This is a genomic window from Streptomyces sp. JN8 (genome assembly GCF_055808075.1).
Genome location: NZ_CM147852.1, coordinates 1,598,481 through 1,826,120, shown reverse-complemented (window position 1 = coordinate 1,826,120; position 227,640 = coordinate 1,598,481). Strand labels below are relative to the sequence as shown.

At 73.9% G+C, this 227,640-nt stretch carries 207 protein-coding genes, 1 tRNA gene and 1 riboswitch (2 of these 209 running past the window's edge); of the genes, 139 read left to right on the top strand and 69 right to left on the bottom strand.

Annotated elements, in window-relative coordinates; genetic code table 11:
- Both ACY0MR_RS07975 and ACY0MR_RS07970 read left to right on the top strand, forming a co-directional pair.
- On the top strand, positions 1-466 hold the final stretch of the coding sequence (locus ACY0MR_RS07975; RefSeq protein ID WP_473559968.1) for a flotillin family protein. Its footprint begins 1,595 nt before the window's first position; 466 of the gene's 2,061 nt are visible here — the last part of the coding sequence; its start codon lies beyond the left edge, outside the window; the stop codon is at positions 464-466.
- A 97-nt stretch (positions 467-563) separates the two neighbouring features.
- On the top strand, positions 564-5,420 hold the full coding sequence (locus ACY0MR_RS07970) for a DNA repair ATPase (RefSeq protein ID WP_473559966.1): 4,857 nt from the start codon (positions 564-566) through the stop codon (positions 5,418-5,420).
- 60 nt (positions 5,421-5,480) lie between these two features.
- Here the strand turns inward: ACY0MR_RS07970 and ACY0MR_RS07965 are convergent, their stop codons facing one another.
- Positions 5,481-6,434, bottom strand: a complete 954-nt coding sequence (locus ACY0MR_RS07965; RefSeq protein WP_404079035.1) for a sensor histidine kinase — start codon at positions 6,432-6,434, stop codon at positions 5,481-5,483.
- A gap of 264 nt (positions 6,435-6,698) precedes the next feature.
- On the opposite strand from ACY0MR_RS07965, the gene ACY0MR_RS07960 reads away from it, so the two are divergent.
- Entirely contained in the window at positions 6,699-7,184 is a 486-nt protein-coding gene (locus ACY0MR_RS07960; protein ID WP_361857178.1) for a cation:proton antiporter regulatory subunit, read from the top strand.
- 5 nt (positions 7,185-7,189) lie between these two features.
- The gene (locus tag ACY0MR_RS07955) at positions 7,190-8,473 is read left to right on the top strand and encodes a cation:proton antiporter (protein WP_404079037.1); all 1,284 of its coding nucleotides are present in this window, start codon (positions 7,190-7,192) and stop codon (positions 8,471-8,473) included.
- A 30-nt stretch (positions 8,474-8,503) separates the two neighbouring features.
- Here the strand turns inward: ACY0MR_RS07955 and ACY0MR_RS07950 are convergent, their stop codons facing one another.
- Positions 8,504-8,764, bottom strand: coding sequence for a hypothetical protein (locus ACY0MR_RS07950; protein WP_388796125.1), 261 nt, complete (start codon positions 8,762-8,764; stop codon positions 8,504-8,506).
- Positions 8,765-9,186: 422 nt separating this feature from the next.
- On the opposite strand from ACY0MR_RS07950, the gene pcaDC reads away from it, so the two are divergent.
- The 8 genes from pcaDC to ACY0MR_RS07910 all read left to right on the top strand — a co-directional run bounded on the left by pcaDC (position 9,187) and on the right by ACY0MR_RS07910 (position 15,955).
- Entirely contained in the window at positions 9,187-10,446 is a 1,260-nt protein-coding gene (pcaDC, locus tag ACY0MR_RS07945; RefSeq protein ID WP_473559963.1) for a bifunctional 3-oxoadipate enol-lactonase/4-carboxymuconolactone decarboxylase PcaDC, read from the top strand.
- A 10-nt stretch (positions 10,447-10,456) separates the two neighbouring features.
- The gene (locus ACY0MR_RS07940; protein ID WP_473559961.1) at positions 10,457-11,092 is read left to right on the top strand and encodes an MBL fold metallo-hydrolase; all 636 of its coding nucleotides are present in this window, start codon (positions 10,457-10,459) and stop codon (positions 11,090-11,092) included.
- Between the two features lie 204 nt (positions 11,093-11,296).
- The gene (locus ACY0MR_RS07935; RefSeq protein WP_388796118.1) at positions 11,297-12,076 is read left to right on the top strand and encodes an exodeoxyribonuclease III; all 780 of its coding nucleotides are present in this window, start codon (positions 11,297-11,299) and stop codon (positions 12,074-12,076) included.
- A gap of 82 nt (positions 12,077-12,158) precedes the next feature.
- Positions 12,159-12,602 (top strand): DUF6278 family protein, encoded by a 444-nt coding sequence (locus ACY0MR_RS07930; protein ID WP_385868589.1) that lies wholly within the window; start codon positions 12,159-12,161, stop codon positions 12,600-12,602.
- A gap of 159 nt (positions 12,603-12,761) precedes the next feature.
- Complete coding sequence (locus tag ACY0MR_RS07925; RefSeq protein WP_361856154.1) at positions 12,762-13,508, top strand: amino acid ABC transporter ATP-binding protein; 747 nt, start codon at positions 12,762-12,764, stop codon at positions 13,506-13,508.
- 12 nt (positions 13,509-13,520) lie between these two features.
- Positions 13,521-14,438, top strand: a complete 918-nt coding sequence (locus ACY0MR_RS07920) for a glutamate ABC transporter substrate-binding protein (RefSeq protein WP_473559959.1) — start codon at positions 13,521-13,523, stop codon at positions 14,436-14,438.
- Between the two features lie 18 nt (positions 14,439-14,456).
- Positions 14,457-15,101, top strand: coding sequence for an amino acid ABC transporter permease (locus ACY0MR_RS07915; protein ID WP_361856160.1), 645 nt, complete (start codon positions 14,457-14,459; stop codon positions 15,099-15,101).
- Positions 15,098-15,955, top strand: a complete 858-nt coding sequence (locus tag ACY0MR_RS07910; RefSeq protein WP_361856163.1) for an amino acid ABC transporter permease — start codon at positions 15,098-15,100, stop codon at positions 15,953-15,955. Before ACY0MR_RS07915 ends, ACY0MR_RS07910 begins: the two co-directional genes overlap by 4 nt.
- 37 nt (positions 15,956-15,992) lie before the next feature.
- Here ACY0MR_RS07910 and ACY0MR_RS07905 read toward each other — a convergent pair whose 3' ends face one another.
- Positions 15,993-17,549, bottom strand: coding sequence for an alpha/beta fold hydrolase (locus ACY0MR_RS07905; RefSeq protein WP_404077816.1), 1,557 nt, complete (start codon positions 17,547-17,549; stop codon positions 15,993-15,995).
- 245 nt (positions 17,550-17,794) lie between these two features.
- Here ACY0MR_RS07905 and ACY0MR_RS07900 point away from each other — a divergent pair, with 245 nt between their 5' ends.
- Complete coding sequence (locus ACY0MR_RS07900; RefSeq protein ID WP_473561734.1) at positions 17,795-19,123, top strand: cytochrome P450; 1,329 nt, start codon at positions 17,795-17,797, stop codon at positions 19,121-19,123.
- Here ACY0MR_RS07900 and ACY0MR_RS07895 read toward each other — a convergent pair.
- Positions 19,074-19,805 carry a hypothetical protein gene (locus tag ACY0MR_RS07895; protein WP_404077822.1) on the bottom strand — a complete coding sequence of 244 codons (732 nt, stop codon included), beginning with the start codon at positions 19,803-19,805 and terminating at the stop codon, positions 19,074-19,076. The genes ACY0MR_RS07900 and ACY0MR_RS07895 overlap by 50 nt on opposite strands.
- A 105-nt stretch (positions 19,806-19,910) precedes the next feature.
- Here ACY0MR_RS07895 and ggt point away from each other — a divergent pair, with 105 nt between their 5' ends.
- On the top strand, positions 19,911-21,722 hold the full coding sequence (gene ggt, locus ACY0MR_RS07890; RefSeq protein WP_388796101.1) for a gamma-glutamyltransferase: 1,812 nt from the start codon (positions 19,911-19,913) through the stop codon (positions 21,720-21,722).
- 129 nt (positions 21,723-21,851) lie between these two features.
- Here the strand turns inward: ggt and map are convergent, their stop codons facing one another.
- Positions 21,852-22,619 carry a type I methionyl aminopeptidase gene (map, locus tag ACY0MR_RS07885; RefSeq protein WP_473559955.1) on the bottom strand — a complete coding sequence of 256 codons (768 nt, stop codon included), beginning with the start codon at positions 22,617-22,619 and terminating at the stop codon, positions 21,852-21,854.
- A 32-nt stretch (positions 22,620-22,651) separates the two neighbouring features.
- Between map and ACY0MR_RS07880 the strand changes: the two genes are divergently transcribed.
- The 10 genes from ACY0MR_RS07880 to ACY0MR_RS07835 all read left to right on the top strand — a co-directional run bounded on the left by ACY0MR_RS07880 (position 22,652) and on the right by ACY0MR_RS07835 (position 33,035).
- Complete coding sequence (locus ACY0MR_RS07880; RefSeq protein WP_361856176.1) at positions 22,652-22,903, top strand: helix-turn-helix domain-containing protein; 252 nt, start codon at positions 22,652-22,654, stop codon at positions 22,901-22,903.
- A gap of 84 nt (positions 22,904-22,987) precedes the next feature.
- Complete coding sequence (locus tag ACY0MR_RS07875) at positions 22,988-23,551, top strand: DinB family protein (RefSeq protein WP_388796094.1); 564 nt, start codon at positions 22,988-22,990, stop codon at positions 23,549-23,551.
- A 74-nt stretch (positions 23,552-23,625) separates the two neighbouring features.
- Positions 23,626-24,009 (top strand): PPOX class F420-dependent oxidoreductase, encoded by a 384-nt coding sequence (locus ACY0MR_RS07870; RefSeq protein ID WP_388796091.1) that lies wholly within the window; start codon positions 23,626-23,628, stop codon positions 24,007-24,009.
- Between the two features lie 115 nt (positions 24,010-24,124).
- Entirely contained in the window at positions 24,125-25,726 is a 1,602-nt protein-coding gene (locus tag ACY0MR_RS07865; protein ID WP_473559953.1) for a UL36 very large tegument protein, read from the top strand.
- Positions 25,727-25,959: 233 nt separating this feature from the next.
- Positions 25,960-26,802 carry a nitrilase-related carbon-nitrogen hydrolase gene (locus ACY0MR_RS07860; protein WP_388796085.1) on the top strand — a complete coding sequence of 281 codons (843 nt, stop codon included), beginning with the start codon at positions 25,960-25,962 and terminating at the stop codon, positions 26,800-26,802.
- Positions 26,799-28,079 carry an aspartate aminotransferase family protein gene (locus ACY0MR_RS07855; protein ID WP_388796082.1) on the top strand — a complete coding sequence of 427 codons (1,281 nt, stop codon included), beginning with the start codon at positions 26,799-26,801 and terminating at the stop codon, positions 28,077-28,079. Before ACY0MR_RS07860 ends, ACY0MR_RS07855 begins: the two co-directional genes overlap by 4 nt.
- A 55-nt stretch (positions 28,080-28,134) precedes the next feature.
- Positions 28,135-29,538 carry a dihydropyrimidinase gene (gene hydA / locus ACY0MR_RS07850; protein ID WP_361857774.1) on the top strand — a complete coding sequence of 468 codons (1,404 nt, stop codon included), beginning with the start codon at positions 28,135-28,137 and terminating at the stop codon, positions 29,536-29,538.
- 10 nt (positions 29,539-29,548) lie between these two features.
- On the top strand, positions 29,549-30,562 hold the full coding sequence (locus tag ACY0MR_RS07845; protein ID WP_388796076.1) for a TIGR03842 family LLM class F420-dependent oxidoreductase: 1,014 nt from the start codon (positions 29,549-29,551) through the stop codon (positions 30,560-30,562).
- 118 nt (positions 30,563-30,680) lie between these two features.
- Positions 30,681-31,244: a GNAT family N-acetyltransferase gene (locus tag ACY0MR_RS07840; RefSeq protein ID WP_473559950.1), complete on the top strand. Its 564-nt coding sequence runs from the start codon at positions 30,681-30,683 to the stop codon at positions 31,242-31,244.
- A gap of 234 nt (positions 31,245-31,478) precedes the next feature.
- Positions 31,479-33,035 (top strand): NCS1 family nucleobase:cation symporter-1, encoded by a 1,557-nt coding sequence (locus ACY0MR_RS07835; protein ID WP_473559948.1) that lies wholly within the window; start codon positions 31,479-31,481, stop codon positions 33,033-33,035.
- Here ACY0MR_RS07835 and ACY0MR_RS07830 read toward each other — a convergent pair.
- Positions 32,989-33,801: a serine protease gene (locus ACY0MR_RS07830; RefSeq protein ID WP_404077838.1), complete on the bottom strand. Its 813-nt coding sequence runs from the start codon at positions 33,799-33,801 to the stop codon at positions 32,989-32,991. The genes ACY0MR_RS07835 and ACY0MR_RS07830 overlap by 47 nt on opposite strands.
- Before the next feature lie 220 nt (positions 33,802-34,021).
- The gene (locus ACY0MR_RS07825; RefSeq protein WP_473559945.1) at positions 34,022-35,098 is read right to left on the bottom strand and encodes a lipoate--protein ligase family protein; all 1,077 of its coding nucleotides are present in this window, start codon (positions 35,096-35,098) and stop codon (positions 34,022-34,024) included.
- A 112-nt stretch (positions 35,099-35,210) separates the two neighbouring features.
- Between ACY0MR_RS07825 and ACY0MR_RS07820 the strand changes: the two genes are divergently transcribed.
- The 5 genes from ACY0MR_RS07820 to ACY0MR_RS07800 all read left to right on the top strand — a co-directional run bounded on the left by ACY0MR_RS07820 (position 35,211) and on the right by ACY0MR_RS07800 (position 40,392).
- Positions 35,211-36,047 carry an inositol monophosphatase family protein gene (locus ACY0MR_RS07820; RefSeq protein ID WP_404077844.1) on the top strand — a complete coding sequence of 279 codons (837 nt, stop codon included), beginning with the start codon at positions 35,211-35,213 and terminating at the stop codon, positions 36,045-36,047.
- A gap of 72 nt (positions 36,048-36,119) precedes the next feature.
- A complete protein-coding gene (locus tag ACY0MR_RS07815; protein ID WP_404079039.1) occupies positions 36,120-37,547 on the top strand; it encodes a phytoene desaturase family protein in 1,428 nt (475 codons plus the stop codon).
- Between the two features lie 9 nt (positions 37,548-37,556).
- Entirely contained in the window at positions 37,557-38,177 is a 621-nt protein-coding gene (locus tag ACY0MR_RS07810) for an L-threonylcarbamoyladenylate synthase (protein WP_361857791.1), read from the top strand.
- Positions 38,178-38,398: 221 nt separating this feature from the next.
- Entirely contained in the window at positions 38,399-39,883 is a 1,485-nt protein-coding gene (locus ACY0MR_RS07805; protein ID WP_392864091.1) for an AlkA N-terminal domain-containing protein, read from the top strand.
- Between the two features lie 5 nt (positions 39,884-39,888).
- Positions 39,889-40,392, top strand: coding sequence for a methylated-DNA--[protein]-cysteine S-methyltransferase (locus ACY0MR_RS07800; protein ID WP_388796054.1), 504 nt, complete (start codon positions 39,889-39,891; stop codon positions 40,390-40,392).
- A gap of 27 nt (positions 40,393-40,419) precedes the next feature.
- Here the strand turns inward: ACY0MR_RS07800 and ACY0MR_RS07795 are convergent, their stop codons facing one another.
- Complete coding sequence (locus tag ACY0MR_RS07795; protein ID WP_473559942.1) at positions 40,420-41,139, bottom strand: SIR2 family NAD-dependent protein deacylase; 720 nt, start codon at positions 41,137-41,139, stop codon at positions 40,420-40,422.
- Positions 41,140-41,202: 63 nt separating this feature from the next.
- Between ACY0MR_RS07795 and ACY0MR_RS07790 the strand changes: the two genes are divergently transcribed.
- Positions 41,203-41,406 carry a type II toxin-antitoxin system VapB family antitoxin gene (locus ACY0MR_RS07790; protein ID WP_361863429.1) on the top strand — a complete coding sequence of 68 codons (204 nt, stop codon included), beginning with the start codon at positions 41,203-41,205 and terminating at the stop codon, positions 41,404-41,406.
- A 132-nt stretch (positions 41,407-41,538) separates the two neighbouring features.
- On the opposite strand, the gene ACY0MR_RS07785 is transcribed toward ACY0MR_RS07790, so the two are convergent.
- Positions 41,539-43,212: a BCCT family transporter gene (locus ACY0MR_RS07785; protein ID WP_404077858.1), complete on the bottom strand. Its 1,674-nt coding sequence runs from the start codon at positions 43,210-43,212 to the stop codon at positions 41,539-41,541.
- 111 nt (positions 43,213-43,323) lie between these two features.
- On the opposite strand from ACY0MR_RS07785, the gene ACY0MR_RS07780 reads away from it, so the two are divergent.
- Positions 43,324-44,475, top strand: coding sequence for a glycerate kinase (locus tag ACY0MR_RS07780; protein WP_404077861.1), 1,152 nt, complete (start codon positions 43,324-43,326; stop codon positions 44,473-44,475).
- A 421-nt stretch (positions 44,476-44,896) separates the two neighbouring features.
- On the opposite strand, the gene ACY0MR_RS07775 is transcribed toward ACY0MR_RS07780, so the two are convergent.
- Complete coding sequence (locus ACY0MR_RS07775) at positions 44,897-46,096, bottom strand: PucR family transcriptional regulator (RefSeq protein ID WP_361849664.1); 1,200 nt, start codon at positions 46,094-46,096, stop codon at positions 44,897-44,899.
- Between the two features lie 204 nt (positions 46,097-46,300).
- On the opposite strand from ACY0MR_RS07775, the gene ACY0MR_RS07770 reads away from it, so the two are divergent.
- The 5 genes from ACY0MR_RS07770 to ACY0MR_RS07750 are packed head-to-tail and all read left to right on the top strand — an operon-like array spanning position 46,301 to position 51,215.
- Positions 46,301-47,119, top strand: a complete 819-nt coding sequence (locus ACY0MR_RS07770; RefSeq protein WP_388796042.1) for an ABC transporter ATP-binding protein — start codon at positions 46,301-46,303, stop codon at positions 47,117-47,119.
- A complete protein-coding gene (locus ACY0MR_RS07765) occupies positions 47,116-47,937 on the top strand; it encodes an ABC transporter ATP-binding protein (protein ID WP_473559939.1) in 822 nt (273 codons plus the stop codon). Before ACY0MR_RS07770 ends, ACY0MR_RS07765 begins: the two co-directional genes overlap by 4 nt.
- Positions 47,934-48,824, top strand: a complete 891-nt coding sequence (locus tag ACY0MR_RS07760) for a branched-chain amino acid ABC transporter permease (RefSeq protein ID WP_473559937.1) — start codon at positions 47,934-47,936, stop codon at positions 48,822-48,824. Before ACY0MR_RS07765 ends, ACY0MR_RS07760 begins: the two co-directional genes overlap by 4 nt.
- Positions 48,817-49,953: a branched-chain amino acid ABC transporter permease gene (locus ACY0MR_RS07755; protein WP_473559935.1), complete on the top strand. Its 1,137-nt coding sequence runs from the start codon at positions 48,817-48,819 to the stop codon at positions 49,951-49,953. The genes ACY0MR_RS07760 and ACY0MR_RS07755 overlap by 8 nt, the downstream gene beginning before the upstream one ends.
- A complete protein-coding gene (locus tag ACY0MR_RS07750) occupies positions 49,950-51,215 on the top strand; it encodes an ABC transporter substrate-binding protein (protein WP_392864088.1) in 1,266 nt (421 codons plus the stop codon). Before ACY0MR_RS07755 ends, ACY0MR_RS07750 begins: the two co-directional genes overlap by 4 nt.
- On the opposite strand, the gene ACY0MR_RS07745 is transcribed toward ACY0MR_RS07750, so the two are convergent.
- Positions 51,203-52,060, bottom strand: coding sequence for an NAD-dependent epimerase/dehydratase family protein (locus ACY0MR_RS07745; RefSeq protein ID WP_473559933.1), 858 nt, complete (start codon positions 52,058-52,060; stop codon positions 51,203-51,205). The two genes, ACY0MR_RS07750 and ACY0MR_RS07745, sit on opposite strands and share 13 nt — an antisense overlap.
- Before the next feature lie 69 nt (positions 52,061-52,129).
- Between ACY0MR_RS07745 and ACY0MR_RS07740 the strand changes: the two genes are divergently transcribed.
- On the top strand, positions 52,130-53,170 hold the full coding sequence (locus ACY0MR_RS07740; protein ID WP_403313868.1) for a GNAT family N-acetyltransferase: 1,041 nt from the start codon (positions 52,130-52,132) through the stop codon (positions 53,168-53,170).
- A gap of 67 nt (positions 53,171-53,237) precedes the next feature.
- On the opposite strand, the gene pssA is transcribed toward ACY0MR_RS07740, so the two are convergent.
- The 9 genes from pssA to ACY0MR_RS07695 all read right to left on the bottom strand — a co-directional run bounded on the left by pssA (position 53,238) and on the right by ACY0MR_RS07695 (position 64,213).
- Positions 53,238-54,104: a CDP-diacylglycerol--serine O-phosphatidyltransferase gene (gene pssA, locus ACY0MR_RS07735; RefSeq protein ID WP_388796267.1), complete on the bottom strand. Its 867-nt coding sequence runs from the start codon at positions 54,102-54,104 to the stop codon at positions 53,238-53,240.
- Positions 54,097-54,753: a phosphatidylserine decarboxylase gene (locus tag ACY0MR_RS07730; RefSeq protein WP_361849650.1), complete on the bottom strand. Its 657-nt coding sequence runs from the start codon at positions 54,751-54,753 to the stop codon at positions 54,097-54,099. Before ACY0MR_RS07730 ends, pssA begins: the two co-directional genes overlap by 8 nt.
- Positions 54,754-54,922: 169 nt before the next feature.
- Positions 54,923-56,128, bottom strand: a complete 1,206-nt coding sequence (locus tag ACY0MR_RS07725) for an acyl-CoA dehydrogenase family protein (protein ID WP_361849648.1) — start codon at positions 56,126-56,128, stop codon at positions 54,923-54,925.
- Positions 56,129-56,130: 2 nt separating this feature from the next.
- Complete coding sequence (locus ACY0MR_RS07720) at positions 56,131-56,655, bottom strand: MaoC family dehydratase (protein ID WP_388796023.1); 525 nt, start codon at positions 56,653-56,655, stop codon at positions 56,131-56,133.
- Between the two features lie 4 nt (positions 56,656-56,659).
- Positions 56,660-57,634 carry an HpcH/HpaI aldolase/citrate lyase family protein gene (locus ACY0MR_RS07715; protein ID WP_030218356.1) on the bottom strand — a complete coding sequence of 325 codons (975 nt, stop codon included), beginning with the start codon at positions 57,632-57,634 and terminating at the stop codon, positions 56,660-56,662.
- The gene (locus tag ACY0MR_RS07710) at positions 57,631-59,643 is read right to left on the bottom strand and encodes a protein meaA (RefSeq protein ID WP_361849642.1); all 2,013 of its coding nucleotides are present in this window, start codon (positions 59,641-59,643) and stop codon (positions 57,631-57,633) included. Before ACY0MR_RS07710 ends, ACY0MR_RS07715 begins: the two co-directional genes overlap by 4 nt.
- A gap of 14 nt (positions 59,644-59,657) precedes the next feature.
- On the bottom strand, positions 59,658-60,995 hold the full coding sequence (gene ccrA / locus ACY0MR_RS07705) for a crotonyl-CoA carboxylase/reductase (protein WP_231070963.1): 1,338 nt from the start codon (positions 60,993-60,995) through the stop codon (positions 59,658-59,660).
- Positions 60,996-61,479: 484 nt separating this feature from the next.
- Positions 61,480-62,316, bottom strand: coding sequence for a TetR family transcriptional regulator (locus ACY0MR_RS07700; RefSeq protein ID WP_473559928.1), 837 nt, complete (start codon positions 62,314-62,316; stop codon positions 61,480-61,482).
- Between the two features lie 115 nt (positions 62,317-62,431).
- A complete protein-coding gene (locus tag ACY0MR_RS07695) occupies positions 62,432-64,213 on the bottom strand; it encodes a 3-hydroxyacyl-CoA dehydrogenase family protein (RefSeq protein WP_473559926.1) in 1,782 nt (593 codons plus the stop codon).
- Between the two features lie 303 nt (positions 64,214-64,516).
- Between ACY0MR_RS07695 and ACY0MR_RS07690 the strand changes: the two genes are divergently transcribed.
- Positions 64,517-65,119 carry a HEAT repeat domain-containing protein gene (locus ACY0MR_RS07690; RefSeq protein WP_361849634.1) on the top strand — a complete coding sequence of 201 codons (603 nt, stop codon included), beginning with the start codon at positions 64,517-64,519 and terminating at the stop codon, positions 65,117-65,119.
- On the opposite strand, the gene ACY0MR_RS07685 is transcribed toward ACY0MR_RS07690, so the two are convergent.
- The 3 genes from ACY0MR_RS07685 to ACY0MR_RS07675 all read right to left on the bottom strand — a co-directional run bounded on the left by ACY0MR_RS07685 (position 65,090) and on the right by ACY0MR_RS07675 (position 68,388).
- Positions 65,090-65,569: a RidA family protein gene (locus ACY0MR_RS07685; RefSeq protein WP_392037732.1), complete on the bottom strand. Its 480-nt coding sequence runs from the start codon at positions 65,567-65,569 to the stop codon at positions 65,090-65,092. The genes ACY0MR_RS07690 and ACY0MR_RS07685 overlap by 30 nt on opposite strands.
- A gap of 80 nt (positions 65,570-65,649) precedes the next feature.
- On the bottom strand, positions 65,650-67,242 hold the full coding sequence (locus ACY0MR_RS07680) for an alpha/beta hydrolase (RefSeq protein WP_361849630.1): 1,593 nt from the start codon (positions 67,240-67,242) through the stop codon (positions 65,650-65,652).
- A gap of 114 nt (positions 67,243-67,356) precedes the next feature.
- A complete protein-coding gene (locus tag ACY0MR_RS07675) occupies positions 67,357-68,388 on the bottom strand; it encodes an Rv2578c family radical SAM protein (protein WP_473559923.1) in 1,032 nt (343 codons plus the stop codon).
- Positions 68,389-68,535: 147 nt separating this feature from the next.
- Between ACY0MR_RS07675 and ACY0MR_RS07670 the strand changes: the two genes are divergently transcribed.
- Positions 68,536-68,979: an SRPBCC family protein gene (locus ACY0MR_RS07670; RefSeq protein WP_361849626.1), complete on the top strand. Its 444-nt coding sequence runs from the start codon at positions 68,536-68,538 to the stop codon at positions 68,977-68,979.
- Positions 68,980-69,217: 238 nt separating this feature from the next.
- The gene (locus tag ACY0MR_RS07665) at positions 69,218-71,704 is read left to right on the top strand and encodes an MFS transporter (protein ID WP_473559921.1); all 2,487 of its coding nucleotides are present in this window, start codon (positions 69,218-69,220) and stop codon (positions 71,702-71,704) included.
- A gap of 130 nt (positions 71,705-71,834) precedes the next feature.
- On the opposite strand, the gene ACY0MR_RS07660 is transcribed toward ACY0MR_RS07665, so the two are convergent.
- Entirely contained in the window at positions 71,835-73,121 is a 1,287-nt protein-coding gene (locus ACY0MR_RS07660) for a hypothetical protein (RefSeq protein ID WP_388796006.1), read from the bottom strand.
- Between the two features lie 194 nt (positions 73,122-73,315).
- On the opposite strand from ACY0MR_RS07660, the gene ACY0MR_RS07655 reads away from it, so the two are divergent.
- From ACY0MR_RS07655 to ACY0MR_RS07640, 4 genes are all read left to right on the top strand, one after another.
- Complete coding sequence (locus ACY0MR_RS07655) at positions 73,316-74,149, top strand: M55 family metallopeptidase (RefSeq protein ID WP_388796003.1); 834 nt, start codon at positions 73,316-73,318, stop codon at positions 74,147-74,149.
- Positions 74,142-75,476 carry a M20/M25/M40 family metallo-hydrolase gene (locus ACY0MR_RS07650; RefSeq protein ID WP_473559919.1) on the top strand — a complete coding sequence of 445 codons (1,335 nt, stop codon included), beginning with the start codon at positions 74,142-74,144 and terminating at the stop codon, positions 75,474-75,476. The genes ACY0MR_RS07655 and ACY0MR_RS07650 overlap by 8 nt, the downstream gene beginning before the upstream one ends.
- 46 nt (positions 75,477-75,522) lie before the next feature.
- A complete protein-coding gene (locus ACY0MR_RS07645) occupies positions 75,523-77,523 on the top strand; it encodes a S9 family peptidase (RefSeq protein WP_473559917.1) in 2,001 nt (666 codons plus the stop codon).
- Between the two features lie 77 nt (positions 77,524-77,600).
- Positions 77,601-78,500 carry a S66 peptidase family protein gene (locus ACY0MR_RS07640; RefSeq protein ID WP_473561732.1) on the top strand — a complete coding sequence of 300 codons (900 nt, stop codon included), beginning with the start codon at positions 77,601-77,603 and terminating at the stop codon, positions 78,498-78,500.
- 319 nt (positions 78,501-78,819) lie between these two features.
- Here the strand turns inward: ACY0MR_RS07640 and ACY0MR_RS07635 are convergent, their stop codons facing one another.
- Positions 78,820-79,923: an adenosine deaminase gene (locus ACY0MR_RS07635; protein WP_388795995.1), complete on the bottom strand. Its 1,104-nt coding sequence runs from the start codon at positions 79,921-79,923 to the stop codon at positions 78,820-78,822.
- 215 nt (positions 79,924-80,138) lie between these two features.
- Positions 80,139-80,900, bottom strand: coding sequence for a GntR family transcriptional regulator (locus ACY0MR_RS07630; protein ID WP_388795991.1), 762 nt, complete (start codon positions 80,898-80,900; stop codon positions 80,139-80,141).
- A gap of 268 nt (positions 80,901-81,168) precedes the next feature.
- On the opposite strand from ACY0MR_RS07630, the gene ACY0MR_RS07625 reads away from it, so the two are divergent.
- On the top strand, positions 81,169-81,420 hold the full coding sequence (locus tag ACY0MR_RS07625; protein ID WP_388795987.1) for a LapA family protein: 252 nt from the start codon (positions 81,169-81,171) through the stop codon (positions 81,418-81,420).
- Positions 81,417-81,767, top strand: coding sequence for a hypothetical protein (locus ACY0MR_RS07620; protein WP_361863094.1), 351 nt, complete (start codon positions 81,417-81,419; stop codon positions 81,765-81,767). Before ACY0MR_RS07625 ends, ACY0MR_RS07620 begins: the two co-directional genes overlap by 4 nt.
- 165 nt (positions 81,768-81,932) lie before the next feature.
- On the opposite strand, the gene ACY0MR_RS07615 is transcribed toward ACY0MR_RS07620, so the two are convergent.
- A complete protein-coding gene (locus tag ACY0MR_RS07615; RefSeq protein WP_392204847.1) occupies positions 81,933-82,265 on the bottom strand; it encodes a DUF6204 family protein in 333 nt (110 codons plus the stop codon).
- Positions 82,266-82,455: 190 nt separating this feature from the next.
- On the opposite strand from ACY0MR_RS07615, the gene ACY0MR_RS07610 reads away from it, so the two are divergent.
- Positions 82,456-84,522 (top strand): DUF5107 domain-containing protein, encoded by a 2,067-nt coding sequence (locus tag ACY0MR_RS07610; protein WP_473559914.1) that lies wholly within the window; start codon positions 82,456-82,458, stop codon positions 84,520-84,522.
- A 468-nt stretch (positions 84,523-84,990) separates the two neighbouring features.
- On the top strand, positions 84,991-86,286 hold the full coding sequence (locus ACY0MR_RS07605; protein WP_473559912.1) for a hypothetical protein: 1,296 nt from the start codon (positions 84,991-84,993) through the stop codon (positions 86,284-86,286).
- 91 nt (positions 86,287-86,377) lie between these two features.
- On the opposite strand, the gene ACY0MR_RS07600 is transcribed toward ACY0MR_RS07605, so the two are convergent.
- Positions 86,378-87,235 carry a methyltransferase domain-containing protein gene (locus ACY0MR_RS07600; protein ID WP_388795972.1) on the bottom strand — a complete coding sequence of 286 codons (858 nt, stop codon included), beginning with the start codon at positions 87,233-87,235 and terminating at the stop codon, positions 86,378-86,380.
- Between the two features lie 91 nt (positions 87,236-87,326).
- Positions 87,327-87,845 (bottom strand): GNAT family N-acetyltransferase, encoded by a 519-nt coding sequence (locus ACY0MR_RS07595; RefSeq protein ID WP_473559909.1) that lies wholly within the window; start codon positions 87,843-87,845, stop codon positions 87,327-87,329.
- 527 nt (positions 87,846-88,372) lie between these two features.
- Here ACY0MR_RS07595 and ACY0MR_RS07590 point away from each other — a divergent pair.
- The 3 genes from ACY0MR_RS07590 to ACY0MR_RS07580 all read left to right on the top strand — a co-directional run bounded on the left by ACY0MR_RS07590 (position 88,373) and on the right by ACY0MR_RS07580 (position 92,214).
- Positions 88,373-89,599, top strand: coding sequence for a sulfite oxidase (locus ACY0MR_RS07590; protein WP_392864081.1), 1,227 nt, complete (start codon positions 88,373-88,375; stop codon positions 89,597-89,599).
- A 94-nt stretch (positions 89,600-89,693) separates the two neighbouring features.
- Positions 89,694-90,926 (top strand): aminotransferase class I/II-fold pyridoxal phosphate-dependent enzyme, encoded by a 1,233-nt coding sequence (locus ACY0MR_RS07585; RefSeq protein WP_473559907.1) that lies wholly within the window; start codon positions 89,694-89,696, stop codon positions 90,924-90,926.
- A 238-nt stretch (positions 90,927-91,164) separates the two neighbouring features.
- On the top strand, positions 91,165-92,214 hold the full coding sequence (locus ACY0MR_RS07580; protein WP_388795960.1) for an MBL fold metallo-hydrolase: 1,050 nt from the start codon (positions 91,165-91,167) through the stop codon (positions 92,212-92,214).
- A 67-nt stretch (positions 92,215-92,281) separates the two neighbouring features.
- Here ACY0MR_RS07580 and ACY0MR_RS07575 read toward each other — a convergent pair whose 3' ends face one another.
- On the bottom strand, positions 92,282-92,941 hold the full coding sequence (locus ACY0MR_RS07575) for a DedA family protein (RefSeq protein WP_388795957.1): 660 nt from the start codon (positions 92,939-92,941) through the stop codon (positions 92,282-92,284).
- 106 nt (positions 92,942-93,047) lie between these two features.
- Complete coding sequence (locus ACY0MR_RS07570; protein WP_388795954.1) at positions 93,048-93,827, bottom strand: MBL fold metallo-hydrolase; 780 nt, start codon at positions 93,825-93,827, stop codon at positions 93,048-93,050.
- 147 nt (positions 93,828-93,974) lie between these two features.
- On the opposite strand from ACY0MR_RS07570, the gene ACY0MR_RS07565 reads away from it, so the two are divergent.
- The 6 genes from ACY0MR_RS07565 (at position 93,975) to ACY0MR_RS07540 (ending at position 100,343) form a co-directional block, all read left to right on the top strand.
- Complete coding sequence (locus ACY0MR_RS07565) at positions 93,975-94,391, top strand: recombinase family protein (RefSeq protein ID WP_361862730.1); 417 nt, start codon at positions 93,975-93,977, stop codon at positions 94,389-94,391.
- 271 nt (positions 94,392-94,662) lie between these two features.
- Entirely contained in the window at positions 94,663-96,825 is a 2,163-nt protein-coding gene (locus tag ACY0MR_RS07560) for a phage holin family protein (protein ID WP_404077928.1), read from the top strand.
- A 468-nt stretch (positions 96,826-97,293) separates the two neighbouring features.
- Positions 97,294-97,596 (top strand): hypothetical protein, encoded by a 303-nt coding sequence (locus tag ACY0MR_RS07555; RefSeq protein ID WP_473559904.1) that lies wholly within the window; start codon positions 97,294-97,296, stop codon positions 97,594-97,596.
- A gap of 61 nt (positions 97,597-97,657) precedes the next feature.
- Positions 97,658-97,822 (top strand): hypothetical protein, encoded by a 165-nt coding sequence (locus ACY0MR_RS07550; protein WP_473559902.1) that lies wholly within the window; start codon positions 97,658-97,660, stop codon positions 97,820-97,822.
- Positions 97,823-97,897: 75 nt separating this feature from the next.
- Positions 97,898-99,742: an alpha/beta hydrolase gene (locus ACY0MR_RS07545; RefSeq protein WP_473559900.1), complete on the top strand. Its 1,845-nt coding sequence runs from the start codon at positions 97,898-97,900 to the stop codon at positions 99,740-99,742.
- A 178-nt stretch (positions 99,743-99,920) separates the two neighbouring features.
- Entirely contained in the window at positions 99,921-100,343 is a 423-nt protein-coding gene (locus ACY0MR_RS07540; protein ID WP_473559899.1) for a hypothetical protein, read from the top strand.
- Here the strand turns inward: ACY0MR_RS07540 and ACY0MR_RS07535 are convergent.
- Positions 100,340-101,167 (bottom strand): helix-turn-helix domain-containing protein, encoded by an 828-nt coding sequence (locus ACY0MR_RS07535; RefSeq protein ID WP_404077935.1) that lies wholly within the window; start codon positions 101,165-101,167, stop codon positions 100,340-100,342. The genes ACY0MR_RS07540 and ACY0MR_RS07535 overlap by 4 nt on opposite strands.
- A gap of 91 nt (positions 101,168-101,258) precedes the next feature.
- On the opposite strand from ACY0MR_RS07535, the gene ACY0MR_RS07530 reads away from it, so the two are divergent.
- Positions 101,259-101,564, top strand: a complete 306-nt coding sequence (locus ACY0MR_RS07530; RefSeq protein ID WP_361858157.1) for a 4a-hydroxytetrahydrobiopterin dehydratase — start codon at positions 101,259-101,261, stop codon at positions 101,562-101,564.
- Positions 101,565-101,641: 77 nt separating this feature from the next.
- Entirely contained in the window at positions 101,642-102,388 is a 747-nt protein-coding gene (locus ACY0MR_RS07525; protein ID WP_473559897.1) for a class I SAM-dependent methyltransferase, read from the top strand.
- 368 nt (positions 102,389-102,756) lie between these two features.
- Here the strand turns inward: ACY0MR_RS07525 and ACY0MR_RS07520 are convergent, their stop codons facing one another.
- Positions 102,757-103,626: a Rossmann-fold NAD(P)-binding domain-containing protein gene (locus tag ACY0MR_RS07520; RefSeq protein WP_473559895.1), complete on the bottom strand. Its 870-nt coding sequence runs from the start codon at positions 103,624-103,626 to the stop codon at positions 102,757-102,759.
- 117 nt (positions 103,627-103,743) lie between these two features.
- On the opposite strand from ACY0MR_RS07520, the gene ACY0MR_RS07515 reads away from it, so the two are divergent.
- Together ACY0MR_RS07515 and ACY0MR_RS07510 are read left to right on the top strand one after the other, a co-directional pair.
- Positions 103,744-104,676 carry an AraC family transcriptional regulator gene (locus ACY0MR_RS07515; protein ID WP_361858165.1) on the top strand — a complete coding sequence of 311 codons (933 nt, stop codon included), beginning with the start codon at positions 103,744-103,746 and terminating at the stop codon, positions 104,674-104,676.
- 179 nt (positions 104,677-104,855) lie between these two features.
- Positions 104,856-105,821 carry a methyltransferase gene (locus tag ACY0MR_RS07510; protein ID WP_473559892.1) on the top strand — a complete coding sequence of 322 codons (966 nt, stop codon included), beginning with the start codon at positions 104,856-104,858 and terminating at the stop codon, positions 105,819-105,821.
- Positions 105,822-105,858: 37 nt separating this feature from the next.
- Here the strand turns inward: ACY0MR_RS07510 and ACY0MR_RS07505 are convergent, their stop codons facing one another.
- From ACY0MR_RS07505 to ACY0MR_RS07490, 4 genes are all read right to left on the bottom strand, one after another.
- A complete protein-coding gene (locus ACY0MR_RS07505; protein ID WP_404077944.1) occupies positions 105,859-106,326 on the bottom strand; it encodes an RICIN domain-containing protein in 468 nt (155 codons plus the stop codon).
- 138 nt (positions 106,327-106,464) lie between these two features.
- A complete protein-coding gene (locus ACY0MR_RS07500) occupies positions 106,465-107,253 on the bottom strand; it encodes an aldo/keto reductase (protein ID WP_404079041.1) in 789 nt (262 codons plus the stop codon).
- A 250-nt stretch (positions 107,254-107,503) separates the two neighbouring features.
- Complete coding sequence (locus tag ACY0MR_RS07495) at positions 107,504-109,327, bottom strand: AMP-dependent synthetase/ligase (RefSeq protein WP_361858174.1); 1,824 nt, start codon at positions 109,325-109,327, stop codon at positions 107,504-107,506.
- 459 nt (positions 109,328-109,786) lie between these two features.
- A complete protein-coding gene (locus ACY0MR_RS07490) occupies positions 109,787-110,653 on the bottom strand; it encodes a LysR substrate-binding domain-containing protein (RefSeq protein WP_473559890.1) in 867 nt (288 codons plus the stop codon).
- A 135-nt stretch (positions 110,654-110,788) separates the two neighbouring features.
- On the opposite strand from ACY0MR_RS07490, the gene ACY0MR_RS07485 reads away from it, so the two are divergent.
- The 22 genes from ACY0MR_RS07485 to ACY0MR_RS07380 all read left to right on the top strand — a co-directional run bounded on the left by ACY0MR_RS07485 (position 110,789) and on the right by ACY0MR_RS07380 (position 136,276).
- A complete protein-coding gene (locus tag ACY0MR_RS07485; RefSeq protein ID WP_388795918.1) occupies positions 110,789-111,886 on the top strand; it encodes a bile acid:sodium symporter family protein in 1,098 nt (365 codons plus the stop codon).
- A gap of 25 nt (positions 111,887-111,911) precedes the next feature.
- Positions 111,912-112,433: an isochorismatase family protein gene (locus ACY0MR_RS07480; RefSeq protein ID WP_361862425.1), complete on the top strand. Its 522-nt coding sequence runs from the start codon at positions 111,912-111,914 to the stop codon at positions 112,431-112,433.
- Positions 112,430-112,813, top strand: a complete 384-nt coding sequence (locus ACY0MR_RS07475; protein WP_030320224.1) for a hypothetical protein — start codon at positions 112,430-112,432, stop codon at positions 112,811-112,813. The genes ACY0MR_RS07480 and ACY0MR_RS07475 overlap by 4 nt, the downstream gene beginning before the upstream one ends.
- Positions 112,814-112,986: 173 nt before the next feature.
- Complete coding sequence (locus ACY0MR_RS07470) at positions 112,987-113,943, top strand: beta-ketoacyl-ACP synthase III (RefSeq protein ID WP_361862421.1); 957 nt, start codon at positions 112,987-112,989, stop codon at positions 113,941-113,943.
- A 178-nt stretch (positions 113,944-114,121) separates the two neighbouring features.
- On the top strand, positions 114,122-114,682 hold the full coding sequence (locus tag ACY0MR_RS07465; protein WP_388795910.1) for a cupredoxin domain-containing protein: 561 nt from the start codon (positions 114,122-114,124) through the stop codon (positions 114,680-114,682).
- A gap of 331 nt (positions 114,683-115,013) precedes the next feature.
- Positions 115,014-115,700 (top strand): class F sortase, encoded by a 687-nt coding sequence (locus tag ACY0MR_RS07460; protein ID WP_473559886.1) that lies wholly within the window; start codon positions 115,014-115,016, stop codon positions 115,698-115,700.
- 224 nt (positions 115,701-115,924) lie between these two features.
- Positions 115,925-117,106 (top strand): ROK family transcriptional regulator, encoded by a 1,182-nt coding sequence (locus ACY0MR_RS07455; RefSeq protein WP_388795904.1) that lies wholly within the window; start codon positions 115,925-115,927, stop codon positions 117,104-117,106.
- 310 nt (positions 117,107-117,416) lie between these two features.
- On the top strand, positions 117,417-118,904 hold the full coding sequence (locus ACY0MR_RS07450) for a sugar ABC transporter ATP-binding protein (protein ID WP_473561730.1): 1,488 nt from the start codon (positions 117,417-117,419) through the stop codon (positions 118,902-118,904).
- Positions 118,901-119,899, top strand: coding sequence for an ABC transporter permease (locus tag ACY0MR_RS07445; RefSeq protein WP_388795902.1), 999 nt, complete (start codon positions 118,901-118,903; stop codon positions 119,897-119,899). Before ACY0MR_RS07450 ends, ACY0MR_RS07445 begins: the two co-directional genes overlap by 4 nt.
- Positions 119,900-119,966: 67 nt before the next feature.
- A complete protein-coding gene (locus ACY0MR_RS07440) occupies positions 119,967-121,004 on the top strand; it encodes a substrate-binding domain-containing protein (RefSeq protein WP_473559883.1) in 1,038 nt (345 codons plus the stop codon).
- 118 nt (positions 121,005-121,122) lie between these two features.
- A complete protein-coding gene (locus ACY0MR_RS07435; RefSeq protein ID WP_473559881.1) occupies positions 121,123-122,397 on the top strand; it encodes a Gfo/Idh/MocA family protein in 1,275 nt (424 codons plus the stop codon).
- 13 nt (positions 122,398-122,410) lie between these two features.
- Complete coding sequence (locus tag ACY0MR_RS07430) at positions 122,411-123,415, top strand: sugar phosphate isomerase/epimerase family protein (protein ID WP_388795894.1); 1,005 nt, start codon at positions 122,411-122,413, stop codon at positions 123,413-123,415.
- 244 nt (positions 123,416-123,659) lie between these two features.
- Positions 123,660-127,355, top strand: a complete 3,696-nt coding sequence (locus ACY0MR_RS07425) for a ThuA domain-containing protein (RefSeq protein WP_473559879.1) — start codon at positions 123,660-123,662, stop codon at positions 127,353-127,355.
- A 224-nt stretch (positions 127,356-127,579) separates the two neighbouring features.
- A complete protein-coding gene (locus ACY0MR_RS07420) occupies positions 127,580-128,776 on the top strand; it encodes an inositol-3-phosphate synthase (RefSeq protein WP_473559877.1) in 1,197 nt (398 codons plus the stop codon).
- The gene (locus tag ACY0MR_RS07415) at positions 128,773-129,678 is read left to right on the top strand and encodes an SCO3242 family prenyltransferase (protein WP_473559875.1); all 906 of its coding nucleotides are present in this window, start codon (positions 128,773-128,775) and stop codon (positions 129,676-129,678) included. Before ACY0MR_RS07420 ends, ACY0MR_RS07415 begins: the two co-directional genes overlap by 4 nt.
- Entirely contained in the window at positions 129,675-130,706 is a 1,032-nt protein-coding gene (locus ACY0MR_RS07410; protein ID WP_473559874.1) for a sugar phosphate isomerase/epimerase family protein, read from the top strand. Before ACY0MR_RS07415 ends, ACY0MR_RS07410 begins: the two co-directional genes overlap by 4 nt.
- Positions 130,700-131,260, top strand: a complete 561-nt coding sequence (locus tag ACY0MR_RS07405; protein ID WP_473559872.1) for an EboA domain-containing protein — start codon at positions 130,700-130,702, stop codon at positions 131,258-131,260. The genes ACY0MR_RS07410 and ACY0MR_RS07405 overlap by 7 nt, the downstream gene beginning before the upstream one ends.
- Positions 131,260-132,108 carry a TatD family hydrolase gene (locus tag ACY0MR_RS07400; protein ID WP_361855200.1) on the top strand — a complete coding sequence of 283 codons (849 nt, stop codon included), beginning with the start codon at positions 131,260-131,262 and terminating at the stop codon, positions 132,106-132,108. Before ACY0MR_RS07405 ends, ACY0MR_RS07400 begins: the two co-directional genes overlap by 1 nt.
- A gap of 9 nt (positions 132,109-132,117) precedes the next feature.
- Complete coding sequence (gene eboE / locus ACY0MR_RS07395; RefSeq protein WP_473559870.1) at positions 132,118-133,359, top strand: metabolite traffic protein EboE; 1,242 nt, start codon at positions 132,118-132,120, stop codon at positions 133,357-133,359.
- Positions 133,356-134,777 carry an alkaline phosphatase family protein gene (locus tag ACY0MR_RS07390; RefSeq protein ID WP_404077976.1) on the top strand — a complete coding sequence of 474 codons (1,422 nt, stop codon included), beginning with the start codon at positions 133,356-133,358 and terminating at the stop codon, positions 134,775-134,777. The genes eboE and ACY0MR_RS07390 overlap by 4 nt, the downstream gene beginning before the upstream one ends.
- 124 nt (positions 134,778-134,901) lie before the next feature.
- On the top strand, positions 134,902-135,963 hold the full coding sequence (locus ACY0MR_RS07385; RefSeq protein ID WP_473559868.1) for a sugar phosphate isomerase/epimerase family protein: 1,062 nt from the start codon (positions 134,902-134,904) through the stop codon (positions 135,961-135,963).
- A 225-nt stretch (positions 135,964-136,188) separates the two neighbouring features.
- Positions 136,189-136,276 (top strand) — tRNA-Leu (locus ACY0MR_RS07380).
- Between the two features lie 58 nt (positions 136,277-136,334).
- Here the strand turns inward: ACY0MR_RS07380 and ACY0MR_RS07375 are convergent.
- The 3 genes from ACY0MR_RS07375 to ACY0MR_RS07365 form a co-directional block, all read right to left on the bottom strand.
- Complete coding sequence (locus tag ACY0MR_RS07375; RefSeq protein ID WP_388795866.1) at positions 136,335-137,045, bottom strand: class I SAM-dependent methyltransferase; 711 nt, start codon at positions 137,043-137,045, stop codon at positions 136,335-136,337.
- A 145-nt stretch (positions 137,046-137,190) separates the two neighbouring features.
- Positions 137,191-137,679, bottom strand: a complete 489-nt coding sequence (locus ACY0MR_RS07370) for a hypothetical protein (RefSeq protein WP_388795863.1) — start codon at positions 137,677-137,679, stop codon at positions 137,191-137,193.
- Entirely contained in the window at positions 137,673-138,125 is a 453-nt protein-coding gene (locus ACY0MR_RS07365; RefSeq protein ID WP_361850886.1) for an ATP-binding protein, read from the bottom strand. The genes ACY0MR_RS07370 and ACY0MR_RS07365 overlap by 7 nt, the downstream gene beginning before the upstream one ends.
- 249 nt (positions 138,126-138,374) lie before the next feature.
- On the opposite strand from ACY0MR_RS07365, the gene ACY0MR_RS07360 reads away from it, so the two are divergent.
- The 3 genes from ACY0MR_RS07360 (at position 138,375) to ACY0MR_RS07350 (ending at position 140,380) form a co-directional block, all read left to right on the top strand.
- Positions 138,375-139,250: a helix-turn-helix domain-containing protein gene (locus tag ACY0MR_RS07360; protein ID WP_388795860.1), complete on the top strand. Its 876-nt coding sequence runs from the start codon at positions 138,375-138,377 to the stop codon at positions 139,248-139,250.
- Positions 139,251-139,487: a DUF397 domain-containing protein gene (locus tag ACY0MR_RS07355; RefSeq protein WP_015037566.1), complete on the top strand. Its 237-nt coding sequence runs from the start codon at positions 139,251-139,253 to the stop codon at positions 139,485-139,487.
- A gap of 74 nt (positions 139,488-139,561) precedes the next feature.
- Complete coding sequence (locus tag ACY0MR_RS07350; RefSeq protein WP_361850882.1) at positions 139,562-140,380, top strand: SAM-dependent methyltransferase; 819 nt, start codon at positions 139,562-139,564, stop codon at positions 140,378-140,380.
- A 74-nt stretch (positions 140,381-140,454) separates the two neighbouring features.
- Here the strand turns inward: ACY0MR_RS07350 and ACY0MR_RS07345 are convergent, their stop codons facing one another.
- Complete coding sequence (locus ACY0MR_RS07345; protein WP_473559864.1) at positions 140,455-142,341, bottom strand: M64 family metallopeptidase; 1,887 nt, start codon at positions 142,339-142,341, stop codon at positions 140,455-140,457.
- Positions 142,342-142,432: 91 nt separating this feature from the next.
- Entirely contained in the window at positions 142,433-143,776 is a 1,344-nt protein-coding gene (locus ACY0MR_RS07340) for a 6-phospho-beta-glucosidase (RefSeq protein WP_404077987.1), read from the bottom strand.
- Between the two features lie 196 nt (positions 143,777-143,972).
- On the opposite strand from ACY0MR_RS07340, the gene ACY0MR_RS07335 reads away from it, so the two are divergent.
- Positions 143,973-144,422, top strand: a complete 450-nt coding sequence (locus tag ACY0MR_RS07335; protein ID WP_388795853.1) for a YchJ family protein — start codon at positions 143,973-143,975, stop codon at positions 144,420-144,422.
- 108 nt (positions 144,423-144,530) lie between these two features.
- Here the strand turns inward: ACY0MR_RS07335 and ACY0MR_RS07330 are convergent, their stop codons facing one another.
- From ACY0MR_RS07330 to ACY0MR_RS07320, 3 genes are all read right to left on the bottom strand, one after another.
- The gene (locus ACY0MR_RS07330) at positions 144,531-146,645 is read right to left on the bottom strand and encodes an MDR family MFS transporter (RefSeq protein ID WP_404077991.1); all 2,115 of its coding nucleotides are present in this window, start codon (positions 146,643-146,645) and stop codon (positions 144,531-144,533) included.
- Between the two features lie 86 nt (positions 146,646-146,731).
- A complete protein-coding gene (locus ACY0MR_RS07325; protein WP_015037573.1) occupies positions 146,732-146,983 on the bottom strand; it encodes a hypothetical protein in 252 nt (83 codons plus the stop codon).
- Positions 146,984-147,339: 356 nt separating this feature from the next.
- On the bottom strand, positions 147,340-148,398 hold the full coding sequence (locus ACY0MR_RS07320) for an ATP-dependent DNA ligase (RefSeq protein ID WP_388795846.1): 1,059 nt from the start codon (positions 148,396-148,398) through the stop codon (positions 147,340-147,342).
- A 52-nt stretch (positions 148,399-148,450) separates the two neighbouring features.
- Here ACY0MR_RS07320 and ligD point away from each other — a divergent pair, with 52 nt between their 5' ends.
- Together ligD and ACY0MR_RS07310 are read left to right on the top strand one after the other, a co-directional pair.
- On the top strand, positions 148,451-149,482 hold the full coding sequence (gene ligD, locus ACY0MR_RS07315; protein WP_473559860.1) for a non-homologous end-joining DNA ligase: 1,032 nt from the start codon (positions 148,451-148,453) through the stop codon (positions 149,480-149,482).
- A 131-nt stretch (positions 149,483-149,613) separates the two neighbouring features.
- The gene (locus ACY0MR_RS07310; RefSeq protein WP_473559858.1) at positions 149,614-150,552 is read left to right on the top strand and encodes an alpha/beta hydrolase; all 939 of its coding nucleotides are present in this window, start codon (positions 149,614-149,616) and stop codon (positions 150,550-150,552) included.
- A gap of 102 nt (positions 150,553-150,654) precedes the next feature.
- Here ACY0MR_RS07310 and ACY0MR_RS07305 read toward each other — a convergent pair whose 3' ends face one another.
- Entirely contained in the window at positions 150,655-151,320 is a 666-nt protein-coding gene (locus ACY0MR_RS07305) for a TetR/AcrR family transcriptional regulator (RefSeq protein ID WP_473559856.1), read from the bottom strand.
- An 85-nt stretch (positions 151,321-151,405) separates the two neighbouring features.
- Positions 151,406-152,200 (bottom strand): IclR family transcriptional regulator, encoded by a 795-nt coding sequence (locus ACY0MR_RS07300; protein ID WP_388795835.1) that lies wholly within the window; start codon positions 152,198-152,200, stop codon positions 151,406-151,408.
- Positions 152,201-152,400: 200 nt separating this feature from the next.
- Here ACY0MR_RS07300 and ACY0MR_RS07295 point away from each other — a divergent pair, with 200 nt between their 5' ends.
- From ACY0MR_RS07295 to ACY0MR_RS07260, 8 genes are all read left to right on the top strand, one after another.
- Positions 152,401-152,538 (top strand): putative leader peptide, encoded by a 138-nt coding sequence (locus tag ACY0MR_RS07295; protein WP_404078006.1) that lies wholly within the window; start codon positions 152,401-152,403, stop codon positions 152,536-152,538.
- Positions 152,539-153,117: 579 nt separating this feature from the next.
- A complete protein-coding gene (locus ACY0MR_RS07290) occupies positions 153,118-154,143 on the top strand; it encodes an ABC transporter substrate-binding protein (protein WP_473559854.1) in 1,026 nt (341 codons plus the stop codon).
- Between the two features lie 251 nt (positions 154,144-154,394).
- Complete coding sequence (locus ACY0MR_RS07285; protein ID WP_473559852.1) at positions 154,395-155,450, top strand: ABC transporter substrate-binding protein; 1,056 nt, start codon at positions 154,395-154,397, stop codon at positions 155,448-155,450.
- Complete coding sequence (locus tag ACY0MR_RS07280) at positions 155,447-156,337, top strand: ABC transporter permease (protein WP_388795823.1); 891 nt, start codon at positions 155,447-155,449, stop codon at positions 156,335-156,337. Before ACY0MR_RS07285 ends, ACY0MR_RS07280 begins: the two co-directional genes overlap by 4 nt.
- On the top strand, positions 156,334-157,125 hold the full coding sequence (locus ACY0MR_RS07275; RefSeq protein WP_404078018.1) for an ABC transporter ATP-binding protein: 792 nt from the start codon (positions 156,334-156,336) through the stop codon (positions 157,123-157,125). Before ACY0MR_RS07280 ends, ACY0MR_RS07275 begins: the two co-directional genes overlap by 4 nt.
- On the top strand, positions 157,122-157,994 hold the full coding sequence (locus ACY0MR_RS07270) for an ABC transporter substrate-binding protein (RefSeq protein WP_404078020.1): 873 nt from the start codon (positions 157,122-157,124) through the stop codon (positions 157,992-157,994). Before ACY0MR_RS07275 ends, ACY0MR_RS07270 begins: the two co-directional genes overlap by 4 nt.
- On the top strand, positions 157,991-159,073 hold the full coding sequence (locus ACY0MR_RS07265; protein ID WP_388795815.1) for an LLM class flavin-dependent oxidoreductase: 1,083 nt from the start codon (positions 157,991-157,993) through the stop codon (positions 159,071-159,073). Before ACY0MR_RS07270 ends, ACY0MR_RS07265 begins: the two co-directional genes overlap by 4 nt.
- 125 nt (positions 159,074-159,198) lie before the next feature.
- Positions 159,199-159,456 carry a WhiB family transcriptional regulator gene (locus ACY0MR_RS07260; protein ID WP_361850848.1) on the top strand — a complete coding sequence of 86 codons (258 nt, stop codon included), beginning with the start codon at positions 159,199-159,201 and terminating at the stop codon, positions 159,454-159,456.
- 233 nt (positions 159,457-159,689) lie between these two features.
- Here ACY0MR_RS07260 and ACY0MR_RS07255 read toward each other — a convergent pair whose 3' ends face one another.
- From ACY0MR_RS07255 to ACY0MR_RS07240, 4 genes are all read right to left on the bottom strand, one after another.
- Positions 159,690-160,664 carry an acyl-ACP desaturase gene (locus ACY0MR_RS07255; protein ID WP_361850846.1) on the bottom strand — a complete coding sequence of 325 codons (975 nt, stop codon included), beginning with the start codon at positions 160,662-160,664 and terminating at the stop codon, positions 159,690-159,692.
- A gap of 375 nt (positions 160,665-161,039) precedes the next feature.
- Positions 161,040-162,683, bottom strand: coding sequence for an ABC-F family ATP-binding cassette domain-containing protein (locus tag ACY0MR_RS07250; RefSeq protein WP_388795810.1), 1,644 nt, complete (start codon positions 162,681-162,683; stop codon positions 161,040-161,042).
- 417 nt (positions 162,684-163,100) lie between these two features.
- Complete coding sequence (gene ssgD / locus ACY0MR_RS07245; RefSeq protein WP_030313606.1) at positions 163,101-163,517, bottom strand: spore wall synthesis regulator SsgD; 417 nt, start codon at positions 163,515-163,517, stop codon at positions 163,101-163,103.
- Positions 163,518-163,712: 195 nt separating this feature from the next.
- Positions 163,713-164,177 (bottom strand): (4Fe-4S)-binding protein, encoded by a 465-nt coding sequence (locus tag ACY0MR_RS07240; protein WP_473559848.1) that lies wholly within the window; start codon positions 164,175-164,177, stop codon positions 163,713-163,715.
- A gap of 103 nt (positions 164,178-164,280) precedes the next feature.
- On the opposite strand from ACY0MR_RS07240, the gene ACY0MR_RS07235 reads away from it, so the two are divergent.
- Entirely contained in the window at positions 164,281-165,378 is a 1,098-nt protein-coding gene (locus tag ACY0MR_RS07235; protein ID WP_473559846.1) for a WD40/YVTN/BNR-like repeat-containing protein, read from the top strand.
- Between the two features lie 9 nt (positions 165,379-165,387).
- Here the strand turns inward: ACY0MR_RS07235 and ACY0MR_RS07230 are convergent, their stop codons facing one another.
- Entirely contained in the window at positions 165,388-165,687 is a 300-nt protein-coding gene (locus ACY0MR_RS07230; RefSeq protein WP_473559844.1) for a YciI family protein, read from the bottom strand.
- Positions 165,688-166,000: 313 nt separating this feature from the next.
- Between ACY0MR_RS07230 and ACY0MR_RS07225 the strand changes: the two genes are divergently transcribed.
- Both ACY0MR_RS07225 and ACY0MR_RS07220 read left to right on the top strand, forming a co-directional pair.
- Positions 166,001-166,690 (top strand): endonuclease V, encoded by a 690-nt coding sequence (locus ACY0MR_RS07225; RefSeq protein WP_388795801.1) that lies wholly within the window; start codon positions 166,001-166,003, stop codon positions 166,688-166,690.
- 188 nt (positions 166,691-166,878) lie between these two features.
- Entirely contained in the window at positions 166,879-167,250 is a 372-nt protein-coding gene (locus tag ACY0MR_RS07220; RefSeq protein ID WP_361852309.1) for a VOC family protein, read from the top strand.
- Positions 167,251-167,290: 40 nt separating this feature from the next.
- On the opposite strand, the gene ACY0MR_RS07215 is transcribed toward ACY0MR_RS07220, so the two are convergent.
- The gene (locus tag ACY0MR_RS07215) at positions 167,291-168,646 is read right to left on the bottom strand and encodes a saccharopine dehydrogenase family protein (RefSeq protein ID WP_473559842.1); all 1,356 of its coding nucleotides are present in this window, start codon (positions 168,644-168,646) and stop codon (positions 167,291-167,293) included.
- Between the two features lie 271 nt (positions 168,647-168,917).
- Between ACY0MR_RS07215 and ACY0MR_RS07210 the strand changes: the two genes are divergently transcribed.
- From ACY0MR_RS07210 to ACY0MR_RS07195, 4 genes are all read left to right on the top strand, one after another.
- Positions 168,918-170,069 (top strand): CaiB/BaiF CoA transferase family protein, encoded by a 1,152-nt coding sequence (locus ACY0MR_RS07210; RefSeq protein ID WP_473559840.1) that lies wholly within the window; start codon positions 168,918-168,920, stop codon positions 170,067-170,069.
- Between the two features lie 100 nt (positions 170,070-170,169).
- A complete protein-coding gene (locus ACY0MR_RS07205; protein WP_388795792.1) occupies positions 170,170-171,321 on the top strand; it encodes an acyl-CoA dehydrogenase family protein in 1,152 nt (383 codons plus the stop codon).
- A 76-nt stretch (positions 171,322-171,397) separates the two neighbouring features.
- On the top strand, positions 171,398-172,612 hold the full coding sequence (locus ACY0MR_RS07200) for an acetyl-CoA C-acetyltransferase (RefSeq protein ID WP_404078043.1): 1,215 nt from the start codon (positions 171,398-171,400) through the stop codon (positions 172,610-172,612).
- Between the two features lie 47 nt (positions 172,613-172,659).
- Positions 172,660-174,834, top strand: a complete 2,175-nt coding sequence (locus ACY0MR_RS07195) for a 3-hydroxyacyl-CoA dehydrogenase NAD-binding domain-containing protein (protein WP_388795788.1) — start codon at positions 172,660-172,662, stop codon at positions 174,832-174,834.
- Positions 174,835-174,868: 34 nt separating this feature from the next.
- Here ACY0MR_RS07195 and ACY0MR_RS07190 read toward each other — a convergent pair whose 3' ends face one another.
- A complete protein-coding gene (locus tag ACY0MR_RS07190; protein ID WP_388795785.1) occupies positions 174,869-175,606 on the bottom strand; it encodes a MerR family transcriptional regulator in 738 nt (245 codons plus the stop codon).
- A 128-nt stretch (positions 175,607-175,734) separates the two neighbouring features.
- Here ACY0MR_RS07190 and ACY0MR_RS07185 point away from each other — a divergent pair, with 128 nt between their 5' ends.
- Entirely contained in the window at positions 175,735-176,217 is a 483-nt protein-coding gene (locus ACY0MR_RS07185; RefSeq protein ID WP_473559837.1) for a macro domain-containing protein, read from the top strand.
- 94 nt (positions 176,218-176,311) lie between these two features.
- Positions 176,312-176,833, top strand: coding sequence for a hypothetical protein (locus tag ACY0MR_RS07180; RefSeq protein ID WP_392204773.1), 522 nt, complete (start codon positions 176,312-176,314; stop codon positions 176,831-176,833).
- Between the two features lie 39 nt (positions 176,834-176,872).
- Here the strand turns inward: ACY0MR_RS07180 and sph are convergent, their stop codons facing one another.
- Entirely contained in the window at positions 176,873-177,877 is a 1,005-nt protein-coding gene (gene sph / locus ACY0MR_RS07175; protein WP_473559834.1) for a sphingomyelin phosphodiesterase, read from the bottom strand.
- Positions 177,878-178,035: 158 nt separating this feature from the next.
- Between sph and ACY0MR_RS07170 the strand changes: the two genes are divergently transcribed.
- Together ACY0MR_RS07170 and ACY0MR_RS07165 are read left to right on the top strand one after the other, a co-directional pair.
- A complete protein-coding gene (locus ACY0MR_RS07170; protein WP_361852339.1) occupies positions 178,036-178,524 on the top strand; it encodes a F0F1 ATP synthase subunit B family protein in 489 nt (162 codons plus the stop codon).
- Between the two features lie 99 nt (positions 178,525-178,623).
- Positions 178,624-179,505 (top strand): oxygenase MpaB family protein, encoded by an 882-nt coding sequence (locus ACY0MR_RS07165; protein WP_392864046.1) that lies wholly within the window; start codon positions 178,624-178,626, stop codon positions 179,503-179,505.
- Between the two features lie 400 nt (positions 179,506-179,905).
- On the opposite strand, the gene ACY0MR_RS07160 is transcribed toward ACY0MR_RS07165, so the two are convergent.
- Positions 179,906-181,447, bottom strand: a complete 1,542-nt coding sequence (locus tag ACY0MR_RS07160) for a M1 family metallopeptidase (RefSeq protein WP_392864045.1) — start codon at positions 181,445-181,447, stop codon at positions 179,906-179,908.
- 225 nt (positions 181,448-181,672) lie between these two features.
- On the opposite strand from ACY0MR_RS07160, the gene ACY0MR_RS07155 reads away from it, so the two are divergent.
- The 3 genes from ACY0MR_RS07155 (at position 181,673) to ACY0MR_RS07145 (ending at position 185,520) form a co-directional block, all read left to right on the top strand.
- A complete protein-coding gene (locus tag ACY0MR_RS07155) occupies positions 181,673-183,772 on the top strand; it encodes a Xaa-Pro dipeptidyl-peptidase (RefSeq protein WP_473559832.1) in 2,100 nt (699 codons plus the stop codon).
- Positions 183,773-183,791: 19 nt separating this feature from the next.
- Positions 183,792-185,099, top strand: a complete 1,308-nt coding sequence (locus tag ACY0MR_RS07150) for a M14 family metallopeptidase (RefSeq protein ID WP_473559830.1) — start codon at positions 183,792-183,794, stop codon at positions 185,097-185,099.
- Between the two features lie 94 nt (positions 185,100-185,193).
- Entirely contained in the window at positions 185,194-185,520 is a 327-nt protein-coding gene (locus ACY0MR_RS07145) for a hypothetical protein (RefSeq protein ID WP_473559828.1), read from the top strand.
- A gap of 85 nt (positions 185,521-185,605) precedes the next feature.
- Here the strand turns inward: ACY0MR_RS07145 and ACY0MR_RS07140 are convergent, their stop codons facing one another.
- Positions 185,606-186,562: an FAD-dependent oxidoreductase gene (locus ACY0MR_RS07140; RefSeq protein ID WP_361852357.1), complete on the bottom strand. Its 957-nt coding sequence runs from the start codon at positions 186,560-186,562 to the stop codon at positions 185,606-185,608.
- An 82-nt stretch (positions 186,563-186,644) separates the two neighbouring features.
- Here ACY0MR_RS07140 and ACY0MR_RS07135 point away from each other — a divergent pair, with 82 nt between their 5' ends.
- From ACY0MR_RS07135 to ACY0MR_RS07120, 4 genes are read left to right on the top strand one after another with little or no spacing between them, the layout of a single operon-like run.
- Entirely contained in the window at positions 186,645-187,283 is a 639-nt protein-coding gene (locus ACY0MR_RS07135; RefSeq protein WP_473559826.1) for a hypothetical protein, read from the top strand.
- Positions 187,284-187,325: 42 nt separating this feature from the next.
- On the top strand, positions 187,326-188,963 hold the full coding sequence (locus ACY0MR_RS07130; protein ID WP_388795751.1) for an ABC-F family ATP-binding cassette domain-containing protein: 1,638 nt from the start codon (positions 187,326-187,328) through the stop codon (positions 188,961-188,963).
- A 34-nt stretch (positions 188,964-188,997) separates the two neighbouring features.
- Positions 188,998-189,726 (top strand): 2-phosphosulfolactate phosphatase, encoded by a 729-nt coding sequence (locus ACY0MR_RS07125; protein WP_388795748.1) that lies wholly within the window; start codon positions 188,998-189,000, stop codon positions 189,724-189,726.
- Positions 189,723-190,124, top strand: coding sequence for a hypothetical protein (locus ACY0MR_RS07120; RefSeq protein ID WP_361863777.1), 402 nt, complete (start codon positions 189,723-189,725; stop codon positions 190,122-190,124). Before ACY0MR_RS07125 ends, ACY0MR_RS07120 begins: the two co-directional genes overlap by 4 nt.
- Before the next feature lie 107 nt (positions 190,125-190,231).
- Here the strand turns inward: ACY0MR_RS07120 and ACY0MR_RS07115 are convergent, their stop codons facing one another.
- Both ACY0MR_RS07115 and ACY0MR_RS07110 read right to left on the bottom strand, forming a co-directional pair.
- Positions 190,232-192,682 carry a Tex family protein gene (locus ACY0MR_RS07115; protein ID WP_473559823.1) on the bottom strand — a complete coding sequence of 817 codons (2,451 nt, stop codon included), beginning with the start codon at positions 192,680-192,682 and terminating at the stop codon, positions 190,232-190,234.
- Positions 192,683-192,802: 120 nt separating this feature from the next.
- On the bottom strand, positions 192,803-193,672 hold the full coding sequence (locus ACY0MR_RS07110; protein WP_388795741.1) for an SCO6745 family protein: 870 nt from the start codon (positions 193,670-193,672) through the stop codon (positions 192,803-192,805).
- Positions 193,673-193,846: 174 nt separating this feature from the next.
- Between ACY0MR_RS07110 and ACY0MR_RS07105 the strand changes: the two genes are divergently transcribed.
- Positions 193,847-194,818, top strand: a complete 972-nt coding sequence (locus tag ACY0MR_RS07105) for a GlxA family transcriptional regulator (protein WP_361857551.1) — start codon at positions 193,847-193,849, stop codon at positions 194,816-194,818.
- Positions 194,819-194,883: 65 nt separating this feature from the next.
- Positions 194,884-195,528 (top strand): DJ-1/PfpI family protein, encoded by a 645-nt coding sequence (locus tag ACY0MR_RS07100; RefSeq protein WP_392204759.1) that lies wholly within the window; start codon positions 194,884-194,886, stop codon positions 195,526-195,528.
- A 99-nt stretch (positions 195,529-195,627) separates the two neighbouring features.
- Here ACY0MR_RS07100 and ACY0MR_RS07095 read toward each other — a convergent pair whose 3' ends face one another.
- On the bottom strand, positions 195,628-196,371 hold the full coding sequence (locus ACY0MR_RS07095; protein ID WP_388795733.1) for an enoyl-CoA hydratase/isomerase family protein: 744 nt from the start codon (positions 196,369-196,371) through the stop codon (positions 195,628-195,630).
- Between the two features lie 66 nt (positions 196,372-196,437).
- Between ACY0MR_RS07095 and ACY0MR_RS07090 the strand changes: the two genes are divergently transcribed.
- Entirely contained in the window at positions 196,438-197,100 is a 663-nt protein-coding gene (locus ACY0MR_RS07090; protein WP_473559820.1) for an HdeD family acid-resistance protein, read from the top strand.
- 94 nt (positions 197,101-197,194) lie between these two features.
- Positions 197,195-197,752: an ATP-binding protein gene (locus ACY0MR_RS07085; protein WP_388795727.1), complete on the top strand. Its 558-nt coding sequence runs from the start codon at positions 197,195-197,197 to the stop codon at positions 197,750-197,752.
- Here ACY0MR_RS07085 and idi read toward each other — a convergent pair.
- The 3 genes from idi to ACY0MR_RS07070 form a co-directional block, all read right to left on the bottom strand.
- Entirely contained in the window at positions 197,718-198,338 is a 621-nt protein-coding gene (gene idi, locus ACY0MR_RS07080) for an isopentenyl-diphosphate Delta-isomerase (RefSeq protein WP_388795724.1), read from the bottom strand. The two genes, ACY0MR_RS07085 and idi, sit on opposite strands and share 35 nt — an antisense overlap.
- A 152-nt stretch (positions 198,339-198,490) precedes the next feature.
- Complete coding sequence (locus ACY0MR_RS07075; RefSeq protein WP_473559817.1) at positions 198,491-199,738, bottom strand: bifunctional class I SAM-dependent methyltransferase/N-acetyltransferase; 1,248 nt, start codon at positions 199,736-199,738, stop codon at positions 198,491-198,493.
- Positions 199,739-199,933: 195 nt separating this feature from the next.
- Entirely contained in the window at positions 199,934-200,875 is a 942-nt protein-coding gene (locus ACY0MR_RS07070; protein ID WP_388795718.1) for a cation diffusion facilitator family transporter, read from the bottom strand.
- 438 nt (positions 200,876-201,313) lie between these two features.
- On the opposite strand from ACY0MR_RS07070, the gene ACY0MR_RS07065 reads away from it, so the two are divergent.
- The 18 genes from ACY0MR_RS07065 (at position 201,314) to ACY0MR_RS06980 (ending at position 220,014) form a co-directional block, all read left to right on the top strand.
- Positions 201,314-203,101: a DUF5941 domain-containing protein gene (locus ACY0MR_RS07065; protein WP_473561728.1), complete on the top strand. Its 1,788-nt coding sequence runs from the start codon at positions 201,314-201,316 to the stop codon at positions 203,099-203,101.
- On the top strand, positions 203,098-203,835 hold the full coding sequence (locus ACY0MR_RS07060; RefSeq protein ID WP_388795715.1) for a phosphocholine cytidylyltransferase family protein: 738 nt from the start codon (positions 203,098-203,100) through the stop codon (positions 203,833-203,835). Before ACY0MR_RS07065 ends, ACY0MR_RS07060 begins: the two co-directional genes overlap by 4 nt.
- Positions 203,823-204,884 carry an iron-containing alcohol dehydrogenase family protein gene (locus ACY0MR_RS07055; RefSeq protein WP_388795712.1) on the top strand — a complete coding sequence of 354 codons (1,062 nt, stop codon included), beginning with the start codon at positions 203,823-203,825 and terminating at the stop codon, positions 204,882-204,884. Before ACY0MR_RS07060 ends, ACY0MR_RS07055 begins: the two co-directional genes overlap by 13 nt.
- Positions 204,862-205,641, top strand: a complete 780-nt coding sequence (locus tag ACY0MR_RS07050; protein ID WP_361854632.1) for a CDP-alcohol phosphatidyltransferase family protein — start codon at positions 204,862-204,864, stop codon at positions 205,639-205,641. Before ACY0MR_RS07055 ends, ACY0MR_RS07050 begins: the two co-directional genes overlap by 23 nt.
- Before the next feature lie 47 nt (positions 205,642-205,688).
- Positions 205,689-206,534, top strand: a complete 846-nt coding sequence (locus ACY0MR_RS07045) for a glycosyltransferase family 2 protein (RefSeq protein ID WP_473561726.1) — start codon at positions 205,689-205,691, stop codon at positions 206,532-206,534.
- Between the two features lie 49 nt (positions 206,535-206,583).
- Positions 206,584-207,513, top strand: coding sequence for an ABC transporter permease (locus tag ACY0MR_RS07040; protein WP_361854635.1), 930 nt, complete (start codon positions 206,584-206,586; stop codon positions 207,511-207,513).
- On the top strand, positions 207,506-208,303 hold the full coding sequence (locus ACY0MR_RS07035; protein ID WP_383431652.1) for an ABC transporter ATP-binding protein: 798 nt from the start codon (positions 207,506-207,508) through the stop codon (positions 208,301-208,303). Before ACY0MR_RS07040 ends, ACY0MR_RS07035 begins: the two co-directional genes overlap by 8 nt.
- A gap of 114 nt (positions 208,304-208,417) precedes the next feature.
- A complete protein-coding gene (locus ACY0MR_RS07030) occupies positions 208,418-209,065 on the top strand; it encodes a TetR/AcrR family transcriptional regulator (RefSeq protein ID WP_473559813.1) in 648 nt (215 codons plus the stop codon).
- A 313-nt stretch (positions 209,066-209,378) separates the two neighbouring features.
- The gene (hpnC, locus tag ACY0MR_RS07025; RefSeq protein ID WP_451059985.1) at positions 209,379-210,290 is read left to right on the top strand and encodes a squalene synthase HpnC; all 912 of its coding nucleotides are present in this window, start codon (positions 209,379-209,381) and stop codon (positions 210,288-210,290) included.
- The gene (hpnD, locus tag ACY0MR_RS07020; RefSeq protein ID WP_388795705.1) at positions 210,287-211,237 is read left to right on the top strand and encodes a presqualene diphosphate synthase HpnD; all 951 of its coding nucleotides are present in this window, start codon (positions 210,287-210,289) and stop codon (positions 211,235-211,237) included. The genes hpnC and hpnD overlap by 4 nt, the downstream gene beginning before the upstream one ends.
- 142 nt (positions 211,238-211,379) lie before the next feature.
- Positions 211,380-212,780, top strand: a complete 1,401-nt coding sequence (gene hpnE / locus ACY0MR_RS07015) for a hydroxysqualene dehydroxylase HpnE (protein WP_473559811.1) — start codon at positions 211,380-211,382, stop codon at positions 212,778-212,780.
- Positions 212,777-213,877, top strand: a complete 1,101-nt coding sequence (locus ACY0MR_RS07010) for a polyprenyl synthetase family protein (protein WP_361854657.1) — start codon at positions 212,777-212,779, stop codon at positions 213,875-213,877. The genes hpnE and ACY0MR_RS07010 overlap by 4 nt, the downstream gene beginning before the upstream one ends.
- Before the next feature lie 107 nt (positions 213,878-213,984).
- Positions 213,985-216,015, top strand: coding sequence for a squalene--hopene cyclase (gene shc / locus ACY0MR_RS07005; RefSeq protein WP_473559808.1), 2,031 nt, complete (start codon positions 213,985-213,987; stop codon positions 216,013-216,015).
- Entirely contained in the window at positions 216,015-216,674 is a 660-nt protein-coding gene (locus tag ACY0MR_RS07000; protein ID WP_388795696.1) for a phosphorylase family protein, read from the top strand. The genes shc and ACY0MR_RS07000 overlap by 1 nt, the downstream gene beginning before the upstream one ends.
- 7 nt (positions 216,675-216,681) lie before the next feature.
- Entirely contained in the window at positions 216,682-217,704 is a 1,023-nt protein-coding gene (gene hpnH, locus ACY0MR_RS06995; RefSeq protein ID WP_388795693.1) for an adenosyl-hopene transferase HpnH, read from the top strand.
- Positions 217,705-217,710: 6 nt separating this feature from the next.
- Complete coding sequence (locus tag ACY0MR_RS06990) at positions 217,711-219,096, top strand: aspartate aminotransferase family protein (RefSeq protein WP_388795690.1); 1,386 nt, start codon at positions 217,711-217,713, stop codon at positions 219,094-219,096.
- 70 nt (positions 219,097-219,166) lie between these two features.
- Positions 219,167-219,826, top strand: coding sequence for a helix-turn-helix domain-containing protein (locus tag ACY0MR_RS06985; RefSeq protein ID WP_388795687.1), 660 nt, complete (start codon positions 219,167-219,169; stop codon positions 219,824-219,826).
- 32 nt (positions 219,827-219,858) lie between these two features.
- Positions 219,859-220,014 carry a DUF6126 family protein gene (locus ACY0MR_RS06980; RefSeq protein WP_361855483.1) on the top strand — a complete coding sequence of 52 codons (156 nt, stop codon included), beginning with the start codon at positions 219,859-219,861 and terminating at the stop codon, positions 220,012-220,014.
- A gap of 7 nt (positions 220,015-220,021) precedes the next feature.
- Here ACY0MR_RS06980 and ACY0MR_RS06975 read toward each other — a convergent pair whose 3' ends face one another.
- Positions 220,022-220,843: a tyrosine-protein phosphatase gene (locus ACY0MR_RS06975; RefSeq protein WP_473559805.1), complete on the bottom strand. Its 822-nt coding sequence runs from the start codon at positions 220,841-220,843 to the stop codon at positions 220,022-220,024.
- A 389-nt stretch (positions 220,844-221,232) separates the two neighbouring features.
- Positions 221,233-221,392: riboswitch (cyclic di-AMP (ydaO/yuaA leader) on the top strand.
- A 4-nt stretch (positions 221,393-221,396) separates the two neighbouring features.
- Between ACY0MR_RS06975 and ACY0MR_RS06970 the strand changes: the two genes are divergently transcribed.
- Together ACY0MR_RS06970 and ACY0MR_RS06965 are read left to right on the top strand one after the other, a co-directional pair.
- A complete protein-coding gene (locus ACY0MR_RS06970; protein WP_473559803.1) occupies positions 221,397-222,350 on the top strand; it encodes a M23 family metallopeptidase in 954 nt (317 codons plus the stop codon).
- 165 nt (positions 222,351-222,515) lie between these two features.
- Positions 222,516-223,310 (top strand): SGNH/GDSL hydrolase family protein, encoded by a 795-nt coding sequence (locus ACY0MR_RS06965; RefSeq protein WP_473559801.1) that lies wholly within the window; start codon positions 222,516-222,518, stop codon positions 223,308-223,310.
- On the opposite strand, the gene ACY0MR_RS06960 is transcribed toward ACY0MR_RS06965, so the two are convergent.
- From ACY0MR_RS06960 to ACY0MR_RS06940, 5 genes are all read right to left on the bottom strand, one after another.
- Entirely contained in the window at positions 223,297-224,175 is an 879-nt protein-coding gene (locus tag ACY0MR_RS06960; protein ID WP_473561724.1) for an STM4011 family radical SAM protein, read from the bottom strand. The genes ACY0MR_RS06965 and ACY0MR_RS06960 overlap by 14 nt on opposite strands.
- 80 nt (positions 224,176-224,255) lie before the next feature.
- Positions 224,256-225,593 (bottom strand): STM4012 family radical SAM protein, encoded by a 1,338-nt coding sequence (locus ACY0MR_RS06955; RefSeq protein WP_473559799.1) that lies wholly within the window; start codon positions 225,591-225,593, stop codon positions 224,256-224,258.
- Positions 225,590-226,411: an STM4013/SEN3800 family hydrolase gene (locus tag ACY0MR_RS06950; RefSeq protein ID WP_361855521.1), complete on the bottom strand. Its 822-nt coding sequence runs from the start codon at positions 226,409-226,411 to the stop codon at positions 225,590-225,592. The genes ACY0MR_RS06955 and ACY0MR_RS06950 overlap by 4 nt, the downstream gene beginning before the upstream one ends.
- Before the next feature lie 11 nt (positions 226,412-226,422).
- Complete coding sequence (locus ACY0MR_RS06945) at positions 226,423-227,616, bottom strand: STM4014 family protein (RefSeq protein ID WP_473559797.1); 1,194 nt, start codon at positions 227,614-227,616, stop codon at positions 226,423-226,425.
- Positions 227,613-227,640, bottom strand: the final stretch of a protein-coding gene (locus ACY0MR_RS06940) for an STM4015 family protein (RefSeq protein WP_473559795.1). The gene runs 938 nt beyond the window's last position; only the last 28 of its 966 coding nucleotides appear in the window; the start codon falls outside the window, past its right edge — the gene reads right to left on this strand; it ends in the stop codon at positions 227,613-227,615. The genes ACY0MR_RS06945 and ACY0MR_RS06940 overlap by 4 nt, the downstream gene beginning before the upstream one ends.

Genomic DNA, 227,640 nt, shown 5'->3' with positions numbered 1-227,640 from the left:
CCTGCGGCTGGAGGCCGAGAAGGACATCCGGCTCGCCGGACTCGACGTGCAGCGGCAGGTCGCCGAGGCGCAGGCCACCGTCCTCGCGACGGGCCTGGAGCACGCCGACATCAACATCGTCGGAGGGGAGTCGGTCTTCCTCGACCGCCTCGTGCAGTCGGTCTCCCTCGGCAAGTCCGTCGACGGCTTCGTCGAGCACTCCCGGACCGCGCGGACGCTGGCCGGCCCGTGGCTGAACGGAGAGGGCTCCTTCACAGAGGACCTCGGCAAGGTGCTCGGTTCGCTGTCCACGGCCGACGTGCAGAACCTCAGCGTCTCGGCGCTGCTCGCGAAGGTCATGGGGTCCGGCGTGCTCGACGCCCACGCCGCCGGCCCCGCGGCGACGGCCGCCCCGGACACCACGGCCCCGGCCACGACGTCCCCGGCCGCCGGGACGGCGGCACTGAACGGCGCCGCCACGAGCTGACCGCCACGGGGGTGCGGTCACCAGGGGGCCGGTGCCGGCTGACGGGGGAGTCGACGGCACCGGACCCCCACCCACCACGGACAAGGAGCGGAACGAGATGAGCGCCCGAATCGACCGGGACACCTACACGGTGCTGCGCGACCGGCTCGCCGCGCACGCCGGCGAACTGGCCGGACGGGCGGAACGGCTCAACGAGGCCCGCACCGCGGTCTTCGGCTCGGGCGAACTGGGCCTCACCGGCACGGTCCACGTCCGCACCGGACGCGCCGGCACACCCCGGGACGTCGTCGCCGTCGGCGACGACCTGCTGCTCCTCGGCTTCCACCCGTCGGCCGCGGAACCGTCCGGGACCTCCGTCGACGACGTCTTCACCCTCTGCGACCGCGCACTGAACCCGCTGCCCGCGACCGCGGTGCCGGGCCTCCTCGACGACCCGGCCTTCGTCCGGGAGTTCGCCGCCCTGCACCGCTACTTCCGGGGCGCCCGCCTGCTGCGGCTGCGCCGGACGGACGGCCGGCTGCTCGCCGTCTTCCGCACCGGGGAGCAGGCCGACGACCTCCGCGTCCTGCGCTGGGCCGTCGGACCGTCCGGCGAGACGCGGTTCCTCGACGCGCGGGGCGAGCGCGACCACGTCGTCCCGCCCTCCCAGGACGTCGCCTGGATCGAGACGAGCCGCGAGGACCACGTGCCGGGCCGCCACCCGCACATCTCGCTCGGCGGCCGCCTCCACGTCTCCACGGCCGGCGGCGCCCTGACGCTCAAGACGGAGAACGACACCGAGACGGCCGAGGGCGTCCACACGGAGCCGGTCGACGAGCCGCTGCAGTCCCCGGCCGACGCCGAGGTGGCCTACGCGGTCGTCGGCGCCCTGATCCTCGTGCGGGTCCGCCCGTACAAGGAGGAGGTCCGCCGCCACCTCGTCTACAACACCCTGACCGGCGGCGTGGTCAGGCTGGACGCCCTCGGACAGGCGTGCCTGCGGCTGCCCGACGACGAGGGGATCGTGTTCCCCGGCGGCTACTGCCTGGCCTCCGGAGCCGTACGGACCTTCGACACCGACACCGCGGGGCTGGCCTACGACCGGACCGTCCGCTCCCCCGACGGTGAGGACCTCCTCTTCGTCTTCCGCGCCCGGACGGAGGGCCGCACCCTCCTCCTTCCGTACCACCTGATCCGCAAGGAGATCGCGACCCCGGTCGCCTGCACCGGCTACGCGCTCCTCGACGACGGCACCATGGCCGTGCTGCGCGGCGGAGCGGGCGAACCGGGCCGGGTCCACCCGGTGCAGCTCTGGCGCACGCCGTACGTCTCCGACACCCACGTGACCACCGCGGACGACGGCCCCCTGGCCCGCGTCGGCAACGCCGACCTCGTCCGCGGCATCGCGGACTGCCTGTCGATCGCCCGGCAGGCCGCCGAACTCACCCCCGCCGGCGAGGTGTACGAGGCCCTCGTCGCCGCCTGCGTGCGCGCGGGCGACGTCCACCACTGGCTGGGCGACCCCGACCTCGGGGACCTCGACTCCCCCCTGAACGAGCTCCGCTCCACCGCCGCGCAGGTCCTCGCCGAGTTCGAGACCGTGAGCACGCTCACCCGGCAGGCCGCCGAGGCGCTGGAGGAGTCCACCCGAAGGATCGGCGCACTGGTCCGCCGGGTCCGGGGCGAAGCCCCCGCCACGGCCGCCGAGTGGATCTCCAGGATCACCGAACTCCGCGGGGAACAGGGCCGTCTGGCCACCCTCGGGGAGATGCGGTACGCCGACACCGACGCCGTCGACGCCCTCTCCCGGAGCGTCGGCACCGACATCGACGCGACCGCCCGGCGGGCCGTCGCCTTCCTCCGCCGCGAGGACGCCTTCACCGCCCACGGCACCGAGGCGCGGCGACTGGCGGCCGAGGCCGGGGCGGTCACCACCGTCGCCGGGACGGCCCCGCTCGCGGAACGGCTCGACGCGGACACCGCGGGCCTGCGGACGCTCAGCGAGACCGTCGCCGGGCTCGACATCGGCGACGCCACCGTCCGGACCTCGATCCTCGCCCGCATCGCGGAGGTCCTCGGCGAACTGAACGGCGCCCGCGCCGTCCTCGCCGCCCGCCGCGCCGAACTCCTCGACCGCGAGGGCCGGGACGAGTTCGCCGCCGAGACGGCCCTGCTCGGTCAGGCCGTCACCGGGGCGCTGGCCGCCGCGGACACCCCCGACGCCTGCGACGAACAGCTCGGCGGACTCCTGCTCCACCTGGAGAACCTGGAGTCCCGCTTCGCCGAACACGACGGCTTCGTCGCCGACATCGCCGAGCGGCGCGGCTCGATCCACGACGCCTTCACCGCCCGCAGGCAGTCCCTCCAGGACGCCCGGGCCCGCCGCACCGAGCAACTCGCGCTCTCCGCGGGCCGGGTGCTGGAGACGATCGCCCGACGGGCCGCGACCCTGGGCGACCGGGACGCGGTGCACACCTACTTCGCCTCCGACCCCATGGTCGCCAAGGTCCGGCGCACCGCCGACACCCTGCGCGAACTCGGCGACCGGGTACGGGCCGAGGAACTGGAGGGCCGGCTCGGCGCCGCCCGCCAAGAGGCGGCACGGGCGCTCCGGGACCGCGTCGAGCTCTTCGCGGACGGCGGCGACACCCTCAGGCTCGGCCGGCACCGCTTCGCCGTCAACCGCCAGGCCCCCGAACTGACCCTCGTCCCGCACGGGGACACCCTCGCCCTCGCCCTGACCGGAACCGACTACCGCGCACCCGTCACCGACCCGGCCCTCGCCGGGGCGCGCCCCCTCTGGCAGCGGACCCTGCCCTCGGAGTCGCCCGAGGTCTACCGCGCCGAGCACCTGGCCGCCCGACTGCTGTCCGCGCACGGACCGGCCGAGCCGGCGGACGCGGACCTGCCCGCCCTCGCCCGCCGTGCCGCCGAAACCGCCTACGACGAGGGGTACGAGCGCGGCGTCCACGACCACGACGCCGCGGCGATCCTGGAAGCGGTACTCGCCCTGCGCGACGGGGCGGGGCTCCTCGGCCACCCCGGAGCCGCCCGCGCCGCGGCCCAGGACTTCTGGGCCCACGCCACCACCCCCGAGACCCGGGACCAGTGGACCCGCCGCGCGGTCTCCCTGACCCGGGCCCGCGACCTCTTCGGCACCGAGACCGCCCTCGACGGCCTGCGACGGGAACTGGCCGAGGAGACCGGCGACGCCGCGGCGGCCGCCTACCTCGTCGCCGAACTCGCCGCAGCGCCCCAGGGATTCGCCCTCTCCGGCGCGGCGCGGACCCTGCTCGACTCCTTCCGCCGCGCCGTCGGCACCTCCGGGTACGACGAGGCCCTCGCCGCCGTCACGGAGCCCGGGGCCCGCCGCGGACTCGTCGAGGCATGGCTCGGCTCGTACGCGGCGGCGCGGGGCGGGCCACCGGACGCGGGCGTCCTCGCCGAGGCCGTCGCCGTCGAACTCTGCCCGGACCTCGACCGGTACGAGGCCGACGCCCCGACCACGGCCACGGTCACCGGACTGCTCGGCAGCCACCCCCGCGTGCAGGGGGGCGCGCTGGAGATCCGCCTCGACGAGTTCCTCGCCCGCACCGCGGCGTTCGCCGCCGACGAGGTGCCCGCCTTCCGCGCCTACCAGGAGCACCGCGCCCGGCTCGTCGCCGCCGAGCGCACCCGGCTCCGCCTGGACGACCACCGGCCCCGCATCATGGCGTCCTTCGTCCGCAACCGGCTCGTCGACGAGGTCTACCTCCCGCTCGTCGGCGACAGCCTCGCCGGACAGCTCGGCGCGGCCGGGGACGCCGGGCGCACCGGCTCCCACGGCCTGCTGCTGCTCCTCTCCCCGCCGGGCTACGGCAAGACCACGCTGATCGAGTACGTCGCCGAACGCCTCGGACTGCTCCTCGTCAAGGTCGACGGCCCCGCGCTGGGACAGCGCACGACCTCGCTGGACCCCGCCGAGGCCCCCGACGCGACCGCCCGCCGGGAACTGGAGAAGATCGCCTTCGCCCTGGCGGCGGGCAGCAACGTCCTGCTGTACCTCGACGACATCCAGCACACCTCGCCGGAGTTCCTGCAGAAGTTCATCCCCCTCTGCGACGCCACCCGCACGCTGAACGGCCACGACCTGCGCGGGAAGCGCTTCGCCGTGTGCATGGCCGGGAACCCGTACACCGAGTCCGGACGGGCCTTCCGCGTCCCGGACATGCTGGCCAACCGGGCCGACGTGTGGAACCTCGGAGACGTGCTGACCGGGAAGGAGGAGGCCTTCGCCCTCAGCTTCGTCGAGAACGCCCTCACCTCCCACCCGGTCCTCGCCCCGCTCGCCGGGCGGGACCGCGCCGACCTGGAACTCCTGACCCGGCTGGCGGCGGACGACCCGACGGCACGCCGCGACCGGCTCGCCCACCCCTACGCCCCCGCCGAACTCGACCAGGTCCTCGCCGTGCTCCGCCATGTCCTGGCCGCCCGCGCGACCGTGCTCGCGGTCAACGCGGAGTACATCGCCTCGGCCGCCGTCGCCGACGAGGCCCGCACCGAGCCGCCCTTCCGGCTCCAGGGCTCGTACCGCACCATGAACAGGATCGCCGCCCGGATCTCGCCCGCCATGAACGCCGCCGAGCTGGACGCCCTCGTCGACGACCACTACACCGCCGAGGCCCAGACCCTCACCACCGAGGCCGAGGCCAACCTGCTCAAGCTCGCCGCGCTCCGCGGCACCCTCACCCCCGCGCAGGCGGCCCGCTGGACGGAGATCCTCGCCGCCCACGCGCGGACCCGGGCGCTCGGCGGGTCCGAGGGCGACCCCCTCGCCCGCGCGGTCGCCGCCCTGGGCCTGCTGGCCGACCGCCTCACGGCCGTCGAGACCGCGATCACCCGCGCGGCGGACCCCCGCCGTCTCCTCGCGGGCCCCGCGGCACGGCGGGCCGCGCAGCCCTTCGACCTGCCCGCCGCCGAGCGGCACCGGAACTGACGGGGCGGGAGGCGAGACGTGCAGCGTGCGGCAGGGGCGGCACTCCGCCCCCGGGGCGGCTCAGGCCGCCGGTCCGCCGGTTCCGTGGACCTCCAGGCGCACCTCGGTGCCGCCGCGGGGACCGGGACCGACGAGGAGGTCGGCACCGATCAGCAGGGCCCGTTCGCGCATGCCCTGGATCCCGGCGCCCTCGGGCGCTTCCCCGAGGCCGCGGCCGTCGTCGCGGACCAGCAGCCCGGTCCCGCCGCCCGCCAGCGGCCGCAGGTGGACCTCGACACGGCCGGCGCCCGCGTGTCTGGCCGCATTGGTCAGGCCCTCCTGCGCGACGCGGTAGAGGACGAGTTCGGTCGCCGGATCCAGCGGGGGGAGTCCCGGGGTGATGCGGGTGACGACACCCAGCCGCGGGGTGGTGAACTCGGACGCCAGGGAGCGCAGCGCGCTGTGCAGGCCCAGCTCCTCCAGGACGCCGGGGCGCAGCCGGCGGGCGATGCGGCGGATCTCGTCCAGGCTGGCCCGGGTGCTCTCCTGGGCCTGGTGCAGTTCGGCGCCCATCGGCTCGGGGGAGCGGTCGGCCGCGTGCTTGAGCTGCAGGAGGACGGCCGTGAGGGTCTGGCCGATCTCGTCGTGGAGTTCCTGGGCGATGCGCTTGCGCTCGGCCTCCAGAGCGGTGAGCACCCGGCCGCTGCTGGTGGCGCGTTCGGCTTCGAGGCGGTCCAGCATGGCGTTGAAGGACCGGGTGAGGGCGGCGATCTCGCCGTCGCCGGTGACCGCCGGACGGGTGACGGGCCTGAGGAGGTCGGCGGTCGCCATCGCCCGGTTCAGCCGGGCGAGCGGGGCCAGGCCGACCCTCAGCAGGACCGCGTTGACGACCAGCATCGCGGCCAGTCCGCCCAGCAGGACCAGCACCTCGCCGAAGAGGACCGGGGTGGAGACGGTCACCGGGCCGAGCAGCAGGGCCACCGCGACGGCCAGGACGGCGGCGTTCAGCAGGAAGATCCGCCAGTACAGCGACACGGCCGCCGCCTTTCCGGCCAGTCGCCCGGCCTTCGTCACGGCCTCTTCGGCCGTTTCCTCCCCGGCTGCTCTGACCTGCGACGGAGCCCACTTCCCCAGCCCATCCTCACGCACCGGAAAGGGAGGTGTCCATCCGTGCTGACACCCATATTTCAGTCACGCGGAAAGTGGCACGATGGCCCCCGCCGTGCGGCGTCCTCCTGCCCCGGAGCCGGCTGCCGCCGCGCCGGCGCCACGTACCAGACGAACACGAGGGGGACGACCGTGCCTGCTCCACGCATGAGCACCACACCACTGCCCGGCATCGGGGTCCAGTACGACCTCACCACCCGCGAGCACCGCCACCTCTCCGTGGTCGCGCACCGCGACGGCACCCGGACGGTGAGCCTCTACCGGGCGGACGACCCCGACGCCTGCGCGCAGTCCCTGCACCTGACGGGGGCCGAGACGGCCTCGCTCATCGACGCGCTGATGCCGGCCCACCACAGCCCCAACGTCCTGCACACCACCGACCTCGGGCTGGTGGCCGAACGGATCGAGCTGTCCGCCCACTCCTACTGGAACGGCAAGGTGCTGGGGGAGACGCGGATGCGGACCGAGACCGGCGCGTCGATCGTGGCCGTCCTGCGGCGGGCGGAGGCCCGGCCCTCGCCCGCGCCGGACTTCCGCCTCGCCGGCGGGGACACCCTCATCGTGATCGGCACCCGCGAGGGCGTCGACGCCGCGGCCTCCGTACTCGGACGGGAGTGACGCCTGTGCACTCCGCCCTCTTCCTCATCGAGTTCGGCGCGATCATCCTCGGCCTCGGCCTGCTGGGCCGGGTCGCCGGACGCCTCAAGTTCTCGCCCATCCCCCTCTACCTCCTGGCCGGCCTCGCCTTCGGCACCGGCGGGCTGCTGCCCATGGGGGCCAGCGAGGAGTTCGTCGCGATCGGCGCCGAGATAGGCGTGATCCTCCTACTGCTGATGCTCGGCCTGGAGTACACGGCGTCGGACCTGGTCTCCAACCTCAAGACGCAGTACCCGGCCGGACTCGTCGACTTCGGCCTCAACGCCGTGCCCGGCGCCGTCGCCGCCCTGCTGATGGGCTGGGGGCCGGTCGCCGCCGTCGTCCTGGCCGGCGTCACCTGGATCTCCTCCTCCGGGGTCATCGCCAAGGTCATGGGCGACCTGGGCCGGGTCGGCAACCGCGAGACCCCGGTCATCCTGTCCGTCCTGGTCCTCGAGGACCTCGCGATGGCGGTCTACCTGCCGATCATCACCGCCCTCCTCGCCGGGGTGAGCCTCGCCGCCGGCAGCGCGACCCTGGCCATCGCCCTCGGCGTCGCCGGAGCGGTCCTGTTCGTCGCGGTCCGCTTCGGGCGCCACATCTCCCGCTTCGTCTCCAGCGACGACCCCGAGAAGCTCCTCCTCGTCGTCCTCGGCCTGACCCTGCTCGTCGCGGGCATCGCCCAGCAGCTCCAGGTCTCCGCGGCCGTCGGCGCCTTCCTCGTCGGCATCGCCCTCTCCGGCGAGGTCGCCGAGGGCACCCATGCCCTGCTCAGCCCGCTCCGGGACCTGTTCGCCGCGGTGTTCTTCGTCTTCTTCGGCCTGCACACCGACCCCGCGAGCATCCCGCCCGTGCTGCTGCCCGCACTGGCCCTCGCCGCGGTGACGGCGGGCACGAAGATCGCCACCGGCTACTGGGCGGCCAAGCGCGCCGGGATCGGCGTCAAGGGCCGCTGGCGGGCCGGCGGCACGCTCGTGGCGCGCGGCGAGTTCTCCATCGTCATCGCCGGCCTCGCCGTCACGGCCGGAATCGAACCGGCGATGGGCCCGCTCGCCACCGCGTACGTCCTGATCCTCGTGGTGATCGGACCGCTGACCGCCCGCTACACCGAACCCGTCGCCGCCTGGGTCGCCGGCCGCCGCGGCCGGTCCGGGACGGCCGCCGCGGCCGTCGTCCCCCCGCGCCCCGCGGTTCCGGAGGACCTCGGCGGACCGGGCGAGGACCACGGCAGGCAGCAGGACCAGGCCCACGACCCGGCGCGCCGCGCCTGAGCGAGGGCCCCGCTCGGGGCCCGACACCTCCTAGGACCCGCGCCGACGGCGCCCGCGGTGCCGCGGCGCGGTGTCCAGGACGTGCACCGCGAGCGCCGCGGCGACCAGGCCCGCGGCCATCAGCAGCCCGTGGGGCGCCAGGATCCCGGTGACCACGGCGCCCACGGCCAGCGCGAGCGCCAGCCAGGCCCGGGCGCGCCGGTGCCGGCGGAATCCGCGGGCGGGACGGGGAGCGTCGCGCCACGGCACGGCGTCCAGGGCGGCGAGCCGGTCGTCGTCCGGTTCCGTCATGGCGGGTGCCTCCCTTGCGTCGGTCACGCGAGCGCGACGCAGCGCAGAGCAGCATGGCGACCGCGCCGCCCAGGGCCGCGGCGACCCGGTGCACCCGCTCGGTGGCGATCAGCACGTAGACGGCGGCGAACACCGCCACGGCGAGCCACGCGGTGACACTCACGGCGGGCCGGCCGGGACGCCTCGGGGCCGGTGGGGGGGTCGGGGTCGTCATCGGCGCGCTCCGTCCACAGGTGCTGCCGCGAGCACCCGCGCCCCTTCGGGGACCCCTCCGAACAGCGGGTGCTCCGGATCCCCACCCTCGCCCGGAGCGCCCTCCCGGCGCATCGGGGCCGGCACCCATCTTCCGCGCGCACCGGCCGCGGCGGCCCGATCCCGCCCCCGGTCGCCCCGGCGGCGGTGAAAGATGAGAGGGTCTTGCGGTGAGTGAGACACCGACGAACACCCTGCAATACCGCGTCGACGGGCGAGAGGACGCCCCGGTCCTGGTCATCGGGCCCTCCCTGGGCACCACGTGGCACATGTGGGACCGGCAGATACCGGACCTCACCCGCGACTGGCGGGTCGTCCGCTTCGACCTGCCCGGGCACGGCGGCGCGCCCGCCGACCCCTTCAGCTCCGTCGCCGAGCTCGGCGACCGGCTCCTCGCCACCCTCGACACGATCGGCGTCCAGCGCTTCGGTTACGCGGGCTGCTCCCTCGGCGGCGCCGTCGGCCTCGACCTGGCCCTGCGCGCACCCCACCGGGTCGCCTCCCTCGCCCTGGTCGCCACCTCGCCCCGGTTCGGCAGCGCCGACGAGTTCCGCCAGCGCGGTGTCATCGTCCGCGCCAACGGCCTGGAGCCGATGGCCCGCACCGCGCCCGAGCGGTGGTTCACCGCGCTGTTCGCCGGCGCGCAGCCCGCGATCGTGGACTGGGCCGTGCAGATGGTCCGGACGACCGACCCCGCCTGCTACATCGCCGCCTGCGAGGCCCTCGCCGTCTTCGACGTCCGGGAGGCCCTCGACCGGATCGCCGTCCCCGCTCTCGTCCTCGTCGGCTCGGAGGACCAGGTCACCGGCCCCGCCGAGGCCCGGACCCTGGTGGCGGGCATCCCCGACGCCCGCCTCGCGGTCGTCCCCGGGGCCTCGCACCTCGCGCCCGTCGAGCAGCCCGCCGCCGTCACCGACCTGCTCATCGAGCACTTCGCCGGCACCGCCCCCGACACCAGCGGCACCCTGACCGTGCCGCCGCAGCCCGCGGCCCCGGCGCCCCCGGCCGAGCCCGCCCCGGACGCCGAGCCCGTCGAGGCCGCCCGCCCCGACCCGTACCCGACGGGGCTCGCGCTGCGCCGCGAGGTCCTCGGCGACGCCCATGTGGACCGGGCGCTCGCCGACGGCGCCGACGGCGCCGTCGGGGCCTTCCAGGAGCTCGTCACCCGGTACGCCTGGGGCGAGGTGTGGAGCCGTGACGGCCTGGACCGGCGCACCCGGAGCGTCGTGACCCTGACGGCCCTCATCGCCGGCGGCCACCGGGACGCCCTCGCCGACCACACCCGCGCGGCCCTCCGCAACGGACTGTCCGCCGAGGAGCTCCGCGAGATCGTGCTCCACGCGGGCGTGTACTGCGGCTTCCCCGCCGCCGAGACGGCACTGCGGGTGGTCGCCCGCGTCGTCGAGGAGGAGACGAGGCCCCCGGCGTAGCCTGGGCCCCGTGAAGCTGACGAAGAAGTCCCACGCGTGCGTGCGGCTGGAGAAGGACGGCCGGACGCTCGTCCTCGACCCCGGCGTGTTCACCGAGGAGGACGCGGCCCTCGGGGCCGACGCCCTGCTGGTGACGCACGAGCACCCCGACCACTTCGACGAGGGACGCCTGCGGGCCGCCCTGGAGGCGAACCCGGCCGCCGAGATCTGGACGCTGCGGAGCGTCGCCGACCAGCTGTCGGCGGCGTTCCCGGGTCGCGTGCACACCGTCGGCCACGGCGACGCGTTCACCGCGGCCGGCTTCGACGTCCAGGTGCACGGCGAGCTGCACGCGGTGATCCACCCGGACATGCCGCGCATCACCAACGTGGGGTACCTCGTCGACGGCGGCGCCGTCTTCCACCCCGGAGACGCGCTCACCGTGCCCGACCACCCCGTGGAGACGCTGCTGCTCCCCGTCATGGCCCCGTGGAACAAGATCTCGGAGGTCATCGACTACGTGCGGGAGGTGCGCCCGCGCCGGGCGTACGACATCCACGACGCGCTGCTCACCGATCTGGCGCGGCCGATCTACGACCGCCAGATCGGCGCGCTCGGGGGCACCGACCACCAGCGGCTCGCACCGGGCGGCTCCGCCGAGGTCTGAGCCGGCCGGGACGCCCGCGCCGGACCACCGGAGGCCGGCGGGACCCGCGGTGCCGGACGCCAGCCGCCGGGCGCGGGACCCGCGGTGCCGGACCCCGGTCGCCGGGCGCGGGACCCGCGGTGCCGGACCCCCGCAGCCGGGCGCGGGACCCGCCCCCGCCCGGCCCGGCGCCGATTGTCGGACCCCGCACGTAGGCTTGCGCCCATGCGCATCGCCACCTGGAACGTCAATTCGATCACCGCCCGACTGCCCCGGCTCCTCGCCTGGCTGGAGAGCAGCGGCACGGACGTGCTGTGCGTCCAGGAGACCAAGTGCACCGCCGAGCAGTTCCCCACCGAGGAGCTGCGCGCCCTCGGGTACGAGTCCGCGGTCCACGCCACGGGCCGGTGGAACGGCGTGGCGCTGGTCTCCCGGGTCGGACTCGCCGACGTGGTCACGGGCCTGCCCGGCGGCCCGGAGTACGACGCCGCCGACGAGCCCCGTGCGATCTCGGCGACCTGCGGCCCGGTCCGCGTCTGGTCGGTCTACGTGCCCAACGGCCGCGAGGTCGAGCACGAGCACTACGCGTACAAGCTGCGCTGGCTCGACGCCCTGAAGACGGCCGTCGCGGACGACGCGGCGGGGGACCGGCCCTTCGCGGTCCTCGGCGACTACAACATCGCGCCGACCGACGACGACGTCTGGGACCGGTCGGCCTTCGAGGGGCTGACGCACGTGACGGAGCCGGAGCGAGCCGCCCTCGCGGGCCTCCGCGAGACCGGTCTGTCCGACGTGGTCCCGCGCCCCCTCAAGTACGACCACCCCTACACGTACTGGGACTACCGCCAGCTCGCCTTCCCCAAGAACCGGGGCATGCGCATCGACCTCGTCTACGGCAACAAGGCCTTCGCCGAGGCCGTCACCGACAGTTACGTCGACCGCGAGGAGCGCAAGGGCAAGGGCGCCTCGGACCACGCGCCCGTCGTCGTCGACCTCGGCGTGTAGCGGACCGGGAACCACCCGGCGGCGGGAACGAACCCCGCGCGCCGGGTGGTCGACCGGGAGGTGACGGTGCGAGGCTGTTCGGATGAACATTCCATTCCTGGACAACTGGCTCAAGCGCCACACGGCCGAGCCGGCCGAGTCGCCGCTGGCCGAGGCCTTCGACCGCGACCCCGACGGGGTGGCCGAGCTGCTCGCCGAGTGCGAGCTGCTGCGTGCCCGGGTGGCGCAGTCCGGAGTGGCGCTCGACGACACCCCGCGCTCCCTCCAGGAGCTCGACCAGCTGCCGCCCCGCTGGCGTGACGATCCGGAGGAGCTGCCCTGGATCGGGAACGACGCCGGGCTCTACCTCGGCACCGTGATCGTGCGGAACGTCCCCGGCGCGCGCTGGCAGGTGTGGCCCGGCGGCGGCCCCGTGGTGCGACTCGCCTCCGGTCGCGAGATCCAGGTCGTCGAGGCCGGTCTGGACTGGGCGATGACGGGCTCGCCGGAGCTCTCCCAGACCTACGCCGAAGCCGCCGAGTTCTGATCCCGACACCCCGCCCGGGCCCGCCCGCCCCCGCCTCGCGCCACCCTCTTGCAGTAAATACGGCTTATTGAGGTTTCATGCGTGTCGGGCGTGAAGTCCCTTTTCTGGTGTATAGCTTGCGCTGACTCGACACCGCTGAGAAATGGGGCAGGGCAGCGTATGGCCGTCGTCGATCCGCTGATCGAACTGCGTGGCGTGAACAAGCACTACGGCACGTTGCACGTCCTCCAGTCCATCGATCTCACCGTCGGCCGGGGGGAGGTGGTCGTCGTCATCGGCCCCTCGGGATCCGGCAAGTCCACCCTCTGCCGGGCGATGAACCGCCTGGAGAGCGTGGAGTCGGGCGAGATCGTCATCGACGGGACGCCGATCCCCGAGGAGGGCAGGGCCCTCGCCCGCCTCCGCGCCGAGGTCGGCATGGTGTTCCAGTCGTTCAACCTCTTCCAGCACAAGACCGTCCTGGCCAACGTCTCCCTCGCCCAGATCAAGGTCCGCAAGCGCAAGAAGGAGGAGGCCGACCGGCGTTCGCGTGAACTCCTCGAACGGGTCGGACTCGCCGCACACGCCGACAAGTACCCCGCCCAGCTCTCCGGCGGCCAGCAGCAGCGCGTGGCCATCGCCCGCGCCCTCGCCATGGACCCCAAGGCCCTCCTCTTCGACGAGCCGACCTCGGCGCTCGACCCGGAGATGATCAACGAGGTGCTCGACGTCATGCAGCAACTCGCCCACGAGGGGATGACGATGGTGGTCGTCACCCACGAGATGGGCTTCGCCCGCTCGGCGGCCGACCGGGTCGTGTTCATGGCCGACGGGAAGATCGTCGAGGACCGCTCCCCGGAGGACTTCTTCACCGCCCCGCGCAGCGAACGCGCCAAGGACTTCCTCTCCAAGATCCTCAAGCACTGAGCGGAGGGGACCATGCAGCGCACGCACCGCACACCGGCCGTCCTCGCCCTGCTGCTCGCCCTGACGGTGGCGCTCGTCGGCTGCGGCCGCGAGGGCAGCCCGCCCGTCAAGGGCCCGCAGCCCGACCAACTCCCGGTCTACCAGGTCCAGTCCGACTTCACGCTGCCGGAGTCGAGCACCTGGACCCGGGCGAAGAAGCGCGGCCGTCTCGTCGTCGGCGTCAAGGAGGACCAGCCGTACATGGGGGAGAGGGACCCGGCCACCGGCCGGTACTCCGGCTTCGACATCGAGATCGCCAAGATGATGGCGGCCTCCCTCGGCTTCGAGCCGGACCAGATCGACTTCCGCACCATCGCCTCGGCCAACCGCGAGACCGCCCTGCAGAACGGGCAGATCGACTACTACGTCGGCACCTACACCATCAACGACAACCGCAAGAAGCTCGTCGGCTTCGCCGGGCCCTACTACCTCGCCGGCCAGTCCCTCCTCGTCCGCTCCGACGAGAACGACATCCGCGGCCCGCAGGACCTGGCCGGCAAGCGGGTCTGCTCGGCCGCCGGCTCGACCCCGTACCAGCGCATCGAGAAGGACTACCCGCGGGCCGAACTCGTCGCCTACGACACGTACTCCGCCTGCGTGGACAACCTGCTGACCTACCAGGTCGACGCGGTCACCACGGACGACACGATCCTCCTGGGCTACGCCGCCAAGGTCCCGGACGAACTCAAGGTGGTCGGCCAGCCGTTCTCCGAGGAGCCGTACGGCATCGGCGTCCCCCGCAACGACAACGCCCTGCGGTTCGCCCTCGACGACGCCCTGGCCGTCCACGAGAAGAACGGCGACTGGAAGAAGGCCTACGACGCCACCCTCGGCCTCTCCGGGGTGCCCGCCCCGACCCCGCCCCCCATCGACCGCTACCCGGCGAACTGACGAGAGGAGACTCCCGACATGGACGTCCTGACGGACAACTTCTCGCTGTACGCCGAGGGATTCCTCGGCACCGTCGAACTCACCGTCTACGCCTCGGCGCTGGCCCTGGTCCTGGGCTTCCTCATGGCCTCGTTCCGGGTCGCCCCCGTGGGCTCCTTCCGCGTCTTCGGCACGGTGTGGGTCACCGTCCTGCGCAACACCCCGCTGACCCTGCTGTTCTTCGCCGTCATGCTGGGCCTGCCCCGCTTCGGGCTCGTGCTGCCCTTCAAGCTCTTCGCGGTGCTCGCGCTCGGCTGCTACACCTCGGCCTTCATCTGCGAGGTCCTGCGCTCCGGCATCAACACGGTGCCGCGGGGACAGGGCGAGGCCGCCCGCAGCCTGGGGATGAGCTTCACCCAGTCCCTCGGCTCGGTCGTCCTGCCGCAGGCTTTCCGCACCGTCATCCCGCCGATCGGCTCGACGCTGATCGCCCTCGCCAAGAACTCGGCCATCGCCGGCGCGTTCAGCGTCACCGAACTCCTCGGCACCTACAAGACCCTGAGCGAACTCGGCTACAACATCGTCTGGACCTTCGTCTGGATCGCCGTCGGATACCTCATCATCACCCTCACCATCAGCGCCCTCTTCAACGTCCTCGAGAAGCGCTGGGGAGTCGCCCGATGACCGATTCCACCGCCCTCTACGACATCCCCGGCCCGCACGCCCGGCGCCGCCACCTGCTCTACGGCATCGCCTCCACCGTCGTGATCCTCGCGCTCGCCGCCTGGATCCTCTATCTCCTCTTCGACAACGACCAGTTCACCTCCACCAAGTGGTCGCCCTTCCTGTACGAGGGCATCCAGCGACTGCTGCTCGAAGGCCTCGGCAACACCCTGAAGGCCTTCGCCTACGCCGCCGTGCTGTCCCTGGTCCTGGGCGCGGTCCTGGCCACCGGACGCCTCTCCGAGCACCGGGCGATCCGCTGGACCTCGACCGTGCTCGTCGAGTTCTTCCGCGCCATGCCCGTCCTCGTGATGATCTTCTTCATCTTCGTGGCGCTCCAGGTGCAGGCGCTCCCGGCGCTCGTCGCCGGACTGACCCTCTACAACGGCTCGGTGCTCGCGGAGGTCTTCCGCACCGGCATCCACGCCGTCGCCCGCGGCCAGGGCGAGGCCGCGTACGCCCTCGGCATGCGCAAGACCCAGGTCATGACCTACGTCCTGGTGCCGCAGGCCGTCCGCGCGATGCTCCCCGCCATCATCAGCCAGCTGGTGGTCGCCCTCAAGGACACCTCGCTCGGATTCCTCATCACCTACGAGGAGTTCCTGCACGCGGGCAAACTGATCGCCTCCAACCTGGACTACGACCTGCCGTTCATCCCGGTCGTCCTGGTGATCTCACCGATCTACATCGGGATGTGCATGCTGCTCTCCTGGTTCGCCACCTGGGTGGCCCGCAGGGAACGCCGCAACCCGAAGACGAAGGCCGTGGACGTCGATCCGGCCGAACCAGAGACGCTGCTGCCGGGACCGCAGTAGCGAGCGAGGGCCGCACCCGCCCGGCAGCAGCCGGTGATCACTCCTTCCGCAGCGGTACCGACACGTACGACGGGTCGGCCGAGGGGGAGGAGAAGGTCAGCTGCGCGCCGGTCGGGTTGTGCTCGATGTAGAGCGGGTCGACGGTGTCGACGACCAGCGCGAGGCGATGCCCCGCGGGGACGTCGTACGCCGTGGAGAACAGCTCCAGATCGACGCCGAACGCCTTGCCCGGGGTCCGGTCGTGGAAGGTGTACGGGGCGTTGCTGACGAGCTTCCCGACGCCGAGCGGGCCGACGTCGTAGAGGTAGGCGACCAGGGTGCCGCTCGACTCGGTGGAGGTCACGGTGGTGTGCACCGTCACCGTGCCGCGCACCCGCTGCGGGGCGTCGTACCGCTCCGACTGCCAGACGCCGGCGAACGGGCGGGGGAGGAGGGGGACGGAGACCATCGGAGGGGTGCGGAGGAACTGGTCGAGGGCGTTGGTCAGGAGGGTGATGCCGCCGTTGGCCCCGGAGTCGACGTTCGCCCGGATCCGCTGGGTGCCGCCGAGGTCGAACTTCCGCTGGTCCGCGTGCACGGACTTCCAGTCGGGATAGCCCTCGTACCCGCCGGTGGAACGGGACTTCAGCTGGACGGGCTGCTCCTGGTCGATGCCGTTGTCGACGCCCTTCAGGTAGTGGTCGAACCAGCGGTGGGCGCTGGTCCAGGTGTCGTTGGGCAGCCCGAACAGACCGGTGGCCTCGGCCGTGGCGTGGTCGCCGGGGCGGAACTCCAGCCGCTTGGGGCCGGTGAGCTTCTCGAAGAAGCTCGCGTACTGGTTGGGCGGGAAGATGGTGTCGCCCCAGGCGTTTCCCAGCATGATCGCGGCACCGTTGGCGTTGATCCGGTCCAGCTGCTCGACGGGGGAGCGCTTGCGGCCCCAGGCGATCATGTCCTCCTCCTTGTCCAGGTTGGAGGAGAGGAAGTCGCCGAGGATCTGCTTGAGTTCGGGTCCCGGACGGCCGGTGAGGTATCCCGCCCCGCCGAGCAGCGCCGCGGCCTGGACGTGCTGGGTGCGCCCGCTGTAGATGGACTCGATGAGGTCGGCCCAGCCGCTGAGCGCGGCGACGGCCTTGATCCGCGGGTCGTGGGCGGCGGCGAGCAGGCTGATCCCGGCGCCGTACGAGACGCCCGCCATGCCGACGCGGGCGGGGTCGGCGCCGGTGTGCGCGAGGGCCCAGTCGATCACCTTGGAGGCGTCGGCGACGTCCTTGGGGCCCGCGGTCTCGATCTCGCCGCCGGACTGCCAGAAGCCGCGGGAGTTGTAACTGACGACGATGTACCCGGAGTTCGCCAGCAGCTTGGCCTGGACGAGGTACTCGACCTGCGGCATGGCCCAGCTGGTGGGCAGCACGATCAGGGGGTGACGGGTGGTCGTGCCGTTCGCGTCGGGCGTGACGACGTTCGCCTTGAGGACGGTGCCGCCCTCCCCGACGATGTCGACGAAGCGGATGGTGCCGGCCGACTCGCCGGCCTGGGCGGCGGGTGCGAGCCCGAGGGCCGCCCCGGCCACGAGGGCTGCCGTGGTGGCGAGGGCCAGGGGTGTGCGTCGCACGGGTCACTCCTCACTGGGGTACTGCTGGGGAGGCAGTACGGGGCGCTGATGGGGGGCAGTGAAAGTGACCCGACGGTAACCGCGAGTCCTTACCCGTGGTAACCGGTCGGTAAGTTACGTGCGGGTAACGATTGTGGGGCGCCACCCGCCCCGCCCCTCGGCGGGCGTCCGCGAACCGGGAGGTGCCGGACAGGACGCCCGAACGGTGCGGGCGGTCCTGCGGGACGTGCCGCCGCGCTGCCATGATGGCTCCGTCTTCACGCCCGGCAGGAGGTGCGGTGCAGGAACCGGACGGCGTCCCCGACGTCTTCGACCCGCGGATCTACGCGAACGGGATCCCGCACGACCGCTTCCGCGCGCTGCGCGACCGCGCGCCCGTCGCCCGGCAGGAGGAGCCCGAGGTCCTGGGCTGGCCGGCCGGCCCCGGGTTCTGGGCCGTCACGCGGCACACCGACGTCGTCCGCGTGCTGAAGGACTCCCGCACCTACTCCTCCCGCCTCGGCGCCACCCAGATCCGCGACCCCGACCCGGCCGACCTGCCCTTCATCCGCCGGATGATGCTCAACCAGGACCCTTCCCCGAGCCCTCGACCGCCCTCGGGCAGGGGGGACCCCGGCGACCACGGACGGCTGCGGCGCCTCGTCAGCAGGGCCTTCACACCGCGGCGGATCGACCGCTTCGCGGCCACCGCCCGCGAGCGGGCCCGACGGCTCCTCGCCGGTGCCGTCGAGGCCGGCGGCGAGGTGGACGCCGTCCGGGCCGTCACCGACGACTACGCCCTGCTCAACCTCACCGACCTGCTCGGAGTGCCTCCGGGCGACCGGGACCTGCTGCACACCTGGACCGAGCGGGTCATCGCGTACCAGGACCCCGACGAACCCCCCGTCCTCGACGCCGGGGGACGGCCGGTCAACCCGCGCTCACCCGCCATGCTGGCCGAGATGTTCGCCTACGCCCAGTCGCTCGCCGCATACAAGCGCGAACATCCCGCCGACGACGTCATGAGCGTGCTCGCCGCCTCCGAACTCGCCGACGCCGAGCTGGAGATGTTCTTCTTCCTGCTGACCGTCGCCGGGAACGACACGGTCCGCAGCGCCGCCCCTGGCGGCCTCCTCGCCCTCGCCGAGCATCCCGACGAGCAGCGGAGGTTCTGGAGCGGCGAGGTCGGCACCGACACGGCCGTGGACGAACTGCTGCGCGTGCACCCGCCCGTGCTTTCCTTCCGGCGCACCGCCGCCACCGACGCCGAGCTCGCCGGACAGCCGATCCGCCGCGGCGACAAGGTCGTCGTCTTCCACGCCTCCGCCAACCACGACGAGCGCGTCTTCGCCGCACCGCACCGCCTGGACCTCGGCCGGGACCCGAACCCGCACGTGTCCTTCGGCGACGGCCCGCACGTCTGCCTCGGCGCGCACTTCGCCCGGCTTCAGCTCCGGATCCTCCACGAGGAGCTGCGCCGGGCCTGCGGCGGCGTCGAACTCGCCGGAGAGCCCCGGCGCCTCGTCTCGAACTTCATCAACGGCGTCAAGTCGCTGCCGGTTCGGCTGCGGGAGCCGTCCGCGCCGCCTCCGTGACATCGGCCACCAGCTCCACCACGTCCGGCCCGTACGCCTGTGAGTTGACCACCTTCAGCAGCAGGACGAACGAGCGGTGACGATGGCGGCGTGCCAACTCGCCGAAATGCTTGGCCAGATAGCGGGTCGCCGCCTGGTTGGTGATGGCCCGCTGACCGCAGAAGAGGAACACGGGACGCCGGTCCTCGCCCGCCATGAGCCGGGCCAGGAGGACGTACTCCTCGACGCCCGCCTCCATGCGGTAGCACTCCCCGCCGATCCGGAACGCCCCCTGGTCGGGACCCCGTTCCGCATCCGTGTTCACCGTCAGACCGGGCAGCAGCACGGCCAGATGCGCGGCCGTGCGGCGGTTCGACCCCGGGCCGCCGACGCAGAACTCCGTGCGGTCGCCGAAACCCTGGTGCGCCTGGTCGTGCGGCAGGATCCGGGCGTGCGCCCCGCACTCCTTGATGAGCGTGGAGAGTTCGAGGAGCGCGAACACGTCGAAGCGGTGCACGGCGCCGTTCCCGCCGGCCTCCTTGTTGACCACCAGCAGGCACTCGGAACTCCCCGGCAGGCCGAAGAACTCCTGCTTGCGGCGGAGGGCCCGCCGCCAGAGGTGGGTGCGCCCGAGCCAGCCCAGCGACGCGCTGACCCCCGTGGCGAGGACCCCGAGCACGATGTTGCGCAGGTCTTCGTTCATGGGCGCGCATGCTAGCGGGGAAGCGGTCCTCTGTTCGAGGCGGTCCTGACGGAAGGCTCCGGGGGAAGTTACGCTGCGCGGACGGTCGTTGACTGGAGGTAGAGAATGCGTCGCTCCACCGCTGGGAAGGTCTCCGTTCTCGCCGTCGCGGCGACGGTGCTCTCGATGGGAGCGGCCGCGCCGCCACCCGCCCCGGCGACCGCCCCGCCGCCCCCGGTCAAGGAGCCCGTCGCCGTCGGCTACGGCGGCGCCGTGGCCAGTGTCGACGCCGACGCCTCCGCGGCCGGCGTGGAGATCCTCCGCAAGGGGGGCAACGCGGTGGACGCCGCCGTCGCCGTCGCCGCCGCCCTCGGGGTCACCGAGCCCTACTCGGCCGGCATCGGCGGTGGCGGCTACTTCGTGTACTACGACGCGAAGAGCCGTACGGTCCACACCGTCGACGGCCGCGAGACCGCCCCGCGGTCCGCCGACGCGAACCTCTTCGTGGAGAACGGCGCCCCGATCCCCTTCGAGGAGGGGATGACCAGCGGCCGGGGCGTCGGCACCCCCGGCACCCCGGCGACCTGGCGGACCGCCCTCGACGCCTGGGGCAGCAAACGGCTGGGGACCCTGCTCGAACCCGCCGAGCGGCTGGCCCGCGAGGGCTTCACCGTCGACGCCACCTTCCGCTCCCAGACCGCGGGCAACGAGGCGCGGTTCCGCGACTTCCCCGCCAGTTCCGCGCTCTTCCTGCCGGGCGGGCAACTGCCCGTCGTCGGATCGGTCTTCAAGAACCCCGACCTGGCCCGCACGTACGAGAAGCTCGGCCGGGAGGGCGTCGGCGCGCTCTACCGGGGGCCGCTCGCCCGGGACATCGTGAACACCGTCCGGACACCCCCGGTCCGGGAGGGCGCCACCCGCAAGGTCCGGTCCGGCGACCTCACCGAACGCGATCTCGCCGCCTACCGTACGGAGACCCGCACACCGACGCGGATCGGCTACCGGGGACTCGACGTCTACGGCATGGCCCCCTCCTCCTCCGGCGGCACGAGCGTCGGCGAGGCGCTCAACATCCTGGAGGGCACCGACCTCCGGCGCGCCTCGCAGGCCCGCTACCTGCACCGCTTCATCGAGTCGAGCAGGATCGCCTTCGCGGACCGGGGCCGCTGGGTCGGCGACCCCGCCTTCGAGCCCGTGCCGACGCGCGGGCTGCTCTCCCAGCGGTTCGCCGACTCGCGCGCCTGCCTGATCCGCGACGACGCGGTCCTGACGAGCCCCCTCGCACCCGGCGACCCGAACAGCCCGGTGCCCTGCGCGGCCGGCGGCACGGCGGCCCCGACCACGTACGAGGGGGAGAACACGACGCACCTCACGGTGGCCGACAGGTGGGGCAACGTCGTCGCCTACACCCTGACCATCGAGTCCACCGGCGGCAGCGGGATCACCGTGCCCGGCCGCGGTTTCCTGCTCAACAACGAGCTGACGGACTTCTCCTTCGCCCCGGCGAACCCGGCCGTACACGACCCGAACCTGCCCGGGCCGGGCAAGCGCCCGCGCTCCTCCATCTCGCCGACGATCGTCCTCGACCGGCACGACCGGCCGGTCCTCGCGCTCGGCTCGCCGGGCGGCGCGACCATCATCACGACGGTCCTCCAGACCCTCACCGGGGTCGTGGACCGGGGCCTGCCGCTCGTCGACGCCATCGCCGCGCCCCGGGCCAGCCAGCGCAACCAGACCACCACCGAACTCGAACCCGGTCTGTGGAACAGCCCGGTCAGGGCGGAACTCGAAGCGATCGGCCACGGCTTCCGGCAGAACCCGGAGATCGGTGCGGCGACGGGGGTGCAGCGACTCCCGGACGGCCGGTGGGTGGCCGCCGCCGAGACCGTCCGCCGCGGCGGCGGGTCGGCGATGGTGGTCCGGCCGGCGGGCAGGTAGCCCCGGGGCAGGGGCGGCGCCACCGGCCGCGGTGCCCGCCGCTCCCTCGGCGTCACCGGTCGCGGTGTCAGCCGCCCACGCGGTGCCCGCCGCCCCTACGGCGCCGAACGACACCCGCCAGAGGGCCGCCTAGAGGGCCGTCAGCACCCGCGGGCCCTCGTCCGTGATCGCCACCGTGTGCTCGGCGTGCGACGCGCGCGAACCGTCCACCGTGCGGATGGTCCAGCCGTCGCGCGCCGTGTAGTGGTCGTCCGTGCCGCCCCCGATGAGCATCGGCTCGATGGCGAGCACCATGCCGTGACGCAGCCGCATGCCCCGGCCCGGCCGTCCCTCGTTGGGGACGCCCGGGTCCTCGTGCATGGCGCGCCCGATGCCGTGGCCGCCGAAGCCGTCCGGGATGCCGTACCCGGCGGCGCGGCACACCCGGCCGATCGCGTGCGCGACGTCGCCGATCCTGTTGCCGACGACGGCGGCCGCGATGCCGGCCTCCAGGGCCTCCTCAGCCGCCGCGATCAGCCGGGTGTCCTCGGGCCGGGCCGGGCCGACGGTGAAGCTGATCGCCGAGTCGCCCGCCCAGCCGCCCAGCAGCGCCCCGCAGTCCGCGGAGACGAGATCGCCCGGCGCGAGCCGGGTGCCGTCCGGGATGCCGTGGACGATCGCGTCGTTCACCGAGACGCACACGACCGCGGGGAAGGGCACCTGCGCCCAGTCGGGGCGGTAGCCGAGGAACGGCGAGCCGGCACCCGCGTCGGCGAGGACCTCCCGCGCGGCCCGGTCGAGCTCGGTCAGCGGCACACCGGGCGCCGCCGTCTCCCGTACGGCCGCGAGGGCGCGCGCCACCACCCGCCCCGCCTCACGCATCGCGGCCAGGTTCTCGTTCGTCTTGATCTCCACCATGCCAATTACTATACCGGTATTAGTATGGCCTCATGGTGCGCACACCCCTGACCCCCGAAGAGCGCGAGCGCGGCGAGCGGCTCGGCCTGTTCCTGCGCGAGGCGCGCGGCGAGCGGTCCATGGTCGAGATCGCCGCGGCCGCCGGCCTGTCCGCCGAGACCCTCCGCAAGATCGAGACCGGCCGGGCCCCGACCCCGGCGTTCTTCACCGTCGCGGCCCTCGCCCGGGTCCTCGGGCTCTCCATGGACGAACTCGTCCTCCGCTGCGCGCTCGCGCCCGTCTGACGGTCCGGGTCGCGGGCCCGCGCCGGGACAGGGCGCGCGGGAATTCGCTGGCGCCCGGGTCCGGCCTGGACGATCATGCGGTCCATGAGCGACCAGCCCGCACGATGGACCACCGCGACCGTGTACCCCGACATGTGGGCGGACCCGGACGACGACCCCCGCAACAACAACGGAGGCCCCGGGGCGGAGGGCGAGCTCGCCACCCTCCAGGACGGCCTGCGCGACTTCCGGCTCACCCTCCGGATGAAGTGCGAGGGGCTGGACGCCGAGCAGCTCGCCCGCCGCTCCGTGCCCCCGTCCACCATGTCGCTGCTCGGCCTGGTCCGGCACCTCGCCGAGGTGGAGCGGGACTGGCGCAACTGGATCGGCGAGGGCGAGCGCCTGCCGAGGCTGTACGGAGCGAAGGACGCGGACTTCCACGGGGCCGTCGCCGAACAGGCGGTGGTCGACGGGGCGTTCGCCGACCTGGAGCGGGAGCAGGCGGCGCTCGACGCCGAACTGGCGGAGTACCGGGACCTCGGAGCGCGGGTGGGACGGGAACGGATCGCCGTCCGCGAGCTGATGGTGCACCGGATCGACGAGTACGCCCGTCACTGCGGCCACGCCGACCTGCTCCGCGAGTGCGTGGACGGCCGGGTGGGCCAGTAGGGCGAGGGTCCGCCGGGGCCGGGCGGGCGCCCTCCGTGCGCGGGTTCGGCGCGCCCCGGCATAGGCTCCCGGGCATGATGCCGGAAGAGCTGCGGCGCGGCCGCTACGTCAGCCTGACCACCTACCGCAGGAACGGCACGGGGGTCGCGACACCCGTCTGGTACGCCGTGGAGGGCGACGAGCTGTACGTCTGGACCCGCTCGGACTCCTGGAAGGTCAAGCGGCTGCGGAACGACCCCCGGGTCGAGGTCGCCCTCTGCGACCTGCGCGGCAACATCGCCGAGGGCACCGCGCGCTTCCCCGGGGAGGGCCGGCTGGTGACGGGGGAGGAGCTGCGCCGGATCCGCGGCCTGCTCTCGCGCAAGTACACCTGGCAGTACTGGCTGACCGACGTCCCCGCCATGATCGCCCGGCGCGGCAAGCGCCCGCACACCGGGATCGTCGTGCGCTTCGGGTGACGGCGACCGCAGGACACGCGCAGGAGAACGGACCGTAGTCGTCCCGTAACACGACTGCGGTCCAATACCCGCGGACCGGAAGGTTCCAGTCGACGGCGGGGCAGGTGCGTAGCGCATGACGGTGTATCAACTCCCGGTGCCGGTGGCCACGTTCCGGCACTGGCTGACGGAACTCGTGCGACGCGTGCCGTCGGGCGGCGGCTGGTACGGAGTCTTCGCCGAACGCGACCCGGAGGGGCTCCGGGCCTGCTTCGACGGGACGGAGATCCTGCCCTGGGACATCGTGGAGTCCCTGCTCCAGGACGCAGGTGAGCCCGGTGGAGGGCCGCTCGCCCTCCGGGGCAGGGCGCTCTACGCGGCGGCCACCGGCGCCCACGACCGGCGCCCGGGCGGGGCCCAGGCCCTCGCCGAGCGCCGGGAGCTCATGGAGCGGGAACGCCGGTACGCCGAGTCCCGGGCCCGCGCGCTGGGCGACCGGCTCCGCGCGACCCCGGCGCCCGGCCCGGACGACACGGCCCGCCTGGAGCACGACCTCGCCTGGACGCGCGACGACCACGCGAGGGCGACGGCCCGGGTCACGGACCTGACGGCGCGGCTCGCCCGACTCGGCGGCACCCCGCCCGCCGCACCTCCCGTCCCGGGCGCCGCACCTCCCGTCCCGGGCGCCGCACTTCCCGCCCCGGTGGTCGGCCCGGCTTCCGTGCCTCCCGCCCCGGTCGTCGGCCCGGCCGCCGTGCCTCCCGCCCCGGTCGTCGGCCCGGCCGCCGCGTCTCCCGGCCCGGCCGCCGACCCGCTCGCCGCGTCTCCCGCCCAGGCCGCCGGCTCGCCTTTCGCGTCTCCGGCCCCGGCCTCCGGCCTGGCCGCCGCGTCTCCCTCCACGCCCGCCGCACCCCCCACTCCGCCTGCCGCGCCGGCCCCGCCCCGCGGCGAAACGCCCGCCCGAGCCGCCCGGGCCGGGCGCCGCCCGCGGGGTGCGCGCTACGCCTGGCTCGACGACACGGCCGAGGACCAGGGTCCGGGGGCCGCCCCCACGCCCGTCCCCGAGCTCCCCGCGCTCCCCACCGGCGGAGCGACACCACGAGGGGCCCGGTTCGGCGGCGCCCAGCCCGCGGCGTCCGCCGGGCGCGGCGGCCCCGGAAGCACCGCCGGTGCCGAGGGTGCCGTCCACTCCGGGGCCGAATCCGCCGAGGCGGCCCGCGCCGCCGCCAACGCCGTCTACGCCCTCCAGCGGCTCCGCGCCCAGGGACGCAGCGGCGAGGCCCACGCGCTGCTCTGCGAAGCGCTCGGCGGCCCGCTCTCCCGACTGCCCGCCCTCGCCGGTGAGCTGCGGCGGGCCGGTCTCGGCGCCGACTGGTCCGTCCTGCTCTGGGAGGCGGCCTCGCTGCCGCCCGCCCGGCTCGCGGCCGTCGCCGGGGTGCTCGCCGACGCCGGGCGGGCCGCCGACTGCGAGCAGCTGCTCCGCCAGGGCGTGGCCCGCCCCGTCGAGGAGCTCGCCGGGGCCTGCGCCGCACTGCGCGCCGAGGGCCACCACGACGAGGCCCGCGCCCTGCTCACCGCCTTCGTCCGGGTCCGCACCCCCGAGGACGCGGCCCGCCTCGCGGCGGAGGATCCCCGCGGGCTCGTCCCCCAACTCGTGGAAGCCGCCCGAGCGGTGTCGGCGCGCCGCGAGGGCGACCTGCTGCACGCCCTGCGCGTGGCCGGACTCGCGGGAGCCTGACCACCGGTCCGCCCCGCGCGCCGGCCCGGGACCCGTACGTCTCCGTCATGCCCGGACGTGCCGGTACGTGTCGGTACGTGTCCGACGTGGACCACTCGGGTATGAAACATGATCGACCCCGCCGCTTCCCGGCGGCGGTCTTGCTCCGGGGTGTGACGGGGCTTACGTTCTCCTCCTACGCATCGCGTCTACGTGCGTAGAGGCTCTCTGACGCCGTGCCGAAGGAGCAGATCATGACCGACGTCGTACGCGCCGCACTCGTCCAGGCGACCTGGACCGGCGACACCGAATCCATGATCGCCAAACACGAGGAGTACGCCCGGGAGGCCGCCCGGCAGGGTGCCAAGGTGATCGGCTTCCAGGAGGTGTTCAACGCCCCCTACTTCTGCCAGGTCCAGGAGCCGGAGCACTACCGGTGGGCCGAACCCGTCCCCGACGGCCCCACCGTCAGCCGGATGCGGGACCTCGCCCGGGAGACCGGAATGGTGATCGTGGTGCCCGTCTTCGAGAGCGAGGGCGAGGGCTTCTACTACAACACCGCCGCCGTGATCGACGCCGACGGCAGCTACCTCGGCAAGTACCGCAAGCACCACATCCCGCAGGTCAAGGGGTTCTGGGAGAAGTACTACTTCCGCCCGGGGAACGCCGGCTGGCCGGTCTTCGACACGGCCGTGGGACGCGTCGGCGTCTACATCTGCTACGACCGGCACTTCCCCGAGGGCTGGCGCCAACTCGGCCTCAACGGGGCCCAGCTGGTCTACAATCCCTCGGCCACCCACCGAGGGCTCTCCTCCCACCTCTGGCAGCTGGAGCAGCCCGCCGCGGCCGTCGCCAACGAGTACTTCGTCGCCGCGATCAACCGCGTCGGCGTCGAGGAGTACGGCGACAACGACTTCTACGGCACCAGCTACTTCGTCGACCCGCGCGGCCGGTTCGTCGGCGACGTCGCCTCCGACAAGGAAGAGGAACTGCTCATTCGCGACCTCGACTTCGGACTGATCGAGGAGGTGCGCCGGCAGTGGGCCTTCTACCGCGACCGGCGCCCCGACGCGTACGACGGGCTGGTGCAGCCGTGAGCAGCCTCTTCGACCGGCACAAGGCCGTCATCCCCGACTGGGTCGCCCTCTACTACAAGGACCCCCTGGAGATCACCCACGGCGAGGGACGCCACGTCTGGGACGCCGAGGGACGCCGCTACCTCGACTTCTTCGGCGGCATCCTCACCACCATGACCGCCCACGCCCTGCCCGAGGTCACCAAGGCCGTCGCCGAGCAGGCCGGACGGATCATCCACTCCTCGACGCTCTACCTCAACCGGCCGATGGTCGAGCTCGCCGAACGGATCGCGGGACTCTCCGGCATCCCGGACGCCCGCGTCTTCTTCACCACCTCCGGCACCGAGGCCAACGACACGGCGCTGCTCCTCGCGACCGCGTACCGCCGGTCGAACCAGATCCTCGCCATGCGGAACAGCTACCACGGCCGCTCCTTCTCCACCGTCGGCATCACCGGCAACCGCGCCTGGTCGCCCACCGGCCTCTCGCCGCTGCAGACGCTGTACGTCCACGGCGCCGTCCGCACCCGCGGCCCGTTCGCCGACCTCACCGACGAGCAGTACATCGACGCCTGCGTCGCCGACCTCGAGGACCTCCTCGGCCACACCCGGGACGTCGCCGCCCTCATCGCCGAACCCGTCCAGGGCGTCGGAGGCTTCACCGCCCCGCCGGACGGCCTGTACGCCGCCTTCCGCCGGGTCCTCGACCGGCACGGCATCCTGTGGATCTCCGACGAGGTGCAGACCGGCTGGGGCCGCACCGGCGAGCACTTCTGGGGCTGGCAGGCGCACGGCCAGGCCGGGCCGCCCGACATCCTCACCTTCGCCAAGGGCATCGGCAACGGCATGTCCGTCGGCGGGGTCGTCGCCCGCGCCGACATCATGAACAGCATCGACGCCAACTCCATCTCCACCTTCGGCGGTTCGCCCGTCACGATGGCCGCCGGCCTCGCCAACCTCTCGTACCTCCTGGAACACGACCTCCAGGGCAACGCGCGCCGGGTCGGCGGGATGCTCATCGAGCGGATCAGGGCGGCCTGCGCCGGAGTCGACGCGGTACGGGAGGTCCGCGGCCGCGGTCTCATGATCGGCATCGAGCTCACCGAGCCGGGCTCCGACCGGGCGAACCCGGACGCGGCCGCCACGGTCCTGGAGGCCGCCCGCGAGCACGGCCTGCTGATCGGCAAGGGCGGGGGCCACAACACCAGCACCCTGCGCATCGCCCCGCCGCTCTCGCTCACGGTCGCCGAGGCCGAGGAGGGCGCGGCCCTGCTCGAAGCAGCGCTGCGCGAGCTGTAGCCACCCCGTCCCTCCGTACCGAGATCGGCCCGCCGCATCGAGCAGGGAGAGTCCCGTGAGCATCCGAACCGTCATCCGGGGCGGCCTCGTCGTCACCGCCGCCGACGAACTCCACGCCGACGTACTGATCGAGGACGGCCGCGTGGTCGCCCTCGCGGCCCACGGCTCCGACGCGGCGGCCGCCTGGACCGCCGACCGGACGATCGACGCCACCGACCGCTACGTGCTGCCCGGCGGCGTCGACGCCCACACCCACATGGAGCTGCCCTTCGGCGGCACCTCCGCCTCCGACACCTTCGAGACCGGCACCCGCGCCGCCGCCTGGGGCGGCACCACCACCATCGTCGACTTCGCCGTCCAGAGCGTCGGCCACAGCCTGCGCGAGGGGCTCGACACCTGGTACGCCAAGGCCGACGGCAACTGCGCGATCGACTACGCGTTCCACATGATCCTCTCCGACGTCAACGAGCACACGCTCAAGGAGATGGACCGGCTCGTCCAGGAGGGCATCACCTCCTTCAAGCTGTTCATGGCCTACCCGGGCGTCTTCTACAGCGACGACGGCAAGATCCTGCGCGCCATGCAGCGCTCCGCCGACAACGGCGGGCTGATCATGATGCACGCGGAGAACGGCATCGCCATCGACGTCCTCGTCGAACAGGCCCTGGCGCGCGGCGAGACCGACCCCCGCTACCACGGGGAGGTCCGCAAGGCCCTCCTGGAGGCGGAGGCCACCCACCGGGCCGTCCAGCTCGCCCGGGTCGCGGGAGCACCGCTGTACGTGGTGCACGTCTCGGCCGAGGAAGCGGTCGCCGAGATCGCCACCGCCCGCGACAAGGGCCTGCCGGTCTTCGGCGAGACCTGTCCCCAGTACCTGTTCCTCTCCACCGACAATCTCGCCGAACCCGGCTTCGAGGGCGCCAAGTACGTCTGCAGCACCCCGCTTCGGCCCAAGGAGCACCAGGCGGCGCTCTGGCGCGGACTGCGCACGAACGACCTCCAGGTGGTCTCCACCGACCACTGCCCGTTCTGCTTCGTCGGGCAGAAGGACCTCGGCCGCGGCGACTTCTCCAAGATCCCCAACGGCCTGCCCGGGGTCGAGAACCGCATGGACCTGCTGCACCAGGCCGTCGTCGACGGCCACATCTCGCGGCGCCGCTGGATCGAGATCGCCTGCGCGACGCCCGCCCGGATGTTCGGCCTGTACCCGCAGAAGGGCACGATCGCCCCCGGCGCCGACGCCGACGTCGTCATCTACGACCCGCACACCGTCCAGACGCTGTCCGCGGAGACCCACCACATGAACGTCGACTACTCGGCGTACGAGGGGAGGACGGTCACCGGCCAGGTCGAGACCGTCCTCTCGCGGGGCGAGGTCGTGATCGACCAGCGCAAGTACGTCGGCCACGCCGGCCACGGCACCTTCGTGCCGCGTTCCACCTGCCAGTACCTGAACTAGGAGAGCGACGTTGGATTTTGGACTCGTCCTGCAGACCGACCCGCCGGCGTCGCAGGTCGTCGGACTGATGCGCCGGGCGGAGCGCAACGGCTTCCGCTACGGCTGGACCTTCGACTCCGCCGTCCTGTGGCAGGAACCCTTCGTCATCTACAGCCAGATCCTCGAACACACCACCAAGCTGCACGTGGGCCCGATGGTCACCAACCCGGGGACCCGCACGTGGGAGGTGACCGCCTCCACCTTCGCCACCCTCAACGACATGTTCGGCAACCGGACCGTCTGCGGCATCGGCCGCGGCGACTCGGCCATGCGCGTCGCGGGACGCAGGCCGAACACCCTGGCCCGGCTGGGCGAGGCCATCGACGTCATCCGCGACCTCGCCGAGGGCCGCGAGGCCCTGGTGGACGGCAACCCCGTCCGCATCCCGTGGATCACGGAGGGCCGCCTGCCGGTCTGGATGGCGGCGTACGGGCCCAAGGCCCTCGCGCTGGCCGGTCAGAAGGCCGACGGCTTCATCCTCCAGCTCGCCGACCCCTTCCTCACCGAATGGATGGTCAAGGCGGTCCGCCAGGCCGCCGCGGACGCCGGCCGCGACCCCGACGCGCTCACCGTCTGCGTCGCCGCCCCCGCCTACGTGACGGCCGACGACTCGCCCGAGGCCCTCGCCCACGCCCGCGAGCAGTGCCGCTGGTTCGGCGGCATGGTCGGCAACCACGTCGCCGACCTCGTCGCCAAGTACGGCGAGCACTCCGACATGGTCCCGGAGGAACTCACCGCCTACATCAAGGACCGGCACGGCTACGACTACTCCCACCACGGCCGCGCCGGGAACCCCGACACCGCCTTCGTCCCCGACGAGATCGTCGACCGCTTCTGCCTCCTCGGGCCGGCCGGCACCCACGTCGAGAAGCTGCGCCACCTCAGGGACCTGGGCGTCGACCAGTTCGCCGTCTACAACATGCACGACGCGAGGGAGACGACGATCGACGCCTACGGCGCCGAGATCATCCCCGCCCTCCGCTGACCCCTCCGCCGAGCCCCGCCGACCCGCCGCCGACCGCCGGGCGGGCCGCCGGGCCCTCGGCGTCACCGCCGTCCGCGTCCCCGCCCCGAGGCCGCCGGTCGCCGACTACGATCCACCGATGACCACCACCGACCCGCTCACGGCCCCCGCGACACCGACCGCGCCCGCCCTCCGACTCCGCCCCTGGCACGCCGACGACCTGGCGGAGCTGGTGGAGGCCCACCGCGATCCGGCCCTGCGCCGCTGGGCGACCGCGCCGCTGGGGACCGAGCACGACGGGAAGGCGTGGCTGCGGGCCCAGGAGGAGGCACGCGCGGCGGGCACCCGCTTCGCGTTCGCCGTCGTCGAGGCCCCGTTCGGCACGGAGCCGCGGAGCCTGGCGGGCGGGGTCGTGCTCAAGCGGGCCGCGCCCGGCCGGCCGACGGCCGAGGTCGGCTACTGGACGGCGGCACGGGCCCGCGGGCGGGGCGTGGCCCCCCGGGCCCTGGAGGCCCTCACCGCCTGGGCGTTCGACACCTTCCGGACCGTGGGCCTGGAGCGCCTGGAACTCCTGCACCAGGTCGACAACACCGCCTCCTGCCGCGTCGCGGAGAAGAGCGGATACGCGTTCGCCCGGATCCTGCCGGCCTCGCCCCCGGCCTTCCCGCTCGACGGCCACCTGCACACGCGCGGCCGGCCGTAGGGACGGTCCCGCCGATCGGACCGGACGGGCGAGGCCCGAGCGGCACCCCCCCGTGTCCCGCGGGGCCCGTGTGCGACGCGGGGTCTACCCGCGTCGCACCACGAGTGGAACAATCGGGCCCCGGCCCCGAGGCGGCGAGCGGTCCCCGACGGAACCGCTCCGGCACGGCAGCCCACGCCCGCCCCCGGGCCACACCTCGTTCCGTCCTCCCCGCCGAACGAAGGGTTCCCCCGTATGACCGCAACCGTCCCCCCGGGAAGACCCGCGGGACATACGCCCCCCGGCCCCACCGCCCCCGGCGACCGCGTCGAACTCGCCCCCGGCGCCGCACCCGCCGACCCCCGCTTCGTCAACGAGGACCTGCTCCCCGTCCCCGTCGCCCAACGCCGCTGGACCACCTACAACTTCGCCGCCCTCTGGGTCGGCATGGCCCACAACATCCCGTCCTGGATGCTCGCCTCCGGCCTCGTCGCCCTCGGCATGGACTGGAAGCAGGCGGTGCTCACCATCGCCCTGGCCAACGTCGTCGTCCTGCTGCCGATGCTGCTCACCGGACACGCCGGACCCAAGTACGGCATCCCCTTCCCCGTCCTCGCCCGCGCCTCCTTCGGCCTGCGCGGGGCGAACCTGCCCGCCCTGGTCCGCGCCGCGGTCGCCTGCGCCTGGTTCGGCATCCAGACCTGGATCGGCGGTCAGGGCATCTTCGTCCTCCTCGACAAGGCCTTCGGCGGAGGCTGGGCGGACGCGTCGCGGATCGGCGGCCTGCCCTGGACCCTCTGGCTCTGCTTCGTCCTCTTCTGGGCCCTCGAACTCGCCCTCATCTACCGGGGGATGGAGGCGCTGCGGCGCTTCGAGAACTGGGCCGCGCCGTTCGTCATCGTCGGTGCGCTCGTCCTCCTCGGCTGGATCGCGTACAAGGCCGGCGGCCTCGGACCGCTGCTCGACCAGCCGTCGAAGCTGGGCTGGGGCGCCGACTTCTGGCCCGTCTTCTTCCCCGCCCTCATGGGCATGATCGCCTTCTGGGCGACCCTCAGCCTCAACATCCCCGACTTCACCCGCTTCGGCGCGGGCCAGCGCTCCCAGGTCCTCGGCCAGTCCCTCGGACTGCCCACCACCATGACCCTGTTCGCGCTGCTCTCGGTGCTCGTCACCTCGGGCTCCCAGGCCGTGTACGGGGCTCCCGTCTGGGACCCGGTCGCCCTCGCGGCGAAGACCGACAACGTCTTCGGCCTGCTCTTCGCCCTGGTGACGGTGCTGGTGGCGACGCTCTCCGTGAACATCGCGGCGAACGTCGTCTCCCCGGCGTACGACCTGGCCAACCTCGCCCCGAAGCACATCGACTTCCGCAGGGGCGCGCTGATCACCGGCGTCGTCGGCGTGGTCATCATGCCGTGGAAGCTCACCGCCACCCCCGAGCTCTACATCTTCACCTGGCTCGGCCTGGTCGGCGGCCTCCTCGGCACGGTCGCGGGCATCCTGATCGCCGACTACTGGCTCGTCCGCCGCACCGTCCTCGACCTCGCCGGCCTCTACCGGGCCGACGGACCCTACTGGTACCGCGGCGGCTGGAACCCCGCGGCGGTGCTCGCCTTCGCGGTCGGCGGCGTCCTGGCCGTCGGCGGCTCCCACTCCGCCCCGGGCACCGGACCCTTCCCCGAGGACGGCCTGATCCCCTTCCTGAGACCGCTGTCCGACTACGGCTGGGCCGTCGGCCTCGCCGCCTCCCTGCTCCTCTACACCGCCCTCATGCGGCGCCGGCCGGCCGGCCGGTCACCTGCTCGATCCAGCTGAGGTAGGACCGCACCCGGGTGTTCACGGCGGGCGTGTCGGTGGCGCACTCCCTGCCGTAGGACACCAGGCCGACGACGTACGGCCGCCCCCGGACCAGCCGGACCAGGGGGCCGCCGGAGTCGTACTGGCAGGTGTCCCGTCCCGGCGCGTACGTGCAGAGCTGGGTGGGGGCCACCTGGGTCATGCCCCGGCTTGCGCAGGCCTCGTTGCTCAACGCCGTGAGGGACACGGTCCGCAGCACGTCGGAGGTGCGGCCGCCGAAGGAGGTGGTGCCCCAGCCCGGCGCGTCGACCCGCGCGCCGTCCGTCCCGCCGGGCGCGGACGGTCCCGGCAGCTCGATCGGGCGGACGTCGCGGTTGAGGGCGAGCGGTCGGGCGAGCTCGACCAGGGCGAGGTCGTTCCGCTGGGTGCCCGGGTCGTAGTCCGGGTGCGGGACGAAGCGGGCGGGCCGGGCGAGGACCGCGTGGGGGCTGTCCGCGTCGGTCGTCAGGTCGTGGTCGCCGAGCAGCACCCCCACCCGCGCGGGATCGCCGTACGAGCCCGTCAGGCAGTGGGCGGCGGTGAGGACGTACCGGTCGCCGATCAGCGCCCCGCCGCACATGACGCGCCGCTCCAGGACGTCCACCAGCCCCGCCATGAAGGGGTACTGGTGCGGCCGCGCCTCCTGCCCGCCGACCACCGCCCCCGCCGGCGGCGCCACCCCGAGCGGACCCACCGCGAGCAGCGCGCCCGCCACCGCCGCCAGCAACCTCTTCGCCCGTGCCACCTGATCTCCGTACGCTCGACGACGCGATCCCGGGCCGGGGGAGTGAGGAGACGTTTCCGCACGCCCGCCGCACGGCGTTCCGACCCGCACGGGCTCAACGACGGGGACCGTACGGGGTCACCCGGGGCCGGGGCCGGACCGGTGACGCCACGCCGCCCGGCAGCACTGGCCACGGCACCCGGGCGCGCCGGCTGCGTCGCCCGCCGCCCGGCTGCGCCGACTACGGCACCCGCGCGGTCCACTCCTCGGTGCTGAACTTCGTCCGCACCAGTTCCTCCGCCCGGACCAGCTCCTCCTCGGTGACCTCCCCGGTGGTCAGCCCGTAGCGGTCACGGAAGGAGGCGATCATGTTCTCGATCACCTGCTCGCGGGCGAAGCCGGTCTGCCGACGCAGCGGGTCGACGCGCTTCTTGGCGCTCCTGGTGCCCTTGTCGGACATCTTCTCCCTGCCGATGCGCAGGACCTCCAGCATCTTGTCGGCGTCGATGTCGTACGACATCGTCACGTGGTGCAGGACGGCCCCGGGCCGGCCGTCCGGGCCGACCACCCGCTTCTGCGCGGCGCCCGCGATCTTGCCCGCGTCCGTGGCGATGTCGTTGAGCGGCTGGTACCAGGCCTTGATCCCCATGTCGCCGAGCGCGCCCAGGACCCAGTCGTCGAGGTAGGCGTAGCTGTCGGCGAAGGAGAGGCCCGACACCAGGGACTCCGGCACGGACAGGGAGTAGGTGATCGTGCTCATGGGTTCCACGAACATGGCGCCGCCACCGGAGATGCGACGCACCACGGTCATCCCGTGCTTCGCCGCCCCGTCGGGGTCCACCTCGTTCCGCAGCGACTGGAAGCTGCCGATCACGACGGCGGGCGAGGCCCACTCCCAGACCCGCAAGGTGGGCGCCCGCCGCCCGGCGGCGACCTCGGTGGTCAGCACCTCGTCCAGCGCCATGTGGAGGGCGGGGGACTGAGGCCCGGTGTGCACCAGTTGCCAGTCGTAGTCGGTCCAGTCCGTCGCGTGGGCCAGCGCCCGGCGGACCGCGATGCCGATTCCCTCCGCGGTCAGCCCGAACATCACGGTCGACTCGGGCAGGGCCGCGGTGATCCGGGCCGCCAGGTCCGTGGCGTCGGCGGAGGAAGGAGCGCCTTCCAGGGCGCTGTTGATCGCGAGGATGGCCTCGTCCGGTTCGAGGAAGAAGTCGCCCGCGACCCGCACGTTCCGCAGGACCCCGTCCTCGGCGTCGAGGTCGACGACCACGAGCTTTCCGCCCGGGACCTTGTACTCACCGTGGTACGCGCCGTGCACGGAACCCTCCCAGCATGTAAGGGGTGAACTCGGCCAAAGGGTACCTCCAGGGGAAACGGAGGGTGACGAATCGTACGGTTCGGTTGTCAGCGCCCCGTGCTTAGCTGGAGCCATGAGTGAAGAGTTCCTTGACCTCGTCCTGGCCGGCCGTACGACCGACGTGGAGGAGGCCGTCCGCAAGGCCGCCGCCGCCGAGATCATGCCGCGCTTCCGGCAGCTCGCCGCCGACGACATCGTCGAGAAGAACGGCCCGCACGACCTGGTCACCGTCGCCGACCGGGCCGCCGAAGCCCACCTCACGCAGTCCCTGACCGCCCTGCTCCCCGGCTCGGTGGTGGTCGGCGAGGAGGCGGTCCACGCCGACCCCGCCGTCTACGACGCCCTGCAGGGCGACGCCCCCGTCTGGATCGTCGACCCCGTCGACGGCACCCGCCAGTTCGTCCACGGCGACCCCGCGTTCTGCACCCTCGTCGCCCTCGCCCGGCACGGCGAGGTGCTCGCCTCCTGGACGTACGCACCCGCCCTCGACCAGTTCGCCGTAGCCGTGCGCGGCCGCGGCGCCACCCTCGACGGGCAGCCGCTGCGCTCCGGTTCGCCCCGGCCGGGCGAGGTCCTGGAGGTCGCCACCTCGCACCCGGACTACACCACACCGGAGCAGAAGCGCGCCCTCCTCGGCCTGGTCGCCGAGGGCGTCGCGCCCCGGCCGTGCGGCTCCGCGGGACTGGAGTACCTGGCCGTCGCGCGCGGGGCGCTGGCCGGCACCGCGTTCGGCTGGGAGTACGCCTGGGACCACGCGGCCGGACTGCTCCTGGTGACCGAGGCGGGCGGGGCGCACACCACCCTGGCCGGTGAACCCTTCCGCATCACCGGCGGCAACGCGCTGCCGTTCACCGCGGCCCGCGACGCGGCGACCGCCGAGCGGATCCGCAGCCTCCTCGGGGGGCGGTGAGGTCCGCGGGACCACCGTCCTATCCTGGGAGCCCTGGCCATCGGCTGACGAAGGAGTCCGAAGGTGCCGAAGGTGACGTCGATGCTCGATGCCGTCGTCGTGGGGGCGGGGCCCAACGGACTCACCGCCGCCGTCGAGTTGGCCCGCCGCGGCTTCTCCGTGGCCGTCTTCGAGGCGAAGGCCACCGTCGGCGGGGGAGCCAGGACCGAGGAGCTCACCCTCCCCGGCTTCCGCCACGACCCCTGCTCCGCGGTGCACCCCCTGGGGGCCGGCTCCCCGGTCTTCAAGACGATGCCCCTCAAGCGGTACGGACTCGAGTGGCTGCACCCCGAACTGCCCATGGCGCACCCGTGGGACGACGGCACCGCCGCCGTGCTCGCCCGCTCGGTCGCCGAGACCGCGGCCTCCCTCGGACCGCGCGACGCGGGCACGTACCGCAGGCTCGTCGCCCCCTACGCAGGCAAGTGGGACACCCTCGCACGGGACTTCATGCAGCTGCCGCTCACCGCGCTGCCCCGCGACCCGGTCACGCTGGCCCGCTTCGGCCTGACCGGGCTGCCGCCGGCCTCCTGGCTGATGCGCCGGTTCCAGGACGAGAAGGCGAAGGCGCTGTTCGCCGGGCTCGTCGCCCATGTCATCGCCCCGCTCGGCGGCTTCGCCACCGGCGCCGTCGGCCTGGTCTTCGCGCTCGCCGCCCACGCCGGCGGCTGGCCCGTGCCCCGGGGCGGCTCGCAGTCCCTCTCCGACGCCCTCACCGCCTACCTCCGGGACCTCGGGGGAGCCGTGCACACCGACTTCGAGGTCAAGCGGCTCGACGACCTGCCACCGGCCCGCGCCTACGTCTTCGACACCTCGCCCACGGCCCTCGCCCGGATCGCCGGCTTCGGCAACCACTTCGACCACTACCGGTACGGCGCCGCGGCCTTCAAGATCGACTACGCCCTCGACGGACCCGTCCCGTGGACCGCCGAGGCGGCCCGACGCGCCGGCACCGTCCAGATCGGCCCCACCGCGGGCGAGATCGACACCGCCCTGCGCCAGGCCTCCGGCGGCACCGCGCCCGACACCCCCTTCCTCATCACCGCCCAGCCCGGGGTCGTCGACCCCGGCCGCGCCCCCGCGGGCAAGCAGGTCTTCTGGGCCTACGGCCACGTGCCCCACGGCTGGCAGGGCGACCTCACCGACGCGATCGAGCGCCAGATCGAGCGCTTCGCCCCCGGCTTCCGCGACCTCGTCCTGGCCCGCGCCACCGCCGGACCGCCCCAACTCGCCCAGCGCAACGCCAACTACGTCGGCGGGGACATCGCCTGCGGCGCCGCCCGCGGACTCCAACTCCTGCTCCGCCCCACGCTCTCCCTCCGCCCCTACGCCACCCCGCACCCGGCGGTCTTCCTCTGCTCCTCCGCCACCCCGCCCGGACCCGGTGTGCACGGCATGTCCGGCCACAACGCGGCGAAGGCCGTCTGGCGCCTGCTGCGCGCCTCCGCCCGGGAAAATTAGACTGCCCGCATGGCGAAGTACTTCGACGTGCACCCCGACAACCCCCAGCCGCGCACCATCGGCACGGTGGCCGACAGCATCCGGAACGGTGCGCTCGTCGCGTACCCGACCGACTCCTGCTACGCGCTGGGAACCCGACTCGGAAGCCGGGACGGCATCAGCCGCATCCGGACGATCCGCGACCTCGACGACCGGCACCACTTCACGCTCATGTGCCAGAACTTCGCCCAGCTGGGCCAGCTCGTGCACATCGACAACGACGTCTTCCGCGCGGTCAAGGCGGCCACCCCCGGCCCCTACACCTTCATCATGCCCGCGACGAAGGAGGTCCCCCGCGCCCTGCTCCACCCCAAGAAGAAGACGGTCGGCGTCCGCATCCCCGACCACGTCGTCACCCAGGCCCTCCTCGCCGAGCTCGGCGAGCCGCTGCTCTCCAGCACCCTGCTGCTCCCCGACGAGGCGGAGCCGCTGACCCAGGGCTGGGAGATCAAGGAGCGGCTCGACCACCTGGTCGACGCGGTCCTGGACTCCGGCGACTGCGGCACCGAGCCCACCACCGTCATCGACTTCTCCGGCGGGGAGCCCGAGATCCTGCGCCGCGGCGCAGGCGACACCTCCCGCTTCGAGTAGGTTCGCGTAGGTCCACGCAGGAACGGAGGGCCCGCCGCCGTCCCGGGCGGAGACGGCGGACCCACCACCGGCCGGTCGGCGCCCCGGCCCGGAGCCCGCCGCCGCGGCACGGGCCACCCGGAGCGGCCGGCGACCGACCCGACGGGCCGGAGCACGGGCGCCCTGACGTCCATGTCGTTTTCTCGCCAGCCCGGGCGGCCCCCGTCACGGATCCTGGACCCATGCACACCGACACCGAGCGCTGCGTCCGGGCCGTCCAGTCGAAGGACGCCCGCTTCGACGGCGTGTTCTTCACCGCCGTCCGCACCACCCGGATCTACTGCCGGCCCAGCTGCCCGGTCGTCCCGCCCAAGCCCGAGAACATGGAGTTCCACGCCAGCGCCGCCTCCTGCCAACGCGCCGGGTTCCGGGCCTGCAAGCGCTGCCGGCCCGACACCAGCCCCGGCTCGCCCGAGTGGAACGTCCGCGCCGACGCCGTCGCCCGCGCCGTGCGCCTCATCCAGGACGGCGTCGTCGACCGGGAGGGCGTCCCCGGCCTCGCCCGCCGCCTCGGCTGGTCCACCCGCCAGATCGAGCGCCAGCTCCTCGCCGAGCTCGGCGCGGGACCGCTCGCCCTGGCCCGCGCCCAGCGCGCCCAGACCGCCCGGGTCCTCATCGAGACGACCCCGATGCCGCTCGGCGAGATCGCCTTCGCCGCCGGCTTCTCCTCGATCCGCACCTTCAACGACACCGTCCGCGAGGTCTTCGCCCTCACCCCCGGCGAGCTCCGCGCCCGCGCCGCCCGCCCTGCCGCCGACCGGACTCCCACCCCCGGGGTGATCAGCCTCCGGCTGCCGTTCCGCACCCCGCTGGAACCCTCCAACCTCTTCGGCCACCTCGCCGCGACCGCCGTCCCCGGCGTCGAGGAGTGGCGCGACGGCGCCTACCGCAGGACCCTCGCCCTCCCGTACGGGCACGGCATCGCCGCCCTCGCGCCCCGCCCCGACCACATCGCCTGCCGGCTCTCCCTCACCGACCCCCGCGACCTCACCCACGCCATCAGCCGCTGCCGCCGGCTCCTCGACCTCGACGCCGACCCCGTCGCCGTCGACGAGCGGCTCCGCGCCGACCCGCTGTTCGCGCCGCTCGTCGACGCCGCACCCGGCCGCCGGGTGCCCGGCACCGTCGACCCCGCCGAGTTCGCCGTCCGGGCCGTCCTCGGCCAGCAGGTCTCCACGGCCGCCGCCCGCACCCACGCCGCCCGCCTCGTCACCGCCCACGGCACGCCCGTCGACGACCCCGAGGGCGGACTCACCCACCTCTTCCCGAGCCCCGAGGCCCTGGCCGCCCTCGACCCGGAGAGCCTGGCCCTGCCCCGCAGCCGCCGCACCACCCTCCTCACCCTGGTCCGCGCGCTCGCCGACGGCTCGCTCACCCTCGGCCCCGCGGACGACCGCGAGGAGGCCCGCGCCCGGCTGCTCGCCCTGCCCGGCTTCGGCCCCTGGACCACCGAGATCATCGCCATGCGCGCCCTCGGCGACCCCGACGCCTTCCTCCCGGGCGACCTCGGCGTCCGCCGCGCCGCCGAGGGACTCGGCCTGCCCGGCACCCCGGCCGCGCTCACCGCCCGCGCGGCACACTGGCGCCCCTGGCGCGCCTACGCCGTCCAGTACCTCTGGGCGACCGACGACCACCCGATCAACCACCTGCCCAGCGAAGGACACTGACCGCCATGGCCCCCCTCGTCCGGCACACCGTCGTGGACAGCCCCTACGATCCGCTGACCCTCGTCGCCGTCGACGGCGTCCTCAGCCGCCTCCACATGACGGGGCAGCGCCACCGGCCCCCGGAGGAGACCTTCGGCGCACCCGACCCACGCCCCTTCCGGGAGGCGATCCGCCAGCTCGACGCCTACTTCGCCGGCGAGCTGACCGAGTTCGACCTGCCCCTGCACCTGGTCGGCACCGACTTCCAGCTCCGGGTCTGGGCCGAGCTGCGCCGCATCCCGTACGGCGAGACGCGCACCTACGGCGAACTCGCCGAGCGACTCGGCAACCCGGGCGCCTCCCGGGCCGTGGGCCTCGCCAACGGCAAGAACCCCGTCGGCGTCATCGTCCCCTGCCACCGGGTGATCGGCGCGGGCGGCGGCCTCACCGGCTACGGCGGCGGGCTCGACCGCAAGCAGCGCCTGCTCGCCTTCGAGTCGGGTGCGGCGGAACCCGAGGCCCTCTTCTGAGACCCGTCCTCCGCACCCACCCGGCGGCTACCGGAGCCGGTCGAGCAGCGCGGGCAGCGCCGTGCCGATCGGTTCGCGGACGACCTCGTCGGCCAGCGGGTCGTACGGGGTGGCCTCGGCGTTCACGATGATCAGCCGGGCACCGTGCTCGGCCGCGATCCCCGCGAGGGACGCGGCGGGCTGCACCTGGAGGCTGCTGCCGACCGCGACGAACACCTCGGCGGCCTTCGCGATCGACATGGCGTCGCCCAGCACCACCGGATCGAGCCGCTGCCCGAACATCACCGTCGCCGACTTCAGGATCCCGCCGCACGCCCGGCACGCCGGATCGGGCTCACCGGCCCGCACCCGGTCCAGCGCCTCCGCCATCGACGACCGGGCGTGGCACCCCGTGCACACCACCGACCGGGCCGAGCCGTGGAGTTCGAGCACCTTCCGCTCGGGCACCCCGGCGGCCTGGTGCAGACCGTCCACGTTCTGCGTGATCACCCGGAGCGCGTGGCCGCTGGTCCGCTCGTACGCCGCGACGGCGTGGTGCGCCGCGTTCGGCTCGGCGCTCAGGGCCGGACCGTCCAGCCGCATGCGCCACGAGCGGCGGCGGACCTCCGGATCGGCCATGTACGGCCCGTAGGTCACGAGCCGCTCGGCCTCCGGGTCCTGCCGCCAGAGCCCCTTCGGCCCCCGGTAGTCGGGGATCCCCGAGTCCGTCGAGACGCCTGCTCCGCTGAGAATCGCGACCATGGTCATGCGGCGACCCTAGACAGCGGGATCCCGCCCCGCGAACGGGTTTCCGGATGCTAGGTTCCCGCCATGGCCCAGGTGAACATCGCGCTCGACGCCGAACTCGTCGTGGAAGTCATGGTCCTGGCGGGAATCGGCAACCCCCAGGACGCCGTCGAGGCCGTCGTGCGCGACTACATCGCCCGCGGCCACCGCACCGAGGCCCGCGCCGTCAGCCGCGACGAGCCCCACCGCACCGGCGAGATCGTCCCGCCGGAGCCCCAGCAGGGCTGACCGCCGGCCCCGGGCGGCTCCCCGCCCCGGGCGGCTTCCCGCCCCGGGCAGCTCCCCGGCCCCTTCCCGTCTCCGGCACCCTCCGGCCCCCGGCACCTCCCCGCCCCGGCCCGCCCGGACGCGCCGGCCGGCTCAGGTCCCGTCCCCGGGCCGCTCGGGGCTCGTCCCGGCCCCGCCGGAGCGGCCCGGTCGGCCGCCGCCCCGCTCCGTCATCGCCTCGCCGACCAGGGTCCGCACCGCGTCCCGCAGTCCGTGCAGCGCGTGGTGCCGGGCCGGCCCGGCACCGGGGTCCTCGCGCAGCTCCCTCAGGAGCGCCCAGCAGAGCACCAGCATCACCACCACGAACGGCAGCGCCACCAGGATCGTCGCCGTCTGCAGCGAGTTCAGGCCCCCCACCACGAGCAGCACCGCCGCCACGGCCGCCATCAGCACACCCCAGGCCACCACCAGCCAGGTCGGCGGGTTCAGCGCGCCCCGGCTCGTCAGCGAACCCATGACGAGCGAGGCCGAGTCCGCGCTGGTGATGAAGTACGTCATCACCAGGACCATCGCGACGACCGAGGTGACCGTGCCGACCGGCAACGCCTCCAGCATCGCGAACAGCGAGGCCTCCGCCCCGTCCTTCATCGTCGTCGCCAGGTCCGCGGCGCCCGTCGACTCCAGCCGGATCGCCGTGCCGCCCATCACGCAGAACCAGACCACCGTCGCCCCGGAGGGCACGAGCAGCACTCCCACCAGGAACTCGCGGATCGTGCGGCCGCGCGAGATCCGGGCGATGAAGGTGCCGACGAACGGCGCCCAGGACAGCCACCACGCCCAGTAGAAGATCGTCCACGCCCCGAGCCAGGACCGGTCGGTGAACGCGCCCGTGCGGCTCGCCATCGGCAGCAGCTCGTGCAGGTAGCCGCCGACCGACGCGGGGATGGTGTCCAGGATGTAGACGGTCGGCCCCAGCAGGAAGACGAACAGCATCAGGCAGCCCGCGAGCACGATGTTGATCGTGGACAGCCACTTCACGCCCTTGTGGAGGCCCGAGAAGGCCGACAGGACGAAGGCCCCGGAGAGCGAGACGATGATGATCAGCTGGGTGGCGGTGGAGTCCTCGACGCCCATCGTGAGGTTCAGCCCCTCGGAGACCTGGAGGGCGCCCAGCCCCAGGCTCGTCGCGGTGCCGAACACCGTCGCGAACACCGCCAGCAGGTCGATCGCCCGGCCCTGCCAGGCAGCGGCCCTGCGGGCCCCGATCAGCGGGACGAACGCCGAGCTCAGCCGGTTTCCGCGGCCCTTCCGGAAGCCCGCGTAGGCCAGGGCGAGCCCGGCGATCCCGTAGATCGCCCACGGCGTCAGCGTCCAGTGGAAGAACGAGTACTCCAGCGCCGTACGCGCGGCCGGCCCGGTCCCCGCCGGGACGCCGCTCGCCGGGGGAGGGCTCAGGAAGTGCGTGAGCGGCTCCCCAACCCCGTAGAACATCAGGCCGATGCCCATGCCCGCGCTGAACATCATCGCGACCCACGCCAGGTTCGTGAACTCGGGCTCCGAGTCGTCCGCACCCAGCCGGATCCGGCCGAAGCGGCTCAGCGCGATCACCACGCACAGCACCAGGAAGGTGTCCGCGGCCACCACGAACAGCCAGGCGAAGTTGTCCAGCACCCACCGCAGCGCCGAGGACGAGGCACGGTCGAAGGAGTCCTCGCCGAGAGCCGCCCAGGCGACGACGGCCACCACCGCCGCCATCCCGATCCCGATGACGCTGCCGTCGGGCGTGTGCTGCTCCTGAGGCGCCCGTTCGCGCGGTTCCGTACCCATGTGACCCCACTATGGTGCGAAATATCAGTCGATCCGGGGGTGGCACGCCGTCCGGCGGTACGGATAGGGTCGGCTCGGCGCGACTGCACGTTCGAAAGCAAGGGATGCAAGGTGACGGACGGGGCAGCAACTCAGGTCGCTCACGTGCTCGTGGCGGCCGACAAGTTCAAGGGCTCGCTCACGGCCGTGCAGGTCGCGGAGCGGGTCACAGCAGGACTGCGACGGGTCGTCCCGGAGCTCACGGTGGAGACCCTGCCCGTCGCGGACGGCGGCGACGGCACCGTCGCGGCGGCCGTCGCGGCCGGGTTCGAACGCCGCGAGGTCCGGGTGACGGGTCCGCTCGGCGAACCGGTCACCGCCGCGTTCGCGCTGCGCGACACCACCGCGGTCGTCGAGATGGCCGAGGCCTCCGGCCTCCAGCTCCTCCCGGACGGCGTGTTCGCCCCGCTGACCGCGACCACGTACGGCTCCGGCGAACTGCTCCGCGCGGCGCTCGACGCCGGCGCGACCACCCTCGTCTTCGGTGTCGGCGGCAGCGCCACCACCGACGGCGGCGCCGGCATGCTCGCCGCCCTCGGCGCCCGCTTCCTCGACGCGTCCGGCGCGCCCGTGGGCCCCGGCGGCGCGGCCCTCGCGGACCTCGCCACGGCCGACCTCACCGGCCTCGACCCGCGCTTCGCCTCGGTCGACCTCATCCTCGCGAGCGACGTCGACAACCCGCTCACCGGGCCCAAGGGCGCCCCCGCGGTCTACGGCCCCCAGAAGGGCGCCTCGCCCGAGGACGTCCGGACCCTGGACGCGGCCCTCGCCCACTTCGCCACCGTCCTGGAGAAGGCCGTCGGCCCGAAGGCGGCCGAGGCGGCCGTCGCCCCGGGCGCGGGCGGCGCAGGCGGCATCGGCTACGGCGCGCTCATCCTCGGCGCGAGCTTCCGGCCCGGCATCGAGCTGATGCTGGAGGTCCTCGGCTTCGCGCCCGCCCTGGAGCGCGCCACCCTGGTCATCACCGGCGAGGGCTCCCTCGACGAGCAGACCCTGCACGGCAAGGCCCCGGCGGGTGTCGCGGCGGCGGCGCGAGCGGCGGGCAAGGAGGTCGTCGCGGTCTGCGGCCGCCTGGCGCTGTCCGGAGAGGCCCTCGGCAAGGCGGGCATCCGCCGGGCGTACCCGCTGACGGCGCTGGAGCCGGACCCGGCGAAGTCCATGGCCAACGCGGGCCCGCTCCTCGAAGAAGCATCGGCGAACATCGCCCGCGACTTCCTGAAGTAACCCGCGCGTCGCCCCAGGCACCGCCTACACGACGGGCGGTGCCCATCCACCACGGCCGGCCCGTCGCCGCGGGTATCCGTTCCGCCGGGAAGCTGCCCACCCCGGGCCGCCTGCCGGCCCCCCCGTTGTGGGGGCATCTGTTCCGCTGGGGCGGAACGGGTGGGCACAACGGAACGGCGCCCGTTGCCGGGCCTAGGCTTCCGCGCCTGTACCCGCACCCCGGGTGAGGCGCGCTTGGGGTGCGGGTCAGGGCACAAGGGGCTGAGGCGCCGCCAAGGGCGCCGTCCCGTGTGCCCACCCGTCCCGCCCCAGCGGGACGATGGCCCACACGGGGGGCGGGTGGCGGGTTGCCGCCCGCGCGGCCACAGCTGGCCGCACAGGGGGTCGCAGGCCCAGCCCCCGCGCTGAGCGTGTCGGGGCCCTACCCCGCCGACGTCAACCGGAACGCGTCCAGCGCCAGCGTCATCTCCGTGAGGTCCCGCGGCCGGGACAGCGACCTGGCCGTCAGCTGCTCCAGCCGCCGCAACCGGTTGAAGACCGTGTTCCGGTGGCAGTACAGCCGGCCCGCGGCCCGCCCCGCCGACCCCTCGCACTCCAGCCACGCGTCCAGCGTCTCCAGGAGCACCGCCCGGTCCGCCGGGTCCAGTTCGAGCAGGCCGCCCAGCACGTCCGAGACCAGCAGGCGCGCCACCTCCGGCTGGCCCACCACCAGCGCGCCCGCCATCCGCCGGTCGAGCCGGACGATCTCACGGCTCCCCGGCGGACACGTCCGCAGCGCCAGCTCGGCGAGCCGCCGCGCCCGGCCCAGCTCGGTCAGGCCCACCACCACCGGACTGATCCCACCGGGACCGGGGCACCGCCCGTCGAGCAGCTCCGACAGCGCGTCCAGACCGGTGTCCCCGGCGAGCGCCACCACCCCCAGCTCGCCGTCCGCGCCCATCCGCCACAGGAACCGCACGCCCTCGCCCTGCACCTGCCGGTGGAACGGCTCCCGCTCCTCGCGCCGGTCGTAGCGGAGCACCACCACCGCGTACCGCCCCTGCTCCGGCAGGTCCAGGCCGGCCGCCGCCCGCGCCACCAGCTCGGGCGAGCTCCGGCCCTGGAGGAGCGCGTCGAGGAGGGCCTGGAGCTGCTCGTCCGTCCGGCGGCGCAGTTCGAGCTCCGTCGTCCGGTACGCCTCGGACGCCGTGTCCGCCTGCGCGTCCACCGCCGACCACACCGTCGTCGCCGACTGCATCAGCGCCGCCAGCTGCCCCGTGTCCGATCCCGCGCCCTCGATCAGCGCGTCCCAGACCAGATGCCCGGCGTGCCGGTAGGCGTGCACGACCAGTTCGAGCGGCATGCCCTGCGCGGCCCGCCGCCGGCCCATCGCGTCCGCGTGCTCCAGGTCCCGCCGGGGCGAGTTCCGGGGTGCCGAGATCATCTCGATCCCGATGCGTATCGCCTCCTCCGCCTCCTGCCAGTGCCGGTCGTACGGGAGGATCCGCCCGTAGGCGGGCTCGTACGCGTGGAGTTCCCTCAGATGCTCGTCCACCAGCTCCGGCACCCGCTCGAGAAGCGCCGTGCACGCCTGCGCGAGCACCTTCCAGTCGTCGCCGGTCCGCCGTCTGCGCCGTCCCATGCCCGGAGGATCCACTGCCCGGACCCCCCGCGCACAGCCCTGACGCGCAGCGTTGTGCGCATGCACAGCCCTTCGGCGCGCCCGCTGGTCACCGGCAGCGATTCGGCCGCGGGCCGTGGACGCGCGGTCCGGCCCGGTGCTGGGGTGAGCGCCATCGAACGGCCGAGTAACAAGAGACGGCCGGGAATCCGGAAGAGGGGAACCATGGGAGGTACCGCACCCGCCCTCGAGGTGACGGACCTGACGGCGGGATACGGGCCGGTGCACGCGCTGCGACGGGTGTCGCTGACCGTGCCCGCGGGCGAGGTCGTCACCGTTCTCGGAGCCAACGGAGCCGGCAAGTCGACCCTGCTGCGGGCGGTCTCGCGCACCCTCCGGTTCCACGGCGGCGCCGTGGTCTCCGGCACGGTGAGCCGCGACGGCCGGCCGCTCGACGGCCTGCCGCCCGACCGCGTCGTCGCGGCCGGCGTCTCCCAGGTGCCCGAGGGCCGTCAGGTCTTCGCCCGCATGTCGGTCGAGGACAACCTGCGCGCCGGGGCGCTCGGCAGCCGCGGCGGACGGGCGGCGCGGACGGCCTCCCTCCGCCGGGTCCACGAGCTCTTCCCGGTCCTGGCGGAACGCGCCCGGCAGCCCGCGGGGCTGCTCTCCGGCGGCGAGCAGCAGATGCTGGCCGTCGGCCGCGCCCTGATGGCCGCGCCGGGCCTGCTGCTGCTCGACGAACCCTCGCTCGGGCTCGCCCCGCTGATGGCGGCCCGGATCGCGGACGCCGTCCGGGAGATCAACGCCCAGGGAACGGCCGTGCTGCTCGTCGAGCAGAACGCCGCACTCGCCCTCCGGCTGGCCTCCCGCGCGTACGTCCTGGAGGTCGGCGAGGTCACCCTCTCCGGCCCGGCCGCCGAACTCGCCGCCTCCGACGAGGTGCGCCGCCGCTACCTGGGCGTGGTCGACGAGGACGCCGCCGCCGACGCGGCCCGCGCCCGGGCCGCGCACCCGGTCCTGTCCCGCTGGGAGGAGTCCCGATGACCGCGCCGCCCCCGCAGCCCCCCGCGCCCGCTGCCGCCGCTCCCGGCGTCCCGGCCCTCGAAGTCCGCGGCCTCACCGTGCGCTTCGCCGGCCTCACCGCTCTCGACGCCGTCGGCTTCACCGTTCGGCCCGGCACCGTGCACGCCCTCATCGGCCCCAACGGCGCGGGCAAGTCCACCTGCTTCAACGTCCTCTCCGGCGTCTACCACGCCACCGAGGGCTCCGTCCGCCTCGGCGCGCACGAGCTGACCGCCCTGCCCCCGCACCGGATCGCCGGCCTCGGCGTCGGCCGGATCTTCCAGAACCTGGCCCTGCCGCCCCGCGCCACCGTCGAGGACAGCCTGATGCTCGGCCGCCACCGGCTGACCCGCACCGGATTCCTCGCCGCCGGGCTGCGCCTCCCCTCGGCCGCCCGCGAGGAGGCGCGCCACCGCGCCCGGGTCCGGGAGATCGCCGCCTTCGTCGGCCTGGAGCAGCAGCTCGGGCGACCGGCGGGCTCCCTCCCGTACGGACAGCAGAAGCTCGCCGAACTGGCCCGCGCGCTCTGCATGGAGCCCCGGCTGCTCCTCCTCGACGAGCCCGTCGCCGGGATGACCGCGGACGAGCGGCGCCGCACCGCGTCCGTCATCGCCGGGGTCCGGGACAGCCTGGGCATCTCGGTGCTCCTCGTCGAACACGACATGGGCCTGGTGATGCGGCTCGCCGACTCCGTCACCGTCCTCGACTTCGGCCGCCGGATCGCCGACGGCGCCCCCGGCGACGTCCAGAACGACCCGGCGGTCGTCCGCGCCTACCTCGGAGAGGAGTCCGCCGCGTGAGCACCTTCGCCGAGTTCCTGATCAACGGCGTCTCACTGGGCTCGATCTACGCCCTCATCGCCCTCGGTTTCGTGATCATCTTCCGGGCCACCGAGGTGGTCAACTTCGCCCACGCCTCGCTCCTGCTGGCCGGCGGCTATCTCACCGCCGTCCTCCACGACGAGATCGGCTTCTGGCCCGCCCTGCTCACCGGCATCGCCGGCGCGGCCGTGGTGGGCGCCGCCGTCGAGTTCCTCGTGATGCGCCGCCACCGCGGAGCCGACCACAGCGTCCTCGCCATCGTCACCATCGGCGTCGACATCCTCCTCGCCACCGAGCTGACCCGGCGCATCGGCACCGACATCCTCGCCCTCGGCGATCCCTGGGGGGACGCCGTCGTCACCGTCGGCGGGGTCAACGTGGCCCAGACCCGGATCGCCGCGCTGCTCGCCGCGGCCCTCCTCATCACCGCCTTCCTGCTCGCCTTCCGCTACACCGCCTGGGGCGTCGCCATGCGGGCCGCCGCCGAGAACCAGGAGACCGCCGCCCTCATGGGCATCCGGCTCGGCCGGGTCTCGATCGGGGCCTGGGCGGTCGCCGGCGGCCTCGCGGCCGTCGCCGCGCTCTTCCTCACCGTCTTCCCGACCCCGGGTCTGGAGCGGGCCACCTCGCTCGCCGCGCTCAAGGCGTTCCCGGCCGCCATCCTCGGCGGCCTCGACTCCACCACGGGCGCCCTCGTCGGCGGCCTCCTGGTCGGCATCACCGAGTCCCTCGCCACCGGCTACCAGAGCGACCTGGCGTTCCTGGGCCGCGGGATCGGCGACCTCGCCCCGTACCTCGTCATGGTCGCGGTGCTCCTGATCCGCCCGGCCGGACTCTTCGGCACCAAGGAGCCGGCCCGTGTCTGAGACCCTCGCCCGCCGGGCGCCGCGCGTCGGAACCCCCGCGGTGTACGGAGGGGCCGCCGCCGGCCTCGTCCTCCTCGTCCCGCCCTTCTACCTGGACCGGTTCTGGCTCCAGGCCGGACTGTTCGCGATGGCCGCCGCGATCGGCGCGATCGGCATCAACCTGCTGACCGGGGCGACCGGACAGCTCTCCATGGGCCACGCCTTCTTCCTCGCGGTGGGGGCCTACGGCTACTGCGCCCTCGCCGGGGACGGCACCGACGGGCTGGCCGGCCTCGGCCTGCCCGGCTGGCTCGCCGCGGTCCTCGCCGTCGCCCTCTCGGGCCTGGCCGGCGGGGTGTTCAGCCCCATCGCGGGACGGCTGCGGGGCGCGTACCTCGGCATCGCCACCCTCGCGCTGATCTTCATCGGCCAGCACGTCCTCTTCAACGCCCACGACCTGACGGGCGGCTACAACGGCCGTGCGGTCCCGCCGCTCTCGCTCTTCGGTCTCACCTTCGACGACACCGAACTCCTCGTCGCCCAGGTGCCGTTCGGAGCGGTCGAGAAGCTCTGGTACCTGGGGCTCGCGCTGCTCCTCGGCGGGGTGCTCTTCGCCCGCGGGGTCCTGCGCGGGCGCCCCGGACGCGCGATGAACGCCATCCGCGACCACCGGATCGCCGCCGGGGTCATGGGCATCCCGGTGGCCCGTCTCCGCGCCGCCGTCTTCGTCCTCTCCTCCATGTACGCGGGTCTCGCCGGCGTCCTGCTCGCGCTGGTCTTCCAGCGCACCGTCCCGGAGTACTTCGGGATGGCGCTCTCCCTCGAATACCTCGCCATGATCGTCATCGGCGGGCTCGGCTCGGTCGCGGGCGCGGTCGCCGGCGGCGTCTTCGTCTCCCTCCTGCCGCAGGTCCTCAACCGCTACAGCGACGCGCTCCCGCTGGTCTCCGCCCCGGGTACGGGCGGCATCGCACCGGGGGAGGCCGCGCGCTACCTGTACGGAGCCGCCGTCGTCGCGGTGGTGCTGTTCCTGCCCGGAGGCCTGGCCCGGCTGGCCGCCCGCAGACCGGGGAGATCCCGCGGCGGCACGAGCCCCAAGAACCCCACGAACACCCCGACCACCACCGAACCCTCAGGGGAGGCACGATGAACCACAGACGACAGGCCGTGCGGGGCCTGGCCGCCGCGCTCGCCGCACTGGTCGCCCTCACCGCCGCCGGTTGCAGCTCCAAGGCGAAGACCGGCGACGGCAAGCAGACCGGGGCCGGGGGAGTGAAGACCGGCGAGGGCGTCACCGACGCGACCATCTCGCTCGGCGCCCTCACCGACATGACCGGCGTGTACGCCACCCTCGGCAAGAGCGTCACCCAGGCCCAGCAGCTGTACGTGAAGCAGGTCAACGCCGCCGGCGGGATCTGCGGCCGGCAGCTGGAGCTGACGGTCCGCGACCACGGCTACGACCCGCAGAAGGCGCTCGCCGCCTACACCGAGCTGGAGCCGAAGGTCGTCGGCTACACCCAGTTCATCGGCTCGCCCTTCGTCGCGGCCGTCAAGCCCCGGGTGGACGTCAAGGACAAGGGCCTCGTCCTCCCGCAGGCCTGGTCGGCCTCCCTGCTCGGCTCCCCGTACATCCGCGTCCTGGGCGCCACCTACGACGTCGAGACCATCAACGCCGTCGACTTCCTCCTCACGGAGAAGGGCCTGAAGCCGGGCGACCGGCTCGGCCACGTCTACTTCGAGGGCGACTACGGCGAGAACGCGCTCAAGGGCTCGAAGTACGCGGCGGAGAAGGCCGGCCTGACCGTCGTCGAGCAGAAGATCAAGCCCACCGACAACGACATGTCGGCGCAGGTCGCGGCGCTCAAGCAGGCCGGGGTCAAGGCGGTCGTCATCAGCGCCGGCCCCCGTCAGGCCGCCTCCCTCGTCGGCGTCGCCGCCGCCACCGGCCTGAAGGTCCCCGTCGTCGGCAACAACTCCGCCTTCGCACCGCAGCTCCTCGGCACCCAGGCCGGACCCGCCCTGGAGAAGATGTACTGGTTCGCCTCCCCGAGCCTGCCCATCGGCGCCGACACCCCGACGGCCCGCAAGCTCGTCGCGGACTACCGGGCCGCCTACCCGAGCGACTCCCTCGACAACGGCATCGTCGCCGGCTGGACCGCGGCGAGCGTCTTCGGCGAGGCACTGAAGAAGGCCTGCGCGAGCAAGGACCTCACCCGCGAGGGGGTCGACAAGGCGCTCCTGACCCTGAGGTCCTACGACGCCGGCTTCGGGATGAGCCACGACCTCGGCGACCCCAAGGCCCCGTCGTCGCGCGAGTCCGTCATCATCCAGCCCGACAAGAAGGTCCCCGGCGGCATGCGCACGGTCCGGCAGCCCTTCGTCGCGGACGCCGCGAAGGCCTACACCCCCTGACCGACCGTCCCCGGCCCCCGGCCCCCGAAGCCCGTCCGCCAGGACGGGCGGGCCGGGGCCCAGCCCAGGGCCCTGGCCCGGTCGTTCACCGCGCCCCGGGCCCAGGGCGCCCCGCCCGTTCCCCGCGCCGGGGCCGGGACGCCCAGGGCGTCCGCGAGGACCGGCAGCCAGGTACGGCCGGGCGCGGGCTCGTCGTCGACCACGTTGTACGCGCCCGGGGGCCACGCGAGAGCCCGTACGGCCGCCTCGGCGGCATCGGAGACGTGCACGAAGGAGCTCACCGCGTCGTCGGCCGCCAGGCTCCCGAGGAACCGGGCCGCCGGGTCCCCGGCGAGCGCCGCGGCCACGGCGCCCCCGGGGGCGTACCAGGTGCCGGGGCCGTACAGGACGCCGTACCGCAGGACCACGGCCTCCGGCAGCTCGGTCACCGCGGACTCCAGGGCCCGCACCCCCGCGACGATCCGGGACCTGGGCTCCTCCCGGGTCGGATCGAGCGGCACGGACTCGTCCGCGGGACCCTCCCCGGGGGCGTACGCCCAGCTGATGGACTGCGCGACGATCCGCCGCACCCCGGCCGCGCGGGCCGCGTCCACCAGGTTCCGCGTGCCGTCGGTCCTGATCCGGTTGTTCGCGGCGCCGTCCGCCGCCCCGAGGTCCGTCAGCTGGTGGACCACCGCGTCCGGCGCGGCCTCGGCCACCGCCCGGCGCACGGCCCCGGCGTCCAGCACGTCCACGGGACGCGGCCCCCGCCGCGAGATCCCCACGACCTCGTGCCCGGCCCCCTCCAGGAGCGGCACCATCTGACGACCCACGGCGCCCGTGGCGCCCGCGACGAGTACACGCATGATCGACAGCCTAGGGGGTCGTCCCGGGGCGTCACACGGACGAAACAACGCGGTGTGAAGCTCGGTCCCATGAACGCATCGATCGTGGAGAACCGCTCCCACCCGCGTCTCCCCGACCTGCTGGGGGCCTACCACCTGGCCAACCAGGCCGAGAAGGGCACGCCCGTGGCGGCCGTCGCCGGGCTCCCGGACGTATACCGCGGCGAGGTCGACGACCCGGCCGCCGCCTTCACGGCCGACACGGTCCTGCTCGCCACCCCGCCCGGCCACGACCTCCCGGCCGCCTGCGTCGTCCTCAAGGCCGCGCACGGCGACCGGGCACCCGAGATCAAACGGCTCTGGGTCGCGCCCGAGGCCCGTCGGCAGGGACTCGCGCGGGCCCTCATGGCCGAGGCGCTGCGCCGGGCGGCGGCCTCCGGCGCCTCCGCCGTACGCCTCACCGTGTGGAACTGGCGGGAGGAGCCGCTGGCCCTCTACCGCAGCCTCGGCTTCGAGACCGTCGCCTCCTGGGACGAGCGGCCCGACCTCCTCTGCCTGCGGAAGCCGCTGCGGGAACGCCCGGAGCGGGCCCCGAGCCCGGCCTCGGAGGACCGGATCGAGCTGCTCACCCCCGACGCGGTCCGCGCCCACGCCCCGGGCGGCCTCGCCGCCCTCCTCCTCGACGCCGTCGACTCCGGCGCCTCCGTCGGCTTCCTGAGCCCCCTGGCGGCCGACGAGGCGGCCGCCTGGTGGACCGGAGCCGCAGAGGAGGCCGACCGGGGCGTACGGGACGTCTGGGCGGCCCACGGCCCCGACGGGAGCCTCACGGGCGTCGTCACCCTGGTCCGGGCCGGCGCCGCCAACGGCCGGCACCGCGGTGAGATCGCCCGTCTCCTGGTGCACCGCTCGGCCCGGGGTCGCGGCCTCGCCCGCCGGCTGCTCGCGGCGGCCGAGGCCCGGGCCGCCGCGACCGGCCTCGGCCTGCTCGTCCTGGACACCCAGACCGGCAGTCCCGCCGAGCGTCTCTACCGGGGCACGGGCTGGACGGCCGCCGGCACCGTCCCGGACTACGCGGCCGACCCGGCCGGCGTCCTGCGCGCCACCACGCTGTACTACAAGCGCCTCGGCTGACGGGCAGGACACGAGAAGGGCCCCGGAGGCGATATCGCCTCCGGGGCCCTGACGTTCTCGTCCTGCGCTACGGCGTCTGCGCCGCCCGCGCCTCCCGGCTCTCGCGCCGGTTGCCGCGGAAGGTGTTCACCCGGCGGGCCGTCGCGAAGAGGGGGATCACGGCGCCCATCACGACCTGGAGCGCGCACCCGGTCTGGAGCAGGAACTGCCCGCCCGGGGCGTCGAAGGCCCAGGCCGCCAGCATGCCCATCGCGCCGACGATCCAGCTGAGCATCGCCACCGCGAGGACGCCCCGCGGCTTCGGGTACTCGACCCGGCTCACCATCAGCCAGGCGACACCGATGATCGCCAGGAGCGTCGGGATGAACGGCAGCTCCAGCAGCACGATCGAGACGACCGTCAGCGCGCCGAAGGGGCTCGGCATGCCCTGGAACATGCCGTCCTTCATGGTCACGCAGGAGAACCTGGCCAGCCGCAGCACCACCGCGAGCAGCACCACGATCGCGGCAACCGCCGAGACCTTCTGCTGCGCGCCCGGCGTGACCATGCCGTACACGAGTACGAAGTAGGCCGGTGCCAGACCGAAGCTGATCAGGTCCGAGAGGTTGTCGAGCTCGGCGCCCATCGGGGACGAGCGGAGCTTGCGCGCCACGATCCCGTCGAACAGGTCGAAGATCGCCGCGGCGAGCATCAGGATGACGGCGGTGGCGGCGCTGTTGCGCGCCATGCCGGTCTCCGTGCTGCCCGTCAGGTGCGGGATGAGGATGCCCGTGGTGGTGAAGTACACCGCCATGAATCCGCACGTGGCGTTACCGAGCGTGAGGGCGTCCGCTATGGACAGCCTCAGCGACAGCGGCATCTCCTCGGCCTCTTCGGCCGCTTCCGTGTCGGCGCCGGCGACCCAGTCCCCGGCCCGTGTGTCGGGATCAATCACGGTCAATGCGAGTCACCCCCGCTGTGGTGGCCTGGCCGACCTCGACGGCGACCTCGACACCCTCGGGGAGGTAGATGTCGACGCGCGAGCCGAAGCGGATCAGACCGATGCGGTCACCCTGCTCGACCTTCGTCCCCTGCGGAATGTAGGGCACGATGCGCCGGGCGACGGCGCCCGCGATCTGGACCATCTCGATGTCGCCGAGCTCGGTGTCGAAGTGCCAGACAACGCGCTCGTTGTTCTCGCTCTCCTTGTTGAACGCCGGCACGAACCCGCCGGGAACGTGCTCCACGGACGTCACGGTGCCGGCCAGCGGCGCGCGGTTGACGTGGACGTTCAGCGGGCTCATGAAGATGGCGACCCGGGTGCGCCCGTCCTTCCACGGCATGATGCTCTGCACCACACCGTCGGCGGGGGAGATGACCCGGCCCTGAGCGATCTCGCGCTCGGGGTCGCGGAAGAACCACAGCATGCCGGCCGCGAGCGCGGTGGTCGGCACGGCGATGGCCGCGGCCCGCCTCGACTTGCGCGCGCGCACGAGGCTGAGCGCCGCGGTGGCGACGGTCGGCAGAAGCCACGGCGATGCTCCGCGCGCGAGGCGTACGCCCTGGAGGCTGTCGCGGTGTGCAGAGGTTTGGCTGTGGGGCATGGATGACCTTCGTAGCGGATGATGCCGCACTGGCAACGGGGGACGGCGGCTTTCCCTCGATGCTATCGGTTGCGGGGCGCAACTGGGTAAGCCAGGAACCGAGTCGACGGCCGGAAGACGAACACAGGGTGTGATCTTCTTCGCGGCCGAATCGACCCAAATCCGACAATCAACCCTGGAACCGGTACTCCTCGAGCAGCCGGCGACCAATGATCATTTTCTGGATCTCGGCGGTACCTTCACCGATGAGCAGCATCGGCGCCTCCCGGTAAAGGCGCTCGATCTCGTACTCCTTGGAGAACCCGTACCCGCCGTGAATGCGGAAGGCATCCTCGACGACCTCCTTGCAGTACTCGGAGGCGAGGTACTTCGCCATCCCTGCTTCGAGGTCGTTTCGTTCCCCGGAGTCCTTTTTGCGCGCTGCGTTCACCATCATCGCATGAGCGGCCTCGACCTTGGTAGCCATCTCGGCCAGCTTGAACTGAATCGCCTGGTGCTGGGCGATCGCCTTGCCGAAAGTGTGACGTTGCTGGGCATACGAGACACCGAGTTCGAAAGCACGCTGAGCGACGCCGCAACCACGGGCCGCCACGTTGACGCGGCCGACCTCGACGCCGTCCATCATTTGGTAAAACCCTCGGCCCGTGACGCCGCCGAGGACCCGATTGGCCGGAATGCGCAGTCCGTCCATGATGAGTTCGGTCGTGTCGACGCCCTTGTAACCCATCTTGTCGATCTTCCCGGGGATGGTGAGGCCGGGGCGGACCTCTCCGAAGCCGGGCTCCTTCTCGACGAGGAAGGTCGTCATCGACTTGTGGGGGGCGGTGCCCTCCGGGTGTCCTTCGTCACTTCGGACGAGAACGGCGACCAGCGTGGACGTGCCGCCGTTGGTCAGCCACATCTTCTGGCCGTTCAGGACGTACTCGTCGCCGTCCTTCACCGCCTTCGACGTGATGGCCGACACGTCCGAGCCGAGAGCCGGCTCCGACATCGAGAACGCGCCGCGCGTCTCGCCGGCCGCCATCCGCGGGAGGAAGTAGTCCTTCTGCTCCTGCGTGCCGTGCTGCTTCAGCATGTACGCCACGATGAAGTGCGTGTTGATGATGCCGGAGACCGACATCCAGCCACGCGCGATCTCCTCCACGCACAGCGCGTAGGTGAGGAGCGACTCACCCAGGCCCCCGTACTCCTCGGGGATCATCAGACCGAAGAGGCCGAGCTCCTTGAGCCCGTCGACGATCTGCTGGGGGTACTCGTCGCGGTGCTCCAGCTCGGTCGCGACCGGGATGATCTCCTTGTCGACGAACTCCCGGACGGTCTTCAGGATCTCCTGCTGGACGTCCGTGAGCCCGGCGGTCTGGGCGAGTCGGGCCATGGCTACTTCTCCGTCTTCTCGGCGGGCTCGATCAGCTGGGGGCGGCCGGGCTGCTCGCCGCCGCGCTCCTTGATGTACGTCTCGGTGGGGACCATCACCTTGCGGCGGAAGACGCACACGAGGGTGCCGTCCTGCTTGTAGCCCTTGGTCTCGACGTAGACGATGCCGCGGTCGTTCTTCGACCTCGACGGGGTCTTGTCGAGGACCGTGGTCTCGCCGTAGATCGTGTCGCCGTGGAAGGTCGGCGCCACGTGCCGCAGCGACTCGATCTCCAGGTTGGCGATGGCCTTGCCGGAGACGTCCGGCACGGACATGCCCAGCAGCAGCGAGTAGATGTAGTTGCCCACGACGACGTTCTTGCCGAAGTCCGTCGTGTTCTCGGCGTAGTTCACATCCATGTGCAGTGGATGGTGGTTCATCGTCAGCAGGCAGAAGAGGTGGTCGTCGTACTCGGTGACCGTCTTCCCGGGCCAGTGCTTGTACACGGCACCGACTTCGAACTCTTCGTAGGTGCGGCCGAACTGCATGGGATCAGGCCTCCGGGATCTCGAACTTGCCGGTGCGCTGCATGCCGGCGGCGCGGCCCTTGCCGGAGATGACCAGGGCCATCTTGCGGGAGGCCTCGTCGATCATCTCGTCGCCGAGCATCGCGGAGCCCTTCTTCCCGCCGGCCTCGGACGTGTAGTAGTCGTAGGCGTCGAGGATCAGCTCGGCGTGGTCGTAGTCCTCCTGCGAGGGCGAGAAGATCTCGTTCGCGGCGGCGACCTGGTCCGGGTGCAGCACCCACTTGCCGTCGAACCCGAGGGCGGCGGCGCGCTGCGCGACGGCCTTGTAGCCCTCCTGGTTGCGGATCTGGAGGTACGGGCCGTCGATGGCCTGGAGGTTGTTGGCGCGGGCGGCCATCAGGATGCTCATCAGGATGTGGTGGTACGCGTCCGCCGGGTAGCCGGGCGGCTGCTCGCCCACGACCAGCGACTTCATGTTGATGGAGGCCATGAAGTCGGCCGGGCCGAAGATGATCGTCTCGACGCGCTGGGAGGCCTGCGCGATCGCGTTGACGTTGGTCAGGCCCTGCGCGTTCTCGATCTGCGCCTCGATGCCGATCTTGCCGACCTCGAAGCCCATCGTCTTCTCGATCTGCGTCAGCAGCAGGTCGAGCGCCACGATCTGCTGGGCGTCCTGGACCTTCGGCAGCATGATGCAGTCGAGGTTCTGGCCGGCGCCCTCGACGACCGTGACGACGTCGCGGTAGGTCCAGTGGGTCGTCCAGTCGTTGACGCGGACGACGCGGGTCTTGCCGGTCCAGTCGCCCTCGTTCAGGAACTTCACGATGGTGTGCCGGGCCTCGGGCTTGGCCAGCGGGGCGCACGCGTCCTCCAGGTCCAGGAAGACCTGGTCGGCCGCGAGGCCCTGGGCCTTCTCCAGGAAGCGCGGGTTGGAACCGGGGACCGCCAGACAGGAGCGGCGGGGGCGCAGCCGGTTCACGGGGGACGCGGGGCTGGTCATGCGGGGACCTCCAGGGGATCGAGCTTGTTCGCTGTCCGGATCTCGTCGACGATACGTCCGATGATCTCCGTGATGCCGAAGTCCTTCGGCGTGAAGACGGCGGCCACACCCGCACGCTTCAGTTCTGCGGCGTCGGCGTTCGGGATGATCCCGCCGACGATGACGGGCACGTCGCTCGCGCCCGCCTCGCGCAGGCGGTCGAGCACGTCCGGCACCAGCTCGGCGTGCGAGCCGGAGAGGATCGACAGGCCCACGCAGTGCACGTCCTCCGCGAGGGCCGCGCTCACGATCTGCTCGGGCGTCAGCCGGATGCCCTGGTAGACCACCTCGAAACCGGCGTCACGCGCGCGTACGGCGATCTGCTCGGCCCCGTTGGAGTGGCCGTCCAGGCCCGGCTTCCCGACGAGCAGCCGGAGCCGCCCGACGCCCATCTCCTCGGCGGTCCGCGCCACCTTGTCCCGCACCAGGGCAAGCGGGGTGCCCGCCTCGGCCGTGACCGCGACCGGAGCCGAGGACACGCCCGTGGGGGCGCGGAACTCGCCGAAGACGTCCCGCAGCGCCCAGGACCACTCCCCGGTCGTGACGCCCGCACGCGCGCACTCCAGGGTGGCGGCGAAGAGGTTGCCGTCACCGGCAGCCGTCGCCTTCAGCGTCGCCAGGGATTCCTGGGCGCGGGTCTCGTCGCGGTTGTCGCGCCACTCGTGGAGGGCGTCGACCACGCGCGCCTCGTTCGCCGGGTCCACCGTCATGATGGCGGTGTCCAGATCGGCGGTGAGGGGGTTCTCCTCGGTCGCCTCGAAGATGTTGACGCCGATGATCTTCTCGTCGCCGGCCTCGATCCGGGCGCGCCGCTCGGCGTGCGAGGAGACGAGCTGCGACTTGAGGTAGCCGGACTCGACGGCGGCCATCGCGCCGCCCATCTCCTGGATCCGCGCGATCTCGGCCAGGCACTCCTCGACGAGCGAGTCGACCTTGGCCTCGATGACGTGCGAACCGGCGAAGATGTCCTCGTACTCCAGCAGGTCGGACTCGTGGGCGAGCACCTGCTGGATGCGGAGCGACCACTGCTGGTCCCACGGCCGGGGCAGGCCGAGGGCCTCGTTCCAGGCGGGCAGCTGCACGGCGCGGGCGCGGGCGTCCTTGGAGAGGGTGACGGCCAGCATCTCCAGGACGATCCGCTGGACGTTGTTCTCCGGCTGGGCCTCGGTGAGGCCGAGCGAGTTGACCTGTACGCCGTAGCGGAACCGGCGCTGCTTCTCGTTCTCGATGCCGTACCGCTCGCGGGTGATCCGGTCCCAGATGCGGCCGAAGGCCCGCATCTTGCACATCTCCTCGATGAAGCGGACGCCCGCGTTCACGAAGAAGGAGATGCGGGCGACGACCTCGCCCCTGCGGTCCTCGGGGACCTGGCCCGAGGCGAACACCGCGTCGAGCACGGCGATCGCGGTGGACATCGCGTACGAGATCTCCTGGACCGGGGTGGCCCCGGCCTCCTGCAGGTGGTAGCTGCAGATGTTGATCGGGTTCCACTTCGGGATGTTGTTCACCGTGTAGGTGATCATGTCCGTCGTGAGGCGGAGGGAGGGGCCGGGCGGGAAGACGTGCGTCCCGCGCGACAGGTACTCCTTCACGATGTCGTTCTGGGTGGTGCCCTGGAGCCGGGTGACGTCCGCGCCCTGCTCCTCGGCGACCACCTGGTAGAGCGCCAGGAGCCACATCGCCGTGGCGTTGATGGTCATCGAGGTGTTCATCCGGTCCAGGGGGATGTCCTGGAACAGTCGGCGCATGTCGCCGAGGTGCGAGACGGGGACGCCGACCCGGCCGACCTCGCCGCGGGCGAGGATGTGGTCGGGGTCGTACCCGGTCTGCGTCGGCAGGTCGAACGCGACCGAGAGGCCGGTCTGACCCTTGGCGAGGTTGCGCCGGTACAGCTCGTTGGACGCCTCGGCGGTCGAGTGACCGGCGTACGTCCGCATGAGCCACGGCCGGTCCTTCTGGCGCTCAGTCATCTGTCGTCCCGGGTTCAGATGTTGCGGAAGCGGTTGATGGCGTCGATGTGCTGGGCGCGCAGCTCCGGGTTGCGGACGCCGAGGCCCTCCTCGGGAGCGAGCGCGAGGACGCCGACCTTGCCCTGGTGCAGGTTGCGGTGGACGTCGTAGGCGGCCTGGCCGGTCTCCTCCAGGGAGTAGACCTTCGACAGGGTGGGGTGGATCTTGCCCTTGGCGATGAGGCGGTTGGCCTCCCAGGCCTCGCGGTAGTTGGCGAAGTGGGAGCCGATGATGCGCTTGAGGGACATCCACAGGTAGCGGTTGTCGTACTCGTGCATGTAGCCCGAGGTGGAGGCGCAGGTGGTGATGGTGCCGCCCTTGCGGGTGACGTAGACGCTGGCGCCGAAGGTCTCGCGGCCGGGGTGCTCGAAGACGATGTCGATGTCCTCGCCGCCGGTGAGCTCGCGGATGCGCTTGCCGAAGCGCTTCCACTCCTTGGGGTCCTGGGTCTGCTCGTCCTTCCAGAACTTGTAGCCCTCGGCGTTGCGGTCGATGACCGCGTCGGCGCCCATGGCCCGGCAGATGTCGGCCTTCTCGGGGGAGGAGACGACACAGATCGGGTTGGCGCCGCCGGCCAGGGCGAACTGGGTGGCGTAGGAGCCGAGGCCGCCGCTCGCGCCCCAGATGAGGACGTTGTCGCCCTGCTTCATGCCGGCGCCGTTGCGGGAGACCAGCTGGCGGTAGGCGGTGGAGTTGACGAGGCCCGGGGAGGCCGCCTCCTCCCAGCTCAGGTGGTCGGGCTTCGGCATGAGCTGGTTCGACTTGACGAGCGCGATCTCCGCCAGGCCGCCGAAGTTGGTCTCGAAGCCCCAGATGCGCTGCTCGGGGTCGAGCATCGTGTCGTTGTGGCCGTCCGAGGACTCCAGCTCGACCGAGAGGCAGTGGGCGACGACCTCGTCGCCGGGCTTCCACGAGTTCACGCCGGGGCCGGTGCGGAGCACGACGCCCGCGAGGTCGGAGCCGATGACGTGGTACGGCAGGTCGTGGCGCTTGCTGAGGTCGCTGAGCCGGCCGTAGCGCTCCAGGAAGCCGAAGGTGGAGACCGGCTCGAAGATCGAGGTCCAGACCGAGTTGTAGTTCACGGAGCTGGCCATGACGGCGACCAGGGCCTCGCCCGGGCCGAGCTCGGGCAGCGGCACGTTGTCGAGGTGCAGCGACTTGCGCGGGTCCTTGTCGCGGCTGGCGAGCCCGGCGAACATCTCCGCCTCGTCCTTGTGGACGGTGATGGCGCGGTACGACTCGGGGAGCGGGATGTTCGCGAAGTCGGCGGACGTGGAGTCCGAGGACTGGATCGCGTCCAGGATGTCCTTCACGGGGTTGCCTCCGGCGGTGCGGCGTCCTGAGGGGGAACGCGCTGGGGGTTACGTCTGGGGCTGCTGCTGTGGAGGTGTGCCGTCGGTTCGGCGGGGGTGGTGCGGCTGCGCCGGGTGGGCGCGGTGGGTGCCTGTGACGCAGGCGTCCGGGCGCACAATCACGATCGCTTGTGGGGACAGCCGGCGCACGAGGAGACCTCTGCGCGCCGACCGCCCGGACACCCTCAACGTATGGCACGCCGTGTCACGTGACAAGGCACTGGGTGCCAACAATTTCACTCATATGCAATCTGCCGGTCACATGTGAGCGATGATCGATCGAATCGCAGGTCAAAACGGGCGAAGGCCGCCCCGGAGAGGGGGCGGCCTTCGCCTTGAAGTAGGGGGATGCGCGCTCACGCGGAGGGCGGGAGGACGCCTCCTGCGTCCCCGTGGCGGCGCGCAGGGGCTCGCGGGAAGGGGCGGCGCGGCGCGTCCGGTCGGGTCAGCCCTTCGTCAGGGCCTGCTGGATCGTGCGCATGACCTCGTCGAGCGGAGCGTCCGTCCTGGCCACGGCGACCACCACGTCGCCCGTGGTCGAGGCCCGGGCGGCCGGCTGCGCCGGCTCCGGGGTCGCGGGGGAGGGCGAGGAGGAGGGGGCCGGTCGGCCCGCGCCTATGCCCGAGCCGAAGGTCTCCCGGACGATCGCGAAGGCGTGGTCCAGCTGGCTCTCCACGTCGCCGCGCCCGCCCGCCCGCAGCCAGCGGCGCAGGACGTGGTTGTGGGCCGTGACGACCGCGGAGGCCGCGACCTCGGCGAGCAGCGGGTCGTCGTTGCCGTCGTGGTGGTCGCGCTCGTCGAAGTGGCCCAGGAGATAGCGGGTGAACAGCCGCTCGTAGCGGGCCACCGAGGCGATCTCCCGCTCCCGCAGGGTCGGCACCTCGCGCGTGAGCCGGTAGCGCTCCACGGAGACCGCGGGCGACCCCGCGTACATCTTCATGACCTCCTTGATGCCCCGGCACACCGTGTCGAGCGGGTGCTCGTGCGGCGGGGCCGCGTTCAGCACGGCCTCCGCGCGCACCAGGGTGTCGTCGTGATCGGGGAAGATCGCCTCTTCCTTGGAGCGGAAGTGCCGGAAGAAGGTCCGCCGCGCGACCCCGGCCCGGGCCGCGATCTCGTCGACCGTCGTGGCCTCGTACCCCTTGCTCGCGAAGAGCTCCATCGCGGCCGTGGCGAGTTCCCGGCGCATCTTGAGCCGCTGCGCGGCGGCACGAGTGCCCGCCGCGCTCTCCGGAGCGTCGGACGGGGACGTGGCACGGGGTGTCTTCGCGGCCTTGGGCATGGTCCGAACGTACTGCATCGGAGGGGGAGTGTGCCCAGGTGGGGGCGGGGAGCCCCCCGGGACACCGACGGTGCCCGGAGGGCTCAGCAGACCGCCCCAGCCGGCTGCTCCCGGCTCAGCGTCGGGCATATTCGCGGAAGCCGCGCCCCGTCTTGCGGCCCAGGCAGCCCGCCGCCACGAGGTGCTCCAGGAGGGGTGCCGGGGCCAGGCCCGGGTCGCGGAACTCGCGGTGCAGCACCTGCTCGATCGCGAGCGACACGTCCAGGCCGACCACGTCGAGCAGTTCGAACGGCCCCATCGGGTAGCCGCCGCCCAGCTTCATCGCGGCGTCGATGTCGTCCAGCGTCGCGTAGTGCTCCTGGACCATCTTGATCGCGTTGTTCAGGTACGGGAAGAGCAGCGCGTTCACGATGAAGCCGGCCCGGTCGCCGCAGTCCACCGGGTGCTTGCGGATCTTCGTGGTGACCTCGCGGACCGTCGCGTGGACGTCGTCGCCGGTCAGCACGGTGCGGACGATCTCGACCAGCTTCATGGCCGGCGCCGGGTTGAAGAAGTGCATCCCGATGACGTCCTGCGGGCGCGAGGTCGCGCGGGCGCAGGCCACGACCGGCAGCGAGGACGTCGTGGTGGCCAGCACCGCGCCCGGCTTGCAGATCTTGTCGAGCCGCGCGAACAGCTCCTGCTTGACCTCCAGGTCCTCGGCGACCGCCTCCAGGGCCAGGTCGACGTCGGCGAAGGCGTCCAGCGTGCCCGCCGCGGTGATCAGGGCCAGCGTGGCGTCCCGCGCCTCGCCCGTCATGCGGCCCTTGTCGACCGACCGGGCCAGCGACTTGGCGATCCGGGCCTTCGCGGTGTCCGCCTTCTCCTGCGAGCGGGCGGCCAGGACGACCCGGTAGCCGGCCTTCGCGAAGACCTCGGCGATGCCGGAGGCCATGGTGCCCGAGCCGGCGACACCGACGGAGCGGACCTCGCGGCCCGCGGAGGCCTCGGCGGAGCCCAGCGGGGTCAGCGCGTCCCGCACCACCTCGCCGGAGCCCGGCGCCGCGTACGTGTAGAAGCCGCGGCCCGACTTGCGCCCGGTCAGTCCCGCCTCGCTGAGCTGCTTGAGGATCGGGGCCGGGGCGTGCAGCCGGTCGTGGGAGTCCGCGTACATGGCCTCCAGGACCGTACGGGCCGTGTCGACGCCGATCAGGTCGAGCAGGGCCAGCGGGCCCATCGGCAGGCCGCAGCCGAGCTTCATGGCCGCGTCGATGTCCTCGCGGGAGGCGTACTTGGCCTCGTACATGGCGGCGGCCTGGTTCAGGTAGCCGAAGAGCAGCCCGTCCGCGATGAACCCGGCCCGGTCGCCGACCGCCACCGGCTCCTTGCCGAGGTCGAGGGCGAGCCGCGTGACCGCCTCGACGGCCCGCGGGTCGGTCAGCACGGACGAGACCACCTCGACCAGCTTCATGGCCTGGACCGGGGTGAAGAAGTGCAGACCGAGGACGCGCTCCGGGTGGGCCGAATCGGCGGCGAGCCGGGTGACGGAGAGCGCGTTCGTGCCGGTGGCGATGATCGTGCCGGGCCGGACGACGCCGTCGAGCGCCCGGAACACCTCCTGCTTCGCCTCGTACGACTCGGGAACGACCTCGATCACGAGGTCGGCCTCGGCGGCCGCCTGGAGGTCGGAGAAGGTACGGAAGCGGGCCAGGACGTCCTGCCGCTCCTCCTCGGTGATCCGCTCGCGGGCCACCGCGCGGGCGGTGGAGGCCTCCAGGGCGGCGACGGCCTGGGCGGCGGCGGTGTCGCTGATGTCGATGCCGATGACCTCGCGGCCGGCGCGGACCAGGACATCGGCGATTCCGGTGCCCATGGTGCCGAGGCCGACGACGGCGATGGTGGAGAGAGGGGTGTCCATCAGGGGACTCCTGAGAGGAAGAGTGACGACTGAGGGCAGTGCGCGCACGAAAGAGCGCGGGAAAGAGCGAGGGCTCTGCCCGGAGAAAGGGCGATGCCCTGGAGGAAAAGGGGCGACGGACTCTGTCCCGGAGCCGCGTCGAAACTGCCGAACCGACGAACACCCACAACGGCTGCGTCACCAGGCCGTTGTGAGGAGCGCGGGGGGTGCCCCGCTCACCTGAGACTAACCGGCGGGTAACGAGCACGCCAGTCCTGGGAAGTTGAGGAAAATGTGATCTGGATCGCGGATAGGCTCGGATTCATGGAATACGCCGAGGATCCGGAATTCTGCTCGATGATCGATCGATTGCGGGACGAGATCGGGAATGACGACGGAACCGTCCCGGCGGCATTCGAACAGCTTGCGGAAACCACGGATCCCGAGGAACTCCACCGGGTCCTCACCGCGCCTGGCCGCCCGCTCTGGGCCCGCGAGATCGCGGCCTACGCCCTCGGCGTCACGGGTGACCGCCGCGCCTTCGAGGCCCTGGTGCTCCTGCTCAACCACCGCGACCCCGAGCGCTGCGTCACCGCCGCCCACGCCCTGACCCGGCTCGACGACCCCCGCACCGCCCGCGCGGCCGCCGCCCTCGCGACCAACGAACTCCGCGTCGCCTACGCCCTGCTGCCGGTCCGGCTGCTCACGGCCCTCCGTGCCCCCGAGTCCGTCCCCGCCCTGATCACCGTGCTCGAACGGCGGCTGCCCGACGACGATCCGCACTGGCGGGTCGGTCTCGCCTGCGTGGAGGGGCTGGGCGCCCTCGGCGACGCCCGGGCCCGCCCCGCCCTGGAGGCGGCGCTTCCGCATCCCCGGCTCGGCGCCGCGGCGCGGACGTCACTGGGCCGACTCGCCGCCGCCCACTGAGCGCAGCACCGGCCGGCCCGCGCCGGACTCCGGCCGCCGCTCCGGCCGCCGCTCCGGAACGAGCGCGAAGGCCTCGATCTCCACGAGCAGTTCCGGACGGACCAGCGCCGACACCTGCACCGCCGAGCTCGCCGGCAGCGGAGCCCCCGCGAAGTGGGCGTCCCGGGCCTCCCGGACCGCCGGCAGGTGCGCGACGTCCGTGACGAAGTAGGTCAGCTTCACCACGTCCCGGAACCCGGCGCCCGCGGCGGCCAGGCACCGGTCCAGATTGGCGAAGACCTGACGGGCCTGCGCCACGGCGTCACCCTCGCCGACCACGGCGCCCGAGGCGTCGAGGGCGCACTGCCCGGATATCGCGACGAAGCGGCCCGTGCCCCAGACGACGTGGCTGTACTGCGGGCTGGCGGCGATCCCCTCGGGAGCGGGCACATGGGTCAGGTGGCTCGTCATGCCCCACATCCTCGCCCACGGCACTGACAACGCCCGCACCCCGGGGGGTGCGGGCGTTCGGGCGGGCTGAGGCGGCGGGGTCAGCGCACGTGGCCGAGGAAGCCGTGCAGCGCGCTGCCCGCGGTCTCGGCCGCGGTCGGCGCGGACCGGGTCGCCGAGGCGGGCTCGGGGTCGGGCAGCGTCGCGCAGGCGGCGTCCACCTCGGAGTCCCCCGCGGCGCGGGGAACCCTGCCGGTGGCCAGATAGGTGGCCAGGTGTCCGTCCATGCACGCGTTCCCGGCGAGGGTGACGCCGTGGTTCCCGCCGCCCTCCTCCACGACCAGGCTGGAGCCGCGGATCAGCCGGTGCAGGGCGACCCCGCCCTCGTACGGCGTCGCCGCGTCGTCGGTGGCCTGGAGGATGAGGACCGGCGGCACCTCGTCGTTGCTCACGTCCGGCGGCGTCAGCGAATCCACCGGCCAGAACGCGCACGGCGCGTTGTACCAGGCGTTGTTCCAGGTGGAGAAGGGCGCCTTGGCGTGCACGTCCCAGTTGTCCTTGCGCCAGACGTTCCAGTCGCGCGGCCAGGCCGCGTCCCGGCACTGCACGCTCGTGTAGACCGAGTAGCCGTTGTCGGCGGCCGCGTCGGCCTCGCCGTACCGCTCGTACGCCTCGGTGAGCGGGGCCGGGTCCGCGTCGTTGACGTACGCGGAGAACGCCTTGGCGAGGCGCGGCCAGTAGCCGTTGTAGTAGGCGCCGGGCAGGTAGGTGTCCTCCAGCTCGCCCGGTCCGACCTTCCCGCCGGCCGGGTTCTCGCCGAGCGCGTCGCGCATCCGGTACCAGGCGGCCTCGACCGCCGCCGGATCGGCGCCCAGCCCGTACACGGAGTTCCGCCCGGCCACCCAGGCCATGAAGTCCTTGTGCCGGGTGTCGAAGGCGTAGTCCTGCGCGATGTTGTCCTCGTACCAGACGCCGTGCGGGTTCACCGCGGAGTCCAGCGCCATCCGCCGCACCCGGTCCGGGTGGAGCCGCGCGTACACGGCCCCCAGATAGGTGCCGTACGAGTAGCCGAGGTAGTTGATCTTCGCGGCGCCGAGCGCGCGCCGGATCACGTCCATGTCCCGGGCGCTGCTCACGGTGTCGATGTACGGCAGCACGTCCGCGTACTTCCGTCCGCAGGCCGCGGCGAAGTCCTGCGCGCGCTGGATGGCGAGCCGCTCGCCCCCGGTGTCGCTCGGCACCGAGTCCGGGCGGACCGGGGCGAAGTGACCGGGCCGGCAGTCGAGCGCGGGCTCGCTCTTGCCGACCCCCCGCGGGTCGAAGCCGATCACGTCGTACTCGGCGGCCACCTTCGGGGGCAGCGAGGCCGCCACGTACCCGGCCATGCCGCGGCCGCTGCCGCCGGGTCCGCCCGGGTTCACCAGCAGCGGGCCCTGGAAGGTCTTCGCGGTGTGCGGGATCCGGGTGAGGGCGAGGGTGACGGTCCGGCCGGCCGGATCGTCGTGGTTGAGCGGCACCCTGAGGGTGGCGCACTGGAGCGTGGGATACGCCTCGGTGGCGCAGCCGGTCCAGGCGAGCGTGGGGACGGGTCGGGGGGCCGGCTCACCGGCGCCCGCGGGGGCGGCGGGCAGGACGGTGACCGTCCCGGCGACCAGCGCTCCTGCGGCGATCAGCATTCCTGCGCGTGGGGTCATAGGGCGTTTGTGTCCCGAACCGGCCCGGAGGGGACCTGTTTCGCCGAGAGTTGACCCGAACGGAGGGGGATCCGACGGCGTGTCAGACGACCGGTCCGATGATCCGAGGAGCGCTCAGAGGAGGGTGAGCTGCTCGGGCGCGGCCGCGAGGGAGGGCTCCTCCGGCACGGCGGTCCGGCGCGCGGCGCCCCGCTGGGACGGTCCGATCCCGAACTCGGCCGCCAGCTCGTGCACCTGACGGGTGATCCGCCGCTGGTACCACGTGGGCGCGTAGGCCCCGTCCGCGTACATCCGCTCGTACCGTCCCACCAGGACGGGATGGTGGCGGCGCAGCCACTGCATGAACCACTCGCGGGCGCCGGGCCGCAGGTGCAGCACGAGCGGGGTGACCGAGACCGCCCCCGCCTCGGCGATCGCGCGGACCGTCTCCCGCAGCTGCTCGGGCCGGTCGCCGAGGAAGGGCACCACGGGGGCCATCAGGACCCCGCAGTCGATGCCGTGCGCGCCCAGCGTCCGCACCACGTCCAGGCGCCGCTGCGGGGACGGCGTGCCGGGCTCGACCGTCCGCCACAGCTCCCGGTCGGTGAAGCCGACGGAGACGGAGATGCCGACCTCGGTGACCCGGGCGGCCTGGGTGAGCAGCTCCAGGTCGCGCAGGATCAGGGTCCCCTTGGTGAGGATGGAGAAGGGGTTGGCGCGGTCGCGCAGCGCGGTGAGGATGCCCGGCATCAGCCCGTACCGGCCCTCGGCCCGCTGGTAGCAGTCGACGTTCGTGCCCATCGCGATGTGCGCGCCCTGCCAGCGGGCCGAGGCGAGCTGGCGGGCCAGGAGCTCCGGGGCGTTGACCTTGACGACGATCTGGGAGTCGAAGCCGAGGCCGGTGTCGAGGTCCAGATAGCCGTGGGTCTTGCGCGCGAAGCAGTAGACGCACGCGTGCGTGCACCCCCGGTACGGGTTGACCGTCCACTCGAACGGCATCCGGGACGCGCCGGGCACCCGGTTGAGGATCGAGCGGGCCCGCACCTCGTGGAAGGTGATGCCCCGGAACTCGGGGGTGTCGAAGGTCCGGGTGGTCACCGCGTCCGTGCCGAACAGGGCGATGTCGGCGGGAGCGGCGGGGGTGTCGCCCAGATTGTCCCAGCGCATGGACGCCTCCTCGGTGGCTGTGCGTCGACCGTTCGCCCAGAATAGAACACCTGTTCCCTTGATCGTTGCAACCCGGATTTCGCGCCCCGGAGCCCACGTGGTTCGCTTGGCCCACACCCCTGAGGAACCACGAGCTGGAGGAAGTCAATGGCGCAGGTCGAGGCCACCACGGAACGGATCATCGCCGCCGACGCGGAGAAGGTGTTCGACGCGCTGGCCGACTACAGCGGTACGCGCGCGAAGCTGCTCCCCGAGCACTTCAGCGAGTACGAGGTGCGCGAGGGCGGCGACGGCGAGGGCACCCTCGTGCACTGGAAGCTCCAGGCCACCAGCAAGCGCGTCCGCGACTGCCTGCTCGAGGTCACCGAGCCCACCGACGGGCAGCTCGTCGAGAAGGACCGCAACTCCTCGATGGTCACCACCTGGGTCGTCACCCCCGCCGGCGAGGGCAAGTCCCGCGCCGTCGTCACCACCGTCTGGGACGGGGCGAGCGGCGTCGGCGGCTTCTTCGAGCGCACCTTCGCGCCCAAGGGCCTCGGCCGCATCTACGACGCCGTCCTCGCGAAGCTGGCGGACGAGGTCGAGAAGTAACGCCCGGAGCGTTCACCGATTCGAGTGGATCGCCCGCGCCCCCGTAACGGCGCCGCCTGTGCGCCGGGGGCGCGGGCTTCCTCGTAAACGCGCTGATGAGCGACCCAAGTGCGCCGTACGGCAGGGTCGTTCGGCCCCCCGGTCGCCACGGACGGCCCGTACCGCCCGACTTGCTCCCCCTTCGCGCCCAATGCGAAGAATGGCGCGGCGCAGACGCCGTGACGAGGGGAGCAGGTACGTGGGTGCGATCACGATCGTGAAGTCCGCCGAGGACGGAGAGGTCCCGGCGGACGCGACGAACCCGGAACCGCCCGCCGCGGGCGGCCCGCCCACCGGCCCCGTCCCGCCGCCGTACCCCGCCCGGGCCGACCACCTCGACCCCCGCCGCGTCCGGCTCGTCTTCTGCGGACTGATGCTCGCGCTGCTGCTCGCCGCGCTCGAGCAGATGATCGTCGCCACCGCCCTGCCGAAGATCGTCGGCGAACTCCAGGGCCTCGACCGGATGTCCTGGGCGATCACGGCCTATCTGCTGACCGCCACCATCGGGCTGCCGGTCTACGGCAAGCTCGGCGACCTCCTCGGCCGCAAGGGCGTCTTCCTCTTCGCCATCGTCGTCTTCGTCGTCGGCTCGGCACTCGCCGGCTGGTCCCGCAGCATGGACGAACTCATCGCCTTCCGCGCGATCCAGGGCATCGGCGCGGGCGGCCTGATGATCGGCGTCCAGGCGATCATCGCCGACATCGTCCCGGCCCGGGAGCGCGGCCGCTACATGGGCCTGATCGGGGCCGCCTTCGGCCTCGCCTCCGTCGCCGGACCGCTCCTCGGCGGCTTCTTCACCGACCACGTCTCCTGGCGCTGGTGCTTCTACTTCAACGTCCCCTTCGGGCTCGTCACCCTCGCCGTCGTCGCCGTCGTCCTCAAGCTCCCCAAGCCCGCGGCCCGCGCCCGCTTCGACGTCCTCGGCGCCCTTCTCCTCGCCGCGGCCTCCACCTGCCTGGTCCTACTCACCAGCTGGGGCGGCACCGAGTACGCCTGGGACTCCCGCGTCGTCATCGGCCTCGCCTGCGGCGCCGCCGGAACCACCCTGCTCTTCCTGGTCGTCGAGCACTTCGCGCCCGAACCCCTGATCCCGCTGAGGCTGTTCCGCGACTCCGTGTTCACCGTGACCGCCCTCGTCGGCGCCGTGGTCGGCATCGCGCTCTTCGGCGCGGCCAGCTACCTCCCCAGCTTCCTGCAGATGGTCGAGGGCGCCACCGCCACCGAGTCCGGCCTCCTGATGCTGCCCCTCATGGGCGGCATCGTCATCGCCTCCGTCGTCTCCGGCCAGCTCATCAGCCGCACCGGCCACTACAAGATCTACCCGCTGCTCGGCGGCGCCCTCTCCGTCCTCGGCATGTGGCTGCTCTCCCGCATGGACGTCGACACCCCGCGCCTCCAGCACAGCCTCTGGCAGGCCGTCCTCGGCACCGGCATCGGCCTCGTCATGCCGGTGCTCGTGCTCGCCGTGCAGAACTCCGTACGCCCCGCCGACCTCGGCACCGCCACCAGCGCCCACACCTACTTCCGCCAGATCGGCGGCAGCGTCGGCGCCGCCGTCTTCGGCACCCTCTTCGCCTCCCGGCTCGACGACGCCCTCGGCGACCGGCTCGGCGGCGTCCTCGCCGGCGGCGGGACCTCCCTGCCGCCCGCCGAGTCCATCACCCCGCAGACGGTGCACACCCTGCCGCCCGCCGTGCGCGACGCCTACATCCAGGCCTACGCGGACGCGATGCCGCGCATCTTCCTCTACCTCGTGCCGGTCCTCGTGCTCGGCCTCGTCCTCGCCTTCTTCCTCAAGGAGAAACCGCTGGTGTCCCACCACAGCCCCGCCACCGAGGCCACCGGAGCCGACGAGTTCGGCGGCGTCCAGGCCGTCCCGCACGCCCGGCACGCGGCCCCCGCACCCGCTTCCCCCGCCGCCCCGCACTCCGGGTTCCCCGTCTGCGGCAGCGTCCAGCACCACGACGGGAGCCGCGTCCCGCGCGCCGCCCTCACCCTCATCGACGTCCAGGGGAGGCAGGTCGGCCGGGGCGCCAGCGGCGAGGACGGGCGCTACGCGCTCAGCGTCCCCGGCAGCGGCGCGTACGTCCTCATCGCGGCGGCCGGCGGACACCAGCCGCAGGCCGTCTCCGTCACCGTCGGCGACCGGCCCGTCGAACTGGACGTGGTCCTCGGCGGCGCCGGCCGGCTCGCGGGCAGCGTCGTCACCGCCGACGGGACACCCGTCCGGGACGCGGCCGTCACCCTCACCGACGTGCGCGGCGAAGTCGTCGCCTCCACCCGGAGCGGACGCGAGGGCGGCTACGTGATCTCCGAACTGGTCGCCGGCGAGTACACGCTCGCCGCCAGCGCCCCCGCCTTCCGCCCCGCCGCGCTGCCCGTCAGCGTCCAGGCCTCCCGCGAGACCCGCCAGGACATCGAGCTCGCCGGCGGCGCCGTGCTGCGCGGCACCGTGCGGGCCGGTGGCGGGCGCCCCGTGGAGGACGCCCGGGTCACCCTGCTCGACGCCGCGGGGAACGTCGTCGACACCCTCACCACCGGCGCCGACGGCACCTTCCGCTTCGTCGACCTGTCCTCCGGGGAGTACACGGTCATCGCCGCCGGCTACCCGCCCGTCGCGACCGTCCTCCAGATGGCCGGCGGCGGCCGGACCGAGCGCGACCTCCAGCTCGGCCACCAGGACTGAGGCCCGGGGCCCGGCCGCCCGGCCGCCGGGCGGGGGCGCTCGGTCAGCGGGGCCGACGCGACACCGGGCTCGGTGGCGGGGCAGGGGGCAGGGGGAGGCCGCCGGGCGCCGGCGGCCCCGCCGTGGCGCGTCAGGAGGAGGACGTCGCCCTGCGCAGCGTGCTGATGCAGGAGCTGATCGCCTCCTGCAGCGCCTCCAGGCGCTGGAGCATGTCGTCCTCGAAGATCTCCTCCTCCAGGACCTCGTCCAGGGTCAGCTCCTCGAAGACCTTCGTCGCCTTCTGCAGACTGCTGTAGAACCGGGTCCGCCGCTCCTGCACCCGCAGCGCCGGGTCGTCCTCGACCGCCTTCGCGACCAGGCCCTTGACGGTGTCGTACGCCTCCCCGGCCCACTCGCCGGCCTCCTCGGAGTCGTCCAGCTCGTCGAGGAGCGACAGGTGCCGCTCGGCCTCGGCCCGCAGCTCGGCGGGCGCCTCGACGGTCTGCCCGGCCGGGGTCTTGATCTGACCGTTCTCGACGATCTGCCGCACGTACCCGATGCGGTCGGCCGCCTTGGCCTCGCTCGCCACGGCCTTCTTCAGGTCGTCGGTGCGGGCGATGGCGCGGGCCATCTCCGTCTGCAGCGCCGGGTCCTCCCTCATCCGGTCGAGCAGCGCGCCGCGCGCGGCCTCCGCCGTGCCCGGGTCGGCGAGGATCGCGGCCCGCAGCGCCGTCGGGTTCTCGGCGACCTCCAGGGCCTTCGTCGGCCGGATGCCCTCCGCCTCGGCCGCCGCGGTGATCGCCTGGCCGCGCACGGACGAGGCGCTGTTGCGGGAGGTGTAGTAGGCGAGCCAGACGTCGGCGTCGGGCAGTTCGACGTCCGCGCCGGGGACGAGCACCTCGAACTGCGGGACGAGACCGTCGTCGGCCGCCATGTCCCAGGCCTTGTAGTAGCGCATGACCCGCTCCGGCGAGCAGCCCGCGAGCTCCGCGAACGCCTTCGCCGAGACCTTCACCGCGGCCGTCCCCTCGGCGGCCTGCCCACCGGGCCGGACGCTGCGCGCCACCTTGAGCGCGAAGGCCCAGCCGCCGGTGCGCGCGTAGACCCCGAAGTCCCGGGCGTCGCGCACGACGACGGGGTCGGTGTCGACGGCGGAATCGGGAGCGAGAGCGGAATCGGGAGCGACGGCAGGGTCGACGGCGGAATCGGGAGCGACGGCAGGCTCGGCGGCGGGATCGGGGTCGACGGCGGGGTCGTACTCGATCCACTCCGCACCGTCCAGGGCCGGGGCAGGGGCCTCGGCGGCGCCGCCCTCCGCCGGGGCCTGGACGTCCGCGCCGGAGGCCGGTTCCGGGACGGTCGATGCCCGGGGAGCGTCGTCGGCGCCCTGCTGCTCGGGCTGGGGGGAGGTCTCGAACGGGGCGATCGTGACGGTCACCGAGGATCTCCTGAGGCGCGTGGGGACGGATGCTTCCAAAGCAGCCTATACGTCCCTCCGGAGCGGGAGGGACCGTCTCCGCCGGAGCCCCCGGCCGACGCCCCTCCGGCCGTCGGCGGGCCTCCAATGGGCCAGGCCAATGACGTTTTCCACAGGGGTGGTACGGCCGCCGGGCGGCGCGTACGGTGCCAGACATGAAGATCCTCATCAGCGCCGACATGGAGGGCGCCACCGGTGTGACCTGGCCCGCCGACGTGCTGCCCGGCACGCCGCAGTGGGAGCGCTGCCGCACGATGTTCACCTCCGACGTGAACGCGGCCGTGCTGGGCTTCCTCGACGGCGGCGCGGACGAGGTCCTCATCAACGAAGCGCACTGGTCCATGCGGAACCTGCTCCTGGAGCGGCTCGACGAGCGCGCCGAGATGATCACCGGGCGGCACAAGACCCTCTCCATGGTCGAGGGCGTGCAGCACGGCGACGTCGACGGCATCGCCTTCGTCGGCTACCACACCGGCGCGGGCACCGAGGGGGTCCTCGCCCACACCTACCTGGCCAACTCGATCACCGGCGTCTGGCTCAACGGCGAGCGGGCGAGTGAGGGCCTGCTGAACGCCCATGTGGTCGCGGAGTACGGCGTCCCCGTCGTGCTCGTCACCGGCGACGACCTCACCTGCGAGGACGCCCTCGGGTACGCGCCGGAGGCGCCCAAGGTCGCCGTCAAGGACTACGTCTCGCGGTACGCGGCGGTCTGCCGGACCCCGGCCAGAACGGCCGCCGACATCCGCGCCGCGGCGAAGACCGGGGCCGCCCTCGCCGTCCGCCACGAACCGGTCCGCGGCGGCCCCTTCACCGTGGAGCTGGAGTTCGACGCCGAGCACCTGGGCGCCGCCGCCACGGTGGTTCCCGGCGTGGCGCGCACCGCGGAGCGGCGCGTCGCGTACACCAGCGGGACGATGTACGAGGCAATTCGCACGTTCAAGGCGGTCACGACCATCGTCTCGGCCGCGGTGGAGGAGCAGTATGGCTGACGAGGTCCGCGGCCCGGACACCACGGCGCTCGACGAGGTGGTCACCTTCACCTCCGAGCTGATCCGCATCGACACCACCAACCGGGGCGGCGGCGACTGCCGCGAACGGCCCGCCGCCGAGTACGTCGCCGAGCGCCTCGCCGCCGCCGGCGTCGAGCCCACCCTCCTGGAGCGGACCCCCGGCCGCACCAACGTCGTGGCGCGCATCCCCGGCACCGACCCCACGGCCGAGGCGCTCCTCGTCCACGGCCATCTCGACGTCGTCCCGGCCGACCCCGCCGAGTGGACCGTCCACCCCTTCTCCGGCGAGGTCCGCGACGGCGTCGTGTGGGGCCGCGGCGCCGTCGACATGAAGAACATGGACGCGATGGTCCTCGCCGTCGTCCGCTCCTGGGCCCGGCAGGGCATCCGGCCGCGCCGCGACATCGTCCTCGCCTACACGGCCGACGAGGAGGCGAGCGCCGAGGACGGCTCCGGCTTCCTCGCCGACCGGCACGCCGCCCTCTTCGAGGGCTGCACCGAGGGCATCAGCGAGTCCGGCGCCTTCAGCTTCCACCCGCAGCCCGGCACGACCCTCTACCCGATCGCCGCGGGCGAGCGCGGGACCGCCTGGCTCACGCTCACCGCCCACGGCCGGGCGGGCCACGGCTCCAAGGTCAACAGGGCCAACGCCGTCACCCGCCTCGCCGACGCCGTCTCCCGGATCGGCGCGCACCGCTGGCCCGTCCGGCTCACCGACACCGTCCGCGCGGCCCTCACCGAACTCGCGGCGCTCCAGGGCGTCGAGATCGACACCCGAGCACCCCACTTCGACGTGGACGTCCTCCTCGACAAGCTCGGACCGGCCGCCGCCCTGGTCGCACCGACCGTCCGCAACAGCACCAACCCGACGATGCTGGCCGCCGGGTACAAGGTCAACGTCATCCCGGGCCAGGCCGTCGCCCACATCGACGGGCGGACGCTGCCGGGCACCGAGGAGGAGTTCGCCCGGACCATGGACGAGCTGACCGGCCCCGACGTCGAGTGGGAGTACCACCACCGCGAGGTCGCCCTCGAAGCCCCCGTCGACTCGCCGACCTTCGCCAAGCTGCGGGCCGCCGTCGAGCGCTTCGACCCGGACGGGCACGTCGTGCCGTTCACCATGTCCGGCGGCACCGACGCCAAGCAGTTCTCCCGGCTCGGCATCACCGGGTACGGCTTCTCACCCCTCCGGCTGCCGCCGGACCTCGACTACGGGGCCCTCTTCCACGGCGTCGACGAGCGCGTCCCCGTGGACGCCCTGCACTTCGGCGTCCGGGTCCTCGACCATTACCTGAAGTCGGCGTAGGGCCGACCGGGACCGTTCGCGTACCACCGTGACAGGGGGAGCCGGAATGAAGACGATCGCCGCACACGGCAGTTGGCCGTCACCCGTCGACGCGGAGCTCGCCGCCGCCCACGACGGGCGGCCCGAGTACCCCGGCGTCGTCGGCGACGAGCTGTGGTGGACCGCGCCGCGGCCCGCGGAGGGGGGCCGGCGCGCCCTGGTGCGCCGGCGCGCCGACGGCACCGAGGAGAGCCTGCTGCCCGCCCCGTGGAACGTGCGCAGCCGCGTCGTCGAGTACGGCGGGGTGCCCTGGGCGGCCGTGCCGCGCCCGGCCGGCGGCCCGCTCGCCGTCTTCTGCCACTTCCCCGACCAGCGCCTCTACGCCTACGAACCCGATGCCGCCCCCGGCGCGGAGCCCCGGCCCCTGACCCCCGTCTCCGGGACCGGCGGGGGACTGCGCTGGGTGGACCCGGTCGTCCACCCCGACCGGGGCGAGGTGTGGTGCGTCCTGGAGGAGTTCACCGGCCCCGCCCCGACCGACGTGCGCCGCGTGATCGCCGCCGTCCCGCTCGACGGCTCCGCGGCCGACGACCGCGCGGCCGTGCGCGAACTCTCCGACGGGAGCCACCGCTTCGTCACCGGGCCCCGGCTCTCCCCGGACGGCCGCCGGGCCGCCTGGATCGGCTGGGACCATCCCCGGATGCCCTGGGACGGCACCGAGGTCCAGCTGGCCGAGATCGCCCCCGACGGCACCTTCCGCGCCGCCCGGACCGTCGCGGGCGGCCCCTCCGAGTCGATCCCCCAGGTCGACTGGGACGCGGCGGGACGGCTGCTCCTCGTCAGCGACCGCACCGGCTGGTGGAACCTCTACCGGGCGGAGGTCGACGGGGACGGCGGCCTCGGCGAGCCGGCGGCCCTCTGCCCCCGGGCCGAGGAGTTCGGCGGACCGCTCTGGAAGATCGGACTGAACTGGTTCACCCCCCTGGAGAACGGCCTGGTGGCCGTGGTCCACGGCAAGGGCACCACCGCCCTCGGCGTCCTCGACCCCGACCGCGGCACCCTCGCCGACGCCGCCGGACCCTGGACGGAGTGGGCCCCCACCCTGGCCGCCCACGGCACCCGCGTCGTCGGCATCGCCGCCTCTCCGCTCAGCTCCTACGAACTCGTCGAACTCGACACCCGGACCGGCCGCACCCGGGTCGTCGGCGCCGCCCACACCGACGCCGTGGACCCGGCCCACCACCCCGAGCCCCGCGTGCGCACCTTCACCGGACCCGGCGGACGCGAGATCCACGCGCAGGTCTACCCGCCCCACCACCCCGGGTTCGCCGGTCCCGAGGGCGAACTCCCGCCCTACGTCATCTGGGCCCACGGCGGCCCCACCGGCCACGCCCCGCTCGTCCTCGACCTGGAGATCACCTACTTCACCTCCCGCGGCATCGGGGTCGCCGAGGTCAACTACGGCGGCTCCACCGGGTACGGCCGCGAGTACCGCGAGCGGCTGCGCGAGCAGTGGGGCGTCGTCGACGTCGAGGACTGCGCGGCCGTCGCCCTGGCGCTCGCCGCAGAGGGCACCGCCGACCCGGCCCGGCTGGCGGTCCGCGGCGGCAGCGCCGGCGGCTGGACGACCGCCGCCTCCCTGGTCTCCACCGACGTGTACGCGTGCGGCACGATCATCTACCCCATCCTCGACCTGCGGGGCTGGGCCACCGACGAGACCCACGACTTCGAGTCCCAGTACCTCCACGGACTCATCGGATCCGTCGACGACGTCCCCGCCCGGTACAAGGAGCGCTCGCCCATCGAGCACGTCGACCGCGTCACCGCGCCCTTCCTGCTGCTCCAAGGGCTCGACGACGTCATCTGCCCGCCCGCGCAGGCCGAGCGCTTCCTCGCCCGCACCGCCGGCCGGGGCGTCCCGCACGCGTACCTCGCCTTCGAGGGCGAGGGGCACGGCTTCCGCCGGGCCGACACGATGGTGCGCGCCCTGGAGGCCGAACTCTCCCTGTACGCCCGGACCTTCGGCGTCCGGCGGACGGACGTCCCCGACCTGGAGTACCGCACGTGACGGCTTCCGACCCCGCCCTCTTCGCCCCGCCCGCCGGGTCCCGGCCGCCCGTCGGAGCGCCGGCCCGGCCCGAGCGGCTGCGGCCCGGCGCCCGGGTCGCCGTCGTCGCCCCCAGCGGACCGGTCCCCGAGGAGCGGCTGCGGGCGGGGCTGGACATCCTCCGTGGCTGGGGCCTCGACCCCGTCGTCGCCCCGCACGTCCTGGACACCCACCCCACCCTCGACCACCTCGCGGGCGCCGACCGGGACAGGGCCCGGGACCTGACCGAGGCCTACTGCGACCCCGCGGTGTCCGCCGTCCTCTGCGCCCGCGGCGGCTTCGGCGCGCAGCGCATGGTCGACCTCGTCGACTGGCGGGCGGTACGGGAGGCCGGGCCCAAGGCGTTCGTCGGCTACAGCGACGTCACCGTCCTGCACGAGGCCTTCGCCGTCCGGGCGGGCTACGCGACCCTGCACGGCCCGATGGTCGCCGCGGGGACCTTCCTGTCCGACGCGCGCACCCGGGAGTCGCTGCGGGCCACGCTGTTCGAGCCCGAGTCGGTGCGGACGCTCGGCCTGGACACGGCACGGACCCTGGTGCCGGGCCGGGCCCGGGGCGTGACGCTGGGCGGCTGCGTCAGCCTCCTCGCCGCGGACCTCGGCACCCCCGGCGCCCGCCCCTCGGCCCGCGGGGGCCTGCTGCTCATCGAGGACGTGGGGGAGGAGCCGTACCGGCTGGACCGCATCCTCACCCAGCTCCTCCGGTCCGGATGGCTGGACGGCGTCGCGGGCATCGCCCTCGGGTCCTGGGCGGAGTGCGGACCGTACGAGGAGGTCCGGGCGGTCCTCGCGGACCGTCTCGGCGGCCTCGGCGTCCCCGTGGTGGAGGAGCTGGGCTTCGGCCACAGCGCGACGGCCCTGACCGTACCGCTCGGCGTGCCGGCCGTCCTGGACACGGACGGGAACACCCTCACCCTGGACGCACCGGCCCTGCGCTGAGAGCGGCGGCGGAGGAGGGCGTCCGGGGAGACACGGGCCGTGGGGCCGGACGGGGACGCCCGGTCCCGGCCCTCGCGGAGGACCGGAGGGGGCCGGAGGCGGGGCTCCCGGCGGACCGGGAGCCCCGCCGCCCAGAGGACCGGAACCGGGAGCCGAACCTTCCGGCGGACCGGGACCGGGAGCCGCCCCTCCTGGCGGACCGGGACCGAGAGCCGCCCCCGGTGGACCGGGGCGCCGGGAGGTCCGCTCGCAGGTGTGCCCCGGCCGGTGTGCCCGGGCCGGCGGGCCTCCCGGCCCGGGGGTGGGTCAGGCCGGTGGGTCAGGCCGACACGGCGCGCAGCGTCGCGTACCCCGGGCGGACCACCTCGTCGATCAGCCGCTGCCGCTCGGGGAGCGGCAGGAAGGCGGCCTCCAACGCGGCGACGGTGAACTCCTCGAAGACCTCCGGGCCGTAGCCGAAGGCGTCCGCCATGTGCTGGAACTCCTCGCTCATGGTGGTGCCGGAGACCAGCCGGTTGTCCGTGTTCAGCGTGATGCGGAACCCCAGACGGCGCAGCTCGTCGATCGGGTGCGAGGCGTAGTCCTTCGCGGCGCCCGTCTGGAGGTTGGAGGTCGGGCAGACCTCCAGGGCGATGCGGTTGTCCCGGACGTACGAGGCGAGCCGGCCGAGCGTGCCGTCCTCGGCGATGTCGTCGGTGATCCGCACGCCGTGGCCGATCCGCTCGGTGCCGCAGACCTGCACGGCCTCGTGGATCGACTCCGCGCCGACGGCCTCGCCCGCGTGGATCGTGTAGTGGCAGTTCTCCCGCTTCAGGTGCTGGAAGGCGGGCAGGTGACGGGCCGGCGGGTTGCCGATCTCGCCGCCGGCGATGTCGAAGCCGGCCACGCCCTTGTCCCGGTGCGCGACGGTGAGCTGCGCGATCTCCAGGGAGCGGTCCGTGTGGCGCATGCCCGTGAGGAGGGTGCGGACCGTGATCCGGCCGCCGGAGCGGCGCTCGCCCTCGCGGAAGCCGTCGTTGACGGCCTCGACGACCTCGTCGAGGGTCAGGCCGCCCTCCAGGTGCTGCTCGGGGGCGTAGCGGATCTCGGCGTAGACGACACCGTCCGCCGCGAGGTCCTCGGCGCACTCGGCCGCGATGCGCGTGAGCGCCTCGCGGGTCTGCATCACCGCGCAGGTGTGGGCGAAGGTCTCCAGGTAGCGCTCCAGCGAACCGGAGTCGGCTGCGTCCCGGAACCAGACCGCGAGCGCCGCCGGGTCCTCGGTGGGCAGCGCGGTGTAGCCGCGTTCCCGCGCCAGCTCGACGATGGTCGAGGCGCGCAGTCCGCCGTCGAGGTGGTCGTGGAGGACGGCCTTGGGGGCCCGGCGGATCCACTCGGAGACGGTGGCGGCGGCAGGCGTGGCAGGGTTGTCAGACAAGTGCATGGCGGGGAAGTGTACGCCACGGGAGAGGGGGCCGCTGTGACGGGACCGACAGGGGCGCTCCGGAGACCGGGTCGGCATCCTCGCGGCCCGGAGGCGGGACCCGGGCGGAGCGCACCCGCAGGCGCGCCTGCCGGCGCTCCGGGCGCACGCCCCGCGCGCGACGGCCGGGACCACGGCCCGGCCCGGGTCGCGCCGGTGGGCCGGGCGCGAATGCCTCAGTGCGACTGCAGGACCGGGAGGGCGGGGGCGCCCGTCGGAAGCATGTGCTTGGCGGCCAGGACCGGGGTCTCGCCGACCCGGACGACCTGGGTGACCAGGACGGCGGGGGTGTCGGCCGGACGTCCCAGCTGGTCGCCGCGCCGCCGCCCCAGGAGGGTCGCCGTGATGCCGCTGTGCGCGGAGAGCGCGGTCTCCCGCGAGGCGCCCAGCAGGACCGAGAGCATCGAGGCGGCGGCCCCCTGCCCGGTCCGCGAATCCGCCGCCCGCAGGGCGCGGGCGAACTCCGGGTGCACCCGGTCGAGCAGCTCGTCGGCCGCCGCCCACTCGTGGCTCAGCGCCGCCGCCGTACCCTCCCCGGTCAGCAGGGACTCCCAGAAGCGCAGCTCCGCGCGGGCCGGGGCGAGCAGGTGCTGGGTGGTGAAGTCCGTCGGCTCCTCGACCGTCCGCAGCAGCGCCCGCACCCGCAGCGGAGTGCCCGCGCCGATGAGCTCCTCGATGGGCCGGACGTGTTCGAACCCGCGCCGGGGCGGCCGGTCGTTGACCGTGCGGCCCACCCCGCGGCGCACGGTCAGCAGCCCGTCCTCCTGGAGCAGCAGCAGGGCCTCGCGCAGGGCGGGCCGGCTCACGCCCAGCTCGACGGCGAGCTTCGGCTCGGAGGGGAGGGTGGAGCCCGGCGGGTAGGTGCCGTCGTGGACGGCGTCCGCGATCCGCTCGTAGAGCGCCACGACCGGTCGCCGCCGCTGCCCGCTGACCGCCACGGTCGCTCCTCGTCTCGTTCCGGTCGGTTCCGGTCGGCTCGGGTGGGACCCGTGGGACCCGTGGGATCCGGTGGGTCCGTCCGCGTTCCGGCGGGTCGTGCGGGACCCGGTTCCGACAGTGTCGGGCACCACGGTAGTCGCCCCACGTTGTCTGACAAGTCACCCGGACGGCTCCGCTCACCGTCACGGTGAGGCTCCACTCACCTCATTCTGGACCCACGGCCACGGCCGGTTACGACCGACGGCACGACGGAGGAGAGGGCCGGGCATGAGTCCCAAAGAGGCGTCACGGACATCGCGCGGCGGCGGGTCCCGGTTCACCGAGGCCATGACCCCGGGGCGGATCGCGATGGCCGCGCTCGCCGTCGTCACGCTGGTCTTCATCTTCCAGAACACCCGCGAGGTCAAGATCAGGATCCTGGTCCCCGAAGTGACCATGCCGCTCTATCTGGCCCTGCTCGCCACCGCGGTCGTCGGAGCCGCCTGCGGCTTCTACGCCGCGGCGCGGAGGCGCAAGTGAGGCGCCGCGCCGTCGTGGGCGCGGGAGCCGTGATCGCGCTGGCCGCGGTCGCGGTCACCTCGACCGAGGAGGCCGCCTCCGCCGACGAGGGGGCCGGGACCCGGCCCGTGCCCGACTTCCTCGGCCGCGGCCTGTGGCGCGTCTTCACCCGCCTCGACCCCCGGACCCGGCTGGACGTGCACGACGTCAGCGGACGCGACCGGCGGGTGCTGTGGCCGCCGCGGTGGCAGGTCGTCACCCAGTACCCGGAGGCGGGCACGGGCCTCGACCGCCGCACCACGGTCATGATCGGAGTCGTACGCAAGGGGGAGAGCTGCCCGCCCCGCGTCCGCACGGCGCGCCGCTGAGCCGGTACTGTCCTCGCCCCGCATCCGCACGGCGCGCCGCTGAGCCGGAACTGCCCTCGCCCCGCCGTCCGCACGACGCGCGGCCGAGCCGGCGCTGCCCCCGCCTCTCCCCCCGCCGCCCTCGCGCTCGCACGACACGCGGCCGAGCCGGCGGCGGTGTCCCGCTCAGCGCTTGTAGTTGATCTTCATCGTGTCGAGGTCCGTCACCGTCGACCGCAGCCCCCGGTACCCGTGCCCCAGCTCCGCCAGCGCCGTCTCCACCCGGTCCTCCGCGAGCGCGCCCGCCATCTCGTCGCCGTCCGCCGCGTCGGAGACGACGACCAGGCGGTACGAGAAGTGCTTCAGCGTCCGGTCGTAGGTGAGCGAGCCCTCCTCGGTGAACTGCATCGCGGTCAGCCCGTGCGCGTCCACCTCGGCGAGCAGTCGTGCCCGGCTCTCCTCCGACAGACCGTCGAAGGTGCCGCGCACGATGACCCGGTAGGTGTGCTGCGTGCCCATTCCTCGTACTCCCTGCTGCGCTGGTTCCCCGGCCGCCGACGGCGCGCCGACCGTCCACCCTACGGCGCCGGGCGCCCGGTCCGCCGGGAGTTTCCGGCCCGCCTCCGGGCCCCCGCGGGCCCTCGGACCGGTCGAAGCCCGGGGCCGAGAACCCCTGGTCAGGAAGACCACGGGCGTGTTCCATGGGGCGATGACGACCGTACGACGTGCCGTACTGACGCTGCCCGCCGCCCTGTTGGGGCCGGACAATCCCCTTCCCGCACTGCGGGCCCCCGCCGGGGTCCACGCGGTCGACCCGCAGACCCTCGCGGAGCTCCCGCGGGACATGGCCCGGGGCATCGGCCGGGACCCGCTGCGCAGCATCCTCCCCACCCCCGTCCGCGACGGCTACGGCCGCGAGCGCACGCCCGCGGACCTCGACGCGATCGTGATCGAGAACGACCGGCTCCGGGCCACCGTGCTGCCCGGCCTCGGCGGCCGGCTCCACTCCCTCCACCACAAGCCGACCGGCCGCGAACTCCTCTACCGCAACCCGGTGTTCCAGCCCGCCGCCTTCGCCCTGAACGGCGCCTGGTACTCCGGCGGCGTCGAGTGGAACATCGGGGCGACCGGCCACACCGCGCTCTCCTGCTCCCCCCTCCACGCGGCCGTCGTCCGCGCACCCGACGGCGCGCCGATGCTCCGCCTCTGGGAGTGGGAGCGGCTGCGCGACCTGCCCTTCCAGGTCGACCTCTGGCTGCCCGAGGACGCCGACTTCCTGTACGCGGCGGTCCGGATACGCAACCCCCACGAGCGCACCGCCCCCGTCTACTGGTGGTCCAACATCGCCGTCCCCGAGGACCGCAGGATCCTCGCGCCCGCCGACGCGGCCTGGCACCACGGCTACGACCGCGGCCTCGACCGGGTCCCGGTGCCGGTCACCGAGGACGGCACGGACCGCACGTACCCGCGGAACAGCACCCACGCCGCCGACTGGTTCTACGACCTGCCCGACGGGCAGCGCCGCTGGATCGCCGCCCTCGACGCGGACGGCACGGGACTCGTCCAGACCTCCACCGACCCGCTGCGCGGCCGCAAGCTCTTCGTCTGGGGCACCGGACGCGGCGGCCGCCGCTGGCAGGAGTGGCTGACGGAACCCGGCACCCCCGGCTACGCCGAGATCCAGGCCGGGCTCGCCCGTACCCAGCTCGAACACCTGGAACTGCCGGGCGGCGCGGAGTTCAGCTGGCTGGAGGCGTACGGACCGCTCGCCGCCGACCCCGCCGCGGCGCTCGGCGACGACTGGGCGGCCGCCCGTGCCGACGTCGAGCGCAGCCTCTCGGCCGCCCTGCCCCGCGACGCGGTCGACGCCGCCCACGCGGCCTGGCGCGAGACCGCGGCCGACCGGGCGCCGGAGGAGGTCCTCGCGACCGGATCCGGCTGGGGAGCGCTCGAAGTCCTGCGTGGGGGACACGCGTTGCCCGGTACGCCGTTCCCCGAGTCGACGCTCGGGCCCGAGCAGGAACCCTGGCGGGAGCTGCTCCGCACCGGCGTCCTGCCGCCCCCGGCGAAGGGCCCGGCGCACGGAGCCGCCCCGCTGACCGCGCCCCTGGTCGCGACCGCCTGGCGGGACATGCTGGAGACCGCCCCGGCCGACCCCGCCACCGAGTACCAGCTCGGCATCGCCCAGTGGCACGCCGGCGACCGGGCCCAGGCCGTACGGAGCTGGGAGCGGGGCCTCAAGGAGGCGACCGTCCGCTGGCCCCTGCTGTACTGCCTGGCCGTCGCCGACCGCGAGGAGGGCCACCCGGAACGGGCCGCGGAGCACTTCGCCGAGGCGTTCGCCGACCACGAGGCGTCGGACGGCGGCGCCGAGGCCCCGGCGGGCGGGAGCCGCGCGGAGGAGGGCGGTGCGGAGGCCTTCGCGGACGAGGGCGGTACCGGTGCCGCGGTTCGCGCCGGGGCATCGGCGCGGGCCGTCGCCGCCGCCCTCGGCAGGGAGGCCCTCGACGCGCTCCTCGCGGTCGACCGGCCCGACCGCGCCCGGGCCCTCTGGGACCGGCTGCCGGACGCCGTCCGGCGGCAGGGGGCCTTCCGGCTGCTCGAAGTCCGGCTGCTGCTCGCCGAGGGCCGGCCGGACGGGGCCCGGGCCCTCTTCGACGCGGGCTTCGAGGTGGCCGACCTGCGCGAGGGCGCCGAGGTCCTGGGGGAGCTCTGGGCCCGCGTCACCGACGAACCCCTGCCGGACTCCTACGAGTTCGGAATGCGGCCCAGCTGAGGCCGGGCGGCCCCGGGACTCGGTCGCTACGCTGGAGGGAGCGGAGACCGTGGGGGAGCGGAGGGCCGGGGATGGCGGCATGGGCGACCCAGGAGTGCCGGTGCGGACATCCGCGCTTCCGTCACGGGGAGCCGCGGTTCGCGGGGACGTGCGGGGCCTGCCTCTGCGGGGCCTTCGTCCTGCCGCCCGCTCCCGCCCTCGCTGACGGGTCGCCTCCCGAGCCGGGACCGGACCGCACGCCCCACCCCGGCTGCCCCCTCCAGGACCCGGACTGCCTCGGCTTCCACGACGTCTTCTGAGCCCCCGCCCCACGGGGCGGGGCCGGGGAGCACCGGCGCTGCGGCCTTCCCGCCCACCCCGCGATGCGGGCGGAGCGGGCGCCGGACGCGCTCTGCGCCGACCATGGGAACAGGGCTCCCCCCGCGCCGCCGGGAGCCCGGTCCGCCCGGGAGGCAGGAGGTACGGCCGATGGCACGCACCCGCGAGGTGTACGTCTACGACTACGCGGCCGACTTCGGGCTGAGCGGCCTCGCCGGCACCCTCTGCGCCCGGTCGTGCCTCCGCCTCGACGAACCGGTCGTCCTCGACGTCGCCGAGGCCGAGGCGGAGGACGACGACCACCGGCTCGGCGCGGACGTCCGGCTCCTCCTGGAGTCCCCGCTGCCGGACGAGGTGCTCCGGACCGTGTGGCTGGCGGCCGTGCGCCGCTGCTTCGACCCCGCCGAGGCGGGCACCGACACCCGGACCTGGCTGGCGGCGGTCGCGGAGCTGTGCCCGCCGCGTGCCGCGGAGCGCGACCCGTACGAGCTGCGGTCCCTGGACGACGCCCGGCCCGACGTACCGGAGGAGGACCTGCGGCGCGCGGTGGCCGCGGAGATCGGGTCGGCCTCGGCCGCCCTGGAACTCCGTGTCGCCGTCCCCGGAGTCGTCCCGGCCCTCCTCCGGGTGGTGCGGGAGGCCGACGCCGACCTCGGGCTGCGGCTCTTCCTGCGGGCGCTCAAGGCGTACTCCGTGCCGGTCGGCGCGGACGCCTACGACCGGCTGTTCGCCCTCGGGGACGGACTCGCGTACCCCCCGGCCGTCGTCCACGACGGGCTCGCCGTGCGCTGGCGCCCCCTCGACCCGGGCCGCCGCGACTTCGCCCGCGGCGGATTCGGGCTCCCGATGCTCGCGGCCGCGCTCCGGGGCACCGAGTGGACCTACGGCGGCACCCCGCGCGAGCACATCCAGCGGGTCGCGGACGACGGCCCGGGACACGCCCCGGGGGCGTACGCGGCGGTGCTCCTCGACGACGTCTGGAGGCTCCTGGACTCGGCCCTGCCGGAGGAGGCGATCGGCCTGCTCTGGCGTACCGCGGCCAGGCGTCCGCACCTGCCCGACGGGGACGAGTTCGACGCCGACGGGAGGGTCTGGCTCGACCAGGTCTCCCAGGTGTGCCACGCCCACCTCGCGGAGGTCGATCCCGCGTACGCGCCCTTCCTCGCGCCCGCGAGGACCGATCTGACGGAGGCGGTCCTGCGGGAGGTGCGCGAGGCCGTCCACGCCGACGCGGAGCAGGTCCGCGGGGTCGCGCGGGTCCTGGAGGACGTGGTCACGGCGGTCGACCCGGACCTCGGCTTCCGCCTCCTCCTGCACCTCCTCGACACGTACGCGGTCCCCGTCGGCGAGCCGGCACGCGACCGCTACCGGGCCCTCGGCGTGCGCCTCGGGTTCAGCACCGACCACACCGGCACGGAAGGCGCCGACGCGCGGCCCGGGGGCTGACGGATCGCCCCGGTCCCGCCGCCGACGGATTCCCCGCCGGGCCCCGGCGGACCAGCCACGGCCCTTCCGAAGGTCCGGTTCCGAGGGCCCGTCAGGACACCCGGCACAGGATCTCGCCGTGCGGGACCATGAACCACGCGTCCTCCCGGGTGCCCCACTCGCGCCAGGCGTCCGCGATGCCGGCCAGCTCCGCCGCGGTCGCGTGGCCGCCGGCCACGGCCAGGTCGGCGTACCCGGAGGCCGTCGTGCGGTCCGCCCACAGGCCGCTCCACCAGGCACGCTCCTCGGGCGTGGCGAAGCACCAGGTGCCGGCGGTCGTCGTGACGTCGGTGAAGCCCGCCTGCCGCGCCCAGGCGAACAGCCGTCGTCCCGCGTCCGGTTCGCCGCCGTTGGCGCGGGCGACCCGGTGGTACAGGTCCAGCCAGCCGTCCAGGGCGGGCCGCTCGGGGTACCAGGCGAAGGCCCCGTAGTCGCTGTCACGGGCGGCGACGACGCCCCCGGGGCGGCACACCCGCCGCATCTCGCGCAGCGCCTGGACCGGGTCGCCGACGTGCTGCAGCACCTGGTGGGCGTGGACCACGTCGAAGGAGTCGTCGGGGAAGTCCAGCGCGTGCACGTCGGCGACGGCGAACCGGACGTTCTCCAGGCCGCGTTCGGCCGCCACGGCGCGCGCGTTCGCCAGCACCCCCTCGGCCGCGTCGACCGCGGTCACCCGGCCGGGGGCGACCAGGGCGGCCAGGTCGGCGGTGATGGTGCCGGGCCCGCAGCCCACGTCCAGGACGTCCAGCCCCGCGGTCAGCGCGGGCAGCAGGTACGCGGCGGAGTTCGCCGCGGTCCGCCAGCTGTGCGAGCGCAGGACCGACTCGTGGTGGCCGTGGGTGTAGACGGCCGTCTCCTGGGCCGTCCCGGGGTCGGCGGAGGGCGTGGAGGAGGTGGAGGCATGCGTCATCGGAGCGACTCCCTCGGTGTGGGTGCGTGCTCACCACCGTACGCACGGATGTCGCATGATGAGATCCTCGTCTTGACATGTGGACGATGGTTCAGGTGAACAGGTCTCCCCGGTAGCGGAGTTCGTCGAGGACGCGGCCGCCGGTCTCCTCCCGCACGACCTCGCCGTCCGGGCGCATGCCCGCCGCCTCGTAGAAGCGGCGGCCCCGGGCGTTCCCCGCGAACACCCACAGCGCCACCGTGCGGAACCCGCTCGCCGCCAGGGCCCGCGCGGACGCCGTGAGGAGGGCTCGCCCCACCCCCGTGCCCCACACCTCGGGCAGGGCGTAGAGGGCGGCCAGCTCCGCCGTGGTCCGCCCGTCGAACTCCTCGCCGGGCCAGGCCCGGAAGCAGGAGAACGCCCGCACCCGCCCGTCGGGGTCCGTCTCGACCAGGACGTCGGACCGGTCCGGGGCGGTCAGCCGGGTGCGCCAGACGGCGGTGCGCTCCTCGACGTCCAGTGCGTCCAGGTAGGAGTGGGGGAGCAGGTCGCGGTAGGCGGCCCGCCAGGACAGGACGTGCACGGCGGCGATCCCGGCCGCGTCCTCGGGAACGGCTTCTCGTATCGGCATGGCGCATTGTCCGCCGGGCACCGCCCCGACCGCCCCTCCATTACGCCGCACGCCCCCGGGCCCCGGCCCCCTGATCCGCCCCTGGGCCCCGCCCACGGGCTCCGGCCCCTGACTCCGCCCCCGGGGTCCGGCCCCCTGTCTCCGCCCCCGGTCCCGGGTCCCGGTCCCGGGCCCCGGTCCCGGGTCCCGGTCCCGGGCCCCGGTCCCGGGTCCCGGTCCCGGGCCCCGGTCCCGGGCCCCGGCCCCGGCCCTGCCCCGCCCGGTCCCGAGGCCTTGCCCCCGTCCGCCCCTCGGACCCGGCGACAGCACCCGTCCGCCTCGCACCTGCGGGCTGCCACCCGGCTCCGCCCTCGCACGTCCGGTCCCCTGCCGGATCTGCCTCCGCACCTGCGGTCCGCCCGCCCGGCCCGACCTGACGAACCCCCTGTGACAGCACGATGAACGGGCCGTCCCGGCCGCCCTTCCGACCCTAGGATCGGCCGCGCCGCCGCCCGGTGGCGCGCCCCTCCCAGCTGCCGAGGAGTCCCGTGCCGAACCCGCCCGCCCCCGACCGCCGTTCGCTGCTGAAGGTCCTCGCGGCGGCGCCGGCGGTCTCCGCCCTCGGCGGCCTCGCCACGGCCCCCGCGGCGTCCGCGGCCCCGGCCCCCGCGCGCACCGCGTCCGCGACCGCGGCTCCCGGGATCGTCAAGGCCCTCCCGGCCGCCCACTTCACCGTCCGCGGCACCAACGCCGAGGCCCGCTTCGACGCCTTCGGGGACACCGGCGCCCTCACCCCCGTCGACCGCTTCTTCGTCCGGAACCACACCACCACCCCGGTCCTCGACGCCGCCGACTGGCGGCTGACGCTCTGGGGCGACGGGCTGCACGGCCGCAGCCCCGTCCACTTCACCTACGGGCAGCTCCGTGACCTGCCCTCGGTCACCCGAACGGCCCTGATCGAATGCGCCGGGAACGGCCGCAGCCTCTACACGAGCCAGCAGGGCGAGCCGGTCACCGGCACCGCCTGGACCCTCGGCGCCGTCGGAGCCGCCCGCTGGCGCGGCGTCCGCCTCGCCGACGTCCTCCGCCGGGCCGGCATCGCCCGCGACGCCGTGGACCTCCAGCCGCGCGGCCTCGACGACCCCTACGTCTCCGGCGGCGTCGACTACGGCCGGGTCCGCCGCCCGCTGCCCGTCGCCAAGGCCTTCGACGACGTGATCCTCGCGTACGAGATGAACGGCGAACCCCTCCCGTACGACCACGGCCACCCGGTCCGGCTCGTCGTCCCCTCCTGGGTCGGCATCGCCTCCGTCAAGTGGCTCGGCGACATCGAGGTCTCCACCCGTCCGCTCAGCTCGCCCTGGTCCACCGACTGGTACCGCCTCTTCGGCGACGCCCACCCGGCCGGCGGCAGCGCGCCGATCAGCCGCCAGACGCTCAAGTCCGGCTACCAGCTGCCCTTCGGCGCCACCCTGGAGGCCGGCCGGCCCCACCGGCTGACCGGCAGGGCGTGGTCCGCGCTCGCCCCCGTACGGACCGTCGAGGTGTCCACCGACGGCGGCGCCCGCTGGCGCCGGGCCCACCTCCACGACACCCCGCGGCGCGACGGCTGGGTCCGCTGGAGCGCGCCCTGGCTCCCGCGCGCCACCGGACCGGCCACCCTGCTGTCGCGCACCACCGACGCCGCCGGGAACACCCAGCCCGAGCGGGCCGTCCACAACACCCAGGGCTACCTCTTCAACGCGGTCGTACGGCACCCCGTGACCATCGCCTGAACCGACGCCTGGAGCGGCGGAAACGGCCGAACCTTCGTATAAAGGGCACGGGGGTGCCGTGTCGGCACCCCCGTGCCCTCAGGAGGTACGGGACATGCGGCAGACGGCTCCGGAAGGCCGCGGCCCGGTGCGCTACGGCCCTCCCGCCCCCGACACGGGTCTGCCCGTGCTGCCCGGACTCGCCGGGCTCCTCGCCGCCGCCGCCGGACGGACCACCCCCGAACCGCCCGGCGGCGGCCCCGTCCTGCGGGAGGCCGCCTCCGGCTACTGGTGGCGCCGCGGCCTGCGCACCCACGCCGAGGACGTCGTCGCCGGCCCCGGCGCCCCCGCGCTGCTGCTCGCCCTGATCGCCGCCCACGGCGGCGACCTCCTGCTGCCCCGGCCCTGCCCCGCCTGGTGGACCCCGCAGGCCCGCCTCCTGGGCCGCCCGGCCTACCACGTACCGACGCCCGCGGAGGCCGGCGGCGTCCCCGACCCGTACGCCCTCCTGGAGACCGTCCGGCGGATCCGGGCCGAGGGCGGCACCCCGCGGGTCCTCCTGCTCTCGGTCGCCGACGACCCCACCGCCACCGTCGCCCCGCCCGAACTCGTCCGCGAGGCGTGCGAGGCGGCCGTCGCCGAGGGACTGCACGTCATCAGCGACGAGACCTGGCGCGACACCCGCCACCGCCCCGAGGAGACCGTGCTCCTCAGCCCGGCCGAGATGTGCCCGGACGACGTCACCGTCCTGTCCGACCTCGGCGGCGCGCTCACCCCCGCCGCCTGGCCCTGCGCCGTCGCCCGCTTCCCGCCCACCGACCCGTCGCGCGCCGACCGCTGGACCGACCGCCGGGCCCGCGTCCTCGACGTGCTGACCGCCCTCGGGGCCGTCGTCCCCGGACCGGTCGCCCCCGCCGCCGCCCACGCCCTCGACGAACCCGAGGACGTCACCGTACGGTCCCGGCGCGCCGCCGCCGTCCACGGCCGCCTCGCCGCCGCCGCGCACCGCGCGGTGCGCGCCGCGGGGGCACTCGCCCGGCCGCCGCAGGCGGGCCGCCACCTCTACGCGGACCTCGGCCCGCTGCGGGCCGGTCTCGCCGCCCGGGGCGTCACCGACTCCCTGGAGCTGGAGAGCCACCTCGGCGCCCGCCTCGGCGCCCCGGCGACCGGCGGCCACCGCTTCGGCGACGAACTCGGCGCCCTGCGCGTCCGGTTCGGCACCGGCATGTTCCTCGGGGACACGGCGGAGGAGCGGGCGGAGACGCTCACGGCGGACAGTCCCGAGACGCTGCCCCACGTGGCCCGGAGACTCGCGGACTTCGGCACGCTCCTGGAGGAGCTCCGGTGACCGCGCACCGCGTCGCGCGGCCGCCGGGGCGACGGAGGCCCGCGCCGGGCCCGGCCGCCGCGCGAGCGGTCCGCATCCCTCGCGCCCCCGCGGCCGTCCGGCCGCCGGGAGCACCGGCCCGGCCGGCGGCCGCCCGCCCCACCGGTCCGCCGCCCGCACCCCCGGAGGGCGCGCCGCGCACCCCCCGCGCCCCCCTCTCCGCACGAGCCGCAGCATCCGCGCAGAACGGAGCCCGCAGATGACGGAACGGACCGCACACCCCGCGCGGGCCGCCGAGACGGCCCCGCACCGGCCCGGCCCCGCCGCGGCCCCCGCCGACACCTCCGTCCTGCACCCCGTGGGACGGCTCCGCCCCGACTGGCCCCGCAGCTTCGCCGACCGGCTCACCGCCCCGCTGCCCGGCGTGCGGGCCCTGGCCCGGCTCGCCCGCGAGGGAGCCGTACGCCCCCGCCCCGAGGGACTCCGCGACATCCCGCTGCTGCCCTTCGAACCGGGCCCGCTGCCGCCCGCCGGTCCCGACACCCTCGCCGTCACCTGGGCCGGGCACGCCAGTTGGCTGCTGCGCATGGGCGGGCTCGCCATCCTCACCGACCCGGTCTGGTCCCGGCGCATCTTCGGCACCCCGGCCCGGCTCACCCCCGTCGGGGTCCGCTGGGAGGACCTGCCGCCCGTCGACGCCGTCGTCATCAGCCACAACCACTTCGACCACCTCGACGCCCCGACCCTGAAGCGGCTTCCCCGGCACACCCCGGTCTTCGTCCCCGCCGGCCTCGGCCGCTGGTTCACCCGGCGGCGCTTCACCCGGGTCACCGAGCTGGACTGGTGGGAGGCCGCCGAACTCGACGGCGTCCGCTTCGACTTCGTCCCCGCCCACCACTGGTCCAAGCGCACGCTCCTGGACACCTGCCGCTCCCTGTGGGGCGGCTGGGTGCTCACCGACCGGTCGGGGCGGCGCGTGCACTTCGCCGGCGACACCGGGTACGGCCACTGGTTCGCCGAGATCGGCCGCCGGTACCCCGGCATCGACCTGGCCCTGCTGCCGATCGGCGCCTACGACCCCCGCTGGTGGCTCAGCGACGTCCACACCGACCCGGAGGAGGCGGTCCGCGCGCACCAGGACCTCGGGGCGCGGCGGATGGCCCCCATGCACTGGGCGACGTTCGTGCTGTCCTCGGAGCCCGTCCTCGAACCCCTCACCCGGGTCAGGACCGCCTGGGAGCAGGCGGGGCTGCGCCGTGAGGACCTGTGGGACCTCCCCGTCGGCGGCTCGCGGGTCCTCGCGCCCTGACCGGACGAGCCCTCCGCCGGCCGGCACCCCGCGCCCGTCACACCGCCCCGCGGCCCGACGCCCGCGCCTAGCGCTCCTGGACCCCGCCCACCTTCGGGCGCTGCCCCCGCATCCGCCGCCACAGCCCCGGCACCGCGCCGACCAGCACCGTCAGGCCCACCGCGGCCACCACGCCCTGCCACGGCTCCGGGAACAGCGAACCGCCCAGAATCCCGATCAGCTGGTACGTCGCCGCCCATGCGAGGCAGGCCGCCGCGTCACCGCGGACGAACCGCCGGAGCGGCATCTCCGCCAGCAGGCACGCGAGCATCACCGGGATCCGCCCCGCCGGCACGAGCCGCGACAGCACGAGCACCGACACCTGGTGCGTGTCCAGCCGCTCCTGCGCGTGCGCGAGCCGATCCGGCGTCACCCGGCCCCGCAGGGCGGCGAGCCACCGCGAGCCGTTGCGCGAGCGCACTCCGCGCTGCCCCAGCCAGTACAGGACGGTGTCGCCGAGCAGGGCGGCGAGCGCCGACACCAGGAAGACGTAGAGCAGCGAGAGCGGCGACGTCTGGTGGAAGGCGACGACCGCCGCCGAACTGACGATGGCGCCCGTGGGCACGACCGGCACCAGCGCGCCGAGCGCGACGAGGAGGAACAGCGAGGGATAGCCGACCGCCTGCTGCGTCGACTCCGGCGGCAGTTCCCGCACCACCGCCACGACCCCGGTGAGCCCGTCGATCACCGGCCGCCCCCCGGCCGCGCCGCGGGCACGGACTCCCGCACCGGCGGCTGCGGCCAGGCCGTCCCCGCGCCCCCGGCCGCCGCGGCCCGCGCGGCGCCCCGCCGGCTCACCGGGCCACCTCCGGACGCACCCGCTCGCCGTGCGCCAGCAGATGGACCGCCACCTTCGGGGCCAGCCGGGCCGCGTGCCGCACGAACTCGTCGCCGGGCGCGTGGAACTCGTGCGGCCGGACCCCGTCGAGCCCGATCGGCCAGTACGTGCCGTAGTGCACCGGGACCGCCGCCGCGGGCGACAGCGCCGCCAGGGCCTCCGCCGCCCGGCCCGCGTCGAGATGGCCGTGCCCGAGGTACGGACCCCAGCCGCCGACCGGCAGCAGCGCCACGTCCACCGGGCCGACCGCCTCCGCCATCTCGTCGAAGAGCCCGGTGTCACCGGCGAAGTAGGTGCGGGCCTCGCCCTCGACGACGTATCCGAGGGCGGGGGAGCGGTGCGGGCCGACCGGCAGCCGCCGTCCGTCGTGGCGCGCCGGCACGGCCCGTACCGTGACGCCCTCGACGGTCACCGTGTCGCCCGGCCCCACCTCGGTGAGCCGCAGCCCGTTCGCGTCGAGCCGGCGCAGTCCCGGTACGGCGGCGGGGGCGCCGCGCGGCACGACGAGCCGCGTCCCCGGCGCGAGCCGGGCCAGGGACGGCAGGTGCAGGTGGTCGGAGTGCAGGTGCGAGACGAGGACGGCCTCGGCGGCCGCGGCCTCCGGCGGCGGCAGGGCGCCCCGGCGGCGCCGCAGGTGCGCGAGCCGCCGGGTGAACAGCGGATCGGTCAGGAAGCGGACCCCGGAGTCCTCGACCGTGCAGGTCGCGTGACCCCACCAGGTGACCTCCACCGTCATGCCGCCTTCCGTCGTCGCGGGCTCCGCCCGCCGTCCACCGCCCGTTCGCGGTGTCCGGGCTCGTACCCTCACTCCGTATCGAGGGTAAATGTCCGGAGCGGGCCCCGGAGGATGTTCGGCCGTCCCGTCCCGCAGTAGGGTCGGCGCATGGACGACGTTCGGGTGGCGGCGATCGCCAGCCTCACCCCGCTCGAAGAGCTGGACAGCGACCCCTTCCTCGTGGACACGCGCGGCCAGCACGCGGTGTGCGCCCGCTGGGCCGACGAGCAGGGGTACGTGGTCGCCCGCCGGCTGCTGTTCTACGGGATCCGGCCCGACCACGAGGCCCTGTGGGCGGACGTGGAGGCGGGGGCGGTCGACCTGTTCGTCGCCGCCAACGAGCGGGTCCTCGCACGCGCGTTGACCTCCGTGTCCGGCTTCCGGGCGGAGTGCGCGCGGCGCGGGGTGCGGCTGGAGACCGCCTGCGCCGACGGGCCGGCGGGCGAGCCGGAGTACGACGCCGCGGCGAAGGCGGGGGTCCACCGACGCCTCTCCATGCCCACGGCGGGCTACGACGGCTGCTGACGGCCGCCCACCCCGCGTCGCGGCCCGTACGGCGACCCGGCGGCCGGGCCTCCGCCCGCCCCGGGGCACCCGGACCCCGCGCATCGCCCGGGACGCGCACACGGACCGGCGTACCACCGACGCACCTGACGCACTGCCCGACGTACGCCCCGGCGGACGTCCCGGTGCGCGACCTGACACACCCGCGGCGGGCGCCGCCACCCGTCCTCCGCGCCGACCGGGGGCGTTGTGCCACGCTTGAGGCAGGAAACGGGCGAAAGGTGAAGCGGGCGTGAGTGACGGGCGATGGGGTGGCGCCGAACGCTGGCGGTCCGCGGGCAGGGCCCTGGGGCGGGTGATCGTCGTCTGGGCGGTGTCCACGCTCACGATGCTGGCCCTCGCCGGACTGCTCCCCGACTTCGAGCTGCAGTCCGCCGACGGCGACAGCTTCACGAGGACGGCGCTCACCGCCGCCGCCGCGGCCGGCGCGTTCGGCCTGCTCGGCGCGCTCGTGTGGCCCGCGATCGTCCGCGCCCTCCTCCTCGTGCCCGCCCTCGTCCTCGGCGTCCTGGTCTTCTTCCTCAACGGCTCGATGCTCCTCGTCGCCCTCTGGCTCATCCCCGACGGACGCGGCACCGCCAACCCGGAGACCGCCGTCGTGGTCGCCGCCGTCATGTCCGCCGTCGCCTCCGCCACCTCCACCGGCCTCGCCGTCCGCGACGACGACGCCTACCGGCGCCGGCTCTACCGGCTCACCGGCCGCACCCGCCCCCGAGCCGCCGAGGACGTCCCCGGAGAGGTGCCCGGCACGGTCTTCCTCCAGCTCGACGGCGTCGGCCACCGCGTCCTGCGCGAGGCCGTCACCGACGGCCTCATGCCCACCGTGGCCTCCTGGATCGCCGCGGGCCACCGGCTCACCCCCTGGCGCACCGACTGGTCCAGCCAGACCGGAGCGAGCCAGCTCGGCATCCTGCACGGCTCCAACGAGGACGTGCCCGCCTTCCGCTGGTACGAGAAGGACACCGGCCGGCTCATGGTGTCCAACCGCCCGGCGAGCGCCGTGGAACTCCAGCGCCGCGCCGTCGCCCGCACCGGCGACGGCGGCCTGCTCACCGTCGACGGGGCCTCGCGCGGCAACCTCTTCAGCGGCGGGGCCGACCAGCTCGCCCTCGTCCTGTCCATGGCCGCCCGGCGCGGCCCGCGCAACCGCTCCCGCGCCGGCTACTTCGCCTACTTCTCCGACCCGGCCAACGCCGTCCGCACCGCCGGCTCCCTGCTCGCCGAATGCGGGCGCGAGGTCTTCCAGTCCACCCGGGCCCGGCTGCGCCGCGAGACCCCGAGGGTCTCGCGCGGCGGCACCTACCCCTTCGTGCGCGCCTTCGCCACCGTCGTGGAACGCGACGTCGTCGTCTCCGCGGTCATGGGCGACATGCTCGCCGGACGCACCGCCGTCTACGCCGACCTCGTCGCCTACGACGAGGTCGCCCACCACTCGGGCCCGCACGGCCGGGACACCGACCAGGTCCTGCGCCGACTCGACCGTTCGATCGCGCTGATCGCCACGGTCGCCGAGCACGCCCCCCGCCCGTACCGGATCGTGCTGCTCTCCGACCACGGGCAGAGCCCCGGCGAGACCTTCGAGGGCGCGTACGGGCTGACGCTCAAGGACCTGGTCAGGGCCGGCTGCGGACTGCCGGTGCCGCGCCGGGTGCGCCGGACCCGCAGCGGTTCGGAGGCCCGTGACGCGGCCCGGGACGCGCTGCGCCTCGCGCTGCACCGCCCCCTCGACGAGTCCGGCGCGGCGGGCGGGGCCCGCGAGACGGCGAAGGAGCTGTCGGCCCGGCCGTCCGAGCCGGTCGTCCTCGCCTCCGGCAACCTCGGCCTCGTCTCCTTCCCCGACGTGCCGCACCGCATGACCCGCGAGGAGATCGACCTGCGCCACCCGGCCCTGCTCCGCACCCTCGCCCACCATCCGGGCGTCGGCTTCGTCCTCGTGGCGAGCGCCGAGCACGGCTCGGTGGTGCTCGCCCGTGACGGGGCGGAGGTACCGGTCGCCGACCTCGACGACGCGGGCCCCCTCGCCGCCTTCGGGCCCGGCGCGGCGCGGGCGGTGCGGCGCACGGACGGCTTCCCGCACGTCGCGGACATCATGGTCAACTCGATGTACGACCCGGCGACCGGCACCGTGCACGCCTTCGAGGAGCAGATCGGCTCGCACGGCGGCCTGGGCGGGGAGCAGTCGCGGCCCTTCCTCCTCTCGCCCCCGGAGCTGTCGCCGCCGGTCGGGGCGGGGGAGGAGCTCGTCGGCGCGGAGCAGGTGCACCGGGTGCTGCGGCGCTGGCTGCGGGAGTGCTCGGGTCCGCAGGTGCCGCTGGCGGCGCCGCCGACGGCGGAGGAGGACGCGGCACTCCACCGCCCGGTCGACCGGCCGGTGGCGCAGGACGAGAAACGCTGAGGGGACGTCGCCGGGGAGGGGGTCCAGGGCGGAGCCGGCGGGTCCGCGGCTGTGCGGTGAACCGGTGAATCAGGGCTCCCATCCGTAGGCCGCTCGGGCGGATCCCGGACCGGGCGCGCGTGTCGGCACCCCTGCGGGGCAGTACGGATCTCCGTGAGCCCCGCGTCCGAACCGCCCGCCGCTCCCGCCGCCCCGGTGGGGCGCCCGGCGCGCGCGAGGGCCGGTTGCACGGGGGCCGACTGCGCGGGGCCCGGTCGTCCGAGCACCGGGTGCGTGCGGCCCGGGTCCGCGGGGCCTGCATGCGCGGAGCCCTTGTGGGCGATGCCCGGGTGTGCGAGGCCCAGGGGGGCAGGGCCCGGTCGTGCCGCATCGCGCCCGCTCACCCGCCGGACCGGCGGGAGCGGGCCGCGGGCGACCGGCACCCCGCGGCGGAACCGCCGCCGCGGAGCGGCCCGGCCCCTCCGGATCGTGCTGCTCCTCGTCCTCGTCGCCCTGCTCGGCACCGGTACGGCCGGTGTCCTCACCGGCGGGGCCGAACTCCGGCCCGCCGCCGCCTCCCCGGCCTCCGACGCGGGCGGCGAGACCCACGACCCGGCCGCCACCGAGGCGGGACTCCCCGGCCGCTCCCGCCGGCACCGGACGGGCCTCCGCCCTGTCCGGCGCCCCGGCCGCCACCGGTCCGGCGCACGGAACCCGCGCCGCATCCCGGCCCCCGCCCCCGTCCCGGGCCCGCGCGGCGACGCGCTCCGGTGCGTGGTGATGCGCTGCTGAGAGGCCCGAGCCTCCCCGCAGCCACCCCCCCCATCACCCCCGCACCACGAGGAGCTTCGCCATGCCCGTCGACCCGTTCGCCGTCCTCCAGGCCCTGGTACGCGCCGAGGCCTCCCGGGCCCAGCGCTCCGAACGCAGGACGCCCGACTCCGCCGACCCGGCCGCCGAGCCCGGCCCGGCCACGGCCCCCCAGCCGCCCGCGTACCGGGACGAACCCCTGCGCTGATCCTCCGTCACGCCCCGACGCGGGCCGGGCGAAACCCGATTCCGAACCAGTGTACGGACGTGCGAGGGTGTTCCGATGACCTCGACCGACCGGAACACCGGCCCCGATCGGTCCGCCGGACCCGCGTCCGGCGTCGAGTGGCGGGCGGTCCCGGGCCCCGGGGCCGCCGCCCCTCCCCGTCCGCCGCTCCCGCGCCGCGCCGCCCGCCGGCTCCTCGCCTTCGCCCGCCGCCCCTACTGGGACCGCCCGGACCCCTCGTACCGCATCCGCCGCTGGCCCGACCTCACCGCCCTCTGCCTCGCCACGGTCTTCTTCTGGACGAGCCTGACCCCGTCCCTGGTGCCCCGGCCCTGGTACCTCCAGGGGCTCGTCGGCGGGATCACCGGCGTCATCGGCTACGCCCTCGGCTCCGGACTCGCCTGGCTGTACCGGGCCCTCGCCCCCTGGCGCCCGCCCGCCCGCGTCCGGACCCGCTGCTGGCAGGCGTACTGGCTGCTCAGCCCGGTCCTCGCCGTGTGGTTCATCTCCGAGAGCGCCCGGATGCAGCGTCAGCTCCGCGTCCTCCAGGACCTCCCGCCGGCCCTCACCTGGCACACCCCGATGATCGCGCTCATCGCCCTCGGCCTGCTGCTCGCCGCGCTCCTCGTCGCCCGGGCCGTACGCCTCGGCTCCGTCGCCCTGATACGGCAGCTCGGCCGGCTGCTTCCCCGGCCGGTCGCCTTCGCCGTCGGCGCACTCGTCTCCACCCTCCTGGTCCTCGTCGGCGTCCGCGACATCGTCTTCGACCGGGGTGTCGTCGACCTCGCCGACCGGATCGCCGAGGCCACCAACGACGGCACCAAGGACGGCATCCGGCGCCCCGCCTCCCGGCTCGTGTCCGGCGGCCCCGGCTCCCTGATCCGCTGGGAGGACCTCGGCTACCAGGGCCGCAACTTCGCCGGCTCCGCCCCCACCCCCGCCGCCCTCGGCGCCTGGACCGGCCGGCCCGCGCTCGCCCCCGTCCGCGTCTACGTCCCCTCCCCGCCGCCCACCGCGTTCCACGACGACAGCCCCTTCGCCGCCCAGGCCCGCCTCGCCGTCCGCGAACTCGACCGCACCGGCGCCTTCGACCGCGCCGTGCTCGCCGTCGCCGGCACCACCGGCACCGGCTGGGTCGACCCGAACGTCACCGAGGCCCTGGAGTACATGTACGGAGGCGACACCGCGATCGTCGCCGTCCAGTACTCGTACCTCCCCAGCTGGGTGTCCTTCCTCGTCGACAAGGAGAAGGCGGGCCGGGCCACCCGGGCCCTCCTCGACGCCGTACGCGCCCGCCTCGACGCCCTCCCCGCCGCCCAGCGGCCGCGGCTCGTCGTCACCGGGGAGAGCCTCGGCGCCTACGCCGTCGAAGCCTCCTTCGACGGCCCCGACGACCTCCTCGCCTCCACCGACGGCGCCCTCCTGATGGGCGCCCCCGACTTCTCCCCGATCTCGCGCGAGATCCGCCGCGACCGCGACCCCGGCAGCCCCGTCTGGCGCCCCCAGTACCGGGGCGGCACCCACGTCCGCTTCGCCCAGTTCCCCGAGACCGACCTGGCCCGCCCGGCCGCCGCCTGGGAGCACCCCCGCGCGGTCTACCTGCAGAACGCCTCCGACCCCGTCGTGTGGTGGTCGCCCGACCTCCTCCTCGAACGGCCCGCCTGGCTCGACGAACCCCTCGGCCCCGACATCACCCCCGAGATCACCTGGTTCCCCTTCGTCGCCTTCTGGCAGACCTCCGTCGACATGGCCGTCTCGTACGAGGTCGGCGCCCCGCACGGCCACCGCTACGGAGCGGGGGCCGTCGACGGCTGGGCCGCCGTCCTGCCGCCGCCCGGCTGGACGACCGCCGACACGACCCGGCTGCGCGCCCTCATCGGCGACCGGGCGGCGGCGTACTGAACCGCCGACACGGCCCCGGGCCCCTCGGGGACGGGGCGTCGCCGCATTACTTCGCACGTAATCGACCCCCGCCCACCCCCGGCGGCATGCTCGGGAGCACCGGGACCCGGGCGGCGCACTCCGCCCGGGCTCCGGGCCACCACCAGCCCGAACGTCCCCCTATGGAGGGTGATCCGCCATGTCCCAGGCCCTGCTCGCCGGTCTCGCCCGCACCAGCCGCCCCCAGTCCGCCGTGCGCAGGTTCCTCGCCCTCGACGCCGTCGTCACCGGGGCCAACGGAATCGCCTACGCCGTCGCCCCCGGCCCGCTCGGGGAGATCCTCGGGGTCGACGCGGACCTGCTGCGCATCCTCGGTCTCCTGCTCGCCCTGTACGCCGCGGGGGTCGCCGGGCTCGCGAGCCGGCCCCGGCCGCCGGCGCTCGGCGTCAAGCTCGTCGTCGACGTCAACGTGCTCTGGGCCGTCCTCAGCCTCGTCGCCCTCGCCGCCTGGCTGGAGCCGACCACCGCCGGCCTCGTCTGGACCCCCCTGCAGGCCGCCACCGTCGCCGGCTTCGCCCTCGCCCAGTGGGTCGCCCTGCGGGCCGTCGCCCGGACGCCCTAGGCGTCGAACGCGGGAAGCGACCGGAGGTACGCCACCGTCGCCGGGTCGGCCGGGAGGAACGTCTCGATGGCCAGCTCGGCGACCGTCACGTCCAGCGGTGTGTTGAACGTCGAGATCGACGACACGAACGACAACACCCGCCCGTCGTGCTCGATCCGCAGCGGCAGCGCGAAGTACGGATACACCTCGTCCGGACCCGGAGCGGTCGACCCGGGTCCCTCCTCCGAGCCCGGCGGCCGCGGATACGCCACCACCTCCTCGTACAGCGCGCGCAGCGACTCCGAGCGGACCAGCGCGATCTGACGCTCCATCTGGTGCAGCAGATGCCCGCGCCACTCCGGCAGGTTCCTGATCCGCGGCGCGAGACCCTCCGGGTGCAGCGTGATCCGCATGGCGTTCAGCGGCGGCGCCAGCAGGTGCTCCGGCAGGCCGTCGAGCAGCAGCCCGAGCGCCCGGTTCGCGGCCACCACCGTGTACGAGCCGTCCACCACGAGCGCCGGATACGGCTCGTACCCCTGCAGGAGCTGCTCGATGCCCACCCGCAGCGTCTCCAGACGCGGGGCGTCCAGCGGCGACTCCGCGTAGCGGGGCGCGTAACCCGCCGCCAGCAGCAGCGCGTTCCGCTCCCGGACCGGCACCTCCAGGTGCTCGGCCAGCCGCAGGACCATCTCCTCGCTCGGCCGGGACCGGCCCGTCTCCACGAACGAGATGTGCCGCGCCGAGGAGTCCGCGCGCAGCGCCAGCTCCAGCTGGCTCAGCCTCCGCTGCTCCCGCCAACCGCGCAGCAGCGGACCCACTCCCGTGTCGCTCACCACCGTCGTCATGGCCAGACGGTATCCCAGAGGGGGACCCGGGTAGTTTCCCCCGGGGGCCCCAGTCCGCCACCCGCGCCACCCGACCGGAGGGAGCACCGCCGTGCCCACACAGCCGCTGTCGCAGAAGGAGATCGAGGACCGACTGCGGGAGCTCCCCGGCTGGTCCGTCCAGGACGACCGGCTCACCCGCGAGTACCGGCTCGGCGACCACTTCGCGGCGACCGCGCTCGTCGTCCACGTGGCCCGCATCCAGCAGGAGCTCGACCACCACTCCGATCTGACCCTCGGCTACAACACCGTCGCCCTGTCGGTGCACACCCACTCCGCCGGCGGCGCGCTCACCGAGAAGGACTTCGAACTCGCCGAGCGCGTCGAGGGCATCGCCCCCGGCCACGGGATCGCCTGACCGGCGGTCACGCCCCCGGCCCGGGACGGCCGCCCGCGCCCCGACGGTCGTGCCGCACCCCTCGTACGATCGTCGGCATGGCGGAGACCGTGCTCGACTACGAGACCGAAGCGGCGCACTACGACCGGACCCGGGGCGGGGTGCCCCGGGCCGCCGCCGCGGCCGGAGCCGTCCTGCGGCTCGTGCCGCCCGGCGCCCGGACCCTGCTCGACCTCGCCTGCGGCACCGGCCTCGTCACCGAACGCCTCACCCGCCCCGGGCTGCGCGTCCTCGGGGCCGATGCCGCCCACGCCATGCTGCGGGTCGCCGCCGACCGGGCACCGGGCCGCGTCCTGCGCGCGGACGCCCGGCGCCTGCCGCTGCCCGACGCCTCCCTGGACGCGGTCGCCGCCGTCTGGCTGCTGCACCTCGTCCCCTTCGCCGCGGAGATCGTCGCCGAGGCCGCCCGCGTCCTGCGCCCCGGCGGGGTCCTCGTCGCCACCGTCGACAAGGACGCGTCCCACGACGTCGGCAGCGACATCGACGTGATCCTCCGCCCGCACCGCACGGCCGCGACGGCCTCCGACCGGGCCGACCTGGTCACCCGGTACGCCGCCGCCCACGGACTCGCCCCCGCCCCCGGGACCGGCTTCACGGGCCACGGCCAGGGCGCCGCCCCGCGCGACACCGTACGGAAGCTGCGCGCCGGGTACTTCGCCTCCTGGTTCCCCGGCGACACGGCGGCCGTCGAGCGGCTCGCCGCCGCCCTCGCGGCCCTCCCGGACCAGGACCGCCGCCGACCCGACCCCCGGTACCGGCTGGCCTGCTTCGTCCGGCGGAGCTGAGCACCGCGGACGCCCCGGCACACGGACCGCCCGGACCGAGCGAGCCGCCGGAGGACCCGGCCCGCGCCGCTCCGGCTCCGCCCCGCCCCGGTCTGTGCCGCTCCGGTCCGTGTCGCTCCGGGACTGCGCCGCTCCGGCCTGCACCGGTTCGGGCCCACACCGCTCCCGGCCCGCACCGCCCCCGGCCGCCACCGCTCCCCATCCCCCGGCCCGACCCGGCGGCCCGTCGGTGGTGGCGGCCGCCGGTCTGCACCGCTCCGGTCGGCACCGCTCCGGGCCCGTGCCGCTCCGGGTCCGTGTCGCTCCGGCCCGCACCGCTCCCCATCCCGCGGCCCGACCCGGCCGCCCGTCGGTGGTGCCGGCCGCCTTCAGGGGCGCGCGCTCGCCCAGGTCGCGTCCGCGAACTCCGCGAAGGAGCGCGGCTCACGGCCCAGGACCCGCTTCACCCCGTCCGTCACCGAGGCGTTGTGGCCGTCGAGGAGCGTCGCGAACAGGGCCGCGAGCCACCGCGCCTCCGGCTCCGGCAGCCCGAACGCGGTGAGCATCCCGGCGTAGTCGTCCTGCGCCACCGGCTCGTAGACCACCGGGCGACCGGAGGCGCGCGCGATCTCCGCCGCCACCTCCGCGAAGCCGATCGGACGGGGGCCCGTCAGCTCGTGCACCAGACCCGCGTGACCGTCCGTCAGCAGGGTCTCGACGACCACGTCCGCGAGGTCGTCGAGATCGACGAACGGCTCCGCCGTGTCTCCCGCCGGGAAGACGACCGCTCCCTCGGCGACCCCCTCCGCGAGCAGCCCCTCGGAGAAGTTCTGCGCGAAGAACGCGGCCCGCACCACCGTCAGTTCCACGCCCGCGGCCGCCGCCCGCAGGGCCTCCTCCGCCACGACCGCCTCCGGCTCTCCCCGGCCGGACAGCACCGTCAGGCGTCGTACGCCGTGCTCCGCGGCCAGCCGGCCGAACGTCTCCATCGCCCCGACCCCGCCCGGCGCGGCCAGATCCGGGTAGTAGGCCACGTACGCGGCGTCCGCGCCCCGCAGCGCCGGCCCCCAGGTCTCGGGGGCCTCCCAGTCGAACCGGGTGGCGCCGCTCCGCGACCCGGCCCGGACGACCGCCCCGCGCGCCGTCAGCCGCTCGGCCACCCGGCGCCCCGTCTTGCCCGTGGCACTCGTCACCAGGACGGTGCCGCCCCGCTCGCCGGTGCCCTGCTCGTTCCGCGTGTCGTTCGTCTGCTTCGTCATGGGTCAAGACTCCCGCCCGGGACGCCCCCCGCCCATGCTCGGCCGTCTCGCGCACCTGTGCCTCCGTCTCACGAACCGCTCAGGCCCTGCCGTCGACAGGTCCTACTCTGTTGCCCCATGGACGCACTCGCCGGACTCCTCGACGGCCCCCGCGCCCGGGGCGCCTTCCTGCTCCGCATGGTCATGGAGCCGCCGTGGTCGGTGCGCATCGAGGACGGCGCACCGATCTGCGTGATGTGCGTGACCGCGGGCGAGGCCTGGGTCGTGCCCGACACCGGGGAGGCCGTTCCGCTGAGGCCCGGGGACATCGCCGTCGTCCGGGGCCCGGCGCCGTACACGGTCGCCGACGCCCCCGACGCCCCGCCCCGGGCGGTGATCGGGCCCGACGGCGTCTGCACCACCCTCACCGGGGAGCCGCTCGCCGACAGCATGCGGCTCGGCGTCCGGACCTGGGGCAACGCCTCCGACGGCGGCACCACCGTCCTCGTCGGCACCTACCGGATGGACGGCGAGGTCGGCCGCCGGCTCCTCGACGCCCTGCCCGAGCTGATCCACCTCCCCGCGGACGCGTGGAACTGCCCCCTCATGCCGTTCCTCGGCGAGGAGATCACCCGCGACGAACCCGGCCAGTCCGTCGTCCTCGACCGGGTCCTCGACCTGCTGCTCATCTCCGGCGTCCGCGCCTGGTTCTCCCGGCCCGGGGCCGAGGCCCCCGCCTGGTACCGGGCCATGGGCGATCCCGTCGTCGGCCGCGCGCTCCGGCTGCTCCAGGACGACCCGGCGCACCCCTGGACCGTCGCCTCGCTCGCCGCGAAGACGGGGGTGTCCCGGGCCGCGCTCGCCCGCCGCTTCACGGAACTGGTCGGCGAGCCCCCGATGGGCTACCTCACCGGCTGGCGGCTCGCCCTCGCCGCCGACCTGCTGCGCGACAGCGACGCCACCGTGGAGGCGGTCGCCCGGCAGGTCGGCTACAGCGGCGCCTTCGCGCTGAGCGCCGCCTTCAAGCGGGTCCGGGGCGTCAGCCCGCAGGAGCACCGCGCCGGGGCGTGACCAGGACCCGGAACAGCGGGTCGGAGCGGGCGGGCCGGCGCGAGCGGGTCCCGGACCCGCGTGCCCCGGGGCGGGCCCGACGTCCCGGAGTATGACGATCGGAGCAACAAAGGATCGAATTTCTTGCCGGATCGGCAACCCTTCTCGCGCTCGCCGCGGACGGGACGCACGCTGGACCCATGAGCCAGCACACCGCAACGCACCACGGCCACGCCCACGGCGACGGGCACGGCCACCAGCACACTCCCGGTGACACGCCCAGCACCGGGCACCAGCACCGCCCCTGCTCCCACCAGAGCGGAGCCCCCCTCGACTGGAACGAGATCGCCCCGCTCCTGGAGCAGCAGGCGGAGACGGAGAGCCCCGCCTACGCCGACGCCGCCGCCTGGCTCGGCACCCTCGCCCCCGTGCAGGGCGTCCGCCGGGTCCTCGACGTGGGCAGCGGTCCCGGTGTCGTCACCGGGGTCCTCGCCGAGGCCTTCCCCGCGGCGGAGGCCGTCGCCGTCGACGGCTCCCCGGAGCTCCTGGCCCGCGCCCGGGAGCGCGCCGGGGAACGCGGACTCGGCGCCCGCGTCTCCACCCTGCACACCGAACTCCCCGCGGGCATCGCCGGGCTGGGCAAGGCCGACCTGATCTGGGCGGGCAACTCGCTGCACCACATCGGCGACCAGCGGGCCGCGCTCGTCGAGTTCGCCGGTCTGCTGAACCCCGGCGGTCTGATGGTGCTCGTCGAGGGCGGGCTGCCCGCCCGGCACCTGCCCTGGCACGTCGGTTTCGGCCGGCCCGGCCTGGAGGCGCGCCTCGACGCCGCCAACGCCGACCGGTTCGCCGAGATGCGGGCCGAGACGCCCGGGCACAAGGACGAGCCGGACGACTGGCGGGCCCTGCTCGCCGACGCGGGCCTCACCCCCGCCGGCACCCGCACCTTCCTCACCGACGTCCCCGCGCCGGTGTCCCCGGTCGTCCGCGGCCTGGCCCTCGCCCACTTCGCCCGGGTCCGGGACAGCTTCGAAGGCCGGATCGACGCGGGGGACCGCGCGACCCTCGACCGGCTCCTGGACCCGGCCGACGACCTGTCGCTCCACCACCGCACGGACCTGTTCTACCTGGCGGCCCGCACGGTCCACACCGCCCGCAAGGGCTGAGGACCGCGCGGCGCCCGCCGCGCCGTCCGCCGGAGGGTCAGGACACCGGCTCCAAGCGCCACCACTGGAACGGGGAGTCGGTGTCCTCCCACTGCCGCACGTTGCCGCCGTCCTCCTCGGAGGCGTCGGCCACCTCCATGAACAGGCCGCTGATGAAGCTCACCAGCGCGACCGTCCCGGGCGACTGCAGGTCCTGCTCGATGATCCACTCCTGCGCGCCGAAGTTGTTCGCCTTCCACTGCTGGATGTCGGCGCCGTTCTCCGTGGAGGCGTTGGCGACGTCGAGGCGCTTGCCGCTGGCGGCGTTGACGAGGTGGTAGAGCCCGCCGCCGTTCGGCACGGCCGTGATGTGCCAGTGCTGGCCGGGCGTGCCCCGCTCGATGCCCTGCTGCACCGGGGCACCGCTGCGGCCCGACCCCTCGTACACCTCGAGGAGCAGCCCGCTGGCCACGTTCCGCACCCGGTACAGGCCCTCCTCCACGGGCACCGGAGAACCACCACTCACCGCATCGACTCCCTCGCTCGCACCCGCGACCCGCCCGCACCGGCCGGGTCCGCGGTCCTCCGCCGACTCTATGCCGGGGGTACGACAACGGCGCCGGGGCCCGGAAGGACCTCGGCGCCGTTGTCGTACCGCGACCGGTCAGGCGGCGAACTCCGCCGGGTCCGGGCCCAGTCGGCGGTCCTCGTCGAGGGCGGCGATCGCCGACAGGTCCTCGGCGTCCAGCTCGAAGCCGAAGACGTCGATGTTCTCCCGGATGCGGGACGGGGTGACCGACTTCGGGATCACCACGTTCCCCAGCTGGAGGTGCCAGCGCAGGACGACCTGGGCCGGGGTGCGCCCGTGCTTGCGGCCGATCGCGATGATCGCCGGCACGTCCAGGAGCCCCTTGCCCGAGCCGAGCGGCGACCACGCCTCGGTCGCGATGCCGTACCGGGCGTGCACCTCCCGGGAGGCCTGCTGGGAGAGCTGCGGGTGGAGCTCGATCTGGTTGACGGCCGGCACGACCGAGGTCTCGCCGACGAGCCGCTCCAGGTGCTCCGGGAGGAAGTTCGAGACGCCGATCGCCTTGGCGCGGCCCTCCGCGGCGATCTTCTCGAACGCGCGGTACGTGTCGACGTACGCGTCCTTCGACGGGACCGGCCAGTGGATCAGGTACAGGTCGACGTAGTCGAGACCGAGCTTGTCGAGCGAGGCGTCGAAGGCCTTCAGGGTCGAGTCGAAGCCCTGGTCGCTGTTCCACAGCTTGGTCGTGACGAACAGGTCCTCGCGGGGGACCCCGGACGCGGCGAGGGCACGGCCGGTGCCCTCCTCGTTGCCGTAGATCGCGGCGGTGTCGATCGAGCGGTAGCCGGCCTCCAGGGCCGTGGCGACCGCCGTCTCGGCCTCGTCGTCCGGCACCTGCCAGACGCCGAAGCCCAGCTGCGGCATCCGCACGCCGTTGTTCAGGGTGACCTGGGGAACCTTGCTGTCCGTGCTCACGTGGAGGGGATCCTTCTCTTGTCGCGGGTCGTGCCTGACTTCTCCCACCTTCAATGATCCGGGAGGCTCGTGCATTCCGTACGCCGATCCCGGTCTCCGGGACGGGCCCGGAGCCGTACGGCGGACACCGCCCCCTGCGGGGCCGGGCGGCGGGCCCATCCCCGGCGGCGGGCGTCCGCGGTGCGGCCGGGGCCCCGGCTCAGCCGTAGAGCGCCGCGACCTCCGCCGCGTACGCCCGCTCGATCGCCTTCCGCTTCAGCTTCAGCGACGGGGTCAGCAGCCCGTGCTCCTCGCTGAACGGATGCGCCAGGATCCGGAAGGTGCGGATGGACTCGGCCTGCGAGACGAGGGTGTTCGCCGCCACCACCCCCCGCCGGATCTCCGTCTCCAGCGACGGATCGCGCACCAGCTCCGCGGGGGAGAGCGGTGCCCGTCCCTGCATGGCCAGCCAGTGCTCCACCGCCTCCTGGTCGATGGTCACCAGGGCGGCGATGTACGGCCGGTCGTTGCCGACGACGATGCACTGGGCGATCAGGGGATGCGCCCGGACGCGCTCCTCCAGGGCCGTCGGCGCGACGCTCTTGCCGCCCGAGGTCACCAGGATCTCCTTCTTCCGTCCCGTGATCGTCAGATAGCCGTCCTCGTCGAGGGAGCCCAGGTCCCCGGTGGCCAGCCAGCCGTCGTTGAGGACCGCGGCGGTGGCCTCGGGGGCGTTGAGGTAGCCGGAGAACACCTGGCCGCCGTGGAGCCACACCTCCCCGTCGTCCGCGATGTGCACCGTGGTCCCCGGGACCGGCTGGCCCACCGTGCCGTACCGCGTCCGCTCCGGCGGATTGGCGGTCGCGGCCGCCGAGGACTCGGTCAGGCCGTACCCCTCGAAGACCGTGACCCCGGCGCCCGCGAAGAACAGCCCCTGCCGGCGGTCCATCGCGGAGCCGCCCGACATCGCGTGCCGGAGACGTCCGCCGAGGGCGGCGCGGACCTTCGCGTACACCGTCTTCTCGAAGAACTGGTGCTGCACCCGCAGGGCCGCCGACGGCCCCGGCCCGGTGCCGAACGCCCGGTGTTCGAGGGCCTCCGCGTACGCGACCGCGACCTCCACCGCCTTGTCGAACGGACCGGTCTTCCCCTCCCGCTCGGCCTTGCGCCGCGCCGCGTTGAAGACCTTCTCGAAGACGTAGGGGACGGCCAGCACGAAGCTGGGCCGGAAGGCGGCGAGGTCCGGGATCAGTTCCGCCGCCGCCATCACCGGCTGGTGCCCGAGCTTCACCCCGGTGCGGACCGCCGCCACCTCCACCATCCGGCCGAAGACGTGCGCGAGCGGGAGGAACAGCAGCGTCGACGCCTCCTCGCCCGGCCGGGAGCGGAACACCGACTCCCACCGGCCGACCAGCATGTCCGTCTCGAACATGAAGTTGGCGTGGGTGATCACGCAGCCCTTGGGGCGTCCCGTCGTCCCCGAGGTGTAGATGACCGTCGCCACCGTCTCCGGGGTCACCGCCCGCCGGTGCCGGTGCACCACGTCCTCGCCGATGTCCGCCCCGGCGGCCGTCAGTTCGGCCACCGCGCCCGCGTCCAGCTGCCACAGCCGCTGGAGCCGCGGCAGCCGGTCGATCACCGAGCCGATGGTCATGGCGTGGTCCTCGTGCTCCACCACGCAGGCCGTGACCTCCGAGTCGTGCAGCATCCAGAAGACCTGCTCGGCGGAGGACGTCGGGTAGATCGGCACGGGCTGCGCGCCGATGGCCCAGAGCGCGAAGTCGAAGAGCGTCCACTCGTACCGGGTGCGGGACATCACGGCGACCCGGTCGCCGAACCGCACCCCCTCCGCGATCAGGCCCTTCGCCAGACCCAGGACCTCGTCCCGGAACCGCACGGCCGTCACGTCCCGCCACGCGCCGTCCGGCCCCTTCCGGCCGAACGTCACCCGGTCCGGCTCCGCCAGGGCACGCTCGAACACGGGGTCCGCCAGACCGCCGACCTGAGGCGCCGCCTCGACGGGCGGCACGGTGAACTCGCGCACTGACCTGCTCCTCGACGGCTCGATGGCTGGAAAAGCTCGTTGTAGCGCTCCGTACGGCGCGGGTGACGGTACCCCACCCGACTGCCCGGCGGGAGGGCCTTCACCAAGCCGGGACATTCCGTGTTCGCACAGGTCAGGATGGGTGGGCGAACCAAGTCGCGGATGCCGCGGGTGCGTTACCGACCACCCGGTACGTCGACCGGGCGGGAATCTCCACGGAATCTGTACGGACCACTCACGCCCCGCCACCCGACGCGCCACCGCACCTGCACCCGGACCCGCCTCGCCGCGGCGGCCCGACCATGCCCCGAGGCGCCCCGGCCGCGGCCCCGCGGCTCCCCGGCGAGGCCCCGGAGGCGGCCCGACCGAGCCCCCGGAGGCGGTCCGACCGAGCCCCCGGAGGCCGACCCGGCCGCGGCTCCCCGCCCAGGTCGCACCGCCCCGGTCGCGCCGTCCCGGTCAGCCCGGCCGGTGCAGCCGGTCGCCGCCCGCCAGGATCGCCTCCGCCAGCGCGTCCGCCGCCTCCTGCGCCGCCCCGCCCCCGCGCCCCGCACGCAGCACGAAGCCGACCTCGCCGAGCTCCGGCAGCCCCGCCCGCGCCGGCACCGGCACCAGCCCCGGAGGCACCAGCCCCCGCGTGTGCGCCATCACCCCGAGCCCCGCCCGCGCCGCCGCCACGTTCGCACTCAGGCTGGAACTCGTGCACGCGATCCGCCACGCCCGGCCCTGCGCCTCCAGGGCCTCCAGGGCCCGTGCCCGGGTGATCCCCGGCGGCGGATACAGGATGAGCGGCACCGGACGGTCGGGATCCAGCCGGAGTCCCGGCGCCCCGATCCAGATCAGGGAGTCCTCCCAGACCAGCCGCCCCTCGCTCTCCCCGCCGCGCCGCTTCGCCAGGATCAGATCCAGCCGCCCCGCGGCGAGCCGCGCCTGCAGCGTGCCGGACAGCTCCACCGTCAGCTCCAGATCGACCTCCGGATGCTCGCGCCGGAACGACTCCAGGATCTCCGGCAGCCGGGTCGTCACGAAGTCCTCCGACGCCCCGAAGCGCAGTCGGCCGCGCAGCCGCGTCCCGCCGAAGTACGCCGCCGCCCGCTCGTGCGCCTGGAGGATCGTGCCCGCGAAGCCGAGCATCGCCTCGCCGTCCTCGGTCAGCGCCACCCGATGGGTGTCCCGGGTGAACAGCGGCCGGCCCGTCGCCGCCTCCAGGCGCCGCACGTGCTGGCTCACCGTGGACTGCCGCAGCCCGAGGCGCTCCGCGGCCCGGGTGAAGCTCAGCGTCTGGGCCACGGCGAGGAAGGTGCGCAGATGCGCGGGCTCGTACACGGGACGACCGTAACCCCTCCCGGACCCTTCATCACGCATCGCGATGACAGTCAGAGGGCTGTGCGGGATTCCCGATCACCGGACCCTGGGCCAGGATGGACGGGCGCGACACCCCCGCACAGAGCAGTGGAGCCCATGACCGCCCGTACGCCCGCCCGCCCCTCACGCCGCACCCCGGCCGGCGCACCGCGCCGCGTCCTCCGGCTGCCGTCGCGGCTGCCCGTCGACGGATACATCCTGGCACTGCTCGGCACGGTCGCCCTCGCCGCGCTCCTCCCCGCCTCCGGCACCGCCGCCCACGTCGCGGAAGGCGCCTCCACCGGCGCCGTCGCCCTCCTCTTCTTCCTCTACGGGGCCCGGCTCTCCACCCGCGAGGCGCTCGACGGCCTCAAGCACTGGCGACTCCACCTCACCGTCCTCGCCGGCACCTTCCTCCTCTTCCCCCTCCTCGGCCTCGCCGCCCGCGGCCTCGTCCCCACCGTGCTCACCCCGCAGCTCTACAGCGGCCTCCTCTTCCTCTGCCTCGTCCCCTCCACCATCCAGTCCTCCATCGCCTTCACCTCGATCGCCCGGGGCAACGTCCCCGCCGCGATCTGCGCCGGCTCCTTCTCCTCCCTCGCCGGCATCGTCCTCACCCCGCTGCTCGCCGCACTCCTCCTCGGCGGCAGCACGGGCGGCCTCTCCGCCGACGGACTCCTGAAGATCGTCCTCCAGCTCCTCGTACCGTTCCTCGCCGGACAATTCCTGCGCCGCTGGGTCGGCGGCCTCCTCACCCGGCACAAGAAGGTCCTCGGACGCGTCGACCGGGGCTCGATCCTCCTCGTCGTCTACACCGCCTTCAGCCAGGGCATGGTCGCCGGCATCTGGCACCTGGTGACCCCCGCCCGGCTCGGCCTCCTCCTCGCCGTCGAGGCCGTCCTGCTCGCCGCGATGCTCGCCCTGACCTGGTACGGCGCCGGACGCCTCGGCTTCGGCCGGGCCGACCGCATCGCCATCCAGTTCGCCGGCTCCAAGAAGAGCCTCGCGGCCGGACTGCCGATGGCCAGCGTCCTCTTCGGCCCCCAGGCCGCCCTCGCCGTCCTCCCCCTCATGCTCTTCCACCAGATGCAGCTGATGGTCTGCGCGGTCATCGCCAAACGTCGCGCCCGCGACCCGGAAGAGGACCCCGGGACGGACGGGACCCCCGTGACCCCCGCCGTAGGCCGGATCACACCCGCACCGACCACGGGATGATCATTCCGGCCGCTACGGTGCTCCCATGCCCGCACTCGATCCCGGCCGCACCGCGCTCGTCCTCGTCGACCTGATGGACCGCATCGTCGCGCTGCCCCTCGCACCCCGCCCCGGCACCGACGTCCTCACCGCCGCCACCCGGCTCGCCGACACCTTCCGGGCCGCCGGCGCACCCGTCGTCCACATCCGGGTCGAACGGCCGAACGTCGCCGCCCAGCCGCCCGGCAGCGACCTCGTCGCCGGCCTCGTCCGGGACGGCGAGCCCGTCGTCGTCAAGCGCACCATCGGCGGCTTCCAGGACACCGGACTCCACGAGCTCCTCACCGGGCTCGGCGCCACCACCCTCGTGTTCGGCGGCATCGCCACCAACCTCGGCGTCGAGTCCACCGCCCGCGCCGCCGGCGACCTCGGCTACGACCTCGTCTTCGCCGAGGACGCCATGAGCGCGCTCACCGCCGACGAACACCGCGCCTCCGTCGACCTCGACTTCCCGCGCCTCGGCACCGTCGCCCCCGTCGCCGCGATCACGCTGGACGGCCCCGAGTGACCCCCGTCCCGATACGCTACGGGGCCCGCCCCTGCTCCCTGGTCGTCTGCCGCGGCTGCTGCTGCGGCGACGCCCGCAAGAACCCCGGCACCGACCACGCCGGCCAGCTCGCCCGCCTCCGGGAGGCCGCCGCGGCCTCCGGCGGCCGGCTCGCCGTCCGTACGAGCGACTGCCTCGGCCCCTGCGCCCAGGCCAACATCGTCGTCGTCCAGCCCTCCACCGAGGGCCGGCGGCGCGGCGGCCGGGCCGCCTGGGTCGCCTTCACCCTCGACCAGGACTCCCTCGACGACATCCTCGCCTGGACGGCCGCCGGCGGCCCCGGCATCGCCCCGCCCCCCGCCACCCTCGCCCTCCAGATGATCGACCCGCCCAAGAACTGACCCCGGCCCGCGCCCCACCCGGACCCGTGGGGCCCGTGGGGCGCCAGGGCCCTTGTCACGGTCGGCCAAGGGGTACGGGGGAATCTTGGTGGTTTACGTCACCTGTTACCCATCAGTCGCTGGCAACACTGGGACATCCTGCCGGACGATCGAACCACCGAGGGGGTCCCGGGATGACGGGCACTCGCATTGCCGCGCTCGGGCACTACCAGCCCGCCAAGGTGCTCACCAACCACGACCTCGCGGAGTTGGTCGACACCGACGACGCCTGGATCACCAGCCGGGTCGGCATCCGCACCCGGCACATCGGCGGCCCCGACGAACCCGTCGACGAACTCGCCGCCCACGCGGCGGGCAAGGCCCTCGCCACCGCCGGGCTCACCCCCGACGACATCGACCTCGTGCTCGTCGCGACCTCCACGGCCATCGACCGTTCGCCGAACACGGCCGCCCGCGTCGCCGCCCGCCTCGGCATGACCTCGCCCGCCACCATGGACCTCAACGTGGTCTGCGCCGGCTTCACCCACGCCCTCGCCACCGCCGACCACGCGGTACGGGCCGGCGGATCCCGCCGCGCGCTGGTGATCGGCGCCGACAAGATGAGCGCCGTGGCCGACTGGACCGACCGCACGACCTGCGTCCTCGTCGGGGACGGGGCGGGCGCCGCGATCGTCGAGGCCGTGGACGAGGAGACCCCGGGAGCCGCCCGGGGCATCGGCCCCGTCCTCTGGGGCTCGGTCCCCGAGATGGGCCACGCCGTCCGCATCGAGGGCACCCCGCCCCGCTTCGCGCAGGAGGGCCAGAGCGTCTACCGCTGGGCCACCCAGCAGCTGCCCGCCCTCGCCCGGCAGGCCTGCGAGCGCTCCGGCATCGCCCCCGAGGACCTCGCGGGCGTCGTCCTGCACCAGGCCAACCTGCGGATCATCGAGCCGCTCGCCGCGAAGATCGGCGCCGTCAACGCGATCGTCGCCCGCGACGTCGTCGACTCCGGCAACACCTCGGCCGCGTCCATCCCGCTGGCCCTCGCCAAGCTCGTCGAACGCGGCGAACTCGCCTCCGGCGCCCCGGTCCTCCTCTTCGGCTTCGGCGGAAACCTCTCGTACGCCGGCCAGGTCGTCCGGGTCCCGTAGGTCCCCGGGGAGTGCGTCGCCGCTGCCGGTCCGTCCGCCCGGCGGCGGCATGCCCCGTTCGGCGGAGCCCGGTGGCGGCCCGCCCCCGGCGCGCCTAGCTTCGATCGCGGTGAGGGTTGTCGCATTCCGGGCACGGAATCGCTCCGTGACCGACCCTCCCGCGATCTGGAGGACCGTCATGCGTGCGATACGTGCCGCATCCGCCGCCCTGCTGAGCGCCGCAGCCCTCGCGGCCACGACCGCGCCGGCGGCGTTCGCGGGCCAGGACGACCACGGCATCACGTCGTTCGGCTTCTCCGTCAGCCCCGAGACCGTCGCCCCCGGCGGCACCGTGACGCTCACGTCCGACGGCTGCGAAGAGCCGTCGGTGACCGTCACCTCCGGCGTGTTCGACACCGTCACCCTCGACGAGGGCCGGTCCGGCAGCGCCACCGTCGACCTCGACGCCAAGTCCGGGACCCAGTACCAGATCACCTTCGACTGCAAGGGCGAGCGCGGCACCGCCACCCTGACCATCGCCCAGGGCAAGCCCGACGGGAACACCCCGGGGCACCAGGAGACCGTGCCGCCCGGAGCGCACAAGGGGGTGAAGGCGGGCTACGGCACCGCCGCCGCCTCCGGCGCCGAGAGCGAGGGCCTCGGCGTCACCGAGGTCGTCACCGGCGTGCTGCTCATCGTCGGGGCGCTCGGCGCCGCCGTCGTCCTGACCCGCCGCCGCGGTACGGGCGGCGGCGCCTGACAGCCGGGACCCAGGGGGGCCCGAGACGGCCCCTCCGACCCGGTGTGACGAGGTCCGGGACGGAGGGGCGCCACCACCCACCGGCGGCGCCCGCGCACGGGCGCCGCCGGCCGTACCCCCGGGGTGCGCGACCGGGGCGCGGGGCCGGGCACCGGAACCGGCGGGACCGGCACGACACCGGCGCCGACGGAACGGACCGGCGCGGAGGGCGTGCCCGGCACCCCCGGGCCCGTGCGGTCACCCCGCCGGACCCCCGCGCGTTCGGGGACCCCACGGACGGCACGACGACACCGCGGACGGCGCGGCCCGCGGCACGAGGAGGAGAGCGGCCGTGGGCAGCTCGGACGTGAGGGAACGGTACGGCGCGGCACGGCCCGACGGCCTCGGCCGGCGCGGCGCCTGGGGCCTCGTCGCCGTCGTGCTCCTCCTCGGCGTCCACCTGGTGCGCGGCGGCACCGACGAGCTCCGGGCCGAGGGACCCCCGCAGCCCCTCACCGCCGCCGCGCCCGAGGGTCCCCGTGTGGCTGCCGCCCTCGCCCCCGCCTCCGCACCCGCCCCGCTGCCGCCCTCGACCCCGCTCCGGGTCCGGGCCCCGGCCGTCCGGATCGACGCGCCGCTCACCCGGGTCGGCCTCGATCCGGACGGCTGGATCGAGGCCCCGCCGCCCGAGGAGGACCGCCTCGCCGGCTGGTTCACCGGGGCCGTCACCCCGGGGGAGCGCGGCACCGCCGTCGTCGTCGGCCACGTCGACGTCCCCGGCGGGCGGGCCGTGTTCTACGACCTCGGCGCCCTCCGCACCGGGCACCGCGTGGAGATCGCGCGCCGCGACGGCCGCACCGCGGTCTTCACCGTCCACGGCGTCGAGGTCGTCCCCAAGGAGGGCTTCCCCGCCGAGCGGGTCTACGGTGACTCCGGCGTGCCCGAACTGCGCCTCATCACCTGCGGAGGCACGTTCACCGAGGAGAACGGCTACGCCGGCAACGTGGTGGTGTCGGCCCGCCTGACCGAGGTCCGCTGACCGCTCGCCGCACGGACTCCCCTTCCGGCAGGCGCGCTCCTCCGCCCGCCTCCGACACGAGCCGAACGCCCCTTCTCCCGCGCCCGACCCCGCCTTTGTCCTCGGCCGGGAAAAAGTCGGAGCGGATTCCTGCGCAACTTCTTCCCACTCCGGTACGCCGCTGCTACGTTCCCCTCGAAAGCACGACGACGAGCGGGTACGAGAGGGAGGGGCGCGTGAGACGCATGACGGCACGACCTGCCAACCGGCATCAGGCGCGGCTCCTCAGACTGCTGCGCGACGGAGGACCCAACTCCCGCGCCCAGCTGGGGGACCAGATCGATCTCTCCCGCTCCAAGCTCGCCGTCGAGGTCGACCGGCTCCTGGAGACCGGTCTCGTCGTCGCCGACGGCTTCGCCGCCTCCCGGGGCGGCCGCCGCTCGCACAACATCCGGCTCGCGCCCGAACTCCGTTTCCTCGGCATCGACATCGGCGCCACCTCCATCGACGTCGCCGTCACCAACGCCGAGTTGGAGGTGCTCGGGCACCTCAACCACCCCATGGACGTCCGCGAGGGCCCCGTCGCCGTCTTCGAGCAGGCCCTGTCGATGGCGGCGAAACTCCGCTCCACCGGACTCGCCGAAGGCTTCGACGGCGCCGGCGTCGGCGTCCCCGGCCCCGTCCGCTTCCCCGAGGGCGTCCCCGTCGCACCGCCGATCATGCCCGGCTGGGACGGCTTCCCCGTACGGGAGGCGCTCAGCCAGGAACTCGGCTGCCCCGTCATGGTCGACAACGACGTGAACCTCATGGCCATGGGGGAGCAGCACGCCGGTGTCGCCCGCTCCGTCGGCGACTTCCTCTGCGTCAAGATCGGCACCGGCATCGGCTGCGGCATCGTCGTCGGCGGCGAGGTCTACCGCGGTACGACGGGCAGCGCCGGCGACATCGGCCACATCCAGGTCGAACCCGACGGCCGGCCCTGCGCCTGCGGCAACAACGGCTGCCTGGAGGCCCACTTCAGCGGCGCCGCCCTGGCCCGGGACGCCGAGGACGCGGCCCGCGGCGGCAGGTCGGAGGAGCTCGCCGTCCGGCTCGCGGCGGCCGGCCACCTCACCGCCGTCGACGTCGCCGCGGCCGCGGCCGCCGGAGACGCCACCGCACTCGCCCTCATCCGCGAGGGCGGCAACCGGGTCGGGCAGGTCATCGCCGGACTCGTCAGCTTCTTCAACCCCGGTCTGGTGGTGATCGGGGGCGGGGTCACCGGCCTCGGCCACAACCTCCTCGCCAGCGTCCGCACCCAGGTCTACCGGCAGTCCCTGCCGCTGGCCACCGGCAACCTGCCCATCGTCCTCGGCGAACTGGGCCAGACGGCCGGGGTGACGGGCGCGGCCCGCCTCATCAGCGACCACCTCTTCTCACCGGCGTAACCGCGTCCGACCGGCACCAGGCCCACCCCCGTCCCCGTCCGCCTCCGGGGCGCCAGGAGGCGGACGGGAAGCACCCCCGCCGCACCCCCGCCCCGCCGCACCCCCGCCCCGCCGCACCCCCGCCCCGCCGCACCCCCGCCCCGTCAGCCCCCGCCACGGCCGCACCCGGGGCACGGCCCGCACCCGCACGCACGGCCCGCCCCGCCTCGCACCCCCACGCGCCCCCGCCCACCCGCACCCCGCCGGACGGCCACCCGCACTCGCCGAGGGGATCTCCGCCATGCCCGAACACTCCCCGTCCCTCCTCACCATGTCCGGAATCACCAAGTCCTTCCCCGGCGTCCGCGCCCTCGACGGCGTCGACCTCGACGTCCTGCCCGGCGAGGTGCACTGCCTCCTCGGCCAGAACGGCGCCGGCAAGTCCACCCTCATCAAGGTCCTCGCCGGCGCCCACCAGCCCGACGAGGGCCGCATCACCTGGAACGGCGACCCCGTACGGCTCCGCTCCCCGAGCGCCGCCGTCCGCCTCGGCATCGCCACCATCTACCAGGAACTCGACCTCGTCGAAGGCCTCTCCGTCGCCGAGAACGTCCACCTCGGCCACGAGCCCACCACCGCGGGCTTCGTCCGGGGCCGCGCGGCACGGGAGACCGCCGCCGCCCTCCTCGAACGCCTCGGCCACCCGGAGATCGACCCCGCCCGCCGCGTCGGCGAACTCTCCGCCGCCCAGCAGCAGATCGTCTCCATGGCCCGCGCCCTCTCGCACGAGGTCCGCCTCATCGTCATGGACGAGCCCTCCGCCGCACTCGACCCCGACGAGGTCGCCAACCTCTTCCGGATCGTCGCGGACCTCACCGCCGCGGGCGTCGCCGTCGTCTACATCTCCCACCGCCTGGAGGAGATCCGCCGCATCGGCGACCGCGTCACCGTCCTCAAGGACGGGCGCGCCGTCGCCCGCGGACTGCCCGCCGCGACCACCCCCACCCGCGAGGTCGTCGCCCTCATGACCGGCCGGGACGTACCGTACGTCTTCCCCGAACGGCCCGACCGGCCGCCCACGGGCGAACCCGTCCTCCGCGTCCAGGGACTCGCCAGGAAAGGGGAGTTCGAGGCCCTCGACCTCGAACTCCGCCCCGGCGAGATCGTCGGCCTCGCCGGACTCGTCGGCTCGGGCCGCTCCGAGATCCTGGAGACCGTCTACGGAGCACGGAAACCCACCGCCGGCCGGGTGACCGTCGACGGACGGCCCCTGCGCCCCGGCAGCGTCCGCGCCGCCGTCGCCGCGGGACTCGGCCTCGCCCCCGAGGAGCGCAAGGCCCAGGGCCTGCTCCTCCTCGAATCCGTCACCCGCAACGTCTCCGTCTCCTCCCTCTCCCGCTTCTCCCGGGCCGGCTGGATCGACCGCGCCACCGAACGCGACACCGCGAGGAACGCCACCCGCACCCTCTCGCTGCGCCCCGACCTCCCGGACGCCCCGGTCCGGACCCTCTCCGGCGGCAACCAGCAGAAGGCGGTCCTCGCCCGCTGGCTCCTCCGGGGCTGCCGCGTCCTCCTCCTCGACGAACCCACCCGCGGTGTCGACGTCGGCGCCCGCGCCGAGCTGTACGCCGTCATCCGGGGCCTCGCCGACGACGGCCTCGCCGTCCTCCTCGTCTCCAGCGAGGTCCCCGAGGTCCTCGGCCTCGCCGACCGCGTCCTGGTCCTCCGCGAAGGCCGGGTCGTCCACCGGGCACCCGCCCGCGACCTCGACGAACACCGCGTACTCGACCTCGTGATGGAAGGGAGCCCAGCGGAATGACACTCACCACCCCGGCCAAGGCACCACCCGGCGAGAGCCGTTGGCGCACGCTCGGCCTCCGGGCCGACGTCCGCAACCTGTCGCTCCTCGGCGTCCTCGCGGCACTCGTCGTCGTCGGGGGCCTCACCCGGCCCGCCGAGTTCCTCGCCACCTCCAACCTCCAACTCGTCCTCACCCAGGCCTCCGTGATCGGCGTCGTCACCGTCGGCATGACCTTCGTCATCACCAGCGGCGGCATCGACCTCTCGGTCGGCGCGATCGTCGCCCTCGCCTCCGTCTGGGCCACCACCCTCGCCACCCAGGAGTTCGGCTTCGCCGGAATCCTCTTCACGGCCGTCGCCGTCGGCCTCGGCTGCGGCCTCGTCAACGGCGTCCTCGTCGCCTACGGCGGCATGGTCCCCTTCATCGCCACCCTCGCCATGCTGGCCTCGGCCCGCGGCCTCGCCCTCCAGATCACCGACGGCAAGACGCAGATCGTCACCGTCACCTCCGTCCTCGACCTCGGCCTCCCCGACGCCTACGTCCTCGGGATCCCGCCCCTCGTCCTCGTCTTCGCGGCCGTCACCGCCGCCGGCTGGCTGCTCCTCAACCGCACCACCTTCGGCCGCCGCACCCTCGCCGTCGGCGGCAACCCGGAGGCCGCCCGCCTCGCCGGCATCGACGTACGCCGCCAGCGCCTCTACCTCTACCTGCTCTCCGGACTGTGCTGCGGCATCGCCGCCTTCCTGCTCGTCGTCCTCGCCGGCTCCGGGCAGAACACCAACGGCAACCTGTACGAACTCGACGCCATCGCCGCCGCCATCATCGGCGGCACCCTCCTCAGCGGCGGCCGCGGCACCATCGTCGGCTCCGTCCTCGGCGTCCTCGTCTTCACCACGATCACCAACATCTTCGCCCTCAACAACCTGCAGAGCGACGTCCAGCAGATCGCCAAGGGCGCCATCATCGTCGCCGCCGTCCTGCTCCAGCGCCGCACGGTCCGCGACGGGACCTGACCGGACACCCGTCGCCCCGCACCACCACCGCCCCTCCACCCCACCCGCTCGGAAGGGATCCACCGCCATGCCCGAAACCAGCCGCAGACACCTCCTCCTCGGCGGCGCGGCCGTCTCCGCCGGCGCCCTGCTCACGGCCTGTACGAGCAACGAGCCGAAGAACCAGTCGCCGGTCGGCAGCGCCGCGCCCGCCGCCGACGACAAGCCCGGCACCCCCGTCACCATCGGCTTCGCCGGCCCGCAGGCCGACCACGGCTGGCTCAACGCCATCAACGACAACGCCGAACGGCGCGCGAAGAAGTACTCCGACGTCACCCTGGAGATCACCGAGGGCTCCAACGACACCGCCACCCAGATCGGCCAAGTCCAGACCCTCATCAACAAGAAGGTCGACGTCCTCGTCATCCTCCCCGCCGACGGCAAGGCCCTCACCCAGATCGGCCTCCAGGCCATGAAGGCCGGCATCCCCGTCATCAACCTCGACCGGATCTTCGCCTCCCCGCAGGCCTACCGCTGCTGGATCGGCGGCGACAACTACGGCATGGGCCTCAACGCCGGCAACTTCATCGGCGAACGGCTCAAGGACAAGCCGAACGCCACCGTCGTCGAACTCGCCGGCATGGACAGCCTCGAACTCACCAAGCAGCGCACCCAGGGCTTCGACGACGCCCTCAGGAACTACCCCAACATCCGCAAGGTCGCCCGCCAGGCCGCCGACTTCACCGTCGAGTCGGGACAGGCCAAGATGGCCCAACTCCTCCAGGCCCAGCCGAAGTTCGACGCCCTGTGGAACCACGACGACGACCAGGGCGTGGGCGCCCTGCGGGCCGTCGCCCAGGCCGGCCGCAAGGACTTCCTCATGGTCGGCGGCGCCGGCGCCAAGGCCGCCATGGACGCCATCAAGGCCGACACCGGCGTCCTCAAGGCCACCGTCCTCTACCCGCCCACCATGGCCGCCTCCGCGATCGACCTCGCCCGCGCCCTCGGCCAGAACAAGGGCGTCGGCGGCATGTCCGAGCTGGAGATCCCCGCCTCCATCACCCTCTACTCGGCCGTCGTCACCAAGGAGAACGTCGACGAGTACCTGCCCACCGGCTTCAGCTGACCGGCCGGGCCGCCGGGTCGGCCGACCGCACCGCGGCCGCCCGGCCGGACCGGCACCCCGGCGGCCCGACCGCCCCCGGGGAGCAGCAACCCGCCGCACCACGAAACGGAGGAACCGCATGGAACAGACGGAGAGCGAGGCCGCACCGCCGACGCTCGGCATCGGCATGGTCGGCTACGCCTTCATGGGAGCCGCCCACTCGCAGGGCTGGCGCACCGCTGGCCGGGTCTTCGACCTGCCGCTGCGCCCCGTCCTCGCCGCCGTCGCCGGCCGCGACGCCACCGCCGTCCGGGCCGCCGCCCGACGGCACGGCTGGGCCGCCGCCGAAACGGACTGGCGGGCCCTGATCGCCCGCGACGACGTCCAGCTCGTCGACGTCTGCACCCCCGGCGACAGCCATGCGGAGATCGCCGTCGCCGCCCTGGAGGCCGGCAAGCACGTGCTGTGCGAGAAGCCGCTCGCCAACTCGGTCGCCGAGGCCGAGACCATGGCGGCCGCCGCCGAGGCCGCCGCCGCCCGCGGCCAGATCGCCATGGTCGGCTTCAACTACCGCCGGGTGCCCGCCCTCGCGTACGCGCGGCAGCTCGTGGCGGACGGCCGCCTCGGGGCCCTGCGGCACCTCCGCGTCACCTACCTCCAGGACTGGCTCGTCGACCCGGCCTTCCCGCTCACCTGGCGGCTGGAACGCGAACACGCCGGCTCCGGCGCGCTCGGAGACCTCGGGGCGCACGCCGTCGACCTCGCCCAGTACCTGGCGGGCGAGCCGCTCATCGGCGTGTCCGCCCTCACCGAGACCTTCGTGCGGAAGCGCCCGCTGCTTACGGGGGTGGCCGCGGGCGGGCTCGCCGGGGGAGCGGGATCGGAGGCGTACGGGCAGGTGACCGTCGACGACGCGGCCCTGTTCACCGGGCGCCTCGCCTCCGGGGCGCTCGCCTCCTTCGAGGCCACCCGGATGGCAACGGGCCGTAAGAACGCCCTGCGGCTCGAACTCAACGGGGAGCACGGCTCGCTCGCCTTCGACCTGGAGCGGCTCAACGAACTGTCCTTCCACGACCACACCGAACCCGCGGTGTCGGCGGGCTTCCGCCGCATCCTGGTGACCGAACCCGCCCACCCCTACCTGGAGGGCTGGTGGCCGCCCGGGCACGCGCTGGGCTACGAGCACACCTTCGCGCACCAGGCCCGCGACCTGGTCCACGCCGTCGCGAGCGGCATCGCCCCGGCGCCCTCCTTCGCCGACGGCCTCCAGGTCCAGCGGGTCCTGGCGGCGGTGGAGGAGAGCGCCCGGAGCAACGCGGTCTACACCCCCGTCGGCGTCCCGGCCCGCACCGCGCCCCGGGGAGCCGCCGCCCCCTCCGACGACACGCCCGCCGATCCGTCCCTGCCGCGCTAGGAGGCGCCCTACCGTGCCACGACCCTTCACGCTGTTCACCGGCCAGTGGGCCGACCTGCCCCTGGAGGAGGTCTGCCGCCTCGCCCGCGACTTCGGCTACGACGGCCTCGAACTCGCTTGCTGGGGCGACCACTTCGAGGTCGACAAGGCCCTCGCCGATCCCGCGTACGTCAAGGGCAGGCGGGAGCTGCTCGACGCGTACGGACTGAAGTGCTGGGCGATCTCCAACCACCTGGTGGGGCAGGCGGTCTGCGACCACCCGATCGACGAGCGCCACCAGGCGATCGTGCCCGCCCGGATCTGGGGCGACGGCGACGCCGAGGGGGTGCGGCGACGGGCCGCCCGCGAACTCGCCGACACCGCGCGGGCGGCGGCCGCGCTCGGCGTCGACACCGTCATCGGCTTCACCGGCTCCTCCATCTGGCACCTGGTGGCGATGTTCCCGCCGGTCCCTGAGCGGATGGTCGAGCGCGGCTTCGAGGACTTCGCGGAGCGGTGGAACCCGATCCTCGACGTCTTCGACGCCGAGGGCGTCCGCTTCGCCCACGAGGTCCACCCCAGCGAGATCGCCTACGACTACTGGACCACCCGGCGGGCCCTGGACGCCGTCGACCGGCGCCCGGCCTTCGGACTCAACTTCGACCCCAGCCACTTCGTGTGGCAGGACCTCGACCCGGTCGGCTTCCTGTGGGACTTCCGCGACCGGATCTACCACGTGGACTGCAAGGAGGCCCGCCGGCGGCTCGACGGCCGCAACGGCCGGCTCGGCTCCCACCTGCCCTGGGGCGACCCGCGGCGCGGCTGGGACTTCGTCTCCGCGGGCCACGGCGACGTGCCCTGGGAGGACGTCTTCCGGATGCTCCGGTCCATCGGCTACGCGGGTCCCGTGTCCGTGGAGTGGGAGGACGCCGGCATGGACCGGCTGACCGGCGCACCCGAGGCGCTGTCCTTCCTGAAGCGGTACGACTTCGACCCCCCGGCGACCTCCTTCGACGCCGCCTTCGGGAGCGCCGACTGACGTGAACGCGCGGGTCCGCGCCCGGCGGCGAGGTGCCGCCGGGCCGGTCCGCGCTGCCCGCGGGAGCCTTTGTCCTCTCGCGGGGAAAAGTCGACCGCACCGGTGCGCAAGGGCTTTCCGTGCTGGACGAACCCGGCTACGGTCCCTGATGTGTACATGACGTAACAGCGTGATGTGACCAGCGTGACGGCGCACGCCGGTCCCCGGACCACCCGCACACCCGGCCCGAATCCGGAGGACACCCGTGCACAGAAAACGACTCCGCCCCAGGACGTCGCTCGCCCTGCTCACCGTCGGACTGCTCGCCCTCGGCACCCCCCAGGGCCTCGCCGCCGAACCCGAGACCCCGAACACCCCCACCGCCGCGACAGCCGCGGCCGCCGAGGAGTTCCAGCAGATCACCCTCGCCAAGGGCGGCGAGGAGGTCGGCGAACCCATGTCCCTCGCCGTCCTCCCGGACCGCAGCGTCCTCCACACCTCCCGCAACGGCGAACTCCGCCGCACCGACGCCGCCGGCAACACCACCGTCATCGGCACCGTCCCCGTCTACTCCCACGACGAGGAGGGCCTCCAGGGCATCGGCCTCGACCCGGACTTCGCGCAGAACAAGGCCCTCTACCTCTACTACGCCCCGCCCCTCGACACCCCCGCCGGGGACGCCCCCGAGAACGGCACCGCCGCCGACTTCGCGAGGTACGACGGCGTCAACCGCCTCTCCCGCTTCACGCTGAAGGCCGACGGCACCCTCGACAACGCCAGCGAGAAGAAGGTCATCGACATCCCCGCCACCCGCGGCATCTGCTGCCACGTCGGCGGCGACATCGACTTCGACGCCCAGGGAAACCTCTACCTCTCCACCGGCGACGACTCCAACCCCTTCGCCTCCGACGGCTTCACCCCCATCGACGAACGCCCCGGCCGCAACCCCGCCTTCGACGCCCGCCGCACCTCCGGCAACACCAACGACCTCCGCGGCAAGATCCTCCGCATCAAGGTCGCCGACGACGGCACCTACACCGTCCCCGACGGCAACCTCTTCGCCCCCGGCACCGCCAAGACCCGGCCCGAGATCTACGCCATGGGCTTCCGCAACCCCTTCCGCTTCAGCGTCGACAAGGCCACCGGCACCCTCTACGTCGGCGACTACGGCCCCGACGCCGGCGCCGCCGACCCCGGCCGCGGACCCGCCGGACAGGTCGAGTTCGCCCGCGTCACCCGCCCCGGCAACTTCGGCTGGCCCTTCTGCACCGGCGACAACGACCCCTATGTCGCCTACGACTTCGCCACCAAGACCTCCGGCGCCCCCTACGACTGCGCCGCCCTCCGCAACGACTCCCCGTACAACACCGGACTCGTCGACCTCCCGCCCGCCGAACCCGCCTGGATCCCCTACAACGGCGGCTCCGTACCCGAGTTCGGCACCGGCTCCGAGTCCCCCATGGGCGGCCCCGTCTACCGCTACGACCCCGCCAACACCTCCCCGGTCAAGTTCCCCGAGGCCTACGACGGAGACTTCTTCGCCGGCGAGTTCGGCCGCCGCTGGATCAAACGCATCGACCAGGACGCCGACGGCACCGTCGCCTCCATCAACGACGTCCCCTGGACCGGCACCCAGATCATGGACATGGCCTTCGGCCCCGACGGAGCCCTCTACGTCCTCGACTACGGCACCGCCTGGTTCGGCGGCGACCACAACTCCGGCCTCTACCGCATAGAGAACGCCACCGGCGGCCGGTCACCCGTCGCCCAGGCGACCGTGAACAAGACCTCCGGCACCGCCCCCCTCAAGGTCGCCTTCTCCTCCGCGGGCACCACCGACGGCGACGGCGACGCCCTCACCTACACCTGGGACTTCGGCGACGGCGGCACCTCCACGGCCGCCGACCCCACCCACACCTACCGCAAGAACGGCACCTACACCGTCACCGTCACCGCCGAGGACACCACCGGCCGCACCGGCTCCGCCTCCGTCCGCGTCGTCGTCGGCAACACCGCCCCCAAGGTCACCCTCGAACTCCCGGCAGAAGGAGCCCTCTTCTCCTTCGGCGACGACATCCCCTTCACCGTCAAGGTCAGCGACCCCGAAGACGGCCCCGTCGACTGCACCAAGGTGAAGGTCACCTACGTCCTCGGCCACGACAGCCACGGCCACCCCGTCACCACCGCCAACGGGTGCACCGGAACCATCAAGACCTCCGCCGACGGCGGCCACGACGACGACGCCAACATCTTCGCCGTCTTCGACGCCGAGTACACCGACGCCGGAGCCGGCGGCCAGGCCCCCCTGACCACCCACGACCAGGCCAAACTCCAGCCCCGCCACCGCCAGGCCGAACACTTCGACACCCAGAGCGGCGTCAACCTCTTCGACAAGACCCAGGCCAACGGCGGCCGCACCGTCGGCGACATCGACGACGGCGACTGGATCTCCTTCACGCCCTACAACGTCACCGGAGCCACCAAGCTCACCGCCCGCATCTCCTCCGGCGGCAACGGCGGCTTCCTCGAAGTCCGCACCGGCTCACCCACCGGACCCCTCCACGGCTCCGCACCCGTCCCCGTCACCGGAAGCTGGGAGACCTTCCAGGACATCGACGTCCCCCTGCGGAACCTGCCCCGCAAGACCACCGAACTCTTCCTCGTCTTCAAGGGCGGCACCGGCGCCCTCTACGACCTCGACGACTTCACCTTCTCCAGCACCCCCGCGAACCGCGACGCCAAACGCGTCCTGGTCTTCTCCAGGACCGCCGGCTTCCGCCACGACTCCATCGGCACCGGCATCACCGCACTCAAGGAACTCGGCGCCACCAGCGACATCGTCATCGACAGCACCGAGGAACCACGCCAGTTCACCACCAGCAACCTCGCCCGCTACGACGCCGTCGTCTTCCTCTCCACCACCGGCGACGTCCTCGACACCGCACAGCAGACCGCCTTCGAGAACTACGTCTCCACCGGCGGCGGCTACATGGGCGTCCACGCCGCAGCCGACACCGAATACGACTGGTCCTTCTACGGCGGACTCGTCGGCGCCTACTTCCAGTCCCACCCCCAGATCCAGCCCGCCACCGTCCGCACCGAGGACCACACCCACCCCGCCACCGCCCACCTCGACGGCCCCTGGCAGCGCATCGACGAGTGGTACAACTACCGCACCAACCCCCGCGACCAGGCCCGCGTCCTCGCCACCCTCGACGAGACCACCTACCAGGGCGGCACCATGAAGGGCGACCACCCCATCGCCTGGTGCCAGACCTACGGCGGCGGCCGCTCCTTCTACACCGGAGGCGGCCACACCAAGGAGTCCTACGCCGAGCCCGCCTTCCGCCAGCACCTGCTGGGCGGCCTCCGCTACGCCACTGGCCAGGTCAAGGCCGACTGCCGACCCCAGACCGGCTACCGCGACCTCTTCAACGGCGAGACCCGCGAAGGCTGGAAGCAGGCCGGACCCGGCGGCTTCGACATCGCCGACCGCGCACTCCACTCCACCGGTGGCATGGGCATGCTCTGGTACCAGGCCAAGGAGCTCCGCTCCTACTCCCTCACCCTCGACTGGAAACTCACCGGCGACTCCAACTCAGGCGTCTTCGTCGGCTTCCCCGCGAGCGACGACCCCTGGTCCGCCGTGAACAAGGGCTACGAGATCCAGATCGACGCCACCGACGCCCCCGACCGCACCACCGGAGCCGTCTACGGCTTCAAGTCCGCCCAACTCAAGGCCCGCGACCAGGCACTCCGGCCGCCCGGCCAGTGGAACACCTACGAGATCCGCGTCCAGGGCGAACGCCTCCAGGTCTTCCTCAACGGCACCAAGATCAACGACTTCACCAACACCGACCCCGCCCGCAGCCTCACCAGCGGCCACATCGGCATCCAGAACCACGGAGCCACCGACGAGGCCGCGTTCCGCAACATCCGCCTGAAGGAACTCCCCTCCTGACGGGCCGGCCGCCGCGGCGGCCCTGACCGACCCCTCACCGGCCTCCGCGACACACCCCCGCGGAAGCCCACCCGACGACGGTGGGCGGGGCGGCGCCGTACCCCCCGCCCACCGTCACCCGCCCCACCGCCCCACCAGCCCACCGCCCCGCCACTACCGCACCACCACCGCTCCACCACCGCACCACCCCTTCTTTCCGCTGGACGAGCAGGGAGGCCGACGCCATGACCCACGCACCCCGGACCGGAATCTGGCTCATAGGCGCGAGAGGCTCCGTCGCCACCACCACCATGGCCGGCTGCGCCGCCCTCGTCGCAGGACTCCACCCACCCACCGGCATGGCCACCGAGACCCCCGCCCTCGCCGGCGCCGGCCTGCCCCCGCTCGACTCCCTCGTCTTCGGCGGACACGACACCACCGACTGCCCGCTCCCCAAACGGGCCGAACAGCTCACCACCGCCGGGGTCCTCCCGTACGGCCTCACCCGGACCGTCACCCGCGAACTGGAGACCGCCGACCGCGAGATCCGCCCCGGCGGCCCCGCCCCCGGGGACACCCGCACCACCGAGGAACTCGTCACCGCCTTCACCCGCGACCTGACGGACTTCCGGCGACGCTGTGGCCTGGAGCGCGTCGTGGTCGTCAATGTGGCATCCACGGAGCCGGCGTCGGGGGGCGTCGGGCTCCCACCCAGCACCCTGTACGCGGCCGCCGCCCTGCGCGCGGGATGCCCGTACGTCAACTTCACCCCGTCCACCGGACTGCGGCACCCCGCCCTCGCGGACCCGCTCGCCGCGAGCGGACTGCCCCACGCGGGCCGGGACGGCAAGACCGGCCAGACCCTGCTCCGCGCCGTACTGGCCCCGATGTTCCACCAGCGCGCCCTGACCGTACGCGCCTGGTCCGGAAGCAACCTCCTCGGCGGCGGCGACGGAGCCGCCCTCGCCGACCCGGCCGCCGCCGCGGCCAAGAACGCCGGCAAGGAACGCGTCCTCACCGACACGCTCGGCCCCGGCGTCGAAGGCCAGGTCCACATCGACGACGTCCCCGCCCTGGGGGAGTGGAAGACCGCCTGGGACCACATCGCCTTCGACGGCTTCCTCGGCACCCGCATGATCCTCCAGACCCTCTGGCAGGGCTGCGACTCCGCCCTCGCGGCCCCCCTCGTCCTCGACCTCGCACGCCTCACGGCCCGCGCGCACGAGCAGGGCCGCACCGGACCCCTGGAGGACCTCGCCTTCTACTTCAAGGACCCCGAAGGCACCCCACCGGCCTCCCTGGCGGACCAGTACGACCGCCTCCTGACCTTCGGCAGCTCCCTGGCCGACCACCCGGAATCGCGTGCCCCGGGGACGGCGGGTCGGGCCACGGACACCGCCACGGGTACGGCCAGGGGTACGGCTACGGGGACGGCCCGATGACCGGGCGCCGTACAGGCCGGGGACGGGCCTGGGCGGAACTCCTCCGCGTGTCGGCGCTGCTCTCGGTGCCCGGCGACGCCCTGGCGGGCGCGGCGGCGGCCGGGGCCCGCCCCGGCCGGGGGACGCTCTGCGCCCTCGGCGCCTCGCTCTGCCTGTACGAGGCGGGCATGGCCCTCAACGACTGGGCCGACCGCGCCGAGGACGCCGTCGAACGCCCCCACCGTCCGCTCCCCTCCGGCCGCATCGCCCCCGGCACCGCCCTCGCCGCCTCGGCGGCCCTGACGGCCGCGGGCCTGGCCCTGGCCTCCCGCGCGGGCCGCCCGTCCCTCGCGGTCGCCGCCGCCCTCGCCACCACGGTCTGGGCCTACGACCTCGGCCTCAAGCACACCCCGGCCGGCCCCGGAGCCATGGCCACGGCACGCGCCCTCGACCTCCTCCTGGGAGCCACGGCGTCGACCCGGGGGAGGGACACCCGTACCCGAGCCGCCCTCGACGCCCTCCCGTCCGCCGCCCTCCTCGGGGCGCACACCTACGCCGTCACCGCCGTCTCCCGCCACGAGACCCGGGGCGGCTCGACCCGCACCCCGCTCGCCGCGCTGGCCGTCACCCTGGCGGTGGCCGCCGCGGCGTCGGGAGGCCCGGGAGGACCGCGGCCGGACGCCGCCCGCCTCCGCCCGCTCCTCGCCCTGGCCTACGCCCGCACCCCGGCCCCGCTCCTCCTCCACGCCGCGCTCAACCCGTCCGCCGCCCTCACCGAGCGTGCCGTCGGCGGCGGGATCCGGGCGACCATCCCGCTCCAGGCCGCGCTCGCGGCCCGCGCCGGGGCGCCCGCGACCGCGCTCGCGCTCCTCGGCCTGGTCCCGGCCGCCCGCGCCCTCGCCCGGAAGGTGAGCCCCACATGAGCCCCACCCCCCGCCGCCCGGCCCCTTCCCCCGCCCCTGCCCCCGCTCCCCGACCCACCCCCGCGCCCCGCTCTTCTCCCCCCGCCCCCGCCCCTCCCTCCCGGCGCTCCCCTGCCACCCCCTCCCCGGCCGCTCCGTCCCCGGCCGCTCCCTCCCCGGCCGCCGCGGCCCGGCCGCGGTTCGGTTACGGCACCAACGGCCTCACCGACCTGCGGCTCGACGACGCCCTCGGGCTGCTCGCCGACCTCGGCTACGACGGCGTCGGGCTGACCCTCGACCACATGCACCTCGACCCCCTCGCCCCCGACCTGGCCACCCGTACCGCCCGGGTCGCCCGCCGCCTCGGCGAGCTGGGACTCGGTGCGACCGTCGAGACCGGCGGCCGCTACGTCCTCGACCCGCGGCGCAAACACGGCCCGTCCCTGCTCGACCCGGACGCCGGCGGCCGGGCCGCCCGCGTCGGGCTCCTCCTGCGGGCCGTCCGGGTCGCGTCCGACCTCGGCGCGCACGCCGTGCACTGCTTCAGCGGCGTCCTCCCCGCCGACACCCCGCCGGACGAGGCCTGGAAACGGCTCGCCTCCTCCCTCGCCCCCGTCCTCGAAGCCGCCGAGGCCGCCCGCGTCCCCCTGGCCGTCGAACCCGAACCCGGCCACCTCCTCGCCACCCTCGACGACTTCCACCACCTGCGCGGACTCCTCGGCGACCCGGCACCCGCCGTCCTCGGCCTCACTCTCGACATCGGCCACTGCCAGTGCCTCGAACCCCTCCCTCCCGCCGACTGCCTCCGCGCCGCCGCTCCCTGGGTGCACCACCTCCAGATCGATGACATGCGCCGGGGAGTCCACGAACACCTGCCCCTCGGCGACGGCGAGATCGACTTCCCGCCGGTGCTCGCCGCCCTCGCCGAACTCACCGCCGCCGGCTACCCGGGACTGACCGTCGTCGAGCTGCCCCGCCACTCCCACGCGGGACCCGAACACGCCCGCAGCTCCCTCTCCTTCCTGCGCCGGGAGGCCCCCGCATGCTGACCGTCCCCGCCGCCGCCCGCGCCTGGCTGGACAGCGCCCTCGCCGAAGCCGAGGCCCACGCCCCCGGCTGGGAGGAGCACTTCGTCACCGCGGGCCGGCACTGCGGGCGCGCGCACGCCGACGAGGCCCGCACCCGCCTCCTCCGGGCCGCCACAGCCGACGCCGCCACCCTCACCCGCCTCTACCGGCACGGCGCCGCCGCCGAGCGCCGTGCCGTCCTGCTCGCCCTCCCCGCCCTCGTCACCGGCCCCGAGGCCGTCCCCCTCGTCGAGGACGCCCTCCGCACACACGACACCTCCCTGATCGCCGCCGCAGTCGGCCCCTACGCCGCCACCCACCTCACCCCCCACGCCTGGCGGCACGCCCTCCTCAAGTGCCTCTTCACCGAGGTCCCCGTCGCCGCCGTCGCCGGACTCGCCGAACGCGCCGCCGGCGACGACGAACTCGCCCGGATGCTCGCCGACCACGCCGCCGAACGCACCGCGGCCGGCCGCGACGTCCCCGCCGACCTCACCCGCGTCCTCGCCCTCACCGCCCCCACCGAGGAGTCCTGATGCGCATCTTCGACCCCCACATCCACATGACCTCGCGCACCACGGACGACTACCGGGCGATGTACGACGCCGGTGTCCGCGCCCTCGTCGAGCCGTCGTTCTGGCTCGGCCAGCCGCGCACCTCGCCCGCCTCCTTCCACGACTACTTCGACGCCCTCCTCGGCTGGGAGCCCTTCCGCGCCGCCCAGTACGGCATCGCCCACCACTGCGCCCTCGCCCTCAACCCGAAGGAGGCCAACGACCCCCGCTGCGCACCCGTCCTCGACGACCTGCCCCGCTATCTCGCCAAGGACGGCGTCGTCGCCGTGGGCGAGATCGGCTACGACTCCCTGACACCCGCCGAGGACACCGCGCTCGCCACCCAGCTCCAGCTCGCCGCCGACCACGGCCTCCCGGCCCTCGTGCACACCCCGCACCGCGACAAGCTCACCGGGCTGCGCCGCACCGTCGACGTCGTGCGCGAGTCCGCGCTCGCCCCCGACCGCGTCCTCCTCGACCACCTCAACGAGACCACCGTCAAGGAGGCCGCCGACAGCGGCGCCTGGCTCGGCTTCTCCGTCTACCCCGACACCAAGATGGACGAGGACCGGACCGTCGCGATCCTCAAGGAGTACGGAACCGACCGGATCCTGGTGAACTCCGCCGCAGACTGGGGACGCAGCGACCCCCTCAAGACCCGCGCCGTCGCCCGCGCCATGCTCGCCTCCGGCTTCACGCACGACGACGTCGACCAGGTCCTCTGGCGCAACCCCGTCGCCTTCTACGGTCTCAGCGGACGCCTCCACCTCGACGTCCCCACCCCGCCGGACCTCCACGAGGGCAACTCCGTCCTCCGAGGCGGGGAATGAGGCGCCGCCATGCGCTTCCGGCACCCCGACGGCTCCACCGTCCACCTCGCCTACTGCACCAACGTCCACCCCGCCGAGACCCTCGACGGCGTCCTCGCCCAGCTCCGCGACCACTGCGAGCCCGTCCGCCGACGCCTCGGCCGCGACCGCCTCGGCATCGGCCTCTGGCTCGCCCGGGACGCCGCCCGCTCCCTGATCACCGACCCGGCCTCGCTCCGCGCCCTCCGCGCCGAACTCGACCGCCGGGGACTCGAAGTGGTCACCCTGAACGGCTTCCCCTACGAGGGGTTCGGCGCCGACGAGGTCAAGTACCGCGTCTACCGGCCCGACTGGACCCACCCCGACCGCCTCGCGCACACCACCGACCTCGCCCGGCTCCTCGTCGCCCTGCTCCCCGAGGACGTCACCGAAGGCTCCGTCTCCACACTGCCCCTCGCCTGGCGCACCCCCTTCGACGCCGAGGCGGCCGCCACCGCCCGCGCCGCCCTGACGACCCTCGCCGGACGCCTCGACGCCCTGGAGGAGCTCACCGGCCGGAGCATCCGCATCGGCCTCGAACCCGAGCCCGGATGCGTCGTCGAGACCGTCGCCGACGCCGTCGCCGCGCTCACCGCCCCACCGGACGCGCACCCGCACCCCGGCCCCCCACCCGCCCCGACGGGCAGCCCCGGCCCCCGCATCGGCGTCTGCCTCGACACCTGCCACCTCGCGACCTCCTTCGAGGACCCGCGCACCGCCCTGGACGCGCTCGCCGCCGCCTGCATCCCCGTCCCCAAGGCGCAGCTCTCCGCCGCGCTCCACGCGGAGCACCCGCACCTCCCGGAGGCCAGGGCCGCGCTCGCCGCCTTCGCCGAACCCCGCTTCCTCCACCAGACCCGCACCCGGACCGCCGCCGGCCTCCGCGGCACCGACGACCTCCCCGAGGCGCTCGCGGCCTCCGGACACCGGGGCACGACCGCGCACGGCCTGCCCGACGCCACCCCCTGGCGCTCCCACTTCCACGTCCCCCTGCACGCGCCGCCCGCGCCCCCGCTCACCTCCACGCTGCCCGTCCTCCAGGACGCCCTCGCCCTGCTCGTCGGCGGCCCGCACCCGGTCACCCGCCACCTGGAGGTCGAGACCTACACCTGGCAGGCCCTGCCACCCGAGAGCCGCCCCCGCACCAGGGCCCGCCTCGCCGACGGAATCACCGCCGAACTGACCCTGGCCCGCGACCTGCTGACCGACCTCGGCCTCAAGGAACTCCCATGACCGACCCCGTGCCCACCGCACCGCCCGCACCCGCACCCACCCCTCTCCTGGTACTCGACGTCGTCGGCCTCACCCCGCGGCTCCTGCCGCACATGCCGCACCTGGCCGCCCTCGCCCGCGGCGGCTCCCAGGCCCCGCTCTCCACCGTCCTGCCCGCCGTCACCTGCGCCGCGCAGACCACCTTCCTCACCGGCACCCTCCCCGCCGAGCACGGCATCGTCGGCAACGGCTGGTACTTCCGCGAGCTCGGCGACGTCCTGCTGTGGCGCCAGCACAACGGCCTGGTCTCCGGCGACCGCCTCTGGGACGCGGCCCGCCGCAGCCACCCCGACTACACCGTCGCCAACATCTGTTGGTGGTACGCGATGGGCGCCGACACCGACATCACCGTCACCCCCCGTCCCGTCTACTACGCCGACGGACGCAAGGAGCCCGACTGCTACACCCGGCCCCCCGCCCTGCACGATGAACTCACCGAGAGGTTCGGCACCTTCCCCCTCTTCCACTTCTGGGGACCCGGCGCCGACCTCGTCTCCAGCCGCTGGATCGTCGACGCCACCCGCCACATCCTGCGCACCCGCCGGCCCGACCTCGCCCTCTGCTACGTCCCGCACCTGGACTACGACCTCCAGCGCTACGGCCCCGACGACCCGCGCTCCTTCCGGGCCGCGGCCGCGCTCGACACCGTCCTCGCACCGCTTCTCGCGGAGGCGCGCGCCGAGGGCCGCACGGTCGTGGTGCTCTCCGAGTACGGCATCACCCGGGTCGAGCGGCCGGTCGACATCAACCGGGCCCTGCGGCGCGCCGGACTCCTGGAGGTCCACACCCAGGACGGCATGGAGTACCTGGACCCGATGGCCTCCCGGGCGTTCGCCGTCGCCGACCACCAGATCGCCCACGTCTACGTCAGGCGGCCGACCGACCTGCCGGCCGTGCGGGAGGCGCTCGCCGGGCTGCCCGGTCTGGAACGGCTCCTCGACGACGTCGGCAAGAAGGAGCACGGCCTCGACCATCCGCGCTCGGGGGAGCTGGTCGCCCTGGCCGAGCCCGACGCCTGGTTCACGTACTACTACTGGCTCGACGACGCCCGTGCCCCCGACTTCGCGCAGCTGGTCGAGATCCACCGCAAACCCGGCTACGACCCCGCGGAACTCCTCATGGACCCGCTCGATCCCTACGTACGGATCAAGGCGGCGCGCGAGATCGCCCGCAAGAAGCTCGGTATGCGGTACCGGCTCGCGGTCGTCCCGCTCGATCCCTCACCGCTCCGCGGCAGCCACGGCCGCCTCCCCGCGAACGAGGACGAAGGTCCGCTCATCCTGTGCTCCACCCCCCGCGCCCTGGACGGCCGCGTCGCGGCCACCGATGTGAAGAAGCTGCTGCTCGGGCTGGCCGGGATCGCCGAGACCCCGAGCTGAACCCGCGCAGCCCGCCGGATCGGTCCGAACGCGCCGGCCCCGAACTCCTCGGGGTGCCCGGTCGGACGTCCCCGGTCGAATCCAGTGAAGCAGCCCCGTCCGACAGCCAAGGAGTTATCCACAGATGAGTTTCCCTCGCCGCAACCAAGGCTCCGACGACCCCGAGCTCGGCCGGCGGCTCAGCCGCCGCAACATGCTGGGCGTCGCCGCCGGCGCGACCGCCGCAGCGCTCCTCGGGGCGGCGGTCCCCGCGGCCGCGGCCACCGCCTCCCCGGGCCCCGGCCAGGGCCACGGGCACGGCCGCCCCGTCCTGCCGCCCGGCCGCCTGGGCATCCAGCTCTACTCGCTCCGGGACAAGGTCTCGACCCTCGGATTCGCCGCCGTCTTCGCCGAACTCCAGAAGTACGGATACGACGAGGTCGAGTACGCCGGCTACACCCAGGGCTCCGCCGGCCCCATCAGCCTCTCCCAGCTCAAGCGCCTCACCCGTGACCACGGGCTGCGCCCGATCGGCAGCCACGTCGGCTACTACGCGAGCGATCCCGCCGCGTACACGTTCGCGCAGAACCTCGACCGCGTCCTCGACGACGCGGCGGCCCTCGGCCTGCCGCACATCGGCACGGCGTCGGGGCCCTGGCGCTACGGCTCCACCGTCGACGGGTGGAAGCGGTGCGCCGAGGAGTTCAACCGGTACGGCGAGGCGGCGAGGAGGCGCGGCATGAAGTTCTACCAGCACAACCACTCGGAGGAGTTCTCCTTCGCGAGCGACCGGCCCGACGTGCGCCTGTACGACGTGCTGCTCGCCGAGACCGACCCCGACCTGGTGCACCTGGAGATGGACATCTTCTGGGCGTACGTCGGCCAGTACCGCTACTCGGTCCGCCCGGACGGGACGCCCGCCCCGTTCGACCCGCTCGACTACGTCCTCGACCAGCCGGACCGCTATCCGCTCTTCCACGTCAAGGACGGCGACCGGGACGACACGGCCGTTCCCTACGGCTACCGGATGACGGACGTGGGGGACGGGGACATCGACTACAAGCGCTTCATCTCGGCGGTCAACCGGACCCGCCACGGCCGGCACGCCCACCACTGGCAGGCGGAGCACGACAACCCCGTCGACTCCCTCGCCTTCGCCCGCAGGTCCAGCGCCCACCTGCACGGGCTGCGCGAGCGAGGCCGCTGACTCCGGAGCCGCGGGGTGCGGCACCGCCGCACCCCGCCCCGTCGTCCGCACTCCCCGTGAGCGGACGGCGGCGCCCCGTGCGCACGGCGGCGGGATCCGCGCCCGCCCGGGGCCGCGAGGCGGCACCACCCCACTGACCACGGAAAACGCTGGTGAAAGGCACCTGGAACCCCTGGTAGAGTTACATCTGTCGCCGCGGGGAGAACCCGCAGCGGCAGACACCTTGTCCGGGTGGCGGAATGGCAGACGCGCTAGCTTGAGGTGCTAGTGCCCTTTATCGGGCGTGGGGGTTCAAGTCCCCCCTCGGACACCAGCGGAAATGCCGGTCGATCTCGCATCGACCGGCATTTCGCGTTGTGGGGGCCGGTCCGTCACGCCCTGCGGGCCACGACCAGGCGGCAGCGCGGGCTGCCGTCCTCGCGGGTGCCCAGGGGGGTCACGGGGGTGAGGCCGACCTCGAAGCCCGCGTCCTCCAGGCGGCGGCGGACGTCGGCGAGGCGGAAGGTGCGGTAGTACATGACGAAGGGCGGGCGCCACAGGGCGTTGCGGACCCGCATCGTGGCGTCGAAGCCCCACAGCGTCCAGTAGAGGCGGGAGCCGACCCGGGGCGGCGCACCGACGGGGAAGGCGAACGTGCCGCCCGGCCGCAGGGAGGCGTGGACCTGCTGGAACAGGGTGCGCTGCTCGTCCGGCAGGAAGTGGCCGAAGGCGCCGAAGCTGACGGCGAGGTCGAAGACCGGTGCGAAGGGCAGGGCCAGGGCGTCGGCGCGGACCAGTTCCGCCGAGGGGTGGGCCGCGCGGGCCCGGGCCAGCATGCCCGTACTGAAGTCCACGCCGGTCACCGGTCCCGCGCACACGGAGCGGAGGACGCCGAGCCCGGCGCCGGTGCCGGTGCACACGTCGAGGCCGGAGTCGAAGGGGCCGAGGCCCTCCAGGGTGTGGGCGACGGCGCCGAGGAGGCGGTCGGAGGTGCGGAACGGGGTCGCGTCGAACTTGTCCGCGAGCAGGTCGTAGCCGTGCTCGACGGAGGAGAGGGCCTGGGCGGTCAGCTCGCGGAGGCTGGGGCCCTGCGGGGTGAACATGCCCCCGACCCTATGCGCTCGGGGGCCGCCCGGGGCGGGGATCGCCCGGGCCTGGGACGCCGCGGGCCGGGAGCGGAGGGCGGACGCGGCCGGTCCGAGGGGCCGGCCGGGTCAGAGCGCGCTGCTCACCGAGGGGCGGGCCGGGTCAGAGCGCGCTGCCCACCGGGGGGCCGGCCCAGGAGGGGGCGATGCCCGTCAGCTGGCAGACCAGCAGGTAGAGCGGGATGGGCGGGGTGTAGGGCGAGGTGCCGTCGGGGTGGTGGATGAGGCGCGGACGGCGGTCCGGGATCTCGGCGCCCGGTGCGTAGCAGGCGGGCAGGGGCCAGCTGACGTCGTGGTCGGAGCCGGCGGGGACCAGCCACCACCACCAGTCGGAGTCCGCGTAGACGCAGCCCTTGGAGGGGAGCCGGGAGAGGATCTTGAAGCCGAAGCGGGCGGGGACGCCGACGGCGTCGCAGCCGAGACCGGTGTGGAGGCCGACGGGGACGGCGAGGCGGGTCGCGGCCAATTCGCGGGGGCGGCCGGCGCCGCGGAGATCGGGTGCGCGGCGGGGGTCCGGCAGGCGGTCGCCGGGGAGGGGGCCGCGGATTCCGGGGAGCAGCGGGATCATGCGGGTGCCCTTGGACCTCAGCACGTTTCCCCCATGCCGTGGGCCAGCTCGGCCCAGACGACCTGGGCGGTGCCGTGTCCCGTGCGGTCGGCGCCCCAGGCGGTGCAGAGCGCGTCGACGATGAGGAGGCCGCGGCCCCGCTCGTCCTCGCCGCAGTCGCGTATCCGGGGGTCGGCCGGACCGCCCTCGTCGCGCACGGATATCCGGAGGGTGTCCTCGCCCTCGCGGATCTCGCATATGAAGCGGTCGCTCGCGGTGTGCACCACGGCGTTGGTGACGAGCTCGGAGACGATCAGGGCCACCGTGTCGCGGATGTCGGGGCCGCAGCCCCAGAGGATGAGGCGTTCCTCCGCGAGCCTGCGGGCGCGCGCGACCGAGGACGTGAGGGCGGGGAGCTCGAAGGCGAAGCGGCGGACGCCATCGGTATCGGTCTGGGGCTGCGGGCGCGGGGCCATGACTCGGGGACTCATGAGACCTGAAGGCTGCGCGTTACCAGAAGCCACGACCGGTTCCTCACAACAGTGGGCAGGAGTGCCGTACGAAGCTGTCGCCGTGGCGCGGGGGCGCACGGCGGCAGCGTGTACTGGTTCACACCGGAACACTGTCCTCCTGAGTCGGACACTTGGCAAGTGGCACTCTGGAAATTCCAGAGTGCTGTGTTCTCTCTGGCCCGGCTTCGTGGCACACTCGTCGAAACAGTGCGTCGGGGAGGTCTGAGAGTGAGCGAGCCGCGGTCCGCCCCGACGGTGGGACAGGTCGTTCTCGGCAGGCGCCTGCAGGATCTGCGGGAGCGGGCCGGACTGAAGAGGGAAGAGGCCGCGAAGGTCCTCCGGGTGGCCCCCGCCACCGTACGGCGGATGGAGACCGCCGAAGTCGCACTGAAGATCCCGTACGTGCAGCTCCTCCTGAGGGAGTACGGGATCACGGACTCCGAGGCGGAGGGGTTCATCGCCCTCGCGGAGGAGGCCAATCTCCCCGGCTGGTGGCAGCGGTTCCACGACGTGCTGCCCGGCTGGTTCTCCATGTACGTGAGCCTGGAGGGGGCGGCCAGCCTCATCCGGGCGTACGAGCCCCAGTTCGTCCCCGGTCTCCTCCAGACCGAGGACTACGCCCGCGCCATTCTGCGCAGCGGGGCGGTCGGTGGCGGCAGTGATGCCGCCAAGGACGAGGACGCCGAGCGGCATGTAGCCCTGCGGATGGAGCGTCAGTCCCTGTTGACCAGGGAGGACGCCCCGAAGTTCTGGGTGATCATGGACGAGACGGTGTTCCGCCGACCGGTCGGCGCCGGGCCCGAAGTGATGCGCGACCAGCTCGACCGGCTGCTCGAAGCGTCGGAGCTGCCGAACGTCACCCTGCAGATCGCGGAGTTCGCGTCCGGCCACCACCCCGGCACCTACGGACCGTTCGTCCTCTTCCGCTTCGCCATGCCCGAACTTCCGGACATGGTCTACAGCGAGTACCTGACCGGCGCCGTCTATCTCGACGCGCGCCCCGAGGTGGCATCCCACCTGGAGGTCATGGACCGCATGGCGGCGCAGGCCGCGACTGCACAACGCACGAAGGAGGTTCTCCGGAATCTCCGCAAGGAGCTGTGAATGGATCGCATATACAACGGCATGCCCGCCGCTGAGCTCGGTGCCGAGGGCTGGCACAAGCCATGGAGCGGCGGGAACGGGGGCAACTGCGTGGAGGCCATGAAGCTGGCCGACGGCAGAGTCGCCGTGCGACAGTCCGCAGACCCTGAAGGACCAGCGCTCATCTACACCCACGGGGAGATCGCGGCATTCATCCAGGGGGCTAAATCCGGTCAGGCTGACTTTCTCCTCACCTGACCCCTTCCGTACCACCCCTACCGTCGCGTAACTCTTGCTGCAGTGCCACTCGTTCATCCCGACCAGGAGCGCCGATGACCCAGGACCCCGCGTCCCCGCGGAGTGAGATACGGATCGACACCAGCACGCCGCACCCGGCGCGCATGTACGACTGGTTCCTGGGCGGCAAGGACAACTACCCGGTCGACGAGGCGATGGCACGCCAGCTGCTCACCGTCGACGCCCGAGGCCGGGACATGGCCCGCGTCAACCGGGCCTTCATGCACCGCGCCATCCGCTGGCTCAGCGCCCACGGCGTCCGCCAGTACCTGGACATCGGTACGGGCATCCCGACCGAGCCCAACCTGCACCAGATCGCGCAGGAGGCCGCCCCGGACTCCCGCATCGTCTACTGCGACAACGACCCGATCGTGCTCGCGCACGCGGCCGCCCTGCTGCGCTCGACCCCGCAGGGGGCCACCGAGTACATCCAGGCGGACGCCCGCGAGCCCGAGGTCATCCTCGAAAGGGCCGGAAAGGTCCTTGACTTCGACCAGCCCATCGCGCTGTCGATGCTCGCCCTGCTGCACTTCGTGGGCGACGAGGACAACGCGTACGAGCTGGTCGGCAAGCTCGTGGACCAGCTCGCGCCGGGCAGCTACCTCGTCCTCTCCCACGTCACCGGGGACTTCAACCCCGAGGGCGCGGCCGAGGCGGTCGCGATGTACAAGGCGCGGGGGCTGACCCTGCGGCCCCGGTCGCGGGACGAGCTGGCGGCGTTCTTCGACGGCCTGGAGTTCGTCGAGCCGGGCGTCTCCCTCACCGCGGAGTGGCACCCGGAGCTCGGCGAGCCGGTCCCGGTGCCGGGCGACGAGCCCATCCCCGGGTGGGCCGCGGTCGCCCGCAAGCCCTGACCGTTCCGCACCGGGTGAGGCCCCGCCGACCGAGTCGGCGGGGCCTCACCCGTGTCCCGCGTCCGCCGGGAGCGTCACGGCTCGACGAGCGTCACCAGGAACTCCCGCGGCCGGCTGACGTTGCCGGCCGCGTCGACGGTGCGGTACTCGATCCGGTGGGTGCCGTAGTCGGGCGTCGCGTCGTCCCAGGGCACCGCGCGGCTCCGGCCCAGCTTCCCGTACACGAGGTCGTCGATCACCGTGCCGCCGGGGGTGAAGCGGAACGGCGCGTCCGCGTCCGTCGGCCAGCCGTAGTACGTGTACCAGCCGTCGCCGTCCACCCGGAACTGGCTGACCACCGCGCCCTCCTGGTCGTCCCGTGCGGTCAGCCTCATCGTGAACGGCCCGTCGTACACGTACTCCACGGGCCGCCCGTGCCGCCCCACCGTGCGCACCGGCGCGGAGAGTTCGTACGAGACCGCGGCCGGCCGGGCGTCCACGGTCCAGGTCAACTCCTCGTCCGTCCCCGCGATGCGGGCGGTCAGGGTGTGGGTGCCGGTGCCCACCGCGAGCGAACGCAGGTCCAGGTCCCGGTCGTTGGCGCCGGTCGCGACGGGCCGGCCGTCAAGGCGCCAGCGCACGGCCGGAGTGCGGTCCACCGGATGCGTGGTGTCCGCGTGGACGACCGACCGGGCCCCGACGGGAGCGCCGAGCGGGGTGTGCCCGGTGAACGCCGGGGCCGTCCCGTCGCGCGCCGTGGTGAGCGCCGGGTCCACGGTCCAGGTGACGGTACGGGTGAGCGCCGCCGACGCGCGGACCGCCGGGTCGCGGACGAAGGGCGTCGGGTCCGTGACGGTCGCGGTGAGGGTGTGTGGCCCGGGGGAGAGCCGCAGGGGGCGCAGGTCGACGCTGCGGGCCCCACGGGTGGGCAGCGCCCGCCCGTCCAGGCGCCAGGTCACGGCGAGCGCGCCCCCCACCGGGTGGAGGGTGTCCACCCAGACCGTCCGGTCTGCCCCGATCGGGGCCGTGGCGGGCGTGTGGCCCTGGACCAGGTTCACCTTGGCGGAGATCGCCTTGACCATCACCTCGCGCTCGACCTGGTCGAAGGCGTAGCCGAGGGTCTTCATCAGGGAGTGCCGGCTCGGCCGCCACACGCCCTTCGTGCTGTACATCCCGCCTTCGTGGCGGCCGACGACTCCGCCGGACTCGCTCTCCTCGCCGAGCCAGCGCCACCACTTGGCGCGCCGGTCGCGCATCTGGCGCTCCGTCAGCAGCGTGTGGTGCGGGGAGGTGGGCTCGGGCCCGGAGTACGTCCCGCCCGGTACGCCCCGCGCGTAGTAGTCGTACTCGTCCTGGAGGCCGCCGAGCGAATGGCCGATCTCGTGCGGGGTGATGAGCGAGGAGAGCGCGTTGCCGCCGGACGCGGTGGCGTAACCGCCGCCCGCGCCGCCGTAGGTGGAGCTGTGGGCGAGGGCCACCACCTGCCGGTTGGCGGCGCTCGTGCCGGGGACGAGGTCGGCGAGCGCGGCGGCCTTCCGGCTGTCGACGGTCAGCAGCCGCTGCACGCTGCCCGGATCGCAGCCGCCCCAGAACCCCATGTCGAGGGCGGTGTCACGGGCGGGGGCGTCCAGGCCGGGGTCGCAGTCCACCCCCGACTCGGCCGAAGGGACCTCGACCGCCCAGACGTTGATGTACGAGCGGTAGGAGGCGAAGGGCTCGACGCTCCACAGGGTGTTCAGGTGCCGGTCGAGGTCCGCCCGGAACGCCGGCAGCTCCGCCGCGGTGTAGCCGTCGCCCATGAACACCAGGTTGAACCGCCGGTCCGCGGGTCCGGTGGTCTGCACGGGGACGACGGCCGGACCGTCGGCGGGCGTCGGCGTCCCGGCGGCCGCCGGCACGGTTCCCACCAGGCCGGCGGCCAGCAGGCAGACCGCGAGGACGCGGGCCACCTCTCGTCGAACTCCTGTGCGCTGTGAGGTCATGGGGCGCGAGCCTAGGCCGCACCCCCGCCCGCGTAAAGCCGTTCGCCGGCCGTACGCCGCGACGACGGCCGCGCCGCGGTCCGCGGCCTTCTCAGTGCCGCAGGTAGGCCAGGCCCGGGTGCTCCGCGGTGTACCCCTCCACCAGGCGGCGGGCCACCGCCACCGAGTCGACCAGCGGGTGCAGGGCGAAGGCCTTGACGGCGGTCGCCCGCGAGCCGCTCTCCGCCGCCGCGAGGACCTCCCGCTCCACCGCCTTCACGGCGGTCACCAGGCCGACCGCGTGGTACGGCAGGGGCGACACCGCGACCGGACGGGCGCCGTTCGCGTCCACGAAGCAGGGGACCTCGATCACGGCGTCCGCGTCGAGTGCGGAGAGGGTCGTGCCGTTGCGCACGTTGAGGATGAGCGTGGCCCGCTCCCCCCGCGCGATGGCCCGCATCAGCGCCAGGGCCACCTTCTCGTAGCCGCCGGACTCCAGGTCCTCCTCGTCGCGCTCCCCGATCCCGGCGGCCTCCCGGTTGGCCGCCATGTAGGTGGCCTCCCGGTCGGCGAGCGTACGGTGCCAGGCGGCGAGCGCCGGGGTGTCCGGCCTGCCCATCTCCTCGTAGAACGCGCCCTGCTGGTCGCGGAGGTAGGCGCCGCGGGTCCGCCCGGCCGACCGGTAGGCCGCCACGGCCTCCCGGTTGAAGTAGTAGTAGTGCAGGTACTCGTTGGGGATCGCGCCCAGGGAGCGCAGCCACTCCGGTCCGAAGAGCCTGCCCTCCTCGAAGGAACCGAGCGCCTTCTCGTCGGCGAGCAGCCGGGGCAGCTCGTCCCGCCCGTCGATCCTGAGGCCCCGCAGCCAGCCGAGGTGGTTGAGCCCCACGTAGTCGATCGAGGCCCGGTCCGGGTCGGCCCCCAGGATCCGGGCGACCCGGCGGCCCAGTCCGACGGGGGAGTCGCAGATGCCGACGACCCGGTCGCCGAGGATCCGCGACATCGCCTCCGTGACGAGCCCGGCCGGGTTGGTGAAGTTGATGACCCAGGCGTCCGGGGCGAGTTCGGCGATCCGGCGCGCGATGTGCACCGCGACCGGCACGGTCCGCAGCCCGTACGCGATGCCGCCGGCGCCCACCGTCTCCTGCCCGAGCACCCCTTCGGCCAGCGCGATCCGCTCGTCCGCGGCCCGGCCTTCGAGTCCGCCGACGCGGATCGCGGAGAACACGAAGTCGGCGCCCCGCAGCGCCTCGTCCAGATCGGTCGTCGCCGTGACGGCCGGTGCGTCCGGCACCCCCGCGCCCTGCTCCGCGAGGACCCGGGCGATCGCCGAGAGCCGCCCCTCGTCGAGGTCGTACAGGGTGACACGGGTGACCCGCCCCTCGGCGCGGTCGCCGAGGAGAGCGCCGTACACCAGCGGTACCCGGAACCCGCCGCCTCCGAGAATCGTCAGTTTCATGCCCGTACGCTACTCGGACCCGCCCCGTGAGCAGCGGGACCCGGCCCCGGCGTCCACCCGGCCGTCCACATGCCGGGCGCCCCGGCCCCTCGCCCGCCGGCCCGCCGCATCCCCGCCGCTCCCACCTGTCCCCGCCGTCGCCCGTCCCGCCCCACCGCGCGACGGCGGCGTCCACCCGGTGGGAGACAATGACCGCATGTCCCGACGCAAGACCCGCCCCCGTACCGCCCCGGCCCCTCCGGCCGCGCCCTCCGTCACCCCGGAGTCACCCTGCCCGTGCGGCCTCGACGCCGCGTACGGGGCGTGCTGCGGCCGGTTCCACGCGGGGACGGGCGGCGGCGCGCCGACCGCCGAGCTGCTCATGCGCTCCCGCTACAGCGCCTTCGTCGTCCGCGACGAGGCCTATCTGCTGCGCAGCTGGGCACCGGAGACCCGCCCCGGCGCGGTCGACTTCGACCCGGGGATGCGCTGGACGGGCCTGGAGATCGAGTCGGCCACCGACGGCACCGCCTTCCACCGGCACGGCACCGTCACCTTCACCGCCCGCTACGTCCACGGCGGCGAGTCCGGAGCGATGCACGAGCGGAGCCGCTTCGCCCGCCACGAGGGAGCCTGGGTGTACGTGGACGGGGACGTCGACGCGTAGCCGCCGGGCGACCGGAGGCCGGGCGCGGGCCGAGCGGGAGGCCGGGCGAGGCCCGGCCCGGGTCGGGATCGGAAGCTCGGGCGCGGTCCGGTGCCGTGCGGCCCCGGCTCAGGCTCCCGTCGTCCGGGTCAGGGCGCGCCCGCCGTCGCGGTCGAGCGACCGGTCGGGGAGTCCGTTCGCGAGGTCCTCGGCGACGACCTTCTTGGCGATGGCGTCCGTCGCCACCCGCAGTTCGGGTCCGCTGGGCCGGCCGATCTCCCGCTCGACGCGGTCGGACAGCCAGTCGCCCCACGCGTGCGTGATGACGTCCGCCTCGCGCTTGCCCGCCGGCGTGTGGGAGAGCAGATGCCCGTCGCGGGTCAGGAACCCCTCGTCGACCATCCGGTCGAAGACCGGCAGCAGCACCTCGGGCGGGACCCGCCGGCCCGCCGAGATGAGCCCCAGGCTCGCGTGGCCGACCGTCCGCGTGTAGAGCTCGACCTGCATGACCGCCCACGCGCCGGCCGTGTCGAGCCGGGTGTCGGACGTGTCGAGGATCCGCCGCGCGGTGGCGAGGTCGATCCGGCGCATGATCCTGCCCACGGCCAGTTCGAGGTGCTGGGCGGAGTCGCCCGACGAGGTCGGCGAGGAGAAGCCCTCGCCCATGTCGGGTGCGGCGGCCCGGGCCGAGTCGCGGAGCGTCACCTGCTTGAGGAAGAGAGCGACGACGAAGCCGACGGCGGCGACCGGGACCGTCCAGAGGAAGACGGTGTGGAGCGTGTCGGCGTAGGCGTTGACGATGGGCTCCGCGACCTGCTCCGGCAGCCCGTGCACCCCGTCCGGGCTCTGCGCCGCCCGCGCGACGGCCGCCGGGTCCAGACCCTGGCTCGCGGCCACGGCCGAGGCCTCGGCGACGCCGGTCCGGAGGTTGGGCGTGAGGGAGTTGACGTAGATCGTGCCGAAGACCGCGGTCCCGAACGAGCTGCCGAGGGTGCGGAAGAAGGTGACGCCCGAGGTGGCGGTGCCGAGGTCGGCGTACTCGACGGTGTTCTGCACGGCGATGGTGAGGACCTGCATGCACAGGCCGATGCCGACGCCCAGCACGAACATGTACAGCGACGCGAGCCAGGTGCCGGTCCCCGGTTCCATCAGCGACAGGAGGTAGAGCCCGAGGCCCATCACCAGGCAGCCGACGATCGGGAAGGTCCGGTAGTGGCCGGTCTTGCTGACCACGTTTCCGCTGAAGATCGAGGCGATGAGCAGACCGACGACCATCGGCAGGGTGCGGATGCCGGAGACGGTCGCCGAGTCCCCGTCGACGTACTGGAGGTACGTCGGAAGGAACGTCATCGCCCCGAGCATGGCGAAGCCGACCACGAAGCTCAGCACGGAGCAGACGGTGAAGACCGGGTTGCCGAACAGCCGCATGGGCAGCATGGGCTCGGCCGCCCGGGTCTCCACCCAGCAGAACAGACCGAGCGCGACGACGCCGCCGGCGAACAGCCCGATGATGACCCCGGACGTCCAGGCGTACTCGTTGCCGCCCCAACTGGTCGCCAGGATCAAGGCGCTGGCGCCGGCGGCGACCAGCGCGATGCCCGCGTAGTCGATCACCGGCTTGCTCGCCGACCGCACGGAGGGGATCGTGCGGGCCGCGGCGATCACGACCAGGATCGCGATGGGCACGTTGACGTAGAAGGCCCAGCGCCAGCTGAGGTGGTCGGTGAACAGGCCGCCGAGCAGCGGGCCGATGACGGTGGAGACACCGAACACCGCCCCGATCGCCCCCTGGTACTTGCCGCGCTCGCGCAGCGGGATCACGTCGGCGATCAGCGCCATCGACGTGACCATCAGACCGCCCGCGCCGACCCCCTGGAGACCGCGCCAGACGATCAGCAGCGTCATGTTGGTGGCGAGTCCGCAGAGGAACGAGCCGGTGATGAAGACGACCGCCGAGATCTGGAAGATCACCTTGCGGCCGAACAGGTCGCCGAACTTGCCGACCAGCACGGTCGCGACCGTCTCGGCCAGCAGGTAGGAGGTGACCACCCACGACATGTGGGCGGCGCCGCCGAGGTCCGAGACGATCGTGGGCAGAGCGGTGCCGACGATCGTCTGGTCGAGCGCGGCGAGGAGGACACCCAGCATGATCGTGCCGAAGACGATGTTGCGGCGGCGGCGGTCGAGCACGGGAGGCTCGGTGGCGGCCGGGGGCGCGGGCGCTGCGTCGCTGGTCGTGGTCACTCTCGCAGCGTCACACCGGCCCCGACCGGGTGCATGCGGGGGTCGGCCGAACGGCGGACCGGCGGGGACTGCGCCGGCCGGCCCCGTCAGGGCGTGACGGGCAGCTTCGGGTGGTGCTTGGCGAGGATCTTGTTGGCCCGCGCGAGCGCGGCGAGCGCGTGCTCCCGGTCCGCCCGGTCCTCCGCGCAGAGCGGCCCCCGGAAGCGGTACACCTCGCGCGCCGCGCAGTCCGCGTCGATCTCGGCCTGGAGGACGTGCAGCGGCAGGCAGGAGCCGATCAGCGCGGCCACACGGTCGGGGATCGGGACGGGTACGAGGCGCGAGGGCGAGGTGATCACGGGTCAGTCCTAGTGGGTCCGGGAAGCATACGGAAGGGTTCAGCCCTCCATACGTACCGGATCGCCGTACGGGTTCCGGCACGGCGATGTCGCGGTGGGGCAACGACGCGACGGCGCTCCTGAGGGGCGCACGGACGGTCCGGCGGACGACCCGATGCGCCCCCGTCACGCCTGCGGGGGCGTTCCCGCAGGTACGGGCACGGGTCGTGGCCGCGGGATTGTGCACCGTCCCTGTGTATCGGCCGTACGTGCGACGAACGCATGGCCGACCGAGGGCGGTTGGCGGCGCCGGGAGGCCCGGGGAGTGTGCCGCATCTCACTCGGCGGACCGGCGCCCTCCGGACAGCGTCCGGACACTATGTCAGGATCTCGGACAGGTCGTACGAGACCGGCTCGTCCAGTTGTCCGTATCCGCAGGACTCCGGCGTCCGGTCCGGGCGCCACCGCTTGAACTGAGCCGTGTGCCGGAACCGGTCGCCCTCCATGTGGTCGTACCCGACCTCGCAGACCCGCTCGGGCCGCAGCGCCACCCAGGACAGGTCCTTCTTCCCCGACCAGCGGCTCGGCGCCCCCGGCAGCCGCGCGCCCGCATGCGCCGCCTCCTCCGCCCACGCCGCCCAGGGGTGCCCGTCGGGCGGGTCCATCCGGAGGGGTGCGAGCTCCTCGACGAGTTCGGCCCGCCGCAGCGCGGTGAACGCCGCGCACACGCCGACGTGCTGGAGGGAGCCCCGGTCGTCGTACAGACCGAGGAGCAGCGAGCCGACCACCGGTCCGCTCTTGTGGAAGCGGTAGCCGGCCACCACGACGTCCGCCGTCCGCTCGTGCTTGATCTTGTACATGAGACGGGCGTCCGGCCGGTAGGGCAGGTCGAGCGGCTTGGCCACGACCCCGTCGAGGCCCGCTCCCTCGTACTGCTCGAACCAGCGGGCGGCCAGCTCCGCGTCCCGCGTCGCGGGCGCGAGGTGCACGGGCGCGTCCACGCCGGAGAGCATCCGCTCCAGAGCCTCCCGCCGCTCGGCCAGCGGCGCGTCGAGCAGGGACTCGTCCCCGAGGGCGAGCAGGTCGAAGGCCACGAACAGCGCCGGGGTCTTCTCGGCGAGCATCCGGACCCGGGACTCCGCGGGATGGATCCGCTCGCTGAGCCGGTCGAAGTCGAGGTGCCCGCCGTGCTCCACGACGATCTCGCCGTCGACCACGCACCGCTCCGGCAGCCGGGCCGCGAGCGCCTCCACCAGCTCGGGGAAGTAGCGGGTGAGCGGCTTGCCCGTACGGCTGCCGATGACGAGCTCCGGCCCGTCCCGGTGCACGATCGCGCGGAAGCCGTCCCACTTCGCCTCGTACTGCATCCCGGGCGGGATCCGCTTCACCGACTTGGCCAGCATCGGTTTCACGGGCGGCATCACCGGAAGATCCATGAGCCGATTGTCCGGTATGCGGGAGTTGTCGGCGAGCCCTAGGCTGGCCGGCATGGCAGGCAAGGCGGCAGCGGTGGAACTGGAAGTCGGCGACCGGACCGTGCGCGTGTCCAATCCGGACAAGGTGTACTTCCCCGAACCCGGCTACACCAAGCTCGACATGGTCAGCTACTACCTGGCCGTCGGCGACGGCATCACCCGGGCCCTGCGCGACCGCCCCACCACCCTGGAGCGCTACCCCGACGGGGTGACCGGGGAGTCGTTCTTCCAGAAGCGGGCCCCCAAGTACCTCCCCGACTGGATCCCGACCGCCCACATCACCTTCCCCAGCGGCCGCTCCGCCGACGAGATGTGCCCCACCGAACCGGCGGCCGTGCTCTGGGCGGCCAACCTCGGCGCCATCACCTTCCACCCCTGGCCGGTGCGCCGCGAGGACACCGACCACCCCGACGAACTCCGCATCGACCTGGACCCCCAGCCGGGGACGGACTACGCGGACGCGGTGCGCGCCGCCCATGAACTGCGGGCCGTCCTCGACGAGCACGGACTGCGCGGCTGGCCGAAGACCTCCGGCGGACGGGGACTCCACGTCTTCGTCCCGATCCTGCCGAACTGGACGTTCACCCAGGTCAGGCGAGCGGCCATCGCCTGCGGTCGGGAGCTGGAGCGGCGGATGCCGCAGGAGGTCACCATCAAGTGGTGGAAGGAGGAGCGCGGCGAGCGGATCTTCGTCGACTACAACCAGACCGCCCGCGACCGCACGATCGCCTCCGCCTACTCCGTACGCCCGAGGGCCCACGCGCCCGTGTCGGCGCCGCTGCGGTGGGAGGAGGTCGACGACGCCGTGCCGCGGGACTTCGACATCAGGACGATGCCGGCCCGGTACGCCGAGGTGGGCGACGTCCACGCCGACATGGACGACGAGCGGTTCAGTCTGGAGCCGCTGCTGGAACTGGCCCGGCGCGACGAGGCGGACCACGGCCTCGGGGACCTGCCGTACCCGCCGGAGTACCCGAAGATGCCGGGGGAGCCGAAGCGGGTGCAGCCGAGCAGGGCCCGGAAGGAGCCGGACGGGGCGGAGTAGGGCGGAGCGGGTGCGCCGGGCCGGGTGGGCCGGGCGCCTTGCCTTCCCGCCAAAAACAACACGAACGGTCGTGCTAGCATTTTCTCATCGGTGGGACGCCGTGCCCGCAGGACGATCGAGGAGATCCCGGCATGTATCCGATGGCTCCGCTCATCCGCACCGCCCTGAACGCCGCCGCCCGCATCGCCCCCGGGGTGGCCGGGCGGCAGGCCTTCCGGCTCTTCGTGCGGCCGCTCGGCCGGGCGCGACTCAAGCCGGGGGAGCGGGCGCTCTTCGACACCGCCCGCACCGGGCACGTGCGGGTCGGCGCCGAGGAGGTCGTCACGTACGCCTGGGGCGACGGCCGGCGGCCGGTGCTGATCGTCCACGGCTGGTCCTCGCGGGCCTCGCGGCTCGGCGCCTTCGTCGACGCGCTCCTCGCGCGCGGCTTCAGCCCCGTCGCCTTCGACGCGCCCGGCCACGGCGCATCCCCGGGGCGGGCGAGCAACATCCTCGAATACCGCCGGATCATCCGGGAGTTGCACGCGCGCCACGGCGACTTCGACGCGATCGTCGCCCACTCCTTCGGCGTCATCGCCTCCCTCTTCGCCCTCCGGGGCGGCGTCCGCACGACCCGCTTCGTCGGCATCGGCGGCGTGGCCTCCTTCGACCTGCTGGTCCAGGGATTCCAGGCAGGACTCGGCGTCGACGACCTGGTCGTCCGGCGCATGCGCGAGCACGTCGAACGGAGGCTCGCGCCCAACGAGCCCGGCATCTGGGACCGCTTCGACGCCGACCGCGACACGGGGCGACCCGACCTGGACCTCCTGCTGTTCCACGACGAGGACGACGACATGGTGCCGGTCGTCCACTCGCGCCGCCTCGCGCGCGTGCACGGCGACCGGGCCCGACTCGTCGTCACCCGGGGCCTCGGCCACCGGCGCATCCTGCTGGACCCGGAGGTCGTCCGCGAGGCGGTGGAGTTCCTGACGGCGCCGGCGCCGGCGGGGCCGACGGAAGCGGCAACGGCGGGGACGGCTCCGGTCGGTGCGGCGGCGGGCGAGGGGGAGAGGCGGGCGGTCGCGGGCTGAGCGGGGGAGGTCGGAGAGGGGGAGGTCGGAGCGGAGGGCGGGGGTGGTGAGGGTGCGGGCGGGGTCCGCGGTGCACGCGCGGACCCGTCGCCCTCCCGTGCCCTACGCGGCCTCGTCCCCGGCGTCCAGGCCGGCCAGGCCCCGGTCCGTGGCCGACGCGCGCAGCCGGGCGGTGATCCCCCGCTCGGCCCGCTCGTACGCCTGCTTCTCGCCGAACAGCACGGACTGCGCGTTGGCCGCCTCCATCAGGGCGATCACCTCGAAGGCCGACTGCTCCACGTCGAGGTCCGCGTCGAAGTCCCCGGCCGCGCGGGCCTCCGCGAAGGACCGCTCCACGTACTCGGTCCAGTCGTGGCGGGCCCGCGCGACGGCGTCGTGGACCGGGCCCGTCCGCGCGTCGAACTCGGCCGAGACGGCGTAGAAGAAGCAGCCGCCGGAGAAGACCCGCTCGGAGGAGTACGTGAGCCAGTTCCGGCAGAGTGCCCGCACCCGCCGCGCCCCGGGCGGCGCGTCCGCGAGGGGGGCGACGACGTTCTCGGCGAAGACGGCGGCGGCGGCCCTGATCGTCGAGAGCTGAAGCTCCTCCTTGGAGCCGAACAGGGCGAAGACGCCGCTCTTGCTCAGTCGGAGCTCGGTGGCGATCCGTCCGAGGGAGAGGCCGTCGAGCCCCTCCACCGAGGCGATGTCCATGGTCCGGCCGAGCACCAGCCGTCGGGTCTGGTTCCCGCGCTCGACGCGCCCGTCCGTCGTGGTGCCCGTGTCGCTCATGCCCCCATCGTACTGAACGCACGACCGTGCGGAGAGTTTGCGCGGCCGTCGGCGGGACGGCGTGCGGGGGAGGGCTCGGGGGTCCTCAGCCCGCCTGCCGTCCCGGGTCCCGGCGCTCAGCCGGGGCGAGGAGCAGCACCTCCAGGGCGCGGGCGCAGGAACGCGCCTGGGCCAGGTACCAGTCGAGCCGTGCGTCGGTGATCAGCTCGGGGGTCCCGCGCACCGCGAGCGCGAACCGCGCGTGCCCCGTCCGCTCCAGGACCGGTACGGCGACCGTCCGCACCCCGTGGGCCGACTCCCCGTCGTTGAGCGCGTACCCGGCCTCCCGTACGCGCGCCAACTCGGCTGTGAGGGCCGGGGGTTCGACGATGGTCCGCTCGGTGAACGCGTACAGCGGAGGAAGGGAGCGCGGGCCCGGCTCGCCCGCCCGGGGCCAGGCCAGCAGCACCTTGCCGAGCGCCGTCGAGTGCAGCGGTCGCCGCAGCCCCACCTTGGGCGTCACCGAACCCCCCGCCACGATCACCACGTGCGGGCCGCTGCGCAGGGCCAGGTCGGCCGTCGCCCCGGTCCGCTCGGCGAGGTCGGACAGCTCTGGGGCTGCCAGATGCAGACCCCGCTGGTGGTACGAGAGCCGTCCCAGCTCCGTCATCGCCGGGCCGAGCCGGTACCGGGCGGTCCGGGCGTCCTGCTCCAGGAAGCCCGCCCCGAGCAGGGTCCGGGCCAGCCGGTGCGCGGTGGAGGTGGAGAGCCCGAGCCGCCGCGCCAGGTCGGAGGCGCTCAGGTCGGGTCCGTTGTCGTGGAAGCAGTGCAGTACATCGAGTGCGCGGCGGACCGCCTGGGCGCCCGCCGGGGGTCGGACGGTGCCGGCCTCGGTCGTCATAGGGTTCGCTCCCCGTGGGTGATCGGGCCCCCACGCTCCCACATGGCGGGAGCCGAATCGGGGCTCGAACGAGGTCGGAAACACGCCGTTCATACGCAATCCCACATCGTGGGAGGCGAGTTGTCGGCGGTCGGAACTCCATGGCAGGGTTCCGGCCAAGCCACCACAGCGGCACCGAGCCGAAGGGAGCAGGACCCGTCATGAACGCACGACGTACCGACCGGTACACCGCACGTCACACCGCGCGATGTGCGACCACGGCCTCTCCCGCGCCACTCGCCCTCACCCGGCGCCGCCACATCGACCTGGCGCGCGTGGCCGGGGCCGGCTGTCGCTGACGCCCCCGGGGTCGGCGCGGGAGGCCGGGACGTCGGACCGGCGCTCCCATCCGACGCGCCGCCTGGCAGCCTCCCGGCGGGTGCGGCAGGGCGGCGGCACACCTGTGCGGTGCGCGCTCGGCGTGTGAGGCGGTCGCCCGTGCGGTGTCGTGCCGCTCGCGTGGGGCCCTCGCACCGGCCCGCCGGGCGGCGGACCGGCCGGGTACGGGGCGGATTTCGGTCGGCGGTGGCTCTTTCGCGCGGAAGGCGGTCGTTCCCACGCGGGACCACCCTCTGACGTGGGATCGCTCCCGCGGGGAGTCCCGCTCCCGGCGCCCGCCCCTCCCCGGCGGCGGGTGGCGCCGGCGCGAGTCCCGCCCTCGCGCCTCGACCGGCTCCTCCCCGCCACTCCACGGCGCGGCACGGGTCGCAGCCGCTCCCGGAGCGGCCGGCGACGCCCCGGCGGCACGCCGTTCCGTCGCAGGAGCCGCATCCACCCGTCGCCCCCGTCGCGGCACCCGCCCTCGGTGCTGCGCCCTCCTCTTCCTCCGATCCCTCCGTCCCCTCCCTCCCGCCCCACTCACCCCCGGGAAGCCCTCCATGACGCCTGCCCGCGTTCCCGACACCCTCTGGTTCACCCGCTGCCCCGTGCCCACCGCCACCGGCGTCGCCGCCGACCGCGGCTGGCTGGAAGGGGAGTTCGCGCCCGACGGCATCGCCGTCCGCTCCCTCCAGGACGCCGACCCCGGCGCCGACCGTGCCACCCACTTCACCCACGCCCTGCCCGGACTGTTCCGCGAGGGCGGCAACGTCCCCGCACTGTGGGCCCGTTCGCGGGGCGAACGGACCCGGCTCGTCGGACTCACCTGGATCGAGGAGCGGCAGGTGGTCCTCGTCGCGCCGGGCTCACCGGTCCGGGGAGCCGCCGCGCTCCGGGGGCTGCGGCTCGCCCTGCCCCGGCACCGGGTCCCCATCGACTTCTGGCGGGCCATGGCCCTGCGCGGCTTCGAAGGGGCGCTGGCCTCCGCCGGGCTCGGGCTCGGCGACGCCCGCCTCGTCGACGTACCCGCCGACGGGCGTCGGGGCCAGTGGGCCTCCGAACTCGACGCGCTGCGCCGGGGCGACGTCGACGCCGTCTACGTGAAGGGCGCGCTCGCCGTCGAGGCGGCCCGCCGGGCCGGTGCCGAGGTGGCCCTGGAACTGGACGGGCTCCCCGACCCCGCGCACCGCGTCAACAACGGCACCCCCCGCCCCCTCACCGTGCACCAGGACCTCCTGGACGAGCACCCCGAGCTCGTCACCCGCTTCCTCGCCGTGCTGCTCCGCGCCGCCGACTGGGCCGCCGACGAGCCGGACGAGGTCGCCCGGATCCTCGGCGCCGAGACGGGGGCGGGCGCCGAGGGGGTCGCCGGGGCCTACGGGCCCGGCACCCACCGCACCCTCCATCCGGACCTGTCCGAGACCCGCCTCGGCCTCCTCGCCCGACAGGAGGAGGCCCTGCGGGCCCACGGCTTCCTGCCCGAGGCCGTGGACGTACGCGCCTGGGCCGACCCCGAGCCGCTGCGGCGGGCCCGCCTGCGGGCCGCCGCCGCTCCGGAACGGCCGTCCCCGCAGCCCATCCCGTAACGCGGTCATTGCCCCCGGCCCTCCCCGCAGCCCATCCCGTAACGCGGTCACCGCCCCCGGCCCCTCCCCGCAGCCGACCCGTAGCCCGGCAGCCCGGGCCGCCCCCGCAGCCGATCCCGCAGCGCGGCCGCCCGCGCGCTTCCCCGCACCCCCGCCCTTCCCCCTTCCCCGCACCCCGCCCTTCCCGTACCCCCGCCCCTCCCGCAGCCGTTCGCCCCCCTCGCCCACCCCGTCTCCCGAAGGACCCCGACATGCGCCCACTCGCCCCCGCCACCCCGCCCGCCGGCCGCACCGCGCGCGCGGCCCTCGTGGTCCTCGCCGCCCTCTCCCTCCTCACCGCCTGCGGCGGGAGCCCCGCCGCGGAATCGGCCGTCGGGCCGGCCTCCGGAAGCGGCAAGAGCGGAGCGAAGGGCACCGTCACCCTCCGCATCCCGGACCCCGGGAACGCCGGCGTCCTCGCCCGCGGAAAGAAGGACGGCAGCCTCGACAAGGCCCTCGCGGCCGTCGGCGCCAAGGTCGCGTGGACCGGGAGCGCGGGTCCCTTCGCGCCCGCCGCCCAGGCGATGAACGCCGACCAGCTCGACATCGCGACCGGTTCGATCACCTCCGGCATCACCTCCCTGTCGCAGAGCCCCGGCTTCGCCTTCTTCACCGCCACGGCCCCCGACCCCGTCGGCGAGGGCATCCTCGTCCGCGAGGGCTCGGACATCGACTCCGTCGAGGACCTCGTCGGCCGCAAGGTCGCCGTCAACAAGGGCGGCACCGGCGAGTACCTGCTGCTCAAGGCCCTCGCGAAGGCCGGCGTCCCCGCCGACCGGGTCGAGCGCGTCTATCTGCGCCCCGACCAGACCGCCGCCGTCTTCAACGCCGGCCAGGTCGACGCCTGGGCCGTCTGGTCCACCTACGCCGTCGCCGAGATCGGCGCCGGCAAGGCCCGCTTCCTCGCCGACGGAGCCGCCATCGGCTCCGACAACTACAGCCTCAACGCCGTCCGTTCGGGATTCGCCGAAGAACACCCCGAGGTCGTCCGGGCGCTCTACGACTACCTCCACGAGAACAGCGCGAAGGAGAAGAAGGACCCGGCCGCCTACCTCAACGTCTTCACCGACGCCGGGCCCACCGCCGTCAACGGCAAGGCCCGCGACGTCCAGATCTCCTTCGTCGGCAAGGGCGGCACCGTCGACCCGATCCGCCCGGAGGACATCAAGCGCTTCGAGACGGTCGCCCGGTTCTACGCCGACCAGAAGGTCACCCCGAACAAGGTCGACATCGCCGCCCACCTCCTCGACGTCGAGAAGCTGTCATGACGGCCACGACCACCGCCCCCGGCGTCCCGCCCGCACCGGCCGGGGAGAAGCCGGCGGACGACCCGGGCACCGCCGGACTCGTCAGCCCCCGGCCCCCCGTCCGCCGCGCCCCCTCCCGCACCCGCTCCCTCACCGTCCGCGCACTCGGCCCCGTCGCCCTGCTCGGCCTCTGGTGGGCCTCCTCCGCGACCGGCCTCCTCACCCCCGACGTGCTCGCCTCGCCCGCCCAGGTCGCCGGCGCCGTCGGGGAACTGTGGGGCAACGGACAGCTGCCCGACGCGCTCGCCACCTCCCTGACCCGCTCGGGCATCGGGCTGGCCGTCGGCCTCGCCGCCGGACTGACCCTCGGCATCACCACCGGCTTCACCCGGCTCGGCGACGAACTGCTCGACTCCTCGATGCAGACCCTCCGTACCATCCCGTTCCTCTCCCTCGTCCCCCTCTTCATGGTCTGGTTCGGCATCAACGAGACCGCGAAGATCCTGCTCATCGCGGTCGCCACCACCTTCCCGATGTACGTGTCCACCAGCGGCGGCGTCCGCAACACCGACCGCAAACTCGTCGAGGCCATGCGGAGCTTCGGCCTCGGCCGGCTCGCCCTCGTCCGCCAGGTGGTCCTCCCCGGGGCCCTGCCCTCGCTCCTCGCCGGGCTCCGGCTCTCCATGACGCTGAGCGTCATCGCGCTGATCGCCGCCGAGGAGATCAACGCCACCGAGGGCATCGGCTACCTGATGTCACAGGCCCAGAGCTACGCCCGCACCGACATCCTCGCCGTCTGCATCCTCGTCTACGGACTGCTCGGACTCACCGCCGACGTCCTCGTCCGCGGCCTGGAGCGGATCCTCATGCCCTGGCGCACGGCGGGCCCCGGAGGAGGAACCCGATGACCCCGACCGCCCGGCCCACCCCGACCACCCCGCCCCCCACGGCGGTACGCGTCCGCGGACTGCGCCGCGTCTTCGGCACCCGGACCGTCCTCGACGGACTCGAACTCACACTGCGGCGAGGGGAGTTCCTGGCCCTGCTCGGCGCGAGCGGCAGCGGCAAGACGACGCTGCTCCGCATCCTCGGCGCGCTCGACGGCGCCGACGCGGGGGAGGCCCTCGTCCCCGAGGCCCGCACCATCGTCTTCCAGGAACCCCGGCTCATCCCGTCCAAGAAGGTCCTCGCCAACGTGACCGTCGGCCTTCCGCGCGGCCCCGCGACCCGGGCCACCGGACTGCGCGCCCTCGCCGAGGTCGGACTCGAACGGCACGCCGACGCCTGGCCCGCCACCCTCTCCGGGGGCGAGGCCCAACGCGTCGCGCTCGCCCGCGCCCTCGTCCGGGAGCCCGAACTCCTGCTCCTCGACGAGCCGTTCGCCGCCCTCGACGCACTCACCCGGCTCCGGATGCAGGACCTCGTGGGCGAGCTGCGCCGGATCCACCGCCCGGCCGTGCTCCTCGTCACCCACGACGTCGACGAGGCCGTCCGTCTCGCCGACCGGGTCGCCGTCCTGAGGGACGGCCGACTGGTCACCGACGAGCCCGTCACCGTGCCCCACCCCCGGGATCCCGGCGACCCCGCCTTCGTGGCCCTGCGCCACCGCCTCCTCGCCGACCTGGGCGTCCACGCGCCCGACGAACCCCCGGCCCCCACCACCCACTCCGCCACCCCCGAAGGAGCCTCCGCATGACCGTCGTCATCGGCGTCCACCGCAGCAACCCGTCCCTCTACCACCTCTCCCGGCTCGGGTACGCGGAGGAGGAGCTCGCCGCACTCGGCGAGACCGTGACCTGGCACCCGTACACCGACGGCGTCCGCACCGGCGCCCATCTCGCCGACGGCACCATCGACTTCGGCGGCACCGGCTCCACCCCGCCCGTGACCGCGCAGGCCGCCGGGCACGACATCGTCTACACCGCCGTCTCGGCACCCCGCCCCGACCACGGCGCCCTCCTCGTCACCGAGGACGGCCCGGTCCGCACCGTCGCCGACCTCAAGGGCGGCACCGTCCACCTGGCCGTCGGCTCCTGGCAGACCCACCTCCTCGCCAAGGCCCTGGACGACGCGGGACTCTCGTACGCCACCGACATCACCGCCGTACGCGCCGGCGCCGGCAGCGAGGAGAAGCTCCGCGGCGGCGCCGTCACCGCGTGGGTGGCCCAGGGCGCCGAGCTCGCCGCCGCCCGCCGCACCGGCGGACTGCGCACCCTGATCCGCACCGGCGAGGTCATCACCGACCGGTCCGTCTTCTTCACCCGGCGCGACCTCGCCGAACAGCGCCCCGAGGTCGTGGCGGCGCTCACCCGGGCCCTGCGGCGGGCCGACGCGTGGGCCGCGGACAACCCCCGGGAGGCCGCCGTGATCGCCGCCGCCGACCAGGGCGGCACGGTCGACGACTGGGAGACGGCCCTGCGCGCCCTGCCCTGGACGATCGAGGAGGTCGGCGAGGACTTCGTCGCCGAGCAGCAGCGGGCGGCCGACATCTTCCACCGCACCGGGTTCATCGACCGCGCGATCACCGTCGCCGACGCCCTGCCCCGGAAGGCCGGATCCCGATGACCTCCCCGGCACCCGAAGTCCTCTGGTACGTCATCCCCCGCGAGGGCGCGTACCCCTGGGAGCCGGCCGGCCGCCGCCCCGTCGACCTCGGCTACCTCACGCAACTCGCCGGAACCGTCGAACGCCTCGGCTACTCCGGCGCCCTGCTGGCCACGGACCTCTACGACGTGTGGCCGCTGGGCTCGGCACTCGCCGCCTCCACGAGCACCCGGTTCAAGCCGCTGCTCGCCGTCCACCCGGGACTCATCGCCCCGACCCTGCTGGCCAAGATGGCGCTGAGCTTCGACCGGCTCTTCGGCGGACGGCTCCGCTTCAACGTCGTCAACGGCTCCACCGCCGCGCTGCGCGAGTACGGGCTCCACGTCGAGCACGACGAGCGGTACGAACTGAGCGCGGAGTACTGGTCGATCGTCAAGCGCCTCACCGCCGGCGAGGTCTTCGACCACAAGGGACGCTTCTACGACCTCCGGAACGCGGGCGCCTCCTTCCGCGACCTGCGGCCCGTCCAGGAGTCGCACGTCCCGCTCTGGTTCGGCGGCTCCTCGGCGGCCGGGATCGAGATGGCCGCCGAACACGTCGACGTCTACCTCACCTGGGGCGAGCCGCCGCACCTGCTGAAGGAGAAGCTCGACCACGTACGCGCGCGGGCCGCCGCCCACGGCCGCACCCTCCGCATCGGCCTGCGGCTCCACCTCATCGTCCGCGACACCGAGGACGAGGCGTGGGCGGCCGCCGACCGGCTCCTGGACGTCACCAGCGAGGCGACGTACGCCCGGCAGCTCGGCGAGCGGTCCGGCGAGGACGGCGTGGGCTGGCAGCGGCAGTTCCGCCAGCACGGCGGCAAGGTGCCGGCCAGGGCCCGCGAGCTGGAGACCCACCCGAACCTGTGGCCCGGCATGAGCCTGTTCCGCCCCGGCCCCGGAACGGCGGTCGTCGGCTCCACGGCCCAGGTCGTGGAGCGGCTGAAGGAGTACCAGGACCTGGGCGTGGACACCTTCATCCTCTCCGGCAACCCCCTCCTGGAGGAGGCCTACCGGGTGGCCGAGACGGTCCTCCCCGCCCTGGGGGTCACCCGCTGAGGTCCGGGGCACGCGTGCGGCACAACCGCCGGAGCGTCTCGGCGCGCCGCATTGCGCGCGCGGGGAAGTGACGCATTGATCGAACGTTGATGGCTCGTTTACGGCCCTCCGGCAGCGTGTGCGTCATGCAGACCTACACCACCGTACTGACCGCTCCGGAGCCCGACATGTCCTGGCAGGAGGACGCGCTGTGTGCCCAGGCCGGGCCGGAGTTCTTCTTCCCCGCGCCCGGTTCGTCCACCCGCGAGGCCAAGCAGCTCTGCGGCGCCTGCGAGGGGCGGGTGGCGTGCCTGGAGTACGCGCTGCGTCACGACGAGCGGTTCGGCGTGTGGGGCGGGCTGTCCGAGAAGGAGCGGGTCCGGCTCAAGCGCCGTCAGGGCTGAGCGGGGCGGCGGACGCCTCGGCGCGGGGGTACGAGGGGTCCGGGAGAACGGCGGACGGGCGCGGCGGGCCGATCTCGGCCCGCCGCGCCCGTCTCGTCCTGCCTCTGCCGTCCGTGGCCGTCAGCGGTCCGCCGTCGGTCGCCGTCAGCGGTCCGCCGCCGTCAGGAGCGGCGGCCCGCCGTCTGGAGTGCGCGCCGGGGCGCGCCCGGGCCCGGTCGTGTCCCTCGGGTCGCTCAGCCGGCCTTGCGGGCGGCCATGCGGGCCTTGCGGGCGGCGAGCTTCTCGTCGAACTTGCTCGCCTCGGTGTCCAGGCCGTTCATGTACAGCCCCAGCTCCTCCTGCGCCTGGAGGCCCTCGGGACCGAGGCCCTCGATCTGGAGGACCTTCAGGAAGCGGAGGACGGGCTGGAGCACGTCGTCGTGGTGGATGCGCATGTTGTAGATCTCGCCGATCGCCATCTGCGCCGCGGCCCGCTCGAAGCCGGGCATGCCGTGTCCCGGCATCCGGAAGTTGACGACGACGTCCCGCACGGCCTGCATGGTCAGGTCGGGGGCGATCTCGAAGGCCGCGCCGAGGAGGTTGCGGTAGAAGACCATGTGCAGGTTCTCGTCGGTGGCGATCCGGGCCAGCATCCGGTCGCAGACCGGGTCGCCGGACTGGTGGCCGGTGTTCCGGTGCGAGATGCGCGTCGCGAGCTCCTGGAAGGCGACGTACGCCACGGAGTGCAGCATCGAGTGGCGGTTGTCGGACTCGAAGCCCTCGCTCATGTGCGCCATCCGGAACTGCTCCAGCTTGTCCGGGTCGACGGCGCGGGAGGCGAGCAGGTAGTCGCGCATCACGATGCCGTGGCGGCCCTCCTCGGCGGTCCAGCGGTGCACCCAGGTGCCCCAGGCGCCGTCGCGGCCGAAGAGGCTGGCGATCTCGTGGTGGTAGCTCGGGAGGTTGTCCTCGGTGAGCAGGTTGACGACGAGCGCGATCTTGCCGATCTCGGTGACCTTGGACTGCGACGGGTCCCAGGCCTCCCCGTCCTCGAAGAAGCCGGGGAAGTTGCGGGCGTCGGACCACGGCACGTACTCGTGCGGCATCCAGTCCTTGGTGACCTTGAGGTGCCGGTTGAGTTCCTTCTCCACGACCTCTTCCAGCGCGTAGAGCAGCCGCGCATCGGTCCACCCTGTCGAGCTGCCGAGGTGGGGAGAGGTGAGCGTCACGGGGACTCCTGGGGACGGAGAAGGGCAAACGGGCATACCTACGGCTACGTAGGTTACGAGACCGTAGGTTAAGGCTCCGTAAGGCGTCGGCCAAGCCCGTCCCGGCGATGTCCGGTTACGTTCCGTTATGTGCGCTGCTCCGTCGGGGTGCTGGAGACGCAGGTCACGTCCCGGGCGGCCCGTACCCGTCACCCGGGTGACTACGCAGCGCAGAGGACCCGCGGCGCGGCGCAGTCGTCCGGCGGCCCAAGCGGATAGCTCTCCGGGGCCTCTGAGGCGGGTGAGGCGTGGGTGACGCCCCCCGCACGGACCCCGCGGCCACCTCCACCGCGGGCTCTGCGCCGCCACCCCCGGCGCGGGCCCGGCGCCGACTCCTCAGCGCGAGCTCGACGCCGCCTCCCGTACCTCCTCCGCCGTCGTCGGACGCAGCGCGCCGTCGAGCAGCAGCCAGCGGGTGATCCCCAGCGACTCCAGGAACGACACGTCGTGACTCGCCACGATCAGCGCCCCCTCGTACGCGTCCAGGGCCGCCGTCAGCTTCCGCACCGACGCCATGTCCAGGTTGTTCGTCGGCTCGTCCAGCATCAGCAGCTGCGGGGCCGGCTCCGCGAGGAGCAGCGCCGCGAGCGTCGCGCGGAACCGCTCCCCGCCTGACAGGGTGCCGACGGCCTGATCCGCCCGCGCGCCCCGGAACAGGAACCGCGCGAGCCGCGCCCTGATCGTGTTGCCCGTCGCCGAGGGGGCGAACCGGGCCACGTTCTCCACCACGCTCAGGCCGTCGTCGAGCAGGTCGAGCCGCTGGGGCAGGAAGCGCAGCGGCACCCGTGCCTCCGTCTCGCCGGAGAGCGGTTCGAGCTCCCCCGCGATGGTTCGCAGCAGCGTGGTCTTCCCGGCGCCGTTCCTGCCGACCAGGGCGATCCGCTCCGGGCCGCGCAGCTCGAACTCGCCGTCCACCCGGGCCCCGTAGCGCAGCCGGGGGCTGCGCAGGAACAGCACCTCGCGGCCCGGCGGCACCGAGGTCCGCGGGAGCTCGACACGGATCTCGTCGTCGTCCCTGACCGCCTCCACCGCGGCGTCCAGTCGCTCCCGGGCCTCCGAGAGGCGCTCGGTGTGCAGCGCCTTGTGCTTGCCGGCGGAGACCTGTGCCGCGCTCCTGAGGTTGTTCGCCACGATCTTCGGGACGACCCTGTTCTCGAAGCTCTTCTGCCCGTACCGCCGGCGGCGGGCCGACTTCATCTGGGAGTCGGCCAGTTCCCGCTTCTGCCGCTGGACGTCCGCCTCGGCGACCCGGACCATCCGCTCCGCCGCGTCCTGTTCGGCCGCGAGCGCCGCCTCGTAGTCCGAGTAGGCGCCCCCGTACCAGGCGACGGAGCCGTCCCGCAGATCGGCGATCTGGTCGACGCGCTCCAGGAGTTCACGGTCGTGGCTGACCACGACCAGGACTCCGGACCAGTTCTCCACGGCCTCGTAGAGCCGTGCCCTGGCATGCAGATCCAGGTTGTTGGTGGGTTCGTCGAGCAGCAGGACGTCGGGCCGGGCGAGGAGCAGCGCGGCGAGCCGCAGCAGTACGGACTCGCCGCCCGACACCTCGCCGACGGTGCGGTCCAGGCCGACGCCTCCGAGCCCGAGCTGGTCGAGGGTGGCGCGGGCCCGCTCCTCCACGTCCCAGTCGTCGGCGAGGGCGGTGAAGTGCTCCTCGGCCGCGTCGCCCGCCTCGATGGCGTGCAGGGCCGACCGCTTCGCGGCGATGCCGAGGATCTCGTCCACCCGCCGCGAGGTGTCCAGGACGAGGTTCTGGGGGAGGTGGCCGAGCTCGCCCGTGACCCGGACACTGCCGGAGGCGGGGGCCAGTTCGCCGGCGATCAGCTTCAGGAGCGTGGACTTGCCGGAGCCGTTGAGGCCGACGAGCCCGGTGCGGCCGGGGCCGATCGTGAGCCGGAAGTCGTCGAGGACCTCGGTGCCGTCGGGCCAGGAGAAGGAGAGCGAGGTGCAGGTGACGAAGGTGGGGTGATGCGCCATGGAGGCCTCCGGGGTGCGTGAGCGCAGACGTGCGGGGATGCGACGCGTGGAGACACCGGGGCGCGGGCGGTCTGTCGTCAGAACGGCTCGTACGCCGAGGTCGAGAACGGCACACGCGGCACAGGGGGCACGCGCGGCGCGGTGTCTCGCAACCTCAGACGAGCAACGTCCTTCTCCGATCAGACGGCGACTGGTACGGGGGGAACGGTAGGCCGGGGAGCGGGAGGGCGGCAAACGAATTACGGGCCGGCCCGTGGGGGCGGCCCGTACGGACGGGCCGGTCGCCCGGATCCGTGGTCGTCCGTTCTGCCGGTCGGCCGGGCCCGTCGGCCTGTCCCGTCACCGTGGCCCGTGACCCGGGGCCCGTGGTCGTCTTCGTCGGTCGGCCGGCCCCGCGGTCGGGACGCCGGCGCGGCGCTACGGGTGCTCGCGCAGCAGGTCCGCGAGGTCCTGGTCCCAGTCCAGGTACTGGTGCTCGCGCCCCGCCGGCACCAGGTGCTGCGAACGCTCCAGGAAACGGCGCAGTTCCGACGTCCGCACGTGGACCATCGCGACGCCCTCGGGGGCGTGGAACTCGACCACCGTGCGGTCGTACCCGTACGGCCGCAGACGGACGTCCCCGACGCCGGCCGGGCGCTCGACGCCCTGGACGAGCAGCTCACGCGCGAAGGCCCACGAGACCTCGACGCCCTCCAGGGTGGCCGGGGGCGGGAACGCCATGCTCACGGCGTACGGGTCCTCGCGGTCGTACCGCAGGGTGGCGGGGACGGTCTCCATCCGCGGAGCGGATGCGACGAGACGGGCCTGGACGGCCTGCTCGATGACGGCGGACACGACCGGCTCCTTTCACGCGGACTTTCGGATCCTGTGCGTCTCCCCGACACCGGGGCACCTGACACCTGAGAAGACGAGCGGAACGGCCGGAACGTGCACTCCGGATACGCGTGAGCTGCGTCACGGCGGCGGGCGGGAACGCGCGGCGCCGCGCGCCCGGCGCATCGTCGCAGATCAGAGCGGGTGCAGCTCGGGTCAGCGTGGTTCCGGCACGTCGTCGTCCGGGGCGGCGCACGGACCGGAGCGATCGCAGTACGGCTGGTTTCCGGAGGCTCCGCAGCCGCAGAGGACGACCCTCGTCTCGCGCCGGTCGCCGTGCGCGCCGCTCACGCGCAGGTCTCCGCGCACCACCAGCCGCCCGGACGGCGTCCGGCGGACGGAGGCGGGGGAGTCGGGGCGCTCGCCGGGGCCGTCCGCCGGGCGGTACCGCAGCGCCCCGGAGGGGCAGCGGCGGACGACCTCCGCGACCAGACCGGCCTCGGCGGCGTCGGGCAGCACCCACGGACGCCGCGAGAGGTCGAAGACCTCGGGCAGCCCCCGCACGCACTCGGCCGCGTGCAGACACCGGCGCGGCTCGAACGTGACGGTGATGCCCTCGCCCTCGTACTCCTTGAGCTTCGGCGCCTCACCGGGCGCCGCCTCGCCCGTACGGTCGGTCATGTCACCCAGCCTAGGAACGCCCCGGCCGGGACGCACCCTGGACGGGGAGCGGCCGGGACGCACCCTGGACGGGGAGCCGCCGGGGGCGCTAGCTTCCGGCGCCATGACGTCCATGGGGAACACGAGACGAATGATGTCGGTGGGACTGATCGGGGCGGCGCTCGCGCTGACCCTGGCCGCGCCCGCGCGCGCCGGGGAGACCCCCACGGCGGCGACCGGCGGCACGACGGTCGGCTGGGAGCTCACCCCGACCGGTACCGACGCCCGGTTCCGCGGACTGGCGCCCGTCGACCGCAGGACCGCGTGGGCCGCGGGATCCAAGGGGACGGTCCTGCGGACCACAGACGGCGGCCGGAGCTGGCGGAACGTGTCGCCGCCGGGCGCGACCGAGCTGGAGTTCCGCGATGTGGAGGCCTTCGACGCCCGCCGGGCCGTCGTCCTCGCCATCGGCGAGGGCGAGGCCTCGCGCGTGCTGCGCACCGAGGACGGCGGCGCCACCTGGACCGAGTCCTTCCGGAACACCGATCCGCGCGCCTTCTACGACTGCATGACCTTCTTCGACCGCCGGCACGGACTCGCCATGAGCGACCCGGTCGACGGCAGGTACCGCATCCTCGCCACCCGCGACGGCGGCCGCTCCTGGCGGGTGCTGCCGAACGCGGGGATGCCCGAGGCGCTGCCCGGCGAGGCGGGCTTCGCGGCGAGCGGCCAGTGCCTGGTGTCGGCGGGCCCGCGCGACGTGTGGCTGGCGACGGGCGGCGGCGCCACCGCGCGCGTGCTCCACTCCGGGGACCGCGGCCTGACCTGGACCGCCACCGCGACGACCGTCCCGGCCGGAGACCCGGCCCGCGGCGTCTTCGGCCTCGCCTTCCGCGACCGGACCCACGGCATCGCCGTCGGCGGCGACTACCGCAAGGACCAGCCGTCCCCGCAGGCCGCCGCGGTCACCGGAGACGGGGGCCGCGGCTGGCGGGCCTCGGCGACGCCGCCGCCCGCCTACCGCTCCGGGGTCGCCTGGCTCCCGCACAGCAGGAACGCCGCACTCGCCGTCGGCCCGACCGGCACGGACCTCACCACCGACGGGGGCCGCACCTGGCACACCGTGGACACCGGCTCGTTCGACACGGTCGACTGCACGCCGGACGGCTCGTGCTGGGCGGCGGGGGAGAAGGGCCGGATCGCCCGACTGGGCCGCCCGTAGGGCCAGTCGTCAGGAGGGCAGCTGCTCCCGGAACGCCTCGAGTCCCCCGGCCGTCTTGGTCGCGTGGAACTCCGTGATCCGGTAGGCGCACACGCCCTCGACGCTGAACGGGTCGGCCGCCGCGATCTTCTCGATCTCCGCGCGGTCGGCCCCGGCGGCCAGGATCACCCCGCCGTCCCGCGGGTTCTTGCGCCCCGAGGCGATGAAGACACCCGCGGCGTACTGCGCGTCGAGCCATGCGACGTGGGCGTCGAGGAGCGCGTCCACCCGCTCGACGGGCGCGGTGTAGGTCAATTCCATTACGAACATGACCGGCAGGCTACCGGGCCCCTCCCGGGCCGGGCGGCCCGTCCCAGCCCCCGGACGCGACGCGGGCGCGCCTGCCCGGGATCCCCCGCGCGCGGGCGCGCCGCCTCGGGATTCCCTCGCGCGTCGGCGGTACCGCCCGCGTACGGGTACGCCTAAGCGCGCCGCCCCGTTGGTCCCTGGCGCAGGTGCGCCCGGGGAGTTCCCGGCGCGGGCAGGCCCACCGCCCCGGGGGTCCCCGGCGCGGGCGCGCCGCCATCGGGATCCGGCGGCGGGGGCCCGTCGCCGTCCGGGCCGTGCATAGGGTGGCCGCATCATGACGATCATCGACATTCCGGCGGGCTGGCCCGCCGACGAGACCGCCGCGCTGGCCGTCCAGAAGGAGCTGAGCGGACGTCTCGTCCGCGACGAGGAGGGCCCCGCGGCCGGCGAGGGTCACGTCACGGGGGTCGACGTGGCCTACGACGACGCACGCGATCTCGTCGCCGCCGCGGCCGTCGTCCTGGACGCCCGGACCCTGCGCGTGGTGGAGGAGGCCACGGCGGTCGGCCGCGTCTCCTTCCCGTACGTCCCCGGGCTGCTCGCCTTCCGCGAGATCCCCACGGTCCTCGCCGCGCTCGACGGACTGACCGCCGACCCCGGCCTGCTCGTCTGCGACGGCTACGGCCTCGCCCACCCCCGCCGCTTCGGCCTCGCCAGCCACCTGGGGGTCCTCACGGGCCGGCCGTCGATCGGCGTCGCGAAGAACCCGTTCACCTTCACCTATGAGCAACCCGGCCCGGATCAGGGGGACTTCGCGCCTCTGTTGGCCGACGGCGAGGAGGTCGGCCGGGCCCTGCGCACCCGGGCCGGGGTGAAGCCGGTCTTCGTCTCCGCCGGGCACCGGGTCTCCCTGGACAACGCCTGCGCCCACACCCTCCGCCTCGCGCCGCGCTACCGCATCCCCGAAACGACCCGCCACGCGGACGCGTTGTGCCGCCGGGCCCTGAAGGAGGCGCTCGGCTGAGTAGCCTGAGTACCTGTACGGATACCGGGCCGCCCGGGAGACCACCAGAGTGGGGGCATGACAACACCCCCTCCCGTCTCGTCGCGCTCCGCGGAGCGCGGCCCGAACCCGATCCCCGCCCCGGCCGTCCCGGTCGCCCCGGCCGGGATCCGCGCCCTTCCGTGCTGCTTCGCCGATCGGGCGTCGGCGTGATCGGGCGTCTGCGGTGCCTCGTTCTCGACTGCCCGGACGCCTGGGAACTCGCCGAGTTCTACCGGAAGTTGATCGGAGGAGAGGTGGACAGCCCCGAGCCGCGTTGGACGGTCGGCGAGGGCTCGGCGGTGCTGCGGGGCGTCGGCGGGCCCGTCCTCGGATTCCAGAGCGTGGCCGATCACCGGCCGCCCGTCTGGGGGGCGCCCGAGCAGCAGTTCCACCTCGACGTGCGGGTGGACGACCTCGACACCGCCCACGAGGCCGTCCTCGCGCTCGGGGCCGAGCCGCTCGACGACGGCGGGGCCGACGCGGCCTGGCGGATCTACGCCGACCCCGCCGGACACCCCTTCCGCCTCGTGCGGCCCTGACCCTTCCCGTACCGCCGGCCCGGGCGGCGCGGCCCGCGGCTCAGCCCCGGTGCGCCACCCGGAAGCGGATGCCCGCCGCGCGGAGCCGGTCGATCAGCGCGTCACCCATCGCCACCGCCGTCGTCACCTGGCCCGAGGTCTTCGGCAGCGGGTCGAAGGCGAGGCTGAGCGCCGCCTCGGCCAGCATCTTCGCCGTCTCGTCGTAGCCCGGATCGCCGCCCGAGACCTCGGTGAACACCCGCCGCCCGCCGCCCTCTCCGACGAAGCGGACGGAGAACCAGCTGCGGGCCCGCCGCTCGGCCGACGGCCCCTGACCTGCCTGATATCGGTCCATCAACCATGCCCGCACCGGCGGGAGTTGGGCGAGCGCCAGGCCCGCACCCGCGGCCGTCGCGCCGCCGAGAGCCATCGGGAGCGTCTTCACGGAGGCGTAGTGGCGGTAGCGGAAGTCGGGTCCGTACCGTTCGAGGGACGCCGCCGAACGGGCCACGATCTGCGGGTCGATGGTCGGGAGCGGCAGCGCCCAGGTCCCGGTCTCCCGGCTGAACCGCGGCCCGGACAGCGGCGCACGGGTCCGCCGCCCCACCAACCGCGGCTCGTGCAGCCGTCGTTCGTGGGCCGCCCGCAGGATCTCGCGCCCCCGGCCGAGGGCGGTCAGGGCGGAGGCGAAGGTGCCGCCGGAGAACTGCGCCCCGGCGCGCACGAAGCCGTCCACCCGGAGCGGTACGTCCTCCGGGAGCTGCTGGACGGTGAAGTACGCGCCCAGGTCGTGCGGGACGGAGTCGAAGCCGCAGGCGTGGACGATGCGGGCGCCGGTCTCCCGGGCCCGTGCGTCGTGCCGCACGTACGTCCGGTCGACGAACTCGGACTCGCCGGTCAGATCCAGGTAGTCGGTGCCGGCCTCGGCGCACGCGCCGACCAGTCCGTCGCCGTACCAGACGTACGGGCCGACCGTCGTCGCCACCACCCGTGCGGACTCGGCGAGTTCGCGCAGCGATCCGGGGTCCGCCGCGTCCGCGACGACCAGCGGCAGCTCGGCGCAGTGCGGCCACCGGGCGGCGAGCCGGGTGCGCAGCGCCGTGAGCCCGGCCCGGTTGCGGCCCGCGAGCGCCCAGCGGCACTCCGCGGGCGCATGGGCGGCGAGGTACTCGGCGGTCAGCTCGCCGACGAACCCGGTGGCCCCGAAGAGGACCACGTCGTAGGCGCGGTCCGGCCCGTCCACACCCGCGCGCCCGGCCTCGGCCCCCGGCCCGACACCGGCGCCCGGCCCGGCCTGGACGCCCCGCCCGGCCCCGACCTCCCGCCCGGCCCCGGCGCCCGGCCCGGCCGCCGCTCCGGCCTTCCGGCCGGTCCCGCCCCCGGCTCCACGCCCCGCGTCCGCCGCCCCTGTGTCCATACAGCCCCTCGATTCGGCCGTACCGCGCCGCCGTGCGCGGTGCTCGTCGGCGGAGGATAGCGGGTCCCGAGCCCTGCGCCACCCCCGCCCTACTCCCGAGTACGCGCCTCGGGGTGGCGTGTCCGGATCCGTCCGGACCCGCCTGCCCGCCCCGCCTTCCCCCTCCGGTAATTTCCAAGCGCTTGCTCGGCCGGGGGGCTTGTGCCGAGTGGAACACGTTCCTAGCATCTCCGGTGTTACATCATTGGTGTCACACACGTCTGGGGGCTCGATGAGCACGACGCACACCGCCGGGAACGGCCCGCTCGCCGGGGTTCGCGTGGTCGAGCTCGCCGGCATCGGCCCCGGCCCCTTCGCGGCCATGCTGCTCGCCGACCTCGGAGCCGACGTCGTCCGCGTCGACCGCCCCGGCGGCCCCGGCCTGGGCATCGACCCGGCCCGCGACCTCACCAACCGCAACAAACGCTCCGCCGTCGTCGACCTCAAGGCGGCGGACGGCGCCGCCACCGTCCTCGACCTGGTCGAACGCGCCGACATCCTCGTCGAGGGCTACCGCCCCGGCGTCGCCGAGCGCCTCGGCGTCGGACCCGACGCCTGCCTCGCCCGCAATCCCCGCCTCGTCTACGGCCGGATGACCGGCTGGGGCCAGCACGGGCCGCTCGCCGCGAGCGCCGGACACGACATCGGCTACATCGCGATCACCGGCGCGCTCGGCATGATCGGCCCCGACCCCGACGGCCCGCCCAGCATCCCCGCCAACCTCCTCGGCGACTACGCCGGCGGCTCGCTCTACCTGGTCGTCGGCGTTCTCGCCGCCCTGCAGCACGCCCGCGCGCACGGCGAGGGCCAGGTCGTGGACGCCGCGATCGTCGACGGCACCGCCCACCTCACCACCATGATCCACGCCATGCTGTCCGCCGGCGGCTGGCAGGACCGGCGGGGCGTCAACCTGCTGGACGGCGGCTGCCCGTTCTACGGCGTGTACGAGACCTCCGACGGCGGACACATGGCGGTCGGCGCCCTGGAGGAGCGGTTCTACGCGGAGTTCGCCCGCATCCTCGGCATCGAGGAGGCCGCCCCCGCCCGCCACGACCTCGGGCGCTGGCCCGCACTGCGCAAGGCCGTCGCCGACCGCTTCCTCCGACGCACCCGCGAGGAGTGGACCGCCCTCTTCGAGGGCAGCGACGCCTGCGTGGCCCCCGTCCTCTCGATGCGCGAGGCACCGTCCCACCCCCACCTCGCCGCCCGCGGCACCTTCACCGAGCGGGACGGCGTCGCCCAGCCCGCCCCCGCGCCCCGCTTCTCCGCCACCCCCGGCACCCTGCGCCGCGGACCCGCGCTGCCCGGCGCCGACACGGCCGAGGTCGCCCTCGACTGGGCCGTACCCGCCCTCACGCGCGGCACCCCGGAGCCCGACGCGTGACCCGGACGGCCGGACCCGGAGGACCGATCCGCGGGCGCACCGGCCACGACCGCCGCGTCCCACCCGCGCACCGCCCGCCCCAGACCCAGGAGACCGCCGCATGAAGCGCCAGCTCTACTCCGCCGACCACGAGGCCTTCCGGGCCACCGTCCGCACCTTCCTGGAGAAGGAGGTCCTGCCCCACTACGAGCAGTGGGAGAAGGACGGCATCGTCTCCCGCGAGGCCTGGCTCGCCGCCGGACGACAGGGCCTGCTGGGCCTCGCCGTCGACGAGGAGTACGGGGGCGGCGGCAACCCCGACTTCCGCTACGCGTCCGTGCTCGCCGAGGAGTTCACCCGGGCCGGCACCCCCGGACTCGCCATCGGCCTGCACAACGACATCATCGGCCCCTACCTCACCTCGCTCGGCACCGAGGAGCAGAAGCGGCGCTGGCTGCCCGGCTTCTGCTCGGGCGAGACCATCACCGCCATCGCCATGACGGAACCCGGGGCGGGCTCCGACCTCCAGGGCATCCGCACCACGGCCGAGGACCACGGCGACCACTGGATCCTCAACGGCTCCAAGACCTTCATCTCCAACGGCATCCTCGCCGACCTCGTGGTCGTCGTCGCCCGCACCACCCCCGAGGGCGGCGCCCATGGGCTCTCCCTCCTCGTCGTCGAGCGCGGCGCGGAGGGCTTCGAGCGCGGCCGGAACCTCGATAAGATCGGCCAGAAGGCGCAGGACACCGCCGAACTCTTCTTCCACGACGTGCGCGTCCCCAAGGAGAACCTGCTCGGCGAGCTGAACGGCGCCTTCGTCCACCTGATGACCAACCTCGCCCAGGAGCGGATGGCCATCGCCGTCGCCGGCATCGCCGCCGCCGAGCACCTGCTGGAGATCACCACCGCGTACGTCAAGGAGCGCGAGGCCTTCGGCCGCCCGCTCTCCCGGCTCCAGCACATCCGCTTCGAGATCGCCGAGATGGCCACCGAGTGCGCCGTCACCCGGACGTTCGTCGACCGCTGCATCGTGGAGCACAGCGATCCCGACGGGGCCGGACTCGACGCCGTCCACGCCTCCATGGCCAAGTGGTGGGCGACCGAGCTCCAGAAGCGGGTCGCCGACCGCTGCCTGCAACTGCACGGAGGGTACGGCTACATGAGCGAGTTCCCGGTCGCCCGCGCCTACACCGACGGCCGGATCCAGACCATCTACGGAGGCACGACCGAGATCATGAAGGAGATCATCGGCCGTTCGCTCCTCGGCTGACCCCCTCCTCCCCGTTCCCCTCCGCTCCGTCATCCGTTCCAGCCACCCTCATCGCCCTCATCGCGAAAGGCCTCCCGTGAGCACCGAAGCGTACGTGTACGACGCGATCCGCACCCCGCGCGGACGCGGCAAGGCCAACGGCTCCCTCCACGGCACCAAGCCGATCGACCTGGTCGTCGGCCTCATCCGGGAGATCCAGACCCGCAACCCCGGCCTCGACCCGGCCGCCATCGACGACATCGTGCTCGGCGTCGTCGGCCCCGTCGGCGACCAGGGCTCCGACATCGCCCGGATCGCCGCCATCGCCGCCGGACTCCCCGACACCGTCGCCGGCGTCCAGGAGAACCGCTTCTGCGCCTCCGGCCTCGAAGCGGTCAACATGGCCGCCATGAAGATCCGCTCCGGCTGGGAGGACCTCGTCCTCGCCGGCGGCGTGGAGTCCATGTCCCGGGTCCCGATGGCCTCCGACGGCGGCGCCTGGTTCGCCGACCCGATGACCAACCTGGAGACCAACTTCGTCCCCCAGGGCATCGGCGCCGACCTCATCGCCACCATCGAGGGCTTCTCCCGCCGCGACGTCGACGAGTACGCCGCGCTCTCCCAGGAGCGCGCCGCCGCCGCCGTCAAGGACGGGCGCTTCGACCGCTCGATCGTCCCCGTGAAGGACCGCGCGGGCCTCACCGTCCTCGACCACGACGAGTTCCTGCGCCCCGGCACCACCGCCGACTCCCTCGCGCGGCTCAAGCCCTCCTTCGCCGACATCGGCGAGCTGGGCGGCTTCGACGCCGTCGCCCTGCAGAAGTACCACTGGATCGAGCAGATCGACCACGTCCACCACGCCGGCAACTCCTCCGGCATCGTCGACGGCGCCTCGCTCGTCGCCATCGGCTCCAAGGAGGCCGGCGAGCGGAACGGACTCGCCCCCCGCGCGCGGATCGTCTCGGCCGCCGTCTCCGGCTCCGAGCCGACGATCATGCTGACCGGCCCCGCGCCGGCCGCCCGCAAGGCCCTCGCCAAGGCCGGCCTGACCATCGACGACATCGACCTCGTCGAGATCAACGAGGCCTTCGCCGCCGTCGTCCTGCGCTTCGTCAAGGACATGGGCATCACGCTGGACAAGGTCAACGTCAACGGCGGCGCCATCGCGCTCGGCCACCCGCTCGGCGCCACCGGCGCGATGATCCTCGGCACCCTCGTCGACGAGCTGGAGCGGCAGGACAAGCGCTACGGCCTCGCCACCCTCTGCGTCGGCGGCGGCATGGGCATCGCCACCGTCGTCGAGCGCGTCTGACCGTCCCGTCCGAACCCCTCTTCACGGATCCACGGAGAAGCAGAGACATGAGCGAGAGCACCACCATCCGCTGGGAGCAGGACGCGACCGGGATCGTCACCCTCGTCCTCGACGACCCGAACCAGTCCGCCAACACCATGAACCAGGCCTTCCGGGCCTCCATCGTCGCCGTCGCCGACCGCGTCGAGGCCGAGAAGGACTCCATCCGCGGCATCATCTACACCTCCGCGAAGAAGACCTTCTTCGCCGGCGGCGACCTCAAGGACATGGTCCAGGCGGGCCCCGAGCACGCCCAGGACATCTTCGAGGGCGGCCTCGGCATCAAGAACGCGCTGCGCCGGATCGAGACCCTCGGCAAGCCCGTCGTGGCCGCGATCAACGGAGCCGCGCTGGGCGGCGGCTACGAGATCGCCCTCGCCTCGCACCACCGCGTCGCCCTCGACGCCCCGGGCTCCAAGATCGGCCTCCCCGAGGTCACCCTCGGCCTGCTGCCGGGCGGCGGCGGCGTCACCCGCGCCGTCCGCCTCATGGGCATCACCGACGCCCTGCTGAAGGTGCTGCTCCAGGGCACCCAGTACCCGCCGAAGCGCGCCCTCGACAACGGACTCGTCCACGAGCTGGCCGCCACCCACGAGGAGATGATGGCCAAGGCCATCGCCTTCATCGACGCGAACCCCGAGTCCCGGCAGCCCTGGGACGTCCCCGGCCACCGGATCCCCGGCGGCACCCCGTCGAACCCGAAGTTCGCCGCCAACCTCCCCGCCTTCCCGGCGAACCTGCGCAAGCAGCTCAACGGCGCGCCCTATCCGGCGCCGCGCGCCATCATGGCCGCCGCCGTCGAGGGCTCCCAGGTCGACTTCGAGACCGCGGCGGTCATCGAGAGCCGCTACTTCACCGAGCTCGTCACCGGGCAGACGGCGAAGAACATGATCCAGGCGTTCTTCTTCGACCTCCAGGCCGTCAACTCCGGCGCCAGCCGTCCGAAGGGCGTCGAGGCCCGCCCGGTCCGCAAGGTCGCCGTCCTCGGCGCGGGGATGATGGGCGCGGGCATCGCGTACTCCTGCGCCCGTGCCGGCATCGAGGTCGTCCTCAAGGACGTCTCCGCCGAGTCCGCCGCGAAGGGCAAGGCGTACTCCGAGGCCCTCTGCGCCAAGGCCGTCTCCCGCGGCCGCACCACCCGGGAGAAGGCCGACGCCCTCCTCGCCCGGATCACCCCGACCGCCGAGGTCCGCGACCTCGCCGGCTGCGACGCGGTCATCGAGGCGGTCTTCGAGGACACGGCGCTCAAGCACAAGGTGTTCCAGGAGATCCAGGACGTCGTCGAGCCCGACGCGCTGCTCTGCTCCAACACCTCGACCCTGCCGATCTCCGTCCTCGCCGAGGGCGTGCGGCGCCAGGGCGACTTCATCGGCCTGCACTTCTTCTCGCCCGTCGACAAGATGCCGCTGGTCGAGATCATCAAGGGCGAGCGGACCGGCGACGAGGCGCTCGCCCGCGCCTTCGACCTGGTGCGGCAGATCAACAAGACGCCGATCGTGGTCAACGACTCGCGGGGCTTCTTCACCTCCCGGGTCATCGGCCACTTCATCAACGAGGGCGTCGCCATGGTCGGCGAGGGCATCGAGCCCGCCTCCGTCGAGCAGGCCGCCGCGCAGGCGGGCTACCCGGCGAAGGTGCTCTCCCTGATGGACGAGCTGACCCTGACCCTCCCGCGCAAGATCCGCAACGAGACGCGGCGGGCGGTCGAGGAGGCCGGCGGGACCTGGGCCACCCACCCGGGCGAGGCGGTCGTCGACCGCATGGTCGACGAGTTCGACCGCCCCGGCCGCAGCGGCGGCGCCGGGTTCTACGAGTACGGCGAGGACGGCAGGCGCGGACGGCTCTGGCCCGGTCTGCGCGAGCACTTCACCAAGCCCGGCCACGAGATCCCCTTCCGCGACATGCAGGAGCGGATGCTCTTCGCCGAGGCCCTGGACACCGTCCGCCTCCTGGAGGAGGGCGTCCTGACCTCGGTCGCCGACGCCAACATCGGCTCGATCATGGGCATCGGCTTCCCGGCCTGGACGGGCGGCGTCCTCCAGTACGTCAACGGGTACGAGGGCGGCGTCGCGGGCTTCGCCGCCCGGGCCCGCGAACTGGCGGAGGCCTACGGCGAGCGGTTCGCCCCGCCGGCGCTGCTGGTGGAGAAGGCCGAGCGCGGCGAGGTCTTCACCGACGCGTGACGCCCCCGGGGGGCCGGCGCCCGGCCGGCTCCCCTCACCGGCGTCCGAACGCCGCCCGCAGCTCCTCGCTCAGCGAGCGCTGGAAGGCCGTGAGGAGGGCCTGGACCACCATCGGCTGCATGTGGGCCGAGAGCGACCTCATCGCGCTCAGGTGGTCCGGGTCCTCGCCGCTCTCCCGGTACGGGCTCCACACCTCGTCCCGGAACAGCCGGGAGAGCTCCTGCGCCGCGGCGCGCGCGTGCTCCAGGAGGACCGTGCGGGAGGCGAGGATCGTCTCGTGCTCGATGGGCACGTCGAGCAGCTCGACGCCGAGCCGGAGCAGCGACCCGTCGAGCCGGAAGGTGTCCTGGTCGGCGGTCCGGTCGAGCACGCCCATCGCGGCGAGCCGGTCCACGTCCGTCTCCGTCAGCTCCCGGCCGGCCCGCCGCTCCAGCTCCCGCCGGGTGGTGGACTCGGCGGACTCCGGCGCCCACGAGGCAACCAGCGCCCGGTGGATCGCCAGGTCCTGGGCGCTGAGATCGGCCGGCAGCTGCTCCAGGTACCGCTCGATCGCGGCCAGCGTCATCCCCTGCCGCTGGAGCTCCTCGATCAGCGCGAGCCGCGACAGATGGCCCTGCCCGTAGTGCCCGACGCGCCGCGCCCCGATGACGGGCGGCGGGAGGAGACCGCGGGTCCCGTAGAACCGCACGGTCCGCACCGTGACGCCGGCCCGCGCGGCCAGCTCGTCGACGGTGTAGCTGGCCCCGCCCTCCGCGTCGCTCCCGACGTCCATCCGAGCCGCCTCGCTTCCGCTCCCCTGCCGAATCCGGCCGCTGAGGCCGACCGGGACAGTATTGCTGTCTCACCAGAGCTGTAAAAGACCGTCGGGCGTTGTCGGTGCCGGGTCGTAGCGTGATCGTCATGAACGGGATCAGCTACGTCCGGGGGGACGCGACCGCACCGCAGGGCAAGGGCGTCAAGATCGTCGCGCACGTCGTCAACGATCTCGGCGGCTGGGGCAAGGGCTTCGTCCTGGCGGTCTCACGCCGCTGGACGGAGCCGGAGACGGCCTACCGCCGATGGCACCGCGAGCGGGCGCGCAACGACTTCGGTCTCGGCGCGGCGCAGTTCGTGCGGGTCGAGCGGTACGTCTGGGTGGCCAACCTGGTGGGCCAGCGGGGGATGCGGACCGGGCGCAGCACCGGGGTGCCCGTGCGGTACGAGGCGATCGACGCCGGTCTCGGGCTGCTGGCCGGGCGCGCGGAGGAGCTGGGGGCCTCCGTCCACATGCCGCGGATCGGCTGCGGGCTGGCCGGCGGGACGTGGGAGCGGGTCGAGCCGCTCGTGGTCCGGCGGCTGGTGGAGCGGGGGATAGCGGTCACCGTGTACGACTTCGGCGCGTAACGGGCGGCGGGCCGGGGCTGTGGCGCGGGGTGTCGGTCCCGGCGGCTAGAGTCTGCGGCTGTTCGAACTGGGGGAACGGGAACAGGGGAGTCAGATGTACACGCAACTCAGGGAGACGGCCGATCAGTTGGCCGGAGTCCTGTGGCGGGAGCACACCGTCTACCGGGAGCGGGGCGGCGGTGTGGTGATCCGGGGCGAGCACGTGCGCCGCTGGATAAGCCTGGGTCCGACCGGGGGCAAGGACCAGGCGCTGCTGCGTGCCGGGCGGCTCCTCGACGGGGGCACCACCGCGCCCGCCCGCACCGAGGTCGTCGTCGACCTGACGGCCGGGACGGCCGAGCTCGCGGCGGTCTGCCGCCGGATGCTCGCCGAGGTCGCGGCGGTCGCCGAGCCCGCCGCCGCGCAGCCGGCGCGTGCGGGGCGCACGGCCGGCTCCGGGAAGCAGGGCAGGCCGGGCAGGCAGCGGAAGCCGGGCCGCGCGGCCCGCACCGCACGCCCCGGCCGCCCGCGCAGGGAGCGGCACACGAGCCTCGGCTCCTTCGTGGTGCTGCTCTGTGTCGCCGGGGTGCTGGGCGCCTGGCTGTACAGCCTCTTCGGCGGCGGGTACGGGTACTGAGCGCCCCGCGCCCGCCGTCGTCGAGCGGTCGGCCGGGGCTCAGAAACCGGTGACCGGGTAGTGGTCGCTCAGGTTGGTGTACGTGTAGCTCGTGCCCCAGCTGGAGACCGTCCAGGGCGCGCTCTTCTCCAGGACCACGTGGTTGGTCCAGTTCGCCGGCCGGGCGTTGCCCGAGCGGTAGAGGACGTGGTCGAGGTCCTCGCGCGGGTCGTCCGGGTAGCGCTCGGAGGCGATCGAGTTCAGGTCGGTGTCGAAGGAGTACGGGTGGCCGGTGCGGGAGTCGGCCCCCGCCAGGCCCGCGTCGGCGAGCATCGTGCCGTACTCGGGGGTGTGCGAGTCGACGTTCATGTCGCCGGCGACGATCACCTGCTCGTTCGCCGGGATGTTCTTGGCGTCGAGGAAGGCGTCGATCGCCTTGAACTGGCGGCTGCGCATCTGCGCCGCCTCGCCCGCCGCGCAGCCCGGGTCGGTGGACTGGGCGTGGGTGCCGAGCACGTGCACCCGGCTGCCGTTCACGTCGAGCACCGCGTAGGCGAAGCCCTTGTTCGACCACCAGTCGGCGCCGCACGCGTCCTTGTAGACGTGCTGCTCCTTGCGGATGATCGGCCACTTGCTGAGGATCGTCACCCCGCCGTCCTCGGGGGTGGTCGCGGAGTAGGAGCCGCCGGTGGCGTCCCAGCCGCTCTTGCTGCGGCCCACGACCGGCGTCTGGTACGGGTACCGGCCGGCGGAGTTCGCCTTGAGGGCGTCCGAGGCGGCGTTGTCGAAGGCCTCCTGGATCACGACCACGTCCTGCCCCTGGTACCAGGGGGCGGCCGGGATCGCCTTGGCCCGGTGGTCCTGCCCCCAGTTCGGGTACAGCGTCTTCGAGAAGAGGAACGCGTTGTACGTGAGCACCTTCAGGTGCGGGGCCTCGGCGGCCGCTCCGGCGGAGGCGGCGGACGCACCCGGGGCGGTCACGGCCAGGGTGGCCGCGGCGAGGGCCAGGGACAGGGCGGCGCCGGGGGCGCGGCGGAGCGCGGCGAACGACACAGGAACTCCCATGAGGGTGTGGGGGGTTGTGCTGGCGCGGCACATACAATCAGCCGGAGTTACCTTCCGGTAGCCTTTGGATGCCGGGAATCTGGCCGAGCCCGCACGAACACGACAACTCTCGCCGGGTAGCCCGAATTGTCGCTTTTTCTAGCAGGTAGAATGCGCGCATGACCCTCGCTTCGAACTCGACCGTCTTCAAGATGGACCTCGGTCCGCTCAACCCTGTCTGGGCGGAGCTCATCCTCGGCCTCGTGCTGTTCGCCCTCACCTTCCTCATCCTGGCGAAGGGCATCCTGCCGAAGATCCGGCGCACGCTCGACGAGCGCGAGGACGCCATCGACGGCGGCACCGGGCGCGCCGACGACCTGCGCGCCGAGGCCACGCAGATCCGCGAGCAGTACGAGGCCGAGCTGGCCGAGGCCCGCCACGAGGCGGCCCGTATCCGCGCCAAGGCCGTCGAGGAGGGCTCGGTCGCCATCGCCGCCGCCCGTGCCGAGGGCAACACCGAGCGCGAGTCGATCATCGCCGCCGGTTCCGCGAAGATCGCCGAGGAGCGCGCCGCCGCCGAGCGCGAGCTCAACGCCGACGTCGACGCCTGGGCCCACGCCCTCGCCGCCCGCATCGTCGGCGAGCCGGTCGGCGCCGACCGCGGCTGACCCGTACTCCCCGGAAGGGGCCGTCACCAGGGGCCGAGACGCCCGGGTGACGGCCCCTTCGTCGTGGGTGCAGCCTGGAGTGTGAGGAGAGAGAGCCCCATGGAATCCCAGAAGTCCGCCGACCGGGTCACCGGCGCCGATCCGGCGCCGCCGCCCGTCGGGGGCGTGCTGTGGAGCGTCGCGGGTGACGTCCGCGCGCTCCTGATGCTTCCCGCCGCCCTCACGATGCAGGTCGCCCACCCCGCCATCGGTGCCGGCGTCGACGCCCACTCGGTCTTCCGCACCGACCCCTGGGGCCGCGGCGAGCGCTCCCTGCGCTCGCTCCAGCTGTGGATCTACGGAGGCGAGGACGCCGCGCGCGAGGGGCGCCGGCTCCGCCGGCTGCACCGCGACATCCAGGGCACGGACACCCGCGGCCGCCGGTACCACGCGCTGACGCCCGCCTACTACGCCTGGGTCCACGCGACCGGCTTCCCCGTCTACACCCACGGCCTCCGCCTCCTCGCCCGGCCCCTCACCGAGGCGCAGGAGCGGCAGCTGTACACCGAGTGGCTCCAGGTCGGCCGGATCCTCGGCATCCACGACCGGGACATGCCGCAGACGATCGAGGAGTTCTGGCCGTACTACCGGAAGGTCCTCGCGGACGAGCTGGAGGCGACCGTCGTCGTCCGGGAGCTGCTCGACCCCGGGCAGCCCGTGCCCGCCCCCGACCGCGGGCCGCTGCCGCTCCGGCTCGCGCTCAGGCTGCTTTGGCCGCTCCTGCGCCGCCCGTTCCTGCGGCTGCGCGCCTTCCTCACCGTCGGCCTGATGCCGCCGGACGCCCGGGCGGCCATCGGGCTCACCTGGACGGACGGACAGGAGCGGACGCTGCGCCGCTTCGCGCGGGTGGTCCGCTGGGTGGTCCCGGTCCTGCCGGAGCGACTGCGCTACCTGCCGCTGGCCCGGAAGGCCCGCGCGACCGCACGCCGAGCCGGACACTGACATCCGCCCGGGGCCGCCCCGCCGCACGAACGGCCCCGAGCCGACCGGCCCGGCACGAATACTGACCCGGCGCGGACCGCCCCGGCACAGGGACGGGCTCTGCACGGGGACGGGCTCCGCACCCGGACGGCCCCGCACGGAGGCGGGCGCCGACGAAAGCAGGCCTCGCACAGAGCCGGGACCCGCACAGAGCCGGGACCCGCACAGAGCCGGGACCCGCACAGAACCGGGACCCGCACAGAACCGGGACCCGCACAGAACCGGGACCCGCACAGAACCGGGACCCGCACAGAACCGATACGAGCCCCGCACGAAGCCGGCCCCGCGCCGAGACGGGCCCCGCGTGGAGGCGGGGCCGTCTCGGTGACCCGGGTTCCTGCGGACCGGATCACCGCACCGCTCAGTGGTCGCCGTGCCGCCCCGACTCGTGGACCGAGTTCGTCGCCGCGATCTTCTTCCACGACTTCGGCTGGGCCGGCTTCGGCGCCGCCGCGGCCCGGGCGGCCGGGGCGCCCGACGCCGGCGCGGCCAGGCCGGCCGCCGCCGCGGTCGACGCGGACGGCTTCGACGGCTCGTACAGCCAGGTGTCGAAGAGCTCGGCCAGCGGCTTGCCGGAGACCTTCTCCGCGTACCGCACGAAGTCGGCCACCCGCGCGTTGCCGTGGGCGAACTTCTGCGGCCAGCCCTTCAGGATCGCGAAGAAGTCCTCGTCGCCGATCTCGTTGCGCAGGGCCTGGAGGGCCAGCGCGCCCCGGTCGTAGACCGCGATGTGGAACTGGTTCTCCGGGCCGGGGTCGCCCGGCTTCACCGTCCAGAACGGGTCCTCGGCGGTCCGGATCGCGTAGACGTAGTCCGCCAGCTCCTGGGCCGTGCCCTCGCCCTCCTTCTCCGACCACAGCCACTGGCTGTAGCGGGCGAAGCCCTCGTTGACCCAGATGTCCTTCCAGTCCCGGACCGACACGCTGTCGCCGTACCACTGGTGCGCCAGCTCGTGGACGACCACCGACACGTTCGCGCCGTTGGCGAACTGCCGCGGGCTGTAGAACGGCCGGGTCTGGGTCTCCAGGGCGAAGCCGCTGGTCACGTTCGGCACGTAGCCGCCGAGGGCGTTGAAGGGGTACGGCCCGAAGACCCCCTCCAGCCACTCCGCGACCTCGGTCGTCCGCTCGATCGAGGCGCGGGCGGCGCCGTCGTTGTCGCCGAGGTCCTTGCTGTACGCGTTGAGGACCGGCAGCCCGTTCGCGGTCCGGTCCGTCGTGATGTCGAACTTCCCGACGGCGAGCGTGGCCAGGTACGTCGCCTGCGGCTTGTTCGAGCGCCAGTTGTAGCGGGTCCAGCCGAGCCGCGAGGACTGCGACTGCAGCACGCCGTTGCTGATGGCCTGGGTGCCGTCCGGGACGGCGACGGAGACGTCGAAGGTCGCCTTGTCCAGCGGGTGGTCGTTGGAGGGGAACCACCAGGCCGCCGAGTCCGGCTCCTGCGCGGCGACGCCGCCGTCCGGGGTCCGGGCCCAGGCCGTCCAGCCGTCGATCTTCACCTCGGAGGGCTTGCCCGCGTAGCGGACGACGATCGAGAGCGGCTTGTTCTTCTCCAGCGGGGCCGCCGGGGTGACCTCCAGCTCGTGCGAGCCCGAGGCGGCGAACGTCGCCACCCGGCCGTTGACCCGGACCTCACTGACCTTCAGGCCGAGGTCGAGGTTGAACCGGGACAGGTTCTGCCTGGTGGTGGCGACGATGGTCGCCGTGCCCTCCAGGAGGTCGGTGGCGGGCTGGTAGGTCAGACGCAGGTCGTAGTGGGAGACGTCGTAGCCGCCGTTGCCACTGGTGGGGTAGTAGGAGTCGCCGATGCCCGGGGCCCCGGGGGCGAAGTCGGCCGCCGATGCCGGGATCGCCAGCAGCAGGGAGGCCGCGAGGGCGCTCGGAACGATGATTCTGCGGTGCACGGGTGCTCCCCAAGTCATAAGAAACGTAAGACGCGCGGGTGGGCGTCGGTCCTTAGCCAGGACACTATTCAGGGCCCCGACGCACCGTCACGTCCAGAGGACCCGCTGTCACACGATCGCCATTCGGCCGACATGAACCCGTCCGCCTCCGGAATCGACCCGAATCACGCCCGATCCCCTCCGGCACTCTTTTGCACGGGAGTTGACCGGGGTACGTTCCCGCCCATGCCGATGCGAACGCGGAGAACCCGCGGAGCCCGACTGCCGTACGGAACGCTGGTGACCGCCGCCACGGCCGCCCTGCTCGCGACCCTGGTCACGCCGGCCGGCGCCCGTCCGGAACCCGCCGCGCCGGCCGCGGCCGCCGGACCCGCGATGGCCGCCGGACCCGCGACGGCCTCCGGACCCGCGACGGCCTCCGGCTCCGCCGGCCGCCCCGCCCGGGAGTCCCGGCCCGTCCACTCGTACGCCGACGCCGTCCGCGAGTCCGTCTGGGTCGACACCGGGCTCGACGGCGACGGCGACGGGCGCGCGGACCGGGTCGCCGTCGACATCGTCCGCCCCCGCGAGCCCGCCGCGGCCGGCCGCAGGATCCCGGTCATCATGGACGCCAGCCCGTACTACGCCTGCTGCGGACGCGGCAACGAGAGCCAGAAGAAGACCTACGACGCCGAGGGGAACCCCGTCGGCCTCCCGCTGTTCTACGACAACTTCTTCGTCCCCCGCGGCTACGCCTTCGCCGCCGTCGACCTCGCCGGCACCAACCGCTCCGACGGCTGCGACGACGTCGGCGGACGCTCCGACGTCCAGTCGGCCAAGGCCGTCGTCGACTGGCTGAACGGCCGCGCCCGGGGCTACACCACCCGTACGGGCGACACCCCGTCCCGGGCCACCACCTGGAGCACCGGCGACGTCGGCATGATCGGCAAGAGCTGGGACGGCACCATCGCCAGCGGCGTCGCCGCCACCGGCGTCGAAGGGCTGAAAACGATCGTTCCGATCGGCGCCATCTCCTCCTGGTACGACTACTTCCACTCCCAGGGCGCCCCCCTGTACGACTCCGACCCGAGCTGGCTCTCCGACTACGTCAACAGCCCCGCGGCGCGGGCCCGCTGCGGCGCCGTCCAGGACCGCATCACCGCCGGCACCCCGTACAGCGGCGACCGCACGCCCGCCTGGACCGAGCGCGACCACGTCAGGAACGCCGCCAAGGTCAAGGCCAGCGTCTTCGTCGTCCACGGGCAGCAGGACCTCAACGTGCGCGCCGGCCAGTTCGGCCGCTGGTGGGACGCCCTCGGCGCCCACGGCGTCGAGCGGAAGATCTGGCTCTCCCAGACCGGCCACGTCGACCCCTTCGACTTCCGGCGCGCCGAGTGGGTCCGCACCCTGCACCGCTGGTTCGACCACCACCTCCTCGGCTACGACAACGGCGTCGACCGCGAACCCGTCGCCGACATCGAGCGCGCCCCGGACCGGTGGACCACCGACCGCCAGTGGCCGCCGCGCACCACCGTCCCCACCACCGTGCGCCCCGCCCCGGGCGCGGCCCCCGGGCCCGGCGTCCTCGGCCGCACCCCGGCCGCCCCCGGCTCCACCGCGACCTTCACCGACGACCCGGGCCTGGGCGAGCTCGACTGGGCGGCCCGGATCGACACCGCGACCCCCGAGAAGGCCGGGTTCGTCACCCGCCCCCTCTCCCGGGACCTGAGGATCGCCGGCTCCTCCCAGGTGACGGTCACCGCCGTCCCGACCACCGCCACCGCCCACCTCACCGCCGTCCTGGTGGACCTCGGCCCGGACACGATCCGGGACTACGGCGCCGCCGGCGAGGGCATCACCACCCGCGCCGACCGCACCTGCTGGGGCGCGAGCACCGCAGGGGACAGCGCCTGCTACCGGGAGACCGAGGCCCACACGGTGGACGTCCGGCACACCGTGGTCAGCCGGGGCTGGGCCGACCTCGGCACCTGGGCCGACCCGGGCAGGGAACGCCCGCTGACCCCCGGCCGGGCGTACACGATGACCCTGGACCTCGCCGCCGCCGACCACGTCGTGCCGGCCGGGCACCGCCTCGCCCTGATCGTCGGCGGCACGGACAAGGACCTCCTCGACCCTCCGTCGACGACCCCGACCCTGACCCTCGACCTCGCCCGCACGTCCGCCCGGCTGCCGCTGGTCGGCGGTGCCGGGGCCTTCGCCCTGGCCACCTCCGGACCGCACCCGGCCGCGCCGTCGCCGCACCCCGCCGGCCCCGCACGGCGGGACGCCGCACCGCCGGCCGCCGTCACCGGCCCGCGCCTGCCCGGAACGGGAGACGCCCGATGAACCGAACGGGAGACGCCCGATGAACCCCCTCAGCGGACACCGGAGTTCCCGGCGCGCTCTGCTCCTCGCCGTGGGCGCCGCGCTCCTCGCGCTGCCGCTCGTCACCGTTCCCGCGAAGGCGGCCGGCAGCGCGCCCGTACAGCCGCCGCCGCGCACCGGATTCGAGACGAGCAACGGGGCCCGGTGGACCTCCGAGGCGGAGGAGCGCGACTTCCTCGCGGCCGTGGACCGCGCGAGCGCCCGTCTTTCGGTGCGGGTCGTCGGCACCACCGCCCAGGGCCGCCCGCTCCGGCTCGCCACCCTCGGCACCGGGCGCACCACCGTGCTGCTGGTCTGCAGCCAGCACGGCGACGAGCCGGCCGGCCGGGAGGCCTGCCTCCGCACGGTGCGCGACCTCGCCACCGACAGGGACCAGGAGACCCGGCGCTTCCTCGCCCGGACGACCCTCCTGGTCGTCCCCACCGCCAACCCCGACGGACGGGAGGCCGACACCCGGGGCAACGCCGACGGCGTCGACGTCAACCGCGACCACATCGCCCTGCGCACCGCCGAGGCGCGCGCGGTCGCCGCCGTCATCCGCGACCGGCGGCCCGAACTCGTCTACGACCTCCACGAGTACGGAGCCACGCCCCGCTACTACGACAAGGACCTGCTCGCCCTCTGGCCGCGCAGCCTCGACGCCGATCCGCACGTCCACGACGAGTCGCGGACCCTCTCCGAGGCGTACGTCCGGCCCGCCGCCGGGCTCGCCGGGTACAGCAGCGGCGTCTACGGCATCTGGACCGACCCCCTCACCGGCAAGCCGCTCAAGCAGGTCGCCGGCGACGGACAGGAGCGGATCCTGCGGAACACCGCCGGGATCAAGCACTCCGTGGGCCTGCTCGTGGAGACCCGGGTGGACGCCTTCGACGAGGCCGAGCAGAACGACCCCGCGCGCAACCACCGGCGCCGCGTCGCCACCCAGCACGCCGCCCTGGAGGGCGCCTTCGCCTACCTCGACGAGCGGCGCGGACCGCTCACGGCCGCCACCGCCGCGGCCCGGCGCGCCGGCTACGCCGACCGGGGCCCGGTCTTCCTCGGCGGCGCCGACAACGACCCGCCGGAGCCGGCGGAGATCCTGGCCGATCCGCCCTGCGGCTACCGGTTGTCCGCCGCCCAGTACGCCGAGGCGGGCGACGAACTCGCCCTGCACGGCGTCGCCGTACGGCCGGAGGGCGCGGGCGCCTTCGTCCCGCTCGCGCAGTCGCGGCGCGCGCTCGTCCCGCTGCTCCTCGACGGCCGGGCCACCTATCACCTCGTCAGTGGGAGCCCTGTGGAGGAGTGTTGACGATCACGTGCCCGGGGGGTCGGGGTGGCGGGATTTCGTCGTTTGCCGAGGTAAAGTTACCGCCTGGTACTGACCATGCCTCGAACAGGTCCCCATGGCCTGGAAGTTGGAGAACACCATGCGCACCACCACGACGGCACGTCGCGCCCTGACGTCGCTGCTCGCCACGACGCTGCTCGCCGGCGGCGTCCTGCTCGGCCAGACGATCACCGCCGAGCCGGCGGCCGCGGCCAAGATGACCTGCAACGTCACCCAGCTGCGGCACGACGCGGCGAAGGAGCGCAACCGTGCCGCGCAGCTCCGCGGCCTCGGCGCCCACGCGGAGGCCCGCAAGGCCAGCGCCCGCGCCGACGCCCTGGAGACCCGCGCCCGCCAGTGCGAGGACGCCGACAACCACAGCAAGCCGCCGCTCTGGAAGTAGCGGGCGCACACCGGGGGAACGATCCGGTGAGCAAACACGGGGCGGGTGCGGTCCGACGGGACCGGGCCCGCCCCGTGCCCGTTCCTCAGGCCCCGGCCAGCTCCGCCGCCCGCTCCGCGCAGCCCCAGGCCACCGTCACCCCCGCGCCCCCGTGCCCGTAGTGGTGCACCAGCCGGCCGCCTCCCGGCAGCGGCACCGCCTCGATCCGGACCCCGCCCGCACGCGCCGGCCGCAGACCCACCCGGTGCCCGAGCACCCGCGCCCCCGCGATCTCCGGCCGCACCCGCGCGCACCGCGCCACGATCGCCGCCGCCGTCGCCGGATCGGGCTCCGTCCGCTCGTCGCCCTCCTCGGCCGTCCCGCCCAGGACCAGCCGGCCCGGCTGCGGGAAGAAGTACGTCGTCTCGCCGGCCCCCGCGTCCGCGGCGGTGAACCACTCCTCGATCCCCGGGTTCTCCACCAGCACCAACTGCCCCCGCACCGGGCGCAGCGCGGGATCCGGCACGAGCTCCCGCGCCGCCGCCCCTGTGCAGTCGACGACCACCCGCGCCGCGGCCGCCGCCTCGGCGAAGCCGGTGACCGTACGCCGCTCGAAGACCCCGCCCGCCGCCTCGAACCGGCGCAGCAGCCACCCCAGATGCACCGGCATGTCGATCAGCGGCAACCGCGCCGCGAGACCCGTGCCGTACGGACCCGGCACCTCCTCGGGCGCCAGCGGGCGAAGCCCCGGCACCTCCCGCGCCCAGGGCCCGAGACCCTCCAGGGTGGTGTCCGCGTGGACCCCGTCCACCCACCGCACGCCGGTGCGCCCCGGATCGGCGGCCAGCTCCCCGTACACCCGCAGCGAGGCCAACGCCCAGGCGCCCGCCTGTTCCTCGGGCTCGATCCGGTACGGCCACCAGAGCGCCCCCGCCACCGCCGAGGTCGTCGCCGTCACCTCGTCCCGCGACCAGACCCGGACCCGAAGGCCGCGCTCCGCCAGCGTCACCGCGGTCGTCAGACCGACGACCCCGCCACCCACCACGATCACGTCGCTCTCCATGCCGGGGACCGTACCGGGACCGGGACATTTCCGGGACGGACCAGCCATGGAACGCGGACCCCCGCCGCGGAATGCTGGACGCATGCCGGCCGTGTACACGACTCTCGACCTCGCCCCCGCCGCCCTCCCGGACGGCGGTGGCGTCCCTTCCCGGACCCCGGTCCGGCCCCGCCCCCGCCCCGAGGACCTCGACCTCGTCGTCGACGGCCGGTCGCTGCTCCACCGGCTCGACGGGGCCGAGGGCGCCGACACGGTCTCGCCGCTGGCCGGCGACCTGCCGCCGGCCCTCCGCGCCGAGCACGTCCGCGCCCTCCTCGCCCCGGACGCCGACGGCGGTCCCGCGGCCGCGCTCCCGGGCGGCCGCCGGGTGGTCTACTCCTGCCCCGACTGCGAGGACCTCGGCTGCGGAGCCGTCACCGCCGTCGTCGAGCACGACGGCGAGGACGTCGTCTGGCGCGACTTCGCCTGGCAGACGGGCACCTCGGTGGACCTGGAGCGCGAGGGGTACCCCGGCGTCGGCCCGTACCGCTTCGACCGGACGACCCGCCGGACCGTCCTGCGGCGCCTCGGGACCGGGCCCGCGGCGGCCGACTCCCGGCCCCGGCCCGCGACCGGCCCCGGGCCCGTCCCCGCGGCCGGCCTCCCCTCCGGACCCCGCACGACCCCGCGCGCCGCCCCTGTCACCGGCCCCCGCGCGGTGCCCGCCGTCCCGCACCCCTGAGCGGCCGGGCCGGATTCCGGGTCGCCTAGGATTCGTACCCTGATGACTGCAACCCTCGTCGCCAAGGACCTCGCCGCCGGCCACGGCGAACGCACCCTCTTCGCCGGCCTCGACCTCGTCGTCGCCCCCGGCGACGTCATCGGCCTCGTCGGCGTCAACGGCGCCGGCAAGTCGACCCTGCTGAGGCTGCTCGCCGGGCTCGACACCCCCGAGGAGGGCGAGCTCAGGCTCTCGCCGCCCACTGCCTCCGTCGGCCACCTCCCGCAGGAGCCCGAGCGGCGCGCGGGCGAGACCGTGCGGGAGTTCCTCGCCCGGCGCACCGGCGTCGCCGCCGCCCAGACGGCGATGGACGAGGCCACCCAGGGCCTCGTCGACGGCACCCCGGGCGCCGACGACGCGTACGCGACCACCCTGGAGCGCTGGCTGAACCTGGGCGGCGCCGACCTGGACGAGCGCGCCGACGAGGTCGCCGACTCGCTCGGCCTCACCGTCGGACTCGACCAGCCGATGACCTCCCTCTCCGGCGGCCAGGCCGCCCGCGCCGGCCTCGCCTCGCTCCTGCTCTCCCGCTACGACGTCTTCCTGCTCGACGAGCCCACCAACGACCTCGACCTCGACGGTCTGGAGCGCCTCGAAGGGTTCGTGAAGGGGCTCCGCGCCGGCACGGTCGTCATCAGCCACGACCGCGAGTTCCTCACCCGCACGGTCACCAAGGTCCTCGAACTCGACCTCGCCCAGCAGCAGATCACCCTGTACGGCGGCGGCTACGAGGCCTACCTGGAGGAGCGGGACCGGGCCCGGCGGCACGCCCGCGAGGACTACGAGGAGTACGCCGGCAAGAAGGCCGCCCTCGAAGCCCGCGGCCACATGCAGCGCTCCTGGATGGACAAGGGCGTCAAGAACGCCCGCCGCAAGGCCACCGACGGCGACAAGCTCGGACGCAACGCGCGCAGCGAGGCCAGTGAGAAGCAGGCCGCGAAGGCCCGCCAGACCCAGCGCATGATCGAGCGCCTCGACGTCGTCGACGAGCCCCGCAAGGAGTGGGAGCTCCGCATGGAGATCGCCGCCGCGCCCCGCTCCGGCTCGGTCGTCGCCACGCTTCGCGAGGCCGAGGTGCGCCGCGGCGACTTCGCCTTCGGCCCCGTCACCCTCCAGATCGACTGGGCCGACCGGGTCGCCGTCACCGGGGCAAACGGCGCCGGGAAGTCGACCCTGCTCGCGGCCCTGCTCGGCCGGCTGCCGCTGGACTCCGGGGACGCGGTCCTCGGCTCGGGCGTCGTCGTCGGCGAGGTCGACCAGGCCCGCCGGCTCTTCCACGGCACGGAGACGCTCCTGGAGGCGTTCTGCGCAGCCGTGCCCGACACCGAGCCCGCCGAGGTCCGCACCCTGCTGGCGAAGTTCGGCCTCAAGGCCGTCCACGTGATGCGGCCCGCGACCACGCTCTCCCCGGGGGAGCGGACCCGCGCCGCGCTTGCGCTGCTCCAGGGCCGGGGCGTGAACCTGCTCGTCCTCGACGAGCCGACGAACCACCTCGACCTGCCGGCCATCGAGCAGCTGGAGTCCGCGCTCGACACGTACACCGGCACCCTGCTGCTCGTCACCCACGACCGGCGGATGCTCGACGCGGTCCGCACCACGCGGCGCATCGAGGTCGCCGACGGCAAGGCCACCGAGCTCTGATGCCGACCTCGCACCCGGCGGACCGGGGCCCGCGGTGACGGTCTCGTTCGGCTGGGGGCCCGTCGAAGCACGGGTCCTCGGCCCCTCGGCCGCCTGCGTGGTCGTCGTCGACGTCCTCTCCTTCACCACCGCCGTGGGCGTCGCCGTCGAGGCCGGCACGGCCGTCCACCCGTACCGGTGGCGGGACGCGACGGCCGCCGCCCACGCGCGCGCGGTCGGCGCGACCCTCGCCGTGGGGCGCCGCGAGGCCACCCCCGACCACCCGTGGACGCTCTCCCCGGCGGCCCTCCGCGCCGCACCGGCGCCGGCGCGGCTCGTCCTGCCCTCGCCGAACGGCTCCACCATCGCCGCGGAGGCCGCGGGCGCGACCGTCGTCGCCGCCTCGCTGCGCAACCACACGGCGGTCGCCCGCTGGCTCGCCGAACGGGGGTACGGCTCCGCCGAACGCCCGGTCGCGGTCGTCGCGGCCGGCGAGCGGTGGCCGGACGGTTCGCTGCGTCCGGCGCTGGAGGACCTGCTCGGCGCGGGCGCCGTCCTCGCCGGGCTGCGGGCCGCCGGCCCGCACCTCCTCACCCCGGAGGCGACCGCGGCGGCCGTGCTGTGGTCGGCCACCGAGGACCCGGTCGCCGCCTTGCAGGGCTGTGACTCGGGTCGTGAACTGTACGAGTACGGCTTTCCGCAGGACGTGGCCGTGGCCGCCGAGACCGACAGCTCGACGACCGTCCCCGTGCTCGTGGACGGCGCATTCCAGGAGGCACCATGACCGACCTACTGACCCGGCTGACCGAGATGCTGGACGACCTCGACTCCGACGTGGACGAGACGATCGACCTCGCCGACGAGATCGCCGCCTCGGGCGACGCCGGGCTGCTGCCGCGCCTCCAGGCGGAGCTCGACCGCGCCCTCGCCGAGCGCAACGCCTACGCCCGCGAGCTGCTGGGCGGCGTCCTCGCGGCGATCGGCGGCCCGGAGACCCTCCCGGCCCTGATCCGGGCCTCCGCGGTCGACCTCGGCGACGACCAGGACGGTCTGGCCACCGAGATCGTCGACCTGGTCCAGGCCGACCCGAAGACGGCCCGGGACCTCCTCCAGCCGCTGACGGGGGACGACGACCTCTCCGTCGCCCACCGCGCCGACTGGGCCCTCCGCTTCCTGCCGTAGGGCCCGCGGGCCGGCCGCCGCCCGGCGGGAGTGTCCCGTCGGGCCGCCCGGGAGACGCCCCCTCCGGCCCGGGCGGGCCGGCGGGGACGCTCCCGGTGAGGGCTCCGTCAGCGGCGCTTCCCGCCGCCCTCGCCCAGCAGCCCCGCCTTGCGGAGGGCGTCGGCCATCGCGCTGTTCGCGGGCGCGGGCGCGGACGACCGGTCCCGGCCGCCCCGCTCCGACTGCCCACCGCGGCCGCCCTGGCCGCCCTGCCCGTTCCGGCCGCCCTGGCCCCCGCGCTCGGACCGGCGACCGCCGCCGCCACCGCCCTGCCGCTGCTGCGGCGGACGTCCGCCCCGGTCGCCGCGCTCGCGCCCGGACCCGCCGTCGCCCGCGGCCGCCCCGGGCTCGTCGTCGAGCCGCAGGGTCAGCGAGATCCGCTTGCGCGGGATGTCGACGTCGAGCACCTTCACCTTCACCACGTCGCCGGGCTTCACCACGTCGCGCGGGTCCTTGACGAAGGTCTTCGACATCGCGGAGACGTGCACCAGGCCGTCCTGGTGCACACCGATGTCCACGAACGCCCCGAAGGCCGCCACATTGGTGACGACGCCCTCCAGGACCATGCCGGACGCCAGGTCGCCGATCTTCTCGACGCCCTCCGCGAAGGTCGCCGTCCGGAACGCCGGACGCGGGTCGCGGCCCGGCTTCTCCAGCTCGCGGAGGATGTCCGTCACGGTGGGCAGACCGAAGGTCTCGTCGACGAAGTCGTCGGCCCGCAGCGAGCGCAGCGTCCCCGTGTCGCCGATGAGCGCCGCGACCTCGCCGCCGGTCGCCTTCACCATCCGGCGCACCACCGGGTAGGCCTCCGGGTGCACGGAGGAGGAGTCGAGCGGGTCGTCGCCGCCCCGGATGCGCAGGAAGCCCGCGCACTGCTCGTACGCCTTCGGGCCGAGGCGGGCCACGTCCTTCAGTGCCCGCCGGGAGCGGAACGGGCCGTTGGTGTCCCGGTGCGCCACGATGTTCTCCGCGAGGCCCGAGCTGATGCCCGAGACCCGGGAGAGCAGCGGCGCGGAAGCGGTGTTGACGTCGACCCCGACACCGTTCACACAGTCCTCGACGACCGCGTCGAGCGAGCGCGAGAGCTTCACCTCGGCCAGGTCGTGCTGGTACTGGCCGACGCCGATGGACTTCGGGTCGATCTTCACCAGCTCCGCGAGCGGGTCCTGGAGCCGCCGCGCGATGGAGACCGCGCCCCGCAACGACACGTCGAGGCCCGGCAGTTCCTGCGAGGCGAACGCCGACGCCGAGTAGACCGAGGCGCCCGCCTCCGAGACCATCACCTTCGTCAGCTTCAACTCGGGGTGCTTGGCGAGGAGTTCGGCCGCCAGCTTGTCGGTCTCGCGGGAGGCCGTGCCGTTGCCGATGGCGACCAGCTCGACCGCGTGCTCCCGGGCGAGGCGGGCCAGCCGCTCCAGCGCCTGGTCCCACTTGTTCGCCGGCACGTGGGGGTGGATCGTGTCGGTGGCGACGACCTTGCCGGTCGCGTCGACCACGGCGACCTTCACGCCGGTGCGGAAGCCCGGGTCGAGGCCGAGCGTCGCCCGCGTGCCGGCCGGGGCGGCGAGCAGCAGGTCGCGCAGGTTGGTGGCGAAGACCCGGACCGCCTCGTCCTCGGCGGCCGTCCGCAGCCGCAGCCGCAGATCGATCCCGAGGTGGACGAGGATGCGGGTCCGCCAGGCCCAGCGGACCGTGTCCTGGAGCCACTTGTCGCCGGGGCGCCCGCGGTCGGCCACCCCGAAGCGGTGCGCGACGATCCCCTCGTACGAGGAGGGGCCGGGGGTCTCGGAGGGCTCCTCCGGCTCCAGGTCGAGGCTGAGCACGTCCTCCTTCTCGCCGCGCAGCATGGCGAGCACCCGGTGCGAGGGCAGGGCGGTGAAGGGCTCGGCGAAGTCGAAGTAGTCGGCGAACTTCGATCCGGCCTCCTCCTGCCCCTCGCGCACCTTCGCCACCAGCCGGCCCCGGCCCCACATGCGCTCGCGCAGGTCGCCGATGAGGTCGGCGTCCTCGGAGAACGTCTCGGCGAGGATCGCCCGCGCGCCCTCCAGGGCCGCCGCGGCGTCGGCGACGCCCTTGTCCGCGTCCACGAAGGCGGCGGCGGCCGCGGCGGGCTCCACGGTCGGGTCGGCCAGCAGCCCCTCCGCCAGCGGCCCCAGACCGGCCTCGCGGGCGATCTGCGCCTTCGTCCGGCGCTTCGGCTTGAAGGGCAGGTAGATGTCCTCCAGGCGCGCCTTGGTGTCGGCCGCCCGGATGCGGGCCTCCAGCTCCTCGGTCAGCTTCCCCTGCTCGCGTACCGAGTCGAGGATCGCCGACCGGCGGTCCTCCAGCTCGCGCAGGTAGCGCAGCCGCTCCTCCAGGGTGCGGAGCTGCGCGTCGTCGAGCATCTCCGTCGCTTCCTTGCGGTAGCGGGCGATGAACGGCACGGTCGAACCGCCGTCGAGCAGCTCGACGGCTGCCTTCACCTGTCGCTCGCGTACGCCGAGCTCCTCGGCGATCCTTGCTTCGATGGACGTCGTCACGGTGTCCCGACTCGCCTTCTCGTGCCTGCAGCTTGCGAGTGCATTGTGCCGGGTCGGTCACCCGTACGCGGTAACCGGCCCGTTCCGCGCGCGTCCCCGGGCGCCGGCGGGGTCCCGCGGTCAGCCCTTGCCGACGAGGTCGGCCGGGAAGGCGCCCGCGCCGGCGGCCGTGACCAGGAAGCCGCGTCCCAGCTCGGTGAGCCGCTCGACCCCGGCGGCCCCGAGGTGCTCGTACGGGGCGGTGTCGAGCCGGTCCGTGTGCTCCTCCAGCGCGGCGCGGAGGGCGGTGCCCGCCTCGGTCAGCTCCCCCTCGGCGTCCAGCAGCCCGCGCCCGCGCAGCCGCTCCGCCGCGGCCTCCCAGTCGCCGCGCCGCCAGCCCCGGGAGCCGAGCACCCAGCGCGGGGTCATGCCCTTGCCCGTGGCGGTGTGCGAGACGAGGGCCTCGACGGGGTCGAGGCCGGCCGAGAGCAGGGCCGCGAGGTGGCCGTCGCCCCGGTGCTCGCGCAGCAGCGTGGCGGCGTGCCAGTAGGCGAGGTGGGGCTCCTCGGGCACCGGGAGGTCCGCGTGGGCCGAGTAGAGCGGCCGGGCGTGCCGGGTGCATGCCTCGGCGGCGCGCAGGGCGAGCTCCGCGGCCTCGGCCATCTCGGCGGACGCGACGGTCTCCTCGCCGAGCAGTCGCCGCAGCGTGGCGTCGGCGCTCCGCAGCCGTGCCTCCAGGACCCGGGCGGGGGAGGCGATGTCCCAGACGGCCGGGAGGTGCCGGGCGAGCAGCTCGTGGTTGTAGTTGTAGAAGGCCGCGGCGACCGTGCCGGGACCGACCGCGCCGAGGGCGGCGCTGCGCGCGGCCAGCCGCATCGAGGCCGGGTCGGTGAAGCCCAGCGCACCGAACTCGCGGTCCAGGTCGGGTGAGAAGAAGAGCGTCGAGTGCAGCGGGTTGAGGGCGTTGTGGCAGCGGCGTCCCGCGCGGGGCGGCAGAGCAGTCGTCGTCATGCCCGAAGGTTACCGACTGGTCGGTACGACGGGAACCGCCGCGACGGCCCGGGCTCCCCGGAGCCCGGCCGCTCCGGCCCCGGTGACGGGCCGCGGCCCGGGTCCGCGGGCGATGGCAGGAAAGGTGGGGTCGGCGTCGTTGCGGCCGTCCCCGCCCCCTCCCAGGATGGAGTCATGACGCAGCGACCCGTCCTCGTCGTCCTCTTCGACGGCGTGCAGAGCCTCGACGTCACCGGCCCCTACGAGGTGTTCGCCGGTGCCGGACGCGCCGCCGGAGACCCGGGGGCGTACCCGATCCGCACCGCCTCCCTGGACGGCGGACCCGTCCGCAGCCAGAGCGGACTGCGTCTCCTCCCCGACACCACCCTCGCCGGGGCGGTCGCCGGGGGAGCGCCGCACACCCTGGTCGTCCCCGGCGGGGAGGGCACCCGGGAGCCCGATCCGGCGCTGATCGACTGGCTGCGCACCCACGCCCCCGGCGCCGCCCGGCTCGTCTCCGTCTGCACGGGCGCCCTGCTCCTCGCCGAGGCCGGGCTCCTCGACGGACACCGGGCGACGACCCACTGGGTGGCCTGCGACCACCTGGCCCGGTGCTACCCCGACGTCGAGGTGGACCCGGACCCCATCTTCGTCCGGGACGGGCGGCTCGCCACCTCCGCCGGCGTCACGGCCGGCATCGACCTGGCCCTCGCGCTGGTGGAGGAGGACCTCGGCCGGGACGTCGCGCTCACCGTCGCCCGGCACCTGGTCGTCTTCCTGCGCCGCCCCGGCAACCAGGCCCAGTTCAGTGTCCAGCTCGCGGCCCAGACCGCCCGCCGGGAACCGCTGCGCGACCTCCAGCAGTGGATCACCGAGCACCCCGGCGACGACCTCTCCGTGGAGGCCCTCGCCGCCCGGGCCCGGCTCTCGCCCCGCCACTTCGCCCGCGCCTTCCAGGCCGAGACGGGCACCACGCCCGGCCGGTACGTCGACCGGGTACGCCTCGAACACGCCCGCCGCCTCCTGGAGGAGACCTCCCGCGGCGTCGAGGAGGTCGCCCGCGCCTCGGGCTACGGCACGCCCGAGGCCATGCGCCGCGCCTTCACCCGGTCCCTCGGCACCGCGCCCGCCGACTACCGCCGCCGCTTCCACTCACCCGTCCGCTGACCCCGCGGCCGCCCCGGCCGCGATCCGCCGACCGACCCGCGCCCGTCCCACCGAAAGGCAGCACCGTGCAGATCGCCGTTCTGATCTACCAGGGCTTCACCACGCTCGACGCCGTCGGCCCGTACGAGCTCCTCGCCCGGCTCCCCGGCGCCGAGACCGTCTTCGTGGCCAAGGAGGCCGGCCCCGTCCGCAACGACCAGGGAACCCTCGCCCTCGTCGCCGACAAGACCCTCGCCGAGGTACCGCGCCCGGACATCGTCCTGGTCCCCGGCGGGCCCGACTCCCGCGCGGTCATGCACGACCCGGAGATCCAGGAGTGGCTGCGGACCGCCGACCGGACCAGCACCTGGACCACCTCCGTCTGCACCGGATCCCTGATCCTGGCCGCCGCCGGCGTGCTGGACGGCCGCCGGGCCACCACCCACTGGCTCGCCTTCGACGAGCTGAAGGCGCTGGGCGTGGAGACCACCGGCGAGCGGGTCGTCTTCGACGGCAAGTACGTCACCGCCGCCGGGGTCTCCTCGGGCATCGACATGGCGCTGCACCTGCTCGGCCGGATCGGCGGCGACGAGGCAGCGCAGACCATCCAGCTGCTCACCGAGTACGACCCGCAGCCGCCGTACGACGCGGGTTCCCCGGAGAAGGCCCCCGCGGAGATCGTCGCGCGCTGGCGCGGGGTGCGGACCGAGGACCTGCCCCAGGGGCGTTGAGCGGGGCCCCGGCCGCCGTGCGTCACGCGGGCCCGGCGGGGCCTCGCCCGGGCCTCGGCCGCCGGGCGCCAGGCGGGCCGAGCGCCGCCCCGGCCGGTCTCAGCCGCCGTACGTGAAGCGGGGCGGCCGGCGTTCCAGGAAGGCGGCGACACCCTCCGCGGTGTCGCCGCTGCCCCGTGCCTGCTCCGCCCAGTGGGCGTCACGGTCCAGGCGCCCGTCGGCGAACTCCTTGGCCGCCGCCTGGGTCAGCAGCGAGCGCGAGGCGAGGACCCGGGCGAACTCCGTGACCCGCTTGTCCAGCCCGCCCACCGGGTGCAGCTCGTCCACGAGGCCGGTCCGCAGTGCGCGCTCGGCGTCGATCAACTCCCCGGAGAACAGCAGGTACTTCGCGGTCGAGGGGCCCACCAGCGCGGTGAGCCGCCGGGTCGAGGACGAGGAGTAGACGATGCCGAGCTTCGACGGGGTGATCCCGAAGCGGGCGCCCTCCTCGGCGAACCGCAGGTCGCAGGCGGCGGCGAGCTGGCTGCCGCCGCCGACGCAGAAGCCCCGGACGGCCGCCAGCGTCGGCCGGGGGAACGCGGCGAGCGCCTCCTCGGCCCGTACCGCCAGCGCCTGCTGCTCGTCCCCGGACTCCCGGAGCGCCGAGATGTCGGCCCCGGCGCAGAAGGTGTCGCCCTCGCCGGTGAGGACCAGCACCCGGACGGCGGGGTCGGCGGCCAGCCGGTCCAGGACGCCCGGCAGCGCCCGCCACATCCCGGCGCTCATCGCGTTGCGCTTGGCGGGGTTGGCGATGACGACGGTGGCGATCCCGTCGGTGACGCTGTCCTTCAGCTGCGGCTCCATGGGCCGGATGCTATCCGCCGCACCCGAACGTACGATCAGGAAGGGGTCGTCCCGAGGAGGCAGCGCATGGCCAAGGACGCCCACGAGCCGGACGGGGCGACGGACCCCGTCCGCGAGATGGCCCGCGAGGGCAAGCGGCTCAACCGGAACTTCAGCTGGCTGGCGGTGCTCGGCGTCCTGCTGGTGATCGGCGGGGTCGTCGGCCTTGTCTACACCGGGCTCGCCACGCTGACCTCGATGCTGCTCTTCGGCTGGCTGCTGCTGATCGGCGGGGTCGTCGGACTCCTCCAGGCGATCCAGTCGCGCGGCACGAGCTACTTCTGGCTCGCCGTGGTGGTGGCCGCCCTGAACATCGCGGCCGGTGTCGTGGTCATCCGCCATCCGGAGGGCTCGGCCGAGGCGCTGACCATGTTCGCCGCGCTGCTCTTCCTCACCGGCGGCCTCTTCCGCCTGGTCGGCAGCGTGGTGGTCCGCGGCCCGCAGTTCGGCTGGACCCTGCTCCAGGGCGCCTTCGGGCTGCTGCTCGGCCTGCTCGTCCTGTTCGACTGGCCGGACAGCAGCCGGTACGTCCTCGGGGTCTTCTTCTCGCTCGCGCTGCTCTTCGACGGCCTCGGCCTGATCGCGATCGGGGTGGGCGGGCGACGGATCGTCAGTATGGTGACGCCGACGCCGGTGTCCAGCGCGCCCCCGGAGCAGTCAGAAAGCGCGCCCGATCAGTCGAACAACTGACATCGACATCCTCACCCGATCGGAAAGCGGCCGATACGTGTCGACTTCTGGTCAGTAGGTCGGTCCGCCTGCGCGGATTGCCAAGACTCGATCCGTGGCGAGAATCGAGCACGAGGGTGGGAACCGTACCGTGGAGGACCACGGAGGTGGCCCCGCCCGGCAACCGTCCTACGAAGGAGTCTGGCGCTTCACCGCTGCCGCGGTCGACGTCTCCGTCCCGCAGGCCCGGCACGCCGTACGCGACCTGCTGGTCCGCCAGGGCGTCCCCGTCCATGAGGAGATCATGGACGGCCTGCTGCTGATCGTCTCCGAGCTGGTGACCAACGCCGTGCGGCACGCGGCGCTGCTGTCCCCGGAGATAGCGGTGGAGGTGGCCATCGGGCCCGAGTGGATCCGGGTGTCCGTCGAGGACAACCATCCGTACCGCCCCAAGGCGCTGGAGGCGGACTACGGGCAGACGGGCGGCCGCGGGCTGCTCCTGGTCCGCGAGATCGCCCAGGAGTCTGGGGGCGCGTGCGACGTCGAGCACACCGCGAGCGGCGGCAAGATCATCTGGGCGGCGCTGCCCCTGGCCCCGATGGCACCGGGGCCGGGGGCGACGGTCCACCAGCCGGTCGTCACCAGCCCCCGGACGGACCCGTCAGTTCCCTGATCGCCGGACGCGCCGCGTCCAGAACCGTCATGAACCAGGCGGAGAAGGGCGCGGCGGCGTGGCGCTCGGCCAGCTCGCCCGCGGTGACGAACGCGGTGTCGTCGATCTCCTCCGGGTCCGGGCGCGGCGAGGCCTGCACCAGGCCGACGAAGAGGTGGTTGAACTCCTGCTCCACCAGGCCGGAGGCCGGGTCCGGGTGGTTGTACCGGACGGTGCCGGCCTCCGCGAGCAGGGTGGGCGAGACGCCCAGCTCCTCGAAGGTCCGCCGGGCGGCGGCCGCGAACGGCGCCTCGCCCGGGTAGGGGTGGCCGCAGCAGGTGTTCGACCAGACGCCGGGGGAGTGGTACTTCCCCAGGGCCCGGCGCTGGAGCAGCAGCCGGCCCGCCTCGTCGAAGAGGAAGACGGAGAAGGCGCGGTGCAGCAGCCCGGGCGCCTGGTGGGCGGCGAGCTTCTCCGCCGTACCGATGGTCGTCCCGTCCTCGTCGACCAGTTCGAGCATGATCGGCTCCGGGGCTTCGGACGGCTGGACACCGTTCGACATGATCTCCGGCGAGATCTGCGCCGCGGTGGCTGGTGTGGTCGGCATACCCATCCTTCGCTTCGGTCCTCGCCCCGGTGGGGCCACCTCAGTCTGCCGTACAAAAGCGGCTTGTCCGTACTTCGGCGGCCGGACGTGGCCGCTCCCGCCGCACCGGAGTACAGCCGGTGCGGCGGGAGCGGAGCGGCGTCACGGGGCGGCTAGACCCCGAAAGCCGCCGGATAGGCGATCGTGCCGTGCGGCACGGACGCGGACCCGTCCAGGACGAGCGCCATCATCGCCTCGTCCGGAACCTCGAAACCTGGCCGGATTCCATATGCGGACGCCCGTTCGAACCCGAACGTCGGGTAGTACTCCGGGTGCCCCAGGACGAGCACGAGCGACTCGCCGCGGAGCCGCGCCGCGTCGAGCAGCGCCCGGACGACGGCCTTGCCGGCCCCGGTCCGCTGGTGCTCGGGCGCCACCGCGACCGGAGCGAGCGCGGCCGCCGGAGCCCCGTCCACCCGGCAGCGGGTGAGCAGGGCGTGCGCCGCGATCGAGCCGTCCGGGGCCTCCGCCACGTACGACAGGCCGGGGAGCCAGGCGTCGGGGTCCCGCCGGAGGGCGTCGACCAGCTCGGCCTCCGCGTCCGAGCCGAAGGCGGCCGCCACCAGCGGCCGGATCAGCTCGGCCTCCCCGGCGGCCTCCGGGCGGGTCCGCCAGCGCGGATCGGCGGGCCGCAGGGCGAATCCCGCGTACCCGTAGTCAGAGCCGTGATCGCGCCGCATCGCGATCTCGGCGCGGGTCGCGGCCACCGCCCCGGCCATGCCGGGCAGCGAGAGGTCGGCCGCGTCGGCGCGCGCCCCGAGCGGACCGTAGTACTCGTCCCAGTCGCCCTCGGGCTGCAGGACGGTCCCGAGGACGTGGTAGCCGGCGTCGACCGCCGCGGCCGTGTTCGCCCGGAGGGTGCGGAGCGGATAGTGCTCGTCCCAGAAGGCGCGTGCCGCGGGGGCGGGCGCCTCGGTGGTCCACAGGCACTCGGTGAGCACCAGGGAGCCTCCCGGAGCGAGCAGCCTGCGCCACGCGTCGAGAGCCCGGTCGAAGCCGATCGAGTAGGCCGAGCTCTCCGCCCAGACCAGGTCGAAGGAGCCGTCGGGGAACGGCAGCGCGCCCATGTCGGCACGCAGGGTGCGGATCGCGCCGTCCAGCCCGCGGTCGGCGGCGGAGCGCCGCAGTTCCGCGAGGAACGGCTCGTGGAGGTCGACGGCGGTCACCTCGGCGCCCGCCTCGGCCGCCAGGAGCAGCGCGGAGCGACCGGGGCCGCAGCCCAGGTCGAGCACGCGCGGACGCTCGGGAAGCGGCCCGCAGAGCGAGAGGAGGCGACGCGTGGTGGCGTCGGAGCCGGGGCCCTGCCGCGGAAGGCCGTGGTGCAGGGCGAAGAAGGAGTCGCGTGAAGCGTTGTCGGACAACGTGGGAAACCCTTGGTGTGAGGGTCCCGGCCGACGACGTGACGTACCGGTGGGAACCGGGATCAGGTCAGCCGGAGACCCGGAGGCTGAGGAAGGACCGGGTGCTGCCGCTCGGGGCAGCCTCCATCGCGACGGTCATCAACCTCAGCTCCTCTCTCCACGCGTTCGTACGAAAAGACTAGCAGGGCGCCTTCCTCACAGGCACAGCCCGGCCTCGTGCTCGGCGTGCCCCGCGGGCTCCAGCTGGAAGGTGCAGTGCTCCACGTCGAAGTGCGAGCCCAGGCATCCCTGGAGCTGGTGCAGCATCTTCTCGTGCCCGACCGAGTCGAGCGCGTCCTGGTCCACCACCACGTGCGCCGAGAGCACCGGCATGCCCGAGGTGATCGTCCAGGCGTGCAGGTCGTGCACGTCCTCGACGCCCGGCAGGGCCAGGATGTGGGCCCGCACCTCCATCATGTCGACGCCCTTGGGGGCCGCCTCCAGGAGGACGTCCAGCGTCTCGCGGAGCAGCTTGACCGTCCGGGGGACGATCATCAGGCCGATCAGGACGGAGGCGATCGGGTCGGCGTACTGCCAGCCGGTCACGAGGATGACGCCGGCCGCGACGATCACCGTGACCGAGCCCAGCGCGTCCGCGAGCACCTCCAGGTACGCCCCGCGCACGTTCAGGCTGTCCTTCTGGCCCCGCATGAGCAGCGACAGCGAGACGATGTTCGCGACCAGGCCGATCGCCGCGACCGCGATCGCCAGGCCGCCCTTGGTCTCGGCCGGCTCGAAGAAGCGCTGGACCGCCTCGTAGAGCACGTAGCCGCCGACGCCGAGGAGCAGCAGGCAGTTGGCGAGCGCCGCGAGGATCTCGGCCCGGGCGAACCCGAAGGTGCGGTTCCCCGAGGGCGGCCGGTTGGCGAAGTGGATCGCCAGCAGCGCCATCGCGAGGCCGACCGCGTCGGTGGCCATGTGGGCCGCGTCCGCGATCAGCGCGAGCGAGTCGGAGAGCACTCCGCCGATGATTTCGATCACCATCACGGAGAGCGTGATGCCGAGCGCGACGCGCAACCGGTTCTTGTACGCGGCCCCGGCCGTACCCGTCGGCGCAGGGCCGCCGTGGTGATGCCCGTGGTCGTGTCCAGCCCCCATGACATGGCCTCCAGATCTCGGTTCGCAGGTGCCCCGAGTCGCAAGTCAACTACGGGTGGGGGGTATGTGCAACACGGTACTGAACACCGTTGTCATATGCTCTGACCTGCGGCGATGCATTCCGGACCGGTGGCGGCCGGATCGGGCCGCCGGTGCCCGCTCCCGGGGCGCGGACGCGCACCCGGCCGGGGTCCGCGACCGCCGTGCCGCCCGCCCTGCCGCCGATCGCCCGGGATGATCTCCGCGGAACGGCCCGCGCCCGTGCGGACGTGGGTGGACCCGGGGGAGTCCGGCCCGCAAAGCCTCGGTGAACTCGTGCTCTGTTTCATCCGATAGCCTCAGCCGACGTGTCGCCGCCCCGTGCCGGGCCGCACCGCCGCGCCCGGGGCCGCCATGGGTCCCGCCGGCCCCTCCGTCAGCTCCAAGGAGTGAGTTCGTCTGTCGACCGCCATCCTCACCGGCCCGCCGGCACCCGGATCCTCGCTCGACGGAGATCTGCGGTCGCTCGGCTTCGACGTCCGGACCGCCGCGGGCCCCGAGGAGACCGGCGCCCTGCTCGCCGCCGTCCCCGCGGGTGAGCGCGTCGCGCTCGTCGACCCCCGGTTCGTCGGCCACGTGCACGCGCTGCGCCTCGCCCTCACCGACCCCCGGTTCCCGGCGGCCGCCGCACCCGGCGCGCTCACCGTGCAGAACGGCGCCCGCCCGGCGCTCGCCCGCGCCCTGACCGCCGCCGCCGGTGACGACCTCACCGGGACGCTCGCCGACGCCCTCGACGCCGACGGCGTCGCCGTGCACCGGCCCCAGCTCGGCACCCTCGTCGCCACCGTGCCCGCCGACGCCGAGGCCCGCCACGAGGCCCGCGCCGCCGTGGACGCCGTCGATGAAGAGGCGGTCCGCCTCCGCTCCGCGGTGAAGGCCCACGACGGCTTCTTCACCACCTTCTTCATCAGCCCGTACTCGCGCTACATCGCCCGCTGGTGCGCGCGCCGCGGCCTGACCCCCAACCAGGTCACCACCGCCTCGCTGCTCACCGCCCTGATCGCGGCCGGCTGCGCGGCGACCGGGACGCGCGGCGGCTACGTCGCCGCCGGCGTCCTCCTCCTCGTCTCCTTCGTCCTCGACTGCACCGACGGGCAGCTCGCCCGCTACGCGCTCAAGTACTCGACGATGGGGGCCTGGCTCGACGCCACCTTCGACCGCGCCAAGGAGTACGCCTTCTACGCCGGCCTCGCCCTCGGCGCGGCCCGCAACGGCGACGACGTCTGGGCCCTCGCGCTCGGCGCGATGATCCTCATGACCTGCCGGCACGTGGTCGACTTCGCGTTCAACGAGGCCAACGCCGAGAGCACCGGCGCCACGGCCAAGACGAGCCTCGCCGTCTCCAGCCGGCTCGACAGCCTGGGCTGGACCGTCTGGGCCCGCCGAATGATCATCCTGCCGATCGGCGAGCGCTGGGCCATGATCGCGGTCCTCACCGCCGTCTCCACCCCGCGGATCGTCTTCTGGGCCTTGATCGCCGGCTGCGCCTTCGGCGCCTGCTACACCACGGCGGGACGCGTCCTGCGCTCCCTGGCACGCCGCAAGGCGAAGCGGACCGACCGGGCCGCGCAGGCCCTGGCGGACCTCACGGACTCCGGACCGCTCGCCGCGCTCACCCACCGCGTCCTCGGCCGCACCGGCATCCTGATGCTCCCGCCGCTGGTCCTCGCGCTGATCGCCACCGGCGCGCTGCTCGCCGCGGCCCTCGGCCGCCCCTTCGGTTCCGACCAGACCGTCGTCGCCGCCGTCTTCTACGCGGTCTTCGCCGGCGCCGCCGTCGCCCGCCCGCTCAAGGGCGCCCTCGACTGGCTGCTGCCGCCGCTCTTCCGCGCCGCGGAGTACGGCACGATCCTCGTCCTGGCGGCCCGGTCCGAGGTGAACGGGGCATTGCCCGCCGCCTACGGACTGGTGGCCGCCGTCGCCTACCATCACTACGACACGGTGTACCGCATCCGCGGCGGCACCGGCGCGCCGCCCACGTGGCTGGTGCGCACGATCGGCGGTCACGAGGGCCGCACGTTGCTGGTGACCGTCCTCGCCGCCCTGCTGGCGAGCCGTGGCAACGACTTCACCCTGGCGCTCACCGCCCTGGCGGTCACCATCGCGCTGGTGGTGCTCGCGGAGTCCATCCGCTTCTGGGTGTCCTCCGGAGCACCCGCCGTACATGACGAAGGAGAAACAGCATGATCGGTCTCGTACTGGCAGCCGGTGCCGGACGGCGTCTGCGCCCCTACACCGACACGCTCCCGAAGGCCCTGGTGCCTGTCGACGGCGAGACCACGATTCTCGACGGGACGCTGAAGAACTTCGCCGAGATCGGCCTCACCGAGGTCGCGATCGTCGTCGGCTACCGCAAGGAGGCCGTCTACGACCGCAAGGAGGCCCTGGAGGCGAAGTACGGGCTCAAGATCACCCTCGTCGACAACGACAAGGCCGAGGAGTGGAACAACGCCTACTCCCTGTGGTGCGCCCGTGAGGTCCTCAAGCGCGGTGTGATCCTCGCCAACGGCGACACCGTCCACCCCGTCTCCGTCGAGAAGACCCTGCTCGCCGCCCGCGGCGACGGCAAGAAGATCATCCTCGCCCTCGACACGGTGAAGAACCTCGCCGACGAGGAGATGAAGGTCATCACCGCCGAGGGCAAGGGCGTCCAGCGCATCACCAAGCTGATGGACCCGGCCACCGCCACCGGCGAGTACATCGGTGTCACCCTCATCGAGGCCGAGGCCGCCGAGGAGCTCGCCGACGCCCTCAAGGCCACCTTCGAGCGCGACCCCGACCTCTACTACGAGGACGGCTACCAGGAGCTGGTCAACCGCGGCTTCACCGTCGACGTCGAGCCCATCGGTGACGTCAAGTGGGTCGAGATCGACAACCACGACGACCTCGCGAAGGGCCGTGAGATCGCGTGCCAGTACTGACCCGACTGATTCCCTCACCGGTCGTCGTCGACATCCGCCGGGGAGCGCTGGACGACCTGTCCGCGCTCCTGGCGGACCAGCGCATCTCCAGCAACGGCAAGATCGCCGTCGCGATCAGCAGCGGCTCGGGCCTGAAGCTGCGCGACCACTTCGCGCCCGAGCTGCCCGGCGCCGACTGGTACCCGGTCTCCGGCGGCACCATCGACGAGGCCGTGAAGCTCGCCGACGCCATGCGCGGCAAGCGGTACGACGCCGTGGTCGCCCTCGGCGGCGGCAAGATCATCGACGTGACGAAGTACGCGGCGGCCCGGGTCGGGCTGCCGCTGGTGGCCATCGCCACCAACCTGTCGCACGACGGGATCTGCTCCCCGATCTCGACCCTGGACAACGACAACGGCCGGGGCTCGTACGGTGTGCCGACCCCGATCGCCCTGGTCATCGACCTGGACGTGATCAGGGACGCCCCGGTCCGCTTCGTGCGCTCCGGCATCGGCGACGCGATCTCCAACCTCTCCGCCATCGCGGACTGGGAGCTCTCCCACGAGGTGACCGGGGAGCCCGTCGACGGTCTCGCGGCCGCCATGGCCCGCAGCGCCGGAGAGGCCGTGCTCCGCCACCCCGGCGGCGTCGGCGACGACGACTTCCTCGTCACCCTCTCCGAGGGCCTGGTGATGTCCGGCATCGCGATGTCGATCAGCGGGGACAGCCGCCCCTCCTCGGGCGCCTGCCACGAGATCAGCCACGCGTTCGACCTGCTCTTCCCGGCCCGCGCCGCCAGCCACGGCGAGCAGTGCGGTCTCGGCGCGGCCTTCGCCATGCACCTGCGCGGATCCCACGAGGGCTCCGGCCGGATGGTCGAGACCCTGCGCCGGCACGGGCTGCCGGTCACGCCGGAGGAGATGGGATTCAGCGTGGACGAGTTCGTCCAGGCGGTGTCCTTCGCCCCGCAGACCCGGCCGGGCCGCTTCACCATCCTCGAACACCTCGACCTGTCCGACGACCAGATCAGGGACGCGTACGCCGACTATGCCAAAGCCATCGGTAGCTGAGCTCCGCCCGGTCGTCCACCCCCCGGGCGTCAAGGACCGGCGCAGCGGGGAGCACTGGGGCGGCCGCCTGTACATGCGGGAGATCTCGCTCCGGATCACCCGGCGGCTCGTCGGCACCCGGATCACGCCGAACCAGCTCACGTACGTGATGACCCTCGCGGGCGTCCTCGCGGCACCGGCCCTGCTGGTGCCCGGGATCCCCGGCGCGGTGCTCGGCGCGCTCATGGTCCAGCTCTACCTGCTGCTCGACTGCGTCGACGGCGAGGTGGCCCGCTGGAAGAAGCAGTTCTCGCTGTCGGGCGTCTACCTGGACCGGGTCGGCGCCTACCTGTGCGACGCCGCGGTGCTGGTCGGATTCGGCCTCCGGGCCGCCGACCTGTGGGGCTCGGGCCGGATCGACTGGCTCTGGGCCTTCCTCGGCACGCTGGCCGCGCTCGGCGCGATCCTGATCAAGGCCGAGACCGACCTCGTCGGCGTCGCCCGGCACCAGGGCGGTCTGCCGCCGGTCAAGGAGGCGGCATCCGAGCCGCGCTCCTCCGGCATGGCGCTGGCCCGCAGGGCCGCCGGCGCGCTGAAGTTCCACCGGCTGGTCCTCGGCATCGAGGCCTCGCTGCTGATCGTCGTCCTGGCGGTCGCGGACCAGATCAGGGGCGACCTGTTCTTCACCCGCCTCGGGGTCGCCGTCCTCGCCGGCATCGCACTGCTCCAGACCGTGCTGCACCTCGTGTCGATCATGGTTTCGAGCAGGCTGAAGTGAGGCCGGCCGTGAGCACGCCGCTCAGGGTGGGAGCCGTCGTCATCACGATGGGCAACCGCCCCGACGACCTGCGCGCGCTGATCGACTCGGTCGCCGCGCAGGACGGCGACCGCGTCGAGGTCGTCGTCGTCGGGCAGGGCACCCCGGTCACCGGGGTGCCCGACTGGGTGCGGACCGTCAACCTGCCGGAGAACGTCGGCATCCCCGCCGGCCGGAACATCGGCATCGAGGCCTTCGGGCCCGGCGGCACCGACGTCGACGTCCTGCTCTTCTTGGACGACGACGGGCGGCTCGCGCACCAGGACACCGCGGAACTGGTCCGGCAGGCCTTCACCGCCGACCCGCGCCTCGGCATCATCAGCTTCCGGATCGCCGATCCGGAGACCGGCGCCACCCAGCGCCGGCACGTGCCGAGGCTCCGCGCCTCCGATCCGCTGCGCTCCTCGCGGGTGACGACCTTCCTCGGCGGGGCCAACGCCGTCCGCACCAAGGTGTTCGCCGAAGTCGGCGGTCTGCCCGACGAGTTCTTCTACGCGCACGAGGAGACCGACCTCGCCTGGCGCGCGCTCGACGCCGACTGGATGATCGACTACCGTGCGGACATGGTGCTCCTGCACCCCACCACAGCACCCTCCCGGCACGCCTCGTACCACTTCAACGTGGCCCGCAACCGAGTCTGGCTGGCACGCCGCAATCTGCCCGCGCCCCTGGTGCCGGCCTATCTCGGCGTCTGGCTCCTCCTCACCCTGGCCCGCAGGCCCTCGCTCTCCGCACTGAAGGCGTGGTCCGGCGGTTTCCGCGAAGGCTGGAGGACCCCCTGCGGACCGCGCCGCCCCATGAGGTGGCGTACGGTGTGGCGGCTGACCCGGCTGGGTCGCCCCCCGGTCGTCTGACATCGTGGTACCGACGTGCCGCGCATCTTGAACACGAAAGTTTCGACTTGTGAGTGACACACAGCAGGGCGGGGCGGTCGCGACGAGCGCGCCCCCGTCCGTCGACGAGGGCCTCGGGCCGGCCGCACTGGCCGCGAAGTACGGCCTCTCGGTCAGCGGCGCCAGGCCCGGACTGTTCGAGTACGTCCGTGAGCTGTGGAGCCGCCGCCACTTCATCATGGCGTTCTCCTCGGCGAAGCTGACCGCCCAGTACAGCCAGGCCAAGCTCGGCCAGGTGTGGCAGGTGGCGACCCCGCTGCTGAACGCCCTGGTCTACTACCTGATCTTCGGGCTCATCCTGGGCGCGAGCCAGGGGATGTCCAAGGACGTGTACATCCCGTTCCTGGTCACCGGCATCTTCGTGTTCACCTTCACCCAGAGCTCGGTCATGGCCGGCGTCCGGGCGATCTCCGGGAACCTGGGCCTGGTGAGGGCCCTGCACTTCCCCCGGGCCTCCCTGCCGATCTCCTTCTCGCTCCAGCAGCTCCAGCAGCTGCTGTACTCGATGATCGTGCTCGTGGCGATCGTGGTCTCGTTCGGCAGCTACCCCTCCCTCCGGTGGCTGCTGGTGATCCCGGGACTGTTCCTGCAGTTCGTGTTCAACGTCGGCCTGGCCATGATCATGGCCAGGATGGGTTCGAAGACCCCCGACCTGGCCCAGCTCATGCCGTTCGTGATGCGCACCTGGATGTACGCGTCCGGCGTGATGTTCTCGCTCCGCACGATGCTGGCCGACAAGCCGGCGTGGATCGGCGACATCCTCATGTACAACCCGGCGGCCGTCTACATGGACCTGATCCGGTACGCGCTGATCGACGGCTACGGCGCCGAGAACCTGCCCGCCCACGTCTGGATGACCGCGCTCGCCTGGGCCCTGGTCTTCGGCGTCGGCGGCTTCGTCTACTTCTGGAAGGCCGAGGAGAGGTACGGCCGTGGCTGACACCGACACGAGCGCCAAGCGCTCCGACGTTCCCACCGTCATCTGCGACGACGTCCACATCGTCTACCGGGTCAACACCGGCGGCGGCGGCAAGGGCAGCGCCACGGCGGCGCTCAGCCGCATCGTCGGCCGCGGCAAGGCCGAGGTCAGCCGGGGCGTCCGCAAGGTCCACGCGGTCCGCGGCGTCACCTTCACCGCCTACCGCGGCGAGGCCATCGGCCTGATCGGCTCCAACGGCTCCGGGAAGTCCACCCTCCTGCGCGCCGTCGCCGGGCTGCTGCCCACCGAGAGCGGCAAGGTCTACACCGACGGCCAGCCCTCGCTCCTGGGCGTCAACGCGGCCCTCATGAACGACCTCACGGGTGAGCGCAACGTGATCCTGGGCGGTCTCGCCATGGGCATGAGCCGCGAGGAGGTGCGCTCGCGCTACGAGGGCATCGTCGACTTCTCCGGCATCAACGAGAAGGGCGACTTCATCAGCCTGCCCATGCGCACCTACTCCTCCGGCATGGGCGCCCGGCTCCGCTTCGCGATCGCCGCCGCCAAGAACCACGACGTCCTCCTCATCGACGAGGCGCTGGCGACGGGCGACCGCAAGTTCCAGATCCGCTCCGAGGAGCGCATCCGCGAGCTCCGCAAGGAGGCCGGCACGGTCTTCCTGGTGAGCCACAGCAACAAGTCCATCCGGGACACCTGCGACCGGGTGCTCTGGCTGGAGAAGGGCCAGCTCCTGATGGACGGGCCCACGGACGAGGTCCTCAGGGCGTACGAGCGGGAGACCGCCCGCTGACCCCCGCTCCTTCCCGGCGCGCCGCCCCCGCCCTCCCGGCGGGGGCGGTCCCTTTTCGCGCGTCGTTCCGCCACCCGGAATGTTCATGCTGGCAACATCGGGCAGGATGAGCCCATGGCAGCGATCTCGGGGGGAAAGACCTACCACCACGGCGACCTGCGCAACGCGCTGATCTGCGCCGCCGTCGACCTCGCGACCGAGGGCGGCCCCGAACGGGTCGTCCTGCGCGAGGCGGCCCGCCGGGTGGGCGTCTCGCCCACCGCCGCCTACCGGCACTTCGAAGGCCGGGGCGAACTCCTCCGGACCGTCAGGACGCACGCGCGGTGCCTGCTCGCCGACGCCATGGAGCAGGCCGCGGGCCGCGAGCCGGGGGCCGACGACCCCGCCCTCGCGGCCGAGCGCCGGCTGGTCGCCCTCTGCCGGGGCTACGTCGGCTTCGCCGTCGACCAGCCGGGCCTCTACCGGGCCGCGTTCTGCGTGCCCCGGCCGGACGGGACCCCCGGGCCGATGCCGGAGGGCCGGGCACCCGAGCCCGAGCTCCGCGCGTTCACCCTGCTCCGGGACTCCCTGGAGGGCCTGGCCCGCCTCGGCACCCCCCGTCCGGTCGTCCGTCCGGCCGCGGGCGCCGCCGCGTGGTCGGCCGTGCACGGACTGTCACTCCTGCTGCTCGAAGGGCCCCTCCGGCGCCTCCCGGCGCAGCGCAGGAACGCCGTCGTCGAGACCACCCTCGCCATGGTCGTCTCCGGCACCCGGGCGCTCTGACCTCACCGGAGGTTCGAACTCCCGCCCAGCTCAGGCGGGTTGACGAGGCGTGCGGCCGTGCGCCCGGACGCCCGGCACCCCGGAATGGCGGCTGCCGCCGTGCAACGTAAGCTGGACCGGTCTGTTTCGCGGCAAGTAGGGCGATACTCCACGACCATCGAGCCTCCTGGCGACGGCTCTACGGGCAGGGGTCGGCGGCGTGTCCGAAATAGGATGGATTGACTCGGCAGTGTAGAACGGGAGACGTGACGGCCATGACGCAGAATCTCCAGCTCCACGAGGGTCTCGCCGTCCCTCCGTCGGGCAGTGACCTGTGACGGACACCCGGCAGGCGCGCACCGACGCCTCCTCGCGCGCCACCCTCGGCAAGGCCGCGGACGAGAACTTCCCCGTGGCCCCCTTCTTCCTGCCCCGGGCCTGGCGGGACGACCTGACGGCGGTCTACGGCTTCGCCCGCCTCGTCGACGACATCGGAGACGGCGACCTCGCCCCCGGCGGCGCCGACGCCCGCCACCTCGGCCTCGACCCGGCGACCGCACGGGACCGGCTCGCCTTCCTCGACGCCTTCGAGGCCGACCTCCACCGCGTCTTCGACGGCACCCCGCGCCACCCCCTCCTCCAGGTTCTCCAGCCGACCGTGCGCCGCCGCGGCCTCACCCCCGAACCCTTCCTCGGACTGATCGCCGCCAACCGCCAGGACCAGCAGGTCACCCGCTACGAGACCTACGACGACCTCCTCGCGTACTGCGCACTCTCCGCCAACCCCGTCGGCCGACTGGTCCTCGCCATCACCGGCACCGACACCCCCGAGCGGATCCGGCGCTCCGACGAGATCTGCACCGCCCTCCAGATCGTCGAGCACCTCCAGGACGTGGCCGAGGACCTCGGCAACGACCGGGTCTACCTCCCCGCCGAGGACCTCAAGCGGTTCCACGTCACGGAGAGCGACCTCGCCCGGCCCACCGCCGGAGCCTCCGTCCGCGCCCTGATCGCCTTCGAGGCCCAGCGGGCCCGCGACCTCCTCCACGCGGGCGCCCCGCTGGTCGGCAGCGTCCACGGGCGCCTCCGCCTCCTCCTGGCGGGCTTCACCGCCGGGGGACTCGCGGCCCTCGACGCGATCACCGACGCCGGACACGACGTGCTGACCGGCCCACCGAAGGCCACCAAGCCGAGCCTGATGCGCCAGGCGGGAGCGGTTCTGCTCCGGGCGCGGAGAGAGGGGTGAACGCGACCGTGGAGGCACAGCCCCAGCCGTCCGCACCGGTACTGGCCGCCTACAGCTACTGCGAGGCGGTCACCGGACAGCAGGCGCGGAACTTCGCCTACGGGATCCGGCTGCTGCCGACCGACAAGCGCCAGGCCATGTCCGCGCTCTACGCCTTCTCCCGGCGCGTCGACGACATCGGCGACGGCACCCTCGCGCCCGAGGACAAGCAGGAACGCCTGGAGGCCACCCGCGCGCTGCTCGACCGGGTCCGCGAGGGCAAGGTCGAGGAGGACGACACCGACCCGGTCGCCGTCGCCCTCGCCGACTCGGCCCGCCGCTTCCCGATCCCGCTCGACGGCCTCGACGAGCTCATCGACGGCGTCCTCATGGACGTGCACGGCGCGACCTACGAGACCTGGGACGACCTCAAGACCTACTGCCGCTGCGTCGCCGGGGCGATCGGCCGCCTCTCCCTCGGCGTCTTCGGCACCCAGCCCGGCGCCCCCGGCGCCGACCGCGCCCCCGAATACGCCGACACCCTGGGCCTCGCACTCCAACTCACCAACATCCTCAGGGACGTACGCGAGGACGCCGGGAACGGGCGGACCTACCTGCCCTCCGACGACCTCGCCAAGTTCGGCTGCGGCGAGGGCTTCGGCGACGAGAAGCCGCCCGCCGGCTCCGACTTCGCCGGGCTCGTCCACTTCGAAGTGCGCCGCGCCCGCGCCCTGTTCGCCGAGGGATACCGGCTGCTGCCCATGCTCGACCGGCGCAGCGGCGCCTGCGTCGCCGCCATGGCCGGCATCTACCGCCGGCTCCTCGACCGGATCGAACGCGACCCCGAGGCCGTGCTGCGCGGCCGGGTCTCGCTGCCGGGCCGCGAGAAGGCCTACGTCGCGGTCCGCGGGCTCTCCGGCCTGGACACCCGCACGATCGCCCGACGCACCGTCAGGAGGCGTGTCTGATGCGCCCGCACACCGCCTCCCCGGCCCGCCGGGCAACCCCCGCCGCCGCACCGGCGTCCCTGCGAGGGGCGGCCGGGGCCGCGGCCGCCCCGCACGCGGCGACCCGCCCGCGCCCCGCCGCGACGCACCGAACGGAGGCCGTGTGACCCACGAAGGAACAGGGCAGCCCACCCGGCAGCCGCAGGCCGTCGTCGTCGGCGGCGGCCTCGCCGGGGTCACCGCCGCCCTCCAGCTCGCCGACGCCGGCGTCGGCGTCACCCTCCTGGAGGGCCGGCCGCGGCTCGGCGGCCTCGCCTTCTCCTTCCGCCGGGGCGAGCTCACCGTCGACAACGGACAGCACGTCTACCTGCGCTGCTGCACCGCCTACCGCTGGTTCCTCGACCGGGTCGACGGCGCCCGGCTGGCCCCGCTCCAGGACCGCCTCGACGTCCCCGTCCTCGACGTGGCGCACCCGCGCGGCCCCCGGCTCGGCCGGATCCGCCGCGACGAGCTGCCGGTGCCGCTGCACCTGGCACGGAGCCTCGCCGGCTACCCCCACCTCTCGCTCGCCGAGCGGGCCTCCGTCGGCCGCGCCGCGCTCGCCCTGCGCAAGCTGGACCCCGCCGACCCGGCGCTCGACGGCATCGACTTCGCCACCTGGCTCGGCCGCCACGGGCAGTCCCCGCGCACCGTCGAGGCCCTCTGGGACCTGGTCGGCATCCCCACCCTCAACGCCCCCGCCCCGCAGGCCTCCATGGGGCTCGCCGCCATGGTCTTCAAGACGGGCCTCCTCTCGGAGCCGGGCGCCGCCGACATCGGCTGGGCCCACGTCCCGCTCGGCGAACTCCACGACACCCGGGCCGCCAAGGAACTCGACGCCCTCGGGGTGCGCACCGCGCTCCGCACCAAGGCCGAGCGGATCTCCCGCACGGACGACGGGCGTTGGGCCGTCGAGGTGCCCGGCGAGACCCTCCTCGCGGACGCCGTCGTCCTCGCCGTACCGCAGCAGGAGACCCACGGCCTGTTGCCCGAGGGCGCCCTCGACGACCCCGACCGGCTCCTCGACATCGCGACCGCCCCCATCCTCAACCTGCACGTGGTCTACGACCGCAGAGTGCTCAAGCGGCCGTTCTTCACCACGCTCGGCTCCCCGGTGCAGTGGGTCTTCGACCGGACGGACTCCTCGGGGCTGACCGGCGGGGGCCAGTACCTGGCCGTCTCGCAGTCCGCGGCCCAGGACGAGATCGACGAACCCGTCGCCGCCCTCCGCGCGAAGTACCTCCCCGAGCTGGAGCGGCTGCTGCCCGCCGCGCGCGGCGCCGGGATCCGCGACTTCTTCGTCACCAGGGAGCGGACGGCCACGTTCGCCCCCACCCCGGGCGTCGGCCGGCTCCGCCCCGGCGCCCGCACCCAGGCACCCGGGCTCTTCCTGGCCGGGGCCTGGACCGCCACCGGCTGGCCCGCGACCATGGAGGGTGCCGTCCGCAGCGGATTCAGCGCCGCGGGTGCCGCGCTCTCCGCCCTCGGCCGCCGCCATGACCATCCGCTGCAGGAGGCGGCATGAGTGTGAGTACCGGAACAAGAGGAGAGACCGTGCCGACTGTGCCGCCGGGTAATCCGGCCGTCGACACCGCGGACGTGTCCGCACTGCTGGAGCGGGGGCGGACCCTGTCCACCCCCGTACTGCGGGCGGCCGTCGACCGCCTCGCGCCGCCCATGGACACCGTGGCCGCCTACCACTTCGGCTGGATCGACGCGCAGGGCAACCCCGCGGAGGGGGACAGCGGCAAGGCCGTCCGCCCCGCGCTCGCCCTGCTGTCCGCGGAGGCCGCGGGCGTCGCCCCCGAGGTCGGGATCCCCGGCGCCGTCGCCGTGGAGCTCGTCCACAACTTCTCGCTGCTGCACGACGACCTCATGGACGGGGACGAGCAGCGCCGCCACCGCGACACCGTCTGGAAGGTGCACGGCCCCGCGCAGGCCATCCTGGTCGGCGACGCCCTGTTCGCCCTGGCCAACGAGATCCTGCTGGAGATCGGCACCGTGGAGGCCGGGCGGGCGACCCGCCGGCTCACCACCGCCAGCCGCAAGCTCATCGACGGCCAGGCCCAGGACATCTCCTACGAGCACCGCGAGCGGGTCACCGTCGAGGAGTGCCTGGAGATGGAGGGCAACAAGACCGGCGCCCTGCTCGCCTGCGCGGTCTCCATCGGCGCCGTCCTCGGCGGCGCCGACGACCGCACGGCCGACAAGCTGGAGGAGTACGGGTACCACCTCGGGCTCGCCTTCCAGGCCGTCGACGACCTGCTCGGCATCTGGGGCGACCCCGAGTCCACCGGCAAGCAGACCTGGAGCGACCTGCGCCAGCGCAAGAAGTCCCTGCCGGTCGTCGCCGCCCTGGCCGCCGGCGGCCCCGCCTCCGAGCGGCTCGGCGAACTGCTCGCCGCGGACGCCAAGTCCAACGACTTCGACAGCTTCTCCGAGGAGGAGTTCGCCACCCGCGCGGCCCTCATCGAGGAGGCCGGAGGACGCGAGTGGACCTCCCAGGAGGCCCGCCGCCAGCACACGATCGCGATCGACGCCCTCCATGAGGTGGACATGCCCGCCCGGGTGCGGGCCCAGCTCACCGCGCTGGCCGACTTCGTGGTCGTACGGAAGAGATGATCACCATCACCCTGATATGAGCTCGCGGTCGCCGGCCGGCGCCCTCCGGCGCCGGCCGACGGCAGACCCGTAGAAGCAGAAGTCACCGACTGCGCAAAGGGGAAGCCATGACAGCGACGACCGACGGAAGCGCCGGGGCCGTGGGCCCCCGGGCGACCGCGGCCAGCACGACCGACGAGCTCCGACGCGACGGGGCCGCAGCACCGGGACCCGGCGGGTCCGCCCCGCCCGACCCGGCCGGCCTCGACGCGGCCGCCGCGCGGGCCACGGCACGGGCCGCGGAGCACCTCCTCGCCCGGCAGGACGCCGAGGGCTGGTGGAAGGGCGACCTGGAGACCAACGTCACCATGGACGCCGAGGACCTCCTCCTCCGCCAGTTCCTGGGCATCCTCGACCCCGGGACCACCCGGGCCGCGGCCCTCCACATCCGCCGCGAGCAGCGCGAGGACGGCGCCTGGGCCACCTTCTTCGGAGGGCCCGGGGACCTCTCCGCCACCGTCGAGGCCTATGTGGCCCTGCGGCTGGCCGGGGACGCGCCCGACGCCCCGCACATGGCCCGGGCCTCCGCCTGGGTCCGCGAACGCGGCGGCATCACCTCCGCCCGGGTCTTCACCCGGATCTGGCTGGCGCTCTTCGGCTGGTGGCGCTGGGAGGACCTGCCCGAGCTGCCCCCGGAGCTCCTCTTCCTGCCCACGTGGTTCCCGCTCAACATCTACGACTTCGGCTGCTGGGCCCGGCAGACCATCGTGCCGCTCACCGTGGTCTCGGCGAAGCGTCCGGTCAGACCCGCGCCCTTCCCGCTCGACGAGCTCCACACCGATCCGGCCCGGCCCGCCCCGCCGCGGCCGCTCGCCCCGGCCACCAGCTGGGACGGCCTCTTCCAGCGCCTCGACAAGGCGCTGCACCTCTACCACCGGGTGGCACCCCGCGCCCTGCGCAGGACCGCGATGAACCAGGCCGCGCGCTGGATCATCGAGCGGCAGGAGAACGACGGCTGCTGGGGCGGCATCCAGCCCCCGGCCGTCTACTCGATCATCGCCCTCCACCTCCTCGGCTACGACCTCGGGCATCCCGTCATGCGGGCCGGGCTCGAATCCCTCGACCGCTTCGCCGTCTGGCACGAGGACGGCTCGCGGATGGTCGAGGCCTGCCAGTCGCCGGTCTGGGACACCTGCCTCGCCACCATCGCGCTCGCCGACGCGGGGCTCGCCCCCGACCACCCGGCCCTGGTGAAGGCGGTCGACTGGATGCTCGACGAGGAGATCACCCGGACCGGGGACTGGGCCGTCCGGCGGCCCGGGCTGCCCCCGGGCGGCGGCTGGGCGTTCGAGTTCCACAACGACACCTACCCGGACATCGACGACACCGCGGAGGTCCTGCTCGCCTTCCGCCGCGTCCGGCACCCCGACCCCGCGCGGCTGGAGGCGGCCGTCGCCCGCGGCACGCGCTGGACGCTCGGCATGCAGTCCAAGGGCGGCGCCTGGGGCGCCTTCGACGCCGACAACACCAGCGCCCTCCCCAACAAGCTCCCCTTCTGCGACTTCGGCGAGGTCATCGACCCGCCCTCCGCCGACGTCACCGCCCACGTGGTGGAGATGCTCGCCTTCGAGGGACTGGCCGACGACCCGCGCACCCGCGGGGGCATCGACTGGCTCCTCGCCGCCCAGGAGCCCAACGGAGCCTGGTTCGGCCGCTGGGGCGTCAACTACGTGTACGGCACGGGATCGGTCCTGCCCGCCCTCACCGCGGCCGGGCTGCCCGCCTCCCACCCGGCGATCCGCCGGGCCGTCCACTGGCTCGGCACCGTCCAGAACGAGGACGGCGGCTGGGGCGAGGACCTCCGCTCGTACGACGACGAGGCCTGGATCGGCCGGGGCGCCTCCACGGCCTCCCAGACCGCCTGGGCGCTGATCGCCCTCCTCGCGGCCGGCGAGCGGGACTCCGAACCCGTCCGGCGGGGCGTCGCCTGGCTGGCCGGCACCCAGCGCGAGGACGGCACCTGGGACGAGCCGTACTTCACCGGCACCGGCTTCCCCTGGGACTTCTCGATCAACTACCACCTCTACCGGCTGGTCTTCCCGCTCACGGCGCTCGGCCGCTACGTGCACGGCGAGCCCTCGCCCGCCGGGGCCCGCTGATGGGCCGCGAGCCGGGCCCCGGCGCCCCACCGCCCCTGCTGATCGCCTGCGCCCTCGGCATCGAGCAGCTCGCCCTGCGCACCGGGGACCGGACCGGCGCCCCCGGGCCCGTCACCGTGCTCCGCACCGGCATGGGTCCCGACCGGGCCCGGCGGGCCGTCTCCCGGGCCCTCGGCGACCACGGATGGCAGGACGCCGCCGTGATCGCCTCCGGCTTCTGCGCCGGCCTCGCCCCCGGGATGCACCCCGGGGACCTGGTCGTCGCCGACGAGGCCCGCGGGCCCGCCGGCACGATCTCCTGCACCGGAACCGAACTCCTGGTGAAAGCCCTGGTCAGGGCCGTACCGGGGCGGGCCGTGCACACCGGGCCGCTGACCGGTTCCGACCACGTGGTGCGCGGTCCCGAGCGGGCCGCGCTGCGGGCCACCGGCGCGATCGCCGTCGACATGGAGTCCGCGGCGACCCTGGGGACCGCCCGCGGCGGGACCGGGCCCGACGTCCGTCCGGTTGCGGCCGTCCGGGTGGTCGTGGACGCTCCAGAACATGAACTGGTCCGGATCGGCACGGTACGCGGGGGAATATCGGCCTTCCGTGTCCTCCGTGCCGTCCTTCCCGCTTTCTTCGAATGGCACCGTTCTTTGCTGCTCCCCAGGAGGTGAGCGAGTTATGGCCATGCCGCTCCGTCAGTCCATCCGGGTCGGGACCTACCTCTTCGAACAGAAGCTCCGCAAGCGTGACAAGTTCCCGCTGATCGTCGAGCTGGAGCCGCTCTTCGCCTGCAACCTCAAGTGCGAGGGCTGCGGGAAGATCCAGCACCCGGCGGGTGTCCTCAAGCAGCGCATGCCGGTCGCCCAGGCGGTCGGCGCCGTCCTCGAGTCCGGCGCCCCCATGGTGTCCATCGCGGGCGGCGAGCCCCTGATGCACCCCCAGATCCACGAGATCGTGCGCCAGTTGGTCGCCAAGCGGAAGTACGTCTTCCTCTGCACCAACGCGATGCTGCTGCGCAAGAAGCTGGAGAACTTCACCCCGTCGCCGTACTTCGCCTTCGCCGTGCACATCGACGGCCTGCGCGAGCGGCACGACGAATCCGTCGCCAAGGAGGGAGTGTTCGACGAGGCGGTGGCCGCCATCAAGGAGGCCAAGCGGCGCGGATTCCGCGTCACCACCAATTCGACCTTCTTCAACACCGACACCCCGCAGACCATCATCGAGGTGCTCAATTTCCTCAACGACGACCTCCAGGTCGACGAGATGATGATCTCGCCCGCCTACGCCTACGAGAAGGCCCCCGACCAGGAGCACTTCCTCGGCGTCGAGCAGACCCGGGAACTGTTCAAGAAGGCCTTCGCCGGCGGCAACAGGCGACGCTGGCGCCTCAACCACTCGCCGCTCTTCCTGGACTTCCTGGAAGGAAAGGCGGATTTCCCGTGCACCGCCTGGGCCATTCCCAACTACTCGCTCTTCGGCTGGCAGCGGCCCTGCTATCTGATGAGCGACGGCTACGTCCCCACGTACCGCGAACTCGTCGAGGACACCGACTGGGACAAGTACGGCCGCGGCAAGGACCCGCGCTGCGCCAACTGCATGGCGCACTGCGGCTACGAGCCCACCGCCGTCCTCGCCACCATGGGTTCGCTGAAGGAATCCCTGCGCGCGGTCAGGGAGACGGTCTCCGGGAACAACGGGTGAGCGACCGTGTCGGGTGAGTTCGACCTGCGGGAGCTGCTCGCCGAGCGCGGCGGCGAGCGCTACGAGCTGCACGCCCGCTACCTCAACCACCAGCTGCCGCGCATGCTCCACACCATCGGCTTCGACAAGGTGTACGAGCGGGCCGAGGGAGCCCACTTCTGGGACGCCGACGGGGTCGACCACCTCGACATGCTCGCCGGCTTCGGCGTGATGGGCCTCGGGCGGCACCACCCCGTCGTCCGCAAGGCCCTCCACGACGTGCTGGACGCCCAGCTCGCCGACCTCACCCGCTTCGACTGCCAGCCGCTGCCCGGCCTCCTCGCCGAGCGGCTGCTCGCCCACAGCCCGCACCTCGACCGCGTCTTCTTCGGCAACAGCGGCACGGAGGCCGTGGAGACCGCCCTGAAGTTCGCCCGGTACGCCACCGGGAGGCCCAGGGTCCTCTACTGCACCCACGCCTTCCACGGGCTCACCACCGGCTCCCTCTCCGTCAACGGGGAGAACGGCTTCCGGGACGGCTTCGCCCCGCTGCTGCCGGACACCGCGATCGGCCTCGGCGACCTCGACGCCCTGGAGCGGGAGCTGCGCCGGGGGGACGTGGCGGCCTTCGTCGTCGAGCCCATCCAGGGCAAGGGCGTCCACGAGTCCCCGCCGGGCTTCCTGTACGCCGCCCAGGAGCTGCTGCACCGGCACGGGGCGCTCCTCATCGCCGACGAGGTGCAGACGGGCCTGGGCAGGACCGGCGACTTCTACGCCTACCAGCACGAGGAGGGCGTCGAGCCGGACCTGGTCTGCGTCGCCAAGGCGCTCTCCGGCGGCTACGTGCCGGTCGGCGCCACCCTCGGCAAGGACTGGATCTTCAAGAAGGTCTACTCGTCCATGGACCGGGTCCTCGTCCACTCGGCGAGCTTCGGGTCCAACGCGCAGGCGATGGCGGCCGGGCTCGCCGTCCTCTCGGTCATGGAGGCCGAGGGGACGGTCGCGCACGCCCGCCGGATCGGGGACCTGCTCTCCGGACGCCTCAGGGAACTCGTGCCCCGGTACGAGCTGCTCCACGAGATCCGCGGCCGCGGGCTGATGATCGGCATCGAGTTCGGCAGGCCGTCCTCGCTGGGGCTGCGCGGGCGCTGGACCATGCTCCAGGCGGCCCGGAAGGGGCTCTTCGCCCAGATGGTCGTCGTCCCGCTGCTCCAGCGCCACCGGATCCTCACCCAGGTCTCCGGCGACCATCTGGAGGTGATCAAGCTGATCCCGCCCCTGGTCGTCGACGAGGCGGACGTGGAGCGGTTCGTGACGGCGTTCACCGCGGTGATGGACGAGGCCCACGGCGGCGGCGGTCTGATGTGGGACTTCGGGAGGACCCTGGTCAAGCAGGCGGTCGCACAGCGCTGAGAGCGCGCTCCGCTTTTGCCTCTGAGGCAAGAAACTTGCCTCAGAGGCACGATCCTGGCGGAATGGACCCATGGACCACGTCCCCGGGGAACCCTCCCCGGACCCCGCCGTCCCGGCCCCCGGCGCGCCGGGCACCGCCGGCCCCGACGTCCTGCCGGACGTCGCCCCGCAGCTGAGGGCCCTGCGCCGCCGCCGGGGCCTCACCCTGGAGGCCGCCGCCCAGCGGGCCGGACTCTCGCCCGCCCACCTCTCGCGGCTGGAGACGGGGAACCGGCAGCCCTCGCTCCCGATGCTGCTCGCCCTCGCCCGCATCTACGGTACGACGGTCTCCGAGCTCCTCGGCGAGACGCCCCCCGGGCGCGACCCCGTCGTCCGCGCCGGACGCTCCGAGCCCGTCGAGGCCGACGGCTGGATCTACCGGCAGGCGGGCGGCGCCGGGCGCGCCCTGCAGTGCCTGCGGGTGCACGTGCCGTACGCCACTCGGGGCGACATCGTGCGCGTCCACCCGGGTGAGGAGTGGATCCACGTCCTGGACGGCCGGGTGCGGCTCGCGCTCGGCGAGGCCGTCCACGTCCTCGATCCCGGGGACAGCGCGCACTTCGACTCGCTGACCCCGCACCGGATCGGGGCGGCCACCCCCGGCGGGGCCGAGCTGCTCTTCGTCCACACCCTCCTGCAGAGTCCCGTCGCCGAGCTGTGTCTCGGCGACGGAACCCCGCACCGGCGCTGATCCCGTACCTCCTCCGAGAGAAAAGGACCGAGATGTCCGAGAAGTCACGACCCGCCACCGGCGAAGAGCGCGGCGAGGGCCGGTTCCCCAAGGGGCTCGTCCTGCGCCTCTTCGCCTATCTGATCGCCGGGCACCTCTTCGCCGGCTTCCTCTACCTGCTGTTCGTGATGGGCGGACAGAACCAGTAGGTCCCGGTCACGCCTCCGTGAGGAGCCGCAGGCGCAGCAGCTCGCGGGTCTCGGGGGACAGCTTCAGGCCCTCGGCGAGGTAGGCGTCCACCGAGCCCCAGGTCTCCTCGATCGTCTCGAAGGCGCCGCGCAGGTACTCGACCCGCGCGTCGAACAGCGGGCTCAGCAGCTCCATCACCTCGGGCGACATCGCGTCCGGGGCGGTGGAGCTGCGGCGCACCTTGTAGCGGCGGTGCGGGTCGTTCGACTTCACGTAGTCGGCCTCGATCGCCTCCCGCTCGACCCCGACCGCCAGCAGGGTGATCGCGATGGAGAGCCCGGCACGGTCCTTGCCGGCCGCGCAGTGCATCAGGGCGGGCAGGCTGTCCTCGGCCAGCGCGTGCAGGATCCGGCTGTGCTCCGCGGTCCGCTCGACCACCATCTTCCGGTACGAGTCGGACATACGGGCCGCGGCCTTGCCGTCGCCGAGGATGGCGTGCAGCTGGGCGATGTCGCCCTCGCGGACCAGCTTCCAGAACTCCTTGCCCTCGGCCGGGTCGTTGAGGGGGATGTTCACGTTCCGCACGCCCGGCAGCTCGACGTCGGGACCCTCGACCTTCCGGTCGGCGAGGTTCCGGAAGTCGAAGACCGTGTGCAGCCCGAGCGAGTCGAGGAAGGCGACGTCCTCCTCGGTGGCGTGGGCGAGGTGGCCGCTGCGGAAGAGGCGGCCGGGGTGCACGGCACGCCCGTCCGTCGTCGGCAGGCCGCCCACGTCCCGGAAGTTGCGGACCTCGGCCAGCTCGGGCTCGTTCGCCTCGACGGGCGGGACCTGCGGCAGCTGCTGCGTCACGGATGCTCCTGATGGGTCGACGTTCGGATGTCCGAAGCGAGATCGGTTCCAGGGGCAATCATCCAGGTGGGGCCGGTATGACGCACCCCCCTGGACGGGAATGGGTGAACTGTCCGAATTGAGGCCTTGCGTATAACGCGCCCTGTTTGCAGGCGAGATGGGTTCCGGCGCGTGAGCAGGGTCATAGAAGTGACGGATCGTGGCCGACCGCCCGGAGCAATCGCCGTGCTCGAAAAGGAAATCGAGGGTCCGTCATCCACGGAGGGTGACCGGAATTCCCGGTCGATTGCGGGGCCCGGAAAGCCGGGAGAAATCATCGGCTTGTTCGCGCCGACCCCGCTCGTCTAGCGTCACCGTCAATCCGGTCGGACCGCCGAATCCTGCCACCGTCCGGAATTCCACCCATCCCATGCGTGGCAGGAGCGGGGGACCCAGGAAGTACGCCGGTCCCGCGACGCAGGACGGCTCGGGGTGAAGTCGCGCGAGAGCGCGGCCGGGCATCTCCAGTCCGAACCCGACAGCTCACCTCGCAGGCGCCGGAGAGGAATTCGCCATGCCCGCGAAGGGTAAGCACCGCCGCATCACGTCCAACCGCCTCACCCGCGGAATCGCCGCCGCAGGTACCGGAGGCGCCGTCGTCGCCCTCCCGCTCCTCGGTGCCACCGGCGCCCACGCCGCCGAGCAGGCCGCCCCCGCCGCCGCTCCCGGCCAGGCCGTCACCGCCGCCGCGCAGACGAAGGCTCCCGCCGCCAAGACCGGCAAGGCCGCGCCGAAGACGTACTCCGTCGTCCGGGGCGACTACCTGTCGAAGATCGCCGCCGACCACGACCTCGCGGGCGGCTGGCAGCAGCTGTACAAGGACAACCGCCAGGTCGTCGGCGAGAACCCCTCGCTCATCCTGCCCGGCATGAAGCTCACCCTCGGCGGCAAGAGCACCGCCAAGGCCGCCGCCCCGAAGAGCGCCGCACCCAAGGCCGCCGAGAGCTCCGCGAAGAACGGCGACACCCCGCGCGCCTCCCGCGGCGGCGAGCGCTCCGCCGCCCCGGCCGCCAGCGCCCCGGCCGCGGAGACCTCCACCGCGCCGAAGTCCTCGACCTCCTCCTCCGGCTGGGTCGCCCCGGTCAGCGGCGGCATGTCCACCCCGTACCGCGCCTCCGGCTCCATGTGGTCCTCCGGCTACCACACCGGTGTCGACTTCATGGCCTCCACCGGCACCACGGTCATGGCCGTCGGCCCCGGCACCGTCTACTCCGCCGGCGACGGTGGCGCGTACGGCAACCAGGTCGTCATCCAGCACGCCGACGGCACCTTCTCGCAGTACGCGCACCTCTCCTCCATCACCGTCTCCGCCGGCCAGGCCGTGAACGGCGGAGACCAGATCGGCCTCTCCGGCGCGACCGGCAACGTCACCGGCCCGCACCTGCACTTCGAGATGCGCACCGGGCCGGAGTACGGCTCGGACATCGACCCGATCTCCACCCTGCGCCAGCACGGCGTGAACATCTGACGCACCGTCGTCCCGCGGAGGCCCGGCACGCACGTGCCGGGCCTCCGGCCGCTCCACTCCTTCTATTCCGGCTTGGCGAATTCTTTATCGGTGGCATATGTCACCCGGCGTCAACCCCTCCTTACGGTCGCGTAGGTCACATCCGAAAGGGAAGGATGTGCTCCCGTGGCAGACGAGTCGAGATCAAGAGACCAGCACGCATTCGGGTCGTACGCGGCGATCGGTGACAGCTTCACCGAGGGCGTCGGCGACCCCGGGCCCCACGGGACGTACGTCGGCTGGGCGGACCGCTTCGCGGTGCTGCTCGCCGACCAGCTGCCGGAGCACGACGCCTTCCGCTACGCCAACCTGGCGGTACGCGGGCGCCTCCTCGACCAGATCGTGGCGGAACAGGTCCCCCGGGCGAAGGAACTCGCCCCCGACCTGGTGACCTTCTGCGCCGGAGGCAACGACATCATCCGCCCCGGCACCGACCCCGACGAGGTCGCCGAGCGCTTCGAGCGCGCCGTCGCCGGACTCACCTCCGCCGTCGGCACCGTCATGGTGACCACCGGCTTCGACACCCGCGGCGTCACGCTCCTCAAGCACCTGCGCGGCAAGATCGCCACGTACAACGGGCACGTCCGCGCCATCGCCGACCGCTACGGCTGCCCCGTCCTCGACCTCTGGTCCCTGAGGTCGGTCCAGGACCGGCGCGCCTGGGACGCCGACCGGCTGCACCTCTCGCCCGACGGCCACACCCGGGTCGCCCTGCGCGCCGCCCAGGTCCTCGGTCTGCCGGTGCCGGCCGACCCGGACCAGCTGTGGCCGCCGGTACCCGTGCGCGGCCCGCTCGAAGTGCGCCGCGACGACATCCTCTGGGCCAGGGAGTACCTCGTGCCCTGGATCGGACGCAGGCTGCGCGGCGAGAGCTCCGGCGACCACGTCGAGGCGAAGCGCCCCGACCTCATGCCCCTGTAGCCCAGGGGGCCCGCGGCGGCGGCACGACGGCGGGGATCCGCTCCAGTACCCCGCCCGCGAAGACGTCGTACAGCGGCAGCGTCTCCAGATGGACGTACCCGATGTGGCAGTCGCAGACGGCGAGGGGGCAGGCGCGGGGGCGCAGGGCGGCGCGGTACGAGCCGTCGTACAGGTTCCCCAGCTCGGCCTTGACGAAGTGGCAGCGCCGCACGGTCCCCTCGCCGTCCACCGAGACGACCGACTCGCCCGTCCGGCACGGAAGCCCCGCCGAGCGGTGCGGCTGCCGGCTGTACGGGAAGAGCGGATCGATCCGCGTCCACTCCGCGGCCTCCGCGTCCGCGTACGTGCGCCCCTCCGCGGCGTTCACCCAGAGGTAGACGTGCGCCGGAAGCGCGGCCCGCAGCCGCCGGGCGTCCTCCGCGTGCTCGGGGAGCCCGACCACGCCGACGCTGAAGCGGATGCCCCGCTCGGACAGTTCCCCGCACTTGGCGAGGAACCGCTCGTACGGCGTCTGCCCCGGGTGGTACGTGCACCAGAGCGCCACGCCCTCCGGGTCCGCCTCCGCCAGCCAGTCCGTCCGGCAGCTCAGGTTCGTCTGGATCGCCACCCGCTCCACGTGCGGCAGCCGGGACAGCTCGACGAGCGCCCGCCGGTACCAGGAGCGCACCAGGCCCTCGCCCCACGGGGTGAAGAGGACGCGCAGCCGGTCCCCGGTCTGGCCGGCCGCCCACCCGGTGAACTGTTCGAGCGCCGTCCGGTCCGCGCGCAGCTGCTCCCGGCTGTCCCGGCGCTTGGCGAAGGGGCAGTACGGGCAGTCGAAGTCGCAGGAGGACAGCGGCCCGCGGTAGAGCAGCGTCAGGTCCATCCCCCCGTCCGAGGGGAGCGGCGCCCCGGGGCCGGGGGACGGCTGCCGGAACACCGGCGGTGTCAGGTCCACGGCCACCCCTACTTCGGCTCGTACGCGGCCATCGCGGCCCGCACCGAGGGGGAGAACAGCTCCGGACCCAGACCGTCCGAGTGGGCCAGGCCCTCGGGGGAGAGCCGCAGCAGCCCGGCCGGCGCGTCCCCGTCCAGCCAGCCGAGCGCCTCGAACCGGTCCAGCTCCGCGGGGAAGTCCGCGAAGGGCGAGGAGCCGAACCGCTCCTCGTACCCGGCGACCGGCATGCCCTCGGCCTGGAGCAGGGACTGCAGCAGATGCCGGCGCCGGGCCTCCCCGGCGTCGACCCAGCGGCCGACCTCGGCCCGCGAGAAGTCCGCGGTCTCCGTGTAGGCGTCGATGATCGTCCGGATCTCCCGCATCTCGACGGCGTAGTCGAAGGAGTAGTGGAGCGCCGAGGTGTACGAGCGGGCCCCGCAGCCCAGCCCGATCATGCCGTCGGTCTGGCAGGCGTAGTCGTCGGGGCCGAGCGGCGCGGCGTCCGCCCGGCGGAACATCCGCATGGACACCTGCTCGTAGCCGTGCGCGCGGAGGTGGTCCCGGCCGTACCGGTAGAGCCGCAGCCGCTGCTCGTCCCACTCCCGGTCGGCGGCGGGGGAGATCCGGCCGAGCCCGGTGAGGGGCCGCACGTACAGCGGATAGAGGTAGAGCTCCTCGGGGCGCCAGGCGAGGGCGGCGTCCAGGGAGGCGCGCCACGACTCCTCCGTCTGCCCGTCGATCCCGTAGATCAGGTCGATGTTGAGCACCGGAACGCCGGTGTCCCTGATCCGGCCGAGAGCCGACTCGACGTCGGCGCGGCGCTGCGGCCGGACGGCCGCCCGCGCCTCGGCCTCCACGAAGCTCTGCACACCGATGCTGAGCCGGGTGGCGCCCCGCTCGGCGAGCAGGCCGAGCCGGTCGGCGGTCGCCGTGGACGGTGAGGTCTCCACGGACAGCGGCACCGCACGCAGATCCACCCCCGTCCGCTTCTCGGCGATGTCGCAGAGCCGCTCCAGCTCGCCGGCGGTGAGGAAGGTGGGGGTGCCCCCGCCGAACGCCGCCGTCGCGAACCGCACGGGGTCCCGGTCCCCGAGCGCCTCGCGGACGGCCGCGGCCTGGCGGTCGAGCGCGTCGAGGTAGCGGGTGGTCAGCTTGTCGGGGGCGCCGATCCGGGTGAAGAGATTGCAGAAGCCGCAGCGGACCTCGCAGAACGGTATGTGCGCGTAGAGGGAGAGCGCGTCCTTCGGCTCGTCCCGCCAGAGCGCGGCGAGCGGGGGAGCGGGCGCGGGCAGGGGCCGGTACGCCGTCTTGTGCGGGTAGGCGTAGACGTAACTCCGGTACGGGCGCGGGGCGGCGGTGTCGCTCATGCGGAGGCCTCCCGCTCCGGCCCGGCCAGCTCGAACTGCGCGTACGGGACGGTCCAGACGACCTCGTGGCCCAGGCGGTGACCGGTGTACCCGTCGTCCCCGTAGGCGGTGCCGTGGTCCGAGGAGACGATCGCGAAGCACGGGCGGCGGCTGCTCATCGCGGCGAAGAGCCGCCCGATGTGCCGGTCGACGTACTCCAGGGCGGCCGCGTGGGTGGCCCGCGAGTCGCCCGCCTCGCGGGTGGCGCCCGGCAGGTGGAACCAGTTCGGCTGGTGCAGCGCGGCCACGTTGACGAAGAGGAACAGCCGGCGCTCCCGCGGGAGCCCGGCGACGACCTCCTCGGCGCGGGCGACCTGCGCCTCGAAGGAGGTGGGGGAGGCCACGCCGAACGACGGGTCCCAGTGGCTCTCCTGGAAGAGGCCGGGGAGCACCGTGCCGAGCGGCGGCTGCTTGTTGAAGAAGCCGACCCCGCCCACGCAGACCGTCCGGTAGCCCGCGCCCGCGAGGGCGGACACGAAATCCGGGGTGTCGTGGACCCAGGTGCCGTCGGCGGTCGTCTCGCTGCCCGCGAAGCGGGCCGCGAACAGGCGCGGGTGCGGCCCGGGGGAGGCCGGGGTCGGCAGGAACCCGGCGAAGATCGCCTGGTGGGAGGCGTAGGTGAAGCTGCCGGGCGCGTGCCGCCGCTCCCAGGCGCCGCCGGGCAGATGGCGGGCCAGGTTCGGGATGCGGCCCTCGGCGGCGAGCTCGGCCGCCACGTCGTACCGCAGGGTGTCGAGGGTGACCAGGAGCAGATCGTGGCTCCCGACGATCCTGTTCATGTCGGGCTGGTTCACGCGGTGCTCGTTCCTGTGGTGCTGGTGCTGGTGCTGGTGCTGGTGCTGGTGCTGGTGGCGGTGGCCTGGGCTGCGGTGGTGGTGCGGTGGGCGCGCGGGAACAGGGCGGCGACCTGGGCCCCGTACGTGTCGAGGCCCTCGGCGCCGCCGCCCGGCAGCCCCGTGAGGCCCGGCAGCAGATCCCCGAAGGCGTTGACCTCGCCCACGGCGAAGCGGCGCCAGCCGGCGGTCGGCAGCAGGTCCACGCCCACGCAACGGGTACCGGGGAACGCCCCGGCGGCCCGCTCGCACACGCCGAGCGCGTCCGTCCACCGCGCGCCCGCCGCGGCCATCGAGGCCCGGGCGGCGGAAAGGTCGCCCCGGGCCCCGCCCAGATGGAGATTGGTCATGGGGGAGCGGCTGGTGCGCAGCACGGCGTGGGTCGCCCTGCCGTCGACCACCACCACCCGCAGATCGGCCGCCCGGCCGCCCTGCGCGGCCTTCGGCAGCCAGCGCTCGACGTGCAGCCCGTCGGGAGCGAGGGCGTCCACGATCGCTCCGACCTCGCGCTCGCTCGTGTAGCGCCGCACCTTCAGGGAGTTGAAGAGGACGCCGCCGGGACCGCGCTCCACCGAGGTGGTGGCGTGGACCCGTCCCGCCCCGTTCGTCTCGACCGCGAGCACCCCCGACGCGGAGGACCCGTGGGCGAGCTTCACGAAGACCCGGCGCATCCCGGGCGCCTCCGTCAGGGCCCGGACGTCCGCCCAGCCGCGCACGGGAGGCGCCGAGGGCCCGGACGTCGGCGATCCGGGCACCGGTACCCCGGCGGTGCGGAGGAGCCCGTGGCTCAGCCGCTTGTCGAACAGACCGGCCAGCTCTGCGGGGTCGTCGACGAGCGCGGCACCCGCCGCGGCCGCGGACCGGGCGAGCTCCGCGGTGGCCGTGAGGAACCGCGCGTACCAGCGGCCGGTGCCCTCGACCCGGGCCGGATCGTCGACCCCCCGGAGCAGCCGGTCGGCCTCCGGGTCCTCGCCGGGCGAGTCCAGGCGCACGGTCTCGCCCCCGGCGAACCGCGCCGTCCCGCGCAGCACCTCGGGCCAGGACACCACCCGCGCCTCGGGCAGCCCGGCGGACCGCAGCGCGCCCTGGAGGAGCGCGACGCGGCGGCCCGCCGGGACGCCGACGACCACGAGGCGCGGGTGGCCGGTCATTCGGCGACCGCGACGTAGCGCCAG

Bases quoted from the DNA above. Each gene is read 5' to 3' on its own strand.
- ACY0MR_RS07375 (WP_388795866.1), bottom strand. From the start codon at position 137,045: ATGTTCACCCCGCAGGGCCCCAGCCTCCGCGAGCTGACCGCCCAGGCC.
- ACY0MR_RS07785 (WP_404077858.1), bottom strand. From the start codon at position 43,212: ATGGGTACGGAACCGCGCGAACGGGCGCCTCAGGAGCAGCACACGCCC.
- ACY0MR_RS07875 (WP_388796094.1), top strand. From the start codon at position 22,988: ATGAGCGACCAGCCCGCACGATGGACCACCGCGACCGTGTACCCCGAC.
- ACY0MR_RS07500 (WP_404079041.1), bottom strand. From the start codon at position 107,253: ATGCCGCAGCTGGGCTTCGGCGTCTGGCAGGTGCCGGACGACGAGGCC.
- ACY0MR_RS07310 (WP_473559858.1), top strand. From the start codon at position 149,614: ATGTATCCGATGGCTCCGCTCATCCGCACCGCCCTGAACGCCGCCGCC.
- ACY0MR_RS07725 (WP_361849648.1), bottom strand. From the start codon at position 56,128: ATGGCCCGACTCGCCCAGACCGCCGGGCTCACGGACGTCCAGCAGGAG.
- ACY0MR_RS07745 (WP_473559933.1), bottom strand. From the start codon at position 52,060: ATGCGTGTACTCGTCGCGGGCGCCACGGGCGCCGTGGGTCGTCAGATG.
- ACY0MR_RS07925 (WP_361856154.1), top strand. From the start codon at position 12,762: ATGGCCGTCGTCGATCCGCTGATCGAACTGCGTGGCGTGAACAAGCAC.
- ACY0MR_RS07170 (WP_361852339.1), top strand. From the start codon at position 178,036: ATGACCCTCGCTTCGAACTCGACCGTCTTCAAGATGGACCTCGGTCCG.
- ACY0MR_RS07250 (WP_388795810.1), bottom strand. From the start codon at position 162,683: ATGGCGCATCACCCCACCTTCGTCACCTGCACCTCGCTCTCCTTCTCC.
- ACY0MR_RS07595 (WP_473559909.1), bottom strand. From the start codon at position 87,845: ATGCCGATACGAGAAGCCGTTCCCGAGGACGCGGCCGGGATCGCCGCC.
- ACY0MR_RS07710 (WP_361849642.1), bottom strand. From the start codon at position 59,643: ATGACTGAGCGCCAGAAGGACCGGCCGTGGCTCATGCGGACGTACGCC.
- ACY0MR_RS07970 (WP_473559966.1), top strand. From the start codon at position 564: ATGAGCGCCCGAATCGACCGGGACACCTACACGGTGCTGCGCGACCGG.
- ACY0MR_RS07765 (WP_473559939.1), top strand. From the start codon at position 47,116: ATGACCGCGCCGCCCCCGCAGCCCCCCGCGCCCGCTGCCGCCGCTCCC.
- hpnH (WP_388795693.1), top strand. From the start codon at position 216,682: ATGGCCATGCCGCTCCGTCAGTCCATCCGGGTCGGGACCTACCTCTTC.
- ACY0MR_RS07750 (WP_392864088.1), top strand. From the start codon at position 49,950: ATGAACCACAGACGACAGGCCGTGCGGGGCCTGGCCGCCGCGCTCGCC.
- ACY0MR_RS07415 (WP_473559875.1), top strand. From the start codon at position 128,773: ATGACCGGGCGCCGTACAGGCCGGGGACGGGCCTGGGCGGAACTCCTC.
- ACY0MR_RS07740 (WP_403313868.1), top strand. From the start codon at position 52,130: ATGAACGCATCGATCGTGGAGAACCGCTCCCACCCGCGTCTCCCCGAC.
- ACY0MR_RS07535 (WP_404077935.1), bottom strand. From the start codon at position 101,167: ATGACGACGGTGGTGAGCGACACGGGAGTGGGTCCGCTGCTGCGCGGT.
- ACY0MR_RS07445 (WP_388795902.1), top strand. From the start codon at position 118,901: ATGACACTCACCACCCCGGCCAAGGCACCACCCGGCGAGAGCCGTTGG.
- ACY0MR_RS07000 (WP_388795696.1), top strand. From the start codon at position 216,015: ATGGGCCGCGAGCCGGGCCCCGGCGCCCCACCGCCCCTGCTGATCGCC.
- ACY0MR_RS07335 (WP_388795853.1), top strand. From the start codon at position 143,973: ATGTCCCGACGCAAGACCCGCCCCCGTACCGCCCCGGCCCCTCCGGCC.
- ggt (WP_388796101.1), top strand. From the start codon at position 19,911: ATGCGTCGCTCCACCGCTGGGAAGGTCTCCGTTCTCGCCGTCGCGGCG.
- ACY0MR_RS07820 (WP_404077844.1), top strand. From the start codon at position 35,211: ATGAGTGAAGAGTTCCTTGACCTCGTCCTGGCCGGCCGTACGACCGAC.
- ACY0MR_RS07320 (WP_388795846.1), bottom strand. From the start codon at position 148,398: ATGGATCTTCCGGTGATGCCGCCCGTGAAACCGATGCTGGCCAAGTCG.
- ACY0MR_RS07900 (WP_473561734.1), top strand. From the start codon at position 17,795: ATGGCTCCGTCTTCACGCCCGGCAGGAGGTGCGGTGCAGGAACCGGAC.
- ACY0MR_RS06950 (WP_361855521.1), bottom strand. From the start codon at position 226,411: ATGAACAGGATCGTCGGGAGCCACGATCTGCTCCTGGTCACCCTCGAC.
- ACY0MR_RS07165 (WP_392864046.1), top strand. From the start codon at position 178,624: ATGGAATCCCAGAAGTCCGCCGACCGGGTCACCGGCGCCGATCCGGCG.
- ACY0MR_RS07050 (WP_361854632.1), top strand. From the start codon at position 204,862: ATGCCAAAGCCATCGGTAGCTGAGCTCCGCCCGGTCGTCCACCCCCCG.
- ACY0MR_RS07295 (WP_404078006.1), top strand. From the start codon at position 152,401: ATGAACGCACGACGTACCGACCGGTACACCGCACGTCACACCGCGCGA.
- ACY0MR_RS07870 (WP_388796091.1), top strand. From the start codon at position 23,626: ATGATGCCGGAAGAGCTGCGGCGCGGCCGCTACGTCAGCCTGACCACC.
- ACY0MR_RS07835 (WP_473559948.1), top strand. From the start codon at position 31,479: ATGACCGCAACCGTCCCCCCGGGAAGACCCGCGGGACATACGCCCCCC.
- ACY0MR_RS07090 (WP_473559820.1), top strand. From the start codon at position 196,438: ATGGCCAAGGACGCCCACGAGCCGGACGGGGCGACGGACCCCGTCCGC.
- ACY0MR_RS07895 (WP_404077822.1), bottom strand. From the start codon at position 19,805: ATGAACGAAGACCTGCGCAACATCGTGCTCGGGGTCCTCGCCACGGGG.
- sph (WP_473559834.1), bottom strand. From the start codon at position 177,877: ATGGGAGTTCCTGTGTCGTTCGCCGCGCTCCGCCGCGCCCCCGGCGCC.
- ACY0MR_RS07060 (WP_388795715.1), top strand. From the start codon at position 203,098: ATGATCGGTCTCGTACTGGCAGCCGGTGCCGGACGGCGTCTGCGCCCC.
- ACY0MR_RS07545 (WP_473559900.1), top strand. From the start codon at position 97,898: ATGACCTCGACCGACCGGAACACCGGCCCCGATCGGTCCGCCGGACCC.
- ACY0MR_RS07270 (WP_404078020.1), top strand. From the start codon at position 157,122: ATGACCGTCGTCATCGGCGTCCACCGCAGCAACCCGTCCCTCTACCAC.
- ACY0MR_RS07030 (WP_473559813.1), top strand. From the start codon at position 208,418: ATGGCAGCGATCTCGGGGGGAAAGACCTACCACCACGGCGACCTGCGC.
- ACY0MR_RS07880 (WP_361856176.1), top strand. From the start codon at position 22,652: ATGGTGCGCACACCCCTGACCCCCGAAGAGCGCGAGCGCGGCGAGCGG.
- ACY0MR_RS07790 (WP_361863429.1), top strand. From the start codon at position 41,203: ATGGCCCAGGTGAACATCGCGCTCGACGCCGAACTCGTCGTGGAAGTC.
- ACY0MR_RS07585 (WP_473559907.1), top strand. From the start codon at position 89,694: ATGCGGCAGACGGCTCCGGAAGGCCGCGGCCCGGTGCGCTACGGCCCT.
- ACY0MR_RS07410 (WP_473559874.1), top strand. From the start codon at position 129,675: ATGAGCCCCACCCCCCGCCGCCCGGCCCCTTCCCCCGCCCCTGCCCCC.
- ACY0MR_RS07540 (WP_473559899.1), top strand. From the start codon at position 99,921: ATGTCCCAGGCCCTGCTCGCCGGTCTCGCCCGCACCAGCCGCCCCCAG.
- ACY0MR_RS07920 (WP_473559959.1), top strand. From the start codon at position 13,521: ATGCAGCGCACGCACCGCACACCGGCCGTCCTCGCCCTGCTGCTCGCC.
- ACY0MR_RS07480 (WP_361862425.1), top strand. From the start codon at position 111,912: ATGCCCGCACTCGATCCCGGCCGCACCGCGCTCGTCCTCGTCGACCTG.
- ACY0MR_RS07435 (WP_473559881.1), top strand. From the start codon at position 121,123: ATGGAACAGACGGAGAGCGAGGCCGCACCGCCGACGCTCGGCATCGGC.
- ACY0MR_RS07240 (WP_473559848.1), bottom strand. From the start codon at position 164,177: ATGACCGACCGTACGGGCGAGGCGGCGCCCGGTGAGGCGCCGAAGCTC.
- ACY0MR_RS07935 (WP_388796118.1), top strand. From the start codon at position 11,297: ATGCGCATCGCCACCTGGAACGTCAATTCGATCACCGCCCGACTGCCC.
- ACY0MR_RS07795 (WP_473559942.1), bottom strand. From the start codon at position 41,139: ATGACCATGGTCGCGATTCTCAGCGGAGCAGGCGTCTCGACGGACTCG.
- ACY0MR_RS07130 (WP_388795751.1), top strand. From the start codon at position 187,326: ATGACTGCAACCCTCGTCGCCAAGGACCTCGCCGCCGGCCACGGCGAA.
- ACY0MR_RS06955 (WP_473559799.1), bottom strand. From the start codon at position 225,593: ATGAGCGACACCGCCGCCCCGCGCCCGTACCGGAGTTACGTCTACGCC.
- ACY0MR_RS07600 (WP_388795972.1), bottom strand. From the start codon at position 87,235: ATGACGCATGCCTCCACCTCCTCCACGCCCTCCGCCGACCCCGGGACG.
- ACY0MR_RS07105 (WP_361857551.1), top strand. From the start codon at position 193,847: ATGACGCAGCGACCCGTCCTCGTCGTCCTCTTCGACGGCGTGCAGAGC.
- ACY0MR_RS07290 (WP_473559854.1), top strand. From the start codon at position 153,118: ATGACGCCTGCCCGCGTTCCCGACACCCTCTGGTTCACCCGCTGCCCC.
- ACY0MR_RS07680 (WP_361849630.1), bottom strand. From the start codon at position 67,242: ATGACCCCACGCGCAGGAATGCTGATCGCCGCAGGAGCGCTGGTCGCC.
- ACY0MR_RS07010 (WP_361854657.1), top strand. From the start codon at position 212,777: ATGAGTGTGAGTACCGGAACAAGAGGAGAGACCGTGCCGACTGTGCCG.
- ligD (WP_473559860.1), top strand. From the start codon at position 148,451: ATGGCAGGCAAGGCGGCAGCGGTGGAACTGGAAGTCGGCGACCGGACC.
- ACY0MR_RS07470 (WP_361862421.1), top strand. From the start codon at position 112,987: ATGACGGGCACTCGCATTGCCGCGCTCGGGCACTACCAGCCCGCCAAG.
- ACY0MR_RS07300 (WP_388795835.1), bottom strand. From the start codon at position 152,200: ATGACGACCGAGGCCGGCACCGTCCGACCCCCGGCGGGCGCCCAGGCG.
- ACY0MR_RS07670 (WP_361849626.1), top strand. From the start codon at position 68,536: ATGGCGCAGGTCGAGGCCACCACGGAACGGATCATCGCCGCCGACGCG.
- ACY0MR_RS07420 (WP_473559877.1), top strand. From the start codon at position 127,580: ATGACCCACGCACCCCGGACCGGAATCTGGCTCATAGGCGCGAGAGGC.
- ACY0MR_RS07910 (WP_361856163.1), top strand. From the start codon at position 15,098: ATGACCGATTCCACCGCCCTCTACGACATCCCCGGCCCGCACGCCCGG.
- ACY0MR_RS06980 (WP_361855483.1), top strand. From the start codon at position 219,859: ATGTCCGAGAAGTCACGACCCGCCACCGGCGAAGAGCGCGGCGAGGGC.
- ACY0MR_RS07605 (WP_473559912.1), top strand. From the start codon at position 84,991: ATGGCACGCACCCGCGAGGTGTACGTCTACGACTACGCGGCCGACTTC.
- ACY0MR_RS07400 (WP_361855200.1), top strand. From the start codon at position 131,260: ATGCGCATCTTCGACCCCCACATCCACATGACCTCGCGCACCACGGAC.
- ACY0MR_RS07390 (WP_404077976.1), top strand. From the start codon at position 133,356: ATGACCGACCCCGTGCCCACCGCACCGCCCGCACCCGCACCCACCCCT.
- ACY0MR_RS07455 (WP_388795904.1), top strand. From the start codon at position 115,925: ATGACGGCACGACCTGCCAACCGGCATCAGGCGCGGCTCCTCAGACTG.
- ACY0MR_RS07515 (WP_361858165.1), top strand. From the start codon at position 103,744: ATGGACGCACTCGCCGGACTCCTCGACGGCCCCCGCGCCCGGGGCGCC.
- ACY0MR_RS07720 (WP_388796023.1), bottom strand. From the start codon at position 56,655: ATGCAGTTCGGCCGCACCTACGAAGAGTTCGAAGTCGGTGCCGTGTAC.
- ACY0MR_RS07095 (WP_388795733.1), bottom strand. From the start codon at position 196,371: ATGGAGCCGCAGCTGAAGGACAGCGTCACCGACGGGATCGCCACCGTC.
- ACY0MR_RS06970 (WP_473559803.1), top strand. From the start codon at position 221,397: ATGCCCGCGAAGGGTAAGCACCGCCGCATCACGTCCAACCGCCTCACC.
- ACY0MR_RS07230 (WP_473559844.1), bottom strand. From the start codon at position 165,687: ATGTTCGTAATGGAATTGACCTACACCGCGCCCGTCGAGCGGGTGGAC.
- map (WP_473559955.1), bottom strand. From the start codon at position 22,619: ATGGTGGAGATCAAGACGAACGAGAACCTGGCCGCGATGCGTGAGGCG.
- ACY0MR_RS07450 (WP_473561730.1), top strand. From the start codon at position 117,417: ATGTCCGGAATCACCAAGTCCTTCCCCGGCGTCCGCGCCCTCGACGGC.
- ACY0MR_RS07510 (WP_473559892.1), top strand. From the start codon at position 104,856: ATGAGCCAGCACACCGCAACGCACCACGGCCACGCCCACGGCGACGGG.
- ACY0MR_RS07655 (WP_388796003.1), top strand. From the start codon at position 73,316: ATGAAGATCCTCATCAGCGCCGACATGGAGGGCGCCACCGGTGTGACC.
- ACY0MR_RS07210 (WP_473559840.1), top strand. From the start codon at position 168,918: ATGAGCACGACGCACACCGCCGGGAACGGCCCGCTCGCCGGGGTTCGC.
- ACY0MR_RS07365 (WP_361850886.1), bottom strand. From the start codon at position 138,125: ATGAGTCCCCGAGTCATGGCCCCGCGCCCGCAGCCCCAGACCGATACC.
- ACY0MR_RS07340 (WP_404077987.1), bottom strand. From the start codon at position 143,776: ATGAAACTGACGATTCTCGGAGGCGGCGGGTTCCGGGTACCGCTGGTG.
- ACY0MR_RS07235 (WP_473559846.1), top strand. From the start codon at position 164,281: ATGACGTCCATGGGGAACACGAGACGAATGATGTCGGTGGGACTGATC.
- ACY0MR_RS07805 (WP_392864091.1), top strand. From the start codon at position 38,399: ATGCACACCGACACCGAGCGCTGCGTCCGGGCCGTCCAGTCGAAGGAC.
- ACY0MR_RS07700 (WP_473559928.1), bottom strand. From the start codon at position 62,316: ATGCCCAAGGCCGCGAAGACACCCCGTGCCACGTCCCCGTCCGACGCT.
- ACY0MR_RS07615 (WP_392204847.1), bottom strand. From the start codon at position 82,265: ATGGGCACGCAGCACACCTACCGGGTCATCGTGCGCGGCACCTTCGAC.
- ACY0MR_RS07860 (WP_388796085.1), top strand. From the start codon at position 25,960: ATGACCGACGTCGTACGCGCCGCACTCGTCCAGGCGACCTGGACCGGC.
- ACY0MR_RS07155 (WP_473559832.1), top strand. From the start codon at position 181,673: ATGCCGATGCGAACGCGGAGAACCCGCGGAGCCCGACTGCCGTACGGA.
- ACY0MR_RS07150 (WP_473559830.1), top strand. From the start codon at position 183,792: ATGAACCCCCTCAGCGGACACCGGAGTTCCCGGCGCGCTCTGCTCCTC.
- ACY0MR_RS07070 (WP_388795718.1), bottom strand. From the start codon at position 200,875: ATGGGGGCTGGACACGACCACGGGCATCACCACGGCGGCCCTGCGCCG.
- idi (WP_388795724.1), bottom strand. From the start codon at position 198,338: ATGCCGACCACACCAGCCACCGCGGCGCAGATCTCGCCGGAGATCATG.
- ACY0MR_RS07715 (WP_030218356.1), bottom strand. From the start codon at position 57,634: ATGACCAGCCCCGCGTCCCCCGTGAACCGGCTGCGCCCCCGCCGCTCC.
- ACY0MR_RS07565 (WP_361862730.1), top strand. From the start codon at position 93,975: ATGGACGACGTTCGGGTGGCGGCGATCGCCAGCCTCACCCCGCTCGAA.
- ACY0MR_RS07625 (WP_388795987.1), top strand. From the start codon at position 81,169: ATGAGTCCCAAAGAGGCGTCACGGACATCGCGCGGCGGCGGGTCCCGG.
- ACY0MR_RS07685 (WP_392037732.1), bottom strand. From the start codon at position 65,569: ATGACGAGCCACCTGACCCATGTGCCCGCTCCCGAGGGGATCGCCGCC.
- ACY0MR_RS07110 (WP_388795741.1), bottom strand. From the start codon at position 193,672: ATGACGACGACTGCTCTGCCGCCCCGCGCGGGACGCCGCTGCCACAAC.
- ACY0MR_RS06945 (WP_473559797.1), bottom strand. From the start codon at position 227,616: ATGACCGGCCACCCGCGCCTCGTGGTCGTCGGCGTCCCGGCGGGCCGC.
- ACY0MR_RS07775 (WP_361849664.1), bottom strand. From the start codon at position 46,096: ATGGGACGGCGCAGACGGCGGACCGGCGACGACTGGAAGGTGCTCGCG.
- ACY0MR_RS07635 (WP_388795995.1), bottom strand. From the start codon at position 79,923: ATGCACTTGTCTGACAACCCTGCCACGCCTGCCGCCGCCACCGTCTCC.
- ACY0MR_RS07525 (WP_473559897.1), top strand. From the start codon at position 101,642: ATGGCGGAGACCGTGCTCGACTACGAGACCGAAGCGGCGCACTACGAC.
- ACY0MR_RS07345 (WP_473559864.1), bottom strand. From the start codon at position 142,341: ATGACCTCACAGCGCACAGGAGTTCGACGAGAGGTGGCCCGCGTCCTC.
- ACY0MR_RS07930 (WP_385868589.1), top strand. From the start codon at position 12,159: ATGAACATTCCATTCCTGGACAACTGGCTCAAGCGCCACACGGCCGAG.
- ACY0MR_RS07570 (WP_388795954.1), bottom strand. From the start codon at position 93,827: ATGACGGTGGAGGTCACCTGGTGGGGTCACGCGACCTGCACGGTCGAG.
- ACY0MR_RS07465 (WP_388795910.1), top strand. From the start codon at position 114,122: ATGCGTGCGATACGTGCCGCATCCGCCGCCCTGCTGAGCGCCGCAGCC.
- ACY0MR_RS07350 (WP_361850882.1), top strand. From the start codon at position 139,562: ATGACCCAGGACCCCGCGTCCCCGCGGAGTGAGATACGGATCGACACC.
- ACY0MR_RS07915 (WP_361856160.1), top strand. From the start codon at position 14,457: ATGGACGTCCTGACGGACAACTTCTCGCTGTACGCCGAGGGATTCCTC.
- ACY0MR_RS07140 (WP_361852357.1), bottom strand. From the start codon at position 186,562: ATGGAGAGCGACGTGATCGTGGTGGGTGGCGGGGTCGTCGGTCTGACG.
- ACY0MR_RS07120 (WP_361863777.1), top strand. From the start codon at position 189,723: ATGACCGACCTACTGACCCGGCTGACCGAGATGCTGGACGACCTCGAC.
- ACY0MR_RS07950 (WP_388796125.1), bottom strand. From the start codon at position 8,764: ATGACGGAACCGGACGACGACCGGCTCGCCGCCCTGGACGCCGTGCCG.
- ACY0MR_RS07695 (WP_473559926.1), bottom strand. From the start codon at position 64,213: ATGGACACCCCTCTCTCCACCATCGCCGTCGTCGGCCTCGGCACCATG.
- ACY0MR_RS07045 (WP_473561726.1), top strand. From the start codon at position 205,689: ATGGGCAACCGCCCCGACGACCTGCGCGCGCTGATCGACTCGGTCGCC.
- ACY0MR_RS07645 (WP_473559917.1), top strand. From the start codon at position 75,523: ATGAAGACGATCGCCGCACACGGCAGTTGGCCGTCACCCGTCGACGCG.
- ACY0MR_RS07650 (WP_473559919.1), top strand. From the start codon at position 74,142: ATGGCTGACGAGGTCCGCGGCCCGGACACCACGGCGCTCGACGAGGTG.
- ACY0MR_RS07190 (WP_388795785.1), bottom strand. From the start codon at position 175,606: ATGGACGTCGGGAGCGACGCGGAGGGCGGGGCCAGCTACACCGTCGAC.
- ACY0MR_RS07225 (WP_388795801.1), top strand. From the start codon at position 166,001: ATGACGATCATCGACATTCCGGCGGGCTGGCCCGCCGACGAGACCGCC.
- ACY0MR_RS07675 (WP_473559923.1), bottom strand. From the start codon at position 68,388: ATGCGCTGGGACAATCTGGGCGACACCCCCGCCGCTCCCGCCGACATC.
- ACY0MR_RS07385 (WP_473559868.1), top strand. From the start codon at position 134,902: ATGAGTTTCCCTCGCCGCAACCAAGGCTCCGACGACCCCGAGCTCGGC.
- ACY0MR_RS07275 (WP_404078018.1), top strand. From the start codon at position 156,334: ATGACCCCGACCGCCCGGCCCACCCCGACCACCCCGCCCCCCACGGCG.
- ACY0MR_RS07580 (WP_388795960.1), top strand. From the start codon at position 91,165: ATGACGGAACGGACCGCACACCCCGCGCGGGCCGCCGAGACGGCCCCG.
- ACY0MR_RS07145 (WP_473559828.1), top strand. From the start codon at position 185,194: ATGGCCTGGAAGTTGGAGAACACCATGCGCACCACCACGACGGCACGT.
- ACY0MR_RS07260 (WP_361850848.1), top strand. From the start codon at position 159,199: ATGCAGACCTACACCACCGTACTGACCGCTCCGGAGCCCGACATGTCC.
- shc (WP_473559808.1), top strand. From the start codon at position 213,985: ATGACAGCGACGACCGACGGAAGCGCCGGGGCCGTGGGCCCCCGGGCG.
- ACY0MR_RS07280 (WP_388795823.1), top strand. From the start codon at position 155,447: ATGACGGCCACGACCACCGCCCCCGGCGTCCCGCCCGCACCGGCCGGG.
- ACY0MR_RS07485 (WP_388795918.1), top strand. From the start codon at position 110,789: ATGACCGCCCGTACGCCCGCCCGCCCCTCACGCCGCACCCCGGCCGGC.
- ACY0MR_RS07550 (WP_473559902.1), top strand. From the start codon at position 97,658: ATGCCCGTCGACCCGTTCGCCGTCCTCCAGGCCCTGGTACGCGCCGAG.
- ACY0MR_RS07305 (WP_473559856.1), bottom strand. From the start codon at position 151,320: ATGAGCGACACGGGCACCACGACGGACGGGCGCGTCGAGCGCGGGAAC.
- ACY0MR_RS07205 (WP_388795792.1), top strand. From the start codon at position 170,170: ATGAAGCGCCAGCTCTACTCCGCCGACCACGAGGCCTTCCGGGCCACC.
- ACY0MR_RS07810 (WP_361857791.1), top strand. From the start codon at position 37,557: ATGGCGAAGTACTTCGACGTGCACCCCGACAACCCCCAGCCGCGCACC.
- ACY0MR_RS07180 (WP_392204773.1), top strand. From the start codon at position 176,312: ATGTACACGCAACTCAGGGAGACGGCCGATCAGTTGGCCGGAGTCCTG.
- ACY0MR_RS07840 (WP_473559950.1), top strand. From the start codon at position 30,681: ATGACCACCACCGACCCGCTCACGGCCCCCGCGACACCGACCGCGCCC.
- eboE (WP_473559870.1), top strand. From the start codon at position 132,118: ATGCGCTTCCGGCACCCCGACGGCTCCACCGTCCACCTCGCCTACTGC.
- ACY0MR_RS07440 (WP_473559883.1), top strand. From the start codon at position 119,967: ATGCCCGAAACCAGCCGCAGACACCTCCTCCTCGGCGGCGCGGCCGTC.
- ACY0MR_RS07185 (WP_473559837.1), top strand. From the start codon at position 175,735: ATGAACGGGATCAGCTACGTCCGGGGGGACGCGACCGCACCGCAGGGC.
- ACY0MR_RS07690 (WP_361849634.1), top strand. From the start codon at position 64,517: ATGGAATACGCCGAGGATCCGGAATTCTGCTCGATGATCGATCGATTG.
- ACY0MR_RS07865 (WP_473559953.1), top strand. From the start codon at position 24,125: ATGACGGTGTATCAACTCCCGGTGCCGGTGGCCACGTTCCGGCACTGG.
- ACY0MR_RS07265 (WP_388795815.1), top strand. From the start codon at position 157,991: ATGACCTCCCCGGCACCCGAAGTCCTCTGGTACGTCATCCCCCGCGAG.
- ACY0MR_RS07135 (WP_473559826.1), top strand. From the start codon at position 186,645: ATGCCGGCCGTGTACACGACTCTCGACCTCGCCCCCGCCGCCCTCCCG.
- ACY0MR_RS07405 (WP_473559872.1), top strand. From the start codon at position 130,700: ATGCTGACCGTCCCCGCCGCCGCCCGCGCCTGGCTGGACAGCGCCCTC.
- ACY0MR_RS07520 (WP_473559895.1), bottom strand. From the start codon at position 103,626: ATGACGAAGCAGACGAACGACACGCGGAACGAGCAGGGCACCGGCGAG.
- ACY0MR_RS07610 (WP_473559914.1), top strand. From the start codon at position 82,456: ATGACGACCGTACGACGTGCCGTACTGACGCTGCCCGCCGCCCTGTTG.
- ACY0MR_RS07195 (WP_388795788.1), top strand. From the start codon at position 172,660: ATGAGCGAGAGCACCACCATCCGCTGGGAGCAGGACGCGACCGGGATC.
- ACY0MR_RS07355 (WP_015037566.1), top strand. From the start codon at position 139,251: ATGGATCGCATATACAACGGCATGCCCGCCGCTGAGCTCGGTGCCGAG.
- ACY0MR_RS06985 (WP_388795687.1), top strand. From the start codon at position 219,167: ATGGACCACGTCCCCGGGGAACCCTCCCCGGACCCCGCCGTCCCGGCC.
- ACY0MR_RS07770 (WP_388796042.1), top strand. From the start codon at position 46,301: ATGGGAGGTACCGCACCCGCCCTCGAGGTGACGGACCTGACGGCGGGA.
- ACY0MR_RS06960 (WP_473561724.1), bottom strand. From the start codon at position 224,175: ATGGACCTGACGCTGCTCTACCGCGGGCCGCTGTCCTCCTGCGACTTC.
- ACY0MR_RS07215 (WP_473559842.1), bottom strand. From the start codon at position 168,646: ATGGACACAGGGGCGGCGGACGCGGGGCGTGGAGCCGGGGGCGGGACC.
- ACY0MR_RS07730 (WP_361849650.1), bottom strand. From the start codon at position 54,753: ATGCCCCACAGCCAAACCTCTGCACACCGCGACAGCCTCCAGGGCGTA.
- ACY0MR_RS07800 (WP_388796054.1), top strand. From the start codon at position 39,889: ATGGCCCCCCTCGTCCGGCACACCGTCGTGGACAGCCCCTACGATCCG.
- ACY0MR_RS07285 (WP_473559852.1), top strand. From the start codon at position 154,395: ATGCGCCCACTCGCCCCCGCCACCCCGCCCGCCGGCCGCACCGCGCGC.